147 protein-coding genes, 2 tRNA genes, 1 other RNA gene and 11 pseudogenes (1 of these 161 cut by a window edge) are annotated in these 177,290 nt (G+C 66.3%); 79 read left to right on the forward strand and 82 right to left on the reverse strand.

Translation table 11 applies throughout. From position 1 onward, the window contains the following. Positions 1–1,649: the 3' portion of a sodium-translocating pyrophosphatase gene (locus IPK27_04990; GenBank protein ID MBK8066989.1), read on the forward strand. It extends 409 nt beyond the left edge of the window; 1,649 of the gene's 2,058 nt are visible here — the last part of the coding sequence; the start codon falls outside the window, past its left edge; it ends in the stop codon at positions 1,647–1,649. A 284-nt stretch (positions 1,650–1,933) separates the two neighbouring features. After that, the gene (locus IPK27_04995; protein ID MBK8066990.1) at positions 1,934–2,191 is read left to right on the forward strand and encodes a DUF2007 domain-containing protein; all 258 of its coding nucleotides are present in this window, start codon (positions 1,934–1,936) and stop codon (positions 2,189–2,191) included. A gap of 266 nt (positions 2,192–2,457) precedes the next feature. Here IPK27_04995 and hemB read toward each other — a convergent pair. Continuing rightward, a pseudogene (hemB, locus tag IPK27_05000) lies at positions 2,458–3,435 on the reverse strand (porphobilinogen synthase). A 143-nt stretch (positions 3,436–3,578) separates the two neighbouring features. Between hemB and IPK27_05005 the strand changes: the two are divergent. Beyond that, positions 3,579–5,027 carry a transglycosylase SLT domain-containing protein gene (locus IPK27_05005; GenBank protein ID MBK8066991.1) on the forward strand — a complete coding sequence of 483 codons (1,449 nt, stop codon included), beginning with the start codon at positions 3,579–3,581 and terminating at the stop codon, positions 5,025–5,027. A gap of 70 nt (positions 5,028–5,097) precedes the next feature. Here the strand turns inward: IPK27_05005 and IPK27_05010 are convergent, their stop codons facing one another. Then, positions 5,098–5,562, reverse strand: a complete 465-nt coding sequence (locus IPK27_05010; protein ID MBK8066992.1) for a hypothetical protein — start codon at positions 5,560–5,562, stop codon at positions 5,098–5,100. 311 nt (positions 5,563–5,873) lie between these two features. Here IPK27_05010 and IPK27_05015 point away from each other — a divergent pair, with 311 nt between their 5' ends. After that, the gene (locus tag IPK27_05015; GenBank protein MBK8066993.1) at positions 5,874–7,346 is read left to right on the forward strand and encodes an AAA family ATPase; all 1,473 of its coding nucleotides are present in this window, start codon (positions 5,874–5,876) and stop codon (positions 7,344–7,346) included. Positions 7,347–7,465: 119 nt separating this feature from the next. After that, positions 7,466–8,224: a queuosine precursor transporter gene (locus IPK27_05020; GenBank protein MBK8066994.1), complete on the forward strand. Its 759-nt coding sequence runs from the start codon at positions 7,466–7,468 to the stop codon at positions 8,222–8,224. A gap of 72 nt (positions 8,225–8,296) precedes the next feature. On the opposite strand, the gene IPK27_05025 is transcribed toward IPK27_05020, so the two are convergent. Then, on the reverse strand, positions 8,297–8,734 hold the full coding sequence (locus IPK27_05025; protein ID MBK8066995.1) for a hypothetical protein: 438 nt from the start codon (positions 8,732–8,734) through the stop codon (positions 8,297–8,299). Positions 8,735–8,907: 173 nt separating this feature from the next. Further along, positions 8,908–9,330 carry a YkgJ family cysteine cluster protein gene (locus IPK27_05030; protein ID MBK8066996.1) on the reverse strand — a complete coding sequence of 141 codons (423 nt, stop codon included), beginning with the start codon at positions 9,328–9,330 and terminating at the stop codon, positions 8,908–8,910. 125 nt (positions 9,331–9,455) lie between these two features. Between IPK27_05030 and IPK27_05035 the strand changes: the two genes are divergently transcribed. The 10 genes and pseudogenes from IPK27_05035 (at position 9,456) to ltrA (ending at position 22,689) form a co-directional block, all read left to right on the forward strand. Then, the gene (locus tag IPK27_05035) at positions 9,456–11,621 is read left to right on the forward strand and encodes a S46 family peptidase (protein ID MBK8066997.1); all 2,166 of its coding nucleotides are present in this window, start codon (positions 9,456–9,458) and stop codon (positions 11,619–11,621) included. A 299-nt stretch (positions 11,622–11,920) separates the two neighbouring features. Beyond that, complete coding sequence (locus IPK27_05040; protein MBK8066998.1) at positions 11,921–13,186, forward strand: MFS transporter; 1,266 nt, start codon at positions 11,921–11,923, stop codon at positions 13,184–13,186. Positions 13,187–13,412: 226 nt separating this feature from the next. Next, positions 13,413–14,345: a tRNA (adenosine(37)-N6)-dimethylallyltransferase MiaA gene (gene miaA, locus IPK27_05045; GenBank protein MBK8066999.1), complete on the forward strand. Its 933-nt coding sequence runs from the start codon at positions 13,413–13,415 to the stop codon at positions 14,343–14,345. A gap of 124 nt (positions 14,346–14,469) precedes the next feature. After that, on the forward strand, positions 14,470–14,727 hold the full coding sequence (gene hfq, locus IPK27_05050) for an RNA chaperone Hfq (GenBank protein ID MBK8067000.1): 258 nt from the start codon (positions 14,470–14,472) through the stop codon (positions 14,725–14,727). 3 nt (positions 14,728–14,730) lie between these two features. Beyond that, the gene (hflX, locus tag IPK27_05055; protein MBK8067001.1) at positions 14,731–16,041 is read left to right on the forward strand and encodes a GTPase HflX; all 1,311 of its coding nucleotides are present in this window, start codon (positions 14,731–14,733) and stop codon (positions 16,039–16,041) included. 131 nt (positions 16,042–16,172) lie between these two features. Beyond that, complete coding sequence (gene hflK, locus IPK27_05060; protein MBK8067002.1) at positions 16,173–17,267, forward strand: FtsH protease activity modulator HflK; 1,095 nt, start codon at positions 16,173–16,175, stop codon at positions 17,265–17,267. A 1-nt stretch (position 17,268) separates the two neighbouring features. Next, positions 17,269–18,129, forward strand: coding sequence for a protease modulator HflC (hflC, locus tag IPK27_05065; GenBank protein ID MBK8067003.1), 861 nt, complete (start codon positions 17,269–17,271; stop codon positions 18,127–18,129). A gap of 16 nt (positions 18,130–18,145) precedes the next feature. Then, the gene (locus IPK27_05070; GenBank protein ID MBK8067004.1) at positions 18,146–18,331 is read left to right on the forward strand and encodes a DUF2065 domain-containing protein; all 186 of its coding nucleotides are present in this window, start codon (positions 18,146–18,148) and stop codon (positions 18,329–18,331) included. 207 nt (positions 18,332–18,538) lie between these two features. Then, complete coding sequence (locus IPK27_05075) at positions 18,539–19,837, forward strand: adenylosuccinate synthase (GenBank protein ID MBK8067005.1); 1,299 nt, start codon at positions 18,539–18,541, stop codon at positions 19,835–19,837. Between the two features lie 1,648 nt (positions 19,838–21,485). Then, positions 21,486–22,689, forward strand: a pseudogene (gene ltrA / locus IPK27_05080) (group II intron reverse transcriptase/maturase). 152 nt (positions 22,690–22,841) lie between these two features. Here the strand turns inward: ltrA and IPK27_05085 are convergent. The 4 genes from IPK27_05085 to IPK27_05100 all read right to left on the reverse strand — a co-directional run bounded on the left by IPK27_05085 (position 22,842) and on the right by IPK27_05100 (position 28,124). After that, positions 22,842–24,500, reverse strand: coding sequence for an autotransporter domain-containing protein (locus IPK27_05085; GenBank protein ID MBK8067006.1), 1,659 nt, complete (start codon positions 24,498–24,500; stop codon positions 22,842–22,844). Then, positions 24,401–26,470, reverse strand: a complete 2,070-nt coding sequence (locus tag IPK27_05090) for a DUF11 domain-containing protein (GenBank protein ID MBK8067007.1) — start codon at positions 26,468–26,470, stop codon at positions 24,401–24,403. Before IPK27_05090 ends, IPK27_05085 begins: the two co-directional genes overlap by 100 nt. Before the next feature lie 133 nt (positions 26,471–26,603). After that, positions 26,604–27,476: a phosphatidylserine decarboxylase gene (psd, locus tag IPK27_05095; GenBank protein ID MBK8067008.1), complete on the reverse strand. Its 873-nt coding sequence runs from the start codon at positions 27,474–27,476 to the stop codon at positions 26,604–26,606. A 3-nt stretch (positions 27,477–27,479) separates the two neighbouring features. After that, entirely contained in the window at positions 27,480–28,124 is a 645-nt protein-coding gene (locus IPK27_05100; protein ID MBK8067009.1) for an SCO family protein, read from the reverse strand. 171 nt (positions 28,125–28,295) lie between these two features. Between IPK27_05100 and prmB the strand changes: the two genes are divergently transcribed. From prmB to IPK27_05160, 12 genes are all read left to right on the forward strand, one after another. After that, positions 28,296–29,225 (forward strand): 50S ribosomal protein L3 N(5)-glutamine methyltransferase, encoded by a 930-nt coding sequence (gene prmB / locus IPK27_05105; GenBank protein ID MBK8067010.1) that lies wholly within the window; start codon positions 28,296–28,298, stop codon positions 29,223–29,225. Beyond that, positions 29,222–30,322, forward strand: coding sequence for a chorismate synthase (gene aroC / locus IPK27_05110; protein ID MBK8067011.1), 1,101 nt, complete (start codon positions 29,222–29,224; stop codon positions 30,320–30,322). The genes prmB and aroC overlap by 4 nt, the downstream gene beginning before the upstream one ends. Before the next feature lie 16 nt (positions 30,323–30,338). After that, the gene (locus IPK27_05115; GenBank protein MBK8067012.1) at positions 30,339–31,367 is read left to right on the forward strand and encodes an aspartate-semialdehyde dehydrogenase; all 1,029 of its coding nucleotides are present in this window, start codon (positions 30,339–30,341) and stop codon (positions 31,365–31,367) included. A gap of 93 nt (positions 31,368–31,460) precedes the next feature. Continuing rightward, entirely contained in the window at positions 31,461–32,903 is a 1,443-nt protein-coding gene (locus tag IPK27_05120) for a hypothetical protein (protein ID MBK8067013.1), read from the forward strand. 223 nt (positions 32,904–33,126) lie between these two features. Then, positions 33,127–33,366 (forward strand): LPXTG cell wall anchor domain-containing protein, encoded by a 240-nt coding sequence (locus IPK27_05125; protein MBK8067014.1) that lies wholly within the window; start codon positions 33,127–33,129, stop codon positions 33,364–33,366. Positions 33,367–34,006: 640 nt separating this feature from the next. Beyond that, complete coding sequence (locus tag IPK27_05130; GenBank protein MBK8067015.1) at positions 34,007–34,195, forward strand: tetratricopeptide repeat protein; 189 nt, start codon at positions 34,007–34,009, stop codon at positions 34,193–34,195. A gap of 142 nt (positions 34,196–34,337) precedes the next feature. Further along, entirely contained in the window at positions 34,338–35,108 is a 771-nt protein-coding gene (gene truA / locus IPK27_05135; protein MBK8067016.1) for a tRNA pseudouridine(38-40) synthase TruA, read from the forward strand. Then, positions 35,105–35,749, forward strand: coding sequence for a phosphoribosylanthranilate isomerase (locus IPK27_05140; protein ID MBK8067017.1), 645 nt, complete (start codon positions 35,105–35,107; stop codon positions 35,747–35,749). The genes truA and IPK27_05140 overlap by 4 nt, the downstream gene beginning before the upstream one ends. After that, positions 35,721–36,953 (forward strand): tryptophan synthase subunit beta, encoded by a 1,233-nt coding sequence (gene trpB, locus IPK27_05145; GenBank protein MBK8067018.1) that lies wholly within the window; start codon positions 35,721–35,723, stop codon positions 36,951–36,953. The genes IPK27_05140 and trpB overlap by 29 nt, the downstream gene beginning before the upstream one ends. 163 nt (positions 36,954–37,116) lie before the next feature. Beyond that, the gene (locus tag IPK27_05150) at positions 37,117–37,929 is read left to right on the forward strand and encodes a tryptophan synthase subunit alpha (GenBank protein MBK8067019.1); all 813 of its coding nucleotides are present in this window, start codon (positions 37,117–37,119) and stop codon (positions 37,927–37,929) included. Between the two features lie 56 nt (positions 37,930–37,985). After that, positions 37,986–38,855, forward strand: coding sequence for an acetyl-CoA carboxylase carboxyltransferase subunit beta (locus IPK27_05155; GenBank protein ID MBK8067020.1), 870 nt, complete (start codon positions 37,986–37,988; stop codon positions 38,853–38,855). Positions 38,856–38,956: 101 nt separating this feature from the next. Beyond that, the gene (locus tag IPK27_05160; protein MBK8067021.1) at positions 38,957–40,237 is read left to right on the forward strand and encodes a bifunctional folylpolyglutamate synthase/dihydrofolate synthase; all 1,281 of its coding nucleotides are present in this window, start codon (positions 38,957–38,959) and stop codon (positions 40,235–40,237) included. Positions 40,238–40,409: 172 nt separating this feature from the next. On the opposite strand, the gene IPK27_05165 is transcribed toward IPK27_05160, so the two are convergent. Beyond that, on the reverse strand, positions 40,410–40,772 hold the full coding sequence (locus IPK27_05165; GenBank protein ID MBK8067022.1) for a hypothetical protein: 363 nt from the start codon (positions 40,770–40,772) through the stop codon (positions 40,410–40,412). 45 nt (positions 40,773–40,817) lie between these two features. On the opposite strand from IPK27_05165, the gene IPK27_05170 reads away from it, so the two are divergent. From IPK27_05170 to glmS, 8 genes and pseudogenes are all read left to right on the forward strand, one after another. Further along, on the forward strand, positions 40,818–41,378 hold the full coding sequence (locus IPK27_05170; GenBank protein MBK8067023.1) for an SPOR domain-containing protein: 561 nt from the start codon (positions 40,818–40,820) through the stop codon (positions 41,376–41,378). Further along, positions 41,375–41,914, forward strand: a complete 540-nt coding sequence (locus IPK27_05175) for a CvpA family protein (protein ID MBK8067024.1) — start codon at positions 41,375–41,377, stop codon at positions 41,912–41,914. Before IPK27_05170 ends, IPK27_05175 begins: the two co-directional genes overlap by 4 nt. A gap of 29 nt (positions 41,915–41,943) precedes the next feature. Then, a pseudogene (gene purF, locus IPK27_05180) lies at positions 41,944–43,427 on the forward strand (amidophosphoribosyltransferase). Between the two features lie 112 nt (positions 43,428–43,539). After that, positions 43,540–44,350, forward strand: a pseudogene (locus tag IPK27_05185) (ferritin-like domain-containing protein). 135 nt (positions 44,351–44,485) lie between these two features. Further along, positions 44,486–45,265 (forward strand): hypothetical protein, encoded by a 780-nt coding sequence (locus IPK27_05190; GenBank protein MBK8067025.1) that lies wholly within the window; start codon positions 44,486–44,488, stop codon positions 45,263–45,265. 99 nt (positions 45,266–45,364) lie between these two features. Next, positions 45,365–45,805: a hypothetical protein gene (locus tag IPK27_05195; protein ID MBK8067026.1), complete on the forward strand. Its 441-nt coding sequence runs from the start codon at positions 45,365–45,367 to the stop codon at positions 45,803–45,805. A gap of 155 nt (positions 45,806–45,960) precedes the next feature. Continuing rightward, entirely contained in the window at positions 45,961–47,544 is a 1,584-nt protein-coding gene (locus IPK27_05200; GenBank protein ID MBK8067027.1) for a hypothetical protein, read from the forward strand. Positions 47,545–47,774: 230 nt separating this feature from the next. Beyond that, a complete protein-coding gene (gene glmS, locus IPK27_05205; GenBank protein MBK8067028.1) occupies positions 47,775–49,607 on the forward strand; it encodes a glutamine--fructose-6-phosphate transaminase (isomerizing) in 1,833 nt (610 codons plus the stop codon). Positions 49,608–49,674: 67 nt separating this feature from the next. Here glmS and IPK27_05210 read toward each other — a convergent pair. From IPK27_05210 to IPK27_05225, 4 genes and pseudogenes are all read right to left on the reverse strand, one after another. Then, a pseudogene (locus IPK27_05210) lies at positions 49,675–50,594 on the reverse strand (histone deacetylase family protein). Between the two features lie 2 nt (positions 50,595–50,596). Beyond that, the gene (locus IPK27_05215; GenBank protein ID MBK8067029.1) at positions 50,597–51,151 is read right to left on the reverse strand and encodes a cob(I)yrinic acid a,c-diamide adenosyltransferase; all 555 of its coding nucleotides are present in this window, start codon (positions 51,149–51,151) and stop codon (positions 50,597–50,599) included. Between the two features lie 7 nt (positions 51,152–51,158). Next, positions 51,159–51,695, reverse strand: a complete 537-nt coding sequence (locus IPK27_05220; GenBank protein ID MBK8067030.1) for a hypothetical protein — start codon at positions 51,693–51,695, stop codon at positions 51,159–51,161. An 83-nt stretch (positions 51,696–51,778) separates the two neighbouring features. Further along, positions 51,779–52,291: a class I SAM-dependent methyltransferase gene (locus tag IPK27_05225; GenBank protein MBK8067031.1), complete on the reverse strand. Its 513-nt coding sequence runs from the start codon at positions 52,289–52,291 to the stop codon at positions 51,779–51,781. Between the two features lie 96 nt (positions 52,292–52,387). Between IPK27_05225 and IPK27_05230 the strand changes: the two genes are divergently transcribed. From IPK27_05230 to IPK27_05245, 4 genes are all read left to right on the forward strand, one after another. After that, positions 52,388–52,927, forward strand: coding sequence for an FAD-dependent monooxygenase (locus IPK27_05230; protein MBK8067032.1), 540 nt, complete (start codon positions 52,388–52,390; stop codon positions 52,925–52,927). After that, the gene (locus tag IPK27_05235) at positions 52,872–53,594 is read left to right on the forward strand and encodes an FAD-dependent monooxygenase (GenBank protein ID MBK8067033.1); all 723 of its coding nucleotides are present in this window, start codon (positions 52,872–52,874) and stop codon (positions 53,592–53,594) included. Before IPK27_05230 ends, IPK27_05235 begins: the two co-directional genes overlap by 56 nt. Before the next feature lie 35 nt (positions 53,595–53,629). Continuing rightward, on the forward strand, positions 53,630–54,781 hold the full coding sequence (locus IPK27_05240; GenBank protein MBK8067034.1) for an FAD-dependent monooxygenase: 1,152 nt from the start codon (positions 53,630–53,632) through the stop codon (positions 54,779–54,781). Positions 54,782–54,864: 83 nt separating this feature from the next. Continuing rightward, on the forward strand, positions 54,865–55,350 hold the full coding sequence (locus IPK27_05245) for a glutathione peroxidase (GenBank protein ID MBK8067035.1): 486 nt from the start codon (positions 54,865–54,867) through the stop codon (positions 55,348–55,350). 157 nt (positions 55,351–55,507) lie between these two features. Here the strand turns inward: IPK27_05245 and nth are convergent, their stop codons facing one another. The 8 genes from nth to IPK27_05285 all read right to left on the reverse strand — a co-directional run bounded on the left by nth (position 55,508) and on the right by IPK27_05285 (position 60,893). Beyond that, the gene (nth, locus tag IPK27_05250) at positions 55,508–56,134 is read right to left on the reverse strand and encodes an endonuclease III (protein MBK8067036.1); all 627 of its coding nucleotides are present in this window, start codon (positions 56,132–56,134) and stop codon (positions 55,508–55,510) included. 330 nt (positions 56,135–56,464) lie between these two features. Further along, positions 56,465–57,838, reverse strand: a complete 1,374-nt coding sequence (gene dnaB, locus IPK27_05255; GenBank protein MBK8067037.1) for a replicative DNA helicase — start codon at positions 57,836–57,838, stop codon at positions 56,465–56,467. Positions 57,839–58,025: 187 nt separating this feature from the next. Further along, positions 58,026–58,475: a 50S ribosomal protein L9 gene (gene rplI / locus IPK27_05260; GenBank protein ID MBK8067038.1), complete on the reverse strand. Its 450-nt coding sequence runs from the start codon at positions 58,473–58,475 to the stop codon at positions 58,026–58,028. Between the two features lie 11 nt (positions 58,476–58,486). Continuing rightward, positions 58,487–58,711 carry a 30S ribosomal protein S18 gene (locus tag IPK27_05265; GenBank protein MBK8067039.1) on the reverse strand — a complete coding sequence of 75 codons (225 nt, stop codon included), beginning with the start codon at positions 58,709–58,711 and terminating at the stop codon, positions 58,487–58,489. A 12-nt stretch (positions 58,712–58,723) separates the two neighbouring features. Next, positions 58,724–59,128: a 30S ribosomal protein S6 gene (gene rpsF / locus IPK27_05270; protein MBK8067040.1), complete on the reverse strand. Its 405-nt coding sequence runs from the start codon at positions 59,126–59,128 to the stop codon at positions 58,724–58,726. A gap of 215 nt (positions 59,129–59,343) precedes the next feature. Beyond that, positions 59,344–59,814: a bacterioferritin gene (bfr, locus tag IPK27_05275; GenBank protein MBK8067041.1), complete on the reverse strand. Its 471-nt coding sequence runs from the start codon at positions 59,812–59,814 to the stop codon at positions 59,344–59,346. A gap of 206 nt (positions 59,815–60,020) precedes the next feature. Continuing rightward, entirely contained in the window at positions 60,021–60,239 is a 219-nt protein-coding gene (locus IPK27_05280; GenBank protein MBK8067042.1) for a (2Fe-2S)-binding protein, read from the reverse strand. A gap of 126 nt (positions 60,240–60,365) precedes the next feature. Beyond that, positions 60,366–60,893 (reverse strand): RNA pyrophosphohydrolase, encoded by a 528-nt coding sequence (locus IPK27_05285; GenBank protein ID MBK8067043.1) that lies wholly within the window; start codon positions 60,891–60,893, stop codon positions 60,366–60,368. 195 nt (positions 60,894–61,088) lie between these two features. Between IPK27_05285 and IPK27_05290 the strand changes: the two genes are divergently transcribed. After that, the gene (locus tag IPK27_05290; protein MBK8067044.1) at positions 61,089–63,431 is read left to right on the forward strand and encodes a DUF1631 family protein; all 2,343 of its coding nucleotides are present in this window, start codon (positions 61,089–61,091) and stop codon (positions 63,429–63,431) included. Then, positions 63,428–63,769 (forward strand): PilZ domain-containing protein, encoded by a 342-nt coding sequence (locus IPK27_05295; protein MBK8067045.1) that lies wholly within the window; start codon positions 63,428–63,430, stop codon positions 63,767–63,769. Before IPK27_05290 ends, IPK27_05295 begins: the two co-directional genes overlap by 4 nt. 12 nt (positions 63,770–63,781) lie before the next feature. On the opposite strand, the gene IPK27_05300 is transcribed toward IPK27_05295, so the two are convergent. Both IPK27_05300 and IPK27_05305 read right to left on the reverse strand, forming a co-directional pair. Beyond that, positions 63,782–65,176, reverse strand: coding sequence for a succinylglutamate desuccinylase/aspartoacylase family protein (locus IPK27_05300; protein ID MBK8067046.1), 1,395 nt, complete (start codon positions 65,174–65,176; stop codon positions 63,782–63,784). Next, positions 65,158–65,631: a transcriptional repressor gene (locus tag IPK27_05305; protein ID MBK8067047.1), complete on the reverse strand. Its 474-nt coding sequence runs from the start codon at positions 65,629–65,631 to the stop codon at positions 65,158–65,160. The genes IPK27_05300 and IPK27_05305 overlap by 19 nt, the downstream gene beginning before the upstream one ends. Positions 65,632–65,959: 328 nt before the next feature. Between IPK27_05305 and IPK27_05310 the strand changes: the two genes are divergently transcribed. Then, positions 65,960–66,997, forward strand: a complete 1,038-nt coding sequence (locus tag IPK27_05310) for an OmpA family protein (GenBank protein ID MBK8067048.1) — start codon at positions 65,960–65,962, stop codon at positions 66,995–66,997. A gap of 1,111 nt (positions 66,998–68,108) precedes the next feature. On the opposite strand, the gene IPK27_05315 is transcribed toward IPK27_05310, so the two are convergent. The 18 genes from IPK27_05315 to crp all read right to left on the reverse strand — a co-directional run bounded on the left by IPK27_05315 (position 68,109) and on the right by crp (position 88,347). Beyond that, positions 68,109–69,803, reverse strand: coding sequence for a formate--tetrahydrofolate ligase (locus IPK27_05315; protein ID MBK8067049.1), 1,695 nt, complete (start codon positions 69,801–69,803; stop codon positions 68,109–68,111). 237 nt (positions 69,804–70,040) lie between these two features. After that, positions 70,041–70,511, reverse strand: a complete 471-nt coding sequence (locus IPK27_05320) for a hypothetical protein (protein MBK8067050.1) — start codon at positions 70,509–70,511, stop codon at positions 70,041–70,043. A gap of 766 nt (positions 70,512–71,277) precedes the next feature. Next, positions 71,278–72,453: a DUF4338 domain-containing protein gene (locus tag IPK27_05325; GenBank protein ID MBK8067051.1), complete on the reverse strand. Its 1,176-nt coding sequence runs from the start codon at positions 72,451–72,453 to the stop codon at positions 71,278–71,280. Between the two features lie 64 nt (positions 72,454–72,517). Continuing rightward, positions 72,518–73,705 (reverse strand): hypothetical protein, encoded by a 1,188-nt coding sequence (locus IPK27_05330; GenBank protein ID MBK8067052.1) that lies wholly within the window; start codon positions 73,703–73,705, stop codon positions 72,518–72,520. Next, complete coding sequence (locus tag IPK27_05335; GenBank protein ID MBK8067053.1) at positions 73,702–76,302, reverse strand: protein kinase family protein; 2,601 nt, start codon at positions 76,300–76,302, stop codon at positions 73,702–73,704. The genes IPK27_05330 and IPK27_05335 overlap by 4 nt, the downstream gene beginning before the upstream one ends. A gap of 158 nt (positions 76,303–76,460) precedes the next feature. Beyond that, positions 76,461–76,673, reverse strand: coding sequence for a formate dehydrogenase subunit delta (locus tag IPK27_05340; GenBank protein MBK8067054.1), 213 nt, complete (start codon positions 76,671–76,673; stop codon positions 76,461–76,463). Then, the gene (fdhF, locus tag IPK27_05345) at positions 76,670–79,516 is read right to left on the reverse strand and encodes a formate dehydrogenase subunit alpha (GenBank protein MBK8067055.1); all 2,847 of its coding nucleotides are present in this window, start codon (positions 79,514–79,516) and stop codon (positions 76,670–76,672) included. The genes IPK27_05340 and fdhF overlap by 4 nt, the downstream gene beginning before the upstream one ends. 202 nt (positions 79,517–79,718) lie before the next feature. Next, complete coding sequence (locus IPK27_05350) at positions 79,719–81,245, reverse strand: formate dehydrogenase (protein MBK8067056.1); 1,527 nt, start codon at positions 81,243–81,245, stop codon at positions 79,719–79,721. Next, complete coding sequence (locus IPK27_05355; protein MBK8067057.1) at positions 81,242–81,751, reverse strand: NAD(P)H-dependent oxidoreductase subunit E; 510 nt, start codon at positions 81,749–81,751, stop codon at positions 81,242–81,244. The genes IPK27_05350 and IPK27_05355 overlap by 4 nt, the downstream gene beginning before the upstream one ends. Before the next feature lie 253 nt (positions 81,752–82,004). Beyond that, positions 82,005–82,454: an EVE domain-containing protein gene (locus IPK27_05360; protein MBK8067058.1), complete on the reverse strand. Its 450-nt coding sequence runs from the start codon at positions 82,452–82,454 to the stop codon at positions 82,005–82,007. A 19-nt stretch (positions 82,455–82,473) separates the two neighbouring features. Beyond that, complete coding sequence (locus IPK27_05365; GenBank protein ID MBK8067059.1) at positions 82,474–83,067, reverse strand: 5-formyltetrahydrofolate cyclo-ligase; 594 nt, start codon at positions 83,065–83,067, stop codon at positions 82,474–82,476. 4 nt (positions 83,068–83,071) lie between these two features. Next, positions 83,072–83,258: non-coding RNA, 6S RNA (gene ssrS / locus IPK27_05370), on the reverse strand. Between the two features lie 10 nt (positions 83,259–83,268). Next, complete coding sequence (locus tag IPK27_05375) at positions 83,269–83,562, reverse strand: cell division protein ZapA (GenBank protein ID MBK8067060.1); 294 nt, start codon at positions 83,560–83,562, stop codon at positions 83,269–83,271. Further along, entirely contained in the window at positions 83,559–83,783 is a 225-nt protein-coding gene (locus IPK27_05380; GenBank protein ID MBK8067061.1) for a TIGR02449 family protein, read from the reverse strand. The genes IPK27_05375 and IPK27_05380 overlap by 4 nt, the downstream gene beginning before the upstream one ends. Positions 83,784–83,898: 115 nt before the next feature. Further along, positions 83,899–85,278 carry an MFS transporter gene (locus IPK27_05385; GenBank protein MBK8067062.1) on the reverse strand — a complete coding sequence of 460 codons (1,380 nt, stop codon included), beginning with the start codon at positions 85,276–85,278 and terminating at the stop codon, positions 83,899–83,901. 143 nt (positions 85,279–85,421) lie between these two features. Next, positions 85,422–86,996 carry a bifunctional phosphoribosylaminoimidazolecarboxamide formyltransferase/IMP cyclohydrolase gene (purH, locus tag IPK27_05390; protein MBK8067063.1) on the reverse strand — a complete coding sequence of 525 codons (1,575 nt, stop codon included), beginning with the start codon at positions 86,994–86,996 and terminating at the stop codon, positions 85,422–85,424. A gap of 169 nt (positions 86,997–87,165) precedes the next feature. Then, positions 87,166–87,444 carry a hypothetical protein gene (locus tag IPK27_05395; protein MBK8067064.1) on the reverse strand — a complete coding sequence of 93 codons (279 nt, stop codon included), beginning with the start codon at positions 87,442–87,444 and terminating at the stop codon, positions 87,166–87,168. Positions 87,445–87,624: 180 nt separating this feature from the next. Further along, entirely contained in the window at positions 87,625–88,347 is a 723-nt protein-coding gene (crp, locus tag IPK27_05400; GenBank protein MBK8067065.1) for a cAMP-activated global transcriptional regulator CRP, read from the reverse strand. A gap of 215 nt (positions 88,348–88,562) precedes the next feature. Here crp and speD point away from each other — a divergent pair, with 215 nt between their 5' ends. Next, the gene (gene speD / locus IPK27_05405) at positions 88,563–89,387 is read left to right on the forward strand and encodes an adenosylmethionine decarboxylase (protein MBK8067066.1); all 825 of its coding nucleotides are present in this window, start codon (positions 88,563–88,565) and stop codon (positions 89,385–89,387) included. 39 nt (positions 89,388–89,426) lie between these two features. On the opposite strand, the gene coq7 is transcribed toward speD, so the two are convergent. Continuing rightward, the gene (gene coq7 / locus IPK27_05410; protein ID MBK8067067.1) at positions 89,427–90,077 is read right to left on the reverse strand and encodes a 2-polyprenyl-3-methyl-6-methoxy-1,4-benzoquinone monooxygenase; all 651 of its coding nucleotides are present in this window, start codon (positions 90,075–90,077) and stop codon (positions 89,427–89,429) included. Beyond that, entirely contained in the window at positions 90,074–91,264 is a 1,191-nt protein-coding gene (locus tag IPK27_05415) for a (Fe-S)-binding protein (protein ID MBK8067068.1), read from the reverse strand. The genes coq7 and IPK27_05415 overlap by 4 nt, the downstream gene beginning before the upstream one ends. 174 nt (positions 91,265–91,438) lie before the next feature. On the opposite strand from IPK27_05415, the gene rplM reads away from it, so the two are divergent. The 3 genes from rplM (at position 91,439) to IPK27_05430 (ending at position 92,378) form a co-directional block, all read left to right on the forward strand. Then, positions 91,439–91,867, forward strand: coding sequence for a 50S ribosomal protein L13 (gene rplM / locus IPK27_05420; protein ID MBK8067069.1), 429 nt, complete (start codon positions 91,439–91,441; stop codon positions 91,865–91,867). Between the two features lie 14 nt (positions 91,868–91,881). Further along, entirely contained in the window at positions 91,882–92,274 is a 393-nt protein-coding gene (gene rpsI, locus IPK27_05425; GenBank protein ID MBK8067070.1) for a 30S ribosomal protein S9, read from the forward strand. A gap of 30 nt (positions 92,275–92,304) precedes the next feature. Then, positions 92,305–92,378: transfer RNA gene (locus tag IPK27_05430), tRNA-Gln, on the forward strand. A 179-nt stretch (positions 92,379–92,557) separates the two neighbouring features. Here the strand turns inward: IPK27_05430 and IPK27_05435 are convergent. Then, entirely contained in the window at positions 92,558–93,727 is a 1,170-nt protein-coding gene (locus IPK27_05435) for a Fic family protein (GenBank protein MBK8067071.1), read from the reverse strand. A 57-nt stretch (positions 93,728–93,784) separates the two neighbouring features. Continuing rightward, positions 93,785–96,094: a 2OG-Fe(II) oxygenase gene (locus tag IPK27_05440; GenBank protein MBK8067072.1), complete on the reverse strand. Its 2,310-nt coding sequence runs from the start codon at positions 96,092–96,094 to the stop codon at positions 93,785–93,787. Positions 96,095–96,394: 300 nt separating this feature from the next. On the opposite strand from IPK27_05440, the gene IPK27_05445 reads away from it, so the two are divergent. The 5 genes from IPK27_05445 (at position 96,395) to IPK27_05465 (ending at position 105,155) form a co-directional block, all read left to right on the forward strand. Beyond that, on the forward strand, positions 96,395–98,854 hold the full coding sequence (locus IPK27_05445) for an ABC transporter permease (GenBank protein MBK8067073.1): 2,460 nt from the start codon (positions 96,395–96,397) through the stop codon (positions 98,852–98,854). A gap of 79 nt (positions 98,855–98,933) precedes the next feature. Further along, complete coding sequence (locus IPK27_05450; GenBank protein ID MBK8067074.1) at positions 98,934–100,049, forward strand: hypothetical protein; 1,116 nt, start codon at positions 98,934–98,936, stop codon at positions 100,047–100,049. A 67-nt stretch (positions 100,050–100,116) separates the two neighbouring features. Beyond that, positions 100,117–100,674 carry a sigma-70 family RNA polymerase sigma factor gene (locus IPK27_05455; GenBank protein ID MBK8067075.1) on the forward strand — a complete coding sequence of 186 codons (558 nt, stop codon included), beginning with the start codon at positions 100,117–100,119 and terminating at the stop codon, positions 100,672–100,674. 9 nt (positions 100,675–100,683) lie between these two features. Further along, positions 100,684–102,978, forward strand: a complete 2,295-nt coding sequence (locus IPK27_05460) for a serine/threonine protein kinase (protein MBK8067076.1) — start codon at positions 100,684–100,686, stop codon at positions 102,976–102,978. Between the two features lie 44 nt (positions 102,979–103,022). Next, positions 103,023–105,155 (forward strand): hypothetical protein, encoded by a 2,133-nt coding sequence (locus IPK27_05465; GenBank protein MBK8067077.1) that lies wholly within the window; start codon positions 103,023–103,025, stop codon positions 105,153–105,155. Positions 105,156–105,183: 28 nt separating this feature from the next. Here the strand turns inward: IPK27_05465 and arsS are convergent, their stop codons facing one another. After that, the gene (gene arsS, locus IPK27_05470; GenBank protein ID MBK8067078.1) at positions 105,184–106,137 is read right to left on the reverse strand and encodes an arsenosugar biosynthesis radical SAM protein ArsS; all 954 of its coding nucleotides are present in this window, start codon (positions 106,135–106,137) and stop codon (positions 105,184–105,186) included. A gap of 7 nt (positions 106,138–106,144) precedes the next feature. Continuing rightward, positions 106,145–107,185, reverse strand: a complete 1,041-nt coding sequence (locus IPK27_05475) for a methyltransferase domain-containing protein (protein MBK8067079.1) — start codon at positions 107,183–107,185, stop codon at positions 106,145–106,147. A 165-nt stretch (positions 107,186–107,350) separates the two neighbouring features. Between IPK27_05475 and IPK27_05480 the strand changes: the two genes are divergently transcribed. Continuing rightward, entirely contained in the window at positions 107,351–107,851 is a 501-nt protein-coding gene (locus IPK27_05480) for a DUF3016 domain-containing protein (GenBank protein MBK8067080.1), read from the forward strand. Positions 107,852–107,974: 123 nt separating this feature from the next. Here IPK27_05480 and IPK27_05485 read toward each other — a convergent pair whose 3' ends face one another. Beyond that, positions 107,975–108,118, reverse strand: coding sequence for a hypothetical protein (locus IPK27_05485; protein ID MBK8067081.1), 144 nt, complete (start codon positions 108,116–108,118; stop codon positions 107,975–107,977). A gap of 180 nt (positions 108,119–108,298) precedes the next feature. Further along, positions 108,299–110,659 (reverse strand): bifunctional acetate--CoA ligase family protein/GNAT family N-acetyltransferase, encoded by a 2,361-nt coding sequence (locus IPK27_05490; protein MBK8067082.1) that lies wholly within the window; start codon positions 110,657–110,659, stop codon positions 108,299–108,301. A gap of 224 nt (positions 110,660–110,883) precedes the next feature. On the opposite strand from IPK27_05490, the gene IPK27_05495 reads away from it, so the two are divergent. The 3 genes and pseudogenes from IPK27_05495 (at position 110,884) to IPK27_05505 (ending at position 115,223) form a co-directional block, all read left to right on the forward strand. Then, on the forward strand, positions 110,884–111,342 hold the full coding sequence (locus tag IPK27_05495) for a (2Fe-2S)-binding protein (protein ID MBK8067083.1): 459 nt from the start codon (positions 110,884–110,886) through the stop codon (positions 111,340–111,342). A 159-nt stretch (positions 111,343–111,501) separates the two neighbouring features. Next, positions 111,502–113,660: pseudogene (locus IPK27_05500) on the forward strand (xanthine dehydrogenase family protein molybdopterin-binding subunit). Positions 113,661–113,927: 267 nt separating this feature from the next. Then, on the forward strand, positions 113,928–115,223 hold the full coding sequence (locus IPK27_05505; GenBank protein ID MBK8067084.1) for a dicarboxylate/amino acid:cation symporter: 1,296 nt from the start codon (positions 113,928–113,930) through the stop codon (positions 115,221–115,223). Between the two features lie 45 nt (positions 115,224–115,268). Here the strand turns inward: IPK27_05505 and IPK27_05510 are convergent, their stop codons facing one another. Then, positions 115,269–115,967 (reverse strand): DUF4337 family protein, encoded by a 699-nt coding sequence (locus IPK27_05510; protein MBK8067085.1) that lies wholly within the window; start codon positions 115,965–115,967, stop codon positions 115,269–115,271. 2,334 nt (positions 115,968–118,301) lie between these two features. Between IPK27_05510 and IPK27_05515 the strand changes: the two genes are divergently transcribed. Together IPK27_05515 and IPK27_05520 are read left to right on the forward strand one after the other, a co-directional pair. Continuing rightward, a complete protein-coding gene (locus tag IPK27_05515) occupies positions 118,302–119,021 on the forward strand; it encodes a DUF952 domain-containing protein (protein ID MBK8067086.1) in 720 nt (239 codons plus the stop codon). A 23-nt stretch (positions 119,022–119,044) separates the two neighbouring features. Further along, positions 119,045–119,449: a hypothetical protein gene (locus IPK27_05520; GenBank protein MBK8067087.1), complete on the forward strand. Its 405-nt coding sequence runs from the start codon at positions 119,045–119,047 to the stop codon at positions 119,447–119,449. Between the two features lie 110 nt (positions 119,450–119,559). Here the strand turns inward: IPK27_05520 and IPK27_05525 are convergent, their stop codons facing one another. The 3 genes from IPK27_05525 to IPK27_05535 form a co-directional block, all read right to left on the reverse strand. Further along, positions 119,560–119,910 (reverse strand): hypothetical protein, encoded by a 351-nt coding sequence (locus IPK27_05525; GenBank protein MBK8067088.1) that lies wholly within the window; start codon positions 119,908–119,910, stop codon positions 119,560–119,562. 110 nt (positions 119,911–120,020) lie between these two features. Beyond that, complete coding sequence (locus IPK27_05530; GenBank protein MBK8067089.1) at positions 120,021–121,388, reverse strand: M28 family peptidase; 1,368 nt, start codon at positions 121,386–121,388, stop codon at positions 120,021–120,023. 97 nt (positions 121,389–121,485) lie between these two features. Beyond that, entirely contained in the window at positions 121,486–123,378 is a 1,893-nt protein-coding gene (locus tag IPK27_05535) for an SUMF1/EgtB/PvdO family nonheme iron enzyme (GenBank protein ID MBK8067090.1), read from the reverse strand. Positions 123,379–123,411: 33 nt separating this feature from the next. Between IPK27_05535 and IPK27_05540 the strand changes: the two genes are divergently transcribed. From IPK27_05540 to IPK27_05565, 6 genes and pseudogenes are all read left to right on the forward strand, one after another. Beyond that, positions 123,412–124,497, forward strand: coding sequence for a ribonuclease D (locus IPK27_05540; protein MBK8067091.1), 1,086 nt, complete (start codon positions 123,412–123,414; stop codon positions 124,495–124,497). A 29-nt stretch (positions 124,498–124,526) separates the two neighbouring features. Beyond that, a complete protein-coding gene (locus tag IPK27_05545) occupies positions 124,527–125,288 on the forward strand; it encodes a hypothetical protein (GenBank protein MBK8067092.1) in 762 nt (253 codons plus the stop codon). Between the two features lie 547 nt (positions 125,289–125,835). Continuing rightward, a pseudogene (locus IPK27_05550) lies at positions 125,836–125,958 on the forward strand (hypothetical protein). A 657-nt stretch (positions 125,959–126,615) separates the two neighbouring features. Next, positions 126,616–126,861 (forward strand): annotated as a pseudogene (locus IPK27_05555) (hypothetical protein). Positions 126,862–126,987: 126 nt separating this feature from the next. Beyond that, positions 126,988–127,863 (forward strand): HAMP domain-containing histidine kinase, encoded by an 876-nt coding sequence (locus tag IPK27_05560; protein ID MBK8067093.1) that lies wholly within the window; start codon positions 126,988–126,990, stop codon positions 127,861–127,863. Positions 127,864–127,925: 62 nt separating this feature from the next. Continuing rightward, a tRNA-Ala gene (locus IPK27_05565) sits at positions 127,926–128,001 on the forward strand. A gap of 1,849 nt (positions 128,002–129,850) precedes the next feature. Here IPK27_05565 and IPK27_05570 read toward each other — a convergent pair. Continuing rightward, positions 129,851–129,997 carry a hypothetical protein gene (locus IPK27_05570; protein ID MBK8067094.1) on the reverse strand — a complete coding sequence of 49 codons (147 nt, stop codon included), beginning with the start codon at positions 129,995–129,997 and terminating at the stop codon, positions 129,851–129,853. 38 nt (positions 129,998–130,035) lie between these two features. On the opposite strand from IPK27_05570, the gene IPK27_05575 reads away from it, so the two are divergent. Next, entirely contained in the window at positions 130,036–130,590 is a 555-nt protein-coding gene (locus IPK27_05575) for a hypothetical protein (GenBank protein ID MBK8067095.1), read from the forward strand. A gap of 217 nt (positions 130,591–130,807) precedes the next feature. Here IPK27_05575 and IPK27_05580 read toward each other — a convergent pair whose 3' ends face one another. After that, positions 130,808–131,713 (reverse strand): hypothetical protein, encoded by a 906-nt coding sequence (locus IPK27_05580; protein ID MBK8067096.1) that lies wholly within the window; start codon positions 131,711–131,713, stop codon positions 130,808–130,810. A 4-nt stretch (positions 131,714–131,717) separates the two neighbouring features. Continuing rightward, complete coding sequence (locus IPK27_05585) at positions 131,718–132,461, reverse strand: histone deacetylase (GenBank protein ID MBK8067097.1); 744 nt, start codon at positions 132,459–132,461, stop codon at positions 131,718–131,720. Between the two features lie 287 nt (positions 132,462–132,748). Here IPK27_05585 and IPK27_05590 point away from each other — a divergent pair, with 287 nt between their 5' ends. The 3 genes from IPK27_05590 to IPK27_05600 all read left to right on the forward strand — a co-directional run bounded on the left by IPK27_05590 (position 132,749) and on the right by IPK27_05600 (position 135,447). Further along, complete coding sequence (locus IPK27_05590; protein MBK8067098.1) at positions 132,749–133,144, forward strand: Hsp70 family protein; 396 nt, start codon at positions 132,749–132,751, stop codon at positions 133,142–133,144. Positions 133,145–133,149: 5 nt separating this feature from the next. Next, positions 133,150–134,205: an Hsp70 family protein gene (locus IPK27_05595; GenBank protein ID MBK8067099.1), complete on the forward strand. Its 1,056-nt coding sequence runs from the start codon at positions 133,150–133,152 to the stop codon at positions 134,203–134,205. Positions 134,206–134,283: 78 nt separating this feature from the next. Next, entirely contained in the window at positions 134,284–135,447 is a 1,164-nt protein-coding gene (locus IPK27_05600) for a tetratricopeptide repeat protein (protein ID MBK8067100.1), read from the forward strand. Here the strand turns inward: IPK27_05600 and IPK27_05605 are convergent. From IPK27_05605 to IPK27_05665, 13 genes are all read right to left on the reverse strand, one after another. Next, positions 135,404–136,114, reverse strand: coding sequence for a methionine adenosyltransferase domain-containing protein (locus tag IPK27_05605; GenBank protein ID MBK8067101.1), 711 nt, complete (start codon positions 136,112–136,114; stop codon positions 135,404–135,406). The genes IPK27_05600 and IPK27_05605 overlap by 44 nt on opposite strands. A gap of 64 nt (positions 136,115–136,178) precedes the next feature. Continuing rightward, on the reverse strand, positions 136,179–137,567 hold the full coding sequence (locus tag IPK27_05610; protein ID MBK8067102.1) for a hypothetical protein: 1,389 nt from the start codon (positions 137,565–137,567) through the stop codon (positions 136,179–136,181). Next, positions 137,564–138,037 (reverse strand): hypothetical protein, encoded by a 474-nt coding sequence (locus IPK27_05615; protein ID MBK8067103.1) that lies wholly within the window; start codon positions 138,035–138,037, stop codon positions 137,564–137,566. Before IPK27_05615 ends, IPK27_05610 begins: the two co-directional genes overlap by 4 nt. A 31-nt stretch (positions 138,038–138,068) precedes the next feature. Then, entirely contained in the window at positions 138,069–139,499 is a 1,431-nt protein-coding gene (locus IPK27_05620; GenBank protein MBK8067104.1) for an AAA family ATPase, read from the reverse strand. Between the two features lie 276 nt (positions 139,500–139,775). Next, entirely contained in the window at positions 139,776–140,087 is a 312-nt protein-coding gene (locus IPK27_05625) for a hypothetical protein (protein ID MBK8067105.1), read from the reverse strand. Continuing rightward, positions 140,084–140,707 (reverse strand): HD domain-containing protein, encoded by a 624-nt coding sequence (locus tag IPK27_05630; GenBank protein ID MBK8067106.1) that lies wholly within the window; start codon positions 140,705–140,707, stop codon positions 140,084–140,086. Before IPK27_05630 ends, IPK27_05625 begins: the two co-directional genes overlap by 4 nt. Before the next feature lie 74 nt (positions 140,708–140,781). Then, a complete protein-coding gene (locus IPK27_05635; protein MBK8067107.1) occupies positions 140,782–140,976 on the reverse strand; it encodes a hypothetical protein in 195 nt (64 codons plus the stop codon). A gap of 228 nt (positions 140,977–141,204) precedes the next feature. Continuing rightward, complete coding sequence (locus IPK27_05640; protein MBK8067108.1) at positions 141,205–141,687, reverse strand: hypothetical protein; 483 nt, start codon at positions 141,685–141,687, stop codon at positions 141,205–141,207. Beyond that, the gene (locus IPK27_05645; GenBank protein MBK8067109.1) at positions 141,680–142,228 is read right to left on the reverse strand and encodes an ATP-binding domain-containing protein; all 549 of its coding nucleotides are present in this window, start codon (positions 142,226–142,228) and stop codon (positions 141,680–141,682) included. The genes IPK27_05640 and IPK27_05645 overlap by 8 nt, the downstream gene beginning before the upstream one ends. A 31-nt stretch (positions 142,229–142,259) precedes the next feature. Then, on the reverse strand, positions 142,260–143,300 hold the full coding sequence (locus tag IPK27_05650; GenBank protein MBK8067110.1) for an NERD domain-containing protein: 1,041 nt from the start codon (positions 143,298–143,300) through the stop codon (positions 142,260–142,262). A 33-nt stretch (positions 143,301–143,333) separates the two neighbouring features. Continuing rightward, entirely contained in the window at positions 143,334–143,576 is a 243-nt protein-coding gene (locus IPK27_05655; GenBank protein ID MBK8067111.1) for a hypothetical protein, read from the reverse strand. A gap of 79 nt (positions 143,577–143,655) precedes the next feature. Continuing rightward, complete coding sequence (locus IPK27_05660) at positions 143,656–144,627, reverse strand: DUF2779 domain-containing protein (GenBank protein MBK8067112.1); 972 nt, start codon at positions 144,625–144,627, stop codon at positions 143,656–143,658. Next, positions 144,621–145,109 carry a hypothetical protein gene (locus IPK27_05665; protein MBK8067113.1) on the reverse strand — a complete coding sequence of 163 codons (489 nt, stop codon included), beginning with the start codon at positions 145,107–145,109 and terminating at the stop codon, positions 144,621–144,623. The genes IPK27_05660 and IPK27_05665 overlap by 7 nt, the downstream gene beginning before the upstream one ends. A 176-nt stretch (positions 145,110–145,285) precedes the next feature. Here IPK27_05665 and IPK27_05670 point away from each other — a divergent pair, with 176 nt between their 5' ends. The 8 genes from IPK27_05670 (at position 145,286) to IPK27_05705 (ending at position 160,527) form a co-directional block, all read left to right on the forward strand. Further along, entirely contained in the window at positions 145,286–147,517 is a 2,232-nt protein-coding gene (locus IPK27_05670; GenBank protein MBK8067114.1) for an ATP-binding protein, read from the forward strand. A 103-nt stretch (positions 147,518–147,620) separates the two neighbouring features. Next, on the forward strand, positions 147,621–148,556 hold the full coding sequence (locus tag IPK27_05675; protein ID MBK8067115.1) for a WYL domain-containing protein: 936 nt from the start codon (positions 147,621–147,623) through the stop codon (positions 148,554–148,556). A 264-nt stretch (positions 148,557–148,820) separates the two neighbouring features. Continuing rightward, the gene (locus tag IPK27_05680) at positions 148,821–149,051 is read left to right on the forward strand and encodes a helix-turn-helix domain-containing protein (GenBank protein ID MBK8067116.1); all 231 of its coding nucleotides are present in this window, start codon (positions 148,821–148,823) and stop codon (positions 149,049–149,051) included. A gap of 81 nt (positions 149,052–149,132) precedes the next feature. Then, entirely contained in the window at positions 149,133–152,273 is a 3,141-nt protein-coding gene (locus IPK27_05685) for an ATP-binding protein (protein ID MBK8067117.1), read from the forward strand. Further along, positions 152,270–152,851, forward strand: a complete 582-nt coding sequence (locus IPK27_05690; protein MBK8067118.1) for a DUF3780 domain-containing protein — start codon at positions 152,270–152,272, stop codon at positions 152,849–152,851. Before IPK27_05685 ends, IPK27_05690 begins: the two co-directional genes overlap by 4 nt. 66 nt (positions 152,852–152,917) lie before the next feature. Further along, the gene (locus IPK27_05695; protein ID MBK8067119.1) at positions 152,918–155,929 is read left to right on the forward strand and encodes a DUF1156 domain-containing protein; all 3,012 of its coding nucleotides are present in this window, start codon (positions 152,918–152,920) and stop codon (positions 155,927–155,929) included. 4 nt (positions 155,930–155,933) lie between these two features. Next, positions 155,934–158,666: a DEAD/DEAH box helicase gene (locus tag IPK27_05700; protein MBK8067120.1), complete on the forward strand. Its 2,733-nt coding sequence runs from the start codon at positions 155,934–155,936 to the stop codon at positions 158,664–158,666. 16 nt (positions 158,667–158,682) lie between these two features. Beyond that, entirely contained in the window at positions 158,683–160,527 is a 1,845-nt protein-coding gene (locus IPK27_05705) for a DUF262 domain-containing protein (GenBank protein MBK8067121.1), read from the forward strand. On the opposite strand, the gene IPK27_05710 is transcribed toward IPK27_05705, so the two are convergent. Next, positions 160,521–160,781 carry a hypothetical protein gene (locus IPK27_05710; protein MBK8067122.1) on the reverse strand — a complete coding sequence of 87 codons (261 nt, stop codon included), beginning with the start codon at positions 160,779–160,781 and terminating at the stop codon, positions 160,521–160,523. The genes IPK27_05705 and IPK27_05710 overlap by 7 nt on opposite strands. A gap of 62 nt (positions 160,782–160,843) precedes the next feature. Continuing rightward, positions 160,844–161,385 (reverse strand): annotated as a pseudogene (locus IPK27_05715) (lysozyme). Between the two features lie 58 nt (positions 161,386–161,443). Between IPK27_05715 and IPK27_05720 the strand changes: the two are divergent. The 4 genes from IPK27_05720 to IPK27_05735 all read left to right on the forward strand — a co-directional run bounded on the left by IPK27_05720 (position 161,444) and on the right by IPK27_05735 (position 162,884). Further along, complete coding sequence (locus IPK27_05720) at positions 161,444–161,830, forward strand: hypothetical protein (GenBank protein MBK8067123.1); 387 nt, start codon at positions 161,444–161,446, stop codon at positions 161,828–161,830. A 118-nt stretch (positions 161,831–161,948) separates the two neighbouring features. Beyond that, a complete protein-coding gene (locus IPK27_05725; protein MBK8067124.1) occupies positions 161,949–162,122 on the forward strand; it encodes a hypothetical protein in 174 nt (57 codons plus the stop codon). 46 nt (positions 162,123–162,168) lie between these two features. After that, positions 162,169–162,420, forward strand: a complete 252-nt coding sequence (locus tag IPK27_05730) for a hypothetical protein (protein ID MBK8067125.1) — start codon at positions 162,169–162,171, stop codon at positions 162,418–162,420. Continuing rightward, positions 162,420–162,884 carry a hypothetical protein gene (locus tag IPK27_05735; protein MBK8067126.1) on the forward strand — a complete coding sequence of 155 codons (465 nt, stop codon included), beginning with the start codon at positions 162,420–162,422 and terminating at the stop codon, positions 162,882–162,884. The genes IPK27_05730 and IPK27_05735 overlap by 1 nt, the downstream gene beginning before the upstream one ends. A 275-nt stretch (positions 162,885–163,159) precedes the next feature. Here IPK27_05735 and IPK27_05740 read toward each other — a convergent pair. From IPK27_05740 to IPK27_05790, 11 genes and pseudogenes are all read right to left on the reverse strand, one after another. After that, a pseudogene (locus IPK27_05740) lies at positions 163,160–163,613 on the reverse strand (lysozyme). Further along, a complete protein-coding gene (locus tag IPK27_05745; protein ID MBK8067127.1) occupies positions 163,610–163,969 on the reverse strand; it encodes a hypothetical protein in 360 nt (119 codons plus the stop codon). The pseudogene IPK27_05740 and the gene IPK27_05745 overlap by 4 nt, the downstream one beginning before the upstream one ends. A 104-nt stretch (positions 163,970–164,073) precedes the next feature. After that, a complete protein-coding gene (locus IPK27_05750) occupies positions 164,074–164,361 on the reverse strand; it encodes a hypothetical protein (GenBank protein ID MBK8067128.1) in 288 nt (95 codons plus the stop codon). A gap of 90 nt (positions 164,362–164,451) precedes the next feature. Further along, entirely contained in the window at positions 164,452–164,673 is a 222-nt protein-coding gene (locus IPK27_05755; protein ID MBK8067129.1) for a hypothetical protein, read from the reverse strand. Continuing rightward, entirely contained in the window at positions 164,666–166,555 is a 1,890-nt protein-coding gene (locus tag IPK27_05760; protein MBK8067130.1) for a hypothetical protein, read from the reverse strand. Before IPK27_05760 ends, IPK27_05755 begins: the two co-directional genes overlap by 8 nt. Before the next feature lie 6 nt (positions 166,556–166,561). After that, positions 166,562–166,951 (reverse strand): hypothetical protein, encoded by a 390-nt coding sequence (locus tag IPK27_05765; protein MBK8067131.1) that lies wholly within the window; start codon positions 166,949–166,951, stop codon positions 166,562–166,564. Then, entirely contained in the window at positions 166,948–167,907 is a 960-nt protein-coding gene (locus IPK27_05770) for a hypothetical protein (GenBank protein ID MBK8067132.1), read from the reverse strand. Before IPK27_05770 ends, IPK27_05765 begins: the two co-directional genes overlap by 4 nt. Before the next feature lie 15 nt (positions 167,908–167,922). After that, complete coding sequence (locus IPK27_05775; GenBank protein MBK8067133.1) at positions 167,923–169,188, reverse strand: hypothetical protein; 1,266 nt, start codon at positions 169,186–169,188, stop codon at positions 167,923–167,925. A gap of 29 nt (positions 169,189–169,217) precedes the next feature. After that, on the reverse strand, positions 169,218–172,823 hold the full coding sequence (locus IPK27_05780) for a hypothetical protein (GenBank protein ID MBK8067134.1): 3,606 nt from the start codon (positions 172,821–172,823) through the stop codon (positions 169,218–169,220). 16 nt (positions 172,824–172,839) lie between these two features. After that, the gene (locus IPK27_05785) at positions 172,840–173,247 is read right to left on the reverse strand and encodes a hypothetical protein (protein ID MBK8067135.1); all 408 of its coding nucleotides are present in this window, start codon (positions 173,245–173,247) and stop codon (positions 172,840–172,842) included. 3 nt (positions 173,248–173,250) lie between these two features. Further along, positions 173,251–177,229, reverse strand: a pseudogene (locus IPK27_05790) (phage tail tape measure protein). Positions 177,230–177,290: the final 61 nt, after the last annotated feature.

Below are 177,290 nucleotides of genomic sequence, written 5' to 3' on the forward strand. Positions count from 1 at the left end.
TGGGCATGCTCGGCGTGGCCGGTTTCTACTCGGTGCTGCTGGGCCAGGGCCTGGAAACCCAGGTGATCCTGGACGCGCTGGTCGGCCTCGCCTTCGGCTCCTCGCTGATCTCGATCTTCGCCCGTCTGGGCGGTGGCATCTTCACCAAGGGCGCCGACGTCGGCGCGGACCTGGTGGGCAAGGTCGAAGCCGGCATCCCGGAAGACGACCCGCGCAATCCCGCGGTGATCGCCGACAACGTGGGCGACAACGTCGGCGACTGTGCCGGCATGGCCGCCGACCTGTTCGAGACCTATGCGGTGACGATCATCGCCACCATGCTGGTCGGCTTCATCTTCGCCGCCCAGGCTGGTCCGCACGCGTTGCTCTATCCGCTGGTGATCAGCGGCGTGTCGATCATCGCGTCCATCATCGGCACCTTCTTCGTCAAGGCCAACAACGGCAAGATCATGGCTGCGCTGTACAAGGGCACCATCGTGTCCGGCGTGCTCGCCGCCATCGCCTTCTACCCGATCACCACCTCGCTGTTCCCGGCGACGGTGGCCGAGGGTTCCGGCGCCTTGACCGCGATGCAGATCTACGGCAGCGCGCTGGTCGGGCTGTTGCTGACCGGGGTGATGATGATGATCACCGAGTACTACACCGGCACCGAATACGCGCCGGTCCGCGGCATCGCCCAGGCCTCGACCACCGGCCACGGCACCAACATCATCGCCGGCCTCGCGGTCTCGATGCGTTCGTGCTGGATGCCGATCGTCGCGGTCTGCGCCGCGATCTTCTGCACCTATGAGCTGGCCGGCCTGTACGGTGTGGCGGTGGCCGCCACCGCGATGCTGTCGATGTCCGGCATGATCGTCGCGCTCGACGCCTACGGCCCGATCACCGACAACGGTGGCGGCATCGCCGAGATGGCCGAACTGGGTCCGGAAGTGCGCAACGTCACCGATCCGCTGGACGCCGTGGGCAACACCACCAAGGCGGTCACCAAGGGCTACGCGATCGGCTCCGCCGCGCTCGCCGCGCTGGTGCTGTTCGCCGACTACACACACAAGCTGGCCACCTACAACATGACCGGCGTGACCTTCGACCTGGCCGACCCGATGGTGCTGATCGGCCTGCTGATCGGCGGCCTGATCCCGTACCTGTTCGGCGCGATGGCGATGGAAGCGGTCGGCCGCGCGGCCGGCTCGGTGGTGGTGGAAGTCCGCCGCCAGTTCAAGGAAATCAAGGGGATCATGGAAGGCACCGGCAAGCCGCAGTACGACAAGGCGGTCGACATGCTGACCAAGGCTGCGATCAAGGAAATGATCGTGCCCTCGCTGCTGCCGGTTGCGGTGCCGATCGCGGTCGGCCTGCTGCTCGGCCCGGCGGCCCTCGGCGGCCTGCTGGTCGGCACCATCGTCACCGGCATCTTCGTCGCGATCTCGATGACCACCGGTGGTGGCGCCTGGGACAACGCGAAGAAGTACATCGAGGACGGCCACCACGGCGGCAAGGGTTCGGAAGCCCACAAGGCGGCCGTGACCGGCGACACCGTCGGCGACCCGTACAAGGACACCGCCGGCCCGGCGATCAACCCGCTGATCAAGATCATCAACATCGTCGCGTTGCTGATCATCCCGCTGATTGCCAAGTTCCACGGCGGCTGAGCGGGCGCCACATTGCGGTCGTGGTAATCGGGGCCCCGCGAGCGATCGCGGGGCCCTTTTTCTTGGTTGTCGGTTGCTGGTTGTCGGTTGTCGGCAACAGCTCGCGATCTGCCGAACTGTGTCGGCGCGGCTTCCGTGTCAGGGGTCAAGCGGCAATCCGCGGGGAAGATCGCGGTCAGGGACTTCGCGCCCACGGAACCCAAAGCGCCAGAAACCAGACCGCAGGCCCCCAACGGTGGTCCTCAACCGGGCTAGGATTGGCGCAACCTCCCGCCGGCACGCCGATGCGAACCGTCTACCACGCCGAAAACCTGTTCGACGCGCAGTGGGTCAAGGACGCCCTGGAGGCGGCCGGAATCCCGGCCTTCATCGGCGGCGCGGCACTGACCGGCGCGATCGGCGAATTGCCGGTCATGGGGCTGGTCACCGTGATGGTGCCGGACGGCGCGGTGGCCGCGGCGGCGCCAATCGTGGCCGGCTTCGACCAGATGCTGGCCGAGCGGCCCGTCGGCCGCCGGCGGGGCGCGGCGAGCCGGCTGTGAATGGCGGGTGTGTCGCGGTCAGGGCCGCGCCGAAGCCGGGCCCCGGCGTGCATGAACGGATGGGGTAGCCTGGTTGTCGCGCGCAGAGCGTCCCGGAAAGCCGCAGCGCCCGGTGAGGCGGCGCATTCACCGCCGCGAAAATCAAAGCGGCCGCGGGAAAGATCGCGGACAGAGTCCGCTCCCACAGGACTGCGGCTTGCGAGCCTCGCTGCCGACAACCAACACCAACACCTCACCCCAACCCGCCACCCGCCAGCCGCCTGGGGCTGCGGCGCGAAATAGGTCAGGATGGCATCCGCGCCGGCACGCTTGAATCCGAGCAGGGATTCCATCACCACCGCACGCTCGTCGAGCCAGCCGTTCTGTGCGGCTGCCTTGAGCATCGCGTACTCGCCGCTGACCTGGTACACCGCGGTCGGCATGCCGAAGCGATCCTTCACCCGGCGCACGATGTCGAGGTAGGGCATGCCGGGCTTGACCATCACCATGTCGGCGCCCTCGGCGATGTCGAGTTCCACCTCGCGCAGCGCTTCGTCGCTGTTGGCCGGATCCATCTGGTAGGTGTACTTGTTGCCCTTGCCGAGGTTGCCGGCGGAGCCGACCGCGTCGCGGAAAGGGCCATAAAAGCTGGACGCATACTTCGCCGAGTAGGCCAGGATCCGCGTGTTGACGTGACCGGCGGCCTCCAGCGCGGCGCGGATGGCGCCGACGCGGCCGTCCATCATGTCCGAGGGTGCCACCATGTCGGCGCCCGCGGCCGCATGCGAAACCGCCTGCTTGACCAGCGCTGCGATGGTGACATCGTTCAGCACATAGCCGTCGTCGTCGATGATGCCGTCCTGACCGTGGGTGGTGAACGGATCCAGCGCAACGTCGGTGATCACGCCGAGGGTGGGAATCGCCGCTTTCAGCGCGCGCACCGCGCGCTGCGCGAGGCCCTCGGGATTCCACGCTTCGGCGCCATCCAGCGACTTCGCCGACGGCGGGGTCACCGGGAAGATCGCCACCGCGGGCACGCCGAGCGCGTGCACCTGGCCTGCTTCGCGCACCAGTTCGTCAATCGCCATGCGGTCCACTCCGGGCATCGAGGCCACTGCCTCGCGCCGCCCTTCGCCCTCGGTGACGAACACCGGCCAGATCAGGTCAGCCGCCGTCAGCACCGACTCGCGCATCAGCCGGCGCGAGAAATCGTCCCGGCGCATGCGGCGCGGGCGGACATGGGGATAGCGGGACTCACTGCTCATCGGCATCGCCTCGTCGGAAACCAGACCGCGCATTATCGGGAAAGCCCGCAGGAAAGGGGTTGACCTTGCCCAACGCCTGCCGCCTTGTCGCGCCCAGCGTTCAGCCGCTAATGTCCGCGGCGTTACTCAAGAGTCCATCGCGCATGCGTTCCATCACAGGGGGAATGTGCGCGGCGTTGCTAGTGCTGGCCGGTTGCGCCAGCGCGCCCGAGCGTCCGCCCACGCCGGAACCCGGCCCGACGTCCGGAGACGAAGCCGCCGTGGCGGCGTTGTACGACCGCATCGGTGCCGCCACCTCGCAGTTCCAGGGCGGCCTGGAGCTGATTCGTGCCGGCAGTCCGAAGGATGGTCGCGAAACCATGCGTGCGGCGCTGGCGGACGTCGAGGACGCCGCGCTGCGCTGCGCGGAAACCGTCGGCTGCGAGAGCCAGCGCTTCATCGGCGCGCTGGTGGTGCTGGTGCGGCTGCAAAGCGTGGCGGCCGGCTGGGACGATTTCGGGTACGAGGCGGCCGGCGAGGAGGCGCAGGACGAGGTTGCGACCGCGGCCAACCTGCCCCAGGTCGAGCGCTCCGTGCGCCTGCTGCGCGGCAAGGATCTGCGCGAGCTGATCGAATTGAACGAGCCGGTGCGTGCCGCGCTGGAGGACTGGCTGACCTGGATGCGCCCGCAACTGATCGAGGCCTGGGTCAACTACCAGTACCTGCGTAGCGACATGTACCCGGCGTACCAGCAGGCCGGGCTGCCAGAGGCGCTGTTGTTCGCGATCCTGGCCAAGGAATCGGCCGGGCGCGTGCACGTGTACTCGCGCGCCGGCGCCGCCGGCCCGCTGCAGTTCATGCCGGCGACTGCGCGGCGTTTTGGCCTGGGCGGCAACGGATTCGACGAGCGGCTGGATCCGGCTGCGGTCGCACGCGCCAATGTGCGTTACATCGAAGAGCAACTGGCTGCGTTCAACGACAACCTGGAGCTGACGCTGGCAGCCTACAACGGCGGCGAGGGGCGCATGCGGCGCCTCGCCAGGCAGCATCCCGGGCGTGGTTTCTGGTCCGAGCGCATCTTCTACGCGCTGCCCAGCGAAACCCGCGATTACGTGCCGAAAGTGCTGGCGGCGGCCTATCTGTTCCTGCACCCGGAGCAATATGGGTTGCGCTTCCCGACGGTGGACAACATCCTTGGTGAAATCGGGTTGGAATCGTCGATGTCACTGGCGGAACTGGCGATCTGCCTGGGACAGGACGAGCGTCCCGAAGGCTGGTTTCGCACCCTGCGCAACCTCAATCCGCGGATCAAGTCCGAGGTCCGCTTGCCACTGGGCAGCAAGGTGCGGGTGCCGGTGGCGCTGGTCGATGCGTACGCGCAGCGTTGCCGCGATCAGGATTTCCTGGCGCGGATCGCAGCGCTGCAAGACGCAGCGGAACCCGAGGGGCCCACCCAAGTGGGCTATGCCGTGCGCCGGGGCGATACGCTGGCCGCAATTGCGCGTCGTACGCGCTGCAGCAGCGTCAAGGAGATCGCGGCGCTGAACGGAATCCGCGGCCCCAAGTACGCATTGAAGGTGGGTCAGCGCCTGCGCCTGCCGACGTGCAGCTGATCGTTGCCGGGATCGACGGTCTCCGTCGAACCGCGCGGGCGGCCTTGACCGCCGCCCGCCCGCGCCTGGATCACTTGCGACGCAGCACCGCGCCAACACCGACCAGGCCGACCACCAGGGCCAGCAGGCCAGGCTGCCGCCGTCCAGGGCAGGTGCCGCGATCGGCGGGGGCAGGCGGCGCGGCATTTGCGCCGGTGATGGAATAGGTCGCCGGGCCGCAGACCACGCCCGGGGCATTGGCAACGCCGGACACCACCATGTAGATCTGGCTGTTCGCCGGCACATTGAAGGTCTCGGTGAAGGCCTGCGACGAACCGAAGGACCAGATGTAGTTGTCGCAGATGCTGGCCGGGTTCAGCGGCGCCGAATGGAACGTCACGAAGATGCCGGTGCCGCAGGTCAGCGGATCGAAGTTCGCCGTGACCTGGCCGGTGCCATCCGTGAACATCGGAATGGTGGTGTACTGGAAGTTGCCGCTGCTGAAGGTCGAGCAGGCGTCGCCCGGCGTGCCGGAGCGGAAGAAGCGCGGCGACATGGTCGACTTCGCTGCCGGTGAGGCTCACCTGGCCGCTGGCCACGCGCGGGCCGGGCGCAGCATGTCCGGAGAAGCTCGGGTTGCCCTGGCGCGCAGGGTCATCGCTGACGCTTTGCGCAAGCACGGTGGCGGGGAGCATCGCTGCCGCGAGCGCGAAAGTGGCGAATCTGATCATGGACGGACTCCGAGGCGGATAGGGCGCTTGCCGATCGATACGCCGGCTGCGGGCCGGATTCTCACACATTCGGGGCTGTGCCGCGACGTCAAGCATGGTTTCCCGCCGGGCCGTTGATTCCGGCTAGCATCATCGGATGAACGAACACAACGACCTGGCCGCGCTGATCCGCGCCGACACGCCGCTGCTGGCGATCGACACCCACGAGGAACTGGAGGTGATCGCGTCCTTCCAGCGGGCGTTGGGCTCCAGCCTGCGGCCACTGTATGCGTGGAGCATCACCACCGGCCTCAAGCGCCTCGACATGGAAGCCGAGCCCAAGCCGATGAGCTCCGGCGAAGTCCTGGACGCGATCCGCGACACGCGCCAGAAGAGCGTGTTCCTGCTGCTCGATTACACCCCGTTCCTGCGCTACGTGGTCACGCTGCGGCAGTTGCGCGAGATCGCCATCCGCCAGGGCATCGCCGCGCATACCGTGGCGCTGGTCGGCGCCAACCTGGAGCTGCCCAAGGAAATCGAGGCGCTCGCGGTGCGTTTTTCGCTGTCGCTGCCGAACGAAGCGCAGCTCGACCAGATCGTGCGCGAGGAGGCACTTGCCTACTCGCGCGAGCACGCCGGCAAGCGGGTGCAGATCCATGCCAGCGCGCTGAAGGCCGTGGTGCGCAACCTCAAGGGCCTGGCGGGCAGCGATGCGCGACGGATCGCGCGCCGCATCATCGCCGCCGACGGCATGATCAGCGACGCCGACCTGCCGGCCGTGGCCAAGGCCAAGTTCGAACTGTTGAACAAGGCCGGCGTGCTGTCCTTCGAATACGAGCCAATCGCCTTTCAGGATGTCGCGGGCCTGCGCCGGCTCAAGCGCTGGATCGAGCAGCGCCGCGCGGTTTTCATGGGCGAGCCGACCAAGGTGCCGCTGGACCCGCCCAAGGGCATCCTGTTGCTGGGCGTGCAGGGAACCGGCAAGAGCCTCGCGGCGAAAGCCGTCGCCGGTGGTTTCCAGGTGCCGCTGCTGCGCATGGACATGGCGAGCATCTATAACAAGTATCACGGCGAGACCGAGAAGAACCTGCGCGAATCGCTGGCCAATGCCGAGGTCATGGCGCCCTGCGTGCTGTGGATCGATGAGGTGGAAAAGGCCTTCTCCACTAGCGACAGCGACGGCGGCACCAGCCAGCGCATCCTCGGCTATTTCCTCACCTGGATGGCCGAGCGCAAGGCGAAGATCTTCCTCGTCGCCACCGCCAACGCGATCGACAAGTTGCCGCCGGAACTGCTGCGCAAGGGTCGCTTCGACGAGATCTTCTTCGTCGACCTGCCGGTGGCCGACGTGCGCGTCGAACTGTTCCGCCTGCACCTGGCCAAGCGTGGCCTGAAGCCGGAAGAATTCGACCTCGATGCGCTGGCCGCGGCCAGCGATGGCTTCTCCGGCGCCGAGATCGAGCAGGGAGTGGTCTCCGCGCTCTACGCGGCCCATGGCGAGGGCGGCGCGCTGGACCAGCGCCACCTGGTCGACGAATTGCGCCACACCCGGCCGCTTTCGGTGGTGATGGCAGAGAAGGTGAATCACCTGCGCGCGTGGGCGGCGGAACGGACCGTGCCGGCGGACTGAGAGGCGGGTTCTGGGTTGTGGGTTCTGGGTTGTGGGCAGCCAGAGCTCGCGGAAACTTCCGGGGCAAGGCGCCCCTGTTGCTCCCAACACCACAACTCACAACCCAACCGGCGCAGACCATGCAATCCCGCACCCACCACCTCTACATCCTCCTCGCCGGCCTGTTCATCACCAATGCGCTGATCGCCGAGTTTGTCGGGGTCAAGATCTTCGCCTTCGAGGACACCTTTGGCCTGGCGCCACTGAACTGGAACCTGTTCGGGCAGAGCGGGTCGCTGAACTTCACCGCGGGTGTGATGCTCTGGCCGGTGATCTTCGTGCTCACGGACGTGATCAATGAATACTTCGGCAAGCGCGGGGTGCGCTTCATCTCGTGGCTGACCGTGGGCCTGATCCTGTATGGATTCCTGTTCGCCTACCTGGCGATCCACCTGGCGCCGGCAGGCTGGTGGGTAGGAGTGTCGGCCGCGCAGGGTGTGCCCGACATGCAGGCGGCGTTCGCCGCCATCTTCGGGCAGGGGATGTGGTCGATCGCCGGGTCTGTGACGGCCTTCCTGGTCGCGCAGTTGATCGATGTGCGGATCTTCCATGCGATCCGCCGGCGCACCGGCGACGGCAAGGTCTACCTGCGGGCGACCGGTTCGACCCTGGTCTCGCAGTTCTTCGACAGCTTCATCGTGCTCTACATCGCCTTCGTGCTCGGACCGCAACAGTGGTCGATGGAACTGTTCCTCGCGATCGGCACGGTCAATTACTGCTACAAGGCGCTGATGGCGCTCGCACTCACCCCGGTGATCTATGCGGTGCGTCGCGGCATCCATGCCTTCCTGGGAGAGGACGAGGCGGCGCGACTCAAGCAGCGCGCGCAACTGGATTGAGCGGCAGACAGCCGACAAAACGCGGCCTGGCGCGGCCGACGTCAGGTGAAGTGCACCCGCGGGCGCGGCAGTTCAGGCGACCTTGCTCGCCGCCCAGTGCTGATCAGCCGTCGTCGCGTTTCCCACCGATTCCTTCAGCATGCGCACCGAACGCATGACCGCGCGATGCATGTCCTGCATTTCGCTGTAGGGCAGGTCCTTGGTTTCGTGGTACGCAACCGCCAGCCACAAGGCAATACCGCGCAGTTTCAGCGGCACATTGTCCGACTTGACGCGCTCGATGGCGATCGCTGTGCCGTTACCCCAAGGGCTGTAACGTTCAGGGTTCTCGCTGGAGTACAGGTGCGGCACGGCCGAGGCCGCTGCGTTGGCGAACTCCTTCTGCGACAGCGCGTAAAGCGCACGGCGTTGATCCAGGGAAAGTCCCTGAATCGCTTTTTCCAGATCTTTCAGCTGACTGCGCAGAGTCAGGTAGCGCGCAAGTGCCAGCGTGCGAAAGACGAACTTCATGGCGTCTGCCCCTGTTCGATATCTGGATGGAATGGTGTCACGACGGACACAGTTCCTCCCCCCAGAGAATGCCAACCTAGTCACAAGTTGACGTGGTGTGTCACATTGGTGCGTAGCGTGCCCATCCACGTCCGAAAGGTCAAGCCTCCGTCAATTCTCCGGACGGCTCCCGCTCAGCCGTCGGGAATCAGCACGGAAGGAATCGGAGGGAAACGCTTGCGGTATTCGGCACGCTCGTCGCGGCAGTACCCGGCACCCATGACGAACCGGCGGCAGGACGCTGGGCGCGATTCGTAGATGCTGCAGCACATGCGTCGATGGTCCAGCGCCACGCACCAGCCATCCTCGCCATGTGCCATCACTTCAATGCCATGATCGTCCACCTCGACCATCCAGCGCGGAACGCGATCCTCCGGGAACACGACAACGGTCAGGCGGCAACACACGGCATCGCAGTCATTGCAATGCACTGTCGGATCGGTCGCTTCGTCTGCCTCGGTCCACTCGATGATCACTATCGCCTCCAGGCGAATGCACGCGCTACCGCGATCGCAGATCAGTTCGCGAGCGTTGCCAACCTCTGCAGCATGCGCCATTCAGCCTGAACCTGCGGGGGCCGGCGCCAGGATACGGTGCGAGGTGCGACTTCTGGCCGTTGAGTGGCTGCCGGCCATCCCGTACATTCGCGCGCCCCCGATTCCCTATGACCCGCAGGAACCGCATGAAGCGCCTGATCCTGACCTCGCTGCTGGCCCTGTCCACCCACGCAATGGCCGTGGAGGGCATGTGGCAACCGCACCAGTTGCCGTCCATCGAGGCGAAGTTGAAGAAGGCCGGCATCGCGGTCGATCCGAAACAACTGGCCGATCTGACGCGCTACCCGATGAACGCGGTGGTCAGCCTGGGCGGGTTCTGCACCGCCTCGTTCGTCTCGCCGATGGGTTTGATCGTCACCAACCACCACTGCGCGCTGGGATCGATCCAGTTCAACTCGAGCGCCGAGCGCAACCTGATCGAGCAGGGCTTCCTGGCCGGCACCCTCGGCGAGGAACTGCCCGCCGAACCCACCCTGCGGGTCTATGTCACCGAATCGATCACCGAGGTCAGCGAGCGCGTGGTCAAGGGCCTGGGTGAAGACCTCGATGGCCTGGCGCGCTATGCCGCCATCGACCGCGCGCAGAAGGCGCTGGTTGCCGAATGCGAGCAGGACCCTGGCTTCCGCTGCGATGTCTACGTGTTCCACGGCGGCGCGCAGTATTTCCTGGTGCGCCAGATGCAGATCCGTGATGTGCGCCTGGTCTACGCGCCGCCTGCGGCCATCGGCAATTACGGCGGCGAGGTCGACAACTGGATGTGGCCGCGCCATACGGGCGATTTTGCCTACTACCGCGCCTACGTGGGCCCGGACGGCAAGGCCGCCGACTTCAGCGAGTCGAACGTGCCCTATCGCCCGCAATCGCACCTCAAGCTGCAGCCGGCGGGCCTCAAGGAGGGCGATTTCGCGATGGTCGTTGGCTATCCCGGACGTACCAATCTGCATCGCCTTGCCGAGGAAGTCGCCGACACCGCCGAGTGGGCCTATCCGCAGCAGATCGCGAAATTCCGCCGCTCGCTCGCGCTGATCGAAGAGCACACGCAGGGGCGGCCGGATGCGGCGATCAAGTACGCCAACGCCGTGGCGGGCGCCGGCAACTACCTGAAGAAGTTCGAAGGCACGCTGGAGGGCTTCGCCAAGGCCGGCACCGTGCGCGCGAAGGCCGCGGAGGAGGCTGCGATCCTCCAGTGGGCGCGCAAGCACGACCAGGCGGCCGGACTCGCGGGCCACGCGGCGCTGCGCCAGCAACTCGCCGCGCAGCGCGCCTACCGCGAGCGCGACGCCTGGCTGCAGACACTCGGCTCGCTGTCACTGTACGCCGCCGCGCGCGACCTGGTGCGGCTGCCGGTGGAGCGCGCCAGGCCGGATGCGGAGCGCCAGTTCGGCTACCAGTTGCGCGACGAGCCGCGGCTGGAAGCGCGGCTGCAGCAGTTCGACCGCCGCTACGATCCGCAGGTGGATCGCGCACTGATGCAATGGGTGCTTGGCGAGCTGATCGCGCTGCCGGCCGCCCAGCGCATCCCGGAACTCGACCGCTGGGTCGCCGGGGGTGATGGCGAGCCGACGCCGGCCCTGCTGGCCGAGCGCCTGGACGCCCTGTACGCAGGCACCCGGATTGGCGACGCTGCACAGCGGGCCGAGTGGTTCAAGGCGGATGCCGCGGCGGTCGCGCAATCGAGCGACCCGGCGCTGGCGCTGGCGCGCGCACTGATGCCGGCGCTGCTGCGCATCGAGGACGAGACCGAGCGCTTCCAGGGCGAGGAGTTGCGCAATCGCCCCGCGTGGATGGCCACGCGCATCGCATACGCCCACGCGAAGGGCGACGAGGTCTACGCCGACGCCAACCGCTCGCTTCGCGTCAGCTTCGGCAATGTGCGCGGCTACATTCCGCGCGATGGCGTGCGCTATGAGCCATTCACGGACCTCGCGGGCATCGCCGAAAAGCACACCGGCAAGGTTCCCTTCGACGCGACCGTGCGCCAGATGGAGGCGATTGCTGCCCGCCAGTACGGCCCCTACGCCGTCGACGGAACGGTGCCCGTGAATTTCCTCGCCGACCTGCACATCACCAACGGCAATTCCGGCTCGCCGATCCTCAACGCACGCGCAGAACTGGTCGGCCTGGCCTTCGACGGCAACCTCGGGGCGATCGGCGCCGAATGGCTGTTCGACCCGAAGATCACCCGCACCATCGGCGTGGACATCCGCTACATGCTGTGGGTGATGGACGCAGTGAGCGGCGCGCACCGGTTGCTGGAGGATATGGGCGTGAAGCCGGCGTTCGTGCGCTGAGCGTGGCTGGGTCGGGGCTGCCGGACCGGAGGCACTCGATCCCGCAAGTCTGGTTGTCGGTTGTTGGTTCTTGGTTGTTGGCAGCAAGAGCCCGGTGCCGAGGAACTGTGGGAGCGGCTTCAGCCGCGCGATTCACCCGCGGTCGGCGAACAGATCGCCGACAGAGTCGGCTCCCACAGAAGCTCGGCCCGCGAGCTGAGCTGCGAACAACCAACAACCCCAATAACCAACAACCAACAACCAACAACCAGCGACCCAACCGCAACCACAGCCGCCACCCTGACCCACCCCGAACTCCCATGCCGAAGGCCCAATATCCGCGCGAACTGACCAACTGGGCACTTGTCAGTGTCGGGGTGGGTGCGGTCGAAGGAGCGGTGGCGGCGGCGCTGGTCAAGGCGCGCTTCGGCGATGTGGCCTCGCCCTTCGTGGTCGACCTCGCGGTGGCGCTGGTGGCGGGCGCGCCGGCGTGGGCGAATATCGCCAGCTTCCTGTTTGCTGCGCACCAGTTGGGGCGCGACAAGATTGCGCTGACGGTGCGCTGGCAGACGCTGACCCTGCTGGCCGTGGGTGCGATGGCCGCGCTACCGCAGGGGTTGGCCGGACTGTGGTTGTCGGTGCTGCTGGTGGTGGTCGCGCGCGTCTGCTGGGTGGGTGTGATCACCCTGCGTGCAGTGGTCTGGCGGCGCAATTTTCCGGACGCGGCGCGCGCGCGACTGGCCTCCCGGCTGTCGGCACTGAACGCCGTGCTGATGGGCGGCAGCGGGGCGCTGCTGGGTTGGCTGCTGGGCCATCGTCCCGACCTGATTCCGCTGTTCTTCGCCGTCGCCAGTGGCATCGGCCTTTACGGCGCCTGGCGCTACCGCCGGCTGCGGCTGCGCGGGCACGCGACCCTGCGCGAGCGCGAGCGCGCCGCGCGCAGCGATCGCGACCTCAAGCCCTCCCTCGCCTCCTTCCGCAAGGTGCTCGCAGACGATCCTGTCTATCGCAAGTACATGGGCAGCATGTTCCTGTTCGGCAGCGGCAACCTGATGCTTCCGGCGCCCTTGCTGATCGTGTTCGGCGAGCGCCTGGCCCTGTCCCCTTTCAGCCAGGTCTTGCTGCTCGGCACCCTGCCGCTGGTGGTGCTGCCCTTCGCCATCCTGCTCTGGGCGCGCTATTACGACCGGGTGCACATCATCGAATTCCGCAGCGTCCACGCGTGGAGCTTCGTCACTTCAAGCCTGGCCTTCATGATCGGCTGCGTTGGCGGCGGACTGCCCTGGCTGGTGTTCGGCTCGGCGATGCTCGGCGTGGCCTATGCCGGCGGCCAGCTCGGCTGGAACCTCGGTCACAACGATTTCGCCCGGCCGGAGCAGGCGGCGCTGTACATGGGTGTGCACGTGACCCTGACCGGGATGCGTGGCCTCGCGGCGCCGCTGGTGGGCGTGGCGCTGTATCGCGGCGTCGAGGAACTCGCGCCCGGCCACGGCCAGTGGGCGCTGGTAGTGCCGGTGCTGCTGAACTTCTTCGGCGCGCTGAGCTTCATCCGGCTGCGGCGGGAGCACTTGGGAGAACGGCCGTGAGGTCCTGCGCGGGAGTGGGCGCGAAAATGCCGGTTGTGGGTTGTGGGTTGTGGGTTGTGGGCAGCGGCGACGTCGCGATCCGATTGCATTTGCAGGTAACCGCACCCCTCGAAACCAACAGCGAAGCGCGCAGCCCGCTCTGGCTGCCCATAACCCACAACCCACAACCCGCAACCGGCTTCTTCCCGCACACAGCCAATGAAGCTGGACGCGCAGGAGCGGCCCCATGACGCCCCTCGTCTGCCTCATCGGCCCGACCGCAGCGGGCAAGACCGAGCTGGCGCTGCAACTGGCCGAGGAGCACGGCGCGGAGATCGTCAGCGTGGATTCGGCGCTGGCCTATCGCGGCATGGACATCGGCAGCGCCAAGCCCAGCCAGGCCGAGCGCGCGCGGGTGCGGCACTGGCTGATCGATGTCCGCGAGCCGACGCAGAGCTGGTCGGCGGCGGATTTCGTCGCGGACGCCGAGGCTGCGGTCGGCGACATCGAATCGCGCAGCAAGCGCCCGCTGCTGGTCGGCGGCACCATGCTTTACCTGCGGGCACTGCTGCAGGGTCTGTCCGAATTGCCCGCCGCCGATCCCTTGCTACGGGAGCAGCTGGCAGCCGAACTGGCCAGCCGCGGCGCCGCAGAGCTGCACGCGGAACTCGGGCGCATCGATGCTGACGCCGCGCGGCGGATCCATCCGAACGATCCGCAGCGCCTGCTGCGCGCGCTCGAGGTTTATCGCCAGACCGGCACGCCGATCAGCGTACTGCAGCGCGCGTGGACGGGCGCGCCGCGCCGACCAGGCTTGCTGCTGGCCCTCGCGCCGGCCGACCGCAGCCTGCTGCATCGGCGCATCGAGCAGCGCTTCGACGCCATGCTGGCTGGCGGCTTCCTCGACGAGGTGCGCGCCCTGATGCAATTGCCCGGCATCCACCGCGACCTGCCGTCGATGCGCTCGGTGGGCTACCGCCAGGCCTGGGGCCACCTTGCCGGCGAGTACGATCTGGCGCGTTGCCGCGAGCTGGCGATCTTCGCCACGCGCCAGTTGGCCAAGCGGCAACTGACCTGGCTGCGCGGCACCGAGGGGGTCGAGTGGTTCGACCCGACCGATGCTCGCGCCATGGCTGCCGTGCGCGAACGGGTGGCAAGCGCGTTCGCACGCGGCTGCTGATACACTGCCGACACCTGCGGCCCGGATGTACCGGATTGTGAAGCTCGCGTGACGCCCCTTGCGTCGCGCCCGTCACGGCCGCAGGGGCAGTATCCAGACCAACAACAAACTAGAGAGGGCGCTCATGTCCCGCGGTCACTCGCTCCAGGATCCATTCTTGAACGCACTGCGCCGCGAGCGCGTGCCGGTGTCGATCTACCTGGTCAACGGCATCAAGCTGCAGGGCCAGATCGAGTCCTTCGACCAGTTTGTCGTGCTCCTGCGCAACACAGTCAGCCAGATGGTCTACAAGCACGCGATCTCCACCGTGGTGCCGGCGCGCAATGTGCGCATCACCGAGTCCGGTACTGGCGAGGGCGGTGAAGTGGAGCACGGGAGTTGAGCGTTGTTTGAGCGTTCCAAGCGGGGCGAGCGGGCACTGCTGATCCAGCCGCGCCGGCATGGCGTCGAGTTCGATGCCGCCGCGGCCGAATTTCGCGAACTGGCGCGCTCGGCGGGCGCCGAGGTGGTGGCTGAACTGGTCGCGCGCATCGACAAGCCGCATCCGGCGCTGTACGTCGGCAGCGGCAAGGCGGAAGAGGCCAAGGCGCTGGTACAGTCCGCCGGCGCGGACCTGGTGCTGGTCAACCACCAGCTCACGCCGATCCAGGAACGCAACCTGGAAAAGCTGCTCGAATGCCGCGTGGTCGACCGCGCGGGCCTGATCCTCGACATTTTTGCCCAGCGCGCACGCAGCCACGAGGGCAAGCTGCAGGTAGAACTGGCGCAGTTGCAGCACATGGCCACCCGCCTGGTGCGCGGCTGGACCCATCTCGAACGCCAGCGCGGCGGCGCCATCGGCCTGCGCGGCCCCGGCGAAACCCAGCTGGAAACCGACCGCCGGCTGCTCGCCGAGCGGGTCAAGATCCTGAAAGCCCGCCTGGAAGTGGCGGTCAAGCAGCGCGAGCAGGGACGCAAGTCGCGCGAACGCAGCCAGCTGCCGGCGATCGCGCTGGTCGGCTACACCAACGCCGGCAAGTCGACCCTGTTCAACGCCCTGGCGCGTTCGGACGTCTATGCCGCGGACCAGTTGTTTGCCACCCTGGACCCCACCGTTCGGCGCGTCGGCGGTTTCAGTTTCGGTGCGGTGACCCTGGCCGACACTGTCGGTTTCGTGCGCGACCTCCCGCATGAACTTGTCGCTGCGTTCAAGAGCACCCTGACCGAGGCGCGCGAGGCGGATTTGCTGCTGCATGTGATCGACGGCGCCGATCCGCTGATGCCCGAGCACATCGCCCAGGTCGAGGCGGTGCTGGCCGAGATCGGCGCCGGCGAGATCCCGCAGATCCAGGTGATCAACAAGATCGACGCCTCCGGCGCCGAGCCCAAGGTCGAGGCGATGACCGGGCGCGTGCGTTCGCGGGCCTATGTGTCGGCGGTGACGGGTGCTGGCCTCGATCTGTTGCGCGGGGCCATCGAGGCCGAATTCGGCGCCGAACGCGTGCAGCGCAGCCTGCGCCTGGGTTATGCCGATGCCGGGCTGCGCGCGCGCCTGATCTCGCTGGGCGCGGTGCGCGCCGAGAGCGATGTGGAAGGCGAGGGCTGGGATGTGGAGATCGATCTGCCGCGGCGCCTCGCGCTGCAGCTGGCCTCGCTCCCCGGACACCAGGGAGAACTGGTGCGCACCCAGTTGCTCGCGACCGACGCCGGTGAATGAACGCTACGGTGACATCGGATCGGCTATTTTCGTCACATACCTTGAGCTTGTCCTCTGGCGCCCCCATCGCGTCCGGTCGACGCAACCCTTGAATCACGAGGCCGCCAGCGGCTTCTCCGGAGTGAATACGGATGGCTTGGAATGAACCAGGCGGCGGACGCCGCAATCCCTGGGGCGATGGTGGCGGCGGTGGCGGCGGCGGCCAGCCGCCCGACCTCGAGGAGATGATCAAGCAGATGAAGCAGCGCATCACCGGGCTGTTCGGCGGCGGGCGCGGCGGCGGCCGTCCGGGTGGCGATGCCGCAATCAGCGGCGGCGGCCTCGGCTGGCTGATTCTGGGCCTGCTGGCGATCTGGGCGGTGGTCGATTCCTTCCACATCCTCGACCAGCGCGAGCGTGGCGTGGTCCTGCGTTTCGGCAAGGTCGACCGCATCCTGGAGCCCGGTCCGCGCTTCACCCTGCCGCGGCCGATCGAGCGCCTGGAACGGGTCGACGTGACCCAGGTGCGCTCGATGAGCAGCCGGGTCGCGATGCTGACCCGCGACGAGAACCTGGTGAACATCGATTTCGCGGTGCAGTACACCGTCAGCGATGCCACCAACTTCCTCTTCAAGGTGCGCGATGTCGAAGAGACCCTGGCCCAGGTGGCCGAGGCCGCGGTGCGCCAGGTCGTCGGCAGCCGTTCGCTGGACGATGTGCAGGTTGGCAATCGTCTGGAGTTCACCAGCGAGGCGCGCGAGATCATGCAGCGCCTGCTCGACAGCTACGAAGCCGGGATCAACGTCAGCATCATCAACTTCCAGGACGTGATGGTGCCCGAGCAGGTCAAGGACGCCTTCGACGATGCGATCAAGGCGCGCGAAGACGAGCAGCGTGTGATCAATGACGCGCGTGCCTACGCCGCGGACGTGGTGCCCAAGGCCAATGGCCGCAAGGCCCGCGTGATCGCCGAGGCCAACGGCTACAAGGAATCGGTGGTCACCCGCGCGCAGGGCGACGCCAAGCGCTTCACCCTGCTGGCGGAGCAGTACCGCGCCGCGCCGGAAGTCACCCGCAAGCGCCTGTACCTGGAGACCATGCAGGACGTGCTGTCGCGCTCGCCGAAGATCCTGATCGACGGCGACAAGGGCAACAACATGCTGTACCTGCCGCTCGACAAGCTGGTGCCGCCGCCGGCACAGCCCGAGCGCGCCGGTGCCGCGATGAGCAGCAGCGAGGGACGCTGAGATGAAGAACCTGATCCTGCCTGTCGTTATTGCGCTGGTGCTGCTGCTTGGCTCCAGCGTGTTCACCGTGCGCGAAGACCAGTACGCAGTGCTGTTCCGCCTGGGCGAAATCCAGCGCATCGACTTCGAGCCCGGCCTGCATTTCAAGATGCCGCTGGTCAACAACGTCATCAAGTTCGACCGTCGCATCCTGTCGCTGGACACCCAGCCCGAGCGCTTCCTGACCAGCGAGAAGAAGGACGTGCTGGTGGACTCGGTGGTCAAGTGGCGCATCGACAACGTCGAGGACTACTACACCGCCACCCGCGGCGACGAACTGCGCGCGCAGCAGACGCTCGGCCAGATCGTCAAGGACCGCATGCGCGACGAGTTCAACAAGCGCACCCTGCAGCAGGTGGTGGCCGACCAGCGCGACGAGATGATGGCCAACCTGAAGACCGCGTCGAACGCATCGGCCGCGGCGCTGGGCATCACAGTGGTCGATGTGCGGATCAAGCGCATCGATTTGCCGGAACAGGTCACCGATGCGGTGTTCGAGCGCATGCGCTCGGAACGCGCGCAGGTCGCCAACGCTCTGCGTTCGAAGGGCGCAGAAGTGGGCGAGCGCGAGCGCGCCGAGGCCGACCGCAAGGTGGCGGTGATCCTGGCCGAGGCCGAGAGCCAGGCGCAGCAGATCCGCGGCGAGGGCGATGCGCTGGCCGCCGAGATCTACGCCAAGGCCTATTCGACGGACCCCGAGTTCTACGCCTTCCACCGCAGCCTGGAGGCCTACCGTCAGAGCTTCAAGGCGCAGGGTAACGTTCTGGTGCTTGACCCGGACTCCGAGTTCTTCGAGTACTTCAACAAGGACAAGAAGCCCTGATCCGGCCGCTGCCCCAATGAATGATCTGTGGGCCGCGCTCGCGCTGGTGCTGGTGCTGGAGGGCATCTTGCCCTTTCTCGCGCCTGCTCAGTGGAAGCAAGCGATCAGCCAGATCGCACGGGCCGACGACGCCACACTGCGCATGATCGGCCTGGGCTGCATGGCGGTCGGGCTGGTGTCGCTGTGGTGGGTGCGCGCCTGAGAGCGGTGTGGGTGTTGGTCGTTGGTGTTGGATGATGCGCGGGGTCCGGGTGAGTCGGGCGCATTCCTGTCGCTGGACGCTGGTTGGAGCCGCGACGCCTTTTCCAACACCTGCAACCCACACCAACACCAGCCTCAAGCGCTGTTCCATTCAGCCGCTTTAAGCTAGCTTGCGCCCCATTCCCCACTCGCCATCCGAGGTCCCACCGTGGCCAAGTCCGTCGTCGTGCTCGGCGCCCAATGGGGCGACGAGGGCAAGGGCAAGATCGTCGACCTGCTGACCGAGCGCGTGCGCGCGGTGGCGCGTTTCCAGGGCGGCCACAATGCTGGCCACACCCTGATCGTCAATGGCAAGAAGACGGTGCTGCACCTGATTCCGTCAGGCATCTTGCGCGACGGCATCGAGTGCCTGATCGGCAACGGCGTGGTGCTGTCGCCCGAGGCCCTGCGCACCGAGGTCGCCGAACTCGAAGCCACCGGCGTCGCCGTGCGCGAGCGGCTCAAGATCAGCCCGGCCACGCCGCTGATCATGCCCTACCACGTCACCCTCGATCAGGCGCGCGAGCGTGCTTCGGGCGCCGCCAAGATCGGCACCACCGGGCGCGGCATCGGCCCGGCGTACGAGGACAAGGCGGCGCGCCGCGGCATCCGCCTGTCGGACTTGTTCTACCCGCAGGAGCTCGCCGACAAACTGCGCGCGGTGATGGATTACCACAACTTCGTGCTGACCCAGTACTGGAAGCTGCCGGCCTGCGACTACCAGCAGGTGCTGGACGACTCGCTGGCCTTCGCCGAGTTCGTGCGCCCGATGGTGGCGGACGTGGCCAGCATCCTGCACAAGGTGCGCCGCCAGGGCGGCAACATCCTGTTCGAAGGGGCGCAGGGCAGCCTGCTCGACATCGACCACGGCACCTATCCCTTCGTTACCTCGTCGAACACCACCGTCGGCGGCGCCTGCTCCGGCACCGGCGTCGGCGCGCGCGATCTCGACTACGTGCTCGGCATCATCAAGGCCTATGCCACCCGCGTGGGCGGCGGCCCGTTCCCGAGCGAACTCGACGATGCCGTCGGCCAGGGCCTGCGCGATCGTGGCCAGGAATACGGCGCCACCACTGGTCGCCCGCGACGCTGCGGCTGGCTCGACGCCGTTGCGGTCCGCCGCACCGTGATGATCAACGGCATCAACGGCCTGTGCGTCACCAAGCTCGACGTGCTCGATGGCGAGCCGACCGTGCGCGTGTGCGTCGGCTACCGCTACCGCGGCCAGGAAACCGACCAGGCCCCACTGGACGCGGCGGGCTGGCACGAATGCCAGCCGGTGTACCAGGACTTCGAGGGCTGGACCGAGAGCACCCGGGGCGCCAAGCGTTTCTCCGACCTGCCGCGAAATGCTCAGCGCTACCTCGAAGGCGTCCAGGACCTGGTGCGCTGCCCGATCGCGTTGGTGTCGACCGGGCCGGACCGGACGGAGAACATCGTGCTGCAGGATCCCTTCGCCGAGTTCTGAGCCGTCGGCGCTGGCGCGCCGCCGGCGAGGCGTGGGTCGTCGCTGGCGCGTCGAGGGAACCAGGCGCTGTGGGAGCGGGCCACGCCCAAAGGCTTGCGCTTGGTAGTTCCTTGCTGTCGCTTCGGCATTTGTGGGAGCGGGCTCCGCCCGCGATCTCTGCTGTCGTTGTCGCTTAAGCCCTTGTGGGAGCGGGCTCCGCCCGCGATCTCTGCTGTCGCTGTCGCTGTCGCTGTCGCTGTCGCTGTCGCTGTCGCGGTGGCTGTCGCTTAAGCCCTTGTGGGAGCGGGCTCTGCCCGCGATCTTTTCGCTGTCGCTGTCTCTCTTTGCTTGTCGCTTCAAGGTCAAGGGCAAGAGCGTTTCGGCCTGACGGCCGAGTGTCTTTTCTTTGAGTGGCCAAAGAAAAGTCACCAAAAGAAAGGCCACCCCGCGTCCGCGCCCCGTGTGCGTCGTGCACACGGGGTCCCCTGCGGTGCTCACGAAGCGCAGGCCGCTGCAGCTCGCACGTCCCTGTGCTCGGACATGCTCGCTTTCCCCCTGCGCTTCGCTCCGCTCCTCGGCGCTCCCGAGGGGCCCCGGGTTCCTTCGACCCGGCTTCCTGCCTGGTTCTTGAGGTGTGGCGGGTCAGCAGGCTTGCGGGTCTTGAGCGGAGGGAAGCCACAGCCAGAAGCGAAGCCACAGCCAGAAGCGAAGCCACAGCCAGAAGCTACTGGTCTGCTACAAACGCTTCGCTCTCGATACTGGCCGAGGACCACAAACTAAGAGCTCGCCTCGAAGACCAGGCAGGAAGCCGGGTCGAAGGAAGAATGGGGTCCCCTGTGGAGCGCCGAGGAGCGGAGCGACTTGCAGGGGAAAGCGAGCATGTTCGAGCACATGGATGTGCGAGTTGCGCAGCGGCCTGCAAGGCGCGAGCACCGCAGGGAACCCGTGTGCACGATGCACACGGGGCGCGGAAGTGAGGTGCCTTCTTTCTTGGTTACTTCTTTCTGGGCAAGCAGAAAGAAGTGACTCGGCCGTCAGGCCGAAACGCTTTTGCTCTTGAAGCGAAAAGCGAAAAACGAAAAGCGCAAAGCGCAAAGCAAAAAAGCGCAGAGCGAAGAGCAAAAGATCGCGGGCAAAGCCCGCTCCCAGTGCCCGTGAGCGCACTCACACCACAGTGGAAGTCCGTCGGGTAAGCCAGTCCCCGTAGCTGAAGGTAACTGCGTCGCAGCGATGCGGGGTGGAGAGCACCGCAGCGAACTGGCGGTCCGTAGGTTGACGAACTCGATCGGCGTGGAACGGCGACGAGCTGGCTGGGAGAAGGCGAAGCTGGAAGTGACTGGTCACGCTGATTTGGCTGCTAAAGCGATGGCCGGGCCGTCCGCGTGGTGGGGGGGAACGCGAGGAGGGGGGGGGGGGGGGAGACCTGTGGCCGTGGTGACGGTCGCAGGAGTCAGAGTCCTGGTAGTACCGTGTCGGCATCGTGGGGAAATGGCTTCGCTGTCGGAAGGCAGCGACATCGCGCTGGGGTGCCGGGTCGACGCAGGAAGCGGGACAGGAAGGTGGAGGCGGGAAGTTTGGGATGAGCGGAGAGCGGCGAGCGGCGGCAGGGATCGCAGGGGCGTGAACCGGCCGGAGGATTGGGCCTGGGTAGACCGCGCGGACGGAGCGCATGTTGGCGGCGCTGGGCAACGGCGTCCGAGGAGGCAAGTGGTTCAGTTTGATCGACAAGGTATATCGACCGGCGACGCTGCGATCGGCCTGGCAACAGGTGTTGGTGATCGCGGCGCGGCGGGAGTCGATCGAGTGAGTGTGGAGCGGTTTGCGGGGCATCTGGATCGGTACTTGGGTGAGTTGGGGCAGGAGCTGGAATCGGGGGCGTTATCGGCCGCTGCCGGTACGTCGGGTGGAGATCGAGAAGGCGGACGGCAAGTTGCGTCCGCTGGGTATCCCGACGGTCCGCGACCGCGTGGCGCAAGCGGCGGTGAAGCGGGTGATCGAACCGATTTTCGAGCAGATGTTTGCGCCGACGAGTTTCGGGTTCCGCCCCGGACGCGGCTGCAAGGATGCGCTGCGAGTGGTCGATGGGCTGCTGCAGGCGGGCCACACGCATGTGGTGGATGCCGACCTGAAAGGGTACTTCACAGCATTCCGCACGACCGGTTGAAGCAGAGGTTGGCAGGCACATCAGCGATAGTCGCTTGTTGGCTTTGCTGGACGGCTGGATCGAACAGGACGTGGTGCAGGAGCTGAAGCGCTGGAAGCCGACGAGCGGCACGCCGCAGGGTGCGGTGATCAGTCCGCTGCTGGCGAATCTGTACCTGCACGATCTGGACGTGAAGCTGGCTGGGCTCGGCCTGTCGCTGGTGCGCTATGCCGACGATTTCGTGATTCTGTGTCAGCAGCGGAAGCGACCCAAGCGCTGGAGGTGGTGCGCGCATGGGTGGCGGCGGAAGGCCTGCAGCTGCCGGACAAGACGCATGTGGGCGACTGCCGGATTGCGGGCCAAGGCTCCGAGTTCCTGGGCTACCGCTTCGAGACGGGTCGGCGCTGGGTACGCGACAAGAGCCTGAAGGCGCTGAAGGCGAAGATCCGCAGCAAGACGCGGCGGACCGAGGGCAACAGCCTCAAGCAAATCGTCAGCGGGCTGAATCCAATGTTGCGCGGCTGGTTCAACTACTTCAAACACGCTCAGCGTGGAATCTTCCGCATCCTCGACGGCTTCCTCCGTCGTCGGTTGCGGGCACTTCCGCAAACAAGACAAGCGACCGGGGGCCGGCCACTGCAGGCCACCACCGCTGGCCAAATGCCTTCTTCGCTGCTGTCGGACTTTCACCATGACCGAAGCCCGACACGCGGCGAGCCAATCCCGATGAGGAAACCACCAACTGGAGAGCCGTATGCGGGAGAACCGCACGTACGGTTCGGAGGGCGGGGAGGCGCGAGCCTTCCCGACCCCTATCAAAGTGCGGGTCGCCGCGCGGTGCAACGCGACACTCCGTCGCGCTGCGCGCATCGATCGAGTTCGTCAGAACTCGAACCTGCCCCCCAGGTTCAGAGTCCCCCGGTCGAAGTCATCATTCCCGAAGGTATGGCGGTAGGACATGAAAGCCTGGCGCCCGTTGCCCATCAGGTAGACGAAGCCCAGCCCTGCGGTTCCGTAGCTCTGGTCGGGGTTCTCTTCGCGCAAGATGAACAGATTGCTGGTATTGCCATCGACCAGGTAGGCCTCGGCCGCAGCGTCGTCGCTGTTCTCGTTGTTGAGGCTCAAGTCGAGCTGCGGCATCAGCACGCCGTTGCTCAGGCTGATCGCGCGGGCCACACTGACGCCGAGGGCGAACTGCAGGGTATCGAAGCTCTGCTCGCCGTACCCGACGTTGTACTCGTCGGCGCCGGTTTCCTCGAAGGCGTCGATGTCGCTGCGGGTGTATCGCAACCCGGCATTCGGGGTGACGCTCCACGTGCCGTAATTCAGGTGGTAGCCAATCGAGGTGGCTGCCGTGAACTGGCTGGCGTCGGTGTCGCCAGTGGCGGTCGCGCTGAAGCGGTCAGGGCCGAGCTGGAAGTCGATCCGGCGGGTCTGGTCGAGGCTGCTGTTGCCGTAGGTCAGGCGCGAGTCGATGTAGAAGCGGTCGTTGACGTAGTAGGAGCCATAGCCGGTGAACAGCAGGCTCTTTGCGTCCAGCTGGCCGTCGCCATTGACGTCGGAATCGTAGTTTGCGTAGCCGATGGCGCCGCCGAACACCGCGCGGTTGCTCAGGCGGTAATCGACGCCGGCGGTGATCCCGCGCGAGTCGTAATCGACGCCGACGCGGCCCTCGGCGAGGGCTTCGTCCTGCTCGCCGCTGCCAAGGTTGCCGTTGATGAAGAAGCCCCAGGGACTGGCCAGGCCGCCGTCCTCACCGAAGCCCAGCGCCGCCTGCAGCGCGTCGCCCACCAGCGCCAGCGGGATGGTCTGGCTCCCGCTGGTGACCGTCAGCCCGGACAGGCTGAAGCCACCGCTGCCGCGCCGCAGTTCGTTCAAGCGGGCGTCGACGTTGAAGAACTGGGTGGCGGCGATCTCGCGCATCACCAGGGTCTGCGCCAGAACCTCGTCCGGTGCAATCTCGCGCAGGGCCTCGGTGACTTCGCCGGTGCGACCATCGTCCGCGGCATCGATCAGCGCCTCGCAGGTGTCGGCCAGCGCGGTCGAAGGATCGGCGCACTCGTCCGACAGCACGGGCACGGAGGATCCGGACGCCATGTCGACCACCGAATCGTCGAGCAGGTCGGCCAGGTCGTCAGCATTCCGGTCATCGATCCGGGTCTGTTGCGTGGAGCGGTTGTTCGCCGGATTCGGATCGATGGTGGTCGCGCTGACCACGCCTTCATTGCTGAGGGTCTGGCCGCTGGTCGGCGCGCGCACCACGATGGTTGCTGCGGCCGATGCACCAGCCGCCAGGTTTCCGCCGAATGCGCATTCCACCGATTGGCCGTTGTTCGCGCAGGTAAATCCGTTGCCACTGGCGCTGACGAAGGACAGCGCCGCCGGCAGCGTGTCGCTGACACGTACGCCACTGGCGGCCTCCGGGCCCGCATTGCTCACGGTCAGGGTGTAGCTGAACTGCGCAGCCGCGGTGACCGGGTCGGCGCTGTCGGTCTTGACGATGGCGAGATCGGCGCCGCCCGACTGATAGGGCACGACCACGTTGATCTGGTTGTTGCCGGAGTTCGGGTCAGAGGTGCTCGAAGCCACCACGAAGCGTGCATCGGCGGTGCCGGTTGCGCCGGGCCGCAGCCGGGTCTGCACGCGGATCTCGGCAGACTGGTTCGCCTGAAGGCCTGCGGAGCGCTGGCACTGAGAGTCTGACCGGCGACCTGGCAACTCCAGCCGCTGCCGCTGCCGCCGAGCAGTTCGAAGGGCGCCCCGAGCGTGCCGGTCAGGCGCGGAGCGGCGGCGACATCGGGGCCGGCGTTGCCAATCTGCACCTGGAACTCGACCGTGCCACCGGTACGCGCTGACGCCGGGATCGCCTGTGCATTCACGCTGAGATCTGCGCGTGGCTCCGGCGGCGGGGGCGGTTCGGCGCTGATCGTGGTGGTCTCGCTGTCGGCGTTGTTGCCGCTCGCGCTGTCGACCTCATTGGCGCTTACACTGGCGCGGTTGGTGATGCTGCCCGCCTGATTCGGCGCCCTGACCTGGACGACGATCCGCGCGGCGCTGGCGCCGCCAGCGAGCGGGCCGCTCAGGGTGCAATCGACTGCCGCGCCTCCGCTGCAGGTCCAGCCCTCGCCGCTGGCGGAGACCAGGGTCACGCCGGCTGGCAGCGGATCGCTGACGCGCACACCAGTGGCGGCGCCGGTACCCAGGTTGCGCACATCGAGGTGATAGGCGAACGCGGCATCGGTGAGCACCGGATCGGCGCTGTCGGACTTGGCAATCTCGAGGTCGATCGGCGCCTGAGGCGGAGGCACCACATCGACGCTGACCGACGCGACAATCGGTGTTTCGCTGCCGCGAGCGGTCAGGCGCGCGGTATTCACCAGCGAACGCGGTGACGTGGATGCGCGAACTTCAATCTCGAAGCTGCTGCTGGTGCGTGGAAGCAGGGTGCTGCGACGGCAGTCAACCGCATTGCCGGTCACGCTGCAGTTCCAGCCATCTCCCGCGGCAGACAGGACGGCGAGCCCGCTAGGGACATTGTCCAGCACGATCAGACCGGTAGCGGAACTGGCCCCGTCGTTGCCAGCAGTGATGGTGTAACGGAACACGCTGTCGGTGGTCACCTGGGTCGCGCTTGCGGTCTTCGCCAGAGTCAGCCTGGTGGGCTGTTCACCTGCCGGCGCCTGCAGCACCCACGTCCGCGGAATGACGGTCAGGCTGCCGCGCAGCCCAGTGCCCGGTCGGACCTCATCGCAGCGCAATGTGGCAGTAACCGCCGTGGTGCGGAGCAGCGCCGTCAGGCTCATCGTTCGCGGGGTGGTCGTCGTGCCCACGAAGGTGAACAGGGTGCTCTGGAAGCCGCTGAAAGTTCCCGGCACTGTCTCGCCGGTCACGCTGCAGTTCTTGAACTCAGCCGTGGCCTCCGCGCCACTGCCCAGGCCACCGCTCGGGGTGACGCGGATCGTCGCCGTGGCTTGATTTCCGACGACGGGATTGGCGGAAGTGAAGCTCACCGTTGAATTGGCCGCGGGCAGGTAACTCAGATCCGGCGCGCGCGGCGGATCGCCGGCGGGGCAGGTCACGGGCCAATTGCGGATCTGTCCGGTGCTGCCGCCGGGTGATTCACTGCACACCAGCGTGGCCGTCCGCGACGCGAAGCCCGAGGTGCACCCGAGCGCCAGGGTTCGCTGCGGCGAGCCCGGGAGGAAGCTCTGCGACGATGGTGCCACACTGAAAAAGCCCGCATCCGGTCCGGTGTAGGTGCAATTGAGGCCGATGGTGGCAAAACTGCCGCTGCCCATGCCGCCCGTGGCCGTGACCGAGATCTGCGCGCTGCCGTTGCTGCCGACTACAGTTATCCCGCTGAAATTGATGGCTGTATTCGGAGTCGGCGCATAGGACAGCGTTGGCGGAAATACGTTTCCTTCGATCTGTGCCTGCAGCGGCGCAGTGCCGGTCGCGAACAGCGCCAGCGCACACAATGCCGGGCGGAGTGAAGGCAGGGAGGCGTACATCGGGCGTTTTCCTCGGACAGCAGCCTACGGTCGGCGTTGCTTCCGATTGTAACGTCGAATCGGCGGCTTGCGGGCCGATTCGCCCACAAAATCTGATGTTTCACCTTCGATGTGTACTACAAGGATCTGAATCTCAAGGATTCGTTCCTGGGGCAGGCTGCATGCGCTGGCCCATTTGAACGCGGCAGCCCTCCGTCAGGGTCGAAGTCCAGTCGCCGAAGCCTGCGGCCGTCAGCACGATCGCAGTCGAGCCCATGTTGAAGCGGCCGAGTTCGGCGCCGATGTCGAAGCGCGGCGCATTGGTGCCGGTGTACTCGCGCACGCGCACCTGGTCGGCGTAGGGCGGGGTGACTTCGCCGTCGAACACGGTCTCGATGCTCGAAACGAAGATTGCGCCGACCAGCACCACCGCCAGCGGGCCGCGCCCGGTCTCGAAGATCAACGCCAGGCGTTCGTTGCGGGCGAACAGTCGCGGGATCGATTCGGTGGTCCACGGCGCCACGCTGAACAGCCGGCCGGGGACGTGGATCGCGCGCACCAGGCGGCCGGCGAAGGGCGCATGCACGCGGTGGTAATCGCGCGGCGACAGATAGACCGTGGCGAAGCCGCCGCCGGTGAAGGCCGCGGCGTCCTCATCGCGTCCGCCGAGCAGTTCGGCGACGCTGTAATCCATGCCCTTGGCCTGCACGATGCGGCCGTCGCGAATGCGCCCGATCTGCGAGATGGCGCCATCTGCCGGACACACCAGGGTATCGCCGGCTGATTCGATCGGCCGCGCATCCGGCTTCAGCGCGCGGGTGAAAAAGGCGTTGAAGCTGGGGTAGGACTCGGGGTCCGGATTCAGGGCCTGGCTGAGGTCGATCTTGTAGATCCGGCTCAGGGTGCCGATCAGCAAGCGCTTCCACGGGCGCCAGGTCCAGCGCGTGGCGTAATAGACGATGCGGGACAGCAACTGGTGCGGCAGCAACATCTGCAGGGCCACACCGAGGTCGCGTTGCAGGGACATGGGTCAATCCTTGGGCGAGGTCAGCGCAGCGAGATCCTTCGCGATCACATCCGCCTGGTGCGGCGGACGGATGATCGCGTGCAGCTGGCCTTGCGGGTTGATGAGCAGCAGCGAGGCGCTGTGGTCGATGGTGTAGTCGAGCGGCCCGGAGCCGGTCGGCACCTTGACGTAGAGCACGCCCAGTGCACGCGTGAGCGCACCGAGCTGTTCCTGGGTGCCGGTGGCGGCCTCGAAGGCGGGATCGAAGAAGCGCACGTATTCGCCGAGCTTGGCGAGTTCGTCGCGCTCCGGGTCCACAGAGACAAAACTGACCGCGACGTTGGCTTCCGGGCGTTGCTGGCGCAGGTTGGCGAGCGCCGCCTTGGTCGTCGCCAGCGTGGTCGGGCAGACGTCCGGGCAATTGGCGAAGCCGAAGAACACCAGCCGCCAGCGGCCGCGCCAGTCGGCCTCGGTGAGCGGGCTGCCGTCGCTGCGCTGCAGGGTGAAGGCCGGCAGCGGTTTGGGCTGCGGATACAGCAGGGTGCCCGCCAGCTGCGGCTGGTTGGCGCCGGGCGCGAACAGCTTCTGACTGGCGAGGTAGCCGCCAAGGCCGGCAACCAGCGCCAGCGCCACGATGATCCAGGGGATGCGTCTTTCGAGTGTGCTCATGCGCCGCAGTATAGGCAAGCGCTTCCGCCATGCCGCGTGTATGTCGTGCCCGGCGTGTCCCGCATTCAGCCGGGCGATGTGCGGGCAGCGCTGCGCCTGCGGCCAACGGGTAGTGCTCTCTCGGCGTAATCGATGCGAACATCGGCCAACCATTTCGTTTGAGGACGAGCCTTGACTGACGTGCTCGCGAGCGTCTGCGATTTCATCCGCTATGCCACCAGCCAGTTCAACGCGGCACAACTCAGTTTCAGCCAGGGCTTCGACAGCGCGCTGGACGAAGCCAGTTATCTGGTGCTGACCACGCTGCACCTGCCGCACGATCTGCCGCCGGCCTATGCCAACGCGGTGCTGCTGCCGGATGAGCGCGCCGAAGTGCTGGCGCGCATCCGTCGCCGAGTCGACGAGCGTGTCCCCGTGGCCTACCTGACCGGCGAGGCCTGGTTCGGCGGGATGGCGTTCAAGGTCAGCCCGGACGTGCTGATTCCGCGTTCGCCGATCGCCGAACTGATCGAGCGTGGCTTCGAGCCCTGGGCCGGCGGGCATCCGATCGGCCGCGTGCTCGACCTCTGCTGCGGCTCCGGCTGCATCGGCATCGCCATCGCGGCGCAGATGCCCGACACCCAGGTCGACCTGGTCGACATCTCCGAGGCCGCGCTGGCGCTGACGCGCGAGAACGCAGCCGACCACGGCGTGGCCGAGCGCACCGAGGCGATCCTGTCCGACGGGCTGCGCGGACTTGCAGGGCGTCGCTACGACCTGATCGTCGCCAATCCGCCGTATGTCGGCGTCGACGAGTACGCCGCGCTGCCTGGCGAGTTCGCGCATGAGCCGAAGCTGGCGCTGGTGTCCGGCGAGGATGGCCTGGACCTGCCGCTGCGCATACTGGCCGGCGCCGCGGACCACCTCGAAGAGAACGGACTGCTGGTGCTGGAGGTCGGCGCCTCGGCCCCGGCGCTGGAAGCGGCGCTGCCGGACGTGGCTTTCACCTGGGTCGAGTTCGAGCGCGGCGGATCCGGGGTCGCGGTGCTCGACCGCCAGTCGCTGCTGGAGCACGCCGCGGACATCGCCGACGCGCTCGCCGCGCGCGGCCTCACGCCATGAACACCTTCGGGCACCTTTTCCGCGTCACCACCTTCGGCGAAAGCCACGGTCCGGCGATTGGCTGCGTTATCGATGGCTGCCCGCCGGGCATCGCGATTGCGCCGGAGGATTTCCGCGCCGACCTCGAGCGGCGCGCGACCGGGCGTTCGCGCCACACCAGCCAGCGGCGCGAGGCCGACGAGGTCGAGATCCTGTCCGGCGTCTACCAGGGCCAGACCACCGGCACGCCGATCGCGCTCCTGATCCGCAACACCGACCAGCGCTCCAAGGACTACGGAGAGATCGCTCAGAGTTTCCGCCCCGGGCATGCGGACTACACTTACTGGCACAAGTACGGCATCCGCGATCCGCGCGGCGGCGGGCGCTCGTCCGCCCGCGAAACGACCATGCGCGTGGCCGCCGCGGTGATCGCCAGGCGCTGGCTGGGCGAGCGCTTCGGCATTTCGGTGCAGGGCTGGCTGAGCGGCCTCGGTCCTTACACACCGCAGCGCATCGAGCGCGCGAGCGTCGAGGACAACCCGCTGTTCTGGCCGGATCCCGACCAGGTGGCGGAGCTCGAGGCCTTCATGGATGGCTTGCGCAAGTCCGGCGACTCGATCGGCGCGCGCCTGACGGTGGTCGCCGACGGCGTGCCGCCGGGCCTGGGCGAGCCGATCTACGGCAAGCTCGACAGCGACCTGGCCGCCGCGCTGATGAGCATCAACGCGGTCAAGGCGGTCGAGATCGGCGATGGCGTGGCCGTGGCCGGCCTGCGCGGCAGCGAGAACCGCGACGAGTTGACCCACGGGGGATTCCTGTCGAACCATGCCGGCGGCATCCTCGGCGGCATTTCCAGCGGGCAGCAGATTGTCGCCCACGCGTCGATCAAGCCGACCTCCAGCATCCTCGTCCCCGGGCGCACCCTGAACACCGTCGGCGAGGCCGTCGACATCGTCACCAAGGGCCGCCACGATCCGTGCGTCGGCATCCGTGCGGTGCCGATCGTCGAGGCCATGCTCGCGCTGGTGCTCGCCGACCACCTGCTGCGTCACCGCGCGCAGTGCGGCGACGTGCCGGCGCAGTCGCCGCGCGTGCCGCCCGAAGCCACTTTTCCCTGAAACTGCGAGTCACCTCATGAGCGAATCCACGCGTTACAAGATCGCCGTCGTCGGCGCCACCGGCGCAGTCGGCACCACCATGCTGGAGATCCTCGCCGAGCGCGAGTTCCCGGCCTCCGAGGTTGTCGCGCTGGCCAGCGAACGCTCCGCCGGCAAGCGCGTGAAGTACGGCGAGCAGAGCCTCAAGGTGCAGAATCTCGACACTTACGACTTCACCGGAGTGGCCATCGCGCTGTTCTCGGCCGGCGGCAGCATCTCGGCGGTGCATGCCCCGCGCGCGGCGGCCGCGGGCGCCATCGTGGTCGACAACACCAGCCAGTTCCGCTACGACGACGACATCCCGCTGGTGGTCAGCGAGGTCAATCCGCACGCCATCGCCGGTTACAAGACCCGCGGCATCATCGCCAACCCGAACTGCTCGACCATGCAGATGCTGGTGGCGCTGGCGCCGATCCATCGCGCGGTCGGCATCACGCGCATCAACGTGGCCACCTATCAGTCAGTCAGCGGCGCCGGCCAGACCGGGATCGAGGAACTCGGCCGCCAGACCGCCGCACTGCTCAACTTCCAGAAGATCGAGCCGAAGAAATTCCAGACCCAGATCGCCTTCAATCTGATTCCGCAGATCGATGTCTTCACCGACAACGGCTACACCAAGGAAGAGATGAAGATGGTCTGGGAGACCCAGAAGATCCTGGAGGATGCCTCGATCCGGGTGAACCCGACCGCCGTGCGCGTGCCGGTATTCTACGGCCACAGCGAGGCGGTGCACATCGAGACGCGGGAAAAGCTCACCGCCGCCGAGGCCCGCACGCTGCTGGAAGCGGCGCCCGGTGTGGAGGTGGTCGACGAGCATCGCGCTGGTGGATATCCGACGCCGATCACCCACGCGGCAGGGCATGATCCGGTATACGTCGGACGTATTCGCGAGGACATCAGCCATCCGCGCGGACTGAACCTTTGGATCGTCGCGGACAACATTCGCAAAGGCGCAGCATTGAACGCGGTGCAGATCGCTGAACTATTGGTAAAACACCACATGTGATCTATAGTTACGTTCGGATCATAAGGTCGTTTCTAGTTTCGTGACTTAATACGAGGCCACGATTAGAAGCCGCACAGCCCCCGGGGGAGCTCCATGAAAGGACCGCGCAAGACACTTCTGGCCAGCAGCATCCTCGCCATTCCGTCGCTGGCCCAGGCGTTGGGACTGGGCGGAATCGAGGTGAAGTCGGGGCTCAACGAGCCTCTGGTTGCCGAGATCCAGGTCATCCAGTCGGCGCCTGGGGAGGCGGATTCGCTGGCGGTGGCCCTGGCCAGCGCGGAGGACTTCGCGCGTGTCGGCATCGACCGCTCGCGGATGGAGATGCCATTGACCTTCACGGTCTCCAAGGGAGCGGCCGGTCAGGCGGTGATCAAGGTCACCTCCGCCGTGCCGGTCAAGGAGCCCTTTCTCAATTTCCTGCTGGAAGTGAACTGGTCCAAAGGCCGGTTGCTGCGTGAATACACCGTGCTTCTCGATCCGCCGGTCAGTGCTCCGGCGCGCGGCAGCCAGGTCGAGACCGCGCCGGTGCGCGACACGGCTCCGGTGACGCCGGTGGCAGCCGAGCCTGCGCCCGAGCCGGTGGCGCCTGCGCCCGTTGTTGCCGAGCCCGCACCCGAACCGGCACCTGCGCCCGAACCCGCCCCGACACCGGAGCCTGCGCCGACACCCGAACCGGCCCCGGTTGCTTCCGAGCCGGCAGCACCCGCACCCGCGCCCGCCGGAGACTATGGCCCGATCGGCCAGGGCGAGACGCTGTGGGAGATCGCCCAGGCGACTCGGCCCGATGGCGTCGCCGACAACAATAAATTCATGATCGCGTTGCTGCGGATGAACCCCGACGCGTTCTACGAACAGAACATCAACGCGCTGAAGCGCGGCGCGATCCTGCGCATTCCGACCAATGACGACGTGAATGCGATCGCGGCGAGTGAGGCCGCCGAGGCGGTTCGCGGTCAGAACGAACTGTGGCGCGGTTACCAGGCCTCGCAGTCGTCGACGCCGACAACGCTGGCCGATGCTGGCGCCAGCGAGTCCCTGCGCACGCCACCTGCTGCGACCAGCACCAGTGGTTCGCGACTGGAACTGCTGCCGCCGCGCGCGGGCGATGCCCAGGGCGCAGCGGATCGTCCAGGCGATGCAGGCCTGCAGCGCAGTGGCGAGGAGATCAAGAATCTTCGCGGTGACCTCGCGCGTTCGCAGGAAGATCTGGAGAGCTCGCGGCAGGAAGTCAGCGAGTTGCGCTCGCGCGTCGCGGATCTGGAGAAGATCAAGACGGACCAGGACAAGGTCCTGTCGCTGCGCAATGACGAACTGAAGGCGCTGCAGTCGCGCGCAGCCGAGCTCGAGAAGCGCATTCGCGAACTCGAGGCGGCGGCTGCAACTGCCCAGGCTGCTGCCGACAAGGCCGCTGCGGATGCGGCGGCTGCCGCTGCCGCCCAGCCGGAGCCCAAGCCTGCCAGACATCTGGAAGCCGGAAGATCAGCCGCCTGCGGACGTCGCGCCGCCGGCCGACACTGCCGCCGAGCCGCCCGTTGACACCAGCGCTACGCCGCCGGCCGATACCACCGAGCCACCGGCGGATACGACCGAACCCGTTGTCGAGCCGCCAGCGGATACCACGACGCCAGAGCCCGTTTCATCCGACACCGCCCCGGTTCCGACCGATACCGCTGCGACCACTCAGCCGGTACCCGAGCCGGACCCTGTTGAGCCGCAGCCGGTTCCCGCGGAGCCGGTACAGCCTGCTGCGGGTGGTGGCTTGTTCTCCAACCCGTGGGTGCTGGGCGGCATTGGCGCCGCTGCACTCGCCCTCATCGGCCTGCTGTTCGCGCGCCGTCGCAAGAAGGAAGAGCCGGCGAGCGATTTCGGCGACGCCGAGCATGCGGCAGACGATCATGGCGGCTATTTCCCGGCCGAGCGAGCGCCGGCAGCGATTGCCGAGGTCGGCGATGCGGAGGAAGGAGGCTCTGCTCGACCAGGTCGCGATGAATCCGTCTGACCTGCGAGCGCGCCTCAATCTGCTGCGCCTGTATGCCAGCCATGGCAATGCCACTGCCTTCGAGGAGGCGGCACGCGCTCTGCGGGCGCAGATCGCCAGCGAAGACCAGCCGGAGTGGCAGGAAGCGGCGCAGATTGCCGCCGGGGTCCTGCCGGGCCACCCGATGTTCCAGCGCAAGGATGAGCTGCCTTCAGAAGTCACCTTCGAGGAACCCGAAACAGCGCCGGCCGAGGCAGTCGAGAGCGGCTTCGACCTCAATGCTTTCGATGAGACTCCGGTGCAGCCCGCGGTTCCAGCGTCGCCGCCTGCCTTGCAAGCGGCCGCCGAGCCGAATTTCGATTTCGATTTCGACCTGGATGCCCCGACGCAGGCGATTGAACCCGTCAAGGCAGCTCCGGCGCCCGAAGCGGCACCCGCCCCGGCGCCGGCCCCGGTGCGCAGCGACGAGCTGAGCTTCGACTTCGACCTCGACATCCCGGCAGCGGCGCCCGCGCCCGTGGCCGCCCCTGCTCCCGTCGCGGCCCCCGCGCCGGCGCCGGTCAAGGAAGAGTTCTCGCTCGACCTGCCGGACATCGATTTCGCCGCCGTCGAGGCTCCGAAAGTCGAAGCGCCGAAGATTGCGGAGCCCGCTGGCCCCAGCATGGACGATGAACTCGGGGATCTCGGCGTGTTCGGCGACGATGCAGTCGCGACCAAGCTCGACCTGGCGCGCGCCTACATGGACATGGGCGATCCGGACGGCGCCCGCAGCATGCTCGAAGAGGTCATCGGCGAAGGCAATGCGGCGCAGCAGGACGAAGCGCGCAAGTTGCTGAGCAGCCTGGGCTGAGATGGGCCATCCGGCTGCGTGCCGGATGACCCGAATGGACAGTCAGCCGCTTGCATGTATCGTCATCAGGGCCGGGCAACCGGCCCTGATCGTTTTCCGGCTCGCGGAAGCCAACTCCGCTGGCAACTCCTCTCCCAACCCAATGCCTCGTTACGCACTCGGCATCGAATACGACGGCACCGGCTTCCTGGGCTGGCAAACCCAGCACCAGGAGCCCACGGTGCAGGCCACGCTGGAGCGTGCGCTCGCTTTCGTCGCCGACCAGCCGGTTACGGCGGTCTGTGCCGGACGCACCGACACCGGTGTGCATGCGCGCGGGCAGGTCGTGCATTTCGACTGTGAGGCCACCCGCGGCGAGCGCGCCTGGGTGATGGGCGTCAACTCGCGGCTGCCGCCGAGCGTGGCCGTGTGCTGGGCGCAACCGGTGCGCGATGATTTCCACGCGCGCTACAGTGCGCGCCGCCGCAGCTATCGCTACCGCATCCTGCGCCGCGCCACGCGGCCGGCGTTGGATGCGCGACTGTGCACCTGGGTGCGCGAGCCACTGGATGTGGACGCGATGCGCCGGGCGGTGCCGGCACTGATCGGCGAGCAGGACTTCAGCAGCTTCCGCACCGTCGCTTGCCAGTCGCGTTCGCCGGTGCGCAACCTCGCGCGGATCGATCTCGCCGAAAGCGGCGAATTCCTCGATTTCGAATTCGAGGCGAATGCCTTCCTGCATCACATGATCCGCAACTTGGTCGGCAGCCTGCTGCTGGTCGGCAAGGGCGAGCAACCGCCGTCCTGGATCGCCGAGGTGCTGGCCGCGCGCGACCGTACGCGCGCCGGCCCGACCGCGCCGCCGCAGGGATTGACCTTCCTGGCGGCGCGCTACCCGGCCGAATTCGGCCTGCCGCCGGCGCACACGCTGTGAGCGCGCGCGTCCGGGTCAAGTTCTGCGGCATCACCCGCGCCGAGGACGCGGCCGCGGCGGTGCGCCTGGGCGTGGATGCGGTCGGCCTGGTGTTCGTCCCCGGCAGCCGGCGATGCGTCGACATCCAGCAGGCGCGCGACATCGTGGCCGCGGTCCCGGCCTTCGTCAGCACCGTTGGCCTGTTCATGGACGCAGATGCCGCGCACGTCGCGGCCGTGCTCGGCGCGGTGCCGCTGGACCTGGTGCAGTTCCACGGTCGCGAGACGCCAGAGTTCTGCCGTCAGTTTGGCCGGCCATACGTCAAGGCGCTGGCGATGGGCGATGGCGTAGACGTGGCCATGATGGCATCGGCGTATGCTGACGCTCGCGGTGTGTTGCTGGACGCACACCGCAGCGGCGAGCAGGGCGGCTCCGGCCTGCGCTTCGACTGGTCGCGCATTCCGCCTGACTGGGCTCCGCGCATCATCCTCGCGGGCGGCCTGGCGGCGGACAACGTCGCCGCCGCGATTGCCGCGGTGCGGCCCTTTGCGGTGGACGTCTCCAGCGGAATCGAATCCGCGCCCGGGTTCAAATGCCCCGAGCGCATGCGTCATTTCATGAGCGAGGTGGATCGTGCAACCCGAGAATCACGGCGCGACTGAGCGCGTCGACTACGCCGCCTACCCGGATGCCCGCGGGCACTTCGGCCCCTACGGCGGCAGCTTCGTCGCGGAAACCCTGATGGCGCCGCTGGCCGAACTGGCCGCCGCCTACGAGCACTATCGCGTCGATCCCGAGTTCATCGCCGAACTCGAGCGCGACCGCAAGCACTATGTCGGCCGGCCGACGCCGATCTACCACTGCGAGCGGCTCTCGCGCGAGGTTGGCGGTGCCCAGATCCTGCTCAAGCGCGAGGACCTGAACCACACCGGCGCGCACAAGATCAACAACACCGTCGGCCAGGGCCTGCTGGCGCGGCGCATGGGCAAGCGCCGGATCATCGCCGAGACCGGCGCCGGCCAGCACGGCGTGGCCAGCGCCACCATCGCCGCGCGCCTGGGACTGGAATGCGTGGTCTACATGGGCGCGGTGGATGTCGAGCGCCAGGCGATCAACGTCTTCCGCATGAAGCTGCTCGGCGCCACCGTGGTGCCGGTGCATTCGGGCTCGAAGACGCTGAAGGATGCGCTCAACGAAGCCCTGCGCGACTGGGTCACCAATGTCGACCACACCTTCTACATGATCGGCACGGTGGCTGGCCCGCACCCGTATCCGAAGATGGTGCGCGATTTCAACGCCATCGTCGGCCAGGAAGCGCGCGCACAGATTCTGTCCGAGTACGGCAAGCTGCCGGATGCGGTGGTCGCCTGCGTCGGCGGCGGCTCGAATGCGATCGGCATCTTCCACCACTTCCTCAACGACGACGGCGTCGCCATCGTTGGCGTCGAGGCGGCGGGCGAGGGCATCGAGACCGGTCGCCACGCGGCCAGCCTGTCGGCCGGCGTGCCGGGCGTGCTGCACGGCAACCGCACCTACCTGATCGCCGATGCCGACGGCCAGATCATCGAGACCCACTCGGTCTCCGCTGGCCTGGACTATCCCGGCGTCGGCCCCGAGCACGCCTTCCTCAAGGACACCGGCCGCGCGCAGTACGTCGGCATCACCGACGACGAGGCGCTCGCCGCGTTCCATCGCCTGGCGCGAACCGAAGGCATCCTCGCGGCGCTGGAGTCCTCGCACGCCGTCGCCCATGGCATCAAGCTGGCCGCCAGCCTGCCCAAGGACCGGCACGTGGTGGTCAACCTGTCCGGGCGTGGCGACAAGGACGTGAATACAATTGCGCGGATCGAAGGGATCACGCTTTAGCGGCGCCGTTGGCGCCGCAGTGAGTGGTGAGTGGTGAGTGGTGAGTGGCAACAGCCCGCACGATTCAACGCTTCCCGCTCTTGCGCCCGGCGCGACAGAGCCGCACGGCCCCGTTTCGCGGGCTGCCGCTTCTCACCACTCACTACTCACCACTCACCGCCCCATGAACCGCATCGATACCCGATTCGCCGCCCTGCGCGCCGCCGGCCGCCCGGGCCTGATCACCTTCACCACCGCGGGCGATCCGGATCCCGCGCTTACGGTCGACGTGCTCCACGCGCTGGTCCGTCATGGCGCCGACCTGCTCGAACTCGGCATGCCGTTTTCCGACCCGATGGCCGACGGCCCGGTGATCCAGCAGGCGAACGAGCGCGCGCTGGCAAAGCATGTCGGACTTGTCCACGTGCTCGACGCGGTGCGTTCCTTCAGGACCGACGACCGCAGCACACCGGTGGTGCTGATGGGGTACTTGAATCCGATCGAACGCTACGGCTTCGAGCGTTTTGCACGGGACGCGGCGGCCGCGGGCGCCGACGGCATGTTGCTGGTCGATTGCCCGATCGAGGAATCCGCCGGCTACGACGCGACGCTGGCCGAGCTCGGCCTGCACCAGGTCTACCTGCTGGCGCCGACCACCCCGCCCGAGCGCCGCCAGCGCATCGCGGCGAAGGCGGGGGGCTTCCTGTACTACGTGTCCTTCAAGGGCATCACCGGCGCCGGGCACCTGGAGCACGCCAGCGCGATCGCCGCGCTCGAGGAATTGCGCGGACTGTCGGAGGTGCCGATCGCCGTTGGTTTCGGCATCCGCGACGCCGCCAGCGCCACGGCGCTCGGCGCCCACGCCGAGGCGATCGTCATCGGCAGCGCCCTGGTCGAACGCCTCGCCGACGCCACCGACGCCAGCGCAGTCGACGCCGCAGTGGCATCATTCCTCCCCCCGATCCGCGACGCCCTGGCCGCCCTGCGTTCCGCCTGACGAATGGCTACGGCGCCAGACCCTTTCACCTTTCACTTTTTACTTTTCACTCTCTCATGAGCTGGTTCAGCAAACTGATGCCCTCGCGCATCCGCACCGAAGGCAGCGCGAAGCGCAACGTGCCCGAGGGCCTGTGGGAGAAATGCCCGTCCTGCGCGGCCGTGCTGTATGGCCCGGAGCTGGAGCGCAACATCCGGGTGTGCCCGAAGTGCAATCACCACATGCCGATCGCCGCGCGCAAGCGCCTGGAGTCGCTGTTCGATCCGGGCACGATGAGCGAGATCGACGCCAACCTGGCGCCTTTCGACGCGCTCAAATTCCGCGACCAGAAGCGCTATCGCGATCGCCTGATCACGGCGCAGCGCCAGACCGGCGAGAAGGACGCGCTGATCTCCGCCAAGGGCCTGCTCAAGGGCCGCACACTCATCGCCAGTGCCTTCGAGTTCGCCTTCATGGGCGGCTCGATGGGCTCGGTGGTCGGCGAGCGCTTCGCGCGTGCCGCCGAACGCGCGCTGGACGAGCGCGCCCCCCTGGTGAACTTCTCGGCCACCGGCGGCGCGCGCATGCAGGAAGGCCTGTACTCGCTGATGCAGATGGCCAAGACCTCGGCCGCGCTCGCGCGCATGCGCCGGGCCGGCGTGCCCTTCGTTTCGGTGCTGACCCACCCGACCACCGGCGGCGTGTCCGCCAGCCTTGGCATGCTCGGCGACCTGAACCTCGCCGAGCCCCAGGCGCTGATCGGCTTCGCCGGCCCGCGCGTGATCGAGCAGACCGTGCGCGAAACCCTGCCTGAAGGCTTCCAGCGCAGCGAGTTCCTGCTCGACAAGGGTGCGATCGATGCCATCGTCGACCGCCGCGAGCTGCGCGACAAGCTGGCGGCGATGCTGGCGATCCTGCAGCGGCAGGCTCCCGAAGCCCGGTTGTGAGTTGTGGGTTGTAAGTTGTGGGCTAGAGCGAGCCCGCGCAACCCGCGCCGTCGCTGCCCACAACCCAGAACCCAGAACCCACAACCAGAGCCATGCTCTCCATGACGCCGTGCTCTAGCCTGGCCACCTGGCTGGCCTACCTCGAAGCCCTGCATCCGCAGGCGATCGACCTTGGTCTGGACCGCGTGCGTACGGTGTGGCAACGCCTCGGCAGCCCGCGTCCGGCGCCGGTCTGCATCACCGTTGGCGGCACCAATGGCAAGGGCTCGACGGTCGCGTTCCTGTCGGCGATGCTGGGTTCTGCCGGTCACCTGGTCGGCAGCTACACCTCGCCGCACCTGTTGCGTTACAACGAGCGCGTGCGCATCGGTGGCGAGGATGCCAGCGACGCGCAACTGGTGGCCGCATTCGCCGAGATCGACGCGGCGCGCGGGGATGTCTCGCTCAGCTACTTCGAGTTCGGCACGCTGGCAGCCTTCCTCGTGCTGGCGCGCGCCGGCCTGGACGTTGCTGTGCTGGAGATCGGCCTCGGCGGGCGCCTCGATGCGGTGAACCTGATCGACGCCGACGCGGCGATCCTGACCAGTGTCGACCTCGACCACCAGGAATTCCTGGGGAACACGCGCGAGCAGATCGGCTGGGACAAGGCGCACATCTTCCGCCGCGGGCGGCCGGCGATCCTGGCGGCCCTCGATCCGCCCGAGACGGTGTTCCGGGTCGCGCAGGGCATGGGCGCGGAACTGTGGGTGCTGCCGCCCACGACCGATGCCGGAGAGGCGGACTGGACCTGCCCGCTTCCAGACGCTGCGCCCCTGCGCTTGCCACCGCCGACACTGTCCGCGCCCTGCCAGCGTCGCAATGCGACCGCCGCGATCTGGGCCTGGTGGTGCCTGCGTGATCACCTGAGATTCGATGCTGCCGCAGCGGCGGAAGGCGTCGCGCTCGCCCGCGTGCGTGGCCGGCTCGAGCGTCTGCCGCGGCGGATCGAGACCATCGTCGACGTGGCGCACAATCCGGAGGCCGCGCGCGAGCTCGCGCGCTGGCTGCAGCGGCACCCGCGCGAACCCAATGTCGCCGTGTTCGCCGCGCTTGGGGACAAGGACCTCGCGGGCATCGTGCGGCCCCTGCGGCAGGCGTTTGCGGCCTGGATCGTTTGCGACCTGCGCACGGTTTCACCCAGGGCGGCGGATCCGGCGAACCAGGCTACGGCCCTGCGCGCGCTCGGCGCTGCCGGCAACATCGAAGTCGCGGATGGCGAGGCGATGTCTCAAGCACTCGCGCAGGCCGACGAGCACGCCGGGGCGGCTGGCCGCATCGTGGTCTTCGGCTCCTTCTTCACCGTGGCCGCGGCATTGTCCACCTGCGAGCATCCAGCATCGTAGCCCGTTGTGCCGCGCAGCGGCTCAGCGGGTACTTGCGGCAAGCACCCGGGGAACGCGCTGCGCACGTACCCCGGGCTACGCACGCCGTCCTCCGCGTCTCCGCGTTGAACGGGTCGGCACCGCCTCGAAGCGGGGCTCTCGGGGATCAGCCTATACTCGGCCACTTCGCGTTTCACGATCCCTTCTCCATGGACGACGCCCTCCGCCAACGCCTGGTCGGCGCGGCCGTGATCATTGCCCTCGCGGTGATCTTCGTGCCGATGCTGCTCGACTCGCCGGACGAGTCGGTGCGCACGCAACAGGTCGACCTGACCATCCCGCCGCGCACCGAGCCCGGCGTGGAAACGCGCCGGCTGCCGCTGGATCCGGCGATGACCGCGCCCAGGCCGGAAACTGAAGCGATCGCCGACGGCGCCGGTAACGATGTCGCCGATCCGGTGCCGCCGCCGGTGTCCGGTGGCATCGCGGCGGTCGATACGCCTCCCGTGCAGCCGCCACCGGCGAGCCCGCCGCCGGCGTCGACGCCTCCAGCCAAGCCCACCCCCGCGCCGGCGCCCGTCGAGCGCCGAAACCGGCACCGGTGGCTGCGCCCCCCGTTGCTGCGCCGGTTCCGGCCGCCGGCGGCCGCTTCCTCGCCCAGTTCGGTAGCTACGCCGAGCGAGCCAACGCTGAAGCCCTGGTGCGCGACCTCGCCAAGGCGGGTGTGCCGGCGACCATCGAGACCCTGCCGGGCTCCTCCGGCCGCTCGTTGCACCGGGTGCGGTCCAAGCCTTATGCCACGCGTACCGAAGCGGATGCCGCGCGCCTGTCCGCGCAGCGCCAGATCGCCGGCCTAGCCAGCAGCGTGGTCGAACTGGCCGCGGCCGACGCGACGCAATCGACGCCCACGCGCCCGAATCTCTCCGGCTGGGTGGTCCAGGTCGGCGTGTTCACGAAGAAGGAGGGCGCCGACGAACTCGCCGCCCGCCTGCGAGCAGGCGGCTATGCGGCCTTCGTCGAGCCGGTGAAACTCGGCGGCGGCCAGACCAGCCACCGCGTGCGCGTAGGACCGGAAGCGAAGCGCGAAAACGCGCAGCGCATCCAGGGCGAGCTCAAGACCAGGTTCAAGCTGGTCGATGCGCTGGTCGTGACCCACCCGTGATCTGGGTCGACTGGCTGATCGTCGGCATCATCGCGCTGTCGGCCGCCATCAGCCTGATCCGCGGTTTCGTCGTCGAGGCCCTGTCGATCATCATCTGGGTGCTGGCGCTCTGGGCAGCGTTCCGCTTCACCGCGCCCTTCGCCGCGGTGTTCCTGGGTGGAATCGAGCTGCCATCGGTGCGCCTGGCGGTCGCGGCGTTGATCCTGATCGTGGCGATCCTGGCATTGGGATCGATGCTCAGCTGGCTGGTCGGACGCCTGGTGCGCTCGACCGGACTGTCCGGTACCGACCGCCTGCTGGGCGCGGTGTTCGGCGCCGTGCGCGGGCTGCTGACGGTCATCGCGCTGGTCGCGGTGGCCAGCTGGACGCCGGTCTGCCAGGACCCCTGGTGGCAGCAGTCGCGCCTGATCCCCACGGTCGAGATGCTTGCCGTTCAGGCTCGCGATTTCCTGCCGGGCAGCCTGCGTGAGATCATTGGCAGCTGCCGCGCGGCGCCGCCGCCCGAGGCGCCGCCGCCTCCCACCCCTGCGGTCTGACCGCGTCACCCGATCCCAGGAACCCTGCCATGTGCGGAATCATCGGCATTGTCGGCCGCAGCGAAGTCGCCACCGCGCTGTACGACGGACTGACCGTCCTGCAGCACCGCGGCCAGGATGCGGCGGGCATCGCCACCTTCGACGGCCAGCGGCTGCACCTGGCCAAGAGCAACGGCCTGGTCCGCGACGTGTTCGACAACGCCTCGATGGCGCGCCTGCGCGGCAACGTCGGCATCGGCCACTGCCGCTATCCGACCGCCGGCTCGGAAGGCGCGGCCGAAGCGCAGCCTTTCTATGTCAATTCGCCTTTCGGCATCGCGCTGGCGCACAACGGCAACCTGACCAATGCGCGCGCACTCAAGCGCGATGTGTTCGCCGAGGACCGTCGGCACATCAATACCGAATCGGATTCCGAGGTCCTGCTGAACGTGTTCGCCCACGAGTTGCAGGCACAGAACCATCTGCGCCTGGAACCGGAGCACCTGTTCAAGGCAGTAACCGGGGTGCATGCCCGCTGCGTCGGCGGCTACGCCATCGTCGCCCTGGTGCTCGGCTTCGGCATGGTCGGCTTCCGCGATCCCAACGGCATCCGTCCGCTGGTCATCGGCAACCGCGAAGGGCCCGAAGGCACCGAGTGGGCGCTGGCCTCGGAGAGTGTGGCGCTCGACATCCTCGGCTTCCGCCGTGTGCGCGACGTCGCGCCGGGCGAGGCGGTGCTGATCACCGAGGATGGCCAGATGCTCGCGCGCCAGTGCGCCCAGCCCGCGGTGCATGCACCGTGCATTTTCGAGTACGTGTACCTCGCGCGCCCGGATTCGATGATCGAGGATGTGTCGGTCTACAAGGCGCGCTTGCGCATGGGCGAACGCCTGGCACACAAGATCCGCCGGCTGCGCCCGGACCACGACATCGATGTGGTCATCCCGATCCCCGATACCTCGCGCAGCGCGGCCATCGCGATGGGCAAGGTGCTCGGCGTCGAGTACCGCGAGGGCTTCGTCAAGAACCGCTACATCGGCCGCACCTTCATCATGCCGGGGCAGAAGGAGCGGGTGAAATCGGTGCGCCGCAAGCTCAACCCAATGGAGCTCGAGTTCCGCAACAAGGTGGTGCTGCTGGTCGACGATTCGATCGTGCGCGGCACCACCAGCAAGCAGATCGTGCAGATGGCCCGCGAGGCCGGCGCGCGCAAGGTCTACCTGGCCTCGGCCGCGCCGCCGGTGCGCTATCCGAATGTCTATGGCATCGACATGCCCGCGGTCAGCGAACTGGTCGCGCATGGTCGCAGCGAAGCCGAGATCGAGGCCTTCATCGGCTGCGACTGGCTGATCTACCAGGACCTGCCGGACCTGATCGCCGCGGTGCAGGAGGGCAATCCGGATCTCAGCACTTCGACACCTCGTGCTTTTCCGGCGAGTACGTCACCGGGCTCAGCGACGGCTACCTGCAGCAACTGGAAGCGACCCGTTCCGATGGCGCCAAGGAGAAGCGGCGCGATGTGGTGGCGGCCTGAGGCCTTTGATTTCCGGCCGTCCGGGTTTCGCGCGCATTCTCGAACCGGCAGGCAATCGCTTTTCGTGGGAGCGGGCTCAGCCCGCGATCTTCTGGTCTCTGAAACGGCGCCTATGACTGTTTCCGACATCCGCCAACTCGCCCTGGACTGCCTGCGCGAATCCTCCGTGGAGGCCAAGCTCCAGCGCACCGCCGAAGCCTGGCGCCTGATCGAGCAGGGAGGGTGGCCGGTGCCCGCTGATGGTGCAGCCCCCGGCGTGCGCATCGACCACCCAGGCCGTCCGGCAGCTCCGGTTCTCGTCGCGCCGGCACAACTGGCCCAGCGCAAGCTCAGCAATGCCGAGGGGCCGCGCCGCGCTGGTTCACGCGGTCGCTCACATCGAGTTCAATGCGATCAACCTGGCATGGGATGCGGTGTACCGTTTCCCCGGCATGCCGGCCGACTACTACCTGGACTGGGCAAGTGTAGCCGCCGACGAGGCACGTCACTTCCAGCTGTTGGCTGCGCGGCTGGACCAACTCGGTTGCCGCTACGGCGACTTTCCGGCGCACGACGGTCTGTGGCAGATGGCGCTCGACACCGACCACGATCCGCTGGTGCGCATGGCGCTGGTGCCGCGCGTGCTCGAAGCGCGTGGGCTCGACGTCACCCCGGGCATGATCGAGCGCCTGCGTCGGGCCGGGGACGACGAAACCGTGGCGGCACTGGACGTGATCCTGCGCGAGGAAGTGCGCCACGTGGCGATCGGATCGCGCTGGTTCTCGTTTCTGTGCGCGCAGCGGAGCCTCGATCCCGCCGCCGAGTTCCTGCGCCTGGTGCGCGAGCACGCCGTCGTCCTGCGCCTGCCGTTCAACCGGGCGGCGCGGCTGACGGCTGGATTTGCCATCGCGGAACTCGATGCGCTGACCGCGCATGCCCGGTGAGAGGAAACTGCAGCTCTTTGCGTCTTTAACTCCCGTACAGGGCTGTGTTAGCCTTGTGCGGTGGGGTGCTGCGGCCTTAGCCGGCCGGCATCGCTATCGGGCGCGCAACTTCAACTTGATCTGAAGGACACCTCCATGAATCACAAGAACCTTATCGGTACGGCGGTCGCTGCGGCGCTGCTGTTCGGCGCGCAGGCGGTTTCGGCTTGCGCCATCAGTGCTTGGTCGTCGGCCACGGGCCTGTCGGTAGCTGACACGGGCGAGCCCACTGCCGGCTTCAGCCGCACTTCGGGACGCTGCAGCCTCCGGGTAGCCCAACTCCAATGGCGCGCCGGACGTTTCGTCACGGATACCACCCCGAACAACGAAGCCAGCTACCGCGTCCGTTTCTACTACTACACCGGCAACATTACTGCCGGCACGGCCGATATCTTTCAGGCACGCAACACCGGTGGCACGAACATCATCCGCGTCACGCATGACGGCAACCAGTTGAGCTTCACCACCAACACCGGCGGCGCCGCGCAGAACGTGACTGTCGCCGACAATCGGTACTACTCCATCGAGCTGAACTGGGCGGCTGCGGCCGGCACGGGGTCGATGACTGGAACCGTGACCGGAAACAGCGGTAGCGCCTTTCCGGCAGCGGTCGCCGGCACGGTTAACTTCGCCAACCTGAACAACGCAGCGGACTCAATCACCGAGGCTCGCATGGGTCTGATCGCGGGCTCGCCGACGGTTGGCAGCGCCGTGTACTTCGACGAATTCGATTCGCGTCGCACCCAGAGCCCGGGCCGCCTGTGCCGTGGCGATTCGAATGGCAACGGCTCGATCACCTCCGCTGACCGTGGCGCCATTACCAGCGAACTCGCAATTCCGCCGACGATCGCCGCTGGACAGCCGGACTGCAAATGAGACCGGTAACGTCAGCGCGACCGATCGTAGCTGGCGTGACCGCGCTGCTCGCCGCGTTTGCTTCCTGCAACTGATCAGCCCGCTGACAAGGAGAACCCAATGAACCGCTTTGCATCATTTGTCATCGGCTCGCTGCTGCTGTCTGGTACCGCTTCGGCTGCCGACTTCCAGGTGTGGACCTATGCTGCCAAGGGCAGCGACCTGATCGTCTCCGTTTCCTTCATGGGCGATGGCAAGACCCAGGAAGCGATGATCGATTTGGCAATCCCCGCCGGTTACCGTATTGTCGACTCCGCTGTGAAGATGTCGGGCAGTGTTTGCGCCGCATCGGCTGAAAAGGGACTGATGCGCGTTGTCCCGCCTTCTGGCGAGGACAAGGCTCTCGGCAAGAGCATGACCGACGTCTGCTCGTTCCGGCTTGCGAGTACCGGCGAGAAGATCGGCGGAACGCCCAAGATCGACGTCGCATTCAGCGAATGCTTCGGCGGTGGGGCCGCTGCAACGTGCAACGTTCAGTCGACGGACGTGTCGCAAAAATAAGTAGCACCAAAATAACGATCAATCGGAGTGGCGATATGCGAAACCTGATCTTGAAGCTTGGAGTTGCGACTTCGCTCGCAATGGCCGGCACCGCAGCGTTTGCGGGTGTCTTCACGCAGAGCCCGGATCCCGCATCTGTGGCGCAGGGGGGTACGGTGAATGTCAACTTCCTGTTCGCCGGTGACGGCGTGACCCAGGAAGCGCAGCTTGACCTGACCTACAACGCCTCGGTCTTCACCACGGTGGTTCCCACCGTGGTGGTGCCTGGTTCGACTTGCGGCGTGAACGCGATGTCTCAGTTCATCCGCATCATTCCGCCCTCTGGTGCGGGTAATCCGCTGACCAGCACCGCGACGGCGTACTGTAGTTTCGCGTTCACTGCTGCGCCTGCCGCAGCCCCCGCGAACTACGACTTCACCACTCTGTTCATCGAGTGCGACGGTCTGACGTGCACCCGCAACGGCCCGTTCCGCATCACTGTCACCGGCGGTGTCACCAACACCCCGCCGACGATCGCCTACGCTCCGAACTTCGGCACCACGATCACCTACTCCGGTGCTGGTACGGCCTCGCCGATCGTTGCCACGCCGAGCGGTGGCTCGGGCTCCGGCGCGGCTGCGACGACCACGGTCGGCGCGTGCACGATCTCCGGTGGCGGCGCTGCTTTCCCGACCACCAACATCAATCAGCTGTCGTTCGTTGGCAACACCACGACCCCGCAGAACCTGGTGCTGCCGAACTGCCTGCCGCAAGTGGCTGCCACCAACGCAACGCTGACCTGTCCGGAAACGGCGGGCGGCGGCGCTGCGGTGAACCGTGTGTGGACGCTGACCTGCCCGGCCGCCGCGCCGGCTGGCACGCCGCCGACGCTGACCTACTCCCCGGCCGCTGGCTCGAGCACCAACGTGGCCGCTGGCAGCAACTTCCAGGTCGACGTGGGTTGCCCGACTGACGGCGCGGCCTGCAACGGCTCTGGCACCGGCAACGCGGCGACCTCCCGTCTGCAGCAGCTGGCTGCGGTTTACACCGGTCTGGCCAGTCCGGCGCCGTCGATGAGCTGCAACTTCGTCGCCGAGGGTGGCGCTGTGGTGGGTTCGCCGCTGGACTTCGTCGCCCTGGCGCCGGACTCTGGTGACATCCGCTGCACCTGCCCGATCAACACCACGGGTCTGGCCACCGAGAACTTCCGCGTCGACGTGACCGAGATCAGCCCGGTTGGCGGTGCGTCGAACGTGCGCAGCTTCAACGTGGTCTGCGGCGCGCCGCCGCCGGCTTGCGGCACGCTCAATGCCACCCCGGCTTCCGGCACGATCAGCCTGACCAACGGCGGCGCCGCTTCGGTCGTCAGCACCTTCACCCTGACGGGCGCTGGCATCGGCGTGAGCAACACCGTGACCTGCGCCACCAGTGGTGTCTCGGCTGGCACGACGTTCAACGTCACGACCAACCCGAACCCGCTGACGCTGACCAACAACGCCACGGGAACGGTGAGTGCGTCCTGCACGAACTCCGAGCAGACCACGGGCACCGGCACGCTGACCTGCTCGGCGACGTCGAGCCAGGCTGGCTGCACGCCGCCGAGCTTCACCTTCACCCTGAGCTGCCCGGGTCAGTCGGCTCCGCCGCCGCCGGGTGAGTACACGCCGGTTCCGGCGATGAGCGAGCAGGGCCGCATCCTGCTGGCCGCTCTGGTGCTCCTGCTGGGTCTGGGCGTGGTCGGCTTCCGCATGCGCGGTTGATCTGACTACCCTCAGGTAGTTGTCGAAGGGGCCCGCGAGGGCCCCTTCGCTTTTTGGATAGCTCGAAGTTGAAATCGCACCGGGCCAGCCGGCCAGGGGGTGCCGATGCCATGCGATCGCCCGTTTCGGATATCCGTAGAGGAACCCTCGTCGCTAGACTCCGATCAAATGGAGCAGCACGCTGACCACGGCTTGCTCAGGCCCATCCTATTGATCCAGGAGAACTCCGCATGTGTGGGATTGTCGGCATCGCAGCTCGCAAGAATGTTGCGCCACTCCTGATCAACGGTCTGAAGGCGCTGGAATATCGGGGTTACGACTCGGCGGGTCTGGCCTTGCTGACGCAACAGGGGCTCGAGCGGCTGCGCACTCCCGGTAAGGTCCGCGAACTTGAAGCACTCTACGCAGGGCGCTCCGTAAGTGCCGATACGGGTATTGCGCATACCCGCTGGGCAACACACGGCGTGCCCAACGAGCGCAATGCGCACCCACACACCTCGCGCGAGCGCGTCTCCGTGGTCCATAACGGAATCATCGAGAATCACGAATCCCTGCGCGCAGAATTGATCGCAAGGGGGTACCGCTTCGATTCCGACACCGACACGGAAGTCGTCGCCCATTTGATCGAATCTCATCTTGGCGAGGGCGACACCCTGCTGCGCGCCGTGCAGCGCGCAATCGCGCGTTTCGAAGGCGCCTATGCCATTGCCGTCATCGCAAGCGATGCGCCACACGAGGTTGTCGGCGCACGTCGAGGCTCGCCGATGGTTGTCGGCGTCGGCGAGGGCGCGCAATACCTGGCCTCGGACATCTACGCACTGCTGGGCGAAACCCGCCGCTTCATCTATCTCGACGATGGCGACCTGGTCCACCTGACTCCCGACAGCATCGCGATCTACGACGAACACGGCACCCAGGTTGAACGCCCGGTCAAGGAAGCACAGTTCCGCCCCGACGCGGTCGAGCGCGGGCAGTACAGTCACTACATGCTCAAGGAGATCCACGAGCAGCCGCAGGCGATCGCCGATACGCTCGAAGGCCGCCTGGCGCGCGGGCACATCCTCACCGAAATCTTCGGGCCCAGTGCCCGCACGCTGCTACACGAGTTGCAGGCCGTCCAGATCGTCTCTTGCGGCAGCAGCAACCACGCTGCGCAGGTGGCGCGCTACTGGATCGAGGCGTTTGCAGGGGTTCCTTGCGCGGCCGAGATCGCCAGCGAGTACCGCTATCGCCACGCCGCTGTGCCGGCCAAGACCCTGCTGGTCACCGTGTCGCAGTCGGGTGAAACCTCCGACACTCTCGCGGCCCTGCAATACGCCAGCACACGTGGCTACCTGGCGCGCCTGGCGATCTGCAACGTGCCCGAGAGCTCCCTGGTCCGCGCCAGCGAACTGGTGCTGATGACCCGCGCAGGCCCCGAGATCGGCGTGGCCTCGACCAAGGCCTTCATCACCCAACTCACCGCCCTGGCGATGCTGGCCCTCGAAATTGGCCGCGCGAAGGGCATGGATGCCGAACGCTATCGCTCCGCCGTGCGCGAGCTGGAGCTACTGCCGAATGCCATCACCCGCGTGCTGGCGCTCGATCCGCAGATCAAGTCGATGGCCGAGCGCTTCGCAGACAAGCACCATGCGCTCTTCCTTGGCCGTGGGGTGCAGTTTCCCATTGCGATGGAAGGCGCGCTCAAGCTCAAGGAAATCAGCTACATCCACGCCGAGGCCTACCCTGCAGGCGAGCTGAAGCACGGCCCGCTGGCGCTGGTGGACGACGAGATGCCGGTGGTCGCGGTCGCGCCGAACGACGAGTTGCTGGAGAAGCTCAAGAGCAACATTCAGGAGGTGCGCGCGCGCGGCGGCGAGATGTTCGTGTTCGCCGACGAGGCAGTCGCGGCCACGATGAGCAATGACCGCTCGCATGTCATCGCGGTGCCCAGCGTCGGCGCCTTCGTCGCGCCGATGCTGTACACCGTCCCGATGCAGTTGCTGGCCTACCATGTGGCCGTGCTCAAGGGGACCGACGTAGACCAGCCGCGCAACCTGGCCAAGAGCGTGACGGTGGAATGAGCGTAGGGCGGGGTGCCGCGCCGCGGCGCCCCGCCGCTTTGGGTCTGCCTCGGCGCGGCCGGCCGCCTCAATCCCCCAGCAGCGCCCCAACATGCCCCACGCTGCCGTCGCGCAGCGCGGTGAGCGAATAGCCGCCTTCCAGCGTAGACACGATGCGTCCCTGCGCGTGGCGCTCGCCGAGCGCCACCAGTTCGTGGGTGATCCAGGCGTAGTCAGGCGTACCGAGGTTGAGGTCTGCCAGCGGATCCAACCGATGGGCGTCGAATCCAGCCGAGATCAGGAGCAGTTCGGGACGGAAGGCATCGATGGCCGGTAGCAGGCGCGCCCGCCACACGGCGCAAAAGGCCTCCGAACCCGAACCCGGCGGAAGCTCGCCGTTGACGATGTTGCCGACCCCGGTTTCATCCGCACGACCACTGCCCGGATACAGCGGCGACTGGTGGCTGGAAACGAACAGCACCGCCGGCTCGTGTTCGAAGATCGATTGCGTGCCGTTGCCATGATGGACATCGAAATCGACAATCGCCACCCGCGCCAGGCGGTGCGCCGTCAGCGCATGCCGCGCGCCCACCGCGATGTGGTTGTGCAGGCAGAATCCCGATGCCTGGTCCGCGCGGCTGTGGTGTCCGGGTGGCCGCACGGCGCAAAAGGCGCGTCGGTGTGCGCCGGCGAGGACCCAGTCGACCGCAGTGCAAACGGCGCCGCTTGCACGCAGCGAAGCCTCCAACGATCCGGAAGACATCACCGTATCCGCATCGACCCGATGGATCCCCGACGCGGGCGACGCGCGTTCCAGTTCGTCGATCAGCCGCGCCGTGTGCGCTCCCAGCAGCTGAGCGCGCGTCGCGCGCGGCGCTTCGGCCCAGGACAGGCGCTCGCCGAAAGCACTGTGCAGCGCGTCGACCACCGCGCGGACCCGCTCCGCATGTTCTGGATGCCCGGTCCCGGGTCATGCGTCAGGCACGCCGGATGGGTGAGGGCAAGCACGCTCAGCCGCGTTTGTTGCGATCCCATAGAACCTCGCCCGCGCCGCCCGCGCGTGCCAGCACGCGTGCGATGACGAACAGCAGATCGGACAAGCGATTCAGATAACGAACCACCTGCGGGCGCACCGGCTCTACCCGCGACAGCGCGACGACGTCGCGCTCGGCGCGGCGGGTGACCGTCCGCGCGACATGGCAGTGCGCCGCAGCCGGTCCGCCGCCCGGAAGAATGAAGTCCTTCAACGCCGGCAGCGGTTCGTTCAGCGCATCGAGATCACGTTCCAGCGCGCTGATGTCGCCGTCCTGCACCAATTCCATGCCGGGGATGCACAGTTCCCCGCCGAGATCGAACAACTGGTGCTGCGCGCGCGTCAGGCAGCTGACGACGTGCTCTGGCAGGCCTGCGTGCGCCAGCACCACGCCGATGCAGCTGTTGGCCTCATCCACCGTGCCGTAGGCGGCGACCCGCAGGCTGTCCTTGGCCACGCGACTGCCGTCGCCCAGACCGGTGCTGCCGTCATCGCCAGTGCGCGTGTAGATCTTGGACAGACGGTTGCCCACGGCCAGCTCAGGCAGTCGCCGGGGCGCCGCGCGCGCGTGACAGCAGCGCCATGCCGCCGAACAGCGCGAGCGAGTAAACCGCCATGCCGGCCAGGGTGTACGCAAAGAAGGGCAGGGCCAGGGTGTAGCACAGCACCAGGCCGGCAAGGTCCTGAGTGTAGTAATGGCCGGCGCCCATTGCCCAGACAGCAAAGTTGCTGACCACGAAAAACACCGTTGCCGCGAACAGACCGTAACCCACCACACGCCCGGTCGAGGGCGACGGCCCCATGCGCATTCCCAGCCACACATTGAACGCGATCAGCGCGTAGATCACCGGCATCCCGCCATGCAGGCCGAGGAACAGGTCGGCCAGGGCCATCGCGGCGAGCGGCACCAGGAAGGCCAGGCGACGATCGGCCAGGTATGAACCCGCGAACAGGCCCATCGCCTCCACCGGGGTGAAGTTCGGCGGATGCGGCAGCAGGCGCGACAGGGCGGCGAGCGCAATCAGCGTCACCACCAGCGTCGCACGCGGTTGCCACTGGGCGGAATGGTTCGACATCGGGATTCTCCGCAGCAACTTGAGTCAGACTGCCAGCATAGCGCAAGCGCCCGCCACCTCTGTGTCTCACGCGCCTGCCGGATTCAGGCGCGCTTCTTCAACGTGGCGTGCAGGTCCTGGGCCACATTGCAGTAGTGGCGCAGCGCGAAGCCCTTTTCCTGCTGCGGCTTGTCGCGCCAGTCCGGGCCCAGCCAGAAACCGTAGCTCAGATCGAAATCGCAGCGGATCGGGTAGTGCGCAACGCCCGCAGTCTCGCGCCAGGAGCGGATGAAGTAAAAGTACGACGCTTCGCACACGGGGGGCCACTGGTGCGTCGGGTCCTGCACCGCGCCATAGCTCTGCCAGTAGGGGGTCACAATCAGCGCAGTGGCGCCTGGCTTCATGACCCGCCAGAGTTCATCCATGAACCGCATGCGCTCTTCCCCAGTCAGATGTTCGAAGAAGTGCATGCAGCGCACCTCGTCCACACTGTCGTCGTCGAACGGCCAGGGGCATACGCGCAGATCGTGCACGATGTCAGCGCCGCATTCGGCGGAAATGTCCACGCCGAGGAACCCTTCGGCCTTGCGGCTGCCGCAACCCAGATCCAGTTTCATGCCTGCCTCCGTAAAACGCGTGAGTCTAAGCCAATCGGTTCCCGGCTCTTCCCCTGAGTCGTATGCTCGCGCCGGACTTACGACAAGCGATGCCCGATGGAAACCGACATCCTGATCGCCGGCGGTGGCCTGGTGGGCCTCAGCCTCGCGCTGGCGTTGTCCGGTTCCGGGCTGCGGGTGACACTGGTGGATCGCCAGCCGCTGGGTGAGAGCGCCCGGGGCGCCGACGAGCGGCACCTCGCGCTGTCGGAAGTCAGTTGCCGCATCCTCGATGCGCTGGACGTGCTGCCCTTGCTGGGCGCTGACGCCGAGCCGATCCGCGCGATCCACGTCTCCAGTGCTGGCGAGTTCGGTGCGGTCCGCTGGGCCGCGAGAGACTCGGGCCGCGAGCGCTTCGGCATGATCGCGCCGGCGCGCCGCCTGTTGCTGGCACTGCAGCGTGCGGTGCAGGCGCGCCCTGATCTGGAGGTCATCGCGCCGGCCGCCGTCGTGCAGGCAGTGCCCGGCGCGGATCACATCGTCGCCATTCTGGAAGGCGCGGCTAACACACGCTGCAATGCGCGCCTGCTGGTGATCGCCGATGGCGTCGAATCGCAGCCTGCGTGCCGATACGGGCATCGGCACCATCCGCCATGACTACCAGCGCACCGCGATCTGCTGCGCGCTGCGCCCGGAGCGCGATCACGGCGGTACCGCCTATGAGCGCTTCACCCGCAGCGGGCCGGTCGCATTGTTGCCACAATCCGGCGGGCGCTGTGGGGCGGTCCACGTCGTCCAGACGGACGCGGCGGTGCGCCTGCTCGCGCTGTCGGAGCGCGAGTATCTGGGCGAACTCCAGGCGGCTTTCGGCTACCGCCTCGGGCGCCTGCGCCAGGCTGGCGAGCGGGTGGCCTATCCGTTGCGACGGGTGATCGCCGAGCGCCTGACCGCGCCGCGCCAGGTGCTGGTCGGCAACGCCGCCCAGGCGGTGCACCCGGTCGGCGCGCAGGGCTTCAACCTGGGCGTACGCGATGCCGCAACCCTGGCCGAACGCCTGTTGCAGGCGCACCGCGCAGGCGCCGACCCAGGTTCGCCCAGCCTGCTCGAAGGCTACGCGCAGGCGCGCGCTGGCGACCGCGCCGCGACCACCGGCCTCAGCCATGCGCTCGCGCTGGCGACCGTGCCGGATCTCGCGCCAGCGCGCTGGCTGCGCAGTCTGTCGTTGCTCGCGGCAGATCGCATCGCGCCGCTGCGCGAACACCTGCAACTTGGCGGCATGGGCTTCCGTGGCGCCACCCCGCAACTCGCAAGGACTCGAATGTGAAATCGCAACTGGACGCGGTGATCATCGGCGCCGGTATGGTCGGCGCGGCGACGGCGCTTGGTCTCGCACGCGCTGGCCTGAAGGTGGCCTTGATCGAGCAGAATCCGGTGGCGCCGCCGCAGCCACAGGATCCAGTGGACCTGCGCGTGGTCGCGATCGCGCCGCATGCACAGCGGCTGTTGGCTGACCTGGGAGTGTGGTCGGAGATCGCAGTCGTGCGCGCATCGCCGTATGCGCGGATGCAGGTCTTCGATGCGATCGGCGGCAGCCGCATCGGGTTCGATGCCGCCGACTATGGCTGGCCCTGCCTGGGGCACATCGTCGAGAACCGCCTGGTCGCCGGCGTGCTCTGGCGCGCGGTCGAGCGCGAGCCGGGCGTGCGCCTGCTGTTGGGCGACTCGCTGCGCGGTTTCGACATCGACCACGCCGGCGTGCGCCTGCGGCTGGAAAGCGGCGGCACGCTGCAGGCGAAACTGCTGGTCGGTGCCGATGGTGTGCAGTCGCGGGTGCGCGAGCAACTGCTGATCGGCGTCGATGGCGCTCCCTACCACCAGAGCGGATTGGTCGCGCACATCGAACTGGAGCGGCCGCAGCCTGAACTTGCCTGGCAACGATTCCTGCCCTCCGGGCCGCTGGCCTTCCTGCCGCTGGCCGACGGCCGCGCGTCGATCGTCTGGACGCTCCCCTCCGAGCGCGCCAGCGCCCTGGCCGCGGCGCCGGAGGCCGAGTTCGAGGCGCAGTTGCGGCGCGCCAGTGACGGCGCGTTCGGGCGCCTGCGGCTGAGCTCCGAGCGCGGCGCGTTCCCATTGCGGCTGCAGATCGCGCAACGCTTCGCGCAGCAGCGAGCGGTGCTGGTCGGCGATGCGGCGCATGTGGTGCACCCGCTGGCGGGGCAGGGCGTCAACCTGGGTTTCGCCGATGTCGAATCGCTGCTGGCAGGCGTGGCGCGCGCGCGCGCCGCGCAACGCCCGCCGCTGGGCGATTCCGACCTGCAGCGCTGGGCGCGCGAGCGGCGCAGCGATGCCACCCTGGCGGCGCGTGCCTTCGACGGCCTGAACAAGCTCTACGCAGTGACCGACGGTCCGCTGGTGGCTGCACGCGCCGTTGGTCTGGGCCTGATCGACCGCTTCACGCCGCTCAAGCGCAAGCTGGCCGAGCACGCGGCCGGAATCGCCGCCGGACGCTGATTCCGTCCAAGGTCGTGACACCACGCTCGCCTGCGCGGTGGCATGCTTCGCACCCCGAGAATCCGACACCGAGCGCTCATTCCATGTCCAGACTTGCCGACTTCCGCCTGCCCGGGATCGATGGGTGGGAGCTGCCGCTCGATCGCTTCGACGGCGAGGTGGCGCTGCTGGTCAACGTGGCCAGCCGCTGCGGGCTCACGCCGCAGTACGCCGCGCTGGAGGCGCTGCATCGCCGTTTCGCCGACCGCGGATTCCTGGTGCTCGGCATTCCGTGCAACCAGTTCGCAGGACAGGAACCCGGCACCGAGGCCGAGATCCAGCAGTTCTGTACCCTGAAGTACGACGTGACGTTCCCGATGTCGGGCAAGATCGAGGTCAACGGCGCCGGGCGCCACCCGCTCTACGAGTGGCTCGCGGGGCCCGACGCCGCGCACCCTGGCAACATCTCGTGGAATTTCGAGAAATTCCTCATCGGCCGCGACGGCCAGGTGCTGGCGCGCTTCGCCCCCACCGTCAAGCCGGATGCGCCCGAGGTCATTGCGGCGATCGAGCAGGCCTTGGGCGGGTAGGGGCTGGAGAAGCGGGGCAGGGGCTGGCAGGAGGGGGGCGGGGTCAGGGGTCCTGCTTCCGGCGATTTTGTGCCCCGAACCCCAGGGCTTGCCGCAGGGCCGCAGGCACCGCCGGTTGCGTCCCCTGCCCCCTGCCCCTTGCCCCGCTTTTCAATCTTCAGGTCGCCGACTCTTTCCCCCGGTACTCGCACAAATCCCTGATCGGGCATTCGCCGCAGCGTGGCTTGCGCGCCTGGCACACGTAGCGCCCATGCAGGATGAGCCAGTGATGGCAGTCCAGTTTGAACTCGGGCGGCACCACGCGCAGCAGGCGGTCCTCGACCTCACGTACATCCTTGCCGGGGGCGATGCCGGTGCGATTGCTGACGCGGAAGATATGGGTGTCGACCGCGATCGTCGGCTGGCCGAAGGCCATGTTGAGCACGACGTTGGCGGTCTTGCGGCCGACGCCCGGCAGGGCCTCCAGCGCCGCGCGGTCCTGTGGTACTTCGCCACCGTGCTTTTGCAGCAGCAGGCGGCAGAGCTCGATGACGTGCTTTGCCTTGCTGCGAAAGAGGCCGATGGTGCGGATGTAGTCGCACAGGCCCTCCTCACCGAGCGCGAGGATCTCCGCCGGCGTGCCGGCGCGCGGGAACAGCCGCCGCGTGGCCTTGTTGACGCCGACATCGGTGGCCTGCGCCGAGAGCACCACCGCGACGAGCAACTGGAAAGGGGTCGCGTACTCGAGCTCGGTTTTCGGGTGCGGATTCAGCTCGCGCAGGCGGCGGAAGATTTCGCTGCGGATCGCCTTGTCATGCGGGGGTCCTGCCCCGCCAACACCACCGAAAAGGTCCGGGGCCCGCCCCCCCCCGACCCCCCCGGGGCCCGCCGCCGCCCACCCCCACCCCCCCCCCCCCCCCCCCCCCCGCGGCGAAGCCCAACCGCCCCCGCCCCCCCCCGCGGCGGGGGGGGGGGGCGGGGGGGGGGTGCGGGACGTCCCCGGATTAATTCCCCCCCCCGCGGCGCGGGGGGGCGGGGCCCGCCCCCCCCCCCGCCCCGCCCCCCCCCCCCCCCCCCCCCCCCCCCCCCCCCCAAAAACACCCCAAAAAAAATCAACTAATTACGGAACACCACACTAGCCGTAGCTGTCGAACACGCTGCTGCCCTCGCGCGCCATCGAGTCGAAGCGCGTGTACTGGCCGCGGAACCAGAGGTCGATCGACCCGGTCGGTCCGTTGCGGTGCTTGGCGACGATGACCTCGGCGGTGCCCTTCTTCGGAGAGTCCGGGTTGTAGTAATCGTCGCGGTAGATGAAGCAGATGATGTCGGCGTCCTGCTCGATGGCGCCCGATTCGCGCAGGTCCGCCATCATCGGGCGCTTGTCCTGGCGCTGCTCCAGCGAGCGGTTGAGCTGCGACAGCGCGATCACCGGGACGTTCATCTCCTTGGCGATCGCCTTCAGGTTGCGCGAGATCTCGGAGATCTCGTTGGTGCGGTTTTCCTTGGTCCCCGGCACCTGCATCAGCTGCAGGTAGTCGACCACGATCAGCGCCAGGCCGTGCTCGCGCTTGAGCCGTCGGGTGCGCGCGCGCAACTCGGATGGGGACAGACCGCCGGTGTCGTCGATGAACAGTTTGGCGCTGGTCAGCAGGGTGATCGCGCTGGTCACGCGCGGCCAGTCCTCGTCAGCGAGGTCGCCATTGCGAAGACGCTTCTGGTCCACCCGGCCGAGCGAGGAGATCATGCGCATGGCGAGCTGCGCCACCGGCATTTCCAGGCTGAAGATCGCCACCGGCTGGCCGCTCTGGATCGCCGCGTGCTCGGCGATGTTCATCGCGAACGAGGTCTTGCCCATCGCCGGGCGTGCCGCGACGATCACCAGGTCGCCGCCATTCAATCCATTCGTCAGCGCGTTGAGGTCGGCGAAGCCGGTGTCCAGGCCGTTCAGCGTGCCCTTGTTCGAGTAGCGGAACTCGATGGCGCGGTAGGCTTCCTTGAGCGCCTCGGCGATCGGCGTGAAGCTGCCCTTGCCGCGCTTGCCGCGCTCGCCGATGTCGAACACCAGCTTCTCGGCGCCCTGCAGCAATTCCTCGCTGCTGCGCCCCTCCGGCTGCAGGATGTCGTCGACAATCTGGGTGCCGGCCTCCATCAGCGAGCGCAGGATCGACTTCTCGCGCACGATCTCGGCATAGGCGACGATGTTCGCCGCGCCCGGCGTGTTGTTCGCGATCTCGATGACGTAGCCGATGCCACCCGCAGCCTCGGACTGCTCCTTGCGCTCCAGCCACTCGCCCAGCGTGACCGCATCGCAGGGCTGGCCTTTCTCCTTCAGCGCCGAGATCGCCTCGAAGATGATCCGATGGTCGTGGCGGTAGAAGTCCGACGCCGAGACCTTGTCGGAGATCTTGAAGTAGGCCTCGTCGGACAGCATCAGCGCGCCCAGCACAGCCTGCTCGGCGTCCAGCGAGTAGGGCGGGGTGCGGGCGTTGGCGTAGCGGGGATCGGTCATGGGGCGGATGCTAGCGTGGCGCGGGGCGCGAGAGACGGCGGGAGAAGCGTGGGCAGGTGAAGCGGGGCAGGGGGCGGGACGAAATGGGGGCGGCGCCCCCTCACCTTCCCGCTTCTCAACTCCCCTCAAACGAGAAAGCCCGCGACGCCTCTCGGCATCGCGGGCTTCCGGTGCACTACGAAGAAGCTCAGGCTTCCGGCGCGACCACGACCTTGACCGTGGTGTGGACGTCGGCGTGCAGGTGCACTTCGACTTCGCTCTCGCCGACGCGACGGATCGGGCCTTCGCCCATGATCACTTCCGACTTCTCGAGCGGCAGGCCGGCGGCGGTGAAGGCCTCGGCGATGTCGCGCGGGCCGACCGAGCCGTACAGCTTGCCTTCGGTCGAGGCGTTGGCCTTGATCGTGACCGAGGCGCCTTCGAGGCGCGCCTTGCGCGCTTCGGCAGCGGCCAGGGTCTCGTTGGCGCGCGCTTCGAACTCGGCGCGACGCTTGTCGAAGTCGGCGACATTGGCGGCGGTGGCCGGCACGGCCTTGCCGTAGGGGATCAGGAAGTTGCGGCTGTAGCCCGGCTTGACCTTGACGCGGTCGCCGAGGTTGCCGAGGTTCTTCACCTTCTGAAGCAGGATCACATCCATGGATCGGCTCCTCAGTGGCTGTCGGTGTACGGGATCAGCGCCAGGAAGCGGGCGCGCTTGATCGCGGTCGAGAGCTGGCGCTGGAAGCGCGCGCGCGTGCCGGTGATGCGGCTCGGCACGATCTTGCCGGTCTCGGTGACGTACTGACGCAGCGTGTTCAGATCCTTGTAGTCGATCTGGGTCACGCCATCAGCGGTGAACTTGCAGAACTTCTTGCGGCGGAAGAAACGGGACATGGTCTATCTCCTTCAGGCGGCGGCCGAATCGTCGTCGCCGGTGCCGACCGCAGTCGGGGAATCCGTGGAATCGTCGTCGCGACGACGCGGCTTCTCGTCCTTGGTCTTCATGATCGGGCTCATCTCGGTGACGGCCTCGTTCATGACCACGATCAGGTGGCGCAGCACGGCGTCATTGAAACGGAAGGCGTCTTCCAGTTCCTTGCGCGCGGCGGCGGAGCACTCGATGTTCATCAGGATGTAGTGCGCCTTCAGCAGGCGCTCGATCGGATAGGCCAGCTGACGACGGCCCCAGTCTTCCAGGCGGTGGATCTTGCCACCATCGCCTTCGATCATCGCGCGGTAGCGCTCGATCATCGCCGGCACCTGTTCGCTCTGGTCCGGGTGGACCAGGAACACAACTTCGTAATGACGCATGAGAATCCTCACGGATAAAGCCCCCCGGACGATCCGGTGGAGCGAGGCACCGCCCGGGGACCCGGACGGGGGCGCGGAGTCTACTGCGAGATGGGTGGAGCGGCAACTCTGTGCCGAGAGTTGTGGGTTGTGGGTTGTGAGTTGTGGGCAGCGGTCCGGCGCGCTCCGCACTTGCTGCCCATAACCCAGAACCCACAACCCATAACCTTCAACGCTCAGCTGCCCACCTTCCCCTGCAGGTACAAGGCCTCGCCGAGGCTATCGATCAGCCCCAGCTGGGTTTCCAGCCAGTCGACGTGCTCCTCCTCGCTCTCGAGGATGTCTTCCAGCAGCTCGCGGGTGCCGAAGTCGCGCACGGTTTCGCAATAGGCGATGGCTTCCTTGAGATCCGGGATCGCCATTTCTTCGAGCTTGAGGTCGCAGCCGATCATCTCGCGCGGGTTCTCGCCGATCATCAGCTTGTTGAGCTTCTGCAGGTTCGGCAGGCCTTCGAGGAACAGAATGCGCTCGATCAGCTTGTCAGCGTGCTTCATCTCGTCGATCGATTCCTCGTACTCGTGCTTGGCCAGCGCGTGGTAGCCGAAGTTGCGGAACATCCGCGAGTGCAGGAAATACTGGTTGATCGCCGTCAACTCGTTGGCGAGGATCTGGTTCAGGTATGCGATGACCTTGGGGTCGCCTTTCATGGCCGTCCGGTGGGCATGGATCGCGCTGCGATCGGGACGGACATCATAGGGGAAGGCGGCAGGGGACTTGTCGCCGGCACGTCATCGTCTGCAGCAGGTGTTGGTTTCTGGTGTTGGTGTTGGTTCAAGCAGAAGCAGGCTCGAGGCGCCGATCAGCTCTGGCTTTTCAACCAACACCAACAACCAATACCAACACCGACGCCGTTTCACGCGGCGGCGCCAATGCCCTCTGCGTGCGCCATGCGACCTGCCGGGCCCGCCATCTGCACCGCCTCGCGCAGCAGGCTCTCCGCGGCCTCGCTGCAGCAGCCGCAGCCCGCGCCGCAGCCGGTGGTCATTGCCAGTTCGCCGAGCGTGCGAATGCCGGCGTGGGCGGCGCGACGGATCGCGCTGTCGGTGACGCCATTGCACATGCAGACATACATGGATGGACGGCTCCCAGTGGGCTGGCTGAAATCGTATTGCCAATGAGAATGGTTGTCAATTACAACCCGATCCGCATTGCACGATTGCATTCAGCCACAGCAGGCATCCGGACGCCTTGATCGTGATCAGCCGCCGTCGGCTGCCCTCGCCAGCGGCATCGGCTCCTCGGGAATGTCGATCAGCCGGCGCGCCGCGGGCGCCAGGTGGCGCAGCGCACGCTCGTAGACACCACGCTTGAAGGCGACGACATGCTCCAGCGGATACCAGAAATCGACCCAGCGCCAGAGGTCGAATTCCGGCCGGTCGGTGCCGTCCAGGCGCACGCAGCTTTCGTCTGCAACCAGCTTCAGCAGGAACCAGACCTGCTTCTGTCCGATGCACACCGGACGCACATTGGTGCGCACGCAGTGCCGCGGCAGGCGGTAGCGCAGCCAGCCAGGCGTGGCGGCGAGGATCTCGACATGCTCTGCTGCCAGGCCGGTCTCTTCCCGCAACTCGCGGTACATCGCTTCCTCGGGCGTCTCGTCGCTGTTCATGCCGCCCTGCGGGAACTGCCAACCGTCGCGGCGCACGCGTCGCGCCCAGAAGACGCTGCCGCACTCCTGCATCAGGATGATGCCCACATTCGGTCTGTAGCCATCCGGATCGATCATCCGGGCTGCTCCACGCATTCGCTCGCATGATTTTGCATTTCGCATCGTCCACCGACAAGCGGTCAGTTGCGAATCCAGCACGCATTCGTCCGGACGCGGGCAACAGGCTGCAAGGGCAGGTTGGCTGCGCCGGGTTTAATCCGGCCCATGCACTCCCCTAGAATCAGGCGCATTCGCCCCTCGACCTTTGCATCCATGGTGAGTCGCAGCGTCAACGCGGTGCTGGAAACCGCGCCACTCGCCAGACTTGCGCAGTCGGGGCTCCCGCCACGAATTCGCAGCCTGATCGAGGGCGCCTACCACGCGGCGGTGCCGCTCATCGACAGCGGCCTCGAACGCGCCATCGACGATCTGGAACGCGATCTGCGCGCCCATGTCGACCGTACCCTGCACGACGATGAACAGGCCTTGTGTCTTTCCAGCCTGCGTGAGCTGAAGAACCAGCGTGCCGAGTTCATCCACCGATGCAATCTCGCCATCCAGCGTCCGCTGGTGGCCATGGTCCGCCACCACGCGGCGCCCGGGGTCATCAGCGAAGAGCTGCTGGTCGAGCCCGATCCCGGCGGCACTCGCGAAGAGCGAACCACCCTGGCACAGATCGCTGCGCGGGCCGAGATCCGCGCCGCGGCCGGGTTGAACGGCCTGGCGCACCGTTTCGCCGTGATCGCCGGTGCGCCGCCGATCGAACTCGACGCGCTCGCCCTCGGTCCGCAGCAGGTCTGTGCCGCGATCTGCCTCGCGGCGAGCCGGCTGACTCTGGCACCCGCGCATCGCATGTCGCTGTTCCGGCGCATCGACAAATGCCTGTTCGGCGATGCCGCTGCGTTGTACGCCGCGATCAACGACTTCCTGGTCGAGCATCGGGTGTTTGCGCACCTGCAGACAGCGCCGCGTGTGTCGGCCGAAGCGCCGACCGCCTCGACGCCCGCATCCGCGCCGCCGCCGGAGCCAGCGCAGTCGCCCGACCTTGAGTCCTCTCCCGTCAGGCTCGCTCCGGTCGAGCCTGCGCCCACAGCAGGGGCCGCAGCGAGCATCCGCGCTTCGAACCGGGAACCGGCTCGTGGCGAGGCGAGGACGGCGCCGGATGCCCCACTCGATCTGCATTTCTTCCGTGCACTGCGCGATGCCATCGCCGCGCGTCGGCGCGCCCATGCGGCGTCTGAACCAGCAGCGGAGCGCGAACGGTCGATTGCCGACAAGCTGGACGTATTGGCCGCGCTCGGCGTCATGCAGTCGCAGGCGCCAGCGCCGGTGATGGTTGGCGGGAAATGGGAGAACCGCGGCATTGCGCATATCCGGCAGGACCTCTTGAACCTTCTGCGCAATCGCCACGGTGGCGTCACGCCGCGATTGCGCGACGAAGATGCCGATTCGATCGAGATGGTCGGACTCCTGTTCGGGCGCCTGTTGGCGAGTTTCCCGGGCAACAGCATCCGCCACGCCTTGATGAGTCGCCTGCAGATTCCGATCTTGCGCGTGGTCCTCAAGGATCCCGGGTTCTTCCCGCGGCGCACGCATTCCGCGCGCCATCTGCTGGAGTCGATCTGCGACGCGCTCGCTCACTGGATCGAGGACGAGGATGCGGACCGCGCCACCCTGGAGCGACTGCAGGGGGTGGTTGATCGCCTGCTGAAGGAATACAGCGAGCAACTGGTCGCGTTCGAGCAGGCCCAGGAAGAGGTCGACCGCATCGTCGGTGCAATGCAGAAAAAGGCTGAGATTGCGGAGCGACGGCATGTCGAGGCTGCCCGCGGCCGCGAGAAGCTCGATCTCGCCCAGGCAGCTGCGGAAGAGACCGTGCGCGAACTGCTGCAAGCGAACGCCGTCCCGCAGGCGGTGCGTACGCTGCTCGAGAACGCGTGGACCGATGCCGTGGCGCTGGCGCTGTTGCGCCAGGGGCTGGACCATCCGACAACCCACGAGCGGCTGGAGCTGATCGATCGCCTGGTGCGTGCATTTTCGCAGCCCGCGGCGCAGGCGCGGGCTGCACTCGAAGCCCTGCGAGGAGCGCTCGAGCGAGGGCTGGCAGCCATCGGTTTCCACGACGATGCGATCACCGCAGCCTGGGATGAATTGTCCAGGCTGGCGACAGCGCCGGAGGCAGGCGACGCCGCGGCGCGCTCGATTTCCACATTGTTGCAGCAGCGTCCGCGCCTGGGTGGCGACGCGCGCAACGGCAGTGATACGGACACTTCGGCGCTCGCTCAGGTGCCGGCAAACATGATGCCCGGGCAGGGGGATGCTGCCGAGCGTCTGCGTCAGTTGCCGCTCGGCACCTGGCTTGAGTTTGTGCCGAAGTCCCCGGCGGCTCCGTCGCGCCGGCGCCTGTGCTGGTTCAGTGCAGTCACCGGGCGCACGGTCTTGCTCAGTCCCCGGGGTGGCAAGGGCGAGGAGCACAGTCTCGCGCAACTGGCCCACGAACTGGTTTCCGGAAGGCTGCGGATCCTGCAGGATGGACACGATCAGCTGATCGACCGTGCCTGGCGCGAGGTCGTGATCGCGCTGCGCGACGGGATCATTGGCGGGAGCAGCGCATGAGTCCCAGACGTTCGGTGCGCAAGCGCACGCGCGAGGCGATCCTGGTCACCAATGCGATGACCGGAAACACTCTGGGCAGGATCGGCAACCTGTCGGTGGACGGCATGATGCTGATCACCCCCGCGCCGATCGGCGAAGGCTGTCTCTACCAGGTGCAACTGCTGCTGCGCGACGAGCAAGGCCAGCAGCGCCGTCTGGAACTCGGCATCCAGTGCCTGTGGAGCGAGGCTGCGCGCACCGAGCGCACTTACTGGGCCGGTTGCCGGATCATCGACATCGCGCCGTCCGAGCAGCAGATCCTGGACGCCTGGGTGGAGCGCGCAACCGATACCGTCTGACGCGGCGCAGTTCTATTCGGTCGCGTCGCCGTTGCCTTCGGGAGCGTACTCCTCGACCTGCTCGGTGGAGCCTTCGGTCGGCGCCACGGGCGCGCCTTCGTCCATGGTCTCGGCTTCCTCCGGCGCCGCCGGTGCGCTCGCCGCATCGCGGATCACCTGCGCCTCCGAGGCTTCCTCGCCGACGTGGAAAGCCGCATAGCCGGGCATCACCACCTGGTTCAGTGCCATGCCGATGATGCGGCCGCGTACCGGCGACACGAGCTCCGAGGCCTCGTCGTTGAGCGGGTTGACCACGCGCCCGAGACGCTGGCCCTGGCGCACGCGGTCGCCCAGCTTGACGTCGCTGAACAGCATTCCGGGCCGCGTCACGCGCACCCAGCGAGACTCGTAGAAGATCGGCTGCGGCTCACGCCATTGGCGCACCCGCTGGGTCATGCCGAGATTGTTCATCAGGGTTTCTATCGCGGTCACGCCATGCTCGATCTCGATCGGCTCAAGGCGCACCGGCGCGCCGATCTCGAAGGTGACTGCGGGGATGCCGGCATCGGTGGCGGCGCGGCGGAGCATGCCGGGTGCGCCGGGCGTGTGCAGTACCGAAGTGGCCCCGAAGCCGCGTGTGAGGTCGACCACGCTCGACAGGCGCAGGTCGCCGCGCACCTGCGGCAGGTTGGCGCGGTCGAAGGAACCGGTGTGGAAATCGACGATCGCGGTACAGCGGCGCGCGATCTTGTCGAAGAAGTCGTGGGCGATGCGCGAGGCGCTGCTGCCGTTCGGATTGCCCGGGAAGAAACGGTTCAGGTCGCGTCGATCCGGCAGGTAGCGCGAACCGCGCGAGAACCCGGCCATGTTGATGATCGGCACGCCGATCACGGTGCCGACCAGTTCGACGGCGTCGAGCGTGCCGAGGACCCGGCGGATCACTTCCACGCCGTTCAGCTCGTCGCCGTGGATCGCGCCGGTCAGGCACAGGACCGGGCCGGGTTTGGCGCCGTGGATCACGGTCACCGGCACTTGCATCGAATCGCCGAGGAAGGTGGCGCCGGAGCGCCAGTAGACCCGCGCCCGGGTGCCGGGTTCGATGCGTTTGCCGAGCAGTTCGAGCGCGAGGTCGGGCGGCGGCTCGGGGGTGCTTTCCAGGGTGTCGCCCGCAGGGTTGGCGGCAGGCGCCGTGTCTTGCGCGGTGGCATCGACTGGCGCTGCCAGACCAGCCGAGGGTGCGGGGCTCGCCCCGACCTCGGGCGCGGTTGCGGCCGGCGACGCCGCGTCTTGTGGCGGGCCCCCGGCCGCGCCGGAGGGCGATGTCGCCGTGGCCGGATTGCTGGCCGGCTGCGGCGTACCGGTGGCTGCCGCGGCCGGATCGGCTGCTTGCGCCAGCGCGAGCGCGAAGATCAGTGCGCCGAGCGACATCGCGCGCAAAGCCCGTAGATCTCGATGACATGCCGGCGCGGCTCGAAGCCGCGCTGGCGCGCGTGGTCCCGCAGGCGCTCGGCAACGTCTCCCGCGTCCAGTTCCAATGTCTCCTGGCATTCCTCGCAGATCAGGAACTGGCTGCCGTGCGCCTCGGCTTCGGGGTGGGGGCAGGGGACGTAGGCATTGAGCGTTTCCAGCCGGTGCACGAAGCCGTTGGCCATCAGGAAGTCGAGTGCCCGGTAGACCGTGGGGGGCGCTGCCGGGCCGGTCCCCTGCCTGCCTACCTTCGCCAGGAGATCGTAGGCCTTGACCGGCCGGCCGCTGTCCGCGATCAGTTCGAAAACGCGGCGGCGCATCTCGGTCAGGCGCAGGCCACGCTCCGCGCAGGCCAATTCGAGGCGCCCGAGCATGTCGGCGCTGGCGTGTCGATGTTCCGGATGGCTGCAATGCATGGGTCGGCGTGGTGCGGCTGCGGCGTGGCCCGGTTTGGCGCACTGGTGCGAGTCTAGCCGCTCAGGCCGCGCGTCGCAGGAGTGCTTCACCTGTCCCCGCGGATGACCCCGCGATCGTTCCTGCCAGCGGTGCTCCCGTTCCCCGCGTGTTCGCGCGTGCTGCGTGGGACCAAGGCGCAATGGCACGGGGCTCCCGCAGGCTGGGCGCGCGCGATATCCTGCCGGGCGTGCGGAGCGAGGCTCATGCCTGCCTCACTTTGTTCATGGTCGACTAACGATTCATCCAAAACGTGCATAATGTGCTGACCAGAGAGGAGTGGTGTCAGGTTTGCGACTGCGGCCGGATGCCCGGGCTGGAATCACGAAAACTGGAGAGCTGAAGATGAAAAGGACGCTTTTGTGCGCCGCGCTTGCGGCGACAATGGCCCTTCCGCTGGTCGCCTCGGCGGCGCCGCGTGAAGAAGGCCAGTGGTACATCTCGCCGAAGTTGGGATATGGCTGGGCGGACCAGGATCGTCTGTCCGACGATGGTCTGTACCTCGGCCTTGGAGTCGGCTACGTTTTCAGCGAGAACTGGACCGTGGAAGCCGAACTCGGCAACCACGAGTTCGACAAGGATGAGGGCGCCGGTGCGCCGCTCGAGTGGCGCCAGACAGCCGTCACCGCGTCCATTCGGCACCTCTTCGACATGGACAAGATCCATCCGTACCTGGGCATCGCCCTGGGAGTTGCGGAAAATCGGGTGGACAACGTTCCCATCGAGGGCGATTGGGGCTGGCACATTGGCGCGATCGGCGGCTGGGAATACGACCTGACCGATTCCGGCGCGCTGCGTTTCGAGCTGGCCCACAAGTACAGCGACTTCCACAGCGACGACCTCGAAGAGGGTTTCTGGGACACGACTGTGTCGGTCGGCTTCTCGCATTACTTCGGCGGTGAAGCCGCCCCGCCGCCGCCGCCGCCGCCGGCTCCGCCACCGCCGCCGCCGCCGCCGCCGGCTCCGCCAGAAGAGCCGGTCAAGCCGCTGCCGGTGTCGATCACGCTGAACGGCGTGAACTTCGACTTCGACAAGTGCACCCTGCGCGCGGACGCGATCGCGATCCTCGACGAGGCAGTGCGCGTGCTGAACGGCAACGAGATCCGCGTCGAAGTCGCCGGTCATACCGACGCCGTCGGCACCGATGCCTACAACCAGAAGCTGTCCGAGTGCCGCGCCAAGGTGGTCGGTGACTACCTCACCGGTCATGGCGTCTCCGGCGCCAAGATCTCGGCGGTTAACGGCTACGGCGAATCCAAGCCGATCGACACCAACGACACGGCCGAAGGTCGCGCGCGTAACCGTCGTACGGACCTGAACGTGCAGTAATCGTTCTCGTCGCTGTAACCTTGCAACGGAAAGCCCGGCCTTGTGCCGGGCTTTCTGCTTGTGCGCCCCCCAGGGCGCACCTCTTGAGGGTGGTGTGCCCGCATCCGGCTATGGATTTGGCTCTACTTTGCGTCCTTTGCGGACAAATGTCCTGTATTTCAGAGACTTGAATCATGGTCGGTGGGAGTCCCGGTCGCCCCTGGCCGGTGCTTATTCGCGCATCGAACTGGAGGGCACGCGGCCACGAGGGCACGAGGGCACGCAAGAGCCGGTTCGGTGCGAAAGAGCGCCTTTGCGTGCCCTCTCGCCCTCTTGCCCTTCGGATTTATCACTTCTAAATCAATGCCTTGCGATATGTTCGGTGAGAGCCCCGGTCGCCCCTGCCGGTGCGCTTGTTCGCGCATCGAACCGTGACCCTCGCAAGATCGCGGACTTTGTTTTTGGACGCAAAGGACGCAAAGGACGCAAAGGACGCAAAGGAAATCAAACGCGATACAGCGCTGGGGTATCCCCGGCACTTGCTGTCTTTGCGTCCTTTGCGTTCTCAATCACAGGGTCGTCATTTCGCACGGGCTGAAAATGTATGAAATTCAACACCTTGGCGCATGGTCGGTGAGAGTTCCGGTCGCCCCTGCCGGTGCGCTTATTCGCGCATCGAACTTCTTCGCGACCCGCGCCACTTTTTTGTCCGCAAAGGACGCAAAGAACGCAAAGGAAGCGAAAGCGGTTTCCGCTCTTCTTTGCGTCCTTCGCGTCTTTGCGGACAAACTGCTCTTCAGATCAATGAGTTATCGGATGTTTGGTGAGAGTCCCGGTCGCCCCTGGCCGGTGCGCTTATTCGCGCATCGAACTGGACGGCACGAGGCCACGAGGGCACGAGGGCACGCAAGAAGCCGGTTCCGTCCGGAAGAGCGCCTTTGCGTGCCCTCGTGCCCTCTTGCCCTCTTGCCCTCGTGCCCTCCGAATTTATCATCGCTAAATCAATGCCTTGCGAAATGTTCGGTGAGAGGTCACCAACCGCGCTCGCCACCCGACCGCGACATCGCACGTTCAAGCCTCGTAGCCGGTCCCCTGCCCCTCGCCCCGCTTCATGTCCCCCGCTTCCGGAACCCTAGAACAGCCCCTGCACCAACCCATCCTGGTCGATATGAATCCGCTCCGCCGCAGGTGAGCGCGGCAGACCCGGCATGGTCATGATCTCGCCGCAGATGACGACGATGAAGCCGGCGCCGGCGGCGAGGCGGACTTCGCGGATCGGCACGGTGTGGCCGCTCGGGGCGCCGAGCAGATCGGGGTCGGTGGAGAAGGAGTACTGGGTCTTGGCGATGCACACCGGCAGGTCGCGGTGGCCCTCGGCTTCCAGTTCGCGGAAGCGGTCGCGGATCTTCCTGTCGGCGATGATGTCGCCGGCGTGGTAGATCTCGGTGGCGATCATGCGCACCTTTTCCCACAGCGGCAGGTTGTCCGGGTAGAGCAGGCGGAAACCGCGGCCGTCCATCGCGGCCGGCGTGGCGGTCAGCGACACCACCGCACGCGCCAGGTCTTCGGCACCCGCGCCGCCCTCGGCCCAATTGCGGCAGACCACCGCGTCCACGCCGAGCTGCTCGCGGCAGTAGTTGCGCACCAGTTCATGCTCGGTATCGGTGTCGGTCGGGAAGGTGTTGATCGCGACCACTGCGGGCACGCCGAACTTCGCGACATTGCGCACATGCCGGTCCAGGTTCGCCAGGCCCTTGCGCAGCGCGGGCAGATTCTCGCCGGCCAACTGGTCCTTGGGCACGCCGCCGTGCATCTTCAGCGCGCGCATGGTGGCGACGATCACCGCCGCGGCCGGCGTCAGGTTTGCCTTGCGACATTTGATGTCGAAGAACTTCTCGGCGCCGAGGTCCGCGCCAAAGCCGGCCTCGGTGACCACGAAGTCGGCGAGCTTGAGCGCGGTGCGCGTGGCGATCACCGAGTTGCAGCCGTGCGCAATGTTGGCGAAAGGCCCGCCGTGGACGAAGGCCGGGTTGCCTTCCAGCGTCTGCACCAGGTTCGGCGCCAGCGCGTCCTTCAGCAGCACGGTCATCGCGCCCGGCGCCTTCAGCTCGGCCGCGGTCACCGCGGTCTTGTCGCGGCGGTAGCCGATCACCATCCGGCCGAGGCGTTCTTCCAGGTCGCGCAAATCGCGCGACAGGCAGAACACCGCCATGACCTCGGAGGCGACCGTGATGTCGAAACCGTCCTCGCGCGGGTAGCCGTTGTTGGCGCCGCCAAGCGAGGAAATGATCGAGCGCAGCGCGCGGTCGTTCATGTCCATCACGCGCCGCCAGGTGATGCGGCGGCGATCCAGCGTCAGCGCGTTCCCCCAGTGCACGTGGTTGTCGATCATCGCCGCCAGCAGGTTGTGCGCCGAGGTGATCGCATGGAAGTCCCCGGTGAAGTGCAGGTTGATCTGCTCCATCGGCACCACCTGCGACCAGCCGCCGCCGGCGGCGCCGCCCTTCATGCCGAAGCACGGCCCGAGCGAAGGTTCGCGCAGGCAGATCGCGGTGCGCTGGCCGATGCGGTTGAGCGCATCGCCCAGGCCAATCAGCGTGGTCGTCTTGCCCTCACCCGCGGGCGTTGGGCTGATTGCCGTGACCAGCACCAGCTTGCCGTCCGCGCGATCCTTCAGCGACTCGATGTAGGCCGGCGACAACTTGCCCATGCCCGCGCCGTAGGGCAGCACCGCGTCCGCCGGGATCTGGAGTTTGGCCGCGACATCGGTGATGGCACTGAGCGGGGTTGAACGGGCGATCTCGATGTCGGATTTCACGGCTTCCACCTGCGCCTGGGAGGTGTGCAGACGATAAGCCGGCGCGCGCGCCGATGCTTGATGCGCCGCAAAGTCGGGCGTCCCGGATCCTTCACCCCACGTGTGGGAAGAAGGTGGGTGCGCAGCACCCGGATGAGGGGCGGGACTCACAAGGCGTGCACCGTCCTCAGCGCCCCACAACTCCAGGCCATCGCCCACAAAAAAGCCGCCTCACGGCGGCCATCTTGTCACCCAGTAGCGTATCGCCTACGCGACCTTTTTCCCCTCCGCCGGCGCACGGCGAGTCTTGACGAAACGCGATCCCAGATCCCTGCGCAGGGGTTCCAGACCGGCACTGCGGCCGACCAGCTTCAGCAGGCCATAGCCCTGCATCGCCACCGACATGGCATCGCTGCCAAGTGCGATGGACGTGTCGTTACCACGACCGAGCAGGCACTCCAGGCGAGCCAGTCGCGGACGCAACTGATCCCTGGCCTTCAGGTCCGACAACGCACCCGCGAGATCCAGGTTCGGGGGCAGGATCTGCGGATTGTCCGACAGCGTCTGCAAGGTCTGTCGGCAGAAGGACTCCGACTTGTCACCGAGCTTGGTGATCCGCTGCTTGCTGCTGGCATCCAGCGCCACCAGGTCGACGAGTTGCTTCTCCAGTTCGGCCAGCGCCGAGTCGATCGCGTTGAGCTGAGTCTCAGTGAGGTTGAGGCTGACGAGGTTCTGCATGTTCACTTCTCCATTTCATCGAAAGTCCCCCGGATGCCATCACCCGGCGGTGTGCCACTCGGCACGGGGAGCATTTGACGCCATGGGTGTCTCACCGGCTGAGACATTCAATGGCCGTTTGTCGGATTCACAGTGCCTTGAGTGATGAGGAACCCGGCGAACAGCTGGACGCGCCGATCACCGCGTTCGCATGGCCCGTTGACGACCCCGACATCGGTCTCGGCGACGCACGTCCACACGGCGCGTTGAGATTCGCAAGCTCGGCACGTTGGCGGCACGCCGGAACCAACCGAGCCCAAAGCGCCACGGAACGAGCAAGAGACTCGTAGCGCTGAGGGAAAAGCTCGGAAAGGCGAGCAAAATACTCGGCGCGACGAGCAAGAAGTCAGGAGAGGCGAGCGAAAAGCTCGTAGCGGCGAGCACGAAGCTCGAAGGGTAGAGCGAAAAGCTCGGGGCGCAGAGGGAAAGGCTTGGCGCGAGGCACGGAACGCTTGGGGCCAAGAGCGAAAGGCTCGGGGTGTTGAGCGGAGGTTTCGGAACGACCGGCGGCGAGCTCAGCGCGGCGCCGAACGGTCGGAGCGTCGGGTTGGAAGTTCGATATGGGGGTGTCCTAACGATTGGCCGTCAGCTGAACACAGCGCGTGGCATCGACTCACATCCACGATCTCAGACAGAGGTTGACCACGTCGGAGAGCATGTTGACAAAGTTCGCGCAGAACAGTGCCCCGCTTGAGCGATGACGAGCGCTTCCCATTCCGGTTGGCCGTTAGGTTGTCACTGCCGAGTCGAAGGCTCGCAAGGCCTGTTCGACTGCGGCACGCCCCGACCCCGCCGTCGACTCGGGCCGCCGCCGATGCCGGGGCAAGGCGTAGGCTTCGAGCCAATACGACGCCCAGCGTTCGGCGCTGAGGCCGAAGAGTTGCGGCAACTCCTTGCCTACCGAAGCAGGAACCAAATTAGCGGCGTGGCGGAAAAGAAAGACCTCCCTTCCCAAGCCATGCGCCAGCACATGGCTGCCTAGACCCAGGCGGTGAGCGGCGATTTGAATGTTTTGCCACCGCACTTTGGGACCGTTGCCGAAACCGGCCGGCACTTGCTCGCCACGACGCGCAAGCCACGCCTCAATGCGTGGATACAGCGCTTCGAGGTGCACGATGCCGTAGCCCTTGGTGAAGCCCAGCGGCTCGGCCAGCAAACGATCACCGCAGCGAAGTCGGTTGTAGATGGAACTGCGTCCGAAGGCGCTCGCGGTAGTCACGGCAAGCAGAGGCTGTTGGGACCGCTCTTGGCGCAGGATCGAGGTTCGCGAGGCGTACGCAGCCCAGTAGTGCCGTCGAATATCGGTAGTGCTTAGCATTCCTGCTACCAGCTTTCCGCCGAGCAGGTCGTTGTAGGGCGGCACAGCGCCGACGGTATACGCGTCCATGGTCGAATTCAGCCACGCCAGCTTCTCCTCGCCTTCGAACAACCGATCTCGGCAGGCCAGATCGGCAGGAGCCGACTGAAGGCCGAGGATGCCGATGACCGCGTCGTGGCCCTGGTCGTACACCACGAATCGAAGCCTGCGCCCGTAGCCCTTGCTGTAGGGCAGGCTCCAGTACGCCCGGGCCAAGCGGAAGACCCGTTCGGTCCACTCACGCGACCGAACCGGTATGAGCACTGGATCGATTTTCGCGACGTCAATCGGCTCTTGATCGCGAAAGCGGTGGCCCACGGCGCGGAAGTCCCGCCAGAGCGCTGCCAGATTTCGTGAGGCATCGGCATGCTTGGCCTCGAGATGCGCCCGTCGAACCGCCTCCTTGGTGCCCTCTGCTATCGCCGCTTTGAACGCCTGCTTGGCCAGGACAATTTCCTCACGCAGCACTTCTCCTTCCCGATCAATGGGTTCGGGAGTGGGTCGAGGGGGTCCGGCCGAATAGCGCGGAACGATGACGGCTGCCATTGGCACTCCCGGGAACAATGGCAGTATTTGGCCACGGGCACGTGGTTCACGTCAATCAGAGAGGTCACGAGTGGGTCGGCAGGTACTCGCCTGGCGCAGCCTCGTCCCAGCGGACCTGCAAGCAGCCCACATTGCGCAGATCTCCAACCAACTTCCGCAGATCGCCTATGCGCAGGGACCAGACCTGACCGACGCCCTCGGAGTACCGGTCAGCGAAGAACTTCCGGGGTCGAGTGAACATCAAGGCGATCTCCTCGCGCGCCAGCAATGCCAACGAGGCGCCGATGGTTTGCAGTTTTGGTCCAAAGTGCACCAGATAGACGTTGCTGCCAAGGTGCGTGTCCGCCAAGCGGAGTATGACACCCAGGATCTGCACATACACGTGGGTGTCGCATCGCTCAACGTGTGGCAGCTTGGTCGCATCGTCGGTTCGGTTGGCGGTGAACGTGCGCGCAAGTTCTTCAATCGCGCCTTCCCGCCAGTTGTGCGCGTCGGCGTCGGTATAAGGAAGGATGAGGGTCAGGGCTTCGGAGGGGTCGGCAGAGTCTTCTTCGCCCAATTGTTGCAGGCAGCGCTCGAATCGACCCGTGCTCAGACACGGCACTCCGATGATGTGGCTGGGCCGGTTTTCCACTTGGAGTCCACGATAGGACTCGTGAAACTCTGCACTTCCGGCGCCCTCTTCACGCGGCCGTCCACTGGCGAACGAAGCGTTGTGGCGAAGCTCGAAGCTCTCGCCCTCGAGAGCCTGCACATCCGGGTAGTAACGATCGGCCTCCGCGTACACCACTTCAAGTTCGACTGGCGTGCTGGACCGGCGAAGAGCCGCCATCACGGAGAAGATGAACGTCGAAGACGAGCCACTGATGTCAAACACTACGCGATGAGCGCGGCTCCTTGGGCACCGGGAAAGCAACGCAGCGATCTGCTGCTCCGTGTTCGAAGGGCTGTCGGCGTCGCAGTCGATGATCGTCGTGCCCGCAAGCCATTGCACCAACTCCGTGAATCGATTGTCGTTGTCGGTCTGGTTGGTGGCGTATCGCCCGCACATGACGAAGGTGCGGCTGTCGATGGCCTTGGCTTGCGCCAGCCGCCTTGGGACCTCTACAACCCGTTCCTCAAAGCCCCTCGCCAGAATGAGGATATCAATCAGCTCGTTGGATCGGGGGACGTGCGGCTCGATCTTGGGAAGAGATTCCGCGACGGCAGCAAAGTCCACCCGGTGGATGGAACAGACCTTGGGTTTGCTCATCGCGCTGGTCCATCAAACAGGTCTGCGGCTCGCGTGGAACTGTACCTCTTCTGAAACAAGGCGCGAAATTGCGAGGGCTTCTCCAGCAGCAGTGCGAACTCCTCGAGGCTCTTGACGTCGAGGTAGTGGTGCCTTACCAGGGACAGGCCGAAGCTAGGCAGGAGCGAGGGCCGCAGCTCCCATCGAACCGTCTCCGAAGCGCGGCTTTCCTTCCCACGGCTCGGACCCAAGTCGACGAATACAGTGCGGCGCAGCAGCTCTTTTGCCAACGAGTCGAGCCCGCTGCCCAAGCCCGATAGGCGGTCCATCAACTCGTAACTCTCCCTCTTGGTCATCTCGAGACGATACTTGCGTTGGGGAGTTTTCGCGCCGTCGCGCTCATCTTCTTCCCCTTCGTTAAGCAGCAGTGAGGCGAGTGCCCCGAATTCCATGAGGACGCGATACATGGCATCGCCGTGGGGATGGTAGTGCTGGACTTGGTTCTGCAGGCCCAGGGATACCGATCGGATTGCCTCATGTTGGTACTTGTCCGCAATTCGCTCGGCCGACTCCCGCCTAACCGCGGCTCGGTGAAACATGGCTTGTACCATATGCAGGATCGTAGAGATGTCGCCGCTCCACAGATTGGCTAGGACGTCTAATCCGTTGTAGTGATGCGAGCGACCGCGAGATTCGCGGATCTGGCGAGCGAGGTCAGTATCTCTTGGAAAGCTGCTTCGTCCGATGAGGGTTTCTGCCCGTCCGTGGTAGCCAGCCTCTTTCAGGCGGGCATCGAGCAGTTGCGTGATGAATTCGCGCTTCTCTTCGTCCTTGGCGACGACCAACACGTAGCTCCCCGCATCGGTGCGTTCGAACTCCCGGTTCTCGTCGATGTGAAGTCCGTCGTGCGTCTGCGCGTCGAACCCGTACTTCTCGCAAGAAATCTTGAACAAGAACTCAGCTTGTCGGGAAAATACGATGGGATTGAGGAGTTGCTGCACGACTGGAGGGATGCGATGAGAGGTGTAGTCGTCCAAGAGGTAGACGAAAGGTCGCTGCTCAAGGCTGGGGATTAGCTTGGCGGCGTGCCGGACAACATCACGAATGAAGCCCTGCGGTAGCGACCACGAACTCGGTACGCCTGTAGCCAACTGTCGACTCACTTCGCGGCGCAGTTGGTCGAGTTCCTCGGCGAAATCGCCTGCCACAGAACTCACTCGCAAGCGAGGCAGTGGCTGGTAGCTGGGCAAGTATTCCTTGCAGAACTCGATCAGCTGGCTGACTTGTGACGTGGTTAGATTAAGCCGGTCAGCTGCGGTCTGCGCATGGAGCAATTGATCGAGCAGGCGGAATGTCTCGCGGGCCAACAAGAGCGAAAACAGCGTGCAGACCTGGGCACCCTTTTCGAGGGCGATCGAAGTATCGCGCCCCAACCAAAGCACGTCGGCCTGTAAGTCACTCGAGCAACTGACATACACGCCGAGAAATGGGATGTCGTCGAGGAAGTCGGCTTTCGTGTCGGGCGTCGCCAGATGCGTTCGCGCGGCCAGGTAGCGCATCAGCATGGACTTTCCGCATCCACGCGGGCCGGTCAGCACCGTAGGTCTCGCTGTCCGGACTCCCTCCATCCAGGGCAGCGCCTTCACGAACAAATCCAGTAGCAATCGATCATTGGCGAGGTGTTCGGCACTGATCGCGTCGAAGGGCTCGAACCGTGGCGTCGACAGCGGAGCTGGGAAACGTAGCTCCCGCTGGATTGCTTCGACCCGGTCACCAATGCTGTTCTCGTGAGGAAAGACGCGAGACTTGTCGGGCTCGATCAGGTCACTACACAGCACCGCGAGCATGTCCAGAAACTTTCGGTAGCGACTGGCCAAGACCCGGTTGCGGAAGATGGCGTTGTGCAGTTCAGCCAATACCTTCGCCACGCGAGACCAGTCGTCGTGCGGCTTTTGGGTGGCTTCATCGGCCGGCTTCAAGCTGCCTGTGTCGATGACTGTCAGAGCGTAGTCCACGCGATCACCGGAACCGCGGTACAACGCCGGATCGATGGGCCGAAGCATGAGATTGCCGGTGTGAAGATCGTCGTGCTTGAGCCCGCGCGAGGCGAGGAAGTGCGTGGCGGCGATAAGGCGGCGCGCGATCTCGCACGACAAGTCGGGGGTGATCTTGTCGGGCTCGAGCGAGAGCCAACTCGAAAGTGTCCTGCCAGCAATGCGCGGCACGATGAAGCAGGCCCAATGCGGCGCCGTGTTGGGTTGGCCGTAGAAGCGGGGCACGACGCCAGCCAGTATGGGCACAGCAAACAGATCACCGGCTTCGGTCAACCGCGAAGCGTAACGCAACTCCTGACGCAGGCCGTTCTCGTCGCCGTAGTCCCGTAGCAGGCAAAGTTTTGCCGCGAAGCTTGCGTAGGATTCGGGATCACGGACAAACAGGACGAATCCCTTTCGACCGGCTCGCTCGGCGACACCGACCACGAGACCTTGCGCATTGCGCCCCTCGACTTCGTAAATCAGTCGTCCTCCGCTCGGCGTAGTGAGCTGCAGGAGATCGGGAAACGGGCCTCCCCGTCTCAGCCACTCTTTGTCTGCGTCTGAGAGATCAGTGGACTGCATAGCTTGGCCAAGTGAGACTAATCGAACCGCTGAGATGGTAGGCGGCCGCAACCAGTCCAGGGAAGGTCCCGTCACACCGCCGTCGATCTCCCAACGTTGGCGTTCCGACCATCGAGCGGCGATCCGGTCTTGCTGCTCCGGACCCGTTATGTCGGAACTCAAGTCGCGCGTCGAAGGCCGGCCGCTGCTTCCACCACCAAAGGCTCCAATCCCTCACCACCCGCCTCCACCAGCGCCCTTAACTCCTCTCGCATCCGCGGCGTCCAGAACTGACGCAGGTGCTCGGCAATCGCGGCCGGTGCGTCATCGCCCAGCGCAGCCAGGTTGCGCGCGATGTCGTTGGCCATTCGCTGGAGTTTCTCGGGACTCATCCGGCGCCCTCGGGGAGTTCGCGTTCGATGCGGCGGAGGAAGTCGGCGCGCTGCTGGTCTGCGCGTTGCCAGTCGCTGGGGGCGGTGGTGCGGGTGACTTGCACGGCGGTGACTTTGTACTCGGGGCAGTTGGTGGCCCAGTCGGAGAGGTCGGTGGTGACCACGTTGGCGCCGGTGCGGGCGTGGTGGAAGGTGGTGTAGACCACGCCCGGCTGCACCCGCTCGCTGATGTGTGCGCGCAGCGAGGTGGCGCCGGAGCGGCTCTGCAGCAGGACGCGGTCGCCGTCGGCAATGCCGCGGTTTTCGGCGTCGAAGGGGTGGATCTCCAGCACATCCTCGTCGTGCCAGGCGGTGTTCGGGGTGCGCGCGGTCTGGGTGCCGACGTTGTACTGGCTCAGGATGCGGCCGGTGGTCAGCAGCAGCGGGAAGCGCTCGCCGGTGCGTTCCTCGGTGGGCACGAAGCCGGTGAGCATGAAGCGGCCCTTGCCGCGGACGAATCGGTCGACGTGCATGATCGGCGTGCCGGTGGGCGCCGCGGCATTGCATGGCCACTGGATCGAACCCAGCTCCTCGATCCTGGCGTAGGACACGCCGGCGAAGCTCGGCGTGGCGCGCGCGATCTCGTCCATGATTTCGGAGGGATGGTTGTAGTGCATCGGCGCGCCGAGCGCGGCGGCGAGGCCGAAGGTGACCTCCCAGTCCGCCAGCCCGCCGAGCGGCGCCATCACGCGGCGCACGCGGCTGATGCGGCGCTCGGCGTTGGTGAAGGTGCCGTCCTTCTCGAGGAAGGAGGAGCCGGGCAGGAACACGTGGGCGTACTTGGCGGTCTCGTCGAGGAACAAATCCTGGACCACCACGCATTCCATCGCCTTCAGGCCGGCGATCACGCTCTGGGTGTCCGGGTCCGACTGCGCGATGTCCTCGCCCTGGATGTAGATGCCCTTGAAGTGGCCGGACTGCGCCTCGTCCAGCATGTTCGGGATGCGCAGGCCGGGCTCGTGCGAGAGCTTGACGCCCCACAGCTGCTCGAAGACCTCGCGCGTGGCGTCGTCCGACACGTGGCGGTAGCCGGAGAACTCGTGCGGGAAGGAGCCCATGTCGCAGGCGCCTTGCACGTTGTTCTGCCCGCGCAGCGGGTTCACACCCACGCCGACGCGGCCGATGTTGCCGGTCGCCATCGCCAGGTTCGCCATGCCCATGACCATGGTCGAACCCTGGCTGTGCTCGGTGACGCCCAGGCCATAGTAGATCGCCGCGTTGCGCGCGGTCGCGTACAGCCGCGCGGCGGCGCGCACTTCGCTGGCGGGTACACCGGTGATCGACTCGACCGCTTCGGGTGCGTGGCGCGGATCGGCGATGAAGCGCGCCCAGGACTCGAAGGACGCCAGGTCGCAGCGCTCGCGCACATAGTCCTCGCGCACCAGGCCCTCGGTCACCACGACGTGCGCAAGCGCATTGATCAGTGCGACATTGGTGCCGGGCTTTAGCGCCAGGTGATGCGCTGCAGCGATGTGCGCCGAGCGCACCAAATCGATCCGCCGCGGGTCGGCGACGATCAGCTTCGCGCCCTCGCGCAGGCGCTTCTTCATGCGCGAGGCAAACACCGGGTGCGCGTCGGTGGGGTTCGCGCCGATCAGCAGGATCACGTCGGCCTGCGCCACCGATTTGAAATCCTGGGTGCCGGCGGAGGTGCCGAAGGTGTTCTTCAGGCCGTAGCCAGTCGGCGAGTGACAGACCCGCGCGCAAGTGTCGACATTGTTGTTGCCGAAAGCCGCGCGCACCAGCTTCTGCACCAGGAAGGTCTCCTCGTTGGTGCAGCGCGAGGAGGTGATGCCGCCGACGGCATCGCGACCGTATTGCGCCTGAATCCGGCGGAACTCGGACGCAGCGTGGGCGAAGGCCTCGTCCCAGCTGACCTCGCGCCAGGGTTCATCGATGCGCGCGCGGATCATCGGCCTGGTGATCCGGTCCTGGTGTGTGGCGTAGCCGTAAGCGAAGCGCCCCTTGACGCAGGAATGGCCCTCGTTCGCCTGGCCCTGCTTGTACGGCACCATGCGCACCAGCTTTTCGCCCTGGGTCTCGGCGCGGAAGCTGCATCCGACTCCGCAGTACGCGCAGGTGGTGATGGTTGCGGGGGTCGGCGTGCCGTGCTCGATGACGCTCTTCTCGTTGAGCGTCGCGGTCGGGCAGGCCTGCACGCAGGCGCCGCAGGAGACGCACTCGGAGGACAGGAAATCGAAGCTGCCGGTGCTGACCTTCGACTCCAGCCCGCGCCCGGTGATGGTCAGCGCGAAGGTGCCCTGCACCTCCGCGCAGGCGCGCACGCAGCGCGAGCAGACGATGCACTTGCTCGAATCGAAGGTGAAATAGGGATTGCTCTCGTCCTTCGCCTCGGTGCGGTGTTTCGCCCCGTCGTAGCCGTAGCGCACCTCGCGCAACCCGACGACGCCCGCCATGTCCTGCAACTCGCAGTCGCCGTTGGCGCTGCAGGTCAGGCAGTCGAGCGGGTGGTCGGAGACGTACAGTTCCATGACGCCACGGCGCAGTGCCGCCAGGCGCGCGGTCTGGGTGTGCACCACCATGCCGTCCTCGGCCGGCGTGGTGCACGAGGCCGGCGTCCCGCGCCGACCGTCGATCTCCACCAGGCACAGGCGGCACGAGCCGAAGGCCTCGACCGAATCGGTCGCGCAGAGCTTCGGGATCTCGATGCCATGGCTGCGCGCCGCGGCCATCACCGAGGTGCAACGCGGCACCCGCAGCGCGCGGCCGTCAATGGTCAGCGCGACCGTGTCCGCCGATTCCCGCAGCGGCGTGCCGTAGTCGATCACCTTGGGCAGTGGCATGGCGACCTCCGCTTGCCTTGCTTCGCGCTGACATCAGAAAAGAGCGTTGGACGCAAAGGACGCAAAGTTGAAAAGAAAGGACGCAAAGGAAAGCGGAAGCAAGCATTGGCTTCCTTTGCGTCCTTTGCGACCTTCGCGTTCTTTGCGTCAGAGAATCCAAAGCATCTTGCGGAGCGCCGACGATGACACCAGGCGGGCATGTTCATGGCGTGCCCCGAACCCCGAAGTCCTCGCGGAAGTGCCGGATGGCGCTCATGACCGGCAGCGGCGTCAGTCCGCCGAGCGCGCACAGCGAGGCGTCGGTCATCACGGTGCAGAGGTCTTCGACGACCTTGAGGTTCACCGAGGGTGCCTCGCCGCGGGCGACCTTGGCCAGCGTTTCGGCGCCGCGGGTGGAACCGATGCGGCAGGGCGTGCACTTGCCGCAGCTTTCCAGCGCGCAGAACTCGAAGGCGAAGCGCGCCTGGCGCGCCATGTCGACGGTGTCGTCGAACACCACGATGCCGGCGTGGCCGACGAGGCCGCCGGCCGCGGCCATCGCCTCGTAGTCGAGCGGCGTGTCGAGCAGCGATTCGGGGAAATAGGCGCCGAGCGGGCCGCCGACCTGGACCGCGCGGAGCGGCCGGCCGCTCGCGGTGCCGCCGCCGATGTCGTGGACCAGTTCGCGCAGGGTGATGCCGAAGGCGCATTCGAACAGGCCCCCGCGGCGCAGATTGCCGCCGAGTTGCACCGGCATCGATCCGCGCGAACGCCCGAGGCCGAAACTGGCGTAAGCGGTGCCGCCATGGCGCAGGATCCACGGCACGGCGGCGAGGGTGAGCACGTTGTTGACCACCGTCGGCCGGCCGAACAGCCCGTGGTGCGCCGGCAGCGGCGGCTTGGCGCGCACCTGGCCGCGACGGCCCTCCAGGCTTTCCAGCAGCGAGGTCTCCTCGCCGCAGATGTAGGCGCCGGCGCCGACCCGCAGATCGATGTCGAAATGCGCGCCGAGCAGGCCCTCGCTGCGCGCCAGCGCGAGCGCGCGACGCAGCACCGCGATCGCGTGCGGATACTCCGAGCGCAGGTAGACCACGCCGCGGTCGGCGCCGACTGCGAGCCCGGCGATCGCCATGCCCTCGACCAGCGCGAAGGGATCGCCCTCGATCAGCATGCGGTCGGCAAAGGTGCCGCTGTCGCCTTCATCGGCGTTGCAGACGATGTACTTGCGCGGGCCCGGCGCCTGCGCGACGGTGCGCCACTTGATCCCGGCCGGGAAGCCGGCGCCGCCGCGGCCGCGCAGGCCGGAATCGATCACTTGCTGCAACACGGCCTGCGCGCCGATCTCGCGCGCGCGCTGCAAGCCGGCGAGGCCGCCATGGGCGCGGTAATCGGCGAGCGAGAGCGTATCGATGACACCCACACGTTCGAAGCTGAGCCGCTGCTGGCGCGCCATCCACGGCATTGCATCGGTGCGCCCGTGGGCCAGCGCATGCGCGCCGCCGCCGAGGAATCCGGCATCGAACAGGCTGGCGACATCGGCTGGCTGCACCGGCCCGTAGGCCACGCGTCCGGCGGGCGTGGCGACCTCTACCAGCGGCTCCAGCCACAGCATCCCTCGGGTGCCGGTGCGGGTGATCTGGATCTCGATCCCGCGACGCTGCGCTTCGGTCGCGATGGTGGCCGCTACAGCATCGGCGCCGACCGACAGCGCGGCGGCGTCGCCAGGAACGAAGACTCGCGGCGCGCTCACGGCCCGCTTCCCTTGAGCCCGGCGATCAGCGCATCGACCGCGGCCTCGTCCAGGTTCGCCAGCAGCCGCCCGCCGACCAGCGCCGCCGGTCCGAGCGCGCAGTTGCCCAGGCAATAGACATCCTCGCGCGTGATACCGCTGCGGGTCTCGCCGGCGCCCAATCCGTGGGCGCGCTCCAGGTGCGCCGCGATGCGCTCGCAGCCGCGCGCCTGGCAGGCCTCGGCGCGGCAGAATTGCAGCAGGTGAGGGCCGGCCGGGGCCTCGCGGAAGTCGTGATAGAAACTGACCACGCCACGCACATCCGCCTGTGACAGGTTCAGGCTCTGCGCGACGAGTGGCAGCGCCTGCGGCGCGACGCAGCCAAATCGCGCTTGCAGCGCATGCAGCACCGGCAGCAGCGCGGTCGCGCCATGGGCATCCTCGCCGTAGAAGGCGCGCGCGGCGGCGATCTCGGCGCGGATCAGCGCGTCGGCCGCGGCTTCATCGAATTCGGGCGCTTGCGTCATGCGCCGATTGTAGTCCCGTGGCCAGCATTGGCGTAGCCCGCAGTGCCGGGGCCGGTTCAACGCGGAGACGCAGAGGACGCGGAGAGGAGCAAAGGGCGCCGTCGATTCGCAGCGATTCACCGGGGCCTGCTGTGCGTGCTCCAAGCTTCGGCAAACGCGGAGACGCAGAGAGCGCGGAGAAGCAGATCAGGGCAACCAGGGGAAGGACCTCTGCGCTGCTCCGTGTCCTCTGCGTCTCCGCGTTGAACAGGGCCTACGAGGCGCCGACGATCGCCCGCCACTGCAACTCGTCCACCGGCATCACGGACAGGCGCGTGCCGCGTTGCACCAGCGGCAATCCGGACAGTTCCGGCATGGCCTTGAGGCGCTCCAGGGTCAGCGGCGCCTTGAACTTGCGCAGGAACTCGACCTCGACGGCCGACCAGCGCGGGTCTTCCGGCTTGCTGCCTGGATCGTGGTACTCGCTCTCGGGGTTGAACTGGGTGGGATCGGGGAAGGCCGCGCGCGAGATGCGGGCGATGCCGACAACGGCGGGCACCGCGCAGCTCGAGTGGTAGAACAGGGTCTCGTCGCCCACCGCCATGGCGCGCAGATAGTTGCGCGCCTGGTAGTTGCGCACGCCATCCCAGGTCTCGCGCTTCTTGCGCTTGAGGTCGTCGATGGAGAACACGTCCGGTTCGGACTTCATCAGCCAGTAGGGCATGCGCGGGCTTGCTCCGAGGTCAGGCGCAGATGATGAGTTCGCGGTCGGTGACGACGGCGTCGAGCGGCACATCCCAGGGCTCGGCCGGGATCTCCGTGACCTCCTGGCAGGCGTGGCCGACGCCGACCAGCAGCGGCGGCGCGGGCTGCTGCAGGCGGAAGGCGAGGGCGCGGTCATAGAAGCCGGCGCCGGAGCCGAGGCGACCGCCGCGGCGGTCGAAGGCCAGCAGCGGCAGCAGGATCAGGTCCAGGGTCTCGGCGGCGACCAGCTGCGCGGCATCCACCATCGGCTCGGCGATGCCGAAATGATTGGTCTTGAGCCGTCGCGGATCGCCATTCCATGGCGCGAAGTGCATCTGCGGCGCGTGCTGCTCGACATGCGGCAGGAACACCTGCTGGCCGCGCGCAAGCATCGCGTCGATCAAGGGCTGCAGCGAGAGTTCGCTGGCCACCGCGGCGTAGGCCGCGACACGTCGGGCGGAATCGAAGGCCGGCAGGGCGCGCAATTGCGTGGGCAATGCGCACGCAGCGGCCTCGCGTGCGGGCTCGTCGAGCGCACGCCGCGCGGCGCGCGCCTGCTCGCGCAGGCGATGGCGCAATTCATCAGCTTGCAAGAAAGGGTCCTCCGCCGATGCCGATGCGGGTCTCACGACCTTGATCCTAGGGATCAGGTGGGAAGAAGAGAACCGCTAAAGGCGGTCCGCTGCGAGGCGGACAAGCGCATGCGCGGTCTGGAGCTCTACCCAAGGTCGAAAAACAGGGTCAAGGTATATTGCGGACGCGCTGTCGAACAACGCAGAGGACGCAGGAGCATCTTACGTCCGCGCCAGCGCCGCCTCAAGCTTGGCGTTCATCTTGCGCAATTCTTCACCCACGTCCACGCCGACCTGCTTGAGCTCGGTGCGTGCCTGCAGCGATTCGTGCGCGATGTTGAGCGCCGCCATCACCGCGATGCGCTCCAGGCCGACCAGCTTGGACTGGCCGCGGATCTCGCGCATCTTGCCGTCGAGGTAGGCAGCGGCCTCGATCAGGCGCGCGCGGTCCTCCGGCGAGCAGGCCACCGCGTAGTCGCGGTCGAGGATGCTGACGTGAACCGTTTCCTGGCTCATCCGTTCTGCTCCAGCGCCTTGAGCCGGCTGATCATCGCCTCCACGCGGCCGCGCGCCTGTTCATTCTTGGCCACCAGCGCCGCGCGCTCCTGCGCCAGTTGCTCATGCGCCGAGCGCAGGCTGCGGTTTTCCTCGTTCAGCCGCGCATTGGTCGCCAGCAGGCGGTCCAGCTTGTCCGCCAGCGACTTGAGTTCGCTTTCCACCGCCACGCGTTCCGCCATGTCCGCCGAAGCCGTTCGTGTGCTGGGCTCAGTCTATACCATGGGCACCGTTGCATCCGAGGTGCGCCGCGCGCGCAAAGTCCGAATCGGGGTGGTAGGAGCCGAGCACGCTCGGCTACTTCCACAGCACCTTGCCGACTTCCGGCCGCTCCGCCTCGATGCGGATGAACCACAGCATCGCCGCGGCGATCAGTTTCACGCCCACCGGCAGCGCGATGTAGACAATGACCAGCGCGGAGGTGTCGTAATGGCCGTTCCCGGGGTTGAAGCCGAGCAGGTCGAGGATCGGCAGCGAGGCCGCAGCGCCGATTGCAGTGGCGAGCTTGGTGCATAGCGCCCAAAGGCCGAAATAGGCGCCGGTGGCGCCGCGCGATTCCTTGCCTTCCTTGGCGTTGATCACATCGGCGAGGATCGCCGGAGGCAGGCCGTAATCCGCGCCGAGGCCCATGCCGGTGACGACGGAAATGGCGATGAACAGGCCGATCTCGCCGTGGCCGATGAAGGCTGCCACTGCCATCGCAACGGCGGTCAGGACGATGCCGATGAACCACGCGGCGGCCTTGGACAGATGCTTCGACAGGTACATCCACAAGGGCACGCTGGCGGCGCCGGAAACAAAGTAGGCCAGCAGGATCAGGCCCGCTTGCAGCTTGCCGCCGCCGAGCACGTGTTCGACATAAAACAGCATCACGCTGACCGCGATGCCCAGCGCCGAGCCGTTGACCACGAACACCGCAAGCAAGCGGCGATAGAGCGGATTTTTCAGCGGCGCGAGGAACACGCCGAGGATGGTGTGGCCGGGCTGGCGGACTACCGGGCCATGCACCGATGGCGGCGAGTACAGCAGGGTGGGCAGCGCGGCGCCGATGGCAATCGGCAGGTAGATGATGCCCAGCCACTGGTAGCCGGCCGCCTCGCCAAAGCGCGAGGTGAGGATGGTCGGCAGCACCACCGCCAGCATCATGCCGGTCAGGCCGAAGACCTCGCGCCCGACGCTGACGCGGGTGCGCTCGTTGTAGTCGTCGCTGAGTTCGGCGCCGAGTGCGTGATAGCTGATCGACACGCCTGCGTAGCCCAGGTGGACCAGCACCAGCGAGACGAACAGCCAGATGCTGAGCAGGTCCGGGTTGGGGCTGACGCCGTCGGCGCCTGGATGGAACATCGCCGGCGGATCGAACAGCATGAAAAAGCCGATGATCAGCAGCGGCACCATGCTGCCGACCAGCAGCAAGCGCCCGTTCTTGCGGTGGGTCAGGCGGTCGCTGATGTAGCCGAGGATCGGGTCCTGGATGGCATCGATGATGCGCGAGACGATCAGGATCGGCCCGATCAGCGCCAGGGAGAGTTTCAGGACTTCGCCGTAGTAGTGCGCGACGTTGAGCACCACTGGCAGCGCGGCCATCGCCAACGGCAGTTGCAACGCCGAGTAGGCGACGAGCCGGCCGAATCCGATGTGGACCCGGGTGTTCCCATTGACCGGCGATGGTGAGCTCAAGCGTGCTCCGGGGCGGGTGCGTGCATCACGGGATCATCGCCCGCGGCGCGCACGGACTCGATGCGACCATCGCCGCAGGGACAGGTCGTGGCGCCGGAGCATACGCGCGCCCGGCGTCATCGAGACGTGTCCGCGCGCGTTGTTCAGTGTCGGAAGTGGCGCACGCCGGTGAACACCATCGCCATCCGGTGTTCGTCCGCGGCCTCGATGACTTCCTTGTCGCGCATCGAACCGCCCGGCTGGATCACTGCGCGGATGCCGGCTTTCGCCGCCGCATCGATGCCGTCGCGGAAGGGGAAGAAGGCATCCGAGGCCATCACCGATCCGGGAACCTGCAGATTGGCCTGCTGCGCCTTCCAGCCGGCGATCTGCGCGCTGACCACGCGGCTCATCTGCCCCGCGCCGATGCCGATCGAGCGGCCGTCGCGCGCGTAGACGATCGCGTTCGACTTGACGTACATCGCGAGTTTCCACGCGAACATCAGATCGGCGAATTCCTGCGCGGTCGGCGCGCGCTGGCTGACCACCTTGAGGTCGTGCGCGCGCAAGGAGTCGCGGTCGGCATCCTGCACCAGCAGGCCGCCGGCGATGCGCTTGAAGTCGCGCGCGGGAGCGGCTGGGGCGAGCACGCCGGTGGCGAGTACGCGCACATTCGGCTTGCTCGCGAGCGCGGCGAGGGCGAGGTCGTGGTAGCTGGGCGCGATCACGACTTCGACGAACTGGCGCTCGACGATGATCCGCGCGGCCTCAGCGTCCAGCGGCTGGTTGAAGGCGATGATGCCGCCGAAGGCCGAGACCGGGTCGGTGGCGTAGGCGCGCTCGTAGGCCTCGGTCAGGTTTGCCGCGACGGCCACGCCGCAGGGATTGGCGTGCTTGACGATCACGCAGGCCGGCTCATCGAACTGGCGCACGCACTCCAGCGCCGCATCGGCATCGGCGAGATTGTTGAAAGACAGCGTCTTCCCCTGCAGCACGCGGGCGGCTGCCACGCTGCCGGGCGGCAGCGGTTGTTCCAGGTACAACGCTGCGCCCTGATGCGGGTTCTCGCCGTAGCGCAGCGCCTCGCCGCGGGTGAGCGACAGGTGCAGCGTCGGCGGGAAGGCTTCCGGCGTTTCCGGGTTGGCCGCGCGCGCGCCCAGGTACTCGGCCACCTGGCCGTCGTAACGTGCGGTGTGCGCGTAGGTGGCTGCCGCCAGCCGGCGGCGTTGCGCCAGCGTGGTGCCGCCGGCCTTCAATGCAGCGCGCAGCTCCGCGTAGTCGGCCGGATCGACCACCACGGCGACGCGCTCGTGGTTCTTCGCCGCCGCGCGCAGCATCGCGGGCCCGCCGATGTCGATGTTCTCGACCGCATCGTCGTAGGCGCAGTCGGGCTTCGCGATGGTCGCGGCGAAGGGATAGAGGTTGACCACGACCAGATCGATCGCCTCGATGTCGTGCTCGCGCATCACGCTCTCGTCGACGCCGAGACGGCCGAGCAGGCCGCCGTGGATCTTCGGATGCAGCGTCTTGACGCGCCCGTCCATGATCTCGGGAAAGCCAGTGACCCGGCTGACATCGGTGACCGGCAAGCCAGTTTCGCGCAGGGCCCGCGCGGTGCCGCCGGTGGACCAGAGCTCCACCCCGTGCGCGACCAGATCGGCCGCGAGCTCGGCCAGGCCGGTCTTGTCGGAGACACTCAACAACGCACGCCGGATCGGGTGCAAGTGGGAAGGGCTCATGCCGGGATCGCCAGGGTTCGGAGCAGGGGCCGCGATGCTGCAGCCGCGGGCCTTGGCATGCAAGCAAGGATGGCGGGCCGGCCGGGTTGCGGCGGATCAGCCGAGCCCGCTCGCCTTTACCGGCGGGGCGGACTGTGGGGCGGAGCTTGCTCCGCTCGTGGCGCGGACGTCAGTGCGGAATGCCGTGTTCGACCAGCTTCTTGCGCAAAGTCGCGCGATTCATGCCGAGCAGTTCGGACGTGCGCGTGAGGTTGCCGCCGCAATGACGCAGCGCCTCTTCCAGCACCGGGCGCTCCACCTGGCTCAGCATCAAGTCGTAGAGATCGCGACACTCGCTGCCATTGAGGTCATGCAGGTAGCGCCGCACCACGCGCGCAGCCGCATCGCGCAGGGTCGACTCGCTGCGTGTCGGCTCCGGGATACGGTCATGCAGGTTGGCGGCGTTCATCGACATTCCTTCCCGTGAGGGACAAGGCGCCCGCGCCGCGCATGCGCAGCGATCGGGTGGGGTGGCGGGAAAAACGGGGCAATCAGGATAACGCCAACGAAGCCGGCCTCGTCAATCGTTTTGCTGAACCTTCCGACGAAGCGCGATGGGTTTGGCAGATTGCGCCCACCGCGGGGGGTGTCAGCGCGTCTGGAAGACCACGATGGTCTTGCCCGACACCGCGATCTTGCCTTCCTCTTCCAGTTGCTTGAGCACGCGGCCCACCATCTCGCGCGAGCAGCCGACAATCCGGCTGATTTCCTGGCGCGAAATGCGGATCTGGGTGCCTTGCGGGTGGCTCATCGCATCCGGTTCCTCGCACAAATCGACCAGCGTGCGCGCCACCCGGCTGGTGACGTCCATGAACGCGAGACGCGAGACCTTGCGACTGGTCTGCAGCACGCGTTTGGTCAGTTGCGAGGCGATCGAGAACAGGATGCGCGGGCACTCGTCCTTCAGCGGCCCATCGAACAACTGGAACAGCCGCTCGTAGCTGATCTCGGCCAGTTCGCAGGGCGTGCGCGAGCGCACCAGCACCTCGCGCTTCTCCGGCTCCATGAACAAGCCCATCTCGCCGATGTAGTCGCCCTCGTTGACGTAGGCGAGGATCAGTTCGCGGCCCTCGTCGTCCTCGCTCATCACCGCGAGCGAGCCCTCGATGATGTAGTACAGGGTGTTGGCCATGTCGCCCGGGCGGATGATCGGCGCCTTGGACGGATAGCGACGGCGGTGGCACATCGACAGGAAGTGCTCGATGTCGGCCGGCGATGGCGCCAGCGGGCGCGCCGCGGCGAGCTTGCGCAGGCTGGCCTGCAGCGAATAACGCAGCAACGATTTTTCCGGCTTGGCGATCGGGCTGGCCATCGCGTTTCCCCTGCGCGGTTGGTGCGGCAAGGTTATAGCACTGTGCGCGGCGGCGCTGCGGTCGCGCACGTTGACTGCGTCGTTCAGCTACCCGACCCCGGCGCGCACTGTCATCTTCACGTGGTGTTGCGCTCGGGATTCTTGCCCCATAATCCGCGCCCCGCGTAACCGGACCCCGGCCACACGCGTCTTTCGACCCCCGTTGGGAGACACCCATGGTCAAGCCGATTCCGCGCCTCAAGCTGCAGGGTTTCAACAACCTGACGAAGGCCCTGTCCTTCAACATCTACGACGTCTGCTACGCGGTCACCGAGGAGCAGCGCAACCGCTACATCGAGTACATCGATGAGGCCTACAACGCCGAGCGCCTGACCGAGATCCTGACCGAGGTTGCCGACATCATCGGCGCCAACGTGCTCAACGTCGCGCGCCAGGACTACGATCCGCAGGGCGCCAGCGTCACCATCCTGATCTCCGAGCAGCCGGTCATCGACCGCGCCGATGTCGGCCGCGAGATGCTGAAGGATGCGATGCGCGAATCGGACGAGCCCGCCGAGGCGAGCGTCGTGGCGCACCTGGACAAGAGCCACATCACCGTCCACACCTATCCGGAAAGCCACCCGTTCAACGGCATCAGCACCTTCCGTGCGGATATCGACGTGGCCACCTGTGGCGTGATTTCGCCGCTGAAGGCGCTGAACTACCTGATCGACAGCTTCGAGTCGGACATCGTGATCATGGATTACCGCGTGCGCGGCGCCACCCGCGACGTGCGTGGCACCAAGCACTACATCGACCACAAGATCAACTCGATCCAGGACTTCCTGTCCAAGCCGATCAAGAACCGCTACGAGATGTTCGACGTCAACGTCTACCAGGAGAACATCTTCCACACGAAGATGCATATCAAGGAGTTCGACCTCGACACCTACCTGTTCGAGGCGACCAAGAACGAGCTCTCGTTCAAGGACCGCGCGCGGATCGAGGCGCAGGTGCGCCGCGAGATCGGCGAGCTGTTCCACGGGCGCAACCTGGACTGAGCGGTTGCATCGCTGACCGCGCCCGCCGGACGGGCGCGGTCAGAACCGGTAAGCGACCGCGCGCAGCGCGTCGGCAGCTACCTGCATCACCTGCGGTAGCGGCCACGGCAGTTCCATCGCGCCGCGGGCCTGGGCGTTCGCGCCGTGCTCCACCTCGTCGGACTTCATCTGCTCCAGCACGGCGCGCGTGCGCTCGTCGCCTTCGGGCAAACGAGTCAGGTGATCGCCGAGATGGCTCTCGACCTGACGCTCGGTTTCCACCACGAATCCGAGGCTGAGGCGGTCGCCGATCAATCCGGCGCCGGCACCGATGGCGAAGGCGCCGGCGTACCAGAACGGATTCAATACGCTCGGGCGGCTGCCGAGTTCGGCCAGGCGCGATTCGCACCAGGCCAGGTGATCGCCTTCCTCGCGCGCGGCCTGCATCAGGTGCGCAGCCACCGCCGGATCGCGCGCCACCGCGGCCTGGCCGTAGTACAGCGCCTGCGCACAGACCTCGCCGGCGTGGTTGATGCGCATCAGCCCCGCGACATGTCGGCGCTGGGCGTCGTCCAGTTCGATCCGCGGATGGGGCGCGCCCGGGCTCGGCCGGTCCGGTGCCTCGGCTGGGGCGAACACCGTGCGCAGCGCGCGGTCGGCTTCGGCCAGCAGGCGGTCTAGGTTGGAGGATTCGCGCAGCGGTCGGCTCATGGTGGGGAAGCGGGCAACCATCGTTGCGCCAAGCATGCCACCGGATGCTGGAATGAAAGGTTGACGCCGCTCAGCAGCAGACGCTCACCGAGGTGCAGGCTGCAGCCCACGTTGGTGGTCGCCAGCGCATCCAGCTCGAGCGCCGCGATCTTCTCCACGATGGGCTGCGCCAGCGCATCCGCCTGCTCCGGGTGGTCGAGCAGGTGCGGCCCGGCCGCGCCGCAGCAGCCATGGCCGGCATCGATGGCCACCACCTCGACGCCCGGCAGCGCCGCCAGCAACTCGCGCGCGGCGGCCGCGTCACGCAGCGCATGCCGATGCGTGCACGGTGCGTACAGGCCGATGCGGGCGGGCAGCGCGCGCAGCCGTGGCGCCCACGCGGCGCGCCGCGCGAGCAGCCAGCGGCAGGCTTCGACGACCTGGACCTCGCCGGCATCCCGGCGCAGTGATTCGATGCAGCCGCTGTCGAGCGCGACCACCTCGCGGATCCGGTTGTGCGCCCACACTTCGCGGTTGCGGGCGGCCATCCCAGCAGCGCCGACGGGATCGCCCAGATGGCGCGCAATTGCGCCGCAGCAACCAGGATCAGCCAGCACCGCCAGGGACTCGCCAATGGCGCGCGCCACCTCGACCAGCGCCCGCTGCGCGTCGCTTTCGAAGCTGCGCGCCAGGCAGCCGGTGAACAGCGCGGTGGTCGCGCCCTGGCCGGCGTCGGGTGCCAAGGGCTTGCCGGCGCGCAGCAACCAGCGCGCGCGGCGGCCCAGCCGATGCGTCAGTGCAGGCGTCGCGCGCGCCAATCGTCCCAGTAGCGAGAGTGACGCCGCTGCAGCAGTCGGGTAACCCGCCGCGCGCTCGGCCAGCGTAGGGCCGCGGCCATCGCGCAACAGCGCGCGGGCGCCTTCGATGATCTCGCCGTAGTGCACCTGCGCCGGGCACACCGACTCACACGCGCGGCATTGCAGGCAGGTCGCGAACGCCTCGGTCACCGCAATGTCTACCGGTGCATCGGCCGACAGGGTCTTCGCCAGCGCTATGCGGCCACGCGGCGAGCGGGTCTCCAACCCGCTCAGCCGGAATGTGGGACAGTGCGGCAGGCACAGCCCGCACATCACGCATTCGTCCGCACGCGCCCGCAGCGCCTCGCTGGCTCCGTTCAGATCGCCACCGTCATGCTTCGCGCCTGCCATCGGTTGATGCTGGCAGAGTTCCACCTGCGCTGCAGTGGATTGGTGCCCGGCGCTGCCCGGCTTGCCGGCAACTGAACGCAAACTTCACTCACAACGCTCGCGGGGGCTTGCACGCTCCCGATCCGCCATCTAAACTTGTTGGTCTTTGTAAGGCAAGGTCCAGGGAAGGTCTCCATGAAGACGGTAAGCGCGAAGCCGGAAACCGTGAAGCGCGATTGGTTTCTGGTGGATGCCGCGGGCAAGACGCTCGGCCGCCTGTGCACGGAACTCGCACGGCGCCTGCGCGGCAAGCACAAGGCCATCTACACCCCGCACGTCGACACCGGCGATTACCTCGTGGTGATCAACGCCGAGAGGATCGCGGTCACGGGCAACAAGCTCAATGACAAGATGTACCACCGGGTGACCGGCTACATCGGCAACATCAAGACCACCCCGCTGAAGAACATGTTGGCCACGCACCCGGAGCGCGCGATCGAGATCGCCGTCAAGGGCATGCTGCCGAAGGGCCCGCTGGGCCGCGACATGTATCGCAAGCTCAAGGTTTACAGCGGATCCGAGCATCCGCACGCGGCGCAGCAGCCCGCGGTTCTCGACATCTGATTTAAGGAAGCGTCATGGCGATCACGCAGTACTACGGCACCGGCCGTCGCAAGTCCTCCGCCGCGCGCGTGTTCCTGCGCCCGGGCAAGGGCCAGATCACGGTCAACGACAAGACGCTCGACGCGTTCTTCGGTCGCGAGACCGCGCGCATGGTCGTGCGCCAGCCGCTCGAGCTGACCAAGCTCGGCGACCGCTTCGACGTGCTGGTCACGGTTGAAGGTGGCGGCATCACCGGCCAGTCCGGCGCCATCCGCCTCGGCCTGTCCCGCGCCCTGGTCGAGTACGACGAGAACTTGAAGAGCGACCTGCGCAAGGCCGGCTTCCTCACCCGCGACGCCCGCGAGGTCGAGCGCAAGAAGGTCGGTCTGCACAAGGCCCGCCGCGCCACGCAGTACAGCAAGCGCTGATCGTCCTTTCGATCCGTGCTGCAGAAGTATTGGGGGATCGTTCAACGGTAGGACAACGGACTCTGACTCCGTTTATCTAGGTTCGAATCCTAGTCCCCCAGCCAACATCGGGTTTCGGTGTTTCCCACGGAGACCCAGGCAACAACAAACCCCGCGTAACTGCGGGGTTTTTTGTGCCCGGAGGGTTCCCATGGGGCCCATTGCGTCCCGCCAGCGGTGCGGGGTACTTTGTGGGGTAAGGGCCGGCCGTACCCCGTTCTTGACCCGCAGTTTTGGGGCGTGTTCAGGACCCAGGCAGCGCCGTCCCTTCGTTCAGCACCTCCAGGTAGCGCGTGTAGCCGAACACGCGATCACGGCGGCGGCCGCTGCGCTCGTTGATGATGCCGATGGCGGCCAAGTGCGCAATCGATTTGTTCACAGTCGCCGGAGTGAGCCCCGTTGCTGCTACCAGCGAAGTGGATGTCACCATAGGCTGGCGTTGCAGGACGTCGAAAACCGCCAGTGCAGATGACGCGGCACGGCCCAGGCCTGCGATCCGCGCACGGTCGGCTGCGCACAGGTCGACCAGGCGCCTGGCGGTCGCCGCTGCCTGCATGGCGCTGACCTGCACGGCTTCGGCGAAAAAATCCAGCCATGCTTCCCAGTCGCCGTTCTCGCGCACGGCGTTGAGCAGCTCATAGTAGCGACGCCGGTGGGTCTTGAAGTACAGGCTCAGATACAGCATGGGCTCGCGCAGCAGGCCGTCGTTGCAAAGCTGCAAGGTGATCAGCAGGCGACCGATGCGGCCATTGCCATCGAGGAACGGGTGGATGGTCTCGAACTGCAGGTGCGCCAGTGCGGCCTTGACCAGCGGCGTCGTGGGTTCCGGTTCGTCGTGGAGGAAGCGTTCGAGCTGGCTCAGGCATTCGGGCACTTCATTTGCCAGTGGCGGCACGAACACAGCGTTGCCGGGTCGGGTGCCGCCGATCCAGACCTGGCTGCGGCGGAACTCGCCCGGAGCGTGCTGCGTACCGCGTCCGTGGCTGAGCAATACCGCATGCACTTCGCGCAGCAGTCGCATCGACAGGGGGAACCCCTCGCGCAGGCGTGCCAGGCCGTGGTCCAGTGCAGCCACGCACCGGCTCACCTCACGCACGTCGGCGAGCGGGACCCCAGGCGCCTCCCCGAGTTCGTGCAGCATCAGGTCGGCGAGCGACGACTGCGTGCCTTCGATCATCGACGACAGCACCGCTTCCTTGCGGACATAACCGTAAAGCAGCAGGCCTGCGTTCGGCAGAAGGTCGGTCACCGCATCAAGCCGCCCGAGCGCCAGCAGGGCATCGTCGAAACGCCTGCGCAGTGCCGGCGCCCAGTCAATCGGCGGTTGCGGCGGCAGTGGTGCCGGGATGAAGGCCGAATACGCCTCGCCGGTCGTGCTGACCGACAGGTATCGGCCCAGCTGTGGGCGGTTCATCGGACGCGAGCCTAAATTAGCGGCGAGCTCTATTTTAGGATGGCGCGAAAATATAAACTAGTGAGGCGCGGTCCGAGATGCGGAGCGACGAAGCGTCGGACCATTCGAGGACACGTTCGGATCCTGGGTCAATTGCGTCAGCGCTTCGCGCCAGTGTGCCCGTCGTTGGCGGTCACGTTGGGCCAGGTCGATGGGCTTCGTGAGTTCCAGCCTGTATGGATTGCCGGACTTGATGGTCCGGTGCGCCAGCGGAGCGCCGGTTCTTCCGATCTGATCGATCAAGTGCAGCCGGCGGGGCTCGGCCATCGGCAGCAGCAATGGCTCTGCACCGGTGCTTTCGGCCCAGCGGATCATCGTGGCGCAGTCCTTGCAGCGACAGGTCCATTCCAGCTCGCGCAGCGCGGCATCGCCCGCGGTGCGTTCGGGTCGGGACAGACGCAGCTCGAGCGCGGCAATGACCGAGGCGCGCAGCGCGGTCCCGGGGCCATGAACTCCGGTGGATTCCAGCGCCCTCACGATGGGTCCGAGTGCTTCCGATGGGTAGTTGCGGGAATTCGTGTCGATGTGCCGGACCAGTTCCATGAGCGCCGGGTGGTCCGGCACCAGGGTAAATGCCTGCACCAGTTCGGCCACGGCTTCGATTATCGCGCCCAGTACAGATTGGCGACTCGCCGGAGATCCACACTCGCGCGACGCGTCGTAGCGCTTGAGTGCGGAGAATGCGTCGCTCAGCCAATGACCGGCGCTCGCGCGCGACAGCCCGGCGGAGATGGCCGATTGCAGCAGGTCAGCGATGCCTTTCGGGCAGACCCGGGGTGTTGGCACCTCACCGGTGTAGGACACTATTGGTGAATGCCGCATCCGCCGATCGGACCATGCTTGCAGCAGGTTCCGCATCCACGGCGCGCCGTGGATGCGTTCCAGTTCTCCGACCAGCGGCCCGTCCGACGCGAGCAGATTGTCCGGGTCGAAGCCCACGATCAGCTCGCTCGCCATCTGTGCGTCGGACAGGTTTGCGGCAATTCTGGCAACGCGATGAAACGCTCCTTGACCGATCTTCCGTATGTGCTTGGAGATCAAATCGTGTATCGCGGCAACGATGGCATCCAAAGCTTTTCGGCGGCCCGGATGCGCGGCCAGCGCGAGCAATTCATCCAGGTTCGAGTCGATATCCGCTTTGAAGCGGATGCGCAGGGCGCCAAGCGGCGACTGGATCACCACGGCAGCTCGCCGGTACCAGTACTCGAGGGTGTCGCCGTAATTGCCCATGTAGCCTTCGTGTTCGAAGGTCTCCAGGTGTTCTTCGCCGGATTCGACAAGTCGTGCGACATGTTGCGGTCGGACGGACACCGGTTCGGCCGCCATTGTCTGGTCCTTGCCGTCGCGCCAGAAGTCGAGAGTGATTTCGTCGTCGATCAACTCGCCCTTGTGTGGTTGCGCGTGTCGCCCGCGGTACTCCGCATTCCAGATCTCGTGGTGCTGCGCCAAGGCCAGATGGACGCTCAGTCCGGCAGCGCCGGCGGCCGCGCGCAGCGCCTGCGCGTACTGCCGGTCACGGCCCTTGAGCAGTCGCCAGTACAGCCCATGCTCGCTGTACTCGTGATCGAGCAGGAACACGAAGGGCTCCGCGCGCTCGCCCGCAGGGGAGTAAAACAATGCGCGCAGCAATGCTGTGAGCGCGGGGTTGGCTGCTATCTCGGGCATCGGCGCGCCGGCCGGAACCAGCAAGTCGAAGGTCAGTACCACCCGCCAGCCTTCGATCACGGGTTCGACTTCGTGGCGGCAGTCGGCATAGAAGGCATACCAGCGCAGTGCGCTTGTCTGGCCAAGTTGCTGCGACTCGAAGCGAACCTCCTGCTCGCCGAGCTGGATCCGCAGCGCGCCGCCGATATGCGCGCACGGCCACACCAGCACGAGGGTGCCCACCATGCCGTCGGACTTTTCGGTGTCATGGTGCGACTTGAAGAATTCGCCGGGGCCGTAGACCAGCAAGCTATGGACGCGGCAATCCAGGGCCTCGATGCCCAGCACGGCGGCGAGTTGCTGCAACAGCGCGATGCGCGACGGGTCATCCCAGGTCAACGCCAGATGCTCGCCGGAGATCTCCGCCGTTCTGCGCACCGAAGGGTCCCAAAGGGTCTTTTCCCGCAGTCCGAATCGGGCTGGCTCCCCAAGGCTGTGCAGCCTCTGCGCGGTTGCCTGCCCGAGCGGAAGTTCCAACGTGCCGACATGATCCATGGCCAGCGCAAGCTGGGCGCCGTCGATCTGTCCTTGCGCCGCAAACGCAGGCTTGGACTTACGACGTGCGGGACGTTCGGGTTCGGCGTCTGCTCGCAGCACGGCAAGGATGTCGGCGAAGTCGGACATGGTCGGACTCGTGGATCGAAAGGGTGGACTGGTCACAGCCGCTCGACCGGCGCATGCCTGACGATACGCTGGCCGCCGCCCTGTGGTTGCCGGCTTGGCGCCTGAGACTCCGCCGCAAGCCACGCGGTCTGCGCTCGAAGCCGAGCAACGCCAGCGTGAGCGTTGGGTGTCGCCGTCCGCTTTCGGACTCGCCTGTTCGATTACGCGTCGCACGGACGCCAGGCAGGCCTGAATGCGGCAAAATCCGCCCCGGCACGACCCTTGCGTGGATGAAGCCCAACGAAACCAAGGGAGCCGGCCATGGCACTCTCGAACCTGCGGCAGAGCCTGCGCAACCTCGCTGCGCACCGCGCCTTCACCTTCGCGGCGATCGCGACGCTGGCACTCGGCATTGGGGCCAATGCGGCGATCTTCAGCGTGGTCAATGGCCTGCTGCTGAAGCCCTTGCCGTATCCGGATGGCGAGCGCCTGGTTGAGGTCTACAACAGCTACCCGACCAGCGGGCTGGATTACGCCGGCTCGTCGATTCCGGATTACCTCGACCGCAAGTCGGCGCCGGGCCTGGAAGACCTGGCGCTGTACACCTCGGGCAGCGTCAACACCGCCGACGAATCCGGCCCGCGGCGACTGGTGGCGGTGCGCGCCACGCCGAGCCTGTTCACCACGCTGCGGGTGCAGCCGGCGCAGGGGCGCGCGTTCACCGAGGACGAGGCGCAGGTCGGCGCCGACAAGGTGGTGGTGCTGAGTCACGCGACCTGGCAGAACCAGTACGCCGGCGATCCGGCGATCATCGGCCGCCAGCTGCGCCTGAACGATGAGCCCTGGCGGGTGATCGGGGTGATGCCTGAAGGATTCGCCTTCCCGGATCGCGAGACCGCGCTGTGGGTGCCGTTCGCGTTCACGCCTGAGCAGCGCAGCGACGCCGAGCGCGGCAACGAATACTCCGCCTCGATCGGCCGCCTGAAGCCGGGCGCGACGGTGGCCGAGCTGGACGCGCAGTTCAAGGCGATCGTCAATGCCAACGCCGACCGCATCGCCGCGGCCGATCCCTCGCGCGCCGATGACGCCGCGTTCTATCGCAACGGCGGCTTCGTTGGGCACGCCAAGAGCCTGCGCGAGCAGTGGGTAGGCCAGATGAAGCCCGTGCTGCTGCTGCTGCAGTCGGTGGTGCTGGTGGTGCTGCTGATTGCCTGCGCGAATGTCGCCAACCTGTTCCTGACGCGCTTGTCCGCGCGTCGCCGCGAGCTCGGCGTGCGCGCCGCGCTGGGCGCCAGCCGCTGGCGGATCGCCCGCCAGTTGCTCGGCGAGGCGCTGATCCTCGCGCTGGCCGGCGGTATCGCAGGGGTATTGCTGGCCTATTTCAGCCTGGGCTTCCTGCACGTGCTCGGCCTGGACCGCACCTTGCTGGGTGAGCGCATCGGCATCGATGGCACCGTGCTCGCCTTCACCTTCGTGGTTGCCGTGCTCACCGGCATGTTGTTCGGCACTGTGCCGGCGCTGGGACAGGACGGCGTGCGCGCTTCTGAAGTGCTGCGCGAGAGCGGCCGTAGCGGCGGCAGCCGCGTGGCGCAACGGCTGCGCGGGGTGCTGGTGGTGGTGCAGATCGGCCTGGCGGTGTGCCTGCTGGTCGGCGCCGGACTGCTGTTGCGCAGTTTCGAGCGGGTGCAGCAGCAGGATCCGGGCTTCGACCGCCGGGGCGTGGTGACCACGCGGCTCTCCCTGCCGCGTACGCGCTATCCGGACATGGCCACGCAGACGGCATTCTTCGAGCGCCTGGCCGGCGAGTTGCGTGCGGTGCCAGGCGTTCGCGAGGTGGGCGTGGTCAGCAACCTGCCTTTCAGCAACAACAACTGGATGGCCTCGTACCAGATTGCCGGGCGCACATCGGCGCCGGGCACGGCCAGCCCGCACGGGTACCTGCACATCATCGACCCCGGCTACTTCAAGGCGATGGGCATCCCGCTGCTGCGAGGGCGCAGTTTCGATCAGCGCGACCGCGCGGATGGCGCGCCGGTGGTGGTGATCGACCAGTTCCTGGCGCAGAAGCATTTCCCGAACGGCGACGCCCTGGGCCAGCGCCTGGTGATGCCGGGCATCAACGGCGCCGAGGACAACGTCGAGGCCGAGATCATCGGCATCGTGGGAACGGTCAAGCGCGGTCAGTTGAGCGAGGACACCACCAAGGAAACCTACTTCCTGTCGCTGGCGCAGTACGGCAGCCGCGAGGCGATGATCGTGCTGAAGTCGGACCTCGACGCGGGCGCGGCGCTCGGGCCAATCCAGTCCGCGGTGCAGCGGGTGGACCCGCAGCAACCGGTGTACGACCTGAAATCGCTGGATGCGCGGATCACCTTGAGCCTGGAGGGGCGCATGGCGCCGTTGATCCTGCTGGCGGTGTTCGCCGGCGTGGCCCTGTTGCTGGCGGCGGTGGGGATCTATGGCGTGCTCGCCTTCGCGGTGCAACAGCGCACCGGGGAAATCGGTGTGCGCCTGGCCATCGGCGCGCGCCCGGCGGATGTGCAGAAGCTGGTGCTGCGGCAGGGCATGAAGCTGGCCGGCATCGGCCTCGCCATCGGCACTCTCGCGGCGCTGCTCGGCGGCAGCCTGCTCGAATCGCAGCTCTACGGCATCGAGAGCCGCGACCCGCTGACGCTCGGCCTGGTCCTGGCACTGCTCGGTGGCGCAGCCCTGCTGGCCTGCTACTTGCCGGCGCGGCGCGCCACGCGGGTGGCCCCGGTGATGGCCTTGCGCAGCGACTGAGGCGCCCCGGCGGACCATCGACACTGTCGCGCCCATGCGATGCTTGCCAGCATGGCGGTGAGATGGATGGGAAAGGCCGATGAAACGACTGATTGCATGGGGACTGGCGGCTGCCGTGCTGCTGGTCGGCGGGGTGGTCGCCGTCTACCGGATGCCGGCGCCGCAGCCCGCGGCATCCGCCGTCGCGGATCAAACCATCGATGGGCCCACGGTCGGACAGACGCGTGGCGATGCCGCCGCGGCCGAGAACGAAGATCAGACCGGGCCAGCCGCAGTCCGATCCACGTCGACCTCGGTGGCGGCAGCGACTGCGCCCGTTGCGTCCACCCGGGTCCTTGCCCTGCCGCCCGAAGGCCTGCCGCTGCGCGAGTCCGCCACAGCCTTGATCGAGGCCGCGCGTGCAGGCGACCGGGCCGCGACGCGGCGCCTCCACTCCGAGTTGACCGACTGCCAGCGGCATCACTGGACCAGCCTGCGGATGGACATGATGATCGCCTGGGAGGACACCCCGCGCGGGCGACGCCGCGGCGGCGAGCGGCTGCAGGAGATGATGAGCAGCGCCGCCGGCACCCTGGCCGAGCTTGAGGAATCCTGCGCCGACCTGCCCGACGACATCGATGAAGCGCTGCTGTTCGAGGTGCAGCGGCTGGCCGCCGACAGCGGCGATCTCGCCGGCCAGCTGGCCTTTGCACTGGCACCGGCGCTGACCTTGAACAAGGCGCTGCTGCAAATGGACCGGCTGGAGATCTATCGCGAGCGCGCGCCGCAGTACCTGCAGCGCGCGCTGGAACAGGGCAGCGGGCAGGCGGTCGCCGCGCTGATGGAAGGCTACGAGAACTATTTCGAGGGCTGGCGCGGCCCGGATGCCCGCGGCACCGAGATGCAGGCTGCGGTGGCGCGCAAGATGATCCAGGCGATGCGCCCGCTGAGCCCGTTGCAGCAGGTGCTCGGCGAGGACCTGGCCAAGGCCTGGACCTATGCCACGTTGTGCAAGCGGGTCTGCAACGGCACCGACCAGGCTCGCGCCGAAGCGGCATTGGACCGGCTGCGCGTGGCAGTCGACGACGACGCCCGGCGTCTCGCCGAGGATGCCGCCGGGAAGCTGTTCGATGCGCACTTCGCGGCGAAACCGCGCCCGCCGGATATCGACATCGAGCGCCTGCGTGAAGCGGTTCTGGGCTTCCGCCGGATGTGAGTGCAGGCGTCGAGTTCCAGCGCCGTCCACCTTAAAATAGCCAGACAGGCCAATTCGAGGCACGTCCTTGGCGCAAGGTCCGATCACCCAGTTGTTGCGCGCGCGCGCCGCCGGCGATGTGTCGGCGGACGGCCGCCTCGTGGCCCTGATCTACGATGAGCTGCACCGCCTGGCGGAACGGCAGATGCGCGGCGAGCGCGGTGGGCACACGCTGACGCCCACGGCGCTGATCCACGAGGCCTGGCTGCGCCTCGCGCCCGAGGACGCGCAGGCGGCGCAGGATCGCGGCCAGTTCTACGCGCTGGCAGCGCGCAGGATGCGCCAGGTGCTGATCGACCACGCGCGCCGGCGCGATGCCGACAAGCGTGGCGGGGGCGCGGTCGCGATCACGCTGTCGCGGGCGGCTGACGAGTCCGCCAGCGCAGGGGACATCGACGCATTGGCGCTCGAGCAGGCGCTGGCGCAACTGGAACAGATGGACGAACGCAAGGCGCGGGTGGTCGAGTTGCGCTACTACGCCGGCCTGGAAATGGCCGAGATCGCCGCCGCGCTGGGCATCTCGCGCGCGACCGCGCAGCGCGACTGGGAGGTCGCGCGCGCCTTCCTGCACCTGCGCCTGGGCTGAGCGCGCACAATGGACGGCCGCGCACTCGGCTTGCTCGACCAGGCGCTGACGCGTCCGCCGCCCGAGCGCGAGGCCTTCCTGCGCAGCGCGGCGGATGGCGATTCCGGACTGCTGGACGACGCGCTCGCGCTGCTGCGCGCGCATGGCGCGAGCGCGGGCTTGCTGGAAACCCCGCGCCTGCCGGAGCGCATCGGCGCGTGGCGGGTGCTCGAGCGCCTCGGCGCTGGCGGCATGGGCGAGGTCTACCGGGTCGAACGCAGCGATGGCGGCTATCGCCAGCAGGCGGCGTTGAAATTGACGGCCCTGGGCTGGGCCGGGCCCGAGGCCATCGCGCGTTTCCATGCCGAGCGCGCCTTCCTGGCGCGGCTTGAGCACCCGAACGTGGCGCGCATCATCGACGGCGGCACCGCCCCGGACGGACGTCCGTGGGTGGTGATGGAGTACGTCGCGGGCGAGCCGATCGACCGCTGGTGCGCGCTCCGCCAGTGGCCGATCCGAGCGCGGATAGAACTCTTCCGCCAGGTACTGGCGGCAGTCGAGGCCGCCCACCGCGCGCTGATCCTGCACCGCGACATCAAGCCGGCCAACATCCTGGTCACGCCTGACGGCCAGGCCAAGCTGCTGGATTTCGGCATCGCCAAGAGTCTCTCGCCCGAGGCCGGCCTGACCGCCACCGGGCATGCTCCACTGACGCCGCAGTTCGCCAGTCCGGAGCAACTCGCCGGTCGGGCGCTCACGACCGCATCGGATGTGTATTCGCTGGGCCTGGTGCTGCACCTGCTGTTGACCGGTCGTTTGCCGCACGAGTTGGCCACGCGCTCGCCCGCGGAGATCGAGGCGCTGCTGCGCACTGCCGTGCCGACGCGACCGAGCGCGGTGATCGACCGGGCCGCGCTGGCCCTGGCGCCGCGCGAGGCGGCCGTCTGGCGCCGGCACCTCGAAGGCGATCTGGACCGGGTGCTGCTCAAGGCGCTGGCGGTGGATGTCGACCGCCGCTACGCGAGTGCGGCGGAGCTCGCCGCGGACCTGGAGCGCTGGCTGGACTTTCGTCCGGTCGTGGCGCGCCAGGGCGATCGCGGTTATCGCCTGCGACTGTTCGTGCGGCGCAACCGGCTCGCGGTTGCGGCTGGCAGCGCCGCCGTGCTCGCGTTGTCCGCAGGTCTCGCGCTGGCGGCCTACCAGGCTACCCTGGCGCGCGCGGAGGCCGCCCGCGCCCGCAGCGCCAACGAGTTCCTGCTGCGCCTCATCGCCGATGCCGATCCGGTGGCCAGCGGGCGCGAACCCAGCCTGAAGGAAGCGCTCGACCAGGCGGTGACGCGCATTCCGGAACATTTCGCCGGGCAAGCCGAGAGCGAGGCCGATGTGCGCCTCGGCATCGGCCGCGCGTATACCAATCTGATGCAGCTGGATGCCGCCGCGACGCAATTCGCGCTCGCCTTGAAGCTGCGCACACCGGGCACGCCCGGACACGCCGAGGTGCTGCAGGGACAGGCGCTGCTCGACTGGACGCTGGGGCGCACGGATGCCGCAGAAGCCCGCTACCGCGAAGCGCTGGCGGTGTTCGCGCGCGATCCGGCCTTGCGCCGGCAGGCGGGAGCGGTGCGCAACGATCTCGCCTCGCTGCTGAGCGATGTCGGACGCTACGACGAGGCTGCGTCGCTGGCGGAGGCTGCGGTCGCCGACGCGCGCGCTCTCGGGCTGGATCCCGGTGCCCTCGGGGCGCGGCTGGAGAATCTCGGCAGTGCGCTGCAGGGTTCCGGGCGGCTGGACGCAGCCGATGCTGTCTATCGCCAGGCGATCGCGGCGCTGGAGCAGGCGCTGCCGCAACGCACCGTCGCGCTCGCCGTGGCGCTCAACAACTACGCGCTGGTGCACCGCGATGCCGGGCGCCTGCGCGAGGCGCTGGCCCTGTTCGAGCGTGCAGTGGCGGTGCGCGAATCGGCCTTCGGGACGGACCACGCGGATCTCGCCGGGCCGTTGACCAATGCCGCGCGCATCCGCGTCGATCTCGGCGACCTCGCAGGCGCACGCCGCGACATCGACCGCGCGCTGGCGCTGGCCGAACGCGCCTTCGCGCCGGGCTACATCGGCCGCGGCCATGTGCAGCTGGCTGCCGCCCAGGTGGCACTGGCCGAGGGCGATGCGCCCCGCACCCTGGACCATGCCCACGCAGCGCTGGCGGTTTTCGAGCGCGCCGATGCCGCCGATCCGGTCTGGTCGCAGCGCGCACACACGCTCATCGCACAGGCGCAGGCGCTGGCCGCAAAACCGGATGCGACACGCGGGCGCGATCCTGCGCCTTGAGGACTGAGACGCGGCCCTTCGCCCGCGCCCGATGGAGTCCTCCGATGTTGCAGCGCCCCGTTTCCACCGCACGCCACGGTCGCTCGCGACGCGAAATGTCGTCGCTGGCACTGGCACTGGCCCTGGCCGTCGCCGCCACCGGCACCGCATCCGCACAGAGCTGCGGCACTGGCGGGTGCGCCTTCTGGGGCACCGAGGTCAACGATTCCTGGTTCAATCCCTTCCGCTGGGGCGGCATCCTGCCGTGGCAGGGCGGCGTGCCGAATTCGAGCGTCAGTTGCCGGATCGAACTGGCGGTGCAGGTGGATGTGCTTGGCCAGGGGCAAGGCGCCTCCTGCCACCATCTGCAGTTCAACCACACCGGCGCCGTCGTGCGCGTGGCCGGTTCCTCCTTCCGCGCCGAGCTGAATGTGCACGGCACGCAGATGGACAACAACGGCCTGATCCTGATCGGCGGCCAGGACGCGCTGCAGGATTCGTCTCTGATCATCCACAACAACACCAATGCCAACGGCGCGAATGGACGAATCCGCCTGTCGGCACCGCCGAATCATGGCGCCTACCTTTCGCCCTACTCCAACCTCGGCTGGTTGCTGGTGAACTGGCCCAGCCACACCATCGAAGGCAACGGCACGATCCGTGTGCGCCTGCAGAACGATGGCCTGGTCGATGCCAATGTGGCGGGACGTACGCTGACCTTCGAGAGCCTCCACAACATCGACAACAACAACCTGGTGCGCGCCCGCAATGGCGCAACGCTGATCCTGTCGATGGCCAATGGCAACCACGGCTTCCGCCAGTTCGGCCAGGGCCGGATCGTCATCGAGAACGGCTCCGGGCTGGCGCTGGTCGCAGCGGGCGACCAGGGTCTCAGCGGCGGGCGCCTGCAGACCATCGGCAGCGGCGTGGTCACCGTGTTCACCCAGGGCTTCCCGATCCAGGACATCCACTTCGAAGCCGGTTCGCGGATGACCTTCTCCGGCAACGCGGGTATCTACATCGGCCCACTGGGGATCGAGAACGATGGCCTGATCCACACCGGGCCGAGCGGTTTCGTGACCTCGCGTTTCGCCGCCAGCACCACGCTGACCGGCAACGGGCGCCTGCAGCTCGAAGGCGGCGCGCTGTCCGCGCTGTTCGGCGGTGGCGGGCAGGCGATGGTGAACGGTGCGGGCCACACCATTGGCGGCGTTGGCACGATCGCACTGGCACTGACCAACCAGGGCGAGGTGCTGGCCGACCGCAATGGTCTGGGCAGCGGTCCCAGCCAGCTCACGCTGCAGACCTCGGGGCAGGTCAACGAGGGCACGATGGTGGCGCGCGGTGGCGGATCGCTCAATCTGCAATCGGTCACCCTGACCCAGAACGCGCAGGGCCTGGTGCGCGCCGAACAGGATTCCGCCTTCGTGCTCGAAGGCATCAGTACGGTCATCGGCGGCACGCTCGCCACCAGCGGCAATGGCGTGATCTATACGAACACCGCGACGGCGCGACTGGAGAACCTGACGCTCGCCGCCGGCGCCAATCTGTTGGTGCCGTGCGCGCGCGAGCTGACGCTGGTCGGCACGATCAACAACCGCGGCACGATCACGCTGGACAACGCCGGCTGCGGCCCGAGCTACGCGATCGTGCGCGGCAGCGGGGTGACCGCGCTGGCGCAATCCGGTGAGATACGGCTGCGCGCCAATGGTCCCTCGGGCAACGTCACGCTGACCAGCGGTGGCGGCCTGCTGACACTCGGGCCCAGCCAGGTGCTGACCGGGACCGGCAAGTTGGGCGGCGAGTTGCAGCTCAATGGCGCGATCTCACCCGACCAGAGTTATGCGCCAGTTGGACCGGTAGGGCGCATCGACCTCAACGCCGGCACCACGCTCGCCCTCGGCGCCAGTGCCAGCACCGTCATCGACATCGCCAGCGCGGCCAGCCATGACCGCATCGGCGGCAGCGGCAATGTCCAGCTGGGCGGCACGCTGGTGATCTCGGCCCTCGGTGCCTATGTGCCGCCGCTCGGCACCAGTTTCGACCTGATCACCGGCGCGATGATCAGCGGGCGCTTCCAGTCGGTCGAACTGCCGCCGCAGTACGCCGGGCTCGATGCCCGGGTCGAGGTGCTGTCCGACCGCGTGCGCCTGACTGTCGTCGCGCCGCTGCTGGTGAACGGTTTCGAGGGTCCTTGATGGCCGGCGCCGTGCGGGGCGGCTTGGCTCAGGCCAGCGCCCCGCCGCAGCTCGATCCTTGGCCGGCGGTGCAGCCGTAGCAATGGCCGGCAACCCCGATGCGCCGCGTGGGTTCGCTGTCGAGCAACTCGCGCAGGTGCACCTCGCGCTCGCCACCGCCAATCGGCAGCCTGAGCATCTGGTTGAAATCGCAGTCGTAGAGGTAGCCGCGCCAGTCGACACTGACCAGGAAGCGGCACATCACGCTGGCGAGGTTCTCGTCGCGGTGCGCGCCGACCAGGGTGTCGAGATAGCTGTCGAACTTGCCCTTGGAGACCAGCCAGGAGCCGAAGCGCTGGATCGGCATGTTCGCCAGGGTGTAGAGCGCGCTGAACTCGATGCCGAAATTGTCCCTGAGCAGGCGCTTGTAGTCCGCTTCGAGCTTGGCCTGCGCCGGTGGCAGGAAGGCGCCGTTGGGGTTGTAAACCAGGTTCAGCGGCAATCCGCCCGGCTGGCCATAGCCGAGTTCGTTCAAGCGCTTGAGGCAGCGGATCGAGGACTCGAACACGCCGTTGCCACGTTGCTCGTCGACATTCGCCTGGCTGTAGCAGGGCAGCGATGCGATCACTTCCACCTGATGCTCGGCGAGGAACTCCGGCACCCATTCGTAGCCGGGTTCATCCGGCAGGCTCGGGTTCAAGCGGTCCATCACCGCGATGCCACGCGCGCGCGCCTCCCCGACGAACCAGCGGAAATGCGGGTTCATCTCCGGCGAGCCGCCGGTCAGGTCGAACTGGCGGATGCCACGACGTTGCGCCACTTCCAGCGCCAGTTCCAGGGTCTCGCGGTCCATCAGCTCGGTGCGCCGCGGGCCGGCATTGACGTGGCAATGGATGCAGCTGATGTTGCACAGATAGCCGAGGTTGAGTTGCAGGGTGTCGATGCGCTCGCGCTCGATCGCGGGGAAACCGAGCGCCTTCAGGCGCGGCCAGGTGTCGTGCATGGCGTCCTCAGCAGCAGCTGGCGGCGGGTGCCGACGCGGCCGCCGGCGCCGCGCAGTCGAACAGCCCGAAGTGGGTGGATTTGTCGCCGGCCAGGCGGAAATGCGGTGCGTAGCGGGTGCCTGCGAGCATGTCGAAGGTATTGCCGCAGACCAGCATCGGCCGGCCGGTCTCGAAGCGGTGGTGATCGTCCAGTTCGAAGGCGTGCGGGTGCTCGGGGATGCTGCCGAGGTAAGTGGCCACCTGCCCGTAATCCTCGCAGCGATCCTCCAGCGCCAGCTTGAACGCGCGCACGGTGATCGACGAGAAGCGCACCATGCCGATCTTCGCGATGATCGCCTGGTCGAACAGCGGCACCGGGCTCTCGCTGAGCTTGCGCGTGTCGGCGCAGCCCACGCGCGCCATCAGCCGGCGGAAATCCTCGCCGTAGAGCGCGCCGGACAGGCACTCGCCGAGCAGCACCGGATCGCGCCGCAGGCCCTCGGGGATGCGGCGGTCGGCGAACACGTCGGAGAAGTACAGCTCGCCGCCCGGCTTGAGCACGCGCATGATTTCGGCGAACACGCGCTCCTTTTCCGGCGACAGGTTGAGCACGCAGTTGGACACCACCACGTCGACGCTGGCGTCGCTGATGCCGCAGCCGGCCAGGTCCTCGATGTAGCCATCGACGAATTCGACATTGCTGCGCGGATGGCCGTAGCGCTCCGCGTGCCAGGCCTGGTGCGCGCGCGCCACCTCCAGCTGTTCGACGGTCATGTCGACGCCGATCACGCGCCCCTGCGGGCCGACCAGCCGCGACAGCAGGTAGGCATCGCGGCCGGAGCCGCAGCCGAGGTCGAGCACGGTCATGCCCGCGAGCGCCGGTGGCAGCGGCGAGCCGCAGCCATAGAAGCGTTCGCGCACGGTCGGGTGCACATCCTCCAGCAGTGCGCGCAGGTGCGGCGGCATGGCTTCCATGGTGCAGCAGGCGCCGGTCTTCAGGTCCTTGCTCGATTGCAGCACCTCGCCGTAATAGCGGCGGATGTCGGCGATGGCCTGTTCGCGGTTCATGCGCACTCCAGTGACTTGGGTTGGCGGGCAGCATAGGTGCTTGCGCCCGCGTGCGCATGATGACCGGCGCACGCTGAAGCTGCTTTCGCGCATTCAGGTGGCGTGATCGAATCCGGCCCCGCCGCGTGATACGTTTGGCGCCAGTCCTGTCCCGGAGGCCTGACCATGTACCGCACGAACTACGTCACCCTTGCTTCGTTGCTGCTGCTCGCCACGAGCGTCCAGGCGGCGGGGCCCACGCCCGTATCCGTCGAGTTCGTCAACGCCGAGAAGTTCACCGACGTCAACGACCGCGCGTTCAAGACCTCGCCCGAGAAGAACACCAACCTTGCGGCGCTGCGCAAGCACGTCGAGACCAAGGGCGCGAAATACCTCAAGGCTGGACAGACGCTGGCGATTTCCTTCACTGACATCGACCTCGCCGGCGACCACAAGCCGCAGCTCAGGCCGCAAATGCAGGATGTACGCCTGGTCACCGGCCTGTACCCGCCGCGCATGAGCTTCAACTTTGTGCTCAAGGATGCGAATGGCCAGGTGCTGGACTCGGGCGAGGCCAAGCTCAGCGATGTGGGCTTCGACACCCACAGCGCCGGCCTGAGTTCTGATGCGCTGCGCTACGAGAAGCGCATGCTGGACAAGTGGATGCGCGCTGAGTTCGGCGGCTGATTGCCTTCGACTGACAGTTCAACGCGGAGACGCAAAGGAACGCGGAGCGAAGCCTACGCTGGCAGGCCATGATCTGTGTGCGCCGGTTCTCCGCGTTTAGCGTGGGCCCCTGCGTGCGCGGCCTCAGCCGCCCTCGCGCACCTTCTGAACGGCTGGCAGCAGCAAGCCGATCAACACTCCGCCCTTGGCGTCGGCTTTGGGCTTGAGGTCGCGGGCGACGGGTTTGGCACTGGCGGCTTGCTTCGGTTTCGGCTTCGGTTTCTGCATGTCGAGTCTCCGGGTGCGGATGGTCGAGGCCGCATGGTCCGGCCCCAGCGGGGCGGAATGCCCCGGCTCATCCAGCAGTACGCAGTCGCGCGGCGGAAACGACACGCGGTCGCCCTGGTAGAGCCGAGCTTGCTCGGCTGAAGGCCGGCAGCAGCGGAGCAAGCACGAGCAAGCTTCGCTCTACAGGTCCAGGGTCAAACGGATCAACTGGTCCTTGAGTTCCTCGTGGAAGCCGCACTTGCGCGCCAGCGCGCGCATGGCCTGGTTTTCCGGCAGGGTGTCGCCGTGCATCCGGCGCATGCCGGCCGCGCGGCAGAGTTCGATGATCCGCTGCAACAGCCGCGTGCCGAGGCCCTGCCCACCGAGTTGCTTCGGAATCACGATGGCGAACTCGGCGCTGCGCTGCGCCGGATCGAAGCTGGCGCGGACCACGCCATACAGCTTGGCCTGGCCTGGCGGCTCATGGTCGGCCAGCACCAGCGCGATCTCGCGGTCGTAATCCAGTTGAGTCAGGCGCGCGGCCAGGTCGTGGGTCAGCGCCTTGAGTGGGTACAGGAAGCGCATGCGCACCTCCTCCGGGCTAAGCTGGGTAAAGCCAGCCTGCAACTGCGGCTCGTCCTCGGCACGGATCGCGCGCAGCAGCAGGGCAGTGCCGTCGGCGAGGGTCAGCGGCATCGCCAGCGACCAGGGGAAAGGCGCGAACGCGGTCGCGGCGCGCTCGCTGCCGGGCTGCCAGTCGAACACCAGGTGCGCCAGCAGTTCGCCGCTGCTGCCGCCGGTCACGCCCTCGAACTCGATGCGCTGAATTTCCGGGCGTGCGACCATCAGTTCGGCGATCCGCAGCAGATGGCCGTGCAGCGTGGCGCGCGTGTCGGCGGGGATCTCCACGCCATCCCAGCCGCGCTCGATCAGGCGGTCCACGCGCAGGCGGTCGAGCGGCAGGCACTCGATGTGGCGCCGCCCGCGACTGCAGGCCACGGCGTACGGACCGAGCTCGGCATGGCAGCGCAGGCCGATCGATGGCAGCAGTCCGGCACGGCGCTCGTCGAGCTCGATGTCGACACCGATCTCGGCGAGCAGGCCCGCGCCCAGGCGCCGCGGGTCGCCGCCGAGGCGCAGCAGGCTGCTGGCGATGCGCTCGGCGTCCAGGCCTGGCCAGCGCAACAGCGGCGGCGGCGTCTGCATCAGTTCCGACTTCTGCTGGAAATAGCGCCGGTTGAGCCCGTAGGCGCGCACCGCGGCCTCCGGGGTCGGGAACGCGGCGATGCCGCGCTCGCCGAGGATGCGCCGCGCCTGCTGCTGTTCGGCGCCGGCGAAGGCCGCGAGCACCAGCGCCTCGCCCTGGGGCACGGGATTGAGCGCCCGCGCGATCTCGCTGCCGCTGCTGAAACTGGTCGGGTGGTGTAGCAGGAGGACCACATCGCTGCCGCTGTCGTGCGCCAGCGCGGTGCCGGCTACGGCGTAGCGCTCGGGGCCCGCGTCGCGCATCAGGTCGAGCGGGTTGCTCACCGCCGATCCGGCCGGCAGCAGCGACTGCAGCTGGCGCAGCGTCTCGGCCGACGGCTGCGCCAGGCTGCCGCCGGAATCGAGCACCGCATCGGCCGCCAGCGCGCCGAGGGCGCCGCCGTTGCCGGCAATGTAGAAGCGTTGTCCGGCGTGCGGCCAGGCCGGCAGGTCCACGTTGGCCGCGGCGCAGAACTCCTCAAGGTCCTGCGCCTGGAGCATCCCTGCGCGCGCAAATGCCGCGCGGTGGACCTCGTTCGACAGCGCTGCCAGCGGATCGCCCGGCGCAAAACCCAGGGTGTGCGGCTTCAGCACCACGACCGGCTTGCGGAAGGCCAGTGCGCGCGCGGCCGAGAGCAACCGGCGCGCCTGCGGCAGCTGCTCCAGGTGCAGCAGCACCGCGCGGGTGGCGGCATCGCGCGCGAACCAGTCGAGGCAATCGGCGATGTCCACGTCGACCTGATCGCCCAGGCTGACCAGGGCCGACATGCCCACGCCGCGCGTCGCGGCCCAGTCAGCGATCACGCCCGCGACCGCGCCGGAAGTCGACACGAAGCCGATGCCGCCGGGCGGCGGCAGCGCCGGGCACAGCGACAGGTTCAGCCCGAGGCGGGCCAGCGTCAGGCCCTGGCTGGCCGGCCCGATGATGCGCAGTCCGGTCTTCGCGACTTGCTTCTGCAATCGCTTGAGCAGGGTCGCGCGCGAGGCCCAGGGCCAGCCGCTCTCGGTGGCGATGCCGACCACCACCGCGCCGCCGCAGCCGCGCCGCGCCAGGGTCTCGATGATCTCGGCCACGCTGGCCCACGGTGTCAGCACCAGGGCGAGGTCGATGCCCTCGGGCAGCGCGGAAGCATCGCGCAGGCACTCGCGCCCGAAGACCTCGTCGCGGTGCCGGTTGACCAGGTGCACTGCGCCGCCGAAATCGGCATCCAGCGCCTGGCGCGTGAACGCGGTGCCGAGCGAATCCGGCTGGTCGCTGGCGCCGATCAGCGCCAGCGAGCGGGGAGCAAGCAAGCGGTCCAGCGGCCTTGAGTCCATCGGCGTCCTCGCGCAGCCATGAGCCGAGTATGGATGGTGACTGTGTCGCGGCTGAGTATTTGATTGGTCCGCAAAGGACGCAAAGTGCAGCCTGGTGTTGGTATTGGTTGCAGGTGTTGGAGCCGGAACGTCGTCCGATTCCGACGCATGGGCTTCGGCCTTCGCCCCACGTTCGCGGCGCAGGCGTATCCTCGCCGCACGAGACCGGAAGCGGAGCCAGGGCGATGGAACTGAAGATCAATGGCAAGGTGCATCAGGTCGATGCCAGCGACGACATGCCGCTGTTGTGGGTGCTGCGCGATCTGCTCGGCATGACCGGGACCAAGTTCGGCTGCGGCATGGCCCAGTGCGGGTCGTGCACCGTGCAGATCGATGGCGTGGCCACGCGCTCCTGCGTGCTGCCGGCGTCTGCAGTGGCCGGCAAGGAGATCACCACCATCGAAGGCCTGGCCGACGGCGACACGCTGCACGCGGTGCAGCAGGCCTGGCTGGACCTCGATGTGGTGCAGTGCGGTTACTGCCAGTCGGGCCAGATCCTGAGTGCCGCGGCGTTGCTGAAGAGCAACCCGAAGCCCAGCGACGCCGAGATCGACACCGCGATGGACGGCAATTTGTGCCGCTGCGCCACCTACCCGCGCATCCGCGCGGCGATCCACGCGGCGGCGGCGAAGTTGTCGGGCTGAATCGTCGGAACAGATTTCTTTGTCCGCAAAGGACGCGAAGGGCGCAAAGAAGAGCGGGAAGATCATCGCTGCGGCTTTTCTTCGCGTCCTTTGCGTCCTTTGCGGACAAAAAACAGCTTCCATTCCACTGAAGAGCACAGCGAACCGGGGACCGGAGCCATGAACGAGATCGTCAACCTGTCGCGCCGCGGATTCATCGCGAAGTCTTCTGCGCTCGCCGGCGCGCTGGTGCTCGGCGTGCACCTGGCGCCGCAGTCCTGGGCCGCCACCGCCACGGCGGCAGCTGCCGGGCCGGTCGAGCTGAACGCCTTCCTGACCATCGCCCCGGATGGCGCCATCACGGTGTACATCAAGCATTCGGAGATGGGGCAGGGGATCATGACCTCGATCGCGATGATCGTCGCCGAGGAAATGGACGCCGACTGGGCGAAGGTCAGCGCCCTGCCGGGCGACGCGCGCCCCGAGTTCGCGCATGCGCAATGGGGTATCCAGGCCACCGGCGGCAGCACCAGCACGCACACCTCCTACGAGCAGATGCGCAAGGTCGGCGCCACCGCGCGCGCGATGATGCTGGCCGCCGCGGCGGCGAAGAGCGGGATCGAGGCGGCAAGCTGCGCACCGAGGGCGGCGCCGTGATCGGCCCGGAGCCCGGCCAGCGCTGGCACTACGGCGAGCTGGCTGCGGACGCCGCCAAGCTCAGCGCGCCCACCGAAGTCGCGCTCAAGGACAGCAAGGCCTTCAAGCTGGTCGGCAAGTCGCAACACCGGATCGACGGCCGCGCCAAGGTCACCGGCTCCGCGGGTTTCGGCCTGGATGTGCGCGTGCCCGGCATGCTGACCGCGCTGGTCGCGCGTCCGCCGGTGTTCGGCGGCAAGCTGAAGAAGGTCGACGACAGCAAGGCCACGGCGGTCAAGGGCGTGCGCCAGGTGGTCGAGATCCATTCCGGCGTCGCCGTGGTCGCCGAGCATTATTGGGCGGCGAAGCAGGGCCTCGACGCGCTGGTCTGCGAATGGGACGACGGCGAGGCCGCCGGTTTCAGCAGCGCCAGCCAGCGCGCGGCGATGGACGAATCACTCAAGGGCGATGGCGCCAAGGTCAAGGCCGAGGGCGATGCCGCCAAAGTGCTGGCCGATGCGAAAAAGCCGATCCGCGCCGAGTACGATTTCCCCTACCTGTCGCACGCGCCGATGGAGCCGATGAACGCCACCGCGGATGTGCGCGACGACGGCGTCACGGTGTGGGCGCCGACCCAGTTCCAGACCTTCGACCAGATGGCCGCGGCGCAAGTGGCCGGCACCACCCCGGACAAGGTGGTGCTGCACACCACGCTGCTCGGCGGCGGCTTCGGCCGGCGCGCCAATCCGGCCAGCGATTTCGTGCGCGAGGCGGTCGCGGTATCGAAGGCGGTCAAGGCACCGGTCAAGCTGGTGTGGCCGCGCGAACACGACATAAAGGGCGGGTATTACCGGCCGCGCTCGCGCGTGTCGACGCAGTTGTCGCTCACCGCGGACGGCCAGCCCGAGGCGCTGCGGGTCAAGATCGCCAACCAGTCGATCATGCTCGGCACGCCCTTCGGCGCCGGCATCGAGAAGACCGGTGTCGACCCGAGTCAGGTCGAAGGCCTGGACGACTGGCCGTATGCCACGCCCAACCTTGCCGTCAGCTACCACATGGCCAAGGCCACGGTGCCGGTGTTGTGGTGGCGCTCGGTCGGCCACAGCTTCACCGCCTACGTGAAGGAAACGCTGATCGACGAAGCGGCAGCGCGTGCCAAGGCGGATCCGATCGACTACCGCATCGGCCTGCTGGAGAAGCACCCGCGCCAGGTGGAACTGCTGAAGAAGCTGCGCGAGGTCTCCGGCTGGGGCAAGGCACCGAAGGGCCACCACCAGGGCGTGGCGATCCACGGCTCCTTCGGTTCGCTGGTCGGCCAGGTGGTCGAGGTGTCGATCGACGACGGCAAGCTGAAGATCCACAAGCTCACCGCGGTGGTCGATTGCGGCAGCGTGGTCAACCCGGACACGGTCAAGGCGCAGATCATGGGCGGTGCGCTGATGGGCATCTCCGCCGCACTCGGCGAGGCGATCACCTTCGACCAGGGCAAGGTGGTGCAGAACAACTTCAACGACTACCCGATCCTGCGCATGGCCCAGGCGCCGGCGGTCGAGGTGCACATCCTCGAGAGCGGCGCGGCGATGGGTGGCGTCGGTGAGCCCGGCACCCCGCCGGCGGCGCCGGCGCTGGCGAACGCAATCGCCGCCGCGACCGGCAAGCGGCTGCATGCGTTGCCGCTGGACCTGGCGGCGCTCAAGGCCTGAGGCTGCAGCTGGTGCACGGCTGCGCCGTACACCGGCCTACGCTCGGGTAGGCCCGCGTAGCCCGGAGTGCGCGCGTGGCGTGCTCTCCGGGTGATTGCCGCGACCCGCCAGTCGGAGAACGGCTGCGCCGTACCGGCCTACGCTGGGCAAGGCCGCATGGCCGGGCGGGCGCGCATCGCGCGACCGGCAATTGTCCCCGGCGGGCTCGCGCGCGCGGGCCGCGAGCGCGTAGGATCGCCAAGCGCAACAAGGCGATCCGGAGCGGCGATGAGTGAGCACACACGCGGCGGCATTCCGCTGCACACCAAGATGCTGATCGGCTTCGTCGCCGGTGCGTTGGCCGGTATTGCCGCCAATGTGTGGGCGGCCGACAGCGACTGGCTCAACGCGCTGGTGACTTATGTTGCCAATCCCGTCGGGCAGATCTTCCTGCGCCTGCTGTTCATGCTGGTGGTGCCGCTGGTGTTCTCCGCGCTGGTCCTGGGCGTGGTCGAGATTGGCGAGCCCTCGGCCCTTGGCCGCATCGGCCTGAAGACACTGCTCTACATTCTGGTGGTGACGGCCGTGGCGGTGACCATTGGCCTGGTGGTGGTGAACCTGCTGCAACCTGGTCGGGGCCTGTCCCCGGAGGCGGGGCAGGCGATCCTGGCCAGCTCTGCCGAGAGCGCCGGTGCCATTGTCGCCAAGCGTGAGGGATTCTCGGGTATCGATCTTCTGCTCAACATCGTGCCGCGCAATCCGCTGGCGTCGGCCGTCAATGGCGACCTGATCGGCGTGATGTTCTTTGCGCTGATGGTCGGTGTCGCCGCCACCGTGCTGCGCACGGATGGCACGAAGACCTTCCTCGGCACCGTGCAGGGCATTTACGACATCTGCCTGCGGTTGATCGACTGGGTCATCCAGTTGGCGCCTTACGCGGTCGCCGCGCTGCTGTTCTCGATCACCGCGCGCCTGGGTTTCGATGTGCTGGTGCAACTGGCACGCTTCGTCGGTACCGTGGTGCTGGCGCTGGGCATCCATTTCTTCATCGTGTTCCCGCTGCTGGTGAAATTCGTCGGGCGGATGTCGCCGCTGGAGTTCTTCAAGCGCGCGGAGCCGGCAATCCTCACTTCGTTCTCGACGTCCTCCAGTTCGGCCACCCTGCCGACCACGCTGATGGTGGCCGAAGAACGTCTCGGCGTGCCGCGCCGCATCGGCCGCTTTGTCTGCACCCTGGGCGCCACTGCCAACATGAACGGTACGGCGCTGTTCGAGGGCATCACGGTGCTGTTTCTGGCGCAGTTCTTCGGCGTCGAGCTGTCGCTGACGCAGCAGGTCACGGTGCTGTTCCTGTGCATCCTGGGCGGCATCGGCGCCGCCGGTGTCCCCGGAGGTTCGCTGCCGGTGATTGCCATGATCCTGGCGATGTTCGGCATCCCGCCGGAAGGCATCGGCCTGATCCTGGGGGTCGACCGCTTCCTCGACATGTGCCGGACCACGGTCAACGTCACCGGCGATCTGGTCGGTGCGGTGGTGGTGGCCCGCGGCGAACCGGATGCAGACCCGGCGCCGCAGGCATCCTGAGCTGCCGCAGCGGGAGCCGCATGGGCTCCCGCCGCGGCGCCGCAATCAGGCCCAGCTCAAGGTCGCCATGAAGCCCAGGCCCCCGGCCAGCACCAGCGCGCCCATGCCGAGGAAGACCCAGCGCATGCCGGTCTTGAAGATCAGCGAGATACCGGCGAAGAACAGCGCGACGGTCAGGATGACCCCCGCGAGCGAGAACTGATCGCCCTTGTTGTTGGCGTCGCGGCCCTCGTTGAAGCGTTTGTCGGCGGCTTCGAACTCGTCGTCGCTGCTGCCGAACACTTCCTGCACGTAGTCGTCGTCGAGGTCGATCTCCAGCGCCTTGTCGAGTTCCTCTGACGACAGCACCACCTCGGAGTCGCCCTCCCAGTAGGCCTTGCGCTTGGCTTCCGGCAGGCCGAGAAACTTGTAGGCCGCATCGGAGGTTTGCGTGATCAGCATCCAGCTCGCCATCCCCAGCTGGCGTTCGCCAGCGGCGTCGTCTTCGGATTCCGAGCCCTCCCAGATCAGCTCCTTGGCGCGGATGTCCACCTGGGTGTCCTGCATGTAGGTGGTCAGTTCGTCGTTGTAGGTGCTGGACGCCTTGGTGGTCAGCGCGGCGGCTTCGCCATAGGCCTCGACGCTCTGGCCGCCCCACAGGCCGGACTGGTGGCCGGCGACGGCGGTGCCGATCGCGCCAATGCCGAGCAGGATCGCAGCGGCCAGTTCAAACGGGTCAAATGGCTTGTTGTCGTCAGCACTCATCGATGATTCCCCCAGGGTTGGTGTCGTCGGACCGCCGCGCGCGGCGCGCGGCGCCCGCTGATTCTGTCCTGTTTGCGCCCGCCGCGGCAGGGTGTCCGCGTGAAGGTCCTGTCGCTGCCGTTGCAGGCCTTGTCACGCTGGTTGCATCCCGGCCGGGATCGGTCGATCTTTCCCGGTCTTGACGCGCCAGTGCCGCGCGCCGCCCCGGAACCCATCGATGAACCCGACCCAAGTCCTCCGCCTCGGCGCCAGCGCATTTCTGGTCGCGCTGGCCTCCTGTGCCGCGCCACCGACCCCGGAACTGGCCGCCCCGGCCGACCCGCCAGCGGCCGCTTGCGCGCCGCCGCCGCTCGGCGGGACCACGCTGTACCTGCGCGGCTCGCTGAATGCCTGGGGTGCGCTCGACGAATACGCTTTCCAGTACCGTTGCGACGGCTATTACCTGAACGTGGACGCCCACGGTGGCCACGACTTCAAGGTCGCCGATGCCGCCTGGAGCGACACCAGCACCTTCGGCGCCGCCGCCGGAACCACCGCGCTGCTGCAGTCCGGCGTGGCCTTGCGCCCGGCACGCGACAGCGATCCGGGTGGTACCGGCAACCTGCGTTTCGCCTTCGACGGGGTGCACACGGTGCGGCTTGCGTTCGCCGGCGCGCAGCCCTCGCTCAGTGTCGGCCCCAAGTCCTTCGATGACCCGCAGGCGCGCGAGGTGAGCGATCCTGTCGCACTCAGCGTGCGCTTCGACTCGCGCGACCCGGCGCACAAGACACCTTTCGGCGCGGTGGTGCCGGGAACGCCTCTCAGCTTCACGCTGAGCGCGCTGCCGGGCGTCGAGTCGGCGACGCTGGTGGTCGAGTCGCGGCGCCTCGAAGGCAACCAGGAGATCCTCGAATACACCGAGCTGGCGCGGGTGCCCATGGAGCGCAGCCAGGACGGCGAGCGCGAGCGCTGGACCGCGCAGCAATCCTTCGAGGACTACGGTGTCTACGGCTACTGGTTCGAACTGAAGATCGGCGGTGAGCGTTACGCCTTGCAGAACAACCGCGACCTGGTGTTCTGGACCCGCGAGCGCGGCAGCAGCGGCCGCGGGTTGATCGGCTTCCTGCCGGACAAGGCCGGCGCGATCCGGCGCTACCGCCAGACCGTCTATTCGGCGCAGTTCAGCGTGCCGGGCTGGGCGCCGGACATCGTCTACTACTACATCTTCCCCGACCGCTTCCGCAACGGCGACCCGTCCAACGACCCGAAGCCCGGCGAGCGTCGCTTCCACGACGGCACCGTCGAGCTGCACCAGGACTGGAACGAGAAACCCTTCCTCTCCGGGACTGGCGATGGCTCCGACGACCGCTACGCGAACGATTTCTTCGGTGGCGACCTCGCCGGCATCATCGAGCAGCTTGATTACATCCAGGATCTCGGGGCCAACACCCTGTACCTGACCCCGATCTTCGCCGCGGCCAGCAACCACAAGTACGACACCGCCGACTACCTGAAGATCGACCCGGGCTTCGGCACCGACGCGGATTTCCGCAAACTCAGCGAGCAGGCCGCGCGCCGCAACATGCGCGTGATCCTCGATACGTCCCTGAATCACACCGGCATCGACTCGGTCTACTTCGATCGCTACGGCAACCATCCGGGCGTCGGTGCAGTGGAAGGTGGGAAAATCCAGCCGCAATCGCCGTGGTTCAGCTGGTACATGCTGGACCCGGACAACCCGGAGCAGCCCTGGACCGGCTGGTCCGGCTCGCGGGATCTGCCGGAACTCGACAAGCTGTCGGCCAGCTTCATCCATTTTGCCTATGCCACGCCGCAATCCATGATGCAGCACTGGCTCAATCAGGGCGCGGCCGGCTGGCGCATGGATGTGGCGCCCTGGGTGCCCGACTCCTTCTGGCGCGAATGGCGCTACTCGGTGAAGTCGCATCGGTCCGATGCGCTGGCCATCGCCGAGACCTGGTTCGACGCCAGCAAGTACCTGGTCGGCGACATGTTCGACTCGACCATGAACTACATCTTCCGCAACACCGTCCTCGAATACGCCGCCGGCGGCGATGCGCGCCGGCTGTATCCGAACATCGAGCTGATGCGCGAGCACTATCCGCCGCAGGCCTTCTCGGCGCTGATGAACCTGCTGTCCACGCATGACCAGGCACGCTCGCTGCACGTGCTTGGCGATCACGGAAACGATCCCTCAGCGAGCGCACAGGCGAAGCAGCGCATGCGTCTGGCCGTGCTGTGGCAGATGACTTTCCCGGGCTCTCCGGCGGTCTACTACGGCGACGAAGTGGGTGTGACCGGTGGCGACGATCCCTTCAACCGCGGCACCTATCCATGGCCGGAGCTGGGCGGCAAGCCGGACCTGGACCTGCGCGCCGAGTTCAAGCGCCTGATCGGCTTGCGCAACCAGCATGCCGTGCTGCGACATGGCAGCCTGGAAGCGCCGATCTACCTCGACGAGCACGTGATCGTGTGGCTGCGACGGCTGGGCGACCAGGCCGCGATCGTCGCGATCAACAACAACACCGAGGCAGCGACCGTCGAACTGAAGCTGCCCGAGGGCCTGCGCGCCGGCGTCTGGACCGATCTCCTCGGAGGCGAGGCGCCCAAGGCCGCCAGCGCAGGGCTGACCGTCCAGGTTCCGGCGCAGTTCGGCGTGGTGCTGCTGTCGCTGTGAGCTTGCCAGCGCCGACGCCCGCGGGTCTGCCGCCGCTGGATCCGCGCCGGATCTACAAGCTGCTGTCCGGCGGCGACTGGCAGCGCCTCTGCGCGGATGGCGCGTGGGCCGGTTCGCCCGACGATCTGCGCGATGGCTACGTGCACCTCTCCGCGGCGGATCAGGTTGCCGGAACGCTGACGAAGTATTTTTCAGCGGTGCCCGAGCTGGTCCTGCTCGCAGTCGATCCCGACGTGCTGGGCGCGGCGCTGCGCTTCGAGCCCGCGCGCGGCGGTGCGCTGTTTCCGCATCTGTACGCGCCGCTGCCGGCCACTGCGTGCGTGGCGCTGGCGCGCCGCGCGCTGCCGTCGTCGCCGTGGCAAGCTGTGCTTCCCTGAATGCGCCAGCGCCGGACTTGTCGATGAGTCTCGTTGCCAACGCCCCCTGTCCCTGCGGACTGCCGCAGGCTTATGGCGATTGCTGCGGCCGGCTGCACGCCGGCGCGCCCGCGCCGGATGCCGAGGCCCTGATGCGCTCGCGCTACAGCGCCTACGTCGTGGGCGACCGCGACTACCTGTTGCAGAGCTGGCACCCGTCGACGCGCCCTGCGCACCTCGACCTGGAGGCGCCGGGCACGATCCGCTGGTTGGGGCTGGACGTGCGCCGCCACTGGCGCATCGACGAGGATCACGCCGAGGTGGAGTTCGTCGCGCGCAGCAAATCCGGCGGCCGGCCGGCAACGCGCCTGCACGAGATCAGCCGCTTCGTGCGCGAGGCGGGGCGCTGGTATTACGTCGACGGGCATTTTCCGTCGGGCGCGCTCTGACGGGTGGATCTGGTAGCCCGGCGTGCGCGCGCAGCGCGATCACCGGGTACTTGCGGCAAGCACCCGGAGAACCGCTGCGCGGTGCTCCGGGCTACGCCGGCATGCTCGCCTTACTGGCAGTTTGCCGCGTGCACCATGGCCAGCTGCGCCACGACGTCCGCCAGCGCACCGGTGAAAGCGTCGCGATCGTTGTTGCCCCAAGCCTCCGCCATCGCCACCGCGGCGGCGCCGAATTCCTCGTCGTTGTAGGCGTCGGCGATCTGCGCGAGGCCCACCGAGATGTCGGCCAGTGCCTGGTGCTCCTCGCTGCCAGCGCCGATCTGGGCGTTCTCATCGTCCAGGGCCACGCCGAGCGCCGTCAGCGCCTCACCCATGTTGTCCACATCCTGGCAAGTCAGGCCTTCGGCAGACACGGCCGAACCGCACAGCGACAACAGCAGCACTGCCAACAACTTGCGCATCGGAATTCCCCTGTCAGGCCGGCGCGCGAAATGGCGCCGTCGCCGCTGCTAGGCTGGGATTGGCGCCGTCATGTGTCAAGCCGCGGCTTGCGTGCGTCCGGGCGGGACGTTCATTCGAACCCGTCGGCAAACAGCGGGCCGATGCCGGCGATGGTCGCCAACATCGCGGCGTCCATTTTCAGGATGCCGCCGGCCAAGGGGCGTGCGTTGGTCATGTTGGCCGGCAGGTCCGTAGCCTGGTGGTAGTGCGGATAATTGCCCGCACCGTTCTCCCAGGTGAAGAACGCCGGCACGCCCGCTTGCAGGAAGTACCAGTAATCGGTGTTCGCACCGACGCTGGTGCTGGTGATGATGTTCAACTCGGGCGCATAGGTGGCAGCGGCGGCGACATACTGCGACTGCAGCGCGGCATGTGTGGTGCTGGTGACCACCTGCGCATCCAGGGTGCCGCCGGCATCGAAGCCGATCATGTCCAGGTTGATCATGTGCTTGACCTTGGCGATGTCGCCGGAGGCCTGCAGTGATTCGACATAGCGCCGGCTGCCCCACAGGCCTTGTTCCTCGCCGGAGAAGCACATGAACAGCACCGAGCGTTGGGTCGCAACATCGGCGAAGGCGCGTGCCAGTTCGATCACGCCGGCGCAGCCCGAGGCGTTGTCGTTGGCGCCGGGCTGCGGATTGGTAGTGCCGTCGCAGCGCGCCGAGTTGCGCGAGTCGTAGTGCGCGCCGACCACGATCCATTCGTCTGGCAGCGAATCGCCCCGTTTGAGGCCGATCGGGTTGTCGACATCGACCGGGGGAGAGCCCTGACACAGGCTGATGTTTGTGAGGTTGTACTCGAACACCGAGGTGCTCAGGTTCGCGCCTTCGAAGGCCGAGAGGATCCAGTCGCTCGCGCTGCCGAGTGCGGGGCTGTAAGTGTTGCGGTTGAAGCCCGCGAGCAGGCTCATGGTCTGGAACCAGCGCTCGGGGTCGATCCGGTCGACCACCGCCTGCACGTCGGCGGTGGCGCCCATGGCGGCTTTGGGCGCATCGCTGTTACCGCTCTCGCGCGCGACGACGCCGTCCGCGGGCAGCGCCGATCCGTTGACGCCACTCAGCTTGGCATGGCGGATCGCCGAGGGCGGCATGCGCAGCACCTCGAAGCCGCCGACCGCGCCCAGCGCCGGCTGTTGCGACTCGTGGATGCAGACATGGCTGCGCACCCAGATTTCGTCGCGATCCAGCAGGCCCAGGCCGGCGCGTACGCCCGGCCGCGACTGCCATTCCTTCAGAGCCGCCGGCGCGACGCCGAGCAGCATCTCGGTGCCGAACTCGGCGGCCCAGCGCACCGTCGCATCCTGCTTCAAGGCCTGCACACGCGCGGCGCCGAGTCCGGAGATCTCGACGATCACCGTCGGAACCGGTTCGGCAACTGCCGGTGTCGCCAAGGTTGCGAGCAGGGAGGCGCTTAGCAGGCAAGCCAGTGAATGGCGCATTTGCGGACTCCGGTTGAGCAGGTGCGGGATCTTAGCGGCAAGCGCGCCGGCGCGCCGCGTCACCAGCCCTGCGCGGGCTCACAGTTCCCGTGCCAGCTCACAGATCGCGCGCGACACGGAATCCCACACGCGCGCCGCCGGAATCGGCCAGCACGCCGCCACGCCAGGCGCTGCGCACTTGCTCGCGCGCGCTGCCCCAGGAGCCACCGCGGACCACGCGCAATTCGCAGCCCGGATTGACCCAGGCGATCGGGGTCTCCGGCGCGCGCAGGAAATCATCGTGCCAACAGTCTTCCACCCACTCGGACACATTGCCTTCGAGGTCATACAGGCGGAATGGGTTGGGCTCGAAGCTGCGCACTGGCGCCGGGCCCCAGTGACCGTCGTCGTAGCCAGCGAAGCCCTGGTTCCAGTGGCGTCCGGAGCGCGAGGACTCGTCGGCGCCCGCCAGGTTGGCAACCACGCTGGTCGGGTCGGAATCGCCCCAGGGGAAGCGCGTGCGGCTGCCGGCCCTGAGCGCATATTCGAACTCGGCCTCGGTCGGCAGGCGGTAGGGCTTGCCGGTCTGCTCGCGCAGCCAGTCGGCGTAGGCGCGCGCGTCGTTCCACGAGACGTGCACCACCGGGTCGTTGTCGCGGGCCCGGGCACCGTTGTAGCCGCGCTGCCAGGTGATCCGGCGGGACTTGCTCATGCGTCCGGTCTTCTCGTCGTACACCGCCGATGCGCCGCTGCGCTCGGCATCGGTGGTGTAGCCGGTGGCCTGCACGAAGGCGCGGAACTCGGCCACGCTGATTTCGTTGCGCGCCAGCGCGAAGCCGCGCGCGAACTCCAGCGGCCGCTGCGGCCCTTCGCTCTTGCTGCGTCCGGGTTCTGCCTCCGGCGAGCCCATCAGCAGCGAGCCGACCGGCACCACCACCATGCGCGGGCCACGGCTGCCGTCTGCCAGGCTGTCGCCGAAGCGCTCGCCCGGCGCGTAGCCGCCATACAGCCGCACGTTGACGATCTTGCGCTCCAGGTCGCTGATCTGTGCATTGTCGTCGAGCAGTCGCCGCAGCACCTCCAGGGCGCTCTCGGCGCTCGCCAGATCATTCGCGGCCAGGGCGTCCTTGAACTGGGCCAGGCGTTCGGCCTGAGTCTGGGCGCGGAAGGCCATCACCTGCGAGCGCACGTCGAGCACACGCGAGGTGCCCGCCTGCACTTCCTCGGCCTGGTCGAGCAACTTGTCGGCGGTGGCAAAGCGCAGGTCGTAGGCGGCGGCGATCGCGCGTTCGAGCATGCGTCGCTGCACGTCCTCCAGCCCGCGCAGCGCGCGCGCGTTCGCCGGGTCGATCTGCAGCGCGGCGCGGTAGCCCTCCACTGCGCTGGCGAAGGTCTTGGGCCCCGCGCCTTCGCGCGCGGCCAGGCGCTCCGCTCGCGCCAGTTCGCGTTGCAGCGCACGCGTGCGTTCCACACCTGAGCGCACCGCCACCGCGACGCTGTCGTCGGCAAGTTCCTCCGGTAGCAAGGACAGCGCCCGCTCGGCGGTGCCGAGCAGGTTTTCCGGCAGTACCGGGTTGCCCGCATCGCGCAATTCGCCGAGCGCCCGCGCGAGCACTTCGCGCGCCTCGCCGTTGGCCGGATCCACCCCCAGGATGCGCGCCGCCTGGGCGAACGCGCTGCGGTCCAGCGGCTCCAGCAGCCGCCCCTCTTCGAGCTGGCTGCGCATGGTCGCGATCAGTTCGGCCAGTTGCTCGGGGCTGACATCGACTGGCTCGGCCGCCGCTGCGGAGGACGCCTCCTCGACCAGCGGCTCGTCGAGTGGCTCCTCGTTAGGCTCGGCGCTGCCTTCGACAGCCAGTATCGCGGGTCCATCGCGCAAGGGCGCATCCGGCGCGCGCAACTCGCCGGGCGCCTGCGTGCGCTGTCCGCGCCACCAGCCTACCCACGCGCTGCCCAGTATGATGGTCAGCGCAATCGCGAAGCTCAGCCGGGATTGATGATCGGAAGCCATCCGTCCGCCACACCACCTTCAGAGGCATGCCCAGTGTCAGTCACGAATCCGGCGCCCGCGCCGGCATGGATCGCCACCCCGCCGGCCGCCGCGACCTTCGTCGCCACTGCCCTCAACCATACGACAGTCGCGCTCGATACCGAGTTCATTCGCACCCAGACTTTCCACGCCGAACTCGGGCTGGTTCAGCTGGCGATACCGGATGCCATCGCGCTGGTCGACCCGCTCGTCGCCGGCGTCGGCGCCGCCCTGGTGCCGCTGCTGGCCGCGCCCGGCGTCGTCAAGATCGTGCACAGTGCCAGCGAAGACCTGGAGGTGCTGGGGCATGCGCTCGGCCAGGTGCCGCAGCCTTTGTTCGACACCCAGATCGCCGCGGTGCTGTGCGGTTACGAGATGCCGCCGTCCTATCAGCGGTTGGTGCAGGCGGAGCTGGGCATCGCGCTGGACAAGCACGCCACCCGCACCGACTGGCTCAAGCGCCCGCTGGATGCCGAGCAGATCCGCTACGCCGGCGAGGACGTCGAGCACCTGCATGCGCTGCACGCGAGGTTGTCGCGCCAGCTCGCGGACCTGGGCCGCAGCGACTGGCTGGCCGAGGAATGCGCCCGCGCGGTGGCCCGTGCGCTGGCACCGGGCGAGCCGAACCCTCACCTCAAGGTGCGCGCGATCGATCGCATGAGCCCGGCGCAGCAACAGCGCCTGTGGCGGCTCCTCAGCTGGCGCGAGCAAGAAGCTGCGGCACGCAACCGACCGCGCAAATGGATCCTCGACAACCCGGTCGCCATCCGCGCGGCGCTGCTGGAGCAGCCGGACCTGGCCAAGCTCGAAGCCGCCGTCGCTGCCGACGGCAAGCCGAGCCCGCGACTGGCGCAGAAGCTGGAAGCGGTGCTGGCCCAGCCCGCCACGGCCGAGGAACTGGCGATTCCGCTGTACGCCGCACAAAGCGAGGCCGAGAAGGCCCGCGCCCGCGACCTGCGCGAACACGCCGTCAGCCACGCCGAGCGCCTCGGTATCGGCGCCGACTTCCTGCTGCCGCGGCGCGCGCTCGACCACTGGGCGCGCTTCGGCGCCCTGCCAGACGACCTGCGTGGTTGGCGCGAGGGTGTGCTGGGCCTGTAGCCGGTGCGGCGCTGGGATAACATCGGCGCATGCGCAAGCTGCTGCGATGCGGGGCCTGCGTGCTGGCGCTGTGCTTCGCGCCGGCACTGCGGGCGCTTGAGCTGGGCGAGCCCTTGTTCCAGACGGTGGGGGATGCCGACAGCATCCCCGACAACAACGTCACTGCGCTGGCGCAGGATGCCGCGGGTTTCATCTGGATCGGCACGCCGAACGGACTGATCCGCTACGACGGCTACCAGCTCAAACGCTACGCGCGCGACCCGCGCGATCCGGATTCGCTCGGCGGCGCCTTCGTGCGCGCCTTGCTGGTCGGGCCCGACGGGCGCCTGTGGATCGGCACCGATGCCAACGGCGTGTCGGTCTACGATCCATCGCACGACCGCTTCACCCGGCTGCAGCACGATCCGCAGCGCAGCGACACGCCCTCGCACGACCAGGTGCGCGCGCTCGCGCTGGGCAAGGACGGCGCGATCTGGCTCGGTACGCGCGAGGGCCTGGACCGGATCGATCCTGGCGACTGGCCGCGTCGAGCGCCAGTTGCAGCGCTTCGGCAGCGACACCCGCGCCGAGGACGAGCGCATCTTCGCCCTGCTGGCCGCGCGCGATGGCGATTTGTGGATCGGCGGCTGGAATGGGGTGGCGCGCCGGCGCGCCACCGATGGCAGTTATCACCGCATTGCCGATCCGCGCCTGTCGCGCCAGCTGATCATGAGCCTCAGCGAGTTGCGCGATGGCCGCATCGGCATCGGCACGGCGCAGGTCGGCAGCTTCCTGCTCGACCCTTCGGATGAGTCCCTGCAGCCGGTGCCGGTGGGACTGGAGGACGTGCCCGACGCCAGCGAATCGCTGGTGCTGGCGATGGTGCAGCCGCGCGAGGACGAACTCTGGCTCGGCGGTTTCGGGGGCGTGGTCGTGCTTGATCCTGCGACCGGCCGGATCCTGCGCCGGCACTTGCCGGACCCGGCGGTGCCGACCAGCCTGAGCCACGCCCAGGTCCGCAGTTTCCTGCTCGACCGCGCCGGGCAGGTGTGGATCGGCAGCTACAGCGGCGGCCTGCAGTACCACGATCCAGGCAATCGTGCGGTGCGCGTGATGCATCGCCGTCCCGGCGAGCCCGGTACCCTGAGCAGCGCCAGCATCAGCAGCATCCTGGAACTGCCGGACGGCCGCATCTGGCTCGGCACCCGTGGCGATGGCATCGACATCGTCGATCCGAATCGCGGCGTGATCGCCACCCTGGACGCCCGGCGCGGCGTGCCGGGCGCGCTGGGGAATGGCACGGTGATCAGCCTGGCACGGACCGGCGACGGCAGCCTGTACGCCGGGACGCTCGCGGGCATGTACCGATATCTGGGCGAGGAGGCCGGCTTCGAGGCCATCGGCAAGGCGCAGGGGCTGGAGGGCAATACCATCCGCTGCCTGCTCGCCGACCCGTCCGGCGATTTGTGGGTGGGCAGCAACTACGGGCTGGCGCGTTGGAGCCCGGCAGCGCAGCGCGCCGTGGGCATCCCGGTGCGCGGCGCCGGGCTGCTCGCGGCGGACGTCAACACCCTGGCGCGCGAGGAGAGCGGCCGCCTGTGGGTGGGCAGTGCGGGTGGGCTCTATGTGCTGGAACCTGGCGCCAGCGAGCTGCAGCGGGTCGTCGCGGACGATCCCGAGCACGAGGAACTGGCCGGTGGCAGCGTCGTCGGCCTGTTGATCGACCAGCAGCAGCGGCTCTGGGTGGATACCGCCAATGGCCTCAGCCGGCTCGAATCCTGGGACGGCGAGCGCGCGGACTTCGATCGCGTGAGCCTGCGCCTGGGCATCGGCGGGCGCCCATTCGGCGCCAATCTGATCGACGATGCACGGGGCCGGATATGGACCCAGGATTACGTCTACGATCCCGTGCCCGACCGAATCCACGAACTGACCCGCGCCGACGGGCTGGAAATCGGCACGCCGTGGTTCCGCTCCTACGCCCGCCTGCGCAACGGCCAGTTGCTGTTCGGTGGCAGCCGCGGCCTCGCCATCGTCGATCCCGCGGCGTTTCGCGACTGGGACTACCGCCCTCCGCTGGCGATCACCGAGTTGCGCGTCGATGGCCAGCCGCTGGCGCCGGAAGCCTGGCAAGCGGGAATGGTCCTGGCGCCGGGCACCCGCAGCTTCGCGGTCGAGTTCGCCGCGCTCGATTTCAGCGCCCCCGAGCGCAACCGCTACGCGCACCGCCTGGTCGGCTACGACCAGGACTGGATCGAGCACGATGCGGCCCGTCGCCTGGTCAGCTACAGCCGCCTCTGGCCCGGGGACTACCGCCTGGAGATTCGCGGCAGCAACCGCGTCGGCCGCTTCGTCGATGCGCCACTCGTGCTGCCCATCACGGTCGCGCCGCAGCTATGGCAGACCCCCTTCTTCGCGCTGGCAACGATCCTTGCGTTGTTCGGTGGCGGCTACGGCGTGCACCGCTGGAATGTCGCCAAGCTCAAGCGTCACGAGCATGAACTGGAGGCCATGGTGGCCGAGCGCACCCAGGAGCTGAGCAGCGCCAAGGCGCGCATCGAGACCGCGCTGATCCGCCTGCAGGAGGCGCAGGAGCAACTGGTCACGGCCGAGAAGATGGCCTCGCTGGGGCAACTGGTCGCCGGCGTCGCGCACGAGATCAACACGCCGCTCGGTATCGCGCTGACCGCCGCCTCGGTGCAGGGTGAGCAACTGCGCGCGCTGCGCCAGCGCGTGGGCGACAGATCGCTGCGCGCCGGCGACCTCGATCAGTTCTTCGCCACCAGCGAGCAGGCGGTGCGCCTGGTCGACGACCACCTCGCGCGCGCCGCACGCCTGGTGCGCAGCTTCAAGCAGGTGTCGGTGGACCGCAGCACCGACGAGCGCCGCCGCTTCGTGCTCGCCGATTTCTTCCGCGAAGTGATCGACAACCTGGCCCTGGCCTGGCGCCGCCGGCCAATCCAGGTGCAGATCGACTGTCCGCCGGAGCTCACCCTGGACAGCTATCCCGGCAGCCTGGGGCACGTCATCTCAGGGCTCGCACAAAACGCCCTGCAGCACGCTTTTGCCGAGAACCAGGCCGGAACCCTGAACATCCGCGCCCGCGAACGCGACAACGGCCAGGTGGAGATCGATTTCGCCGACGACGGCGCGGGCATCGCCGCTGAGCATCTGCAGCGCATCTTCGAACCGTTCTTTACCACCCGCCGCGCCGAGGGCTCGATTGGCCTGGGTTTGCACAGCATCTACAACATCGTGCGCAGCCGGCTGCGCGGCGAGATCGACGTCCACAGCAGCCCGGGGCAGGGCACCCGCTTCAGCATCCGCATCGCCCGGGAACTCCCCGCAGCCACCGCCGCTGACCCGGCGCATGCGCACGGGGCCTGAACCGCCGCCGGCGGTCGCTTGCCATCACCCCCACGAAGTGTCTATGCTTCGCGGCTCTGTGTGGGGCGGTAGCTCAGCTGGGAGAGCGTCGCGTTCGCAATGCGAAGGTCGGGAGTTCGATCCTCCTCCGCTCCACCATCTCTCGGTTCCTACTGACTCTCCCGGAATGCCGAAATGCGCAACCATTGCGCACGGCTGCGGGTTCCTGAGGGTCATCGCGTGGACCTGGCTTCCCGCCGTCGAGGCCCCGGAAGCCCGAAAAGTGCTCTCTACCCCGCCCGCACTCTCTGCTCCCCTGGTCCCCGGAGAGCCAAGAACCAAGCGATGAAGTTATCCACACGATAAAGATCAATCACTTACTCTTGGTTCAAGAGTGCGAGTTGGAGGGGAGACGTGGTTGGCAGATCGGCGGCAAACTGCGGCGATGGACGCGCATGAGTGGCATGGGGTGAGTGCGTGATGGCTCTGCGCAAGCAGTTGGTGGCCGAGGCGATGCGCTCAGCCGCTGACCTTCCTCACCTTCCGCACTGCTGATTCGTACGAGCAAGGCGCGCGCGGCGCGTCCCACACAGCCGGCCGCGATCACAACGTGCTTGCGCTTCGGACGCAGCGATCTCACGACGACGCAAGTCGCGATCCGACGCAGCCAGCTGGACATTCTTGGCCAGGTTAATAGCGATGCTGGTGATGGCAGACGTAGACTGCAGGGCGCGGTCTCGCCGCAACTGCTTCACGCGGCGTTCGGGGGAAGCGCTTTCAGCGCGTCATTGACTGCAGGGCGAAGTAGTCAAGTTGCAGGAGTGGTAGCTATGTCCGAGCACGAGCCCCAGAAGTCGGGAAGTGAATCTCAGGCCTGGTTTTGCATAGCGAGTGGATATGGCGCTGTTGACAGTTTCACTTACCAAGTGCGATTCGTGGGGCCAGATCTTTGGGAAGTGGTTTCTGTCGGAGACTCGTTTGCCGGAGGAACTGAACGGATGGATTATGGCGTGGTGAGCGCCTCAGAGGCATTGGGAATTGCGATAGAAAGCGCTGGAGAAGCACCAAAGGATGTACGAGAGATAAGACGGTCGTTTCGAAGGGCACTAGAGGCCGAAGGGGACGCTGCGGGTTTGCGAGCTTGCTTCGGTCGTCCTCGAGCTCCCACGCCGGTGCAATTGTGCGCTATCGAGGGCGTTGGTAAAGTGCAGGTTAGAACTTCGTATCGAAGTTCTGAATCTCGTGATTGTATCGAAGGAAGTCTCAGTGATGGCCAGAGGGTCTGGTTTTGGCCTCCAGCACCTGGGAAGCGCGTCGTTTCTGGAAGTCTCCGAGCGAACCATGGCGAAATCCCTGTGAGAATTCGGATTAATAAGGAGCATCACGAGGCAATAATGAGCATCCTTGGAACACCTAAATATCAGGGTGCCCTGGAATAATCGCTGTCCAGCCCCCTGCGCTAGCTTTCGTTGGCCAGTTCGTGGATGCGCGTGACGGCGGCATCGAAAACGCGCGTCAACGGGGCCCGGCGATCAGACAGGACCTCGGCCAGCCACTGGTAGTAGCGCAGCATCTCTTCGCATCTGCCTGTTAAGCTCTCGAAGAGGCCGACGTCGGAGAATTTGGCCACCCAGACAAGACAAGGGAACGATTGCCATGAAGCCGAATCGAAGAGCTCACGTTGAGATCACCGCGTACTGGGGCAATGACGATGCATCGAGCACGATCAGACTGAGTCCCAGTCGATGGGCCGCGATCGAGAAAGGTGCTGAATTCGAGAAGTCCGCCTGGTCCTGGTACGAGGGTGTGCGGAGTTCGGTGACGTGGCGTTTCGCCCAGGAGCGGTGATGATTGAAGGGGAAGACTGCGAGGAGTGTGTCGTTGATCTTCCGGTTGAGGAGTTAGTCGCGGAAGTCGTTAAGCCGAGTTAGATTCCGAGCGCAGGGTATTGGTTAGGCGACCAATAGGAATAATCGGGCTCGCTTGAGCCGATTTCCGCATCAGATCCTCACAGCATCCTCGTCGTCCGCATCAACTTGCGCAATGGTGCAGGGCGGCCGTTGTACTGATTGACCGCATCGAACTTCCTGTCCATCGACGCCAGAGTGCCGTTGACCAGCACCGGCAAATTGCGCAACGGATGGCTCTTGGGCACCCTGCTCTCGAACGACGAACACGAGTCAGAGGTTAAGCATGAACGAAGGTGAAGATGGCTTCGGCGAGGACCCCGATGACGAGTACGAGGGCGAAGAATGCCCCGTCTGTGGCGCTATCGATTGCGCGAACCACGTGGTTGTGATCTTTGTCGACGGTTACCCGCATGATGACTTCGGGGCGCTGACACTCGAGGATTGGAACGAGATCGCGCGAAGCCTTCAGATTCGTCTGGTCGACGCGTGGCTCGAAGGTCGAAGTCAGGTTGATGGTCCGAAGAGTCTTGCAGCGCTGTTGCCAACGCTCAATGACATCGACCGCCGCCGACTATTGCGGGAGGTTTCTGGCGAGGAAACTCCAGACGACCCAGGAAACTTCGCATTTGAAGTGTCTGAACTGCTCGACGCTAACGACCAGTTGCCTGACGTCGAGCGAGTCGAGGATGTAATGCGCGAGGCGCTGGATTCATTGCGGGGCATGTCGGAGCAGTCCAGTTCTGTCGACAACGGGCCATGCACCTTCGTGGCCGATCGCATCTACTCGAGTAACCCAGAGGCGATGGTGCGTCGCTTCAAGATGCGGCTTGGTCTCTGAGGTACGAGCGCCGTCAGGCCGGAAGTTTCTTCGGTGCGACTCTGAATGCCTCTTACGGACAGGCGCAGCCATCTCTCGTTTGGGCCTGCCCGCGATTCAGCGCAGCACCACGCTCGCCCCCACCGTCGCCCGCGTCAGCCGCGCATGCAGTGCGCGCTCCTGTACGACGACGTCGTTTGCGCATTTGCCGCCTGCGACGGCATTCGCGTGCGAGTTGCTACTCGTTCCGACGAAACGGGTGGCAGTCCTCGAAGGGTGCATTGCTCCTGTATAGAAACCCCCCGATGGGTGGCGGGTGGAAAGGCCATTCCTCTGTTTCATCGTCGTACTTCTGCATCCCATCGATGCCGGTGTCGGGCGCACACAGGCAGAACGCCTCCTGATACGGCAGTCCTGTGGCCTTGCTTCGCTTGATCTGTTCCTCGATCAGCGCGTACCAGAGGTCGTAGTCCTTGAAGGGGCACGAGAGCGAACGAATGTCTGGCTGACTGGCAAGATCGAGGATGACTTTCCGAAGCTCGGGGGTCAGCGGCGGCAGATCCCTCCGCGGATCCGGTTCTGACTCCGGAATGGCTTGAGGTTCCATCACGTCGACTGGCGCAGGCACGTCAGTCGGCTCATCCGAATCCGCAGGGAATTCCGTTCCGTTCCGAAGCTGCCGCATGGCATCTGCGTCCAGCGCTGACTTCTGGACGATGGCGCGCTTCAGACTGTGCACGTCAATCCCGCCCGATCCCAGGTCGAGCAACTCCGAGCCCCACACTGGGTTGTTCCTGATCGCATCGTCGATCTCGTCGAACTGCGCCTGCAGCCAGGCGCCGATGCGCGGCTCGTCGAGGAACTGGCGGAACTCCTCGACCTCGTCTGCGCTCCAGTCGCTGCGGCCTTCCAGCACGTCGGCCACGCAATAGCCGCTGTTGTAGGAGGGCGCGTCCGGTGGCGTGCCCTGGCCTTCGACAAAGTAGCCGATCACCAGGTGATCGCGCAGTGCTTGCGGTGAGTTGGCATGCACCCGCAACGCGAGGACGGCGAAGTACCGAGATTCGACCTTCTCCGACGCCAGGGCATCCAAGTATGGGCTGGCGCTGAGGGCGACGTGGCGCCCGCTCCTGAGTTGAGGCATGGCACTACTCCCGATCAAGGTAGGTCGAGACGCACATCTGCATGGTGGCGTCGTGGATGTCGAGTACGCGGCGCAGCGGTGTCTGGTAACCCCCGGCCAAGTTCCAGGCCACGGGCAGGCCGAGCTTCTTGCAGTGCTCGAACACCAGGAAGTCGCGGTGAGCAAGTTGTGCGTCCGTCAGCCACCCGCCCAGCGGATCATCGACGTGCGGATCGGCGCCGGCTTGATACAGGACCACGTCGCAGCCCTGAAAGTCACGCACGACGTCAGGCAGATCTCGGAGAAACTGCTTCGCCTGTTCCGGGCGGTCGAATTCCCCGCCGGCAGTGAAGTGCTTGATCGACGCTTCCAGCCCGAGGAAGTGGATGATTTGCTCCGTGCCGTCGCCATAGTGCATGTCGCAGTCGAGAATGCCGACCCGGCTGGCCCGTCCCTCGGTCAGCAGGGCGCGCGCCGCGACGATCAGGCCGTTGAAGGTGCAGTACCCGGAGGCTTCCTCATAGCAGGCATGGTGGAAACCGGAGACGGGCGCGACGGCGACCTTCCCGTTGGTAAGCGCCTCGCGCGCCGCCGCCAGCATTGCGCCGGAGGTCCACGGCAGCGCGTGAGCCACAGCCATCAGTCGATTGTCGAAGCCGTTGGGGATACGACCCTCCAGCACGCCGTCGACGAAGTGACGCGAATGCGCCAGCGCCAACTGCTCGCGCGTGGCCGGATCGAAGGGCTTGAACGCCAGCGGCGCGTTCATTGTTTTCCAGCTTTCCACCACCTCGCGCGGCTTGCCCGCGCTCGGCGAGAGCTTCGCGCGTCAGCCACCATGCGGGCGTCGTAGAACACCGGAATCGCGGAGAGCGTGTTGATGAGTTTCTCCTCGGAAGGAACGGTCATCGGGTGAGTCCAATTGTTCTGCCGGCCAGTCTCACCTGCTGAGACTGGCTGTACGCACGCTACGGTTGGCGATGAAACCACCAGGCGAGGAGCCGGGCGATGACTGCAACCACCGTGTTTGACGAATTACGCGATGCGCTGGCGCAAATGGAGTTCGACGGTACTGCCGTCGGCATCGACCTCGGCACCACCAAAAGTTGCATCGCGGTGGCGCGCTTCGAGGATGGCGAACTCGTGTGCGAGTGCCAGACCATCGACGAGCCTGGGCAACCGGAAGGTCAGATCGCGGTGCCCTCGGTCGTGGCTGTGAAGGACGGCGAAGCCATCGTCGGCCACGCGGCCAGGCGGCTGGCGCGCACGCCGCGCTTCTTCCAGCACAAAGGTTCGTTCTCCGGAGACCAAGAACGAGATCGGACTGCAGCACACCTACGCGCGTGCTCCGGAAGGCTTCCAGTCGGCCACGGAGATTGCCGCCCACATCATCGGGTATCTGTTTCAAGCATCCGGGCTGGACTTGCGAACCATTCGCAGACCCGCTGGTGATCACCGTGCCGGCTTCGTTCCATGGCGCGCAGCGCACCGCGACCCTGGAATCCGCCGACGCCGTGTTCAACGGCGGACAGGAAGTGCGGCTGTTGGATGAGCCATACGCCGCCGTGCTCGACCTGCTGCACCGCGATCCAGACATCGCTGGTGAGCATCTGGCGGCTGGCGCGACCTGGCTGGTGTTCGATTTCGGCGGCGGCACCTGCGATGTCGCGTTGTTCACCTTGCAGGCTTCGGAGACTGCGGCCTTGGCGCCGCGTCTGCTGGCGACCAGCCGCTACCACCGCATCGGCGGCGGCGACATCGACCGTGCCATCGTCCACGGGCACCTGATTCCGACGCTGCTGGAGCGCTATCGACTGTCGCGCACGGCGGTTTCGTTCGCCGACAAGCGCAGGCGCTTCGAACCGGTGTTGCTGCCGGTGGCCGAGCAACTGAAGCGTGCCTTGTGCCAGCGTTTGCGCGCGCAAATCGAGGAAGGCGATGCCACCAGCGCAGTTGAGGTGGTATCAGCGGGCGACCACTGCATTGAGTGGAACGAGCGCGAGCTGTTCCTCAGCGACGCGCGCCTCGACCAGGCGACGTTCGAGAAGCTGCTGCGCCCGTTCCTCGAACCGCATCCCAACAAAACGGCGTCAGACGAGTATGTCGAGCGCGACTCGGTGTTCCGACCGATTCATCAGGTTCTGGCGCGCGCCGGGCTGCCGCCCGAGTCCATCGATCTGGTGGTGCTGGCCGGCTCCAGCAGCCGCATTCCGCAGGTGCAAACGGCCTTGCAGGGTTGCTTCAGCGAGGCCGATGTCGTCGAGCTGGGCGATGACCTCGATGTGCAGGGAGCCATTGCGCGCGGCGCAGCATTGCAGGCGCTCGCCATCGCGGCCACCGGCAAGCCGCTCATCGCCCCTGCGAGCAGCGCCGAACTTGGCCTGCGCACGCGTCAGGGGCTGGTCACCTTAGTGAAGGCCGGCGCCGCGCGCCAGTGGACGCCGATCAACCCCTGCGCGTGTACGCGCCAGCGACTGTCGCGGATCGACCGATGGATCTGGCCATCGAGGTGATCGCCGACGGCGGCCGCGTGGTCGGTCGCTCGATCTGGCAACTCGAGGGCGCCGGTCGAGCAAGGTGAACCGCTTGAAGTGATCTGGTCGCTCGACGAGAACCAGTGCATCACGCTGAAACTTCGTCGCGTCCAGGGCGAGGACTGCGCCGACAGCGACTTCGAGCAGCGCTTCGATGCGCCGCTGACGCACACCGACCAGGGACAGCTCGCGCGCTGCCGCTTGCTGGAAGCGGAGGAACAGGTACGTTGCGGCAACGTTCCCGACCATCAGCTGGGCCGTACGTTCGAGCAGATGGCCCGCGATGCCGCGCGCATCGGTCACCGCGACCGCGCGCTGCATTACATTTCCTGCGCCGTACAGCGAGATGGCCCGACCTTCAACCTCCTCAATCTGAGGGCTATCTACCTCGAAGAACTCGGCGACCTGGCGCGCGCCGAATCCGTCTACCGGCAAGCCGCCGAATGGCCGACGGCGGCCTTCAACCTCGCGCTATTTCTGCATCGGAACAAGCGGCACCAGGAAGCGCTGGACGTTGTCGACCAAGTCATGGAACGCAGTCCGCAGCCGGCGTACTTGGTGCTCAAAGGCGACATTGTCGCCGCGCTCGGCCAACAAGCCACCGCGCGCCTGCTGCACCAGGACGCGATCAGCCGTGTGGTCGATCCGACCAAACAGTCTGTGTGGAGCCTGGGCTGGTTGGCGCGGTGTGCGAGTTCGCTCGGCCACGACGATCTGGCCCCCGAAGTTCCGCGCGGCCAGCACCGCGCAGATCGAAGCCGAGGAGGACAGCGCCCTGCAGGGTGCGCTATTACCGGAGCGCGGAGATGGCGCCAACGAGATGAGGGCCGCGGCATGAGCAAGGTTTCATGGGACATCCTCCAGTGCCCGTTGGCAAAGCGCTGCCGCGCCCGCTGGGAGAAGTTGGAACCGGTACAAGGCGACACGGCCATCCGGTTCTGTGCTGCATGCGAGCGCTCGGTCTATCTGTGCCAGACCGACGAGGACCTGGAGCAAGCACAGCGCGCTCGGGCGCTGCGTGGCGCTGGAAATCCCCACCGTCGGTGTCATGCATGTCGGTCAGCCGTACCCGGTTCGAGATCTGTACGGAGAGACGCAGTCGGTCAGCGACGACGCCGAGCAGTGACAAGGAAGCCCGCATTTACTGAGTCATCACTGGCCTCGCCTGGACGTGCGGCTACAGCACAGCGTCCCGTTCCCAAGGCAGGTCCGTGTCGCTGAAATGTCCCCAGCGGGCCAGTTCGGCCAGGTCAGGCACGGGAAACGTCGTTCCGCTGCGCCGCAGGCTCAAATCGAAATGCCTTGCCAACGCGCCGGCATCGATGTCGCTGCCGTCTGCGCGGGTGGCGCGTAGCAGGCGTGCCGAACGATCGCCGGGGAACCAGCCGAGGACGACCTGCGCCTCGCGGGCCAGCCCGAGCTGTACGATCATTTTGGCGAGCCGGCTCGCGTGCATGGCGCCGGCGCGGTCGGCTTTGAAGAAGTCCTTGCCGGACCAGGCGCCGCCGCCGATGGGAACGCGCGGACCGTAGGCGTCGACCACGAGCTTCTTGCCGGACAGGCCGTTGTCGCCTTCCGGGCCGCCGACCTCGAAGGCCCCGGCACCATTGACGGTCAGTTGATCCGGCAACTGTGCGGACAAGCCCGGCAGGCGCGCTGCCGCCCGTTGTAGCTCGTCGGCCACCGCCAGGCGAACGGCCCGGTGCAGTGCGATCTCGTCCGCCGAGGTGCGCTGCTGCAACGAGCAACTGAAGGCCTGCAATGACCAGCTCTGCGTGGTCGTCCCTGTGCTTTCGCTGAGCCAGATCAGCACCTTGCCATCCGGCCCCAGTCCGAGTTCCGGCGACTGCCGGCGCAGCGCGTGCAGCCGCTGCGCGAGGCGGCGCACCAGCCAGTGCTCCACCGGCAGATGGCCGGTCTCTGCCAGATGGTTGGCGTAGCCGATGCAATGATCAGGCCCCAGATTTGAGAACGGCAGTGTGTCGGGCGACGTCTTTCAGGTCGGTCTGGTTGGTTCCGGTGCCGAGGTAAGCCACGGCCAGCGTCGCCCGCGTCAGCGTGTCCAGATGGCTGCCGCCTGGAGCGCCCACCCAGCCATCGGTGATCAGCACGGCGCGCCGCACGCGGTGTGTTGCCATGTGTTCGGCGACGCAGGCGATGTCGGTGCCGCCGCTGCTCTGGCACACGCCGGCCCGGAGTTGCGCGAGCGAGACGTTGGCGATCAGGGTCGAGAACAGGTGCACCGTCGGATGCACGAGCGCCTCGCAGTCGAGCACGGCCCCGTACAAGGCGTTGAGTACGCTGTTCATGCTGCCCGAGACATCCAGATAGACATGCACCCGCGCGCCGGCGCTGATGCGGCGTCGCCACGGCAGCGCGTCAGGATGCAGCAGCGGCTCGGCGCCCAGTGCCCGCAGTACCAGCGAGCGGCGCGCCATCGTCGGCAATGGCGTGACCGTGACCATGGCGTCGTCGCCCAGCCTGCGTACCCGGCCCGATCCATGCTCGCCAGCCACCTGGCGAATCAGGCGGCGCAGCAGCGTGCGGTTGCTCGGGTCACGCTGTGCGGTCACCGAACTGGCTCTGAGCACGTCGGCCAGCGAGCGGCCGCGGATCGGATCTGGCGGTTGCGGCCACTGTTCAACCAGCTCGCGCACGATGTCGAACATCAGCGGCGATTGCTGTTCCAGCTGACCTTCAGCGGTGCCCGGCGTCGCGTGTCCGCCGAGCAGCGGCACGCCATCCACATCGGCGACGAGATCGCCGGCGGCAGCCAGCAGCTTGGGCAGCACCGCGAACACCTCGTGATAGCTGGCGCCGGTGTCCGAATAGAGCGCGGCGTGCAACTCCTGGGCCCGGTCGCGCCAGGACACCGGCAGCACAAGCACGGCCGGCGCCACGCCCGGCGTGTGTGGCCATCCCGGGGGCGGCCGCAGCAGGCACTCCGGGAAGCGCTCGGCGCTGTAGTAGTCGCTGAAGAACGCGGTGTGCTCCGCTCCGGGGAACATGCGGCAGACGATGCCGTTGATCACGGCATCGAAGACGAAGTTGTGCGCGGGCGTGCTGCGTGGAAACAGCGTGGTGTGGCCGAGCAGCACGTGATGCAACTCATGCATGACCAGCATCAGCAGCTTCTCCGGCGTCGCCGCAAAGGCCTGTACGAACGCCGGATTGATCAGCATGCGCGGCTGGATGCGGCACTCCACGGCCGCCGTGGGCACGCTGTCGGTCTCGACAATATCCAGCAGCCTGAGCAGCCCCGACAGCGCGTAGGAACCGCTCGGGAATGCATCGAGGATTCGCTCGGCCAGCGCGCTGTCATTACCGCGCAGCGCACTCATGGCAGCACCGGCGGTAGTCGCCCCGCAAAGGCCGGTGGCACCAGCAGCGACACCGGCTCCCGCCGCAGAGCGACCGTCAGCAAAGGCGTCTTGCTGCGCAGCCACACGGTCGCGGCCGACTTGCTCAGGATCGCCAGCACGGTGAGCGGATCACGCCAGCGCAGCAGGTGGTCGTCCCTGACGGGGATCACGGCGCAACCGTCGGGCAATGGCAGCTCGTCGGCACGCTGGTTGATCAGCGCCGCCAACTGGCGCGACGGATCAGCGTCCGGCACGGCACCCAGTCGCAGCAGCGCCTCCTGCGGCGTCAGTCCGCACCAGTCGGCGTCCAGTTCGACGCGGACCGGCGTGCCGAACAGGCGTTCACCCTGATATTTGATGCAGGTGACGCCGGAGCCGCCAGGCAGGTTGCGCGTCGCCAGGGCCGACAGGCCCTCGTACTTGACGACGCTCTTGGGCGGCGCGCTCATGTTGTGCAGCAGAGTGGGTGGCGATCCGCGTTCATGCACACCTCATCAGCTGGTCCGTGGTCGCGAACGCGGCGAAGGCCTGCTCGGCGTCCTGCGGCGTCTGCAACTGCTTGCGGGCAAACAGCGAGGCCACCGCGTTGGCCTGCAGATGGGCGCGTGCGTCCTCCGGGTCCAGCCGCGACAGCAGATCCTTGATGCGTCCCCATGTCGTGTAACGGCCATTCGATGCGTGCAGCGTCTCGGAGAACTGCGGTGGCAGGGCGAGGTCGCGGTAGGTCGCACCGGCCTGCGCGGCAATCGCGGCGTTCAGCCGTCCGATGGCGCCGGTCTCGAACAAGTGCACGATGGCAGCCTCGCGGGCACCATGGGGCAACTGCGCCAGCGCGTCGGCGGCGATGCGCGAGAACTCGCTCCTCGGCAGCCGGCTGGCGCGGACGGCCAACTGCAGCCGCGTCAGCGGGTCCGACGCGCACAGGATGGCGCGCAAAGGATCGTTGGCCGCGAGGTGGATAGTGCGCACGGCTTCACGATGTGCGGCCAGCAGCTTGATCTCCGGAATCGCAATGCCCTGGGCCCGTTGCGGCAGGCTGCTGCGCAATGCCAGCAGCGTCTGGTCGGACACGTCGGCATTCGGATCGATCGCCAGCGCCGCTGCGTTCACCGCCAGCACACCGCGGTAGAGCAGATTGGCGCGGCGTGGGCTGAGCGCCAGCCCCACCTGCGCCAGCAGCGCTGCCACCGTCTGCACATACTGCGCCGCAGCGTCGGCAAAGCTGTCTGGAAAGGCCTCCAGGTTGGCGCGGGTGCGCCCGATCAGATCGATCAGAAACTGGGCGTCCGCGGCACGCACCGGGGTGTCCCGCGCGCGGATCACCGCCAGTTGCTGCGCCAGCGTGAACTGCGCCCAGGGCGGCATCTCGATCACAGAAGCGAAGCGATCGGCCAGCGCGGCATCCAGCGGTTCCGATCCGGCATAGCCATTGTCGTCGTCCTCCGTGCCCGGTGGGTTCATCGCAGCCCAGCGGTAGCGCAACGCATCCAGCGCGATCCCCTGCACGCGGCGTTCGTGGATGATCGGAAACAGCTTGTTCTGGATGTCCGGCCGGCAGCGGCTGATCTCGTCGAAGATCACCGCTCCGGCCCCCCAGATCGACGCCGGCGTGTGCGCATAGGCCAGCGAGCCATCCTTGCCGGGCAGCGGAAAGCCGACCAGATCGTCGAAGTTGAGCAGGCTGGCGTTGTAATGGCGGAACTCCAGCCCCAAGGCCTGCGCCACACGCGTCAGCAGCAGGCTCTTGGCCGTGCCGTGCGCGCCGATCAGCAGCAGCGGATCCTGGGTGACCAGCGCCGCCAGCAATGGCGCCTCGATGGATGACAGACCGATCAGCCCGAGTCGCTCGAGCCAGCCCTTGCTGCCCACTGCCGCTGAAACCGTGTTCTTCGCTGCTGCCGTGCGTCCCATGACGTGCTCCTGGTCCCGAAAAAGGGCGGGCCGGCGCAGCCACAACGGTGGGCGACACCGACGCTTTAGCAGTACTTGATGAGTCGCCCCGCAAGTTGTCACTTGAAATCGGCGACGCCTGTCAGTCGCAGGGACAGGCACCTGGAATCGTGCAACGCAAACGCTCTACTGGCTGTGGCCCCGCATGAAGTTGTCTTGAACCGGCGGAAGGCCTCGATGGGCCGAATTCAGCATGGGTTGCGCCCGTCTCACCAAGTGAGACGGCGAACGCCCGGATCAATCGTCGTCGTCTTCGCTGGCTGGCTCCGCGAAGATCGCGGCGGCACGTGCTGCGGCGTAGTCCCAGGCCGAGAAGTCGACGTCGTCTGGACCGAGCACGATGGGGTCCTCGCCGAAAGACTTGTAGCGCGACAGCAACTGCTCGACGCTCTGCGAGTGGCGCTTTTCCCTGCGCAAGGATGCATCGACGATGCCTCGCGCCTCGCTGAGCGCATGCCGGCCGGACGGATAGGGGCCGCGCATGTACGTCTCGCCTTCGTCCTGGTAATGAAAGTTGTCGTAGACCTTCAGAAACCATTCGCCGCTCATGCGAGCCCCCTGCGCTCGGTCGCGCCGGCCTTCTCGTGGATGCGCGCCACGGTGGCGTCGAAGGCGCGCGCCATAGGCGCCTGGCGTTCGGTCAGGATTTCGGTCAGCGACTGGTAGTAGCGCAGCGTGCCGTCGCGCTTCGCGGTGAAGCGCTCGAACACGGCGACATCCACAGCGGGATCTTGGAGATCGCCCAGGATCGCGCGGGCGTTGTGCAGCTTGTCGCAGCCGGAGACCAGCAGCGCTTCGGACGACTCGTGGCGGAAGTGATCCAGGTACTTGAGCTTGCGCTCGCGCCAGTGCTCGCGCGCCGTGCCGCCGCGCTCGGCCTTGGCCTTGCCCTCGACGGTGCCGTCGGTGCATGCCTTCACGATGTCGCCGACGGCATCGCCGAACTGCGTGCGGATGGTCGCCGCGTGCTCCTCGCCGCAATCCTCGAGAACGTCGTGCAGCAGGCCGGCGATGGCTTGATCCTCGTCGCCGCCGTACTCCAGCACCAGGCTGGCGACGCCAAGGAGGTGGTAGAGGTAGGGAATGCCCGAGCCCTTGCGGAACTGCGCAGCGTGGGCGATGCGTGCGTAATCGATGGCCTCGGTGAAGCGATGGGTCAGAACGGTCATGGGGAGCTCCTTCGGTCAAGGCTGCCCGTCATTGCGCGTCGGCAATGGCGGAGTGGGTTCATGCGGGACAGGGGTCAGCCCTGGCGGGCCAGACGCTCAAGGGTCGACTGCGACTGCAGTTCCGAGAACACGCCGAGCGCGCGGCAGCAGGCATCGAAGCCGGCCGCGTAACGGCGCTCATGCGCTGACTCGCGCGCGAGGAAAAACTCGCGCTGGACCGGGTCCAGCGAGGCCACAAACTGCTCAAGGGTCAACAACGGAATGGACATAGGCTCAACTCCAACGGGCATGGGCGGGAAGTCGCCCCTGCCGAACCCAGTCGGAGGAACGACGCTTTACCAGGATTTGTATTCCGCCCTGGAAGTTGTCTGTCTTAAACCGGCGGTGTGGCGTGTTGCCGCCACGCAGTGATTCTACCACCAAGCCAAACAGGCTGCAGCGGCGAATCTGCTTTTGCGGAGGCAAGCGATCGAAACCGAGGTCGCATGGACTGCATTTCAGGGCGCTGCGTCGAGTACCCAGCCAGCGTGGAGGCCTTCTGCAAAGTAGCAGGAGATGTTGTCGGCGCCCCGTGCCACGTTCCTGGCCATGGCCACTTCGACATCGCAGACCATAGCGATCATCCGCGTTCGATAGCCGGCGGCGCGGAGACTGGCTACCACTGCCTTGACCGGGCTGTCCTCGCCGCCCAGCAGTTCGATGACGACATTGCGCCGCTCGCGCAACGCTGTTTCCGCGACCAGCCGACCAATGCGCTGAAGGGTGTCTTCCCATGGGCCGGGAAAGTCGTCGTCAACCGAAGCACCCAAGAACCAGAACAGGTCACCCGCGTCGATCGGTGCGTGGTTCGACAGGTGCTCACGCCGCCAGCGGGTCTTGCCAGTCGCGGGTGGACCCGCGACCAGCACGGCTTCAGGGGTCGCATCTGCGTTAATGCCGCGTGTACCGAGATATCGACCAACGATCGCCTGATCATCCATTCTGCGGCGCCCTGCGCAACACCACACTCGCCCCCACCGTCGCCCGTGTCAGCGCCACGTAAAGGGCCCGATGCGTGCGCGGCTTCACCGGCCCGTCCTTGTTCAGGCCGACCACGATCACGTGAGCACGCTGCTGGCCTTTGAAGCGCCCGATCGTCTCAGTGTCGAGTTCGCCGTCGGTCAGCAGTTGTTCGCCGTCGTCGCTGTACTGCCCGGTGAATCGTCGCAAGCGATGTTCGCCGATGCGATCACCGAAGCGATCCAGGTTCGAAAGACCGCCTAGTTCCAAGATGATCAGGTCGGTCAGTTCGTGGCCCGCCAACCGCAGGCGCCTGATCTCGGCGGCGATCACCGTTGCCTCGCCGAATTGCTGGGTGGCATCGAGCATCGTCAACCCGGTGCCCTCGTGCGGATTGCGGAAGATCGTCCCGGGCGGCGCCAGCTCTCCGAGTTCGCGCGCCAGTCCCTGCGGTGTCCGGAAGTTCTCGCGAAGACGCAGCGTTGCGAAGCCTTCCAATTTCGGCGCCGACGATTCGCTCAAGCGCTGGTCGGGGTCGCCGATCCAGGCGAGGTCACCGCCCTTGGCCAGATGCGCCTGCAGGCGCTCGAACGTCCGCGCGTCCAGATCCTGCGACTCGTCGACCAGGATGGTGTCGAAACGAAACGCGGCCAGCCCAGCAGTCCCCGCGCTCGTCGATCTGCGCTTCCATCCGCTCCCACAGCCCTTTGATCTGCAGCGGTCGAAACCGCACATCGATTCCAAGTGCCTCGGCGTATCGCCGCCGAAAGCCCAGCCACGTATCGACCGTCACGGCAGGTGGCAAGGCATCGCGCAGCAGCGCCGAGAGTGGACGGTTGTAGCAGAGCACCAGCGTGCGCCGACCCTGGCGGTCGCTGCGTTCGGCCAGCTGGCGGATGAACTCCGATTTCCCGGCACCGGCGCAGGCCTCGATGTTGAGGCGCATTGGTCGCATCGAGAATCCGTCGAGCAGCAGCCGCAGTGGACCGGACAGGCGCACTTGCGCCGCGGCCGTCGAGGCCTTCAGTGCGTGCAGGCTCGGCCGGAAATCCAGCTCGCCCGCGAAGAAGTTCAGCAGTGAACGCACCAGCTCCGGGTTCACCTGATTGCAGCGCACCAGCCGTTCGACTCGTTGCGGCAACTGATCGGCTTCGGTGGCATCCACCAGCGCCAACTCATCGATGCCGAGTCCACGCACTCGCACGACCTCGACATTGGGCACGAACAGGATCGACACCACCGCGCGCGCCGGGAGGTGCGCTTCTCCCAACTTCTTCATCACCGCAGCGCGGCTGCGCCCCATCTGCTGGCTCACCGACTTGCGGAGCAGTCCGTAGTGCTTGATGTACTCCTCGCCCTCGATGGTGACCAAGCCATTCTTCTGCTCGATCAGGCCGATCGATCCACCCGGCGACACCACGACGAAATCCACCTCGCCCTGGCCAATGTGACGACCCTTGGGCAGCGTCCAGTGGCAGGCATGAATTACCCACCAGTCATCCGGCAAGCCATCGCGCAGGCGCAGCGCTGTCGCCGCCTCCAGCGGGGCGCTCGAACTGGTCGCATCGATATCAGCGGGGAAGAGACGGGCCATGCGCCGAATCTTGCCTGTCAACGGCCGCCGGGCCTAGTCCCTTCTCCTGGAACGACGACCCAGTGCGAAATACAGTTCGCGCGCATCCCCGCTCTCGGATTCGATCTGGAGCACGTCGTATAGGCCGTCGACGTCCAGGCAGAGTGTCTGCAGCGTCACGCGGTACCCAGGAAAGTGCTCCCGGAGCCAGTCGTACTCGTCCAGCACATTGCTCACGACGATCGCATGGCGTCTGGATGAGCCCGCCTCCAGGTCATTTCCACCGACTCCTGCCACGATGCAACTCCTCGCGAACTGATCGTGAAACCCAACGCCCCAGGACCTTTGCCCGATTTGCCGGTCGGTCCCGCATTGATCACCTCTTCGACAGCACTCGCACCATCTCCACCAGCCCCCAGGTATCGCGCTCGCAGTAGCGCTTCAATGCGGTCTTCAGTTCTCGACGACGCGCCGGCGTTGTCGCCGTATCGATCGCTTCGATGTACGCGTCCTGGGCAGCCACGCCATCGGCGACATCGCCAAGATCTGCGTAGTCGAGTGAGGAGACGACGGTCGGCAGCACCGACTTGAGCGACCAGCTTTTGCCCATTTCGGGGTGGTAATAGTGGTTCTGCATCAGCGGCAGGAGGTCGACCAGCCTTGCACGGATGCCATCCAGCGCACCTGCCAGATCCGGGAGGTGCCGAGACAGCGATGCAAGGCACTGGGCCTCGTAGCGCCCGTAGACCAGGATGGGCCCGCGTTTGCCGCAGGTCTTGATCAGCGCCACAGCGAGTTCTCGCCGTGGGTCATCGCTGCTGATGTACAGGTAGCCGCGCGCCACGACATCACCCGCTGCCTTCTCGACATGGCAGGACCACTGAAACGGGATGTGCTCGAACGGGCGCGTACCCAACCAGCGCGGGACGATGAAATCGATGGCTTCGAAGTCGAGGTATCGGCGCGGATACGGCAAGTCCGCCAGTTGGCGCCGCCGCTCAGGCGCCACGATGGCCCTGCCCCTGCGGCTTCCCTTGAGCATCCGCTGGTATTTGCCCTTCGGCACAAGGCTGAGCGGCACGTCACGCAGGTCCTCAAAGCCCGCATCGGCGAGTCGTTGAACCAGCGCTGGGCTGCGCGCCCACAGTTCGAGCGGATAGTCCGGGCCCGGCTCCTCCTGCGCCTGGCAATGCGCAATGAACGGGCACTCGTAGGGTTTGCGGCAATGCGGCCCGGTGCACATGTCAGGCTCGTCTTCGCGCAGAACCTTCTGGAAGCGCCGCACGAGACGCGGAACGTCGGCTTGACGCGCTTCGACTTCGACGGAGACGTCCTGCAGTTTCAGCAACCCGTCGTAGTTGCCCTCTTCAACGTAGACGAACTGCGAGTCGGCCAGCGCGACCCAGGTGCGCCGCGCATCGATGCCGGCCCTCGCGCCACCCAGGTCTGCACCGCGCAGTCGTCGAGGTGCGGTTCCTTCACACTGCCGCTGGATTTCACTGCGATGACTTCGAAGGCAGCGCCCTTGCGGCGAAGGGCGTCGACGCGAACCAGCACGTTGCGATGACTCATCGTGGCCTCGAACACATGTCGCGGCGGCTTGGACTTCTGGATGAGTTTCGACGTCCTCGCGACTGCGGCCGGCATGTCAGGACCAAAGTCCACCAGCACCCCCGGTCCGAGCAGTTCCCGCGCGAGCTCGCCGAACGCGGTGCCCTTTGCCAGTCGAGCCGTCTGAGCATCGTCCCACTCGATCAGGTCGGGGCGATGGACCTCGAGCCACAGCCGCTTCTCGCATTGGCGGCCCGCCATGTACTTGGACTTCGACAATCGAACGTTTGTGCTCATGGGTGCCCTCTGCGAAGTGCGGTGGAGAAAGTCTGCATCCGAGGCTCGTACAAACGGTGACAGCTTGATGCGTCGGAACACACCCACGAGCTGGCACTGAAAGGTCCAGGTTGGGGTGCATCCTTTCGATCACCATCACCGACCAGGAGTCGACCGGAATGTCCCTGAAAAACCGTCGCTGTGAGCTGCATTGGGAACGGCCCGAGACCGAATTGGGCCTGCAGGTCGACATCACGCTTGCACGCATGCTGCTCGCGCTTCCGCCGCGCCGAAAGCTCTCCGCCATGGCGCACGACGCGCTTCAGAATCACTGGGAGTTCTCGCACTTGGCACCGGGGCTGCGACCGCACACGGAGAAGGGCAGAGCGCCAACACTGGTCGTGAACCTGAAAGCCGACGATAGCGGCCCCGGGGAGGAATACTTCGGGACTTTCGAACTCGATGAACTGGCCGACGAGGCCCGTGATTTCTGGCCGAATCGGGAGAGCCTCCGCAGCCTCGTGGCCGGCGATCGTTCCGCCGCCCGCCTCGGGCGCTTCCTGCGCGCGGTGATTGTCGACCGCGAACGCGCACTCGCTCGCTTCGACGAGCGACCCTTCGAGGCGCGACTGATCGCACTGCAGCGACGTCTCCACCTGAGCGCAACCGACGTCGCGATCCTTCGCTTCTGCGCGCTGGTCCGCCACGACGCGGACGTGCGCGAGGTGGCCGGCACGTTTCAGCAAGTGCAATCGGCTACGCGGGCGGCGACCATCGCAGCCGCGCTCGATGTTCCGGTGAACGAGTTCGTCGAGGCGACGCGGTCGCGTACCGGCCTGGCGAGATTCGGGCTGGTGGACCGCCAGGCGCCGGACCTGACCGACGTCGATTCGAACCCGATGGCCGCGCTGCTGGATGGTCTGGGTGAAGAGGGTAGCGGTGGCCGCGATCCGCTGGCCGGGATCATGCTGCCAGTGCCGGCGAGCGAACGCGTGAGCGCGGACTTCAGCCACCTGCGTATCCCGATCGAAGCCATGCAGGCGGCGATCGAGCAGGCGTGGATGACCGGCCGGCGCGGCTGCAACCTGCTGCTGCACGGCGCGCCGGGGCACGGCAAGACCCAGATCGCGCGGTTGCTGGCCGGCAATCTGGCGGCTGCTGCATTCGAAGTGCCGGTGGAGGATGACGAAGGCGAACCGCGCCCCGGCGACTCGCGCGCCCGGTCCGCTGTGCTCTGCCAGCACGCGCTGGCCGAACTGGAACGGCCCTTGCTGGTGTTCGACGAAGCCGAGGACCTGTTCCCGGTGCCGTCGCTGAGTTGGCTGTTCGACGCCAAGTCGCGGCAGCAGAAGGGCTGGATCAACAGCCTGCGGGAGGGGACGAAAGTGCCGACGATCTGGATCGCCAACGAAGTGGGCCACATCGATCCGGCGATCCTGCGCCGCTTCGATCTGATCCTCGAAGTGCCGGCACCGCCGCGTGCTACCCGCAGTCGGCTGCTCGACCACGCGCTGTCGGAAACGCCGGTGAGCGCGCGCTGGCGTGAGCAGTTGCTGGGCCTGGAGGACCTGTCCCCGGCTGAACTCGAAAGGTTGGCGAAGGCGCACGCGTTCGCGCCTAAGGGTCAGACGGTAGAGACCTTCCTGCGCAGCGTATTCGAGGAAGCGCGCAAGGCCGGCGGTCAATCGGTGCATGCCGGCGAAGTGCTGCTGCCCACGCGCTATTCGCTGGATACGGTGAACGCGGATGCCGACCTCGACGGCGTGGCCAGGCAAATTCAGCGCACCGGTCGCGCACGGCTATGCCTTTACGGCCCGCCGGGCAGCGGCAAGACCGCGTACGTGCAGCACCTCGCCCAACGACTCGCGCGACCTCTGCGCGTCAAGCGCGCATCCGACCTGCTCGGTTCCTACGTCGGCCAGACCGAACGCCAGCTGGCGGAGGCCTTCGACTGCGCCAGGCGCGAGGGCGCCGTGCTGCTGATCGACGAGGTCGACAGCTTCCTGCAGGACCGCGAGCGCGCCGAGCGCAACTGGGAAGTGACCGGCGTCAACGAATTGCTGACTCAGATGGAACGCTACGAGGGCGTGCTCGCAATGTGCACCAATCGCTTCCGCCTGATCGACTCGGCAGCGCTGCGCCGGTTCGACCTCAAGGTCCGCTTCGGCTGCCTCACAGCGCCACAGCGCCTCACCTTGTTTGATCAGGTGTCGCGATCGCTTGAGCTGCCCGGCACTTCGCTGCAATGGGAGGCTGCCCATGCGCGTCTCAACCGCCTCGACCGCCTGACACCGGGCGCGTTCGAAACTGCCTCGCGTCGGCATGAGTTCGCTCCGTTCGCGAACGTCATCGGTCTGGTCGATGCGCTTGACGCCGAACAAGTGTCCGAGCGCACGCTGGCCTCAGAGTGACGCTTACCGCGCGCTTGACCTTACACCGCAATGGGTGTGATCGAGCGCGCAGTATTCGAGCTCCGTCTGCACGCGAAGCTGCCCGCAGGAATCAGGGGGTGCGATGAGCTACAAGACCATGATCCGGCTGCTGAACGCGCTTCCGCGCAAGGGCGCCCACCCCGCATCAGCCGTCCGAAAGCTGATGGAAAAGGACATCCCTGGGCCGCAGACCGATCGAGGCGTTGCCAAGGGCCTGCACGCCATTGCCAGCGCCCCCGATTCGCCGATCGAGGAGATCCATGAGGGGTCAGGGATTGCGACCCGATGGAAATGGCGAGAAAGGCATCCCTTGCGCTCGCTGGCCTTCCGGGATGCCGAGTTGCTTCAGCAAACTTTGCTGCACCAGATGGCTCGAAGGCTGATGCCACCTGCGATTGCCGACCATCTCGAGCAAGACCAGAAGTGGAGTGCCAGCGTACTCGACCCCAACTCACAGGCTGCCTGGTGGCTGGCGCATGTGATAAACCTGCCCGCCGGACCACCACGTTTCCCCAAACCCCTCGACGACGCCATCGTCCAGGAAGTCAGCAAGGCACTGTGGAACCGCCGACAGCTGCAGGTGGACTACCGCCGCCGCGGCGCCCGCGTCGCCAAGTCGATGGTCCTGCACCCGCAGGGATTGGTCCTCGACGGCGAGGTGTTGACGCTAATCGCAGTGGCCAACAACTACACCGACCCCTACAGCTACAACCTCATGCGCATGTCCCAGGCGCAGATGCTCCCCGGCGACAGCCGCCGGCTTGAAGGCTTCGACTTCAAGCAGCACGTCGCCAAGGAGTTTGGCTGGCCCTACGGCGAGTCCGAACAGATCGAGTTCTGGGTCCACCAGGATCGAGTCATCGAGTTCGAAGAGATGCCGATCAGCGAGGACCAAAAGATCGATCCGAAGCCCGACAAGGACGGGTACCACCGGGTGACGGCGACGGTGGTGCCTAATGTGAGGTTGGATGCGTTCTTGGCGAGTTTTGGAGATCAGGTGTATCGAGAGGGGGCTTGATGACACACGCCGATGTAGCGGCTGCTCCCCGGGGCTTCGTGCGTCCGAAGAGGCCCATTCGCATATGTGCTTCGATCTGGACCGGGAGGCCAGGTTGGCGTGGGTCGGCCACTCCGGATGCGGTTCCCGTTGTAGGCGAAGTTTCCACGCGGCCAAGCTCACAAGGTGAGCCTCTGCGCGCACAGCCTTAAGGAGGGCGCGCTTGCTTTCTTTGGACTGGCTTGCCCCAGCTTCCACTATATTGCGTCAATCCGGAGGAAGCCGATGACGCCCGTCCTAGAGCCAGCGATGACCGTGAGGGAAGTTGCGACTTTTCTGAACGTTGATGAAAAGACGATCTACCGCCTCGCCCAAAAGGGGGAGCTGCCAGGATTCAAGGTTGCCGGCGCGTGGCGATTCCAGCGAGCTGATATCCAGCGATGGATTGACTCACGCAAGGGACCCAGTGCCGCGGGAGACGTGGGAAAGGGGCGACCTCCTGGCCAGGAGACATGAATCGCACGGCTCCAACGACGTCAAATTCGATCGGCGATTGCCAGCCACAATGAAAATCAGAACCTGTGACGGAGTAACGAGATGCTCTTAACTGTCAAACAAGCCTGCACCCTCAACGAGGGCGCGCTCAGCATCCGGATCAGCGATGGCATCGAGCGTGTCGATGAGGAAACACAGAGCATCGACGACGGCCGCCTGTTTCTCAAGCACTCGTACTTGACCAAGGGAATGGTCGAGCTGGTTCAGGAGGGCTTCAAACGGCTCTCAGGGGGCCAAGGCGGCAAGCCCGTCTTCCGCCTGAAGCAAGCCATGGGTGGAGGTAAGACCCACCTGATCAAGACAATGGCGTTCCTTGCACGGCACGAATCGCTGCGGTCGGAGTTCTTCAGCGAAGCTGCCGCCCGCTACAAGTTCGGCGCAGCGAAAGTCACTTTCTTCAACGGCCGTGAGCAGCCAGACGACTACTTCTGGGGTCGTGTTGCCGCCCAGCTTGGGCATGAGGGCTTCTTCGAGCCCGGTGTCAAGGCGCCGGGAGAGAACCATTGGACTGCCCTCTTCAACAAGATCGATGCGCCCGCGTTGATCCTGCTGGACGAGATGCCGACCTACTTTGCGTACTACAAGACTCAGCCCATTGGTGGTGGCACGGTCGCAGACGTCGCAGGACGCGCGTTCGCCAACATGCTGACCGCGGCAATGGCCCGCAAGAACATCTGCGTGGTGGTGTCGGACCTTGAAGCGTCCCACGCCGAGGGCACACAGATCATCAACTCTGCGCTGGAAAACGCGCGCAAGGAACTCAGTCGCGTCGAGTTCAACATCACACCGGTCGACTTGGCTGGTGACGAGACCTACGCCATTCTCAAGAAGCGACTCTTCGCCAGCCTGCCTGACGGCAACAAGATTGGCCACCTGGCCCAGATGTACGCCAAGTGCATCGAGCAGGCGCAGAAGTCGCGCACGATCGATCAACAGAAAACCCCTGAGCAGTTGGCCATGGAGGTCGAGCAGACCTACCCGTTCCACCCGCAGATGAAAAACCTGTTCGCCTTGTTCAAGGAGAACAAAGAGTTCCAGCAGACACGCGGACTGATGGAGCTCGCCTCGCGGCTTCTGAACTCGGTGTGGTCACGCCAGGCCGACGACGTCCTCCTGATTGGGCCGCAGCATTTTGACCTCAGCATCGACGAGGTTCGGGAGAAGGTCATCTCCATCTCCCGCCTGGAGGACGCTGTAGCTCGCGACATCTACTCCAAGGAAGGCGGCGCCCACGCGCAGGTCATTGATGCCAACGCAGGCAGCGACTGCGCCACTCAGGCCGCCAACCTGCTGCTGATCTCCAGCATGTCGACCGCCGTGAACCCCGTGAAGGGACTGACACGGTCGGAGGCGCTCGAATGCTTGGCATCTCCTCTCGCGGACCTGAGCTTCTTCGAGGCCGCCATCGAGTCGCTGCAGAAGTCCGCCTGGTATATGCACAAGACGACCGAGGGCCGGATCTACTTCGACAAGATCGAGAACCTGACCAAGATGCTGGTCGGGATGGCTGAGCGCGCCCCCGAGCCAAAGGTGAAGGAGCTGGTCTCCACGCGGCTCAAGCAGATGTTCGAGCCGAAGCGGAAGTCTGCGTACAGCAAGGTGCTCGCCCTGCCGCTGATCGACGAAATCCAGGCCGACGTTCAGGCTGGCCGAGTCCTGGCCATCGTTCCCCCGGATTCATCCCTTCCGCCGGAAGAAGTGGTCAAGCTCTTCGACGGCCTGACGCGTAAGAACAACTTGCTCATCCTGTGTGGCGAGCGCTCGTTCGAGATGGACAAACTCTGGGAAGCCGCAAAGATGGTCTACGCGGCGGGTCAGGCGGAAGCACAGCGCCGCGTTGAGCGCGGCGGGCCGCAGTGGGAAGAGTTTGAAGACTTGAAGAAGCAGTTCGAACTGACCTTCACGGGCGTCGTGAAGACACTGTTCGACAAGCTGTTCTTCCCGTTCCAGACCCAAAACACGCCCCCGAAGCTACAGCCCCGCAACCTGGAGCAAAGCGGCGACACCAACGACGGCGAAGCGCGGATTGAGGCCACCCTCACCAAGGACCCGATCAAGCTTTACCTCGACTGGCAGGACCCTACCAAGTTCTCTGGCGTGAAGTCGCGCGTTGAGCGCCTGTTCGGAGCGCAGGACGACGTCGCATGGGCAGACATCAAGGACAAGGCTCAAACCGACTGCTCGATGTACTTCTTGCCATCGGGCGACCTTGAGAAGATCAAGACCCGCGCAATTAACGAAGGCCTTTGGGAAGACTTGGGCAACGGCTACGCCACCAAGAAGCCCAAGCCCAAGCAGGCCGGGGTTCAAGTCACGCCGGTCGGTAAGATGCAGGACGACGGTTCCACCGTCCTCCAGATCGGCATCATCAACGCGAGTCCTGACACCACAAGCGTGCATTACGCCGAGGACGGCGAAGTCACCGAGGCGAGCCCAAAGCTCAACGACGACAAGCTGACGACGAAGGCACTGCGCGTGGCCTTCCTGGCAGTCGACCACTCTGGCCGTACGCAAAAGGGCGCCCCCTACATCTGGCCGAACAAGCTGATGGTTCAGTGGGAGATTGCGCCAGGCGCACAGGGTAAGCGGGTCGTCACGTTGAAGGTGCTTCCTCGCTCCGATGTTCTCCGCTACACGCTCAATGGCGCCGAGCCGCGCAATGGCATCGGCTACACCGCGCCGTTCACTGTTGGCCCAGAAGCAGCCATCCTGCTGGTCTTTGCGGAGGCCAGCGGACTCGAAACCAAGGCGGATTTCCGCATACCGCAGGCCGCCGGTGGTGGTGGTGGTGGTGGTGGTGCGGGTGGTGGCTCCGGCGGTGGAGCGGAACCAGAGCCCCCGTTGAACAAGCCAGTTGCCTTCCCGACCCAGCGCAATGCCCAGATCACGTCCCGCGAGAAGGTGTTCACAGCGCTGGCCAAGGCCACAGAACGCAACATCGAATTCACTGATGTCGTCCTGCGCATCCAGGAGGGGTCCGCCTTCGGGCAATTTGGTCTGCAAGGCCAGTCTGCGAAGGCTGAACGCGTACAGCAAGCGCTGACCATGCTGGCGGTGGGTTTCTCACCCTCCACGCCGGTGACGATGCAGTTCCGAGCGCAGTTCCCCTCGGGTCAGGACCTGATCGACTTCGCTGGCACGCTTGAACTGAGCTATGCCGGCGACTGGAAGGAGGTCGAGTGACGCACCCATTGGTGACCGAAAATCAGCCTCAAAGCACAACCGCCCTGAAGGCCGCCGAGCCAGGCACGTTCACTGGCTTTGGTGCCAGCGCTGAATTCGGAGCTCATGTTTTTAAGGCGAACATACCGGCCGGGCGTGCCGGCGAGGTCGTGTTGACTGAAGACTACGGCTACCTCGCCGGACTGGAAGGCACGCCGGAGTTTGAAGTGCGTGCTCTCTTGCCCCGAGCGAAGTGGGGAAAGCTGGCCGACGCTGCGCGCAAGGACTTCAACGCGCGACTGCGTGCGCGAAAGGTTCCGCCGAGTTCCTGGAGGCCCCAGGACAACCTGCTGGATCGCATGCTCGGTAAGGAGCTTTGTGTCTTGATGTGGGCGGCGGAGCATGCGGGTGAAGAGCAACTAGATGCCATCTGCATGAAGTGGACGGCCCTGCGCCCAGAGGAACGCTGGTGGCTGTATGCAATGACCGCAGCCCAGGGAGGCCTTGCGGAGGACGGAAAGCGGGGGTGGCGCAAAGCGCTGTACTACGCCCTGTCCGACATCGATGCCGTTGAACCTAAAAGGCAAAGCGAGCGTTGATGGATGACCCGAGGACGATGAGTCTATTCGGCTGAAGACAGGATGAAGTATTGGGAGCAGAACACAATGACGACGGCGCACGAAATCATCCCCTTCAGTCTCAAGGACGCACCATCCCTGATTGAGAGGGTGTTACCGGTTCAGCGAATTTCAATCGACACATTTCGGGAGCGCGAGGCGAGACAGAGTCAAGCGCTGACGGGGCTTGGGTCCTATTGGAAGGGGCGCAAGCCGCTTATTCTAAATCGTGCATGTGTGCTCGGTACTCTGCTGCCCGCTTCCGATAGCCCTCAGGCTGATCTCGAGATTTTCGATTTGCTAATGGCTATGGACCCGATCAGCCTTTCCAAGCGTCGCGGACTGCCTAGGCCTAAGGACTTGGTAGCTGAATTGACGATCGATGATATCAGTAAGTGGTTTGCAACCACTCCACCTGAAGCATTGGCGAGCTTGCCTTGTTCGGCGCCGTTCAATTTGGAGGACTATAAATATGAGAGCGATCTCAGTAGAAGAGGTGATATTCGACTGCGTTGGCGTGACGATCTAAGCGAGGATCAGAAGCACCAGCTAGCCGTGCGCCTGCTGCCGTCGCAACCCTACCGGGTAACGGCCAGCACCGTTTCGAGAGCCGAGGAAGTCGGCGAGACCGTGCACACCCACATCTGGGACACCGTGAACGCACATCTCGGCACCAATGCCAGAAACCACGCCCAGTTGGTAGACCAACTGGGTGTCATGCGATTTGGTCATCGTCCCCGTGTCGCCGATACCTTTTCCGGGTCCGGCCAGATCCCGTTCGAAGCGGCGCGCCTTGGCTGCGATGTCTATGCGTCTGATCTAAACCCCGTCGCATGCATGTTGACGTGGGGAGCATTCAACGTCATCGGCGCAAGCGAGACCCGCCGTGCGCAGATCGAAAAGGATCAGAAAGCTCTAGTAGACAAGGTCAGGGCTGAGATTGACGCACTCCGAATTGAGACAGATGGCAAGGGGTGGCGAGGGAAGGTGTATTTGTATTGCCTGGAGGTTATTTGCCCTGAAACAGGATGGAAGGTACCGGTCTTGCCGACCTTGGTGATCAGTAAAGGTAAGCGAGTGGTGGCGCAGCTTGTTCCCGACAAAGCTCACAAACGCTACGGAGTCGAGCTGATAAGCAACGCCACTGACAAGCAAATGAAGGCAGCCGCAAAAGGTAGCTATCAGGATCAGTGCGTAGTCCATTCAATAAATGGTGTGGAGTACCGAAACAAAATTAGCACGATACGCGGCGATTACAGCGTGACTGTGGACGGCGCGCGAGTCGGAAAAAATCGATTGAGACAGTGGGAGATGTCTGATGTGGTTTTTCGGCAGGACGACATCTTCGACGAACGATTATACGCAATTCAGTGGATCAGGGACGATGGTAGCGGCCGGCCTGAATCGGAATTCCGTAGCGTCACCTCCGACGACGAAGCACGTGAGAAAAAAGTCATTCGCTTTGTTCAAGCTAATCTAGCGGATTGGCAGGCCAAGGGTTGGGTTCCGGACATGCGAATCGAACCCGGAGACAAGACAGACGAGCCGATTCGAACACGGGGATGGACCCATTGGCATCATTTATTTAATCCTCGCCAACTCTTGCTCTTTGCACTGCTCAGAGCCAGCGGAAAGCCAGAGACATTGTACTCAATGTTTCAAGTGATGAATAACAACTGCCGACTTAGTCGCTGGAACCCATTCAGCGGAGTTGGGCAAACAGTTGGGGTCTTTGATAACCAGGCACTCAATACTCTCTATAACTATGGAGCTCGCGGCTTTGCTTTTTGCGAAGGGCTCTTATCGGAGACACTGAAGTCCTTTTCGCTTCCTGGATCAGCCATAGTTGAAAATGGTCCCGCGAGCTCAATAGCGAGTCCCATTGATGTTTTCATCACAGACCCGCCCTACGGTGATGCAGTCAAGTACGAAGAGATCCTCGAGTTCTTCATCGCCTGGATCCGCAAGAACCCACCGCGGGAGTTTTCGAGCTGGGTATGGGACAGCCGGCGAGCACTCGCGATCAAGGGCGAAGACCATGACTTCAAGCTCAGCATGGTGTCGGCTTACAAAAGAATGGCTGATTGCATGCCAGATAACGGCCTGCAGATTGTCATGTTTACGCATCAGTCGGGCTCCATCTGGGCTGACATGGCCAATATCGTTTGGGCTAGTGGGCTTCGCGTTACAGCTGCCTGGTACGTGGTTACGGAAACGGATAGTGCTCTTCGAGAAGGGCAATACGTCAAGGGAACGATTTTGCTCGTGCTTCGAAAGCGGCTGCAGGAGCAAGACGCAGCGCGGGATGAATTGGCCTACGAGGTTGCAGAAGAGGTTAAGAGCCAAGTTGATCTTTTGACTGGCCTGAACAGGGACATCAAGGCGATCTATCGCGACGAAAACCTGTTCGAAGACGCAGATCTACAGATGGCGGGTTATGCGGCTGCCCTTCGAGTGCTTACGCGATACAGCCAGATCGACGGGGTCTCCATGACGCAGGAGGCCATGCGGCCACGCGTCAAAGGTCAGACAACGATGGTCGACGAGTTGATCGCGTTTGCGGTCAACATCGCCAACGAATACCTAGTGCCTGAGGGCGTAGATCGTGCGGTTTGGGAGAAGAGTTCTGGCATTGAGCGCTTCTACTTGAAGATGCTAGACATGGAATCCAAGGGGATTCACGTCCTGTCGAACTACCAGAACTTTGCCAAGGCCTTCAAGGTGCAGGACTACGGCGCCGTGATGGACGAGGTCAAGGCCAACCACGCGAACCTCAAGTCGGCCGCGCAGCTGGGCAAGCGCGGCCTGACCGCCAGCGAAGAGTTCGGACCGACGGTGCTGCGAAGCGTGCTTTACGCCGTCCACCTCCTTCAGGAGAACAAGGTCAAGTCTGAGGACGTCTTGCACCAGTTGCGTGACTTGGTTCCGGACTACTTCCGCGAGCGCGAGCGGATCACCGCGCTGGCGGACTATGTGAGCAAGAAGACCGCCAAGGCGCGGTCCGACGAAAGTTCGAACGCCATGGTGCTGCGCGACCTGGTCCGGCGCGAGCGGGTGTGACGTCTTGATCCAGCGGTTCTCATCTCTGCGGCAGCGCCTGGACCATGTGTTCCTGGCGGACCGCCTTCAAGGCGCCCGTTCTTACAAGCGGATTGCCGGCTACTTCAGGTCGTCCATCCTGGAGTTGGTCGGCGAGCAGATCGAAGACATTCAGGATGTGCGGATCGTCTGCAACAGCGAACTGGACCCGCACGACGTCATGGTGTCCAAAGCCGCACGTGAGGTCGCGCTGAAGGAGCGCTGGAACCAGGAGCCGATCGATACCGAGGCGTTCTTTCACCGGGAGCGGTATCGCCGCCTATACAAGCTGCTAAGCAGTGGACGTGTGCAGATCAAGGTGGTCCCGAAGAACCGGGTCTTCCTGCACGGCAAGGCGGGCGTGATTACGCTGGCAGATGGCCGACGTACGAGTTTTCTCGGAAGCATCAACGAGAGCCGGGCGGCTTTTGCGGAGAACTACGAGATCCTCTGGGAAGACTCTTCCGAAGAAGGCTGCCGCTGGGTCGACGAGGAGTTCGAAGCGCTGTGGGCCGAAGGGCATGACCTGCCCGATGCCATCCTCACCGAGGTCAAACGCATTGCCGAACGCGTGGAAGTCACCTTCGGCGACCTGCCGACGAGGGACATCCCCGCAGCGACGATGGTCGAGTCACCCATCTATCGAGGCGGTGAGCAGCTGCAGCCGTGGCAGCGGTCATTCGTCGCCACCTTCTTGCAGCACCGAGAAATTTACGGGAAAGCTCGCCTGCTGCTTGCCGACGAGGTGGGCCTAGGTAAGACACTGTCGATGGCTACGGCAGCGCTGGTCAGTTCGCTGCTGGGCGACGGCCCGGTACTGATCCTATGCCCCGCCACCTTGACCCTCCAGTGGCAGGCGGAACTGAAAGACCGGCTGGGGATCCCGAGCGGCGTGTGGGTCAGCAACCAGAAGTGCTGGCTGGACGCCGAAGGGCGCACGATCATGACGCGCGGCCCCGAGGACATCGCCAGATGCCCGTTCCAGGTGGCCATCGTCTCGACTGGCTTGATCGTTCACCAGTCCACTGAGGCGAGCGTCCTCAAGCGGGTCCGGGTCGGCACGCTCATCCTGGACGAGAGCCACAAGGCACGTCGACGCGGCCAACTGGGCGTCGATGAGCCGGAGCCCAACAACCTGCTGGCCTTCATGATGGAGATGGCCAACAACGCCCGACATGTGCTGCTGGGCACTGCCACCCCCATCCAAACAGCGGTCCGCGAACTGTGGGACTTGCTGATGATCCTGAACCAGAGCGCCGACTTCGTGATGGGCCGGGATCACGCTTCGATCTGGCGGTTCTGGCAACGTACACACCCGCTGATCACCGGCCAGGAATACGTGCCTGATGGAGGCGTCGCATGGGACCTTTTGCGCTCTCCCCTGCCCGCCAAGACGACACCCATGATGGACGACGTCTGCCGTCAATTGGTGCTGTCCATCCGCAGCGACTTGAACATGGCAGACACGCAGTTCCATGTGTCAGACGCCCCTACGGCCCTCACGCCGTTCGCCCGGTCGGATCTGCAGTCGGTCGTCAAGACGAACTTCTTCCAAAGAAACAATCCGTTTGTCCGGCACGTCGTGCTTCGGCGGCGAAAGACACTTGAAGATGCTGGCCTGCTCGAAAAGATTGCTGTCGACGTCCACCCCGACCCGGAAGCGCCCCCGGGGACGTATCCCGGCGTGACCTTTCTGGGTCGCGGCCTGATGACCAACCGCCCGTTTGAGTTGGCATACGAAGCCGCAGAGGCGTTTATCGACATCCTGAGCAAACGCACCAAGGGTGCCAAGCTCCTGCGGTCCGTGTTCCTGCAACGCATCTGCTCATCCTTCCAGTCAGGACGTTTGACGGTGGAGCGCATGCTGGAGAGACGCGTCGATACCAGTGACGACAACCCGCAGATAGAGATGGCGGAGCTTGGGGCGCTGCAAACCTTGACCGATGAAGAGGTCGGCTACCTGGAAGCCATTCGCGACGAACTCACTCGTGCGGAAGCCGTGGATCCGAAGTTGAACGCTGTCCGCTGGTTTCTCAGTCAGCATCGCAGCGGCGGGCAAACTTGGAGTGAGCTGGGCTGCATCATCTTTTCGCAGTACTACGACACAGCTCACTGGGTTGCCACCGAGCTTGCCAAGGACTTTCCCGACAAGGTGGTCGCCGTCTATGCCGGCGCGGGCAAAAGCGGCCTGTTCCGGGATGGTGAGTTCATTGGCGTGGAACGCGACCGAATCAAGAAGCTGGTCAAGACCCGAGAAGTGCAGCTGGTCGTGGCGACCGACGCGGCCTGCGAGGGTTTGAATCTTCAGACGCTCGGAACGCTGATCAATATTGACTTGCCCTGGAACCCGTCACGTCTAGAGCAACGCCTCGGTCGCATCAAGAGGTTTGGTCAGGCGCGAGATACGGTGGACATGCTGAATCTCACCTACCACGCTACGCGGGACGAGGATGTCTACAACCCCATCTCGGCGCGCATGAAAGATCGGTTTGACATCTTCGGCGGCCTGCCCGATTGCATCGACGACGACTGGATCGAGGACATCCAGGAGTTCGAGGACATGGCTCAGACGCACCTGCATTTGCGTGGGCAGATCTCGAACATTTTCGAGGAGATGTGGGGGGCAACCGTTAGCAGCGAGCAGAACCGGTGGGAGGAATGCACGCGTGTGCTTTCACGGCGCGACATCCAGCAGGTCATGGGAACTCCGTGGCGATGAGATCTAAGGCACACCGATGAGCACTTTCGACAGCACCAAGCGGCTACTGCCGGAGATCCTTGCGCAGATCGCGAAGGGGAACATTCAACTTCCCGACTTCCAGCGCGGCTGGATCTGGGACGATCAGCACATCCGCAGCCTCCTGGTGAGCATCGCTCGCTCCTTTCCGGTTGGCGCAGTAATGCTTCTGGAGACGGGTGGTGATGCGCGATTTCAGGTCCGGCCTATCGAAGGGGTCACTCTTCCTTCCGGCAACGTCGACGCCGAACTACTGATCCTCGACGGTCAGCAGCGCCTCACCACGCTGACCCAGGTCCTTGCCCTAAAAAACCCAGTGAAGACGCGTACCGACAAGGGGAAGCCGATCCAGCGCCACTACTACTGGAACATCCAGGTCGCTTTGGAGGGCGGCGATCGGCTTGAGGACGCTATCGAAGCGCTGGAGGAGGACAAGGTCAAGCGGACCAACTTCGGCAGGGACGTTGAACTTGACCTCAGCACCACTCGAAAGGAGTGCGAACAACTCTACTTCCCCTGCAATCAGATTCTGAACTCGGATGCTTGGGAAGAGGCCTTACAAGAGCACGCGCCAGAGAAATTCGGGCTTTACATGCAGTTTCGTCGACAGGTCCTGAATGCCTTTCGCAACTACCAGCTCCCTGTGATCCAGCTTGGCAAGGCCACGAGCAAGGAAGCTGTCTGCCTCGTATTCGAGAAGGTAAACACCGGAGGTGTGCCGCTCAACGTTTTTGAGTTGGTGACTGCCACATATGCAGCCGACAGCTTCAACCTCCGCGATGACTGGTACGGGAACGCGGACCGCAAAGTCACGGGCCGGTACGCGCGTCTGTGCAAGGAACCCGTGCTCTCACAGGTGGAGTCGACGGATTACTTGCAGGCCGTTTCGATGCTGCACACGCTCGATCTTCGGCGAGCAGATGTTGCAGCGGGAAAGAACGGGAAGGCTGTTCAACCGGTGAGCGCGAAGCGCGCATCGATTCTCGCAATGCCATTGGCTGCCTACCAGGCGTGGGCCGACGAGGTGGAGGCAGGATTTTTTCTCGCGGCAAAGTTTCTGCGCAAGGAGTGCGTCAAGAACCCTCGAGAGTTGCCATACCGTTCACAGCTTGCCCCACTTGCCTCCGTGCTCGCGCATCTGCGTGAGCGCTGGCTCGAGCCGCGCATCTATCAAAAACTTTCCCAGTGGTACTGGTGCGGCGTACTTGGCGAGTTGTACGGGAGCACGATTGAAACCCGAATTGCCAACGATGTCGAAGATCTGCTGAACTGGATCGACGACGACGGCAGCGTGCCGCGCACGATCTCCGAAGCATCGTTCAGCCCTGACCGGCTCGACACAATGACGTCCAGGCTCTCGGCCGCTTACAAAGGCCTCAACATGCTTGTTCTAAGAGAAGGCGCGCAGGACTTCTTCTGGAAGGCGAAGATTCAGGAACTGGACGACGAAGAGCTTGCTCTCGACATTCACCACATCTTCCCGCAAGACTGGTGCGAGAAGAAGGGAATGAAGCGGGCCGTCTACAACACGATCGTCAACAAGACCCCGATCTCGTACAAGGCAAACCGCATGATTGGCGGCAACGCACCGTCATCGTATTTATCAAAGCTCCAAACGCATGCGCAGGTGCAGCTCGACGACGAGCAGATGAACTCGATTCTGGGCACTCATTATGTGGACCCCGCCACGCTGCGAAGTGACGATTTCAGCGCCTTCTATTCCGCCCGAAAAGCTGCTCTGGTCAAGATAGTTGAACGGGCCATGGGCAAGGCCGCTGCTGCGTCAAACCAAGGGGCTGACGGCCCAAATGCTTCAGACGACGGGAACGATGCCAATCAATGATTGACGAGGCTGGTTAGCCTGGCTTGGGCATTCGCAAGCATGTCCAATCGCAGGTTGGGCGTTATGTAGGTGGACAGGTGATGCAAAGTCCAATTGAGGATTTCGGCCCTGCGCAGCGGGTTCTCAGCCGCGTCGTACTTTTCGCGGTAAAGGTCTAGCTCTTCGAGTGCCCGCGCAAGGGCCACCCTGGCTCGGGCAAGCGCTTCTTTACCGTCGTTTTCTGCCAAGCGTTCCGCCCAATTTGTTTCATTCATTGCAGTGTTCCTCACCAATCTCAAAGTGGTCGCGGAGGCACCATTTACGCGCTGTTTGGAACTTAAGCCAAGCGAATCCCGATGCCAAAATCACGTCTCTCGCCCAGAAGCAATGCGGCCTCAGCTTCGCGCCTGTCGATCAGGCCGGGTAGCACTTTTCCGCCGCCATAGATCCATCTGCGCAGTTCAGTGGCTGCCCCTGACCAGTCGCACTGATTGACCCGCCGCCGCAACTTCGACGCCTGCAGCCGACCGGCGCCGAGGTTGAACGTGAAGCTCACCAGCGCGTCGAACTGGTTCTGGGTGAGCGGGACGGTGATCAGTCGGCGGACTGCGGCTTCGGCGATGGCGAGGTCGCGGCGGAGGAGTTCGTGGCTTCGGCTTCGGTGATCGTGCCAATCTGCTAGCCCGACTGGATCACGTGGCCGTAGCCGATCGTGGGCTTGCCTGCCAGGCAGCGGTAAACGGTGGCGCAAAAGCTTTCGAAGCGCTTGATCAGGGCGATGCCGGCGTCGCTAGATCGCGTCCCGGTCCGAGACGACTCTGAGTTCGTCGGTGAGCACTGCGTCAGAGTGGTAAAGTCGGGCGGTCGGAGCGCCGACATGGCGTGTCCGACTCGCGACCGACGTCAGCGTGGATTCGGCAAACGGGAGCTAATCGAAATGATCGCCAGGCGACTATCGGCCGCTACCAAGACGATTCAAACCGAGAACAACCTTCTGCTGCTCCAATTCCTTTCCATCGGTGGCATCGTTGCATCGCGGAAGGAGTGGGCAAAGGGCGCCCTGGACTGGCTGAAAGCGGCTGGGCGCAGCGACTACTTCAGCAACTTGATGACGGCAACACACTCGGTAGACGGTCGCTGCTTGACGGTGCTGCGTGTCGGTAGTCGCGACCAGATCAGCATCACCGAATTCGGGCGCAAGGTCCTTGAACTTGGCCAACCCGTTTGGATTCGGGGAGGCGGATGGTTCGCTGGGGTCAGCGATGAGTTTGAGGTGCGGGTCTCGGAAGTTGCCCCTCGAGAATTGCACGCCCGCATCGACTGACGGTGACGTCCAGCAATAAAATTCGCACCGAGCAAGCTCGCCGGCAGGTCGATCACGATCAACGGATATGCAGGGTAGCACGGCGCATTTCGCGCGATGCCTAGTACCGGGGATTCCCATGAAGATTCTTACCGCCGATACGGAATCTGAGTCACTGGAGTCGAAGCGCCCAGAGGGCGGAGTTGACTGGCAGCTCGTTGCCTCCGGCGGTTGGTCCGAGGGAATGTACAACTCAGGTCATATCGAATACCTCATTGCGAATGTGGGTCCGGGCAAGCGGGTCATGGAATAGCGCTTTGTCGGCTGCTTGTCTGTTGAACGTCGTTGGAGTGGAAATCGTGAGTCCGAATCTGGTGTCGCAGGAAGAGCTTGTTGCGCTTGGCTGGACCAAGCGGCAGATCGAGGCGGCATTGGACGAGCCCGATGAAGTGGGACCGTCCGGCCATTGGTTGAACACCAGCGGCAAGCCCTACTACGACCGTGATCGAGTTGCCGTCGCTGCCTACTGGATCGGCCTGCGGAAGGAGCGACCGACCGACGCGCAGTGGCAGGAATGGTCGGGGGTGCTCCGCCGATATCGCTGCCGGTGATGCGTGCTGACGTGCACCGGCTTGCCGAGGCCTGCCAGCCTGGGGTCACCGATCGATTCTGGTCGTTGCGCCTGTCGCATCCCGTCATGGGGCGGCAACCTGGTACACGGCGGAGCGAAGATCTTCTGATCGAAGATTGCCTGATCCGGCTGGCCAACGCTGCGTTCGGAACCGACGTCGCAAGTGCTGAGGGCCTGGAGACGTTTCTCAGAGAGAAATCGACAACCGCCGCTGAGGTTCTCGGGGATGGCTGGCCTGAAGACATCGTCGTTCGGCCTGCAAGACGAGCCAGCTATGTCTCTAGGGCGACTAGCAAGAAAGCCATGCAACGCTTCGTCTGCGAGCTTTCTCTCGTTCATGTCGGATCTGTCACGGGCCCGCTCGGCCAGACCGTGAATCTTCGCGAGTTTCTGGTGTACGCGCCGCGAATGCGGTTCGACCGCAGGAGCAGCGCTGACGCTTGACTGCCCGGATCGGAGGCTGCGTCGGGGCCAGATAGAGTTTTCGCCTCTACCGGTAATCGGTGAGACACCGGGTCAAGTCCCCAAAAAGGCGCCCACCGCGTTCGCCGTACGGTGTTCACAGGTAGATGCAGGTGCCGTCATCTTCGATGTCGCCTAGGAACTCAAGTTTGTCGGTCACCCTCTTCGGAACTGGTCTATCTGGTCGAAGACTCGGTCGAGCCGACGCGCTTTCAACGCATTTTGGACGTGTCACCGACCGGGTCAATCTGCCGAGGTCAGAAGCTCGCACCCATCATCCCCGCCTCCTCCTCCCGCCTCGCTACCAACCCCTTCAGCTTCTTGCCGTCCGCATAAACCCACCGCAGCAACTCGCTGCGCCAGCGCCCAGTTGCCTTGGTTGATCCGTCGCCGCAGCGTGGATTTTTCCAGCGCGCCTTCGCCGACGTTGAACGTGAAGCTCACCAAGGCGTCGAACTGGCTCTGGGTCAGCGGTACGGTGATCAGTCGCCGGACTGCGGCCTCGGCGATGGCGAGGTCGCGGCGGAGGAGTTCGATGGCTTCGGCTTCGGTGATGGTGCCGAACTGCTCGCCCGGCAGGACCACGTGGCCGTAGCCGATGGTGGGCTTGCCTGCCGGGCAGCGGTAGACGGTGGCGCAGAAGCTCTCGAAGCGCTTGATCAGGGCGATGCCGGCGTTGCTGGTTCGCAGCAGTGCGTTGGGTCCGCTCATTTGCGACTCCGCGCGCGCTGGATGGCTCGGCCGCCGAACCAAAAGCTCATGACGGTGGCGAACAGGGCCTGGGTCTCGCCATCCCAGATCACTTGCAGTGCGCTGGCGAAGGTCAGGTCCTCGGCTTGTGCCAGCGTGACAAGCGAGGTCAGCTTTACCGCGGCGAACAGGCCGAAGAAGGCGTAGGTGATGACCGGCCGCACGCTGGACTGCAGGCCCTCAACCCAGCGCACGCCGCTGTCGCGGTTGGCGTAGTTGTAGACCTGTTCGGTCTCCTTGATGTCGGCGTTGATGTTGAGCTCGTCCAGCTTCTGCGTGTGGCCGAGCTTCTGCAGTTCGACCTGCCGATCGAACATCGCCAACTGGTGCTTGCGGTCCTCCTTCTCGCGCTGCAGCTTGAGGATTTCCGGGAACGCGCTGGCCGCAAAGCCGAGCAGGCTGCCAAGCAGGGTCATCATGATCAGCGCCCTCCGAACAGCTTGAAGTGGATGGCGGCACTGGTCGCCAGCGCGATCACCAGCGCGGTGGTCAGCATCTTGATGACTGTCTGCCAGGCCGTGTGCTTCGCGGCGTTGTACGCATCGAGCAGGCCACGCAGCGCGCGGATGTCGTGGGCGGCGTCGTCGCCTTCGAGGCCGACGTCGGCGAGGGCTCGGCGGGCGCCGAGTTCGGCGGCGTGCTCGAGCATTTTCTGAAACTCGTGGATCGGCATGGACACCGTGCCGCCTTCGATCACGGGGGTGACCATGGGTTGTCTCCTGGTAGCGGAAATGAAAAAGCCCGCAGTGAGCGGGCTGTGGGAAGGCCTTGCGGCCCGATGGAGCAGCGATCGCGCGGATCAGATTTCGATGACTTCCAGCGGCAAGGACGGCGCTTCGCCTTGGATGACGCCATCCCGGACGAACACGGTCTGGCCCAGCGTGGCTTCGCCACGTCCGTGGACCAGCCCGCCGCCCGGCAGGGCGATCACGGCGCGGCTGGCGTCGACCTCGACCACGATGCCGGCTTGCAACGGTGGATCAGGCAGCAGCTGTCGGAACTGCCGGTAGATGTTATGCACGGCATTCCACCCCGAGGGTTTGCCAGACCTCCGGGAAGTCGGCCTCGATGCGCGTGGATCGCACCAGGCCGAGTCGAGACACGCTGCCGTCCTGGTACTCGACGAAGGTGCCCGGCTCGACGATGCCGGTTTCCGGCAGCACGGGCAGGCGCAGGCCCACTTCGAACTGCGGACCGGTGTCGGCCAGGATCGCAGTGCCGCGCTGGCGTGCCGCGGCGGCCTCGGTGATCAACGCGTCGACGACCATCGGCGCGATCACGTTTCCGGCCGTGCCGGTGCGCGTGACCTGGCCGAGCACGCCCGCGCTCTGGCCGGATACAAACACCCGGTTGTAGGCGGGCTTCTCCAGCCAGCGCAGGGACTCGCGCGAGACCGCGTCGACCGGCAGGACCAGATCGGGGGTCACCGCATGCCAGTCCCAGGGCGCCACGGGATAGCGGTGGCGCACGCGAAGGATCGCCTCGGACGGATGCGGCAGCAGATAGCCACCGGGCGCCTCAGCAATGGCGGCCAGTGCATCGATCCAGGTGCCTTGTTGGGCGAACACGCCCGCCGGCACATTCCAGTCGGTCAGGCCCCAGTCGATGGTCCAGCCCAGTGGTACGCCGTTGATCGTCAGCACATCGTCCATCAACTGACGGGCCGTGCGCGGTTGTGGGATTGGCGAACGTTCATCATCGGCGCGTAGGGCGCCGGACAACGCCGCCGTGCGCCCGCGCCCGGACAGACGCAGGCTGGCCTCGCCGAAGCTGCGGTCACGGGTCAGGTTCTCGGCCAGCACCCGAAAATCGGTGCCGTTGACGTGCGCCACGAGTTCCACCGGGGGCGCGCCATCGGCGGGTGCAATCAAGGCTTCGGCAATGGCGGGCAGCGTGGCCTCGAAGCCCCAGGCCCAGGAGTCGACGTCGAGACTCAGCGACAGCGAGATCACCGGCACCGGCATACCATCCGGCCATCGATGCAGCGTCACATGGTTCAGCACGACATAGACCCTTCGAATCGGAACGACGACCGGACCGTCTTGGCCGGGCCCAGGGTGGTTTTCGCAGACGAACAGCAGATGGCCGTTCGTCGCCGCCAGTGCGGCAAACCGCAGGGTCGGGTTCGGGGTGTAGCAGGGAACGATCGGTGGATCGGGGTCGTCCGGGCGTACTGGAGGGCGCCCTGGCGGCGGCCGCATCGCGTTCTGCCAACGCGCGGCCATCCAGCGGCGCATGGCTGTGGCGACCTGGATCACTTCGAAGAAGCGCAGGCCCGGATAAGCCTGGGCCATGTCGAAGCGAGAGCATATTGGCTGACGACGATCTCGCAGGCCGTCTTGATGGAGCACACGGCGCTCCATCGCGTCCATGCGGGCTGCATTCGCATAGGCCACCGGGCCTGCCGTTCGCAGGTGGAGTGATTCGCTATGCGCGATCCGGAGCGCGCCCGGCGATTGCTGGACCGCACCGTGAAACCGCGCTGTCGCCGACACCGGTGCGCGCACCAACGTCGCCGCGCGCCGTGTCGTCACGTTGGCATCGTGCGATTGCCCCGTTTGCCTGGACGCGCGCGCCTGCGACGAGTGGCTGGCCGTGGAGGTCGTGCGGTGCTCGGCCCCGTCCTCGAACCCACGCCCGCGTTGCCAAGCCGACCCGGTGCTGCCCACCAGCGGACGCGCGGCCCGAGAGGCGTAGCGCGCCTCGGCGATCATCTCCATCGCCGGAAACGTCGCGACTAGCGTCGCCGACGCGTTCGGAATGGCCAGCGCTTCGAACCGCAGCGCCGGCAGCGTTCCGACCAGTTGGGCATCGATTGGCGGATGCGATCCAGCCGGATCGCCACCCAGCACCAGATGCGCGCTGGCCGGGGGATGGGCAAAGCGCAGATCGACAGCCGCCATCGGATATCACCCCAGCAGGCCCGTCAGGATCCGGGTGTAGCCGCCCGCGTACAGGGTCGTAGTCGGCAGGCGCAACTCGGCGGTCCCATTGAGATCGGACGCATCGCAATCCCAGGCCAGCGCGCCCATGCCATTGACGATGCGTGCCCAGGTCACCTCGCCCGTGACCAGGATCAGCGCTTCGTTGGTCGGGGTGATTTCGAGAACGCCATCGGCAACCGTGCCCAACGGCTCATCCAGCACGATTGAGGCCAGCAGCGGCCCCTGCGGCGGCGCGCCGAAGCTCGGACGCGGCCCTGCGTAGAGATGGGCGCGCGCCTGCTCGATGCCGAGCGCCAAGAACGTAATGACGCCCTGCAACCGGTAGTTGTTGAGGTCGTTGGAGATCTGGATCACGACGACGCTTCCGTCATCGGTTCGGCGCGCAAGTTGTCGGCGATCACCGCCCGGAAGTTGTGCTTGTGGTCGTAAGCGATCACGACGAAGCGCGGCACCTCGCTGATCCGGTCGAATCGATAGACCCCGGTGACCGCGTCGCTCCAGGTCTCGCGCACGACGGCGTAGGTACGCTCATCGAACAGCAGCACCCGCCGCGACACCGGACGGTCCTCCGGCAGGTCCTTCTCTTTGACCGTGCCGGTGATGTGGTGATCGCCGGCGTAATAGTGATTGCGCGTGCCGGCCAGACGATGGAATGCGCGATGCGAGAACCGCAACAAGGCGGCGAGATCCGGCACGGGCTGCGTGCGTCCGAGAACGGCGGGCAGTCCCCGAAATCGCGCCAGCGGTGCGTCTGGCAAGGCACTGGGCATGCCACCGGCGACGCGATGCACGCGCAGAGTCAGGCCGTAGCCGTAGATGCTCGGCCGGAAGCTCGCGTAGTGCCGCTTGTAGCCTTCCCACAGCACGTCGCCGTTTTCGCTGAGGCGGTACTGCCAGACGCCGTCGACGCCGCGCTTCACGTCAACGCGAATTGTCCGGCGTGCGCCGGTCACCGCCCAGGACGCTGGCGCGTGCGCGATCTGTTCGTAATGGTTGCCGTCGGCATCCCAGAAGCTGTGATGCCACTGCTGCGCCCAGACGGTTAGACGGTGGCCCTGGTAAGTGCCCGATCCGGTCCATAGCCAGAAGCCAAAGCAGGTCGAACTGTATGTGACCGCCATGACTTCGGCATCGATCTCGAACCAGAAGTTCTCCGCGACCTCGGCCGCATCGATGCGCCAGAAGTTCTGTGCGTGCGTGAACACCAAGTCGACTGCTTGCGCGCCTTCGCTCCAGGTGGCCGTGATGCCGCCCGCCCCGCCACTGCTGGCAAAGCCCGCAGGAATGCCAACGTCGAAGCTCTCGTCCAATGGATAAGCCACGGATCAGGGCCTCCATGGCCCCGTGATGTCGAACGCGAACCCGCTGGTGTTGCCCTCGTGGGCGTAATTCAGCGTCACGATGAGGAACTTGCGCCCGGGGTAACCCAGGACCTGTTCGATCAGCGTCATATGCGGGTAAGGCTGGTTCTGGTGAATCCAGTACATGCCGGGCAGAAACCCGCGCAGGTGTCCGCTGCCTTCGCGCAGATAGATCGGATGCAGGATCAGGCCGTAGTCGGGACCGTTCGGGAACGGGATGGCGCCCGAGCGACCGGAGATGTTCTGGTTGTTGCCGTCGTTCAACGAGAACAGGCCCAGGCGAACGTTGCCGCCGACCTGGGTGTAGTCGCGCATGCAGATTTTGCCGGTGGTGTGCAGCGAGTGTGCTGAATAGCACTCCTCACTCGGATAGCTGATCGGCCACGCACCGACGGTCTGGTAGCGATCCGAGGCAGTCAGGAAGGACGCGTAGTTATCGCCCGACTTGTAGCTATCGCAGTCGGTGAATGTGTAGAGCACCCGCAGATCACCACCCCAGCCGGAAGCGCAGGCGAGGAAGAATCCGCGGTCGTCGCCGACCAGCACCCAACTGCGCGCACCCGCGCCGGGTTCGCCGTAGTTTTCGGCGGTGTTGTTTCGGGCGAAGTACCACTTGAACCAACCCGAGTACATTGACGCGCCGCTGCCGGAGGGCAACTCGTTGGCATTCGGGGCCGCCGGATCGAACGGTGCACGCGCGCCGACGAAGGTATCGATGTCGACCATGTCCTCGGCCAGCGTCACTCGACCGAACTTCGCCCAGGTGGTGGTGTATCCCGCGGGCAAACTGTCGTCGACACGCAGAAACGGTCGGGTCGAGAGCGGATTGGGGCTGCGATAGGCGCGCTTGTTCTCGCCGGTGAAGGCGATCTCCAATCCCAGCGGCGCGATCTTGGCGGTGATCCCGAGCACCGTGGTCGCGGGCGATGCGGGCTCACCCGAAACGCTGAAACTGATGCTGTTTGCCGTGATGGCGGTGATCGTGAACTCGCCGTTGTACGCAGGCTCCTCGCAGCCCTCGATGCACACCACGTGGTCGACCCGAAAGCCGTGGCCCGAACTCATCGTTGCAGTGGCGGTGGTGCCCTCGCGCGCAAGTTCGAGCACCGGTTTGAGATTGAAACCGTTGACCAGCAGTGCGTCGAGCATCGCCGTCAGGCTGCCCCAGTTGTTGGTCAGCACCGGCGCGCCCACCATGTTGCTGTGCATCCATTTGACCTTGTTGCTCATGAATCGGACTCCTGAAATTCAATGACCAGTCAGGGCCGATCCACGTCGCCGCGCACCAGCAAGGTGAAGGAATCGCGGGTGACGGTTTCGGGGCCCTGCTGGATCGTTCGCACCACCCACACCGGGAACAGCGCGCCGATGGTGTTGAAGCGCAGCACGTTGCCGGCCGCCCAGCCCGAGCCCCAGCCGAGGGCGCGCAGCGTGAAGTAGGGTTTCGCCGTCGCTGGATTGATCGGCGCCAGATCGTTGGCCGTGGTGCCCGTGGCGATCACGCCGACGTGTTCGCCGATGACCTGAAACGCCGTGGTGTTGGTGAACTGGACGGCCCAGCGTTCGGTGATGGCACCGGCGTTCGTTACCGTGATCGGCGCCAGCACATCGTTGAACGTCGCGGTGGCGGCGTTGCCGGTCAGGGCGTCGGTGAACGCGCCGTTCCACGTCGCCTGGTCGAACAGCGTCGACACGTACGCGCGCAGATCGCCCGAGACCAGCGCGGAGGAAATGCGCGAACCGGTCGGATAGTCGTGCGTGATCTGCCGGGTGAAGGCCAGGCGCCCGGAGATCTGCACGTCGGACACTTGCGCCATGTCCTCGATGCGATGCTCGACCGTGACCGGCTGGGCGAGGCCGGTGACGCTCGTGAACGTCACCCGCCCCGCTTCCAGGTCCACCGTGTATCCGGCGGTGATCACGACGCCGTTGGCATCGAGCACGCGCACCCGCGACAGTCGCACCCGGTCGCAGTCGATCACCTGGCCGGCGCTCGCGGTAAACGGGCCGACCGTCTCGGTGTGGCCGATCACCGCGAAGTCGCCCATCCGAAAGATCGGCACGCGCCCGTCCTGGGGCAAGCGGACCGGATCGAGACCGATCAGATCGGCATCGAGCGGCAAGTAGGAATACGCGACCGCGTTGTACTTGATGGTGTCGGCGAACACCGGCGCCGGTTTGAACACCTTGGGCACGCCGTCGAGCACGACGACCGCATCAGGATCGAACCAGATCTCGTCCTCGTTGCCGGCAGCGACCACCCACGACCCGAAGCGCGCGCGGACGACGCCGGTCTCGTAGTCGATGGCGCCGGTGATGCCCGCGCCAGCGATGATCCCGTGGTTGTCGGCACTGACATTGATCGTGCCGCCGGTCAGTCTCGTGGCGAGCAGTTGCAGGCTCGACGGCCGCACCGGCGAGGCCGGAATGCGGAAGGTGACCTCGTCGACCGGCGTGCCGTCGAGACTGGTCAGCAGCGAGCGCAACTGGATCGCCGTGGGCTGGCCGGGCACCCAGGCGGTGAGCGTCACCGCGCCGGTCGCGTAGTTGATCGCGCCCGCCAACGTCGCCGCGCCGTTGACCGGGTTCAGGTCGTAGTAGAGGCTGCCGAGGCGGTCGAAGTAGGTCTTGCCGCCGAGCGTGAAGCCGGCACTGCCGGGCACGATGGGTTCGGCGAAGCTCGGGGTGAGATCGAGCGCCAGGCCGCTCGCCGTGAAGGTCTCGGTGACCGAGTTCGAGGTGCCGGTGGCGCGATAGCGCACCTTCGCCCACGCCGTCTCGTCGATGGGCATGGAAGCACCCGCGGTGATGTACTCCCAATGCGAGAACACGTTGCGGTACACCGGAACGAGGGTGCCATCGGCAAGGCGCGTGAGTCCGATCTGGGTCACCAGATAACGGGCGACTGGAATGCGCACCGTGGTGTCGGGCAGGAAGCGCAGTACGCCGGTGGCGTAGTTCACGGTGCCGTAGACAACGCCTTGCGTGTCCTTCAGGTTGCCATTGCGGTCGTCCCTGACGATCTTGATCGGATCGACGGGTTGCACCAGTTGCAGTTCGGCCGGCGTGGTCGAGATGTAGTCGAAGGTCTCGATCAGCAGGTTCCACTCCAGCTCGACCGTACCCGGGATCAGGCCGTCGAACTCCACCTCGACGTCGATGCGACCAGTGCCATCGCGCATCGGTGCGTGGAACTCTTCCTCGGTCGGCGGACCCCAGGTGTAAGCGACGTTGTAAGTCTGACCACCGGCCGGCAGCGCGGCCGGCGTCAGTTGGATCAAGCCGGACTGATAGTGGATGGTGCCGGTCGCCGCGCCGGTGATGCGTCCTGCGCCATCGTCCGTGGCGGTGCGCGGCGCGCCGTCATTCCAGGTGATGGTCACGGACTGCGGCGTGATGCCAGCCTGTGCCAGTTGCAGCGTCACTGCCGGTGGCGCGACGGTCTGGTCGGATCGGTTGAAGTAGTTCGCCTTGCCGCCCCACGCGTAGACGATCTCACTGCCCACATCGGGCAGCGCGCCCACCGTCACGGCGACCGTGCCGGAGCTGTAGTTCACGGTGCCGACGCCGTACTCCGGACTGCTGCCCTTGAGCACGCCCGCGCTGTTGTCGCGCAGGTCGTACCACTTGCCCTGCGCGCGATAGCTCACCTGCAAGGTGCCAGGCGCGGGGCTGGGCAGGATCGTCAGCACGTAGTTGTAGGCGCGGTTCTCGATGTCGACGCGCACGCCAGCGGTGTCGGCCACGCGGATCGGCGCGGCCGCGGGGCGGAAGGTGATGGTCTTGTTGCCGGCGTAGTTCGGCGCGCTGGTGGCCATCGCCACCTGGCCGCGCGCGTAGTTCACCGTGCCGATGACCGTGGCGCCGGCCATCAACTGGCCGCCGTTGTCGGTCAGTGTTGCGCCGCTGACGCTGATCGACAGGGTTCCAGGCTGGATCGCATTGCCGACCGACAGGATCGTCGCGGCGCTGAACGCGACCGAGGTCGTGTAGCTCACCGTGCCGTTCGCCGACTCGACCAGGGCTTCGGACGTGCCGCCCGCGGTCAGATCGAGCAGCGGCGTTTCAGTCTGGGCCGACGGCACCAACTGGGTGAAGATGCTGGTGACGCTGGCCGCCACATCGCCGATGGCGATCGGCTGGGTGGTCTTGACCACGCCGCAGTACTTGGCCGCATCGGCAACCACGGTGTCGCGCGTTTTGGTCTTGCCCGCCACCATCGTGAACAGGCGGTCCGGCGGGGAGCCGGGGAAGTCGAAGCGCAGCGCGTCCGACAGATCACAGGTGACGACCACCGCCTCGTAGTCGACGATGCCGCTGCCCGAGCCATAGCTGAAGGTGCGCGTCTCCGACGCCACGCGGGTGACTCGGATGTACTGCGCAAACTCGTTTGCCAGTCCCTCGTTGGCGACCAGGTACAGGGTCTTGCCGATGGCCGGCAGTTCGGCGCCGACGCGCTGGAACAACTGGATGCTGCGCTGGCCGGTGATGTGGTTCTCCAGCAGATAGCCGTTCCACAGCGAGCCCTTGTTGAGATAGGCCTCGATGCGGTCGCGCGCATTGGTGCGGCGGTCGAACACCTCGTCGGTGGAGAAGATCGTGACCGCGACGCGCGGATCGCTCGGCGCTTCGGCCACGATGACGTTGCCGCCCAGATAGGTGTCGGTGGTGTTGGTCTGGATGCTGGCGAAGACCTTGCGCAAGTTGACGCGGCCACCGGCGCGGTCCATCTCCGAGATGTCGTTGAACAGCGAGTTGCTCGCGCCATCGACGATGACGGTCGAGGTGGGTGCGCCGCCGCCTTCGGCAACGTCGTCCATGACCTGGCTGGCAACGAGCTTCACGTCGCCTACGAGAATGGGCATGAGGATCCTGTGGGTGTCAGAGCTGCAGGAATCGCAGCGTCAATCGGTAGCGGTCCGCGTCGGATCGCGCCGGGAAGCCCAGTACGGGCTCTGCGTCGACGCAAAGGTCGGCGTGGCGAAAGGCCACCTCGAAAGTGCGGTCATCGTGCAACCGCAACTCGAATCGCCCGTCGTCGAGCGTCAGGGGCAACGCCGCCCACTCATGCAGCGTGGCCACGGTGGCGCGCGTGACCCAAGCCATGTCGCTGGGACCGACCAGCGTGATCGGCCTGCCGGCCTGCCGTGTCGCCGACTGCACCAGCAGCGCGCCAGTGATCAGGTAGGTGGTTGACGCGACCGCCGGCGTCCACGCGTGCTCGTCGGTCCACAGCAGATCGTCCGGCAGGGTCAGTGTCTGGCCGGATGAGAGTTGGCGCAGTTCCATGGGTCAGGTTCGGGATTGCGCTTCGCGCAGCAGATCCAGCAATCGCGACTCGTCGCGCGCGGGGATCGTCGCGCTCACGGTACGTGCTCCGCTGGCCAGTTCGACACGAATGGTCTTGCTGGGTGGCGGCGCGTCGTTCCAGTCGAGCCGCGGTGTGCGACGCGGCCGCAAACCCGGTGCCGTCAGCTCGTCGAAGTCGGTCGGCATGTTGCGCAATGTGGTGGCCACCCGCGTCGACGCCGCCGGACTGACCAGCCCGCCGCGCGCATACCCCTGGATCTTCGAGGCGACCGCTTTCGCCGGTGCCTTCATGGCGTTGATCGCGGCAAAGAACCCGGCGCCCAGTCGTTTGACGGATTCCCGGCTGACCACGTACTCGCCGGGCGTCAGCATCGCCGGCACGGTGTCCGATTTGGACAGGCCGCCGCGGGCGAAGTAAATCTGTCGTTCGGTCTCCCGATCGATGTACTCCATCAGTTGCCGCTCGAGATCCACGCCGGCGACCTGCGCCTGCGCCATCGCCGTGCGCCAGCGCCCCTTGATCGTGTCGACCGAGCCTGACTCCAGGCTGGTCAGCTTGCGGACTCGCAGCAGGCGCTGGAGATAGTCGCGGTCGTGGAATGCCTGAATGTCGATCGGATCGGTTCTCAGGCTCTGGGTGCCCATCGGGAGCCTCCAGTTCATCCGCTCCATGTGCGCCCGGCCGATCCTCGCGCCCTGCAGGCCGAGTTCGATCAGCTTCAATGCCTCGGACACATCACGATTGACCTTATCCGTCGCAGCCACCGGCTTCGGCTTCCGAGGCGTTGGGCCCGGCGCGCCGACGGGGCTTGCGCCGGCGGGACTCGACGACCAGGTGCCCGGCGAACTGCTCTGCACCGACCCACCGGCTGCAAAGCGCGCGACGCCAGCCAACTTGCGCAGCGTCTCAGCGCCGTACTTGCGCACAGCGGCCTTGCGAATCACGAACGCGCCGGCCTCCAGCGCGCGCGGCACGGTGTCGCCGTCGCCGGTGCCCGGAACTACGCCCGACTTCATGCGTGAGAAGGACAATACGGAACCGCCCTCCGCGTAGCCGCGCGGAGTCGTCACTCCCGACCCAACCAAGCCACCCGACGCATTCTGTTCGACCCGTTTCACGTAGATGGTGTGGGTTGAACTTGTATTCATGCCGTTCAGCGACTGGATCTCGCTCCGGGCCTGACTCGCATTCGTGCTGATCGCGTGCTGTGACTCGGTGCGAATCTGATCGAGTGCGCGAATCTGGCTGTCGACGAGGCGCAACGAGGTCTGGGCCTTCTCGGTGGCGACCTTCAGATCGATCTGGCCGGTGCGATCGGCATAGGTCTGTAGCGTTTCCAGCGCTGACTTGGCGCGACTGATATCGGCGTTGACCAGCAGGGTCTTGCCGTCCTTCAGTTGCGCCTCGAGATCTCGCAGTTGTGCATGTGCCGCCTTGAGGTCGGCGTCGATGCGCACCAGGTACGCCTTCTCGCGAAGCGCCTCCTCGAGTTGGCGCAGCGCCGCGTCGAGCTTGCTGCTGTCAACATTGATGGCGAACTTCAGCCCGGTCTCCAGTTGCGCCTGAATCTGCTCGATCTGCGCCTGGGTGCCGCGCAACGCGGTCTCGATCTGGCTGCGGGCGGACGTCGCCTCACTGGCCGCCTTCTGATGCGCGCGACCTTCGCCTTCGAGCGCCTGGATCGCCAGTTGTTCACTCTCGCGCATCGCATCGATGGCGGTCTTCACCGCCTGCTTCTGCGAGACGATGGTCGCGTCGCCGTCCTTGACCGCTTTGGCGGTCTGCGCGGCCAGATCCTGGGCCTGCTTGGCGTACTGAATCGCCAGTTCGAACTCGCCCTCGGAGATCGCCGCCCGCGCCTTGCGCTGTAGTTCGGCGACCTGGGTCAGCTTGTCCTGATAGGCCTGGTATTCGCCCATCGTCGAGCGTTGCAACTCGCGGATCCGGTCCTCGGTGGTCTGCGACAGCGCGCGCTTCTCATCCTCGATGCGCCGAATCTCGGCCAGATGGCGGTTGGCTTCGGCATTGAGCGCGTCGACATGGCGCACATAGTCAGCCGCCGCTTGCGCCAACGCCTGCTGCTTCGCGGCCAGGATCTCGTTGTCGACACGCAGGGTCGCGGCGCGGCGGGCTTCGTCGGTTTCGGCTTGGCGTTGCGCCGCAACCCGACGCGCCTGGCCCTCCTGCTCGATCAGGCGGAGCGTCTCAGTGAGCGCTTGGGCGCGCAGATCGGACTGCTCCTGCACCGAATCCACCAGCAGCTGCGTGGTCTCCTTGATCAGTTTCGCTTCGGAGGCGTTCGACTGCTCCAGCAAGACCTGTTTCTGCGCGTAATGCGCCTGCGTGCTCGCCAACTGCTGCTGCAGCGTCGCATCGACGATACCGGTCAGGCCCTGATAAGCCTGGGTGATGCCTGAGATCGCCTGCGTCGCCCCTTGCTGCGCCGCAGTCACCACCTGCTCGATGGCCGTGATCTGACTCTTGAGCTTGTTGAGGGTGGCATCGATGGCTTCGATGCCGCGACCGACCGCCTCCTGCGTTCCCTGACGCACGGCCTCCAGCCGCCGCGCCATTTCTTCGGCGCTGGCGGAGCCTGGTCGCCGCCTGCTGCGCGGCGCGGCCCGCTTCGGACGCATCGGCGTACATCTCGCCGAAGATCGCGTTCATCTGGCGCAGCCGCTCTTCGTGGCGCTGCGTGGCCGCAGCGATGGTGTCGCCGGTGAAGATGGCGGCGAAGCGCTCCCAGGAGAACTTGAGCATCTCCAGGCCGTTTTCCAGCACCTGAATCATGGCGATGCCGGCCTTGCGCACAATCTCGAACTTCTCCGACAACCAGGTGCCGATCTCCCAGCCGATCAGTGCGGCCGCCAGCACCGCGAACGATGTTTTGAGCAAGGCCGCGGTGGCCAACGCCGCCGACATCGACAGGTTGGCGGTATTCCATGCCGCCGCCGTGGACGCAGCCGCCGTAACCCCCGCCGTACCGGCCAGTTGCCACGCCGTGATCAGAGCCGGGATCAGTCGGTAGATCAGCACCGCCAGGCCGATCTCGGCGATGACCTTGAGCCAGCCCATCACCGTCTCGAAGTTGCGCGCCAGCCAATCGAGCGCGGTCGCCAGCTTCTGCGTAATGCCGGTGGACTCATCGACCTTGGCAATCCATTGGGCAAACGCATTCTTGACCCGTTCGAACGCCGTGCCGACCGTCACCGGCAACTGCGCGTACTCTGCCGCGAGCTTGTCCTTCTGCGACATCAGCGCGTTGACGACGACATCCGCGGTCAGTTGCCCTTGCTCGGCGAGCTTGCGCAAGCGGCCGATCGGCACGTTCAACCCATCGGCCAGCGCCTGCGCGAGGCGCGGCGAGTTCTCGACCACCGAGTTGAACTCTTCGCCGCGCAGCACGCCCGACGCCAGCGCCTGACCGAACTGCAGCAACGACGACTGGGCCTCCGACGCCGAGGCACCCGAGATCCGCAGCGCCTGGCTGATCGACTCGGTCAGCGACAGCGCCGTCTTCTGCTCACCACCCAGTTGTCGAACGGCTTGCCGCAGCTTGCCGTACAGCGTCGACACTTCCGCCAGCGGCACGCCGATGCGCTGCGCGATGGCGAAGAGTTCGCCCTGCGCGATCACGAACTCGCGCTGGCCAGCGGTCGCGAGCTTCAAGCGCGCCACCATCAGGTTCCACTGATCCGCAACCTGCACCAGTTGCGTGACCTGCTGCGTCGCCCAGGACACGCCGACGAACGCCAGCAACTGCGTCCGCGCACGAGTCAGCTGATCGCCGAGTGCCGCCGTCCCCGCCTTGAGCTCCGCCATCCCCTGCGCAGCCTTCGCGCCCGCGGTCTTCGCAGTCGCCGACATCTCGTTGAACGAGCGCTCGGCCGAAGAAATCGCGCGCTTGAGGCCCTCATCCGCGCCCTCCAGGGCGACGAGGAGGGAGATGCGGTTGGGCATGGGCTTGTCGGCTTAAGATCGAACGCTGGCGCCTGGCGAAAACTGCGGCAACTGGGGTGAA

The sequence above is a fragment of the Rhodanobacteraceae bacterium genome (assembly GCA_016713135.1).
In the GTDB taxonomy this organism is placed as follows: domain Bacteria; phylum Pseudomonadota; class Gammaproteobacteria; order Xanthomonadales; family SZUA-5; genus JADKFD01.

Coding starts and splice junctions, on each gene's coding strand:
- IPK27_04995 (MBK8066990.1), top strand. CDS start 1,934: ATGCGAACCGTCTACCACGCCGAAAACCTGTTCGACGCGCAGTGGGTC.
- IPK27_05005 (MBK8066991.1), top strand. CDS start 3,579: ATGCGTTCCATCACAGGGGGAATGTGCGCGGCGTTGCTAGTGCTGGCC.
- IPK27_05010 (MBK8066992.1), bottom strand. CDS start 5,562: ATGTCGCCGCGCTTCTTCCGCTCCGGCACGCCGGGCGACGCCTGCTCG.
- IPK27_05015 (MBK8066993.1), top strand. CDS start 5,874: ATGAACGAACACAACGACCTGGCCGCGCTGATCCGCGCCGACACGCCG.
- IPK27_05020 (MBK8066994.1), top strand. CDS start 7,466: ATGCAATCCCGCACCCACCACCTCTACATCCTCCTCGCCGGCCTGTTC.
- IPK27_05025 (MBK8066995.1), bottom strand. CDS start 8,734: ATGAAGTTCGTCTTTCGCACGCTGGCACTTGCGCGCTACCTGACTCTG.
- IPK27_05030 (MBK8066996.1), bottom strand. CDS start 9,330: ATGGCGCATGCTGCAGAGGTTGGCAACGCTCGCGAACTGATCTGCGAT.
- IPK27_05035 (MBK8066997.1), top strand. CDS start 9,456: ATGAAGCGCCTGATCCTGACCTCGCTGCTGGCCCTGTCCACCCACGCA.
- IPK27_05040 (MBK8066998.1), top strand. CDS start 11,921: ATGCCGAAGGCCCAATATCCGCGCGAACTGACCAACTGGGCACTTGTC.
- miaA (MBK8066999.1), top strand. CDS start 13,413: ATGACGCCCCTCGTCTGCCTCATCGGCCCGACCGCAGCGGGCAAGACC.
- hfq (MBK8067000.1), top strand. CDS start 14,470: ATGTCCCGCGGTCACTCGCTCCAGGATCCATTCTTGAACGCACTGCGC.
- hflK (MBK8067002.1), top strand. CDS start 16,173: ATGGCTTGGAATGAACCAGGCGGCGGACGCCGCAATCCCTGGGGCGAT.
- hflC (MBK8067003.1), top strand. CDS start 17,269: ATGAAGAACCTGATCCTGCCTGTCGTTATTGCGCTGGTGCTGCTGCTT.
- IPK27_05070 (MBK8067004.1), top strand. CDS start 18,146: ATGAATGATCTGTGGGCCGCGCTCGCGCTGGTGCTGGTGCTGGAGGGC.
- IPK27_05090 (MBK8067007.1), bottom strand. CDS start 26,470: ATGTACGCCTCCCTGCCTTCACTCCGCCCGGCATTGTGTGCGCTGGCG.
- psd (MBK8067008.1), bottom strand. CDS start 27,476: ATGTCCCTGCAACGCGACCTCGGTGTGGCCCTGCAGATGTTGCTGCCG.
- IPK27_05100 (MBK8067009.1), bottom strand. CDS start 28,124: ATGAGCACACTCGAAAGACGCATCCCCTGGATCATCGTGGCGCTGGCG.
- aroC (MBK8067011.1), top strand. CDS start 29,222: ATGAACACCTTCGGGCACCTTTTCCGCGTCACCACCTTCGGCGAAAGC.
- IPK27_05115 (MBK8067012.1), top strand. CDS start 30,339: ATGAGCGAATCCACGCGTTACAAGATCGCCGTCGTCGGCGCCACCGGC.
- IPK27_05120 (MBK8067013.1), top strand. CDS start 31,461: ATGAAAGGACCGCGCAAGACACTTCTGGCCAGCAGCATCCTCGCCATT.
- IPK27_05130 (MBK8067015.1), top strand. CDS start 34,007: ATGGACGATGAACTCGGGGATCTCGGCGTGTTCGGCGACGATGCAGTC.
- truA (MBK8067016.1), top strand. CDS start 34,338: ATGCCTCGTTACGCACTCGGCATCGAATACGACGGCACCGGCTTCCTG.
- IPK27_05150 (MBK8067019.1), top strand. CDS start 37,117: ATGAACCGCATCGATACCCGATTCGCCGCCCTGCGCGCCGCCGGCCGC.
- IPK27_05155 (MBK8067020.1), top strand. CDS start 37,986: ATGAGCTGGTTCAGCAAACTGATGCCCTCGCGCATCCGCACCGAAGGC.
- IPK27_05160 (MBK8067021.1), top strand. CDS start 38,957: ATGACGCCGTGCTCTAGCCTGGCCACCTGGCTGGCCTACCTCGAAGCC.
- IPK27_05190 (MBK8067025.1), top strand. CDS start 44,486: ATGAATCACAAGAACCTTATCGGTACGGCGGTCGCTGCGGCGCTGCTG.
- IPK27_05195 (MBK8067026.1), top strand. CDS start 45,365: ATGAACCGCTTTGCATCATTTGTCATCGGCTCGCTGCTGCTGTCTGGT.
- glmS (MBK8067028.1), top strand. CDS start 47,775: ATGTGTGGGATTGTCGGCATCGCAGCTCGCAAGAATGTTGCGCCACTC.
- IPK27_05220 (MBK8067030.1), bottom strand. CDS start 51,695: ATGTCGAACCATTCCGCCCAGTGGCAACCGCGTGCGACGCTGGTGGTG.
- IPK27_05225 (MBK8067031.1), bottom strand. CDS start 52,291: ATGAAACTGGATCTGGGTTGCGGCAGCCGCAAGGCCGAAGGGTTCCTC.
- IPK27_05230 (MBK8067032.1), top strand. CDS start 52,388: ATGGAAACCGACATCCTGATCGCCGGCGGTGGCCTGGTGGGCCTCAGC.
- IPK27_05235 (MBK8067033.1), top strand. CDS start 52,872: ATGGCGTCGAATCGCAGCCTGCGTGCCGATACGGGCATCGGCACCATC.
- IPK27_05240 (MBK8067034.1), top strand. CDS start 53,630: ATGGTCGGCGCGGCGACGGCGCTTGGTCTCGCACGCGCTGGCCTGAAG.
- IPK27_05245 (MBK8067035.1), top strand. CDS start 54,865: ATGTCCAGACTTGCCGACTTCCGCCTGCCCGGGATCGATGGGTGGGAG.
- dnaB (MBK8067037.1), bottom strand. CDS start 57,838: ATGACCGATCCCCGCTACGCCAACGCCCGCACCCCGCCCTACTCGCTG.
- rplI (MBK8067038.1), bottom strand. CDS start 58,475: ATGGATGTGATCCTGCTTCAGAAGGTGAAGAACCTCGGCAACCTCGGC.
- IPK27_05265 (MBK8067039.1), bottom strand. CDS start 58,711: ATGTCCCGTTTCTTCCGCCGCAAGAAGTTCTGCAAGTTCACCGCTGAT.
- rpsF (MBK8067040.1), bottom strand. CDS start 59,128: ATGCGTCATTACGAAGTTGTGTTCCTGGTCCACCCGGACCAGAGCGAA.
- bfr (MBK8067041.1), bottom strand. CDS start 59,814: ATGAAAGGCGACCCCAAGGTCATCGCATACCTGAACCAGATCCTCGCC.
- IPK27_05280 (MBK8067042.1), bottom strand. CDS start 60,239: ATGTATGTCTGCATGTGCAATGGCGTCACCGACAGCGCGATCCGTCGC.
- IPK27_05285 (MBK8067043.1), bottom strand. CDS start 60,893: ATGATCGATCCGGATGGCTACAGACCGAATGTGGGCATCATCCTGATG.
- IPK27_05290 (MBK8067044.1), top strand. CDS start 61,089: ATGGTGAGTCGCAGCGTCAACGCGGTGCTGGAAACCGCGCCACTCGCC.
- IPK27_05295 (MBK8067045.1), top strand. CDS start 63,428: ATGAGTCCCAGACGTTCGGTGCGCAAGCGCACGCGCGAGGCGATCCTG.
- IPK27_05300 (MBK8067046.1), bottom strand. CDS start 65,176: ATGTCGCTCGGCGCACTGATCTTCGCGCTCGCGCTGGCGCAAGCAGCC.
- IPK27_05305 (MBK8067047.1), bottom strand. CDS start 65,631: ATGCATTGCAGCCATCCGGAACATCGACACGCCAGCGCCGACATGCTC.
- IPK27_05320 (MBK8067050.1), bottom strand. CDS start 70,511: ATGCAGAACCTCGTCAGCCTCAACCTCACTGAGACTCAGCTCAACGCG.
- IPK27_05325 (MBK8067051.1), bottom strand. CDS start 72,453: ATGGCAGCCGTCATCGTTCCGCGCTATTCGGCCGGACCCCCTCGACCC.
- IPK27_05330 (MBK8067052.1), bottom strand. CDS start 73,705: ATGAGCAAACCCAAGGTCTGTTCCATCCACCGGGTGGACTTTGCTGCC.
- IPK27_05335 (MBK8067053.1), bottom strand. CDS start 76,302: ATGCAGTCCACTGATCTCTCAGACGCAGACAAAGAGTGGCTGAGACGG.
- IPK27_05340 (MBK8067054.1), bottom strand. CDS start 76,673: ATGAGTCCCGAGAAACTCCAGCGAATGGCCAACGACATCGCGCGCAAC.
- fdhF (MBK8067055.1), bottom strand. CDS start 79,516: ATGCCACTGCCCAAGGTGATCGACTACGGCACGCCGCTGCGGGAATCG.
- IPK27_05355 (MBK8067057.1), bottom strand. CDS start 81,751: ATGACGCAAGCGCCCGAATTCGATGAAGCCGCGGCCGACGCGCTGATC.
- IPK27_05360 (MBK8067058.1), bottom strand. CDS start 82,454: ATGCCCTACTGGCTGATGAAGTCCGAACCGGACGTGTTCTCCATCGAC.
- IPK27_05375 (MBK8067060.1), bottom strand. CDS start 83,562: ATGAGCCAGGAAACGGTTCACGTCAGCATCCTCGACCGCGACTACGCG.
- IPK27_05380 (MBK8067061.1), bottom strand. CDS start 83,783: ATGGCGGAACGCGTGGCGGTGGAAAGCGAACTCAAGTCGCTGGCGGAC.
- purH (MBK8067063.1), bottom strand. CDS start 86,996: ATGAGCCCTTCCCACTTGCACCCGATCCGGCGTGCGTTGTTGAGTGTC.
- IPK27_05395 (MBK8067064.1), bottom strand. CDS start 87,444: ATGAACGCCGCCAACCTGCATGACCGTATCCCGGAGCCGACACGCAGC.
- crp (MBK8067065.1), bottom strand. CDS start 88,347: ATGGCCAGCCCGATCGCCAAGCCGGAAAAATCGTTGCTGCGTTATTCG.
- speD (MBK8067066.1), top strand. CDS start 88,563: ATGGTCAAGCCGATTCCGCGCCTCAAGCTGCAGGGTTTCAACAACCTG.
- coq7 (MBK8067067.1), bottom strand. CDS start 90,077: ATGAGCCGACCGCTGCGCGAATCCTCCAACCTAGACCGCCTGCTGGCC.
- IPK27_05415 (MBK8067068.1), bottom strand. CDS start 91,264: ATGGCAGGCGCGAAGCATGACGGTGGCGATCTGAACGGAGCCAGCGAG.
- rplM (MBK8067069.1), top strand. CDS start 91,439: ATGAAGACGGTAAGCGCGAAGCCGGAAACCGTGAAGCGCGATTGGTTT.
- rpsI (MBK8067070.1), top strand. CDS start 91,882: ATGGCGATCACGCAGTACTACGGCACCGGCCGTCGCAAGTCCTCCGCC.
- IPK27_05435 (MBK8067071.1), bottom strand. CDS start 93,727: ATGAACCGCCCACAGCTGGGCCGATACCTGTCGGTCAGCACGACCGGC.
- IPK27_05440 (MBK8067072.1), bottom strand. CDS start 96,094: ATGTCCGACTTCGCCGACATCCTTGCCGTGCTGCGAGCAGACGCCGAA.
- IPK27_05445 (MBK8067073.1), top strand. CDS start 96,395: ATGGCACTCTCGAACCTGCGGCAGAGCCTGCGCAACCTCGCTGCGCAC.
- IPK27_05450 (MBK8067074.1), top strand. CDS start 98,934: ATGAAACGACTGATTGCATGGGGACTGGCGGCTGCCGTGCTGCTGGTC.
- IPK27_05460 (MBK8067076.1), top strand. CDS start 100,684: ATGGACGGCCGCGCACTCGGCTTGCTCGACCAGGCGCTGACGCGTCCG.
- IPK27_05465 (MBK8067077.1), top strand. CDS start 103,023: ATGTTGCAGCGCCCCGTTTCCACCGCACGCCACGGTCGCTCGCGACGC.
- arsS (MBK8067078.1), bottom strand. CDS start 106,137: ATGCACGACACCTGGCCGCGCCTGAAGGCGCTCGGTTTCCCCGCGATC.
- IPK27_05475 (MBK8067079.1), bottom strand. CDS start 107,185: ATGAACCGCGAACAGGCCATCGCCGACATCCGCCGCTATTACGGCGAG.
- IPK27_05480 (MBK8067080.1), top strand. CDS start 107,351: ATGTACCGCACGAACTACGTCACCCTTGCTTCGTTGCTGCTGCTCGCC.
- IPK27_05485 (MBK8067081.1), bottom strand. CDS start 108,118: ATGCAGAAACCGAAGCCGAAACCGAAGCAAGCCGCCAGTGCCAAACCC.
- IPK27_05490 (MBK8067082.1), bottom strand. CDS start 110,659: ATGGACTCAAGGCCGCTGGACCGCTTGCTTGCTCCCCGCTCGCTGGCG.
- IPK27_05495 (MBK8067083.1), top strand. CDS start 110,884: ATGGAACTGAAGATCAATGGCAAGGTGCATCAGGTCGATGCCAGCGAC.
- IPK27_05505 (MBK8067084.1), top strand. CDS start 113,928: ATGAGTGAGCACACACGCGGCGGCATTCCGCTGCACACCAAGATGCTG.
- IPK27_05510 (MBK8067085.1), bottom strand. CDS start 115,967: ATGAGTGCTGACGACAACAAGCCATTTGACCCGTTTGAACTGGCCGCT.
- IPK27_05515 (MBK8067086.1), top strand. CDS start 118,302: ATGGCCGGAGCTGGGCGGCAAGCCGGACCTGGACCTGCGCGCCGAGTT.
- IPK27_05520 (MBK8067087.1), top strand. CDS start 119,045: ATGAGTCTCGTTGCCAACGCCCCCTGTCCCTGCGGACTGCCGCAGGCT.
- IPK27_05525 (MBK8067088.1), bottom strand. CDS start 119,910: ATGCGCAAGTTGTTGGCAGTGCTGCTGTTGTCGCTGTGCGGTTCGGCC.
- IPK27_05530 (MBK8067089.1), bottom strand. CDS start 121,388: ATGCGCCATTCACTGGCTTGCCTGCTAAGCGCCTCCCTGCTCGCAACC.
- IPK27_05535 (MBK8067090.1), bottom strand. CDS start 123,378: ATGGCTTCCGATCATCAATCCCGGCTGAGCTTCGCGATTGCGCTGACC.
- IPK27_05545 (MBK8067092.1), top strand. CDS start 124,527: ATGCGCAAGCTGCTGCGATGCGGGGCCTGCGTGCTGGCGCTGTGCTTC.
- IPK27_05560 (MBK8067093.1), top strand. CDS start 126,988: ATGGTGGCCGAGCGCACCCAGGAGCTGAGCAGCGCCAAGGCGCGCATC.
- IPK27_05575 (MBK8067095.1), top strand. CDS start 130,036: ATGAACGAAGGTGAAGATGGCTTCGGCGAGGACCCCGATGACGAGTAC.
- IPK27_05580 (MBK8067096.1), bottom strand. CDS start 131,713: ATGCCTCAACTCAGGAGCGGGCGCCACGTCGCCCTCAGCGCCAGCCCA.
- IPK27_05585 (MBK8067097.1), bottom strand. CDS start 132,461: ATGAACGCGCCGCTGGCGTTCAAGCCCTTCGATCCGGCCACGCGCGAG.
- IPK27_05590 (MBK8067098.1), top strand. CDS start 132,749: ATGGAGTTCGACGGTACTGCCGTCGGCATCGACCTCGGCACCACCAAA.
- IPK27_05610 (MBK8067102.1), bottom strand. CDS start 137,567: ATGAGTGCGCTGCGCGGTAATGACAGCGCGCTGGCCGAGCGAATCCTC.
- IPK27_05615 (MBK8067103.1), bottom strand. CDS start 138,037: ATGAGCGCGCCGCCCAAGAGCGTCGTCAAGTACGAGGGCCTGTCGGCC.
- IPK27_05620 (MBK8067104.1), bottom strand. CDS start 139,499: ATGGGACGCACGGCAGCAGCGAAGAACACGGTTTCAGCGGCAGTGGGC.
- IPK27_05625 (MBK8067105.1), bottom strand. CDS start 140,087: ATGAGCGGCGAATGGTTTCTGAAGGTCTACGACAACTTTCATTACCAG.
- IPK27_05630 (MBK8067106.1), bottom strand. CDS start 140,707: ATGACCGTTCTGACCCATCGCTTCACCGAGGCCATCGATTACGCACGC.
- IPK27_05635 (MBK8067107.1), bottom strand. CDS start 140,976: ATGTCCATTCCGTTGTTGACCCTTGAGCAGTTTGTGGCCTCGCTGGAC.
- IPK27_05640 (MBK8067108.1), bottom strand. CDS start 141,687: ATGGATGATCAGGCGATCGTTGGTCGATATCTCGGTACACGCGGCATT.
- IPK27_05650 (MBK8067110.1), bottom strand. CDS start 143,300: ATGGCCCGTCTCTTCCCCGCTGATATCGATGCGACCAGTTCGAGCGCC.
- IPK27_05670 (MBK8067114.1), top strand. CDS start 145,286: ATGTCCCTGAAAAACCGTCGCTGTGAGCTGCATTGGGAACGGCCCGAG.
- IPK27_05675 (MBK8067115.1), top strand. CDS start 147,621: ATGAGCTACAAGACCATGATCCGGCTGCTGAACGCGCTTCCGCGCAAG.
- IPK27_05680 (MBK8067116.1), top strand. CDS start 148,821: ATGACGCCCGTCCTAGAGCCAGCGATGACCGTGAGGGAAGTTGCGACT.
- IPK27_05685 (MBK8067117.1), top strand. CDS start 149,133: ATGCTCTTAACTGTCAAACAAGCCTGCACCCTCAACGAGGGCGCGCTC.
- IPK27_05695 (MBK8067119.1), top strand. CDS start 152,918: ATGACGACGGCGCACGAAATCATCCCCTTCAGTCTCAAGGACGCACCA.
- IPK27_05705 (MBK8067121.1), top strand. CDS start 158,683: ATGAGCACTTTCGACAGCACCAAGCGGCTACTGCCGGAGATCCTTGCG.
- IPK27_05710 (MBK8067122.1), bottom strand. CDS start 160,781: ATGAATGAAACAAATTGGGCGGAACGCTTGGCAGAAAACGACGGTAAA.
- IPK27_05720 (MBK8067123.1), top strand. CDS start 161,444: ATGATCGCCAGGCGACTATCGGCCGCTACCAAGACGATTCAAACCGAG.
- IPK27_05725 (MBK8067124.1), top strand. CDS start 161,949: ATGAAGATTCTTACCGCCGATACGGAATCTGAGTCACTGGAGTCGAAG.
- IPK27_05735 (MBK8067126.1), top strand. CDS start 162,420: ATGCGTGCTGACGTGCACCGGCTTGCCGAGGCCTGCCAGCCTGGGGTC.
- IPK27_05745 (MBK8067127.1), bottom strand. CDS start 163,969: ATGTTCGATCGGCAGGTCGAACTGCAGAAGCTCGGCCACACGCAGAAG.
- IPK27_05750 (MBK8067128.1), bottom strand. CDS start 164,361: ATGGTCACCCCCGTGATCGAAGGCGGCACGGTGTCCATGCCGATCCAC.
- IPK27_05760 (MBK8067130.1), bottom strand. CDS start 166,555: ATGGCGGCTGTCGATCTGCGCTTTGCCCATCCCCCGGCCAGCGCGCAT.
- IPK27_05775 (MBK8067133.1), bottom strand. CDS start 169,188: ATGAGCAACAAGGTCAAATGGATGCACAGCAACATGGTGGGCGCGCCG.
- IPK27_05780 (MBK8067134.1), bottom strand. CDS start 172,823: ATGCCCATTCTCGTAGGCGACGTGAAGCTCGTTGCCAGCCAGGTCATG.
- IPK27_05785 (MBK8067135.1), bottom strand. CDS start 173,247: ATGGAACTGCGCCAACTCTCATCCGGCCAGACACTGACCCTGCCGGAC.